At 73.4% G+C, this 228,667-nt stretch carries 206 protein-coding genes, 4 tRNA genes, 3 rRNA genes and 1 other RNA gene (2 of these 214 only partly in view); 131 read left to right on the top strand and 83 right to left on the bottom strand.

The window, feature by feature from the left end:
- The 5 genes from meaB to HPC71_RS14800 form a co-directional block, all read left to right on the top strand.
- Positions 1-382: the 3' portion of a methylmalonyl Co-A mutase-associated GTPase MeaB gene (meaB, locus tag HPC71_RS14815; protein WP_171896859.1), read on the top strand. Its footprint begins 584 nt before the window's first position; only the last 382 of its 966 coding nucleotides appear in the window; its start codon lies off the left edge, out of view; the stop codon is at positions 380-382.
- Between the two features lie 123 nt (positions 383-505).
- Positions 506-667, top strand: coding sequence for a hypothetical protein (locus HPC71_RS21105; RefSeq protein WP_230084268.1), 162 nt, complete (start codon positions 506-508; stop codon positions 665-667).
- Between the two features lie 8 nt (positions 668-675).
- A complete protein-coding gene (locus HPC71_RS14810) occupies positions 676-1,197 on the top strand; it encodes a PH domain-containing protein (protein WP_253943726.1) in 522 nt (173 codons plus the stop codon).
- Positions 1,198-1,213: 16 nt separating this feature from the next.
- Positions 1,214-2,440, top strand: a complete 1,227-nt coding sequence (locus tag HPC71_RS14805) for an acetyl-CoA hydrolase/transferase family protein (RefSeq protein WP_154613128.1) — start codon at positions 1,214-1,216, stop codon at positions 2,438-2,440.
- Between the two features lie 10 nt (positions 2,441-2,450).
- Positions 2,451-3,443: a tetratricopeptide repeat protein gene (locus HPC71_RS14800; protein ID WP_154613127.1), complete on the top strand. Its 993-nt coding sequence runs from the start codon at positions 2,451-2,453 to the stop codon at positions 3,441-3,443.
- A 202-nt stretch (positions 3,444-3,645) separates the two neighbouring features.
- Here the strand turns inward: HPC71_RS14800 and HPC71_RS14795 are convergent, their stop codons facing one another.
- Positions 3,646-4,533, bottom strand: a complete 888-nt coding sequence (locus tag HPC71_RS14795; RefSeq protein ID WP_154614958.1) for a LysR family transcriptional regulator — start codon at positions 4,531-4,533, stop codon at positions 3,646-3,648.
- Positions 4,534-4,606: 73 nt separating this feature from the next.
- Here HPC71_RS14795 and HPC71_RS14790 point away from each other — a divergent pair, with 73 nt between their 5' ends.
- On the top strand, positions 4,607-5,524 hold the full coding sequence (locus HPC71_RS14790) for an EamA family transporter (protein ID WP_171896858.1): 918 nt from the start codon (positions 4,607-4,609) through the stop codon (positions 5,522-5,524).
- A gap of 10 nt (positions 5,525-5,534) precedes the next feature.
- Here HPC71_RS14790 and HPC71_RS14785 read toward each other — a convergent pair whose 3' ends face one another.
- The 6 genes from HPC71_RS14785 to HPC71_RS14760 form a co-directional block, all read right to left on the bottom strand.
- Positions 5,535-6,293 (bottom strand): NUDIX hydrolase, encoded by a 759-nt coding sequence (locus tag HPC71_RS14785; protein WP_171896857.1) that lies wholly within the window; start codon positions 6,291-6,293, stop codon positions 5,535-5,537.
- A gap of 135 nt (positions 6,294-6,428) precedes the next feature.
- Positions 6,429-7,712, bottom strand: coding sequence for an acetamidase/formamidase family protein (locus HPC71_RS14780; RefSeq protein WP_154614960.1), 1,284 nt, complete (start codon positions 7,710-7,712; stop codon positions 6,429-6,431).
- Between the two features lie 85 nt (positions 7,713-7,797).
- Positions 7,798-10,068 (bottom strand): 1,4-alpha-glucan branching protein GlgB, encoded by a 2,271-nt coding sequence (glgB, locus tag HPC71_RS14775; protein ID WP_154614961.1) that lies wholly within the window; start codon positions 10,066-10,068, stop codon positions 7,798-7,800.
- Complete coding sequence (locus tag HPC71_RS14770; protein ID WP_154613122.1) at positions 10,065-11,510, bottom strand: maltokinase N-terminal cap-like domain-containing protein; 1,446 nt, start codon at positions 11,508-11,510, stop codon at positions 10,065-10,067. Before HPC71_RS14770 ends, glgB begins: the two co-directional genes overlap by 4 nt.
- The gene (gene treS / locus HPC71_RS14765) at positions 11,507-13,231 is read right to left on the bottom strand and encodes a maltose alpha-D-glucosyltransferase (protein ID WP_154613298.1); all 1,725 of its coding nucleotides are present in this window, start codon (positions 13,229-13,231) and stop codon (positions 11,507-11,509) included. The genes HPC71_RS14770 and treS overlap by 4 nt, the downstream gene beginning before the upstream one ends.
- Positions 13,232-13,293: 62 nt before the next feature.
- Positions 13,294-15,282, bottom strand: coding sequence for an alpha-1,4-glucan--maltose-1-phosphate maltosyltransferase (locus HPC71_RS14760; protein WP_154614962.1), 1,989 nt, complete (start codon positions 15,280-15,282; stop codon positions 13,294-13,296).
- 169 nt (positions 15,283-15,451) lie between these two features.
- Between HPC71_RS14760 and glgP the strand changes: the two genes are divergently transcribed.
- Positions 15,452-18,028 carry an alpha-glucan family phosphorylase gene (gene glgP, locus HPC71_RS14755; RefSeq protein WP_171896856.1) on the top strand — a complete coding sequence of 859 codons (2,577 nt, stop codon included), beginning with the start codon at positions 15,452-15,454 and terminating at the stop codon, positions 18,026-18,028.
- Positions 18,029-18,930: 902 nt separating this feature from the next.
- Here glgP and glgX read toward each other — a convergent pair.
- A complete protein-coding gene (glgX, locus tag HPC71_RS14750) occupies positions 18,931-21,081 on the bottom strand; it encodes a glycogen debranching protein GlgX (protein ID WP_216656426.1) in 2,151 nt (716 codons plus the stop codon).
- A 115-nt stretch (positions 21,082-21,196) separates the two neighbouring features.
- Between glgX and HPC71_RS14745 the strand changes: the two genes are divergently transcribed.
- The 16 genes from HPC71_RS14745 to HPC71_RS14670 all read left to right on the top strand — a co-directional run bounded on the left by HPC71_RS14745 (position 21,197) and on the right by HPC71_RS14670 (position 35,226).
- Positions 21,197-21,532: a hypothetical protein gene (locus HPC71_RS14745; RefSeq protein WP_230084270.1), complete on the top strand. Its 336-nt coding sequence runs from the start codon at positions 21,197-21,199 to the stop codon at positions 21,530-21,532.
- A 145-nt stretch (positions 21,533-21,677) separates the two neighbouring features.
- Positions 21,678-22,469, top strand: a complete 792-nt coding sequence (locus HPC71_RS14740; protein WP_253943724.1) for an electron transfer flavoprotein subunit beta/FixA family protein — start codon at positions 21,678-21,680, stop codon at positions 22,467-22,469.
- Between the two features lie 19 nt (positions 22,470-22,488).
- Positions 22,489-23,442: an electron transfer flavoprotein subunit alpha/FixB family protein gene (locus HPC71_RS14735; protein WP_154614965.1), complete on the top strand. Its 954-nt coding sequence runs from the start codon at positions 22,489-22,491 to the stop codon at positions 23,440-23,442.
- A 196-nt stretch (positions 23,443-23,638) separates the two neighbouring features.
- The gene (locus HPC71_RS14730; RefSeq protein ID WP_154614966.1) at positions 23,639-24,142 is read left to right on the top strand and encodes an NfeD C-terminal domain-containing protein; all 504 of its coding nucleotides are present in this window, start codon (positions 23,639-23,641) and stop codon (positions 24,140-24,142) included.
- Positions 24,143-24,216: 74 nt separating this feature from the next.
- On the top strand, positions 24,217-25,749 hold the full coding sequence (locus HPC71_RS14725; RefSeq protein ID WP_154614967.1) for a flotillin family protein: 1,533 nt from the start codon (positions 24,217-24,219) through the stop codon (positions 25,747-25,749).
- A 132-nt stretch (positions 25,750-25,881) separates the two neighbouring features.
- Entirely contained in the window at positions 25,882-27,141 is a 1,260-nt protein-coding gene (locus HPC71_RS14720) for a glutamate-5-semialdehyde dehydrogenase (RefSeq protein WP_154614980.1), read from the top strand.
- Positions 27,142-27,183: 42 nt separating this feature from the next.
- Positions 27,184-27,339, top strand: coding sequence for a hypothetical protein (locus tag HPC71_RS14715; protein WP_171896855.1), 156 nt, complete (start codon positions 27,184-27,186; stop codon positions 27,337-27,339).
- 5 nt (positions 27,340-27,344) lie between these two features.
- Positions 27,345-27,992 carry a nicotinate-nucleotide adenylyltransferase gene (gene nadD / locus HPC71_RS14710; protein ID WP_154613113.1) on the top strand — a complete coding sequence of 216 codons (648 nt, stop codon included), beginning with the start codon at positions 27,345-27,347 and terminating at the stop codon, positions 27,990-27,992.
- A complete protein-coding gene (rsfS, locus tag HPC71_RS14705; RefSeq protein ID WP_154613112.1) occupies positions 27,989-28,366 on the top strand; it encodes a ribosome silencing factor in 378 nt (125 codons plus the stop codon). The genes nadD and rsfS overlap by 4 nt, the downstream gene beginning before the upstream one ends.
- Before the next feature lie 12 nt (positions 28,367-28,378).
- Positions 28,379-29,038, top strand: a complete 660-nt coding sequence (locus HPC71_RS14700) for a histidine phosphatase family protein (RefSeq protein WP_154614981.1) — start codon at positions 28,379-28,381, stop codon at positions 29,036-29,038.
- Between the two features lie 49 nt (positions 29,039-29,087).
- Positions 29,088-29,163 (top strand) — tRNA-Ala (locus HPC71_RS14695).
- Positions 29,164-29,289: 126 nt separating this feature from the next.
- Entirely contained in the window at positions 29,290-30,627 is a 1,338-nt protein-coding gene (locus tag HPC71_RS14690) for a MurL-like N-terminal domain-containing (protein ID WP_490713223.1), read from the top strand.
- Positions 30,617-31,948: a UDP-N-acetylmuramoyl-L-alanine--D-glutamate ligase gene (murD, locus tag HPC71_RS14685; RefSeq protein ID WP_154614983.1), complete on the top strand. Its 1,332-nt coding sequence runs from the start codon at positions 30,617-30,619 to the stop codon at positions 31,946-31,948. The genes HPC71_RS14690 and murD overlap by 11 nt, the downstream gene beginning before the upstream one ends.
- Positions 31,945-32,778, top strand: coding sequence for an aminotransferase class IV (locus HPC71_RS14680; protein WP_154614984.1), 834 nt, complete (start codon positions 31,945-31,947; stop codon positions 32,776-32,778). Before murD ends, HPC71_RS14680 begins: the two co-directional genes overlap by 4 nt.
- Before the next feature lie 29 nt (positions 32,779-32,807).
- On the top strand, positions 32,808-34,448 hold the full coding sequence (locus HPC71_RS14675) for a dolichyl-phosphate-mannose--protein mannosyltransferase (RefSeq protein WP_171896854.1): 1,641 nt from the start codon (positions 32,808-32,810) through the stop codon (positions 34,446-34,448).
- Positions 34,449-34,488: 40 nt separating this feature from the next.
- Positions 34,489-35,226, top strand: coding sequence for a DinB family protein (locus HPC71_RS14670; protein ID WP_154614985.1), 738 nt, complete (start codon positions 34,489-34,491; stop codon positions 35,224-35,226).
- Between the two features lie 38 nt (positions 35,227-35,264).
- On the opposite strand, the gene HPC71_RS14665 is transcribed toward HPC71_RS14670, so the two are convergent.
- On the bottom strand, positions 35,265-35,720 hold the full coding sequence (locus HPC71_RS14665) for a hypothetical protein (RefSeq protein ID WP_154614986.1): 456 nt from the start codon (positions 35,718-35,720) through the stop codon (positions 35,265-35,267).
- 138 nt (positions 35,721-35,858) lie between these two features.
- Here HPC71_RS14665 and HPC71_RS14660 point away from each other — a divergent pair, with 138 nt between their 5' ends.
- Positions 35,859-37,520, top strand: coding sequence for an acyl-CoA synthetase (locus HPC71_RS14660; RefSeq protein ID WP_154614987.1), 1,662 nt, complete (start codon positions 35,859-35,861; stop codon positions 37,518-37,520).
- Between the two features lie 52 nt (positions 37,521-37,572).
- On the top strand, positions 37,573-38,100 hold the full coding sequence (locus HPC71_RS14655) for a Dps family protein (protein WP_154613104.1): 528 nt from the start codon (positions 37,573-37,575) through the stop codon (positions 38,098-38,100).
- A 27-nt stretch (positions 38,101-38,127) separates the two neighbouring features.
- On the opposite strand, the gene HPC71_RS14650 is transcribed toward HPC71_RS14655, so the two are convergent.
- Entirely contained in the window at positions 38,128-39,588 is a 1,461-nt protein-coding gene (locus HPC71_RS14650; RefSeq protein WP_154614988.1) for a flavin-containing monooxygenase, read from the bottom strand.
- 70 nt (positions 39,589-39,658) lie between these two features.
- On the opposite strand from HPC71_RS14650, the gene HPC71_RS14645 reads away from it, so the two are divergent.
- On the top strand, positions 39,659-40,639 hold the full coding sequence (locus HPC71_RS14645) for a helix-turn-helix transcriptional regulator (protein ID WP_171896853.1): 981 nt from the start codon (positions 39,659-39,661) through the stop codon (positions 40,637-40,639).
- Here the strand turns inward: HPC71_RS14645 and HPC71_RS14640 are convergent.
- A complete protein-coding gene (locus HPC71_RS14640) occupies positions 40,632-41,393 on the bottom strand; it encodes an SDR family NAD(P)-dependent oxidoreductase (protein WP_154613101.1) in 762 nt (253 codons plus the stop codon). The genes HPC71_RS14645 and HPC71_RS14640 overlap by 8 nt on opposite strands.
- Before the next feature lie 10 nt (positions 41,394-41,403).
- Positions 41,404-42,408: an NAD-dependent epimerase/dehydratase family protein gene (locus HPC71_RS14635; RefSeq protein ID WP_154614990.1), complete on the bottom strand. Its 1,005-nt coding sequence runs from the start codon at positions 42,406-42,408 to the stop codon at positions 41,404-41,406.
- A gap of 218 nt (positions 42,409-42,626) precedes the next feature.
- Here HPC71_RS14635 and leuS point away from each other — a divergent pair, with 218 nt between their 5' ends.
- The 6 genes from leuS to holA all read left to right on the top strand — a co-directional run bounded on the left by leuS (position 42,627) and on the right by holA (position 51,967).
- Complete coding sequence (gene leuS, locus HPC71_RS14630; RefSeq protein WP_154614991.1) at positions 42,627-45,122, top strand: leucine--tRNA ligase; 2,496 nt, start codon at positions 42,627-42,629, stop codon at positions 45,120-45,122.
- A gap of 4 nt (positions 45,123-45,126) precedes the next feature.
- Complete coding sequence (locus HPC71_RS14625; protein WP_154614992.1) at positions 45,127-45,990, top strand: DegV family protein; 864 nt, start codon at positions 45,127-45,129, stop codon at positions 45,988-45,990.
- A 115-nt stretch (positions 45,991-46,105) separates the two neighbouring features.
- Entirely contained in the window at positions 46,106-47,338 is a 1,233-nt protein-coding gene (locus HPC71_RS14620; RefSeq protein WP_154617528.1) for an IS30 family transposase, read from the top strand.
- 222 nt (positions 47,339-47,560) lie between these two features.
- The gene (locus HPC71_RS14615; protein ID WP_216656425.1) at positions 47,561-48,625 is read left to right on the top strand and encodes a ComEA family DNA-binding protein; all 1,065 of its coding nucleotides are present in this window, start codon (positions 47,561-47,563) and stop codon (positions 48,623-48,625) included.
- Positions 48,618-50,927 carry a ComEC/Rec2 family competence protein gene (locus HPC71_RS14610; protein ID WP_253943723.1) on the top strand — a complete coding sequence of 770 codons (2,310 nt, stop codon included), beginning with the start codon at positions 48,618-48,620 and terminating at the stop codon, positions 50,925-50,927. Before HPC71_RS14615 ends, HPC71_RS14610 begins: the two co-directional genes overlap by 8 nt.
- 53 nt (positions 50,928-50,980) lie before the next feature.
- Entirely contained in the window at positions 50,981-51,967 is a 987-nt protein-coding gene (gene holA / locus HPC71_RS14605; protein WP_154617047.1) for a DNA polymerase III subunit delta, read from the top strand.
- Positions 51,968-52,049: 82 nt separating this feature from the next.
- Here the strand turns inward: holA and rpsT are convergent, their stop codons facing one another.
- The 3 genes from rpsT to HPC71_RS14590 all read right to left on the bottom strand — a co-directional run bounded on the left by rpsT (position 52,050) and on the right by HPC71_RS14590 (position 54,421).
- Complete coding sequence (rpsT, locus tag HPC71_RS14600; protein WP_171896851.1) at positions 52,050-52,310, bottom strand: 30S ribosomal protein S20; 261 nt, start codon at positions 52,308-52,310, stop codon at positions 52,050-52,052.
- A gap of 142 nt (positions 52,311-52,452) precedes the next feature.
- The gene (locus HPC71_RS14595) at positions 52,453-53,415 is read right to left on the bottom strand and encodes a hypothetical protein (protein ID WP_171896850.1); all 963 of its coding nucleotides are present in this window, start codon (positions 53,413-53,415) and stop codon (positions 52,453-52,455) included.
- A gap of 28 nt (positions 53,416-53,443) precedes the next feature.
- Positions 53,444-54,421 carry a sterol desaturase family protein gene (locus HPC71_RS14590; RefSeq protein WP_253943722.1) on the bottom strand — a complete coding sequence of 326 codons (978 nt, stop codon included), beginning with the start codon at positions 54,419-54,421 and terminating at the stop codon, positions 53,444-53,446.
- Positions 54,422-54,467: 46 nt separating this feature from the next.
- On the opposite strand from HPC71_RS14590, the gene lepA reads away from it, so the two are divergent.
- The gene (gene lepA, locus HPC71_RS14585; RefSeq protein ID WP_154617040.1) at positions 54,468-56,405 is read left to right on the top strand and encodes a translation elongation factor 4; all 1,938 of its coding nucleotides are present in this window, start codon (positions 54,468-54,470) and stop codon (positions 56,403-56,405) included.
- Positions 56,406-56,498: 93 nt separating this feature from the next.
- Positions 56,499-57,347 carry a JmjC domain-containing protein gene (locus HPC71_RS14580; RefSeq protein WP_154617038.1) on the top strand — a complete coding sequence of 283 codons (849 nt, stop codon included), beginning with the start codon at positions 56,499-56,501 and terminating at the stop codon, positions 57,345-57,347.
- Here HPC71_RS14580 and HPC71_RS14575 read toward each other — a convergent pair.
- Positions 57,319-58,344 carry a GNAT family N-acetyltransferase gene (locus tag HPC71_RS14575; protein ID WP_154617036.1) on the bottom strand — a complete coding sequence of 342 codons (1,026 nt, stop codon included), beginning with the start codon at positions 58,342-58,344 and terminating at the stop codon, positions 57,319-57,321. The genes HPC71_RS14580 and HPC71_RS14575 overlap by 29 nt on opposite strands.
- Before the next feature lie 108 nt (positions 58,345-58,452).
- On the opposite strand from HPC71_RS14575, the gene HPC71_RS14570 reads away from it, so the two are divergent.
- Positions 58,453-59,511, top strand: coding sequence for an ATP synthase subunit B family protein (locus tag HPC71_RS14570; protein ID WP_154617034.1), 1,059 nt, complete (start codon positions 58,453-58,455; stop codon positions 59,509-59,511).
- Between the two features lie 13 nt (positions 59,512-59,524).
- Here HPC71_RS14570 and HPC71_RS14565 read toward each other — a convergent pair whose 3' ends face one another.
- Complete coding sequence (locus tag HPC71_RS14565; protein WP_154617032.1) at positions 59,525-60,259, bottom strand: hypothetical protein; 735 nt, start codon at positions 60,257-60,259, stop codon at positions 59,525-59,527.
- 33 nt (positions 60,260-60,292) lie between these two features.
- Here HPC71_RS14565 and HPC71_RS14560 point away from each other — a divergent pair, with 33 nt between their 5' ends.
- From HPC71_RS14560 to HPC71_RS14530, 7 genes are read left to right on the top strand one after another with little or no spacing between them, the layout of a single operon-like run.
- The gene (locus HPC71_RS14560) at positions 60,293-63,085 is read left to right on the top strand and encodes an oligosaccharide flippase family protein (RefSeq protein ID WP_171896849.1); all 2,793 of its coding nucleotides are present in this window, start codon (positions 60,293-60,295) and stop codon (positions 63,083-63,085) included.
- Positions 63,082-63,909 (top strand): polysaccharide deacetylase family protein, encoded by an 828-nt coding sequence (locus HPC71_RS14555; RefSeq protein WP_154617028.1) that lies wholly within the window; start codon positions 63,082-63,084, stop codon positions 63,907-63,909. The genes HPC71_RS14560 and HPC71_RS14555 overlap by 4 nt, the downstream gene beginning before the upstream one ends.
- Positions 63,903-65,264, top strand: coding sequence for an O-antigen ligase family protein (locus tag HPC71_RS14550; protein WP_154617025.1), 1,362 nt, complete (start codon positions 63,903-63,905; stop codon positions 65,262-65,264). Before HPC71_RS14555 ends, HPC71_RS14550 begins: the two co-directional genes overlap by 7 nt.
- Positions 65,261-66,367 carry a glycosyltransferase family 4 protein gene (locus tag HPC71_RS14545; protein ID WP_154617023.1) on the top strand — a complete coding sequence of 369 codons (1,107 nt, stop codon included), beginning with the start codon at positions 65,261-65,263 and terminating at the stop codon, positions 66,365-66,367. Before HPC71_RS14550 ends, HPC71_RS14545 begins: the two co-directional genes overlap by 4 nt.
- Positions 66,364-67,443 (top strand): glycosyltransferase family 4 protein, encoded by a 1,080-nt coding sequence (locus HPC71_RS14540; protein ID WP_154617021.1) that lies wholly within the window; start codon positions 66,364-66,366, stop codon positions 67,441-67,443. Before HPC71_RS14545 ends, HPC71_RS14540 begins: the two co-directional genes overlap by 4 nt.
- Positions 67,444-67,466: 23 nt before the next feature.
- Positions 67,467-68,735 carry a P-loop NTPase family protein gene (locus HPC71_RS14535; protein WP_171896848.1) on the top strand — a complete coding sequence of 423 codons (1,269 nt, stop codon included), beginning with the start codon at positions 67,467-67,469 and terminating at the stop codon, positions 68,733-68,735.
- Between the two features lie 9 nt (positions 68,736-68,744).
- Positions 68,745-69,965, top strand: coding sequence for a glycosyltransferase (locus tag HPC71_RS14530; RefSeq protein WP_154617017.1), 1,221 nt, complete (start codon positions 68,745-68,747; stop codon positions 69,963-69,965).
- Here the strand turns inward: HPC71_RS14530 and HPC71_RS14525 are convergent.
- The gene (locus HPC71_RS14525; protein WP_171896847.1) at positions 69,853-71,286 is read right to left on the bottom strand and encodes a sugar transferase; all 1,434 of its coding nucleotides are present in this window, start codon (positions 71,284-71,286) and stop codon (positions 69,853-69,855) included. The genes HPC71_RS14530 and HPC71_RS14525 overlap by 113 nt on opposite strands.
- A gap of 97 nt (positions 71,287-71,383) precedes the next feature.
- Here HPC71_RS14525 and HPC71_RS14520 point away from each other — a divergent pair, with 97 nt between their 5' ends.
- The 7 genes from HPC71_RS14520 to hemW all read left to right on the top strand — a co-directional run bounded on the left by HPC71_RS14520 (position 71,384) and on the right by hemW (position 81,925).
- On the top strand, positions 71,384-72,199 hold the full coding sequence (locus HPC71_RS14520) for an aminoglycoside phosphotransferase family protein (RefSeq protein WP_171896846.1): 816 nt from the start codon (positions 71,384-71,386) through the stop codon (positions 72,197-72,199).
- 71 nt (positions 72,200-72,270) lie between these two features.
- Positions 72,271-72,918, top strand: coding sequence for an MOSC domain-containing protein (locus HPC71_RS14515; protein ID WP_171896845.1), 648 nt, complete (start codon positions 72,271-72,273; stop codon positions 72,916-72,918).
- A gap of 139 nt (positions 72,919-73,057) precedes the next feature.
- Positions 73,058-74,881 (top strand): AMP-dependent synthetase/ligase, encoded by a 1,824-nt coding sequence (locus HPC71_RS14510; RefSeq protein WP_154617011.1) that lies wholly within the window; start codon positions 73,058-73,060, stop codon positions 74,879-74,881.
- 174 nt (positions 74,882-75,055) lie between these two features.
- On the top strand, positions 75,056-75,664 hold the full coding sequence (imuA', locus tag HPC71_RS14505; protein WP_230084651.1) for a DnaE2-dependent mutagenesis accessory factor ImuA': 609 nt from the start codon (positions 75,056-75,058) through the stop codon (positions 75,662-75,664).
- A gap of 1 nt (position 75,665) precedes the next feature.
- Complete coding sequence (locus HPC71_RS14500; protein ID WP_154617009.1) at positions 75,666-77,210, top strand: DNA polymerase Y family protein; 1,545 nt, start codon at positions 75,666-75,668, stop codon at positions 77,208-77,210.
- 25 nt (positions 77,211-77,235) lie between these two features.
- Positions 77,236-80,652 (top strand): error-prone DNA polymerase, encoded by a 3,417-nt coding sequence (locus HPC71_RS14495; RefSeq protein ID WP_154617008.1) that lies wholly within the window; start codon positions 77,236-77,238, stop codon positions 80,650-80,652.
- Positions 80,653-80,701: 49 nt separating this feature from the next.
- A complete protein-coding gene (gene hemW, locus HPC71_RS14490; RefSeq protein ID WP_171896844.1) occupies positions 80,702-81,925 on the top strand; it encodes a radical SAM family heme chaperone HemW in 1,224 nt (407 codons plus the stop codon).
- On the opposite strand, the gene HPC71_RS14485 is transcribed toward hemW, so the two are convergent.
- Genes HPC71_RS14485 through HPC71_RS14465 form a run of 5 tightly spaced genes read right to left on the bottom strand, consistent with a single transcriptional unit; the run spans position 81,918 to position 85,186 of the window.
- Positions 81,918-82,421 (bottom strand): DUF4870 domain-containing protein, encoded by a 504-nt coding sequence (locus HPC71_RS14485; RefSeq protein ID WP_253943721.1) that lies wholly within the window; start codon positions 82,419-82,421, stop codon positions 81,918-81,920. The genes hemW and HPC71_RS14485 overlap by 8 nt on opposite strands.
- A complete protein-coding gene (locus HPC71_RS14480) occupies positions 82,418-83,269 on the bottom strand; it encodes a DUF3097 domain-containing protein (RefSeq protein ID WP_171896843.1) in 852 nt (283 codons plus the stop codon). Before HPC71_RS14480 ends, HPC71_RS14485 begins: the two co-directional genes overlap by 4 nt.
- Positions 83,270-83,319: 50 nt before the next feature.
- Positions 83,320-83,541, bottom strand: a complete 222-nt coding sequence (locus tag HPC71_RS14475) for a hypothetical protein (protein ID WP_171896842.1) — start codon at positions 83,539-83,541, stop codon at positions 83,320-83,322.
- Between the two features lie 18 nt (positions 83,542-83,559).
- Positions 83,560-84,408, bottom strand: a complete 849-nt coding sequence (locus tag HPC71_RS14470) for an MBL fold metallo-hydrolase (protein ID WP_171896841.1) — start codon at positions 84,406-84,408, stop codon at positions 83,560-83,562.
- Positions 84,409-84,442: 34 nt separating this feature from the next.
- The gene (locus tag HPC71_RS14465) at positions 84,443-85,186 is read right to left on the bottom strand and encodes a hypothetical protein (protein ID WP_154617005.1); all 744 of its coding nucleotides are present in this window, start codon (positions 85,184-85,186) and stop codon (positions 84,443-84,445) included.
- 171 nt (positions 85,187-85,357) lie between these two features.
- On the opposite strand from HPC71_RS14465, the gene hrcA reads away from it, so the two are divergent.
- The 3 genes from hrcA to HPC71_RS14450 are packed head-to-tail and all read left to right on the top strand — an operon-like array spanning position 85,358 to position 88,360.
- On the top strand, positions 85,358-86,392 hold the full coding sequence (gene hrcA, locus HPC71_RS14460) for a heat-inducible transcriptional repressor HrcA (RefSeq protein WP_171896840.1): 1,035 nt from the start codon (positions 85,358-85,360) through the stop codon (positions 86,390-86,392).
- 55 nt (positions 86,393-86,447) lie between these two features.
- Complete coding sequence (gene dnaJ / locus HPC71_RS14455; protein ID WP_171896839.1) at positions 86,448-87,620, top strand: molecular chaperone DnaJ; 1,173 nt, start codon at positions 86,448-86,450, stop codon at positions 87,618-87,620.
- A complete protein-coding gene (locus HPC71_RS14450; protein WP_154617004.1) occupies positions 87,620-88,360 on the top strand; it encodes a 16S rRNA (uracil(1498)-N(3))-methyltransferase in 741 nt (246 codons plus the stop codon). Before dnaJ ends, HPC71_RS14450 begins: the two co-directional genes overlap by 1 nt.
- Positions 88,361-88,393: 33 nt before the next feature.
- On the opposite strand, the gene HPC71_RS14445 is transcribed toward HPC71_RS14450, so the two are convergent.
- Positions 88,394-89,314, bottom strand: a complete 921-nt coding sequence (locus tag HPC71_RS14445) for a Gmad2 immunoglobulin-like domain-containing protein (RefSeq protein WP_154617002.1) — start codon at positions 89,312-89,314, stop codon at positions 88,394-88,396.
- 69 nt (positions 89,315-89,383) lie between these two features.
- On the opposite strand from HPC71_RS14445, the gene HPC71_RS14440 reads away from it, so the two are divergent.
- On the top strand, positions 89,384-89,728 hold the full coding sequence (locus HPC71_RS14440) for an HIT domain-containing protein (RefSeq protein ID WP_154617000.1): 345 nt from the start codon (positions 89,384-89,386) through the stop codon (positions 89,726-89,728).
- Positions 89,729-89,873: 145 nt separating this feature from the next.
- Here the strand turns inward: HPC71_RS14440 and HPC71_RS14435 are convergent, their stop codons facing one another.
- The 3 genes from HPC71_RS14435 to HPC71_RS14425 all read right to left on the bottom strand — a co-directional run bounded on the left by HPC71_RS14435 (position 89,874) and on the right by HPC71_RS14425 (position 91,603).
- Positions 89,874-90,623 carry a hypothetical protein gene (locus tag HPC71_RS14435; RefSeq protein WP_154616999.1) on the bottom strand — a complete coding sequence of 250 codons (750 nt, stop codon included), beginning with the start codon at positions 90,621-90,623 and terminating at the stop codon, positions 89,874-89,876.
- A complete protein-coding gene (locus tag HPC71_RS14430; RefSeq protein ID WP_154616997.1) occupies positions 90,620-91,147 on the bottom strand; it encodes a DUF6318 family protein in 528 nt (175 codons plus the stop codon). Before HPC71_RS14430 ends, HPC71_RS14435 begins: the two co-directional genes overlap by 4 nt.
- Positions 91,148-91,312: 165 nt before the next feature.
- Positions 91,313-91,603, bottom strand: a complete 291-nt coding sequence (locus tag HPC71_RS14425; RefSeq protein ID WP_154616996.1) for a hypothetical protein — start codon at positions 91,601-91,603, stop codon at positions 91,313-91,315.
- Between the two features lie 108 nt (positions 91,604-91,711).
- Between HPC71_RS14425 and HPC71_RS14420 the strand changes: the two genes are divergently transcribed.
- The 8 genes from HPC71_RS14420 to era all read left to right on the top strand — a co-directional run bounded on the left by HPC71_RS14420 (position 91,712) and on the right by era (position 99,372).
- Positions 91,712-92,728, top strand: a complete 1,017-nt coding sequence (locus HPC71_RS14420; RefSeq protein ID WP_154616994.1) for a PhoH family protein — start codon at positions 91,712-91,714, stop codon at positions 92,726-92,728.
- A complete protein-coding gene (ybeY, locus tag HPC71_RS14415; RefSeq protein WP_154616993.1) occupies positions 92,725-93,174 on the top strand; it encodes an rRNA maturation RNase YbeY in 450 nt (149 codons plus the stop codon). The genes HPC71_RS14420 and ybeY overlap by 4 nt, the downstream gene beginning before the upstream one ends.
- Positions 93,171-94,475 carry a hemolysin family protein gene (locus tag HPC71_RS14410; RefSeq protein WP_171896838.1) on the top strand — a complete coding sequence of 435 codons (1,305 nt, stop codon included), beginning with the start codon at positions 93,171-93,173 and terminating at the stop codon, positions 94,473-94,475. The genes ybeY and HPC71_RS14410 overlap by 4 nt, the downstream gene beginning before the upstream one ends.
- Positions 94,472-94,843: a cytidine deaminase gene (locus tag HPC71_RS14405; protein ID WP_171896837.1), complete on the top strand. Its 372-nt coding sequence runs from the start codon at positions 94,472-94,474 to the stop codon at positions 94,841-94,843. Before HPC71_RS14410 ends, HPC71_RS14405 begins: the two co-directional genes overlap by 4 nt.
- A gap of 111 nt (positions 94,844-94,954) precedes the next feature.
- Positions 94,955-96,310 (top strand): FAD-binding oxidoreductase, encoded by a 1,356-nt coding sequence (locus HPC71_RS14400; RefSeq protein ID WP_171896836.1) that lies wholly within the window; start codon positions 94,955-94,957, stop codon positions 96,308-96,310.
- Positions 96,307-97,575: a class I SAM-dependent methyltransferase gene (locus HPC71_RS14395; RefSeq protein WP_154616989.1), complete on the top strand. Its 1,269-nt coding sequence runs from the start codon at positions 96,307-96,309 to the stop codon at positions 97,573-97,575. The genes HPC71_RS14400 and HPC71_RS14395 overlap by 4 nt, the downstream gene beginning before the upstream one ends.
- A gap of 13 nt (positions 97,576-97,588) precedes the next feature.
- Positions 97,589-98,380, top strand: coding sequence for a siderophore-interacting protein (locus HPC71_RS14390; RefSeq protein ID WP_171896835.1), 792 nt, complete (start codon positions 97,589-97,591; stop codon positions 98,378-98,380).
- 8 nt (positions 98,381-98,388) lie between these two features.
- Positions 98,389-99,372, top strand: coding sequence for a GTPase Era (gene era / locus HPC71_RS14385; protein WP_154616987.1), 984 nt, complete (start codon positions 98,389-98,391; stop codon positions 99,370-99,372).
- Here the strand turns inward: era and HPC71_RS14380 are convergent.
- Entirely contained in the window at positions 99,369-100,229 is an 861-nt protein-coding gene (locus HPC71_RS14380) for a septum formation family protein (protein ID WP_154616986.1), read from the bottom strand. The two genes, era and HPC71_RS14380, sit on opposite strands and share 4 nt — an antisense overlap.
- Positions 100,229-101,017, bottom strand: coding sequence for a septum formation family protein (locus tag HPC71_RS14375; RefSeq protein WP_253943720.1), 789 nt, complete (start codon positions 101,015-101,017; stop codon positions 100,229-100,231). The genes HPC71_RS14380 and HPC71_RS14375 overlap by 1 nt, the downstream gene beginning before the upstream one ends.
- Before the next feature lie 142 nt (positions 101,018-101,159).
- Between HPC71_RS14375 and HPC71_RS14370 the strand changes: the two genes are divergently transcribed.
- Positions 101,160-103,073 carry a SpoIIE family protein phosphatase gene (locus HPC71_RS14370; protein ID WP_171896834.1) on the top strand — a complete coding sequence of 638 codons (1,914 nt, stop codon included), beginning with the start codon at positions 101,160-101,162 and terminating at the stop codon, positions 103,071-103,073.
- Between the two features lie 84 nt (positions 103,074-103,157).
- On the opposite strand, the gene HPC71_RS14365 is transcribed toward HPC71_RS14370, so the two are convergent.
- Together HPC71_RS14365 and HPC71_RS14360 are read right to left on the bottom strand one after the other, a co-directional pair.
- Complete coding sequence (locus tag HPC71_RS14365) at positions 103,158-103,448, bottom strand: hypothetical protein (RefSeq protein ID WP_154616984.1); 291 nt, start codon at positions 103,446-103,448, stop codon at positions 103,158-103,160.
- 164 nt (positions 103,449-103,612) lie between these two features.
- Positions 103,613-104,098 (bottom strand): flavodoxin family protein, encoded by a 486-nt coding sequence (locus HPC71_RS14360; protein WP_154616983.1) that lies wholly within the window; start codon positions 104,096-104,098, stop codon positions 103,613-103,615.
- A gap of 194 nt (positions 104,099-104,292) precedes the next feature.
- On the opposite strand from HPC71_RS14360, the gene leuA reads away from it, so the two are divergent.
- From leuA to HPC71_RS14335, 5 genes are read left to right on the top strand one after another with little or no spacing between them, the layout of a single operon-like run.
- Positions 104,293-106,044, top strand: coding sequence for a 2-isopropylmalate synthase (gene leuA, locus HPC71_RS14355; RefSeq protein WP_154616982.1), 1,752 nt, complete (start codon positions 104,293-104,295; stop codon positions 106,042-106,044).
- A 60-nt stretch (positions 106,045-106,104) separates the two neighbouring features.
- Positions 106,105-106,962, top strand: coding sequence for an alpha/beta fold hydrolase (locus HPC71_RS14350; protein WP_154616981.1), 858 nt, complete (start codon positions 106,105-106,107; stop codon positions 106,960-106,962).
- Between the two features lie 18 nt (positions 106,963-106,980).
- Positions 106,981-107,709: a DNA repair protein RecO gene (gene recO, locus HPC71_RS14345; RefSeq protein ID WP_171896833.1), complete on the top strand. Its 729-nt coding sequence runs from the start codon at positions 106,981-106,983 to the stop codon at positions 107,707-107,709.
- Positions 107,710-107,731: 22 nt separating this feature from the next.
- Positions 107,732-108,499 (top strand): isoprenyl transferase, encoded by a 768-nt coding sequence (locus HPC71_RS14340; protein WP_171896832.1) that lies wholly within the window; start codon positions 107,732-107,734, stop codon positions 108,497-108,499.
- A 59-nt stretch (positions 108,500-108,558) separates the two neighbouring features.
- Positions 108,559-110,145, top strand: coding sequence for a sensor histidine kinase (locus tag HPC71_RS14335; protein WP_154616980.1), 1,587 nt, complete (start codon positions 108,559-108,561; stop codon positions 110,143-110,145).
- Positions 110,146-110,582: 437 nt separating this feature from the next.
- Here HPC71_RS14335 and HPC71_RS14330 read toward each other — a convergent pair whose 3' ends face one another.
- The 5 genes from HPC71_RS14330 to HPC71_RS14310 all read right to left on the bottom strand — a co-directional run bounded on the left by HPC71_RS14330 (position 110,583) and on the right by HPC71_RS14310 (position 115,359).
- On the bottom strand, positions 110,583-111,851 hold the full coding sequence (locus HPC71_RS14330) for an HNH endonuclease signature motif containing protein (RefSeq protein WP_171896831.1): 1,269 nt from the start codon (positions 111,849-111,851) through the stop codon (positions 110,583-110,585).
- Between the two features lie 304 nt (positions 111,852-112,155).
- Complete coding sequence (locus HPC71_RS14325; protein WP_154616978.1) at positions 112,156-112,548, bottom strand: Fur family transcriptional regulator; 393 nt, start codon at positions 112,546-112,548, stop codon at positions 112,156-112,158.
- Positions 112,549-112,562: 14 nt separating this feature from the next.
- A complete protein-coding gene (locus HPC71_RS14320; protein WP_257866257.1) occupies positions 112,563-113,567 on the bottom strand; it encodes a metal ABC transporter permease in 1,005 nt (334 codons plus the stop codon).
- Positions 113,564-114,367: a metal ABC transporter ATP-binding protein gene (locus HPC71_RS14315; RefSeq protein WP_154616977.1), complete on the bottom strand. Its 804-nt coding sequence runs from the start codon at positions 114,365-114,367 to the stop codon at positions 113,564-113,566. Before HPC71_RS14315 ends, HPC71_RS14320 begins: the two co-directional genes overlap by 4 nt.
- Positions 114,364-115,359 (bottom strand): metal ABC transporter substrate-binding protein, encoded by a 996-nt coding sequence (locus tag HPC71_RS14310; RefSeq protein ID WP_154616976.1) that lies wholly within the window; start codon positions 115,357-115,359, stop codon positions 114,364-114,366. The genes HPC71_RS14315 and HPC71_RS14310 overlap by 4 nt, the downstream gene beginning before the upstream one ends.
- Positions 115,360-115,435: 76 nt before the next feature.
- On the opposite strand from HPC71_RS14310, the gene HPC71_RS14305 reads away from it, so the two are divergent.
- From HPC71_RS14305 to HPC71_RS14230, 16 genes are all read left to right on the top strand, one after another.
- Positions 115,436-115,756, top strand: coding sequence for an antibiotic biosynthesis monooxygenase family protein (locus tag HPC71_RS14305; RefSeq protein WP_171896830.1), 321 nt, complete (start codon positions 115,436-115,438; stop codon positions 115,754-115,756).
- Positions 115,757-115,829: 73 nt separating this feature from the next.
- Positions 115,830-117,230 (top strand): glycine--tRNA ligase, encoded by a 1,401-nt coding sequence (locus tag HPC71_RS14300; RefSeq protein WP_171896829.1) that lies wholly within the window; start codon positions 115,830-115,832, stop codon positions 117,228-117,230.
- A gap of 26 nt (positions 117,231-117,256) precedes the next feature.
- Positions 117,257-117,964: a hypothetical protein gene (locus HPC71_RS14295; RefSeq protein ID WP_154616974.1), complete on the top strand. Its 708-nt coding sequence runs from the start codon at positions 117,257-117,259 to the stop codon at positions 117,962-117,964.
- 32 nt (positions 117,965-117,996) lie between these two features.
- On the top strand, positions 117,997-119,040 hold the full coding sequence (locus HPC71_RS14290; RefSeq protein WP_154616973.1) for a hypothetical protein: 1,044 nt from the start codon (positions 117,997-117,999) through the stop codon (positions 119,038-119,040).
- 89 nt (positions 119,041-119,129) lie between these two features.
- Positions 119,130-120,275: a tRNA dihydrouridine synthase DusB gene (gene dusB, locus HPC71_RS14285; RefSeq protein ID WP_412033873.1), complete on the top strand. Its 1,146-nt coding sequence runs from the start codon at positions 119,130-119,132 to the stop codon at positions 120,273-120,275.
- Positions 120,276-120,406: 131 nt separating this feature from the next.
- Complete coding sequence (locus HPC71_RS14280; RefSeq protein ID WP_154616971.1) at positions 120,407-121,315, top strand: VldE C-terminal domain-containing protein; 909 nt, start codon at positions 120,407-120,409, stop codon at positions 121,313-121,315.
- Between the two features lie 42 nt (positions 121,316-121,357).
- Positions 121,358-122,626 (top strand): deoxyguanosinetriphosphate triphosphohydrolase, encoded by a 1,269-nt coding sequence (locus HPC71_RS14275; RefSeq protein WP_154616970.1) that lies wholly within the window; start codon positions 121,358-121,360, stop codon positions 122,624-122,626.
- Between the two features lie 34 nt (positions 122,627-122,660).
- A complete protein-coding gene (locus tag HPC71_RS14270; protein WP_171896828.1) occupies positions 122,661-123,575 on the top strand; it encodes a 2-hydroxyacid dehydrogenase in 915 nt (304 codons plus the stop codon).
- 28 nt (positions 123,576-123,603) lie between these two features.
- A complete protein-coding gene (gene dnaG, locus HPC71_RS14265; protein WP_171896827.1) occupies positions 123,604-125,502 on the top strand; it encodes a DNA primase in 1,899 nt (632 codons plus the stop codon).
- A gap of 24 nt (positions 125,503-125,526) precedes the next feature.
- Positions 125,527-126,051, top strand: a complete 525-nt coding sequence (locus HPC71_RS14260; protein ID WP_216656424.1) for a hypothetical protein — start codon at positions 125,527-125,529, stop codon at positions 126,049-126,051.
- 55 nt (positions 126,052-126,106) lie between these two features.
- Positions 126,107-126,179 (top strand) — tRNA-Asn (locus HPC71_RS14255).
- Between the two features lie 117 nt (positions 126,180-126,296).
- Positions 126,297-126,370, top strand: a tRNA-Ile gene (locus HPC71_RS14250).
- Between the two features lie 245 nt (positions 126,371-126,615).
- The gene (locus HPC71_RS14245) at positions 126,616-126,849 is read left to right on the top strand and encodes a type II toxin-antitoxin system HicA family toxin (protein WP_216656423.1); all 234 of its coding nucleotides are present in this window, start codon (positions 126,616-126,618) and stop codon (positions 126,847-126,849) included.
- 13 nt (positions 126,850-126,862) lie between these two features.
- Positions 126,863-127,216 carry a hypothetical protein gene (locus HPC71_RS14240; protein ID WP_154616969.1) on the top strand — a complete coding sequence of 118 codons (354 nt, stop codon included), beginning with the start codon at positions 126,863-126,865 and terminating at the stop codon, positions 127,214-127,216.
- A complete protein-coding gene (locus HPC71_RS14235; RefSeq protein WP_154616968.1) occupies positions 127,213-127,680 on the top strand; it encodes a DUF6941 family protein in 468 nt (155 codons plus the stop codon). The genes HPC71_RS14240 and HPC71_RS14235 overlap by 4 nt, the downstream gene beginning before the upstream one ends.
- A gap of 273 nt (positions 127,681-127,953) precedes the next feature.
- The gene (locus tag HPC71_RS14230; RefSeq protein ID WP_154616967.1) at positions 127,954-130,611 is read left to right on the top strand and encodes a PKD domain-containing protein; all 2,658 of its coding nucleotides are present in this window, start codon (positions 127,954-127,956) and stop codon (positions 130,609-130,611) included.
- Positions 130,612-130,949: 338 nt separating this feature from the next.
- Here the strand turns inward: HPC71_RS14230 and HPC71_RS14225 are convergent, their stop codons facing one another.
- From HPC71_RS14225 to HPC71_RS14215, 3 genes are all read right to left on the bottom strand, one after another.
- Positions 130,950-131,258, bottom strand: coding sequence for a hypothetical protein (locus tag HPC71_RS14225; protein WP_154673238.1), 309 nt, complete (start codon positions 131,256-131,258; stop codon positions 130,950-130,952).
- Between the two features lie 70 nt (positions 131,259-131,328).
- Positions 131,329-132,534, bottom strand: coding sequence for a ScyD/ScyE family protein (locus HPC71_RS14220; protein ID WP_171896826.1), 1,206 nt, complete (start codon positions 132,532-132,534; stop codon positions 131,329-131,331).
- A 113-nt stretch (positions 132,535-132,647) separates the two neighbouring features.
- A complete protein-coding gene (locus HPC71_RS14215) occupies positions 132,648-133,604 on the bottom strand; it encodes an ArsR/SmtB family transcription factor (protein ID WP_171896825.1) in 957 nt (318 codons plus the stop codon).
- Between the two features lie 68 nt (positions 133,605-133,672).
- On the opposite strand from HPC71_RS14215, the gene HPC71_RS14210 reads away from it, so the two are divergent.
- Positions 133,673-134,956 (top strand): MFS transporter, encoded by a 1,284-nt coding sequence (locus tag HPC71_RS14210; RefSeq protein WP_216656422.1) that lies wholly within the window; start codon positions 133,673-133,675, stop codon positions 134,954-134,956.
- On the opposite strand, the gene HPC71_RS14205 is transcribed toward HPC71_RS14210, so the two are convergent.
- The gene (locus HPC71_RS14205; protein WP_154616964.1) at positions 134,953-135,453 is read right to left on the bottom strand and encodes a DUF2243 domain-containing protein; all 501 of its coding nucleotides are present in this window, start codon (positions 135,451-135,453) and stop codon (positions 134,953-134,955) included. The genes HPC71_RS14210 and HPC71_RS14205 overlap by 4 nt on opposite strands.
- A gap of 178 nt (positions 135,454-135,631) precedes the next feature.
- On the opposite strand from HPC71_RS14205, the gene HPC71_RS14200 reads away from it, so the two are divergent.
- Positions 135,632-136,444: an MBL fold metallo-hydrolase gene (locus tag HPC71_RS14200; RefSeq protein WP_154616963.1), complete on the top strand. Its 813-nt coding sequence runs from the start codon at positions 135,632-135,634 to the stop codon at positions 136,442-136,444.
- A 39-nt stretch (positions 136,445-136,483) separates the two neighbouring features.
- Here the strand turns inward: HPC71_RS14200 and HPC71_RS14195 are convergent, their stop codons facing one another.
- The 4 genes from HPC71_RS14195 to HPC71_RS14180 form a co-directional block, all read right to left on the bottom strand.
- On the bottom strand, positions 136,484-136,606 hold the full coding sequence (locus tag HPC71_RS14195; protein WP_154673233.1) for a DUF3072 domain-containing protein: 123 nt from the start codon (positions 136,604-136,606) through the stop codon (positions 136,484-136,486).
- Positions 136,607-136,736: 130 nt separating this feature from the next.
- A complete protein-coding gene (locus HPC71_RS14190; protein WP_154616962.1) occupies positions 136,737-137,345 on the bottom strand; it encodes a helix-turn-helix transcriptional regulator in 609 nt (202 codons plus the stop codon).
- 107 nt (positions 137,346-137,452) lie between these two features.
- Positions 137,453-140,656: a response regulator gene (locus tag HPC71_RS14185; RefSeq protein ID WP_154616961.1), complete on the bottom strand. Its 3,204-nt coding sequence runs from the start codon at positions 140,654-140,656 to the stop codon at positions 137,453-137,455.
- A 62-nt stretch (positions 140,657-140,718) separates the two neighbouring features.
- Complete coding sequence (locus HPC71_RS14180) at positions 140,719-142,176, bottom strand: serine/threonine-protein kinase (protein ID WP_171896824.1); 1,458 nt, start codon at positions 142,174-142,176, stop codon at positions 140,719-140,721.
- 139 nt (positions 142,177-142,315) lie between these two features.
- Between HPC71_RS14180 and tyrS the strand changes: the two genes are divergently transcribed.
- The 6 genes from tyrS (at position 142,316) to HPC71_RS14150 (ending at position 151,489) form a co-directional block, all read left to right on the top strand.
- Positions 142,316-143,587 carry a tyrosine--tRNA ligase gene (gene tyrS, locus HPC71_RS14175; RefSeq protein ID WP_171896823.1) on the top strand — a complete coding sequence of 424 codons (1,272 nt, stop codon included), beginning with the start codon at positions 142,316-142,318 and terminating at the stop codon, positions 143,585-143,587.
- Positions 143,584-144,627 carry an alpha-hydroxy acid oxidase gene (locus HPC71_RS14170; protein ID WP_154616959.1) on the top strand — a complete coding sequence of 348 codons (1,044 nt, stop codon included), beginning with the start codon at positions 143,584-143,586 and terminating at the stop codon, positions 144,625-144,627. The genes tyrS and HPC71_RS14170 overlap by 4 nt, the downstream gene beginning before the upstream one ends.
- 387 nt (positions 144,628-145,014) lie before the next feature.
- Positions 145,015-146,530, top strand: a 16S ribosomal RNA gene (locus HPC71_RS14165).
- A 373-nt stretch (positions 146,531-146,903) separates the two neighbouring features.
- Positions 146,904-150,032, top strand: a 23S ribosomal RNA gene (locus HPC71_RS14160).
- A gap of 169 nt (positions 150,033-150,201) precedes the next feature.
- Positions 150,202-150,318 (top strand): 5S ribosomal RNA (rrf, locus tag HPC71_RS14155).
- Together the 16S, 23S and 5S rRNA genes form the textbook arrangement of a ribosomal RNA operon.
- A 100-nt stretch (positions 150,319-150,418) precedes the next feature.
- Positions 150,419-151,489, top strand: a complete 1,071-nt coding sequence (locus tag HPC71_RS14150; protein ID WP_171896822.1) for a tetratricopeptide repeat protein — start codon at positions 150,419-150,421, stop codon at positions 151,487-151,489.
- Positions 151,490-151,503: 14 nt separating this feature from the next.
- On the opposite strand, the gene HPC71_RS14145 is transcribed toward HPC71_RS14150, so the two are convergent.
- A complete protein-coding gene (locus HPC71_RS14145; RefSeq protein WP_154616248.1) occupies positions 151,504-152,016 on the bottom strand; it encodes a hypothetical protein in 513 nt (170 codons plus the stop codon).
- A 164-nt stretch (positions 152,017-152,180) separates the two neighbouring features.
- Between HPC71_RS14145 and HPC71_RS14140 the strand changes: the two genes are divergently transcribed.
- The 3 genes from HPC71_RS14140 to HPC71_RS14130 all read left to right on the top strand — a co-directional run bounded on the left by HPC71_RS14140 (position 152,181) and on the right by HPC71_RS14130 (position 154,604).
- The gene (locus HPC71_RS14140; protein WP_171896821.1) at positions 152,181-152,993 is read left to right on the top strand and encodes a PP2C family protein-serine/threonine phosphatase; all 813 of its coding nucleotides are present in this window, start codon (positions 152,181-152,183) and stop codon (positions 152,991-152,993) included.
- 20 nt (positions 152,994-153,013) lie between these two features.
- A complete protein-coding gene (locus tag HPC71_RS14135; protein ID WP_171896820.1) occupies positions 153,014-153,940 on the top strand; it encodes an alpha/beta fold hydrolase in 927 nt (308 codons plus the stop codon).
- Between the two features lie 145 nt (positions 153,941-154,085).
- Positions 154,086-154,604, top strand: coding sequence for a DUF3145 domain-containing protein (locus tag HPC71_RS14130; protein WP_171896819.1), 519 nt, complete (start codon positions 154,086-154,088; stop codon positions 154,602-154,604).
- 28 nt (positions 154,605-154,632) lie between these two features.
- Here the strand turns inward: HPC71_RS14130 and HPC71_RS14125 are convergent, their stop codons facing one another.
- The 8 genes from HPC71_RS14125 to HPC71_RS14090 all read right to left on the bottom strand — a co-directional run bounded on the left by HPC71_RS14125 (position 154,633) and on the right by HPC71_RS14090 (position 162,198).
- Positions 154,633-155,052: a hypothetical protein gene (locus tag HPC71_RS14125; protein WP_154616252.1), complete on the bottom strand. Its 420-nt coding sequence runs from the start codon at positions 155,050-155,052 to the stop codon at positions 154,633-154,635.
- Positions 155,053-155,126: 74 nt separating this feature from the next.
- Complete coding sequence (locus HPC71_RS14120) at positions 155,127-155,549, bottom strand: hypothetical protein (protein WP_154616254.1); 423 nt, start codon at positions 155,547-155,549, stop codon at positions 155,127-155,129.
- Between the two features lie 78 nt (positions 155,550-155,627).
- Positions 155,628-157,067: an acyl-CoA carboxylase subunit beta gene (locus HPC71_RS14115; RefSeq protein WP_171896818.1), complete on the bottom strand. Its 1,440-nt coding sequence runs from the start codon at positions 157,065-157,067 to the stop codon at positions 155,628-155,630.
- Positions 157,064-158,314: a beta-ketoacyl-[acyl-carrier-protein] synthase family protein gene (locus HPC71_RS14110; RefSeq protein ID WP_154616256.1), complete on the bottom strand. Its 1,251-nt coding sequence runs from the start codon at positions 158,312-158,314 to the stop codon at positions 157,064-157,066. Before HPC71_RS14110 ends, HPC71_RS14115 begins: the two co-directional genes overlap by 4 nt.
- Positions 158,315-158,366: 52 nt before the next feature.
- On the bottom strand, positions 158,367-158,612 hold the full coding sequence (locus HPC71_RS14105) for an acyl carrier protein (protein ID WP_154616258.1): 246 nt from the start codon (positions 158,610-158,612) through the stop codon (positions 158,367-158,369).
- A gap of 71 nt (positions 158,613-158,683) precedes the next feature.
- Positions 158,684-159,688 (bottom strand): beta-ketoacyl-ACP synthase III, encoded by a 1,005-nt coding sequence (locus HPC71_RS14100; protein WP_154616260.1) that lies wholly within the window; start codon positions 159,686-159,688, stop codon positions 158,684-158,686.
- Positions 159,688-160,872 (bottom strand): acyltransferase domain-containing protein, encoded by a 1,185-nt coding sequence (locus HPC71_RS14095; RefSeq protein ID WP_171897326.1) that lies wholly within the window; start codon positions 160,870-160,872, stop codon positions 159,688-159,690. Before HPC71_RS14095 ends, HPC71_RS14100 begins: the two co-directional genes overlap by 1 nt.
- A 135-nt stretch (positions 160,873-161,007) precedes the next feature.
- Positions 161,008-162,198 carry a PucR family transcriptional regulator gene (locus tag HPC71_RS14090; RefSeq protein WP_253943719.1) on the bottom strand — a complete coding sequence of 397 codons (1,191 nt, stop codon included), beginning with the start codon at positions 162,196-162,198 and terminating at the stop codon, positions 161,008-161,010.
- A gap of 189 nt (positions 162,199-162,387) precedes the next feature.
- Here HPC71_RS14090 and HPC71_RS14085 point away from each other — a divergent pair, with 189 nt between their 5' ends.
- Complete coding sequence (locus tag HPC71_RS14085) at positions 162,388-163,338, top strand: alpha/beta fold hydrolase (RefSeq protein ID WP_171896817.1); 951 nt, start codon at positions 162,388-162,390, stop codon at positions 163,336-163,338.
- Positions 163,339-163,452: 114 nt separating this feature from the next.
- Here HPC71_RS14085 and aceE read toward each other — a convergent pair whose 3' ends face one another.
- Entirely contained in the window at positions 163,453-166,191 is a 2,739-nt protein-coding gene (gene aceE, locus HPC71_RS14080) for a pyruvate dehydrogenase (acetyl-transferring), homodimeric type (RefSeq protein ID WP_216656642.1), read from the bottom strand.
- A gap of 408 nt (positions 166,192-166,599) precedes the next feature.
- Here aceE and HPC71_RS14075 point away from each other — a divergent pair, with 408 nt between their 5' ends.
- The 5 genes from HPC71_RS14075 to HPC71_RS14055 all read left to right on the top strand — a co-directional run bounded on the left by HPC71_RS14075 (position 166,600) and on the right by HPC71_RS14055 (position 169,703).
- The gene (locus tag HPC71_RS14075; RefSeq protein WP_154616263.1) at positions 166,600-167,058 is read left to right on the top strand and encodes a DUF3052 domain-containing protein; all 459 of its coding nucleotides are present in this window, start codon (positions 166,600-166,602) and stop codon (positions 167,056-167,058) included.
- 10 nt (positions 167,059-167,068) lie between these two features.
- Positions 167,069-168,703, top strand: coding sequence for an AMP-binding protein (locus HPC71_RS14070; protein WP_171896815.1), 1,635 nt, complete (start codon positions 167,069-167,071; stop codon positions 168,701-168,703).
- The gene (locus HPC71_RS14065) at positions 168,700-169,173 is read left to right on the top strand and encodes a peroxiredoxin (RefSeq protein WP_171896814.1); all 474 of its coding nucleotides are present in this window, start codon (positions 168,700-168,702) and stop codon (positions 169,171-169,173) included. The genes HPC71_RS14070 and HPC71_RS14065 overlap by 4 nt, the downstream gene beginning before the upstream one ends.
- Positions 169,174-169,339: 166 nt before the next feature.
- Positions 169,340-169,414: transfer RNA gene (locus tag HPC71_RS14060), tRNA-Val, on the top strand.
- Positions 169,415-169,478: 64 nt separating this feature from the next.
- Complete coding sequence (locus HPC71_RS14055) at positions 169,479-169,703, top strand: hypothetical protein (RefSeq protein WP_154616267.1); 225 nt, start codon at positions 169,479-169,481, stop codon at positions 169,701-169,703.
- Positions 169,704-169,761: 58 nt separating this feature from the next.
- On the opposite strand, the gene HPC71_RS14050 is transcribed toward HPC71_RS14055, so the two are convergent.
- Positions 169,762-171,117, bottom strand: coding sequence for an MFS transporter (locus HPC71_RS14050; RefSeq protein ID WP_171896813.1), 1,356 nt, complete (start codon positions 171,115-171,117; stop codon positions 169,762-169,764).
- A 65-nt stretch (positions 171,118-171,182) separates the two neighbouring features.
- Positions 171,183-172,292 carry a baeRF2 domain-containing protein gene (locus HPC71_RS14045; protein WP_154616269.1) on the bottom strand — a complete coding sequence of 370 codons (1,110 nt, stop codon included), beginning with the start codon at positions 172,290-172,292 and terminating at the stop codon, positions 171,183-171,185.
- Positions 172,293-172,402: 110 nt separating this feature from the next.
- Between HPC71_RS14045 and HPC71_RS14040 the strand changes: the two genes are divergently transcribed.
- The gene (locus HPC71_RS14040) at positions 172,403-173,935 is read left to right on the top strand and encodes an AMP-binding protein (protein WP_171896812.1); all 1,533 of its coding nucleotides are present in this window, start codon (positions 172,403-172,405) and stop codon (positions 173,933-173,935) included.
- 287 nt (positions 173,936-174,222) lie between these two features.
- The gene (locus tag HPC71_RS14035; RefSeq protein WP_154616270.1) at positions 174,223-175,539 is read left to right on the top strand and encodes an HNH endonuclease; all 1,317 of its coding nucleotides are present in this window, start codon (positions 174,223-174,225) and stop codon (positions 175,537-175,539) included.
- Between the two features lie 313 nt (positions 175,540-175,852).
- Here the strand turns inward: HPC71_RS14035 and HPC71_RS14030 are convergent, their stop codons facing one another.
- Positions 175,853-176,155, bottom strand: a complete 303-nt coding sequence (locus HPC71_RS14030; protein ID WP_154616271.1) for an antibiotic biosynthesis monooxygenase family protein — start codon at positions 176,153-176,155, stop codon at positions 175,853-175,855.
- Positions 176,156-176,193: 38 nt separating this feature from the next.
- On the opposite strand from HPC71_RS14030, the gene HPC71_RS14025 reads away from it, so the two are divergent.
- Genes HPC71_RS14025 through HPC71_RS14010 form a run of 4 tightly spaced genes read left to right on the top strand, consistent with a single transcriptional unit; the run spans position 176,194 to position 180,667 of the window.
- Positions 176,194-177,312: a Nif3-like dinuclear metal center hexameric protein gene (locus HPC71_RS14025; RefSeq protein ID WP_171896811.1), complete on the top strand. Its 1,119-nt coding sequence runs from the start codon at positions 176,194-176,196 to the stop codon at positions 177,310-177,312.
- A gap of 16 nt (positions 177,313-177,328) precedes the next feature.
- Positions 177,329-178,099, top strand: a complete 771-nt coding sequence (locus HPC71_RS14020) for a zinc ribbon domain-containing protein (RefSeq protein WP_432806461.1) — start codon at positions 177,329-177,331, stop codon at positions 178,097-178,099.
- Positions 178,096-179,301, top strand: coding sequence for a bifunctional RNase H/acid phosphatase (locus HPC71_RS14015; RefSeq protein WP_195849536.1), 1,206 nt, complete (start codon positions 178,096-178,098; stop codon positions 179,299-179,301). The genes HPC71_RS14020 and HPC71_RS14015 overlap by 4 nt, the downstream gene beginning before the upstream one ends.
- Before the next feature lie 10 nt (positions 179,302-179,311).
- A complete protein-coding gene (locus tag HPC71_RS14010; protein ID WP_154616273.1) occupies positions 179,312-180,667 on the top strand; it encodes a phosphotransferase in 1,356 nt (451 codons plus the stop codon).
- Here the strand turns inward: HPC71_RS14010 and yaaA are convergent.
- Complete coding sequence (yaaA, locus tag HPC71_RS14005) at positions 180,654-181,433, bottom strand: peroxide stress protein YaaA (protein WP_171896809.1); 780 nt, start codon at positions 181,431-181,433, stop codon at positions 180,654-180,656. The two genes, HPC71_RS14010 and yaaA, sit on opposite strands and share 14 nt — an antisense overlap.
- 18 nt (positions 181,434-181,451) lie before the next feature.
- On the opposite strand from yaaA, the gene HPC71_RS14000 reads away from it, so the two are divergent.
- Positions 181,452-182,918, top strand: coding sequence for an RNB domain-containing ribonuclease (locus HPC71_RS14000; RefSeq protein ID WP_154616274.1), 1,467 nt, complete (start codon positions 181,452-181,454; stop codon positions 182,916-182,918).
- Positions 182,919-183,097: 179 nt separating this feature from the next.
- The gene (locus HPC71_RS13995) at positions 183,098-184,651 is read left to right on the top strand and encodes an MXAN_6640 family putative metalloprotease (protein WP_154616275.1); all 1,554 of its coding nucleotides are present in this window, start codon (positions 183,098-183,100) and stop codon (positions 184,649-184,651) included.
- A gap of 7 nt (positions 184,652-184,658) precedes the next feature.
- Here HPC71_RS13995 and HPC71_RS13990 read toward each other — a convergent pair whose 3' ends face one another.
- Together HPC71_RS13990 and HPC71_RS13985 are read right to left on the bottom strand one after the other, a co-directional pair.
- Positions 184,659-185,246 carry a hypothetical protein gene (locus HPC71_RS13990; RefSeq protein WP_154616278.1) on the bottom strand — a complete coding sequence of 196 codons (588 nt, stop codon included), beginning with the start codon at positions 185,244-185,246 and terminating at the stop codon, positions 184,659-184,661.
- Positions 185,247-185,257: 11 nt separating this feature from the next.
- Entirely contained in the window at positions 185,258-186,397 is a 1,140-nt protein-coding gene (locus tag HPC71_RS13985; RefSeq protein WP_154616470.1) for a zinc-dependent alcohol dehydrogenase, read from the bottom strand.
- A 171-nt stretch (positions 186,398-186,568) separates the two neighbouring features.
- Between HPC71_RS13985 and HPC71_RS13980 the strand changes: the two genes are divergently transcribed.
- Positions 186,569-188,620, top strand: coding sequence for a SpoIIE family protein phosphatase (locus HPC71_RS13980; protein WP_154616280.1), 2,052 nt, complete (start codon positions 186,569-186,571; stop codon positions 188,618-188,620).
- A gap of 213 nt (positions 188,621-188,833) precedes the next feature.
- Here the strand turns inward: HPC71_RS13980 and HPC71_RS13975 are convergent, their stop codons facing one another.
- Both HPC71_RS13975 and HPC71_RS13970 read right to left on the bottom strand, forming a co-directional pair.
- Positions 188,834-190,819, bottom strand: a complete 1,986-nt coding sequence (locus HPC71_RS13975; protein WP_154616282.1) for a beta-propeller domain-containing protein — start codon at positions 190,817-190,819, stop codon at positions 188,834-188,836.
- Positions 190,816-191,328 (bottom strand): RNA polymerase sigma factor, encoded by a 513-nt coding sequence (locus HPC71_RS13970; RefSeq protein ID WP_230084488.1) that lies wholly within the window; start codon positions 191,326-191,328, stop codon positions 190,816-190,818. Before HPC71_RS13970 ends, HPC71_RS13975 begins: the two co-directional genes overlap by 4 nt.
- A 71-nt stretch (positions 191,329-191,399) precedes the next feature.
- Here HPC71_RS13970 and HPC71_RS13965 point away from each other — a divergent pair, with 71 nt between their 5' ends.
- On the top strand, positions 191,400-192,341 hold the full coding sequence (locus HPC71_RS13965) for an MBL fold metallo-hydrolase (RefSeq protein WP_171896807.1): 942 nt from the start codon (positions 191,400-191,402) through the stop codon (positions 192,339-192,341).
- Between the two features lie 17 nt (positions 192,342-192,358).
- On the opposite strand, the gene HPC71_RS13960 is transcribed toward HPC71_RS13965, so the two are convergent.
- The 5 genes from HPC71_RS13960 to sigJ all read right to left on the bottom strand — a co-directional run bounded on the left by HPC71_RS13960 (position 192,359) and on the right by sigJ (position 197,820).
- Positions 192,359-192,559 carry a hypothetical protein gene (locus tag HPC71_RS13960; RefSeq protein WP_154616286.1) on the bottom strand — a complete coding sequence of 67 codons (201 nt, stop codon included), beginning with the start codon at positions 192,557-192,559 and terminating at the stop codon, positions 192,359-192,361.
- Positions 192,560-193,079: 520 nt separating this feature from the next.
- Entirely contained in the window at positions 193,080-194,378 is a 1,299-nt protein-coding gene (locus tag HPC71_RS13955) for an HNH endonuclease signature motif containing protein (protein WP_154616288.1), read from the bottom strand.
- Positions 194,379-194,631: 253 nt separating this feature from the next.
- On the bottom strand, positions 194,632-196,059 hold the full coding sequence (locus HPC71_RS13950; RefSeq protein ID WP_216656421.1) for an MFS transporter: 1,428 nt from the start codon (positions 196,057-196,059) through the stop codon (positions 194,632-194,634).
- A gap of 478 nt (positions 196,060-196,537) precedes the next feature.
- Positions 196,538-196,888, bottom strand: coding sequence for a hypothetical protein (locus HPC71_RS13945; RefSeq protein ID WP_154616292.1), 351 nt, complete (start codon positions 196,886-196,888; stop codon positions 196,538-196,540).
- Positions 196,885-197,820, bottom strand: a complete 936-nt coding sequence (sigJ, locus tag HPC71_RS13940; RefSeq protein WP_154616472.1) for an RNA polymerase sigma factor SigJ — start codon at positions 197,818-197,820, stop codon at positions 196,885-196,887. Before sigJ ends, HPC71_RS13945 begins: the two co-directional genes overlap by 4 nt.
- Positions 197,821-197,931: 111 nt before the next feature.
- Between sigJ and HPC71_RS13935 the strand changes: the two genes are divergently transcribed.
- Entirely contained in the window at positions 197,932-198,315 is a 384-nt protein-coding gene (locus HPC71_RS13935; RefSeq protein ID WP_154616294.1) for a DoxX family protein, read from the top strand.
- 227 nt (positions 198,316-198,542) lie between these two features.
- On the opposite strand, the gene rnpB is transcribed toward HPC71_RS13935, so the two are convergent.
- Positions 198,543-198,942: RNase P RNA component class A (gene rnpB, locus HPC71_RS13930), an RNA gene on the bottom strand.
- 57 nt (positions 198,943-198,999) lie between these two features.
- Here rnpB and HPC71_RS13925 point away from each other — a divergent pair.
- The 3 genes from HPC71_RS13925 to HPC71_RS13915 are packed head-to-tail and all read left to right on the top strand — an operon-like array spanning position 199,000 to position 200,001.
- Positions 199,000-199,440 carry a tetratricopeptide repeat protein gene (locus HPC71_RS13925; RefSeq protein ID WP_154616296.1) on the top strand — a complete coding sequence of 147 codons (441 nt, stop codon included), beginning with the start codon at positions 199,000-199,002 and terminating at the stop codon, positions 199,438-199,440.
- Positions 199,441-199,461: 21 nt separating this feature from the next.
- Positions 199,462-199,701 (top strand): hypothetical protein, encoded by a 240-nt coding sequence (locus HPC71_RS13920; protein WP_154616298.1) that lies wholly within the window; start codon positions 199,462-199,464, stop codon positions 199,699-199,701.
- A gap of 3 nt (positions 199,702-199,704) precedes the next feature.
- Complete coding sequence (locus HPC71_RS13915) at positions 199,705-200,001, top strand: hypothetical protein (protein ID WP_154616300.1); 297 nt, start codon at positions 199,705-199,707, stop codon at positions 199,999-200,001.
- 44 nt (positions 200,002-200,045) lie between these two features.
- Here HPC71_RS13915 and HPC71_RS13910 read toward each other — a convergent pair whose 3' ends face one another.
- The 4 genes from HPC71_RS13910 to HPC71_RS13895 all read right to left on the bottom strand — a co-directional run bounded on the left by HPC71_RS13910 (position 200,046) and on the right by HPC71_RS13895 (position 203,374).
- Positions 200,046-200,624: a hypothetical protein gene (locus tag HPC71_RS13910; protein ID WP_171896806.1), complete on the bottom strand. Its 579-nt coding sequence runs from the start codon at positions 200,622-200,624 to the stop codon at positions 200,046-200,048.
- Positions 200,625-200,679: 55 nt separating this feature from the next.
- Positions 200,680-201,855 carry a PQQ-dependent sugar dehydrogenase gene (locus HPC71_RS13905; protein ID WP_154616302.1) on the bottom strand — a complete coding sequence of 392 codons (1,176 nt, stop codon included), beginning with the start codon at positions 201,853-201,855 and terminating at the stop codon, positions 200,680-200,682.
- 50 nt (positions 201,856-201,905) lie between these two features.
- Complete coding sequence (panB, locus tag HPC71_RS13900; protein WP_154616304.1) at positions 201,906-202,760, bottom strand: 3-methyl-2-oxobutanoate hydroxymethyltransferase; 855 nt, start codon at positions 202,758-202,760, stop codon at positions 201,906-201,908.
- Between the two features lie 98 nt (positions 202,761-202,858).
- Positions 202,859-203,374, bottom strand: a complete 516-nt coding sequence (locus HPC71_RS13895) for a VOC family protein (protein ID WP_154616305.1) — start codon at positions 203,372-203,374, stop codon at positions 202,859-202,861.
- Between the two features lie 125 nt (positions 203,375-203,499).
- On the opposite strand from HPC71_RS13895, the gene HPC71_RS13890 reads away from it, so the two are divergent.
- The 10 genes from HPC71_RS13890 (at position 203,500) to HPC71_RS13845 (ending at position 214,729) form a co-directional block, all read left to right on the top strand.
- The gene (locus tag HPC71_RS13890) at positions 203,500-205,536 is read left to right on the top strand and encodes an NAD(+) synthase (protein WP_171896805.1); all 2,037 of its coding nucleotides are present in this window, start codon (positions 203,500-203,502) and stop codon (positions 205,534-205,536) included.
- Between the two features lie 90 nt (positions 205,537-205,626).
- Positions 205,627-206,016 carry a hypothetical protein gene (locus HPC71_RS13885; protein ID WP_154616307.1) on the top strand — a complete coding sequence of 130 codons (390 nt, stop codon included), beginning with the start codon at positions 205,627-205,629 and terminating at the stop codon, positions 206,014-206,016.
- Positions 206,017-206,196: 180 nt separating this feature from the next.
- Positions 206,197-206,883 carry a TasA family protein gene (locus HPC71_RS13880; RefSeq protein WP_154616308.1) on the top strand — a complete coding sequence of 229 codons (687 nt, stop codon included), beginning with the start codon at positions 206,197-206,199 and terminating at the stop codon, positions 206,881-206,883.
- 216 nt (positions 206,884-207,099) lie between these two features.
- Positions 207,100-208,437: a glutamine synthetase family protein gene (locus HPC71_RS13875; RefSeq protein WP_154616309.1), complete on the top strand. Its 1,338-nt coding sequence runs from the start codon at positions 207,100-207,102 to the stop codon at positions 208,435-208,437.
- 4 nt (positions 208,438-208,441) lie between these two features.
- The gene (locus tag HPC71_RS13870; RefSeq protein WP_154616310.1) at positions 208,442-208,855 is read left to right on the top strand and encodes a hypothetical protein; all 414 of its coding nucleotides are present in this window, start codon (positions 208,442-208,444) and stop codon (positions 208,853-208,855) included.
- Positions 208,852-209,601 carry a type 1 glutamine amidotransferase gene (locus HPC71_RS13865; RefSeq protein ID WP_154616311.1) on the top strand — a complete coding sequence of 250 codons (750 nt, stop codon included), beginning with the start codon at positions 208,852-208,854 and terminating at the stop codon, positions 209,599-209,601. The genes HPC71_RS13870 and HPC71_RS13865 overlap by 4 nt, the downstream gene beginning before the upstream one ends.
- On the top strand, positions 209,598-212,585 hold the full coding sequence (locus HPC71_RS13860; protein ID WP_171896804.1) for a bifunctional [glutamine synthetase] adenylyltransferase/[glutamine synthetase]-adenylyl-L-tyrosine phosphorylase: 2,988 nt from the start codon (positions 209,598-209,600) through the stop codon (positions 212,583-212,585). The genes HPC71_RS13865 and HPC71_RS13860 overlap by 4 nt, the downstream gene beginning before the upstream one ends.
- Positions 212,586-212,594: 9 nt before the next feature.
- The gene (locus HPC71_RS13855; protein ID WP_154616312.1) at positions 212,595-213,395 is read left to right on the top strand and encodes an isocitrate lyase/PEP mutase family protein; all 801 of its coding nucleotides are present in this window, start codon (positions 212,595-212,597) and stop codon (positions 213,393-213,395) included.
- A gap of 246 nt (positions 213,396-213,641) precedes the next feature.
- Positions 213,642-214,367 (top strand): signal peptidase I, encoded by a 726-nt coding sequence (locus tag HPC71_RS13850; RefSeq protein WP_171896803.1) that lies wholly within the window; start codon positions 213,642-213,644, stop codon positions 214,365-214,367.
- The gene (locus HPC71_RS13845) at positions 214,364-214,729 is read left to right on the top strand and encodes an Hpt domain-containing protein (protein ID WP_154616314.1); all 366 of its coding nucleotides are present in this window, start codon (positions 214,364-214,366) and stop codon (positions 214,727-214,729) included. The genes HPC71_RS13850 and HPC71_RS13845 overlap by 4 nt, the downstream gene beginning before the upstream one ends.
- Positions 214,730-214,736: 7 nt before the next feature.
- Here HPC71_RS13845 and HPC71_RS13840 read toward each other — a convergent pair whose 3' ends face one another.
- Positions 214,737-215,477 carry a response regulator transcription factor gene (locus HPC71_RS13840; RefSeq protein WP_216656420.1) on the bottom strand — a complete coding sequence of 247 codons (741 nt, stop codon included), beginning with the start codon at positions 215,475-215,477 and terminating at the stop codon, positions 214,737-214,739.
- A gap of 119 nt (positions 215,478-215,596) precedes the next feature.
- Between HPC71_RS13840 and HPC71_RS13835 the strand changes: the two genes are divergently transcribed.
- Entirely contained in the window at positions 215,597-216,067 is a 471-nt protein-coding gene (locus HPC71_RS13835; protein WP_154616315.1) for a hypothetical protein, read from the top strand.
- 368 nt (positions 216,068-216,435) lie between these two features.
- A complete protein-coding gene (locus HPC71_RS13830) occupies positions 216,436-216,738 on the top strand; it encodes an STAS domain-containing protein (RefSeq protein WP_171896802.1) in 303 nt (100 codons plus the stop codon).
- Between the two features lie 125 nt (positions 216,739-216,863).
- Here the strand turns inward: HPC71_RS13830 and HPC71_RS13825 are convergent, their stop codons facing one another.
- The gene (locus tag HPC71_RS13825; protein ID WP_154616317.1) at positions 216,864-217,673 is read right to left on the bottom strand and encodes a sigma-70 family RNA polymerase sigma factor; all 810 of its coding nucleotides are present in this window, start codon (positions 217,671-217,673) and stop codon (positions 216,864-216,866) included.
- Positions 217,674-217,921: 248 nt separating this feature from the next.
- Here HPC71_RS13825 and HPC71_RS13820 point away from each other — a divergent pair, with 248 nt between their 5' ends.
- Genes HPC71_RS13820 through HPC71_RS13810 form a run of 3 tightly spaced genes read left to right on the top strand, consistent with a single transcriptional unit; the run spans position 217,922 to position 219,919 of the window.
- On the top strand, positions 217,922-218,698 hold the full coding sequence (locus HPC71_RS13820; protein ID WP_154616318.1) for an SDR family oxidoreductase: 777 nt from the start codon (positions 217,922-217,924) through the stop codon (positions 218,696-218,698).
- 11 nt (positions 218,699-218,709) lie between these two features.
- A complete protein-coding gene (locus tag HPC71_RS13815; RefSeq protein WP_154616319.1) occupies positions 218,710-219,222 on the top strand; it encodes a MarR family winged helix-turn-helix transcriptional regulator in 513 nt (170 codons plus the stop codon).
- Between the two features lie 22 nt (positions 219,223-219,244).
- Positions 219,245-219,919 carry an alpha/beta fold hydrolase gene (locus tag HPC71_RS13810; protein WP_171896801.1) on the top strand — a complete coding sequence of 225 codons (675 nt, stop codon included), beginning with the start codon at positions 219,245-219,247 and terminating at the stop codon, positions 219,917-219,919.
- On the opposite strand, the gene HPC71_RS13805 is transcribed toward HPC71_RS13810, so the two are convergent.
- From HPC71_RS13805 to HPC71_RS13790, 4 genes are read right to left on the bottom strand one after another with little or no spacing between them, the layout of a single operon-like run.
- The gene (locus tag HPC71_RS13805; protein ID WP_154616321.1) at positions 219,906-220,682 is read right to left on the bottom strand and encodes an enoyl-CoA hydratase; all 777 of its coding nucleotides are present in this window, start codon (positions 220,680-220,682) and stop codon (positions 219,906-219,908) included. The genes HPC71_RS13810 and HPC71_RS13805 overlap by 14 nt on opposite strands.
- Before the next feature lie 55 nt (positions 220,683-220,737).
- Entirely contained in the window at positions 220,738-221,640 is a 903-nt protein-coding gene (gene mmsB / locus HPC71_RS13800; RefSeq protein ID WP_154616322.1) for a 3-hydroxyisobutyrate dehydrogenase, read from the bottom strand.
- Positions 221,637-222,710: an enoyl-CoA hydratase/isomerase family protein gene (locus HPC71_RS13795; RefSeq protein ID WP_154616323.1), complete on the bottom strand. Its 1,074-nt coding sequence runs from the start codon at positions 222,708-222,710 to the stop codon at positions 221,637-221,639. Before HPC71_RS13795 ends, mmsB begins: the two co-directional genes overlap by 4 nt.
- Positions 222,707-223,858 carry an acyl-CoA dehydrogenase family protein gene (locus tag HPC71_RS13790; protein ID WP_171896800.1) on the bottom strand — a complete coding sequence of 384 codons (1,152 nt, stop codon included), beginning with the start codon at positions 223,856-223,858 and terminating at the stop codon, positions 222,707-222,709. The genes HPC71_RS13795 and HPC71_RS13790 overlap by 4 nt, the downstream gene beginning before the upstream one ends.
- A gap of 76 nt (positions 223,859-223,934) precedes the next feature.
- Here HPC71_RS13790 and HPC71_RS13785 point away from each other — a divergent pair, with 76 nt between their 5' ends.
- Entirely contained in the window at positions 223,935-224,486 is a 552-nt protein-coding gene (locus HPC71_RS13785; RefSeq protein WP_216656419.1) for a bifunctional adenosylcobinamide kinase/adenosylcobinamide-phosphate guanylyltransferase, read from the top strand.
- A gap of 49 nt (positions 224,487-224,535) precedes the next feature.
- On the opposite strand, the gene cobS is transcribed toward HPC71_RS13785, so the two are convergent.
- Positions 224,536-225,285, bottom strand: coding sequence for an adenosylcobinamide-GDP ribazoletransferase (gene cobS, locus HPC71_RS13780; RefSeq protein ID WP_171896799.1), 750 nt, complete (start codon positions 225,283-225,285; stop codon positions 224,536-224,538).
- 1 nt (position 225,286) lies between these two features.
- On the bottom strand, positions 225,287-226,315 hold the full coding sequence (gene cobT, locus HPC71_RS13775; RefSeq protein ID WP_253943717.1) for a nicotinate-nucleotide--dimethylbenzimidazole phosphoribosyltransferase: 1,029 nt from the start codon (positions 226,313-226,315) through the stop codon (positions 225,287-225,289).
- Positions 226,316-226,424: 109 nt separating this feature from the next.
- Between cobT and HPC71_RS13770 the strand changes: the two genes are divergently transcribed.
- Entirely contained in the window at positions 226,425-227,126 is a 702-nt protein-coding gene (locus tag HPC71_RS13770; protein WP_171896798.1) for a SprT-like domain-containing protein, read from the top strand.
- Positions 227,127-227,153: 27 nt separating this feature from the next.
- Here the strand turns inward: HPC71_RS13770 and HPC71_RS13765 are convergent, their stop codons facing one another.
- The 3 genes from HPC71_RS13765 to HPC71_RS13755 all read right to left on the bottom strand — a co-directional run.
- Entirely contained in the window at positions 227,154-228,155 is a 1,002-nt protein-coding gene (locus tag HPC71_RS13765) for a hypothetical protein (RefSeq protein ID WP_154616326.1), read from the bottom strand.
- Positions 228,156-228,208: 53 nt separating this feature from the next.
- Positions 228,209-228,448 carry a hypothetical protein gene (locus tag HPC71_RS13760; protein WP_154616327.1) on the bottom strand — a complete coding sequence of 80 codons (240 nt, stop codon included), beginning with the start codon at positions 228,446-228,448 and terminating at the stop codon, positions 228,209-228,211.
- Between the two features lie 189 nt (positions 228,449-228,637).
- Positions 228,638-228,667 carry the final stretch of a GNAT family N-acetyltransferase gene (locus HPC71_RS13755; RefSeq protein WP_154616328.1) on the bottom strand. 984 nt of this gene lie beyond the right edge of the window, so only the last 30 of its 1,014 coding nucleotides appear in the window; the start codon falls outside the window, past its right edge — the gene reads right to left on this strand; the stop codon is at positions 228,638-228,640.

The following is a 228,667-nucleotide window of genomic DNA, read 5'->3' as shown; positions in this document are numbered from 1 at the left end:
CGTCGTCAACAAGGCCGACCGCGACGGGGCCGACCAGGTGCGGCGCGACCTGCGGTCGATGATCGCGCTCGCCGATCGCCCCGACGACGGCTGGACCCCGCCGATCCTCGCGACCGTCGCCCAGGCCGGCCAGGGCCTGGCGGAGCTGGTCGCGGAGATCGACCGCCACCACGCCTGGCTCCAGGAGACCGGCGAGCTCGGCCGCCGGCGCGCCCGCCGGGCCCGCGCGGAGGTCGAGGCGATCGCCCTGGCCGCCCTGCGGCGTACCTGGGGCGACATCGGGGGCCACGCCGGCCTCGACGAGCTCGCGGCCGCCGTCGCGGCGGGGGAGACCGACCCGTGGGCGGCTGCCGACCGGCTGCTGGAGCAGGTCCGGGCCTGAGCCGTCCACCCGCCGAACCCGGCCAGGAGGTCTGGACCGGCGCGCCTCCGGCGTCCGGGGCGTCGGCTCCGGGATGATCCGCCCGAGCCATGTCGTGACTCCGTCGTTGGATGAGGAAGCGTGATGCAGAAGCTGGTGCTGGTCCTGGTGGTCGTCTTCCTCGGCTTCTGGATGTTCACCGACCCGAGCGGTCTCGCCGACGCCGGGGCCGCGGTGGGCGGCCAGGTGGTGAGCTGGACCGGAGACCTCTTCGACGCGGTGATCACCTTCGTCGGCGAGCTCTGAGGCCCGCGGTGCAGCAGCCACGTCCGCTCGGGGGACCCGACATCGGTCGCCACCTCCTGCGCGAGGAGGGCGAGGTGATCGTCGACGAGGTGCGCCACCACTGGGCGGCCTACACGGTGCCGATGCTGGAGGTGCTGGCTGCCGTCGCGGTGCTGGCGTGGGTGCCCGTGATCCACATCGACCTCGCCGGGCTCGCGCTGCTGCTGGCGCTCGGCCTGGCCCTGCACGCGGGCTGGGGCGCGCTGCGCGAGCACCGCGACCGGTTCGTGATCACCAACATGCGCGTCTTCCGGGTCCACGGGGTGCTCACCACCAAGATGGCCACGATGCCGCTGCACCGCATCCTCGACATCACCGTCGTCCGGCCGCTGCACGGGCGGATCTTCGGCTTCGGGCACTTCTGCTTCGAGTCCGCCGCCCAGGAGCAGGGCCTGCGCGACATCCGGTACGTCGGCAGGCCGGTGCAGCGCGACCTCGCCATCCAGCGCGTGGTCCAGCGCTCGGGTCTGCGAGGCCCGCGCGTGGGCTGACCGCGCATCTGCTGGGATGGGGCCCGTGGACCTCACGACCGCCCTGCGCAGCCTCCCGGAGAACCCCCGCGTCGTCGTCAGCGGCAACCACGCCACCCCGTGGCACACGTTGCGCCTGCTCGACGCCGCCCTGCCGGCGTACCGGCTGTGGGCGCTCAACGGACAACCCGGGCTGCCCGACCGCGACGGGGTGACCCTGGAGACCTCCTTCGTCGGCCCCGGCCAGCGGCGCAGCCCGCGGCTGAGCTACGTCCCCTCGCGGCTCTCCCTGGTGCCGACCCTCTTCGGCGGGGTGATGCCGCCCGACGCCGTCCTCCTGCACACGACCCCGCCGCGCGGCGGGAAGGTCTCGCTCGGCACCGAGGTCAACGTGCTCCCGTCTGCCGTCGAGGCCGTGCGGGCCCGCGGCGGCGTCGTGATCGCCCAGGTCAACCGGCACCTGCCGTGGACCTTCGGCGACGCCGAGCTCGACACGAGCCTGGTCGACGTCATGGTCGAGGCCGACGAGCCGCTCGCGTACGCGAAGGTGGTGCCCGTCGACGAGGCGTCCGCGCGGATCGGGGCCCTCGTCGCCGACCGGGTCGCCGACGGCGCCACGCTCCAGGCCGGGATCGGGGCGGTCCCGGACGCGACCATGCTCGGCCTGTCCGGGCGGCGCGGGCTGCGCATCTGGACCGAGATGTTCTCCGACTCCGTGCTCGCCCTCGAGCGGGCCGGCGCGCTGGACCCCGACGTGCCGGTGACCGCGTCGTTCCTCTTCGGCTCCGAGGAGCTCATCGAGTGGGTCGACGGCAACGAGCGCATCCACATGGCGCGGACCGAGACCACCAACGACCCCGGCCGGATCGCCCGGAACCCGGCGATGGTCAGCGTCAACACCGCGCTCCAGGTCGACCTGTTCGGGCAGGCGAACGCCTCGCGGATCCAGGCGCGCATCCACTCCGGTTTCGGCGGTCAGACCGACTTCATCGTCGGCGCGCTGCACAGCCCCGGCGGGCAGGCGCTGATCGCGCTGCGCTCCTGGCACCCCAAGGCCGACGTCTCCACGATCGTGCCGCTGGTCGATGAGCCGGTGACCTCCTTCCAGATGAGCGCGGTGATCACCGAGCAGGGCGTCGCGGAGGTCTTCGGGCACGACCAGCGCGAGCAGGCGCGGCAGCTGATCGAGCACGCCGCGCACCCCAGCGTCCGCGAGGAGCTCCGCGAGGAGGCGGTCGAGCTCGGACTGGCGGCTCCTCTCTAGGATTGCGGCCATGACGCAGCAGCCGTTCTCGCGCCCCGGTGCCATCGACCTCTCGGCGTTGAAGCGACCCGCCCCCGCCGCACCCTCCGGGCCGGGTGCGCCGCCGCCCGCGGGCGCGGCACCCGGGGGCCCGGTCGGCGGTCAGGGAGGTGGCGCGGCGGGCGGTCCGGTCGGCGGGTCGTCGTACGCCGTGAGCGTGACCGAGCAGAACTTCCAGAGCGTCATCGAGGCCTCGATGACCGCGCCGGTGCTGCTCGTCTTCTACTCCCGGACCCGGATGCCCGAGAGCGGCCAGCTCGCCGACGACCTCGCGACCGTCTCGGCGGAGTTCGAGGGGCGCTTCCTCGCCGGCCTCGTCGACATCGACGCCGCGCCGCAGATCGCCCAGGCGATGCAGATCCCCTCGATCCCGCTCGTCATCGCCGTGCTCGACGGCCGGCCGGCGCCGCTCCTGCAGGACGCGCTCCCGATCGAGGAGCTGCGCACCGCGCTCACCCAGGTGATCCAGCAGCTGACCGCGCAGGGCATGACCGGCCGGCACCAGCCGCTGCACGCCGCGGCCGCGCCCGACGACGACGCCGAGCCGCAGGTCGACCCGCGGTACGCCGCCGCGCAGGACGCGCTCGGCGAGGGCGACATCGACCGCGCGGTCGCTGAGTACCAGAAGCTCGTCGACGCCAACCCCGCCGACGCCGAGGCCGCCGCCGGTCTCGCGATGGCCAAGGTGCTCCAGCGCACCCAGGGCGTCGACCTCAACGCGGCCCGGGCCGCCGCGGCCGCGAACCCCGACGACGTCGAGGCGCAGACGATGGTCGCCGACCTCGACATGCTCGGCGGCCACGTCGAGGACGCCTTCACCCGGCTCGTCGACCTGGTACGACGCAGCTCCGGCGACGAGCGCAACGCGGCTCGCGAGCACCTGCTCGGTCTGTTCGCCGCCGTCGGCAACGACGACCCGCGTGTGATCCGCGGCCGCCAGGCGCTCGCGTCCGCGCTGTTCTGAGGGTCCTCCACCTCGGCTGACCCCGCCCCCGGCGGGATAGTCCGCCACACCTGCGCCCTGGATCCCGTCCGCAAGGGCGCGTGCGTGTCGGACTATCCCGCAAGGGCGCGTGCGTGTCGGACTATCCCGGCGATCGCGCGCTGGGGCCACGCTGCCGGGGAGGGATCAGCCGCGGCCGGACTCCGGTGCACGCCGCGGCCGGTCAGTCCCGGAGCGCGGCGAGGAGGGCGGCGACGGCGGGGGAGTCGGTCATGCTCCGCCGGTGCAGGGCGACCACGTCGCGCGTGGGGACCGGCTCGGCGGCCGGGACGGCGACGAGGTCCGGGCCGAGCGGCTGACGGCCGAGCCGGGGGACCAGGGCGATGCCGAGGCGGGCGCGGACCAGGGCGAGGTGGGAGTCGAACTCCATCGACTGGTGCGCGATGCGCGGCAGCCGGCCGGTGCCGTCGTACATCCGGTGCAGCCACTGGCGGCAGATCGTGCCCTCGGGGGTCGCGACCCAGTCCTCCTCGAGGAGGTCGCGGGGGGTGAGCAGGTCCCGGCCGGCGAGGGGGTGGTCGCGGTGGACGATCACGTCGGCGACGTCGGTGGCGATCGTCGTCGCCACCAGGTGGTCGGGGACCACGAGGGGTACGTCGCCCCAGCGGTGGGCCACGCCCAGGTCGGCCTGGCCCGAGGACACCAGGTCGACGGTGTCCCAGGGCTCGCACTCGTGCAGCGTCACGCTCAGGTCGGGGTGCTCGTTGAGGAGCAGCCGCAGCCGCGGCGCGACCAGGCCGCGCACGGCGGTCGAGAAGGCCGTCATCCGCAGCCGCCCGGCGACGGCGCCGGCCTCGCGGTGCAGCCGGGCCTCGAGCTCCTCGAGGTCGGCCAGCACCCGACCGCCGGCCTCCACGAGGTGATGGCCGTGCCGGGACAGCACCACGCCGCGGCCGACCCGCTCCAGCAGCGGCACGCCGGTCTGCCGCTCGAGCCGCTTGACCTGCTGGGAGACCGCGCTGGGGGTGAACCCCAGCGCGTCGGCCGCAGCGACGACCGAGCCGTGCGCCGCGACGGCCCGCAGCGAGGTGAGGGCGGCGAGGTCGATCATGAAGCGACCGTACACAGTCATCGGTGCAAAGCATCGCTGGTGCTTCAGGATCGTCGGCCGCAGGCTGGGTCCCGTGAACCGCCGTGACAGCCTCCTGGCCGCCCTGGTCGCCTCGGTGTGGGGCTTCAACTTCATCGTCATCTACTGGGGGATGGGCGAGGTCCCGCCGCTGCTGTTCTGCGCGATCCGGTTCCTCGTCGTCCTGGTGCCCGCGGTGTTCCTCGTCCGCCGCCCGCAGGTGCCCTGGCGCACCCTGGCGCTGGTCGGCGCGACGATGTCGCTGGGCCAGTTCGGCTTCCTGTACGTCGCCATGGCCGCCGGCCTCCCGCCGGGGCTCGCCGCCCTGGTGCTCCAGGCGCAGGTCGTCTTCACGGTCGTGATCGCCACCGCGGTGCTTCGCGAGCGCCCCACCGCCGCCCAGGCGGCCGGCGTGCTGGTGGGCACCCTCGGCCTGGTCGTCGTCGCGGTCGGCCGAGGCGGTCACGTACCGCTCACCGCGCTCGCCCTCTGCCTGCTCGGCGCGCTGTCGTGGGGCACCGGCAACGTCGTCTCCCGCGCTTCCGGCGCCCCGGGCGGCCTGGGCCTGACCGTGTGGTCCGCGCTCGTCGTGCCGGTGCCGCTGCTGGCGCTCTCGCTGCTGGTCGACGGCCCGGCCGCCGTGGCCGACGGGCTCGCCGCCTTCGGCTGGGAGGCGGTCGTCTCCACCGGCTACACCGCGGGGCTCGCCTCGCTCGTGGGGTACGGCGTGTTCAACACGCTGCTCGCCCGCAACCCGTCGGCGGCCGTGGTCCCGTGGGTGCTGCTCGCCCCGGTCGTCGCGACGGTCTCGGCCTGGCTGCTGCTCGGGCAGGTGCCCAACGTGGCCGAGGGTGCCGGCGGCGCGCTGCTCGTCCTCGGGGCGCTGGTCGCGCTCCGGCCGCGGCGTCGCCCGACCCCGCCTCGTGATGCCCAGCGTGCGCCGGGGCGCACCCTCAGCAGCACGAGGCGATGAAGGAGGCGCCTCAGCCGCGCCCGGACTCGGTGTAGGCCGGACCGCCGCCGAGGTTGGCCATCGCGGCGCGCACCCGGCGGGCGGTGAAGTCCGCGCAGAGCTGGTCGGCCTCCTCGAGGGTGCGGAACTCCGCGGAGCGGATCTCGCGGACCTGCTTGACGATCCGGTCGGTGAGCGAGGCGTCGTGGACGCCGCCGTCGAAGACCAGGCACAGCGCGTCGTCCCAGCCGCTCCACGGCGGCAGCCAGTCGGTGAGCAGCAGGGAACCGGTGGAGATCCGGAGGCCGAGCTCCTCCTCGACCTCGCGCTCGACGGCCGTCTGCGGCGACTCGCCGACCTCGACGACGCCGCCCGGGAGGTCCCAGTCCTGCTTGTAGGTCAGCTGGCACAGCAGCACCCGGCCCTCGCGGTCGCGCACCAGCATCTGGCCGATCGCGCGCTTGCGGGGGAGGAAGGAGTTGAGCAGCGCCCGGAAGCCCTCGGGCTCCGAGGTCGGCACGTCGGTGGCCAGGCGGGCGTAGACGATCCGGTCGACCGGCGTCCCGTCGACGGTCACGCCCCGCATGACCCCCTCGCGGCGCATGCCCGACCAGGTGGCGGTGCGCTGGCCGCCCTCGTCGGCGGGGTCGACCAGGGCCTCGACCCGGGCGTGGGTGATCAGGGCCTCGGCCACCTCGCGACGTACGACGTCGACGGGCTCGCCGGGGAGCCAGGAGATCCGCGCGACGCCCTCCGCGACGGTGGCCCAGGTGGTCGGCTGGTCGGTCACGGGTTCACCCTAGGGGTCGGCCGGTGATCACCGGCCGACCCCCGCCGACCCCGCCCGGGACTCCGCCCGGGACCCCGCCCGGGACCCCGCCCGGGCAGCCCGGGTGCCCCGGGCGGCCCGGTCGGCCCGGGCGGCTCAGGCGAAGTCGGCCTTGCGGATGAGCGCGTGGATGCCGGTGGTGCGGTCGACGACCTGGGAGACCTGGAAGTCGGTGGCGGCCGAGAGGTAGGCGTAGGCCACCGGCCCCGGCATCCCCTTCTCCTCGACCAGGAAGGCGAGCGCCTGGCGCACGGCGTCCTTCATCGCCAGGTCCAGGCTGGTCTCGTTGCCGCCGCCCTCGGGGCCGTCGCCGTCGGAGAGCCCGATCGGCAGCCAGAAGTCGGGGGTCTCGGCGAAGGGCTGGTCGAAGGCGATCCTCGGCACCTTCCGGCTGCCGGCCTTGATGACTGAGAGCCGCAGCGTCGCGCGCAGCGAGCCCTCCATCGCGGTCAGCGCGACCTCGCCGTCGCCCTGCGCCATGTGCGGGTCGCCGGTGAAGAACAGCGCGCCCGCCACCTGCACCGGCAGGTAGAGCGTCGAGCCGACGACGAGGTCGTTGATGTCGAGGTTGCCGCCGGCGTACGTCGGCGGCACCGAGTCGACCATCGCGTCGGTGTCGCGCGCGACGCCCATCAGGCCCAGGAACGGCGCCAGCCCGAACCCGACGGGCACCGGGCCGGGCAGCTTCGCGCGCAGTCCGTGCTTGGCGGAGCGGCGGACCGAGGCGAAGACGCTGATGTTGCCGCCCTCGTTGACGTACCGCGCGTTGGCGGGGTCCTCGACGAACTGCTCGGGGTAGGTGCCCGGCAGCGCGCCCTTGCCGTGCCGGTTGGAGATCACGCCGTAGGGGACGCGCAGCGGCAGCGCGAGCACGTCGACCTTGAGCACGTCACCCGGCTCGGCGCCGCGCACCGCGATCGGCCCGGTGACCACGTGCGGCCCGGGGCCGGCGTGCTCGGCGCGGGCGGCGACGGCGACGGCGTCGCGCAGCACGTGCTTCTCGGGGACGCCGAAGGTCTCGAAGTACTGCCGCGGGTCCTTGCCCTGGTCCTCGAGCAGCCCCTCGTGGGAGATCGTGTCGATGGTGACGACCGTCCCGGAGTCGACGACGGCGACGGGCTTCGCGGTGCGGTTGGGCAGGTGCCCCCACCAGACCTCGTCGGCGCGGGAACGGACGTAGCGGCCCCGGGTCTTGCCCTGCCCGGGCTGGAGGATGGTGACGCCCCGGCTGCTGGGGGCGGCGTACGCCGGGGTGCCGGCGCCGGCGGCGAGCGCGGCGCCGCTGCCGATCGCGCCGGCGGCGGTCGCCCGCAGCACGGCGCGCCGGGCGAGGGCACGGGAGAGGTCGGTGGCGGCGGGCGTGGCGGGTGTGGTGTCCATGCGGGGCACCCCACACCCGCCACGTTGACGCCAGCGGCGTCCTGCGTTGCCGTCGCGTTACGGCTGAGCCTTGACGCAGCAGAGCTCAGGCCCGGCGGCGGAACCAGACCGTCGCGAGCGGCGGCACCACGATGTCGGCGTGGGCGGGCAGGCCGAGGTGCTCGCCGGCGACCGCGGTGATCGCGCCCATGTTGCCGACCCCGGAGCCGGTGTAGGTCTCGGCGTCGGTGTTGAGCACCTCCTCCCACACCCCCTCGGCGGGCAGGCCGAGCCGGTAGCCCTCGTGGGGAACGGCGGCGAAGTTCGCGACGCAGACCAGCTCCGGCGTCGCGGCCCCGTCGGGCACGCGGCGTACGAAGGAGAAGGTGTTGTGGCCGGCGTCGTTGGCGTCGATCCACTGGAACCCGGCGGGGTCGTGGTCGGCGGCCCACAGTGCGGGCGAGCCGGTGTAGACCCGGTTGAGGTCGCGGACCAGCGCGTGCACGCCGCGGTGCTCGGGGTGGTCCAGCAGCCACCAGTCGAGCTCGCGGGACTCCGCCCACTCCGACTCCTGGCCGAGCTCGGCGCCCATGAACAGCAGCTGCTTGCCCGGGTGGGCCCACATGAAGCCGAGGTAGGCGCGGAGGTTCGCCAGCTGCTGCCACCGGTCGCCGGGCATCTTGCGCAGCAGCGAGCCCTTGCCGTGCACGACCTCGTCGTGGCTGATCGGCAGCACGTAGTTCTCCGACCAGGCGTAGACGAGGGAGAAGGTCATCTCGCCGTGGTGGTACGCGCGGTGGACCGGCTCGTGCGCGACGTAGTCGAGGGAGTCGTGCATCCAGCCCATGTTCCACTTGAAGCCGAAGCCGAGGCCGTCGGCGCTGGTCGGGCGGGTGACGCCGGGCCAGGAGGTGGACTCCTCCGCGACCGTGACGATGCCGGGGACCCGCTTGTAGACGGTGGCGTTCATCTCCTGGAGGAACTGCACCGCCTCGAGGTTCTCGCGGCCGCCGTGCTTGTTCGGCGTCCACTCGCCCTCCTCGCGGGAGTAGTCGAGGTAGAGCATCGAGGCGACGCCGTCGACGCGCAGGCCGTCGGCGTGGAACTCCTCGAGCCAGTAGATCGCGTTGGCGTAGAGGAAGTTGCGCACCTCGTTGCGCCCGAAGTTGAAGATGTGGGAGCCCCACTCCTTGTGCCACCCGCGCTGGGGGTTGGGGTCCTCGTAGAGCGGGGTGCCGTCGAAGCGGGCCAGCGCCCACTCGTCGGTGGCGAAGTGGCCCGGCACCCAGTCCAGGATGACGCCGATGCCGGCCTGGTGGAGCCGGTCGACGAGCAGCTTGAAGCCGTCGGGGTCGCCGAAGCGGGAGTCCGGCGCGAAGTACGACGTCACGTGGTAGCCCCACGAGCCGCCGAACGGGTGCTGCATGACCGGCATCAGCTCGACGTGGGTGAAGCCGAGGTCGGCGAGGTACGCCGGCAGGTCCTCGGCCAGCTCCGCCCACGACCAGAAGCGGCCGTCGGGGTGCTTCTTCCACGAGGCGAGGTGCATCTCGTAGACCGACATCGCCTCGGCGACCGGCTGCCTGGCGGGCCGCTCGGCCATCCAGGCGTCGTCGCCCCACTCGTAGGTGGACTCGTACACCAGGGACGAGGTGGCCGGGGGCCGCTCGGCCCACGCGGCCATCGGGTCGGCCTTCTCCCGCCACTCGCCGTCCTGGCCGAGGATGCCGTACTTGTAGGCCGTGCCGGTGCCGAGCCCGGGCACGAACAGCTCCCAGACCCCCGAGCTGCCGAGCTGGCGCATCGGGTGCTCGCGGCCGTCCCAGCTGTTGAAGGAACCCTTGAGCCGGACGCCGCGGGCCGAGGGGGCCCACACCGCGAAGGACGTGCCCGACACGGTCTGCTCGATCCCGATGCCGGGGTAGTGCTGGACCCGCGCGCCGAGCACGGTCCACAGCTGCTCGTGGCGGCCCTCGTTGATCAGGTGGAGGTCGACCTCGCCGAGGGTGGGCAGGAAGCGGTAGGGGTCGTCGACCTCGACCGGCTCGCCGTCGTAGGCGACCGTCACCCGGTAGTCGGGCACCTCGGCGACGGGCAGGACGCCGACCCAGAAGCCCTCGTACTCGTGCTCGAGGCGGGTCTCGCCCCAGGCGCCGGTCACCGCGACGCTGGAGGCCAGCGGCTTGAGCACGCGGACGGTCACGCCGCCCTCGTGCGGGTGGGCGCCGAGCACGCTGTGCGGGTCGCCGTGGCCACCGGTGAGGATCAGGTCGAGCTGCTCGCGGGCGACCGGCCGGACCGAGGGGGTGCCGGTCGAGGTGCCGGTCGAGGTGCCGGCCGGGCTGCCGGTGGAGGGGGTGCTGCGGGGCGTGGTCATGCGGCTCCGATCCGTGCGACGGCCTCGAGCGGGATGGACACCCAGCCGGGCCGGTTGCGGGTCTCGTAGACGGTCTCGTAGACGGCCTTGTCGGCGACGTACGCCGCCAGCAGGACCTGCTCGTCCGCGGTCGGCTCTCCGTCGGCGTACGCCGTCAGGAAGTGGTTGCGGTTGCGGTGGGCCCACTCCTCGGCCCGGTAGGCCAGCTGGGCGGCGGCCTCGGCGTCGTCCTCACTGAGGTCGACGCTCTGCTTCTCCACCACGCGGGGCGCGTAGTCGAAGGAGCGCAGCATCCCCGCGACGTCGCGCCACGGGCTGTCGAGCTCGAGCCGCTCGGCGAGCGGCTTGGCCGGCTCGCCCTCGAAGTCGACGATCTTCCAGCCCTTGGCGGTGCGCAGGGTCTGGCCGAGGTGGAGGTCGCCGTGGACGTGCTGGACGTCGACCCCGTCGAGGGCCGCGACCGCGTCGTACGTCGCGCGGAGCGCGTCGGCGTGCGGGGCGAGCTCGGGCACCACCTCGAGCGCCGCGTCGAGCCGCGCGCGCATGCCGTCGGCCAGCGCCCGGGCGGCCTCGGGGCCGCGCCGCTCCACCCCGAAGTGCTCGCGCAGCAGGGCGTGGACGTCGCGCAGGGTCCAGCCGAGCCGCTCGGACTCGCCGGCGAAGTCGCCGCCGACCTCGTGGGCGTGGAGGTCGGCCTCGGCGAAGAGGTCGCGCACGCTGGCCAGTGCGAGGTCCCAGCCGTCGGTGGCGGTGCGCAGGAACTGCTGGAGCATCGCGAGGTGGTACTCCTCGCCCGCGTGGTCGGTCCAGGTCATCCAGCCGTAGAGCGCGGCGATGTCGGTGGAGCCGGCCCGGGTCAGCGCGTCGTGCACGGTGATGTCGGGGTTGGGGCCCGCGGTCACCTTGCGGAACAGCTTCATGATCGAGTCCTCGCCGAAGAGCACCGAGGAGTTGGACTGCTCCCCGGTGAACAGCGAGGCGACGCCCTCGGGGTCGAGGTCGTGCCCGGGCAGGCGGTGGAAGGTGAGCCCGGTGGCCCCGGCGACGGGGGAGTCGCTCGCCGCGACGAAGGAGCGCAGCCAGCAGGCCATCGCCTCGCGGTCGTGCAGCGCGTCGTAGGCGTGGACCCAGCCGAGGTCCGGCTCCTCCCACCAGCCGATGAAGGCGTGGTCGAGCCGGCTCTCCGCCTCGGTGTAGAGCACCAGCGGGACCTGATAGGTCTCGCGGCCGCCCTCGGCGTCGCGGTAGGTGAGCTCGACGAGGTGGTCGGCGACGGTGGGGCCGACGTCGACGCAGCCGGGCACCTGCCCGATGCGGCGGACGCCGGTGACCTCGAAGGGTCGTCCCTTGCCCCCGAACCAGCGGGTCTTCTCGAGGTAGTCGACGAAGACCTGCGGGTCGAGGTGGTCGACGGTGGGCCGGTCCAGCGGGTTCTCGCTCATAGCAGCTGCCCTTCTTCGGCGTTCTCCGGCCTGGTCAGGCGGAACCAGTAGAAGCCGTAGCCACTCATCGTCAGCAGGTACGGAAGCTCGCCGATCGCCGGGAACGGCACGCCGCCCAGGAGCTCGACCGGGACCATGCCCTCGAAGCGCCGCAGGTCCAGCTCGACCGGCTGGGGGAAGCGCGAGAGGTTGTTGACGCACAAGATGATGTCGTCCTCGCCGTCCTGGGCGTGCTCGCGGACGTAGGAGAGCACCGAGGGGTTCGAGCCACCGAGGTCGCCGAACGAGCCGAGGCCGAAGGCCGGGTGGTGCCGGCGGGCGTGGATCATCCGGCGGGTCCAGTGCAGCAGCGAGGAGGAGTTCTCCATCTGCGCCTCGACGTTGACCGACTGGTAGCCGTAGACCGGGTCCTGGATGGCGGGCAGGTGCAGCTTGCCCGGCGTCGCGGAGGAGAAGCCGGCGTTGCGGTCCGGGGTCCACTGCATCGGCGTGCGGACGCCGTCGCGGTCACCGAGCCAGATGTTGTCGCCCATGCCGATCTCGTCGCCGTAGTAGAGGACGGGGGAGCCGGGCAGGGAGAGCAGCAGCGCGGTGAACAGCTCGATCTGGTTGATGTCGTTGTCGAGCAGGGGCGCCAGGCGGCGGCGGATGCCGATGTTGGCCTTCATCCGCGGGTCCTTGGCGTACTCGCTCCACATGTAGTCGCGGTCCTCGTCGGTGACCATCTCGAGGGTCAGCTCGTCGTGGTTGCGCAGGAAGATGCCCCACTGGCAGCCGTGCGGGATCGGCGGCGTCTGCTCGAGGATCTCGGAGATGGGGAAGCGCGACTCGCGGCGGACCGCCATGAAGATGCGCGGCATCACCGGGAAGTGGAAGCACATGTGGCACTCGTCGCCACCGGACTCGAAGTCGCCGAAGTAGTCCACGACGTCCGCGGGCCACTGGTTGGCCTCGGCGAGCAGCACCTTGCCGGGGTACTTCTCATCGACGTAGCGGCGGACCTTGCGGAGGAACTCGTGGGTCTCGGGGAGGTTCTCGCCGTTGGTGCCCGGCCGCTCGTAGAGGTAGGGCACGGCGTCGAGGCGGAAGCCGTCGAGGCCCATGTCGAACCAGAACGCGATCGCTTCGAGGATCGCGTCGTGGACCTTCGGGTTGTCGAAGTTCAGGTCGGGCTGGTGGGCGAAGAACCGGTGCCAGTAGTACTGCTGGCGCACCGGGTCCCAGGTCCAGTTCGACGGCTCGGTGTCGACGAAGATGATCCGCGCCTCTTGGTAGAGCTCATCGGAGTCCGACCAGACGTAGAAGTCGCCGTAGGGGCCGTCGGGGTCCTCCCGGCTGGCCTGGAACCACGGGTGCTGGTCGCTGGTGTGGTTCATGACGAAGTCGATGATCACGCGGATGCCGCGCTGGTGGGCCTCGTCGAGGAACTGGTGGAAGTCCTCCACCGTGCCGATCTCGGGGAGGATGTTGGTGTAGTCGGCCACGTCGTACCCGCCGTCGCGCAGCGGCGAGGTGAAGAACGGCGGGATCCACAGGCAGTCGACCCCGAGCCACTCCAGGTAGTCGAGCTTCTCGATCAGGCCCTGGAAGTCGCCGGTGCCGTCGCCGTTGGAGTCGCGGAAGGAGCGGACCAGCACCTCGTAGAAGACCGCCGTCTTGAACCAGTCGGGCTGGCGGGCGGTGTCGTCGGGGAACGGGTCGCCCTCGGGCGCCTGGCCCATCGGGCTCAGGTGCTGCTCGGGCTGGTCGGTGTGCTCCGGCGTCGTGCTCGTCGGGGCGTCGGTCACCGGGTCCTCCTCACGGTCAGGACGTGCGCGGGCTCGTGGTAGGGGTCGAGGCGGACGTAGTTGTGCTGCGCCCAGCTCCAGTCGTCCCCCGTGATCTCGTCGTGGACGATGAACGACTCGCCCGCCTCCATCCCCATCGCGGGCAGGTCGAGGTGGACCGTGGTCTCGCGGGTGGCGTGGGGGTCGAGGTTGACCACGACGATCACGTCGTCGGGGGTGCCGTCGGCGGCGACCGCATGCTTGCTGTAGACGAGGATGTTCTCGTCGTCGCTGGAGTGGATGACCACGTTGCGCAGCAGCTGGAGCGCCCGGTGTCCGCGGCGGACCTCGTTGAGCCGGGTCAGGTACGGCGCCAGGGTGCGGCCCTCGCGCGCGGCACCGTCCCAGTCGCGGATGCGGATCTGGTACTTCTCGGAGTCGAGGTACTCCTCGCTGCCGGGCTTGACCGCGACATGCTCGTAGAGCTCGTAACCGGCGTACACGCCCCAGCTCGGCGAGCCGGTCGCCGCGAGCACGGCACGGATCTTGAACGCCGCCGGGCCGCCGTACTGCAGGTAGGCGTGGAGGATGTCGGGGGTGTTGACGAAGAAGTTCGGCCGCATGACGTGGTCGGACTCGGTCGCCAGCTCGCGGAGGTACTCCTCGAGCTCCCACTTCGCGGTGCGCCAGGTGAAGTAGGTGTAGCTCTGGTGGAAGCCCACCGCGCCGAGGCCGTGCATCATCGCCGGGCGGGTGAAGGCCTCGGAGAGGAACAGCACGTCGGGGTCGGTGCGGCGCACCTCCCTGAGCAGCCACTCCCAGAACGCGACCGGCTTGGTGTGCGGGTTGTCGACGCGGAAGATCCGTACGCCGTGGCTCATCCAGTGCTTGACCACGCGCAGCACCTCGCGGCAGATGCCGCTCGGGTCGTTGTCGAAGTTGATCGGGTAGATGTCCTGGTACTTCTTCGGCGGGTTCTCCGCGAAGGCGATCGACCCGTCGGCCCGGGTGGTGAAGAACTCCGGGTGCTCGGTGACCCACGGGTGGTCCGGGGCGGCCTGGAGCGCGAGGTCGAGCGCGACCTCGAGGCCGAGCTCGCCGGCCCGGGCGACGAAGGCGTCGAAGTCCTCGATCGTGCCGAGGTCGGGGTGGACGGCGTCGTGCCCGCCGAACCGCGAGCCGATCGCCCACGGCGAGCCCGGGTCGTCGGGGCCGGGGGTCAGCGTGTTGTTCGGGCCCTTGCGGTTGACCTCGCCGATGGGGTGGATCGGCGGCAGGTAGATCACGTCGAAGCCCATCGCGGCCACGGCGTCGAGCCGCTCCGCGGCGGTGCGGAGGGTGCCGCTGGTGACCTTGCCGGTCTCCGGGTCGCGGGTCGCCCCCTCCGAGCGCGGGAAGAACTCATACCAGCTGCCGTAGAGGGCGCGCTCCCGGTCGGCGTAGAGCGGGTAGGGGCCCTCGACGGTCACCAGCTCGCGCAGCGGGTGGTCGAGGAAGACGGCGTCGAGCTCGGGGGCCTCCAGCACCGCGAGCCGCGCGGCATCGGGGCGCGAGGTGTCGGTGCACGCCTCGATCGCGGCGTCGACCACCTCGCGGGCGGCGCTGTCCTTGCCGTCGAGGTCGCCGCGGACGCGCTCGAGGAGCAGGCGGCCCTCCTTGAACATCAGCTCGACGTCGACACCGGCGGGGATCTTCAGCCCCGCGGCGTGCTGCCAGGTCGCGACCGGGTCGGACCAGGCCTGGATCTCGAAGGTCCAGGCGCCGGGGGCGTCGGGCGTGACCCACGCGTCGTACCGGTCGGGGACCTCGGCGTGCTTGGTCATCCGCACCGGCGGGCGGCGCGTTCCGGAGGGGTCGGTGAGGACCACCTCGGCGCCGAGCCGGTCGTGCCCCTCGCGGAAGACCGTGGCCCGGACGGGCAGCGGCTCCCCGACGGTGGCCTTCGCCGGCTGCCGGCCGAGGTCGACCACGGGCATGACGTTCATGACGGGTATGCGTCCGACCATTTCTCCAACCTAGTGGCGTCTCGCGGCAGGCACACAAGTCGCGCCGTCGCGGTGTGCGGGCGGGGCCCGAGGGCTCCGGCTCTGGGGGCATGTACCCAGGTCGGGACGTGGCGAACGGATCAGCGCGAAACAGTTGGAACGATCAAAGAATCTCGCTAGCGTCAGCCTCGTGCGTGCCATTCGTCGATTCACCGTCCGTCCCGTCCTCCCGCCCGCGCTCGCCGCGCTCGGCGAGCTCGCGGGGAACCTGCGCTGGTCCTGGCACCCCGAGACCCAGGACGTCTTCGAGCGCGTCGACCCCGTGCTGTGGCACTCGACCGGCCGCGACCCGGTCAAGCTGCTCGGCTCGGTCGGCCGCGCCCGCCTCGACGACCTCGCCGGGGACCAGGGGTTCCTGGACGCGCTGGCCGCGGCCCGGGCCGACCTGCAGACCTACCTGACCGAGGACCGCTGGTACCAGAAGCGTGGCCCCGCCGGCGGGCCGTCCTCGATCGCCTACTTCTCCCCGGAGTTCGGCATCACCGCGGTGCTGCCGCAGTACTCCGGCGGCCTCGGCATCCTCGCCGGCGACCACCTCAAGGCGGCCAGCGACCTCGGCGTGCCGATCATCGGCGTCGGCCTGCTCTACAAGCACGGCTACTTCAAGCAGTCGCTGTCTCGCGAGGGCTGGCAGCAGGAGACCTACCCCGTCCTGGACCCCGACGAGCTGCCGATCTCGCTGCTGCGCGAGCCCGACGGCTCCCGGGCGACGATCTCCCTGGCGATGCCCGACGGCCCCGACCTGGTCGCCCGGATCTGGGTCGCCAGCGTCGGCCGGGTGCCGCTGCTCATGCTCGACACCGACGTCGAGGAGAACCCCGAGCACTACGTCGGGGTCACCGACCGGCTCTACGGCGGCAACTCCGAGCACCGGCTGCGCCAGGAGCTGCTGCTGGGCATCGGCGGCGTCCGCGCGCTGCGCGCCTACGCCCGGCTCACCGGGCACCCCGCCCCCGAGGTCTTCCACACCAACGAGGGCCACGCCGGCTTCCTCGGCCTCGAGCGGATCCGCGAGCTCACCGTCGACGAGGCCGGCCCCCGGCTCGACTTCGACACCGCGCTCGAGGTCGGCCGCGCCTCGACCGTCTTCACCACCCACACGCCGGTGCCCGCCGGCATCGACCGGTTCCCGCGCACGCTGGTCGAGCAGTACCTCTCCGACGCGGGGCCGGTGCCCGGCGTCCCGGTCGACCGGATCCTCGCGCTGGGCGCCGAGGACTACGAGGGCGGCGACGGCTCGGTCTTCAACATGGCCGTCATGGGCTTCCGCCTGGCCCAGCGCGCCAACGGCGTCTCGAAGCTCCACGGCCACGTGAGCCGGGAGATGTTCAACGGCCTGTGGCCGGCCTTCGACGAGGCTGAGGTGCCGATCGGGTCGATCACCAACGGCGTGCACGCCCCGACGTGGGTCGCCCGCGAGGTCTTCGAGCTGGCCACCGAGGTCGGTGCGGACCCCGACGACCTCGACAGCTTCTGGGCCGCGGCCGACAAGATCCCCGGCCGGCGCATCTGGGACGTCAAGCGCCAGCTGCGCGAGCGGCTCGTCGCCGACGCCCGTCGGCGCATGCACCGCTCCCACGAGAAGCGCGGCCAGGCCCCCGCGGAGCTGGGCTGGATCGACTCCGCGCTCGACCCCGACGTGCTGACCATCGGCTTTGCGCGGCGGGCGGCGTCGTACAAGCGGCTGACGCTGCTGCTGCGCGACCCGGCCCGGCTCAAGCGGCTGCTCACCGACCCCGAGCGGCCCGTGCAGCTGGTGATGGCCGGCAAGGCCCACCCGGCCGACGACGGCGGCAAGAAGCTGATCCAGGCCATCGTGCAGCTCGCCGACGACGCGGACGTGCGGCACCGGATCGCCTACCTGCCCAACTACGACATCGCGATGGCGCAGCCGCTCTACCCCGGCTGCGACGTGTGGCTCAACAACCCGCTGCGCCCCTACGAGGCGTGCGGCACCTCGGGCATGAAGGCCGCCCTGAACGGCGGGCTCAACCTCTCCATCCTCGACGGCTGGTGGGATGAGTGGTACGACGGCGAGAACGGCTGGGCGATCCCGTCGGCCGACGGCGTCGAGGACACCGACAAGCGCGACGACCTCGAGGCGGCGGCCCTCTACGACCTCATCGAGAACGAGGTCGCGCCGCGCTTCTACGACGTCGACGAGGAGGGCGTGCCGACCCGCTGGCTGGAGATGCTGCGGCACACCCTGAAGTCGCTCGGCCCCAAGGTGCTGGCGACCCGGATGGTCCGCGACTACACCCAGCAGCTCTACGTCCCGGCCTCGGTCAACGCCCGGCGCCTCAACGACGACTACGCCGGCGCCGCGGAGCTGGCGGCCTGGAAGCGCCGCGTCCGCACCGGCTGGGCGGGCGTGCGCGTCGAGCACGTCGAGAGCAGCGGTGTGGGCGACGCGCCCGAGGTGGGTGCGGTGATGTCGGTGCGCGCCTTCGTGGCGCTCGGCGACCTCGCGCCCGGCGACGTCGCGGTGCAGCTGGTGCACGGCCGCACGACCAGCGAGGACGAGCTGCGCGACACCTCGGTGACCGAGCTGGTCCTGGCCGAGAGCTACGAGGGTGGCCGGCACCGCTTCGACGGCGACGTCACCCTCGACCAGTCCGGCGCGTTCGGCTACACCGTGCGGGTCGTGCCGCGCAACGAGCTGCTGGTCTCCCCGGCCGAGCTGGGCGTGGTGGCGCTGCCAGCCTGAACCATCCGCTGGTTGAGCAGCGAAGGCCGCACCGCTGGTTGAGCAGCGAAGGCCGCCAGGCCTGAGCGTGTCGAAACCCGGTGAGGTGCGCAGGGCTCTGCGCGGGTGCGGGGGTTTCGACACGGCTCGCTGGCGCTCGCCTGCTCAACCAGCGGGTGGTGGGGCGGGTCTGCTGTTGGTTGAGCAGCGAAGGCCGCCAGGCCTGAGCGTGTCGAAACCCGGTGTGGGGTGCAGGGCCGTGGCCATGGTCGCCGGGTTTCGACACGGCTCGCTGGCGCTCGCCTGCTCAACCAGCGGGTGGTGGCGCGGGTCTGCTGTTGGTTGAGCAGCGAAGGCCGCCAGGCCTGAGCGTGTCGAAACCCGGTGAGGGGTGCAGGGCCTCGGCCAGGGTCGCCGGGTTTCGACACGGCTCGCTGGCGCTCGCCTGCTCAACCAGCGGGTGGTGGCGCGGGTCTGCTGTTGGTTGAGCAGCGAAGGCCGCTAGGCCTGAGTGTGTCGAAACCCGGTGAGGGGTGCAGGGCCTCGGCCAGGGTCGCCGGGTTTCGACACGGCTCGCTGGCGCTCGCCTGCTCAACCAGCGGGGCCGCCTGCTCAACCAGCGGGTGGTGGGGCGGGTCTGCTGTTGGTTGAGCAGCGAAGGCCGTCTGGCGGCCTGAGCGTGTCGAAACCCGGTGAGGGGTGCAGGGCCTCGGCCATGGTCGCCGGGTTTCGACACGGCTCGCTGGCGCTCGCCTGCTCAACCAGCGGGTGGTGGCGGCGCGGGTCTGCTGTTGGTTGAGCGTGTCGAAACCCGGTGAGGTGCGCAGGGCTCTGCGCGGGTGCGGGGGTTTCGACACGGCTCGCTGGCGCTCGCCTGCTCAACCAGCGGGGCCGCCTGCTCAACCAGCGGGTGGTGGCGCGGGTCAGGACTCGCGGAGGACGACGACGGTGCGGCGGCCGAGGGTGAGCCGGTCGCCGGCCTTGACCTCGGTGCCGACCGGCAGCCGGGCGTCGGTGGAGAGCGCGACCGTGCCGCGCTGGACCCAGTCGTTCTCGGGCAGCTCGATGCGCTGGGGGAGCCAGGTGGCGTTGAACCACAGCATGAAGGACGCGTCGACCTGCTGCTCCCCGCGCGGCCCGGGGGAGCGCAGCGGCGCGCCGGAGACGAACATGCCGATCGTGCGCAGGTCCGGGTCGTACCAGTCCTCGGCCTCCATCTCCCGGCCCGTGGGGTGCAGCCAGGCCAGGTCCTTGGGGCCGCCGCGGATCGTCGGGCGACCCTCGAACCAGTGCCGCTGCCGCAGCGCCGGGTGCTCGCGCCGCAGCCGCAACGCCGCCTTGGTCACCTCGTAGACGTCGAGCCAGGCGTCGTCGGGGCGCCAGTCGATCCACGAGATCTCGTTGTCCTGGCAGTAGGCGTTGTTGTTGCCGCGCTGGGTGCGGCCGCGCTCGTCGCCGGCGGTGATCATCGGGACGCCGTTCGACAGGCAGAGCGTCGCCATCATGTTGGCGGCCTGCCGGCGGCGTACGCCGACCAGCGCCCGGTCGTCGGTCTCGCCCTCGACGCCGTGGTTCCACGAGCGGTTGTTGTCGGTGCCGTCGCGGTTGTCCTCGCCGTTGGCCTCGTTGTGCTTGTGCTCGTAGGTCACCAGGTCGCGCAGGGTGAAGCCGTCGTGGGCGGTGATGAAGTTGATCGAGTTGTACGGCGAGCGGCCGTCGTCGGCGTAGAGGTCGCTGGAGCCGGCGAGCCGGGTCGCCACCCGGCGGATGCCGGGGGAGTGGTTGCGCCAGAAGTCGCGGATCTCGTCGCGGTACTGGTCGTTCCACTCCACCCACGGCGGCGGGAACTCCCCGACGCGGTAGCCGTCCATCGAGGCGTCCCAGGGCTCGGCGATCAGCTTGACGTGGCGCAGCAACGGGTCCTGGCCGATGGCGGTCAGCAGGTGGGAGCCCATGTCGACCTTGCGGTCCACGCGGGTCAGCGCCGACATCAGGTCGAAGCGGAAGCCGTCGACGTGCATCTCGGTGACCCAGTAGCGCAGCGAGTCGAGGATCAGGCGCAGCGCGAAGGGCTGGGCGGCGTCGACGGTGTTGCCGCAGCCGGTGACGTCCCAGTAGGTCTCCGGCGCGGGCCCGCCGGCCGCGTCGCTGCCGACGCGGTAGTAGATCGAGTCGTCGAAGCCGCGGAAGGACAGCGTCGGGCCGAGTGCGCCGGCCTCGGCGGTGTGGTTGTAGACGACGTCGAGGATGACCTCCAGGCCGGCGTCGTGGAACGCCTTGACCATGGCCTTGAACTCGCCGACCTGCTGGCCGCGGTCGCCGGAGGCGGCGTAGCCGTTGTGCGGGGAGAAGTAGTTGAGGGAGTTGTAGCCCCAGTAGTTGGTCAGCCCGCGCTCGGCGAGAGCGGGCTCGGGCACGAACTGGTGCACCGGGAGCAGCTCGACCGCGGTCACGCCGAGGTCCTTGAGGTAGTCCACGACCGCGGGGGTCGCCAGGCCGGCGTACGTCCCGCGCAGGTGCTCGGGGACGCGGTCGTGCAGGGCGGTCATGCCCTTGACGTGCAGCTCGTAGATGACGGTGTCGCGCCACCGCCGGCGAAGCGGCTGGTCGCCGCCCCAGTCGAAGTCGTCGTGGACGACCACGCCGACCGGGACGTACGGCGCCGAGTCGAGCGGGCTCATCGTCCCGGGGTCCCCCAGGGTGTAGTCGAAGATCGCGGGGTCGGCGGTCAGCGACCCGGAGACCGCCCGCGCGAACGGGTCGAGCAGCAGCTTGTTCGGGTTGAACCGCAGGCCGGCGGCGGGGTCCCACGGCCCGTCGAGCCGGTAGCCGTAGCGGGTGCCCGGCGCCACGCCCGGGAGCGCCCCGTGCCAGATGCCGAGGGTCTGCTCGGTGAGCCGGTGGCGGGTCTCCCCGCCCTCGTCGTCGAGCAGGCACAGCCAGGCCGTCGTCGCCCGTGGCGCGTGCACCGCGAAGTTCGTCGACTCCTCGCCCCAGGTCGCGCCCAGCGGCCAGGCGCGGCCCGGCCAGACGGCGGCGCGCTCGCCTTCGCTCCTCCACAACCTTGGGCTCACCGGGTCATTGTCGCCGACGCGGGGGTGGACCCGGGCACAATGCCCCCCGAAGGAAGGCCGAAGCGGGTCCGAGACAGGTCGGCGACCCGATGACGAGGGGGACGAGGGAGCGCGCATGGCAGGCATGACAGGCACGAAGGGCCTCACCGGCGGCACGAAGGTGCGGGCGCAGGTGGCGACGGTCCTGTGGACGCTGTTCGCGCTGGCCGCGATCTTCCTGGCGGTGGGTGCGCTGTGCATCGCCCTGGGGGCGAACCGGGACAACGGGCTGGTGACGTTCGTGCTCGACGTCGCCGACGCGGTCGACCTGGGCATCTTCTCCCGCGACAACGGGATCAAGCAGTTCGAGGGCGGCAACGCCGAGACCAAGAACGCGCTGTTCAACTGGGGCCTGGGCGCCGTGGCATGGCTCGTCGTGGGCCGCGTCGTGGAGCGCGTCGTACGCCCCTGAGCGGCTGCGCGCCAGGCCTGAGGGCTGTGAGGTAGTCCACCGCCGGCCTCTGTTTCCTGCGTTCTGACCCGGCGGTAGCCTCACGAACACATCCGAGTGCACAGGAGGGGCCTTCCCGGCCGTCACCATGAACATTGTTGTCTGTGTGAAGTACGTGCCCGACTCCACTGCCGACCGGCAGTTCGAGTCGGACAACACCGTGGACCGAGTCGGCGTCGACGGGCTCCTGTCGGAGCTCGACGAGTACGCCGTTGAGCAGGCGCTGCAGCTGAAGGAGAAGAACGAGGGCACCACGGTGACCGCGCTCTGCGTGGGGCCGGAGAAGGCCGTCGACGCTGTCCGGAAGGCGCTGCAGATGGGCGCCGACCAGGGCATCCTGGTCACCGACGAGGCCATCGCGGGCTCCGACTACGTCGCCACCTCGCTGGTGCTGGCCAAGGCGATCGAGAAGGCCGGCGCCGCCCTGTCCGACGAGGGGGGGAAGGTCGACCTGGTCATGTGCGGCATGGCCTCGACCGACGCCTCCGGCTCGGTCGTCCCGGCGATGCTCGCCGAGCGCCTCGACCTGCCCCAGGTCACCTTCGCCTCCGTGGTGGAGACCCAGGGCGACCAGGTCCGCATCAAGCGCGACTCCGACACCGCCACCGAGGTCATCGGCGCGACGATGCCGCTGGTCATGTCGGTGACCGACCAGACCGGCGAGGCGCGCTACCCGTCGTTCAAGGGGATCATGGCGGCGAAGAAGAAGCCGCTGGAGACCTGGTCGCTCTCCGACATCGGCGTGGACGCCGGCGAGGTCGGCCTCTCGGCCGCCTGGACCGAGGTCACCGAGACCACGGCCCGCCCGCCGCGCACCGCCGGCGAGATCGTCAAGGACGAGGACGGCTCGGGCGCCACTGCGCTGACGGAGTTCCTCGTGTCGAAGAAGTTCATCTGAGGACCGAGGAGAGATAGAGATGTCTGAAGTCCTGGTCGTCGTCGACCACGTCGACGGCGCGATCCGCAAGCCCACCTTCGAGCTGCTCACCCTGGCCCGCCGCCTGGGCGAGGCCTCGGCGGTCTTCTTCGGCTCCTCCGACAAGGGTGCCGAGGCCGCGCAGAAGCTCGGCCAGCTCGGCGCCGAGAAGGTGTACGTCGTCGACGACACCGAGATCAAGGGCTACCTGGTCGCCCCCAAGGCCGAGGCGCTGGCCCAGCTGGTGGAGAAGACCTCCCCGGCTGCGGTCCTCTTCGTCTCCGGCTACGAGGGCAAGGAGGTCGCCGCCCGCCTGGCGATCAAGACCGGCTCGGGCCTGATCACCGACGCCGTCGACATCGAGGAGGGTGGCGTCGTCACCCAGTCCGTCTTCGCCGGCAGCTACACCGTCAAGGGCAAGGTCACCCAGGGTGTCCCGCTCATCACGGTCAAGCCCAACTCCGCCCCGGTGGAGGAGGTCGGCGCCGCCGGCACCGTCGAGGAGTTCGCCGCGACGATCTCCGACTCGGCCAAGAAGGCCCAGATCGTGGCCCAGCAGCCGCGCAAGGCCTCGGGTCGCCCCGAGCTGACCGAGGCCGCGATCGTGGTCTCGGGCGGTCGTGGCACCGGCGGCAACTTCGAGCCGGTCGAGGGCCTGGCCGACGCGCTCGGCGCGGCGGTCGGCGCCTCGCGCGCCGCGGTCGACTCCGGCTGGATGCCGCACACCTTCCAAGTGGGCCAGACCGGCAAGGTCGTCTCCCCGCAGCTCTACGTCGCCAACGGCATCTCCGGTGCGATCCAGCACCGCGCCGGCATGCAGACCTCGAAGACGATCGTCGCGGTCAACAAGGACGAGGAGGCGCCGATCTTCGAGCTCGTCGACTTCGGCGTCGTGGGCGACCTGCACTCGGTCCTCCCCGCGGCCACCGAGGAGATCAACAAGCGCAAGGGCTGACCACCAGCCCGCCGCTCCTCACGCGGCGTACGACGGCCCGTCCGAGCACCTGCTCGGGCGGGCCGTCTCGCATGTCCGGGGCACGGGGGCCTACCCGGTCCAGCCCGGAGGGCCGGGAGGTGGTTGGAACCCGGGGGAGTGGGGAGGCTGCCAGCGTGCCCGGAACCTCGGGCGTCTCGTCAGCAGGAGCTCTCGCGTGACCGCTTTCCTCATCATCGGCCTGGTCGGCGCGTTCCTGCTCCTCCTCTCGCTGGTGCTCGGGGACGTCCTCGACGGGGCGCTCGACGCGCTGGCCGGCGACGCGTTCTCGACCGCCGTCATCGGCGCGTTCGTCGCCGCGACCGGCTTCGGCGGTGCCGCGGCCCAGGCGCTCGGGGCGCCCGCCGCACTGTCCCTGCCGGTCGGGCTGGCGGCCGGCGCGCTCTTCGCCTGGATCGCGGGGTCCCTCACCCGCCTGGTCCGCGACGGCGGCACCGACGCGACCCCCACCGGAGAGGACGCGCTCGGCCGTGACGGCCGGGTCGTCACCACCATCCCCGACGGCGGCTTCGGCGTCGTCGACGTCCTCGTCGGTGGTCATGTGCTGCGCTTCAACGCCCGCGCCGACCGCCCCCTCGACCAGGGCGTGCGCGTCCACGTCACCAGCGTGCTGTCCCCGACGGCGGTCACCGTGGCCCCGCTCTGGGACGAGCTGACCTGACCTGACCTGACCACCCGCACCACCACCACCACCACCACCACCCCCACCACCCCGCTGAGACCCGGAGGACCCGGATGGACCTGTTGCTACCCGTCGGAGGGCTCGTCGTCCTGCTCGTGCTGCTGGTGCTGCTCGTCACCAGTCGCTACAAGGTGGCGGGGCCGAACCAGGCCTTCATCGTCACCGGGCGCAAGGGCAAGGCCGTGCTCAACCCGGAGACCGGGGCGCTGACCACCGACCTGTCGGGGCAGAAGGTCATCCTCGGCGGCGGCACGTTCGTGATCCCGTTCGTGCAGAAGCTCGGCGTGCTCGACCTCTCCTCGCGACGCATCTCGGTGCAGATCCGCGGCGCCGTCTCCGGCCAGGGCATCAAGCTGAACGTCGAGGGCGTGGCGATCGTCAAGGTCGGCGGCAACGCCGACCAGATCCGGCTGGCCGCCCAGCGCTTCCTCAGCCAGCAGGCGGACGTCGAGGCGTTCACCCAGGAGGTGCTCGCGGGCGCGCTGCGCTCCATCGTCGGCGGCCTGACCGTCGAGCAGATCATCCGCGACCGCGCCGCCTTCGCCCAGCGCGTCGCGGACGAGTCGGAGAACTCGTTGACCGGCCAGGGCCTGATCCTCGACACCTTCCAGATCCAGGACGTCACCGACGACGGCACCTACCTCGCCGACCTCGGCCGGCCCGAGGCCGCGCGCATCCAGCAGGCCGCCTCGATCGCGGAGGCCAACGCGCGGCAGGCCGCCGAGCAGGCGCGGATCCTCGCCGAGCAGGAGATCGCGATCTCCCAGCGGGCGCTGGCGCTCAAGCAGGCCGAGATCAAGGCCGAGACCGACGCGGCCGCGGCCAACGCCGCCGCCTCCGGCCCGCTGGCCCAGGCCGACCGGGACCAGGCGATCCTCCTGGAGCAGGAGAAGGTCGCGGTCCGGCAGGCGGCGCTGACCGAGCGCCAGCTGGAGACCCAGGTCCGCAAGCCGGCCGACGCCGAGCGGTACAAGGTCGAGCAGGAGGCCGAGGCCAAGCGCAGCGCCGAGATCGCCGGCGCCGAGGCCCGCAAGGCCTCGACCATCGCGGCCGCGCAGGCCAAGGCCGAGGAGGCCCGCCTGACCGGTGAGGCGGAGAAGTCCCGCCGCTCCGCGCTCGCCCAGGCCGAGGCCATCGAGGGCGAGCGCCGCGGTGAGGCCGAGCGGGCCCGCCGCGTCGCGGAGGCCGAGGCGACCCGGGCCGAGGGCGAGGCGCAGGCGGCGGCGACGCTGGCCGTCGGCCACGCCGAGGCCGAGGCGATGGACAAGCGGGCCGAGGCGTTCGCGCACTACAACGACGCGGCCGTGCTGCAGATGCTCATCGAGGTGCTCCCGCAGATCGCCCGCGAGGTGGCCGCCCCGATCGCCGCGATCGACCAGCTCACCGTCATCTCGCCCGACGGGGCCGGCGCCCTGCCGCGCCAGGTCAACGACAACGTCGTGCAGACGCTGAGCATGCTCAAGACCTCCACCGGTCTGGACCTCGAGGCGCTGGTCAAGGGTTCGATCGGCAAGGCCACCGGCAAGGCCACCGGCGCGGTCGGCGGCGACCCGGTCCCGGCCACGAACGGCACGACCGAGTCGTAGCCGCTCCTGCCCGGCACGGTCGTGTGCCTGCGGACGCGGCGAGGCGCGTCCGTGGGCACACGACCGCCGGCCCTTGACCACCGGCCGCGACCACGTCGTGGTGGGCCGGTGGGCGCAACTACGCTCGGCCCCATGACCAGCAGCAGCACCGAGCAGGACGTCGTCGACCTCGCGATCCGCGCGCGCGAGGCCGCGCGGGTCCTCGCCCTCGCCACCCGCGCCCAGAAGGACGCCGCCCTGGAGGCGATGGCCGCCGCCCTGCTCGAGCAGGCGCCGACGCTGCTGGCGGCCAACGCCCAGGACACCGCCCGCGCCGAGGAGGGTGGCACCCCGCCCAACGTCGTCGACCGGCTGCGGCTCACCGACGACCGGCTCGCCGGCATGGCCCAGGGGCTGCGCGAGGTGGCCGGCCTGCCCGACCCCGTCGGCGAGGTGCTGCGTGGCGGGACGCTGGCCAACGGGCTGGAGCTGCGGCAGGTGCGGGTGCCGTTCGGCGTCGTCGGGATGATCTACGAGGCCCGCCCCAACGTGACCGCCGACGCCGCCGGGATCTGCCTGAAGTCGGGCAACGCGGTGCTCCTGCGCGGCAGCTCCAGCGCGGCCGCGAGCAACGCGGCGATCGTCGAGGTGCTCCGTGACGCGGCCGTCTCGGCCGGGCTCCCGGCCGACGTGGTCCAGCTCGTCGCGAGCGAGTCCCGCGACACCGTCAAGGCGCTGATGCGGGCCCGCGGGCACGTCGACGTGCTCATCCCGCGCGGCGGCGCCGGCCTCATCCGCTCGGTGGTCGAGGAGTCCACCGTGCCGGTCATCGAGACCGGCGTGGGCAACTGCCACGTCTACGTCGACCGCGCGGCCGACCTCGACCGTGCGCTGGCCGTCGTGCTCAACGCCAAGACCCACCGCACGAGCGTCTGCAACGCCGCGGAGTCGCTGCTGGTCCACGCCGACCTGGCCGAGACGTTCCTGCCGCGGGTCGTCGCCGCCCTCCAGGAGGCCGGGGTGACCATCCACGGCGACGCGGCGTTCGCGGCGTACGACGGCGTGGTGCCCGCGACCGAGGAGGACTTCGCCACCGAGTACCTCTCCCTCGACATCTCCGCCGCGGTCGTCCCCGACCTCGGCGCCGCGATCGACCACGTGCGGCGCTTCTCCAGCGGGCACTCCGACGCGATCCTCACCGAGGACCTGGGCGCGGCCCGCCGGTTCGTCGCCGAGGTCGACTCCGCCGTCGTGCTGGTCAACGCCTCGACCCGGTTCACCGACGGCGGCGAGCTCGGGTTCGGCGCCGAGATCGGCATCAGCACCCAGAAGCTGCACGCCCGCGGCCCGATGGGCCTGCCCGAGATGACCTCGACCAAGTACGTCGTCACCGGCGACGGCCACGTCCGCTGACCGGCACCCGGCGCGCCGAGCGGGCCCGGTAGGGTGCATCCCATGCTGAACGCGCTCGTCGTCCTCGCCGCTGCCGAGGAGTCCCACCACGAGATCGACCACGCCCTGAGCTGGGGGATCGGCGTGGGCTTCCTGGTCGTCCTCTTCGGCATGCTCCTGGCCCTGATGGCCTTCGGCGGCGGGCGCGAGCACAGCTGAGCACCATGACCGAGCGCCGGCGCCGTGTCGGCGTGATGGGCGGGACCTTCGACCCCATCCACCACGGCCACCTCGTGGCGGCGGCGGAGGTCCAGGCCTGGTTCGACCTCGACGAGGTCGTCTTCGTCCCGGCCGGGGACCCCTGGCAGAAGTCCGACCGGGTGGTCTCACCTGCCGAGCACCGCTACCTGATGACGGTCATCGCGACCGCCTCCAACCCGCGGTTCACCGTCTCCCGCGTCGACATCGACCGGCAGGGCCCGACGTACACGATCGACACCCTGCGCGACCTGCGCGAGGCGATGCCGGACGCGGAGCTGTACTTCATCACCGGCGCCGACGCGTTGGCCGACATCTTCACCTGGCGCAACGCCGAGGAGCTCTTCGCGCTCGCGCAGTTCGTCGGCTGCACGCGCCCGGGCTACACCATGGACGAGGCCACGCTGGCCTCGATCCCCGCGGACCGGGTCACCATGGTGGAGATCCCGGCCCTGGCGATCAGCTCGACCGACTGCCGCGCACGCACCCGTCGCGGCGAGCCCGTCTGGTACCTCGTGCCCGACGGCGTCGTGCAGTACATCGCCAAGCACGACCTCTACCCACCGGACGTCCCGGCCCCCGTGCCGGCGGACACCACCCTCGGAGACTCATGACCGCCACCGACCACGCCATCGAGCTCGTCCACGCCGCCGCCCGCGCGGCCAGCGACAAGCTCGCCCAACAGATCGTCGCCTTCGACGTCAGCGAGCAGCTGGCGATCACCGACGCCTTCGTCCTCGCCTCCGCCACCAACGACCGCCAGGTCAAGGCGATCGTCGACGAGGTCGAGGACAAGCTCCGCGAGATCGGCGCCAAGCCGATCCGCCGCGAGGGCGAGCGCGACGGACGCTGGGTGCTCATCGACTACGGCGACGTCGTCGTGCACGTCCAGCACGAGGAGGAGCGCGCCTTCTACGCCCTCGAGCGGCTCTGGCGCGACTGCCCCACGATCAAGCTCCCCGCCGACGTCACCTCGCACGAGCGCTGAGCACGAGCGCTGATGACGAGCGCTGAGTCCGGGCCGCGGCGGCTGGTGCTGCTGCGGCACGGGCAGACGGCCTACAACGCCGAGAAGCGGATCCAGGGCCAGCACGACGTCGAGCTCGACGCGACCGGGCACGCGCAGGCGGCGGCCGCGGCGCCGTACGTCGCGGCGTACCGCCCGACCCGGCTGGTGACCTCCGACCTCGCGCGCGCCCGGCAGACCGCGGCGTACGTCGCGAAGGAGACCGGGCTGGACGCCGAGCACGACCCGCGGCTGCGCGAGGCGATGCTCGGTGTGCGGGAGACGATGACGCACGCGGAGTACGCCGCGCAGGCGCCGGCGGAGTTCGCGGCGTTCCTCGCCGGCGACTGGGACGTCGTGCCCGGCGGCGAGGGCCTGGCCGCCCTGCGCGCCCGGATGACCGACGCCCTGCGCGACGCGCTGGCCGCCACGCCGGCGGGGGAGACGACCGTCGCTGTCTCCCACGGCGGCGCGATCAAGGTCGGCGTCGCCTCCCTCCTCGGCTGGCCCGACGAGGCGGCGCGGACCCTGCGCGCGCTGCGCAACTGCCACTGGCTGGTCCTCGAGCAGCGCCCCGGCGCGGGCGCGGAGCCGGGCCTGGTGGTGCTGGCGGCCTACGGGCTGACCCCGATTTCGTCTTCGGAACGGCTTTGAGTAACATTCTGCGAGCCGCCTGACGGGGAGACCCGGACGGCAGCGACCTGGGGCTGTGGCGCAGCTGGTAGCGCATCTGCATGGCATGCAGAGGGTCAGGGGTTCGAGTCCCCTCAGCTCCACCAGGACGAACAGCAGGGCCCGACGGCATCGCCGTCGGGCCCTGCTGCATCTCCGGCGCTGCTTCCCGACCCGGCCCGGGCGCGACCGCGGCGGGGGCCCGGCCCCCGTAGACTCGCGGGGTGGTGAGCATGCGGTCGGACGAACGTGTCGAGGTCACCGAGTTCGCGATCGCCGCGCCGGTCGTCGAGGGCGCCACGGTCTCGCTGCGGTACGCCGCGCGGGCCGGGGAGCGGACCGTCGAGGAGCTGACCGAGGTTGTCGAGCTGCCCGGCACGCTGGACCACGTCGACCCGCGGGTGCGCGACCAGGTGCTGCGGCTGCTCGCGCTCGCGGCCTCGCTGAGCTACTTCAAGGCCTTCGCCCCGGTGCCGATGGCGGTGCCCGGCGGGCTGACCGCCCGCGAGCGGCGGTTCCTGGAGGAGCTGACCCGGCACGGGCTGGGGGAGTTCGCCTACGTCAACCAGATGCCGGAGGTCTTCGCCACGACGGTGCACGCCGACGAGCTGCCCGAGCCGGCGGCCCCGGCGCCCGCCCCGGACGCCGACCCGCAGCGGCTGCTCGTGGCCGTGGGCGGCGGCAAGGACTCGATCGTCTCCATCGAGGCGGTCCGGGGGGCCGGCTTCGACGTCGGGCTGTTCTCGGTCAACAGCTACACCCCGATCACCGACACCGCCGCGGTCGCCGGGATCGACCTGCACTCCGCCCGCCGCCGGCTCGACCCCACGCTGTTCCGGCTCAACGAGGCCGGCGCGCCCAACGGCCACGTCCCGGTCACCGCGGTCAACTCCCTCGTCGCGGTGCTGACCGCGCTGGCGCTGGGCTACGACACCGTCGTGTTCAGCAACGAGGCCAGCTCCTCCTTCGGCAACGTGGACTGGCACGGGCGGACGATCAACCACCAGTGGTCCAAGAGCCTGGAGTTCGAGCGGCTGCTGCGCGCGAGCCTGCCGGCCGGCGCGCCGACGTACGTCTCGCTGCTGCGGCCGGTCACCGAGCTGCGCATCGCCCGCCGCTTCGCCGACCACACGGCGTACCACCGCGTCTTCACCAGCTGCAACCGCGCCTTCAAGCTGCGCGAGGGCGACCGGACCACCTGGTGCGCGGACTGCCCCAAGTGCCGCTTCGTCTTCCTCTGCCTCGCGCCGTTCCTGCCGCGCGAGGCGCTGCTGGCGATCTTCGGCGGGCGGGACATGTTCGCCGACGAGACCCAGCTGACCGGGTTCCTCGAGCTGCTCGGCGCCGAGGGCCTGCTCAAGCCGTTCGAGTGCGTGGGGGAGCCCGACGAGTGCCGGGTCGCCGTGGCGCTGCTGCGCGAGCACCCCGAGTGGCGCGACCACCCCTTCCTCGCCCGGCCCGAGCTCGCCGAGGTCACCGCGACGCCGGCCGAGCGCGAGGGCGTCTTCGCCTTCCGCGAGGGCGAGCACCTCCTGCCGCCCGCGCTCGAGACGGTCGCCCGTGCGGTATGACGAGCTCGCCGGCCGCGCCGTCGTGGTGTGGGGAGCGGGCCGGGAGGGACGCGCCGCGCTGGCCGAGCTGACCGCCCGCGGCCTGGCGCCGACCGTCGCGCTCACCGGCGTCGACGACGTGCCGGCCGACCTGCGCGAGGTCGCGGTCGCCGGCCCGGCGGCGATGGAGCGCCTCGCCGCGGCCGACGTGGTCGTGAAGTCGCCCGGCGTGCCGCACACCGCCCCGGAGTTCCTCCGGCTCCGCGAGCTCGGCGTGCCGGTGACGTCCCTGACCGACCTGTGGCTCTGCGAGAACGCCGACCGGGTGGTCGCGGTGACCGGCACCAAGGGCAAGAGCACCACCGCGGGGCTCGTCCACCACCTGCTGCAGGCCACCGGCGTGCCGGCGGCGCTCGTCGGCAACGGTGGCACCCCGGTGACCGCCGACGACCGCTCCGCCGGGGTGGCCGTCGCGGAGGTCTCCAGCTACCAGGCCGCCGACCTGACCTGCTCCCCGCGCGTCGCGGTGGTCACCTCGCTCTACCCCGAGCACCTGCCCTGGCACGGCGGCTACGAGCAGTACGTCGCCGACAAGCTCAACCTGGTCGCGCACGGCCCCGAGGTGGTCGTCGTGCCGGACGTCGCCGGGGACCTGGCCACCCTGGTGGCGACCCGGGCGACGCCGGGCACCCGGCTGGTCGCCCCGGCCACCCTCGGGCTGGTCGTGGACGAGACCGGCCTGGACTGGGCCGGCGTCGGCCACGTGCCCGCCGCGGACCTGCCGGTGCGCGGCCGGCACAACCTGGTCAACCTGGCGCTCGCCGTCGCGGCGGTCGACGTCTCGGGCCTCCTCCCCGCGGGCAGCCGCCCGGCGCTGCTCGCCGCGACGCGCACCTTCGCCCCGCTGGCGCACCGGCTCGAGGAGCTCACGGGCGCCGACGGCCGCACCTGGGTCGACGACAGCCTGGCCACCGCGCCGGAGGCCGTCGTCGCCGCGCTCGAGACCTACCCCGCCGCGCACGTCACGCTGCTGGCCGGCGGCGCCGACCGCGGGCTGTCCTTCGCCCCGCTGCTGTCCTACCTCGCCGCGCGCGACCCCGCCGCCCCGGTCGACGTGGTCGCCGTCGGGCCCGCCGGCGCCCGGCTCGCCGCCGACCTGCCCACCGCCCGGCTCGCCCCCGACTTCGCCACCGCCCTCGCCTGGGCCCGCGCGGACACCGACGCCGCGGTCGTCCTGCTCTCCCCGGGCGCGCCGAGCTTCGATGAGTTCGCCTCCTACGAGGAGCGCTCCGCCGCCTTCCGCGCCGCGGCCGCCCGCCCGGCCGACAGCCCGGCGCGGTGAGCGGCCCCGACCGGCACACCCTCGACGGCGTCGAGGTCGACGCGGTCCCGCCCGCCTTCGCGCTCCAGGGGTACGGCGTCTACACGACGTTCGTCGCCGTCGACGGGTCCGTCCTCGACTGGCCGCGGCACCTGGACCGGCTCACGCGCGGCACCCGCGAGCTGTGGGGCCACGAGCTGGACCGCGCCGAGGTCGGCCGGCTCGTCCGCGAGCACCTGCGGGCGCGGCCGGGCGCGGCGTCGGTGCGGGTGACGGCGTACCCCGCCCGGCTCGACCTGCACGACCCCGCCGCCGCCGCCGGCTGCCGCGTCCTGGTCTGCTCCGGCCCGGCCGCCTGGCCGCCCGCGCCGACGCCGGGCCTCGCCGTCCGCTCGGTCGAGCACGCCCGCGAGCTGGCGCACCTCAAGGCCACCCACCTGCTCACCCAGGTCCGGCTGCGCCGCGAGGCCCAGCTCGCCGGGTACGACGACGCGCTGCTCACCACCGGGCTCACCACGGGGCCCACCAGCGGGGCCCGGGTGCTGGAGGGGGTGACCTGGTCGGTGCTGGTGTGGCGCGGCGAGGAGGTGGCCACCCCGGACGGGGGCGACCTGCTCGACTCGGTCACCGTGGCGGCGCTGCTCGAGGTCGCGACCGGCCTCGGCCGGCGCCCGGTGCGCCGCCCGGTCCGCCTCGCCGAGCTGGTCGAGGCCGACCTCGTGCTCGCGGTCAACGTCCACCACCCGGCACGCCCGGTCGTGCGTCTCGACGAGCACGAGCTGGCGGTCGACCAGGACCTGCTCGCCGCGGTCGCGGACGGCTTCGGCGCGTTGCCGCGGGACCTCGTCTGAGCCTCCGACCCGGTCGGTAACCTCAGCGCGTGCGCACCCCACCGGTCCTCGCGGCCCGCCGCGAGGACCCGGTCGTCTCCTGGACCGCGGCCATCGGGGTCGCGCTGCTCGCCCTCGTGCTGCGGCTGTGGAACCTCGGCGAGCCCCGCCAGTTCCAGTTCGACGAGACCTACTACGCCAAGGACGCCTGGTCGCTGGCCAACCACGGCTACGTCCGGGAGTACGTCGAGGGCGCCGACGAGAAGATCCTGGACGGCACCACCGACGGCCTGTGGCAGTCCGACCCCTCGATGATCGTCCACCCCGAGGTGGGCAAGTGGCTGATCGCGCTGGGGGAGCGGATCTTCGGGATGGACCCGTTCGGCTGGCGGTTCGCCTCGGCGGTCGTCGGCGCGCTGATGGTGCTCGTCATGGTCCGGCTGGTGCGCCGGATGACCCGCTCCACGATGCTCGGCGTCGTCGCCGGCCTGCTGCTGATGTTCGACGGGCTGCACTTCGTGCTCTCCCGGCTGGCGCTGCTCGACATCTTCCTCGCCTTCTTCACCCTCTGCGCCGTCTCGTGCGTCGTGGCCGACCGCGACTGGTACCGCGCCCGGCTCGCCGCGCTGGCCCCCGAGCCGGTCACCTCCGGCTGGGGCCCGGTGCGCGGGCTGCTGTGGCGGCCCTGGCTGCTCGGGGCCGGGGTGTTCTTCGGGCTCGCGGTCGGCACCAAGTGGACCGCGGCGTACCCCCTGGCCGCCTTCGGCCTGCTCGTGTGGGCCTGGAGCGCCGGCGCCCGCCGTGCCCACGGCGTCCGCCGCCCGGTGCTGCGCTCGGCGCTGGTCGACGGCGTGCCGGCGTTCGCCTGGATGGTGCTCGTCGCGCTGGTCGTCTACGTCGCCTCGTGGACCGGCTGGCTGGTGCACGCCGACGAGTACGAGAAGAGCCTCTCCTCGACCCAGTACACCCAGTTCGAGGCCGAGCGGCCCTGCGACGAGGACGGCAACGAGGCCAACGACGACGACTCCGGGGCGCGCTGGCCGACCGCGACCGAGCCCGACGCGTCGGGCCCCGGCGAGGTGGCGCAGTCCCTGCGGTCGCTGTGGAGCTACCACCAGGACCTGTTCACCTTCCACACCCACTACCTCAACTGCAGCGAGCACGACTACGCCTCCAAGCCCGCGGGCTGGCTGCTGATGAACCGCCCCGTCGGGGTCGCCGCCGACGTCGACATCCAGCCCGGCACGCGCGGGTGCGAGGCCCCCGAGGGCAGCGACTGCCTGCGCCAGGTGCTCCTCATCGGCACCCCGGTGCTGTGGTGGGGCGGCGTGCTGGCGCTCCTGGTCGCCGTCACGACGTGGATCGGCGCGCGGGACTGGCGCGCGGGCGTCGCCGTGGTCGGCACCGCCTCGACCTGGCTGCCCTGGCTCCAGTACGACGACCGGCCGATCTTCTTGTTCTACATCTCCCTCGCGCTGCCGTTCGTGGTGCTGGCGATCGTGCTGGCGATGGGCAGGCTGATCGGGCCCTCCCGGGTCCCGACGACCCGCCGCACCGTCGGGGTGGTCGTCTCCGGGTCGTTCCTGGTGCTGGTGATGTTGAACTTCGCCTGGTTCTGGCCGATCTTCACCAACGGCCTGCTCACCCACGGGGACTGGCTGGACCGGATCTGGTTCCAGCGCTGGATCTGAGCGGGTCGACGCGGGCGCCGGCAGGGGTCAGGATGGCGCGATGACGACGTACTCCGGCGCCGAGGGGTTCGCGGGCGCGACCTTCCTCCAGACGAGCTTCCAGGGCGCCACGCTGCGCTTCTCCGACGTCAGCGGCGTGACCATGCGCAGCGTCGACGTCGACGGGCTGGACATCGACAGCCACGACCTGTCCTTCGGCAGCCTGCTGGTGAACGGCGTCGACGTGGTGCCGCTGGTCGAGGCCGAGCTCGACCGCCGGTTCCCCGGCCGCGCGCTCCAGCGCTCGCAGACGCCCGAGGGCCTGCGCGAGGGCTGGGCGGCCGTCCGGGCCGCGTGGCAGGAGACCGTGGCGGCCACGCCGCCGGACCTGGTCGACGCCCACGTCGAGGACGAGTGGTCCCTGGCCCAGACGCTGCGGCACCTCGTGCTGGCGACCGACGCCTGGCTGCGCGGCGGGATCCAGCGCGTCGAGCAGCCCTTCCACGAGATCGGTCAGGTCTTCACCGGCGCGGAGGGGATGGGCTTCGACATGTCGGTCTTCCGCGCGGACCCGCCCACCTTCGAGGAGGTCCTCGCCGTGCGCGCCGAGCGGCAGGGGCTCGTGACCGACGTCCTCGCCACCGTGACACCCGAGCTGCTGGCCGAGGAACGCGCGGACCCCTGGGGCGGCGACTGGCGGCCCACCGTGGGTGACTGCCTCCGCGTGATCCTCGAGGAGGAGTGGGCGCACCTGCGCTACACCCGGCGCGACCTCGACCGGCTCGGCCTGCCCGTCTAACCCCGCCGGTCTAACCCCGCCGGTCTAGCCCCGCCGGTCTAGCCCCGCTGGGGCAGGTCGAGGGAGCGGACGACCAGGTCGTCGCGCTGGACGAACTTCGCCAGCAGGCGGGCGAAGATCTCCTTCTCCTCGAGCGTGAAGTCCTCCAGGCTGTCGAGGATCCGCCCGCGGCGCTCGTCGGCGGCGTCGAGCAGGAGGCCCCGCGCGCGCTCGGTGAGCCCGACGAGCATCGGCGCCTCGCCACCGGTGCGGGCCGCCAGGCCGCGGGTGACCAGGTCGTCGACGAGGCGGCGCGTCTCGGCGGCCGGCAGCCGCAGCTGGGCGATCAGGTCGGCCTCCCGCAGCGCGCCGAACCGGTCGACCCGGATCAGGACCACCAGCGCCAGGCGGCCCATGCCCGGCGACATCCGTTCGGCGACGCGCGCGAGGTAGGCGTCGCCCTGCACGGCGTACTCCGAGAGCGCCTCGTGCAGCAGGTCCTCGACCCGGTCCATGTCGACCTCCCCTTCCGGTGGCGGCAACCGATCAACGATCCCTTGCCGTCTCCGTCCCTGGGACGTGACCGTAACGCTCGTCACACCGGGGCGCCGGTGCTCTACGGTTTCTGCAACCTGTTCCACTCAGGAGGCGCGATGAGCCAGCAGTTCAACCTCTCCACGGTCTTCGCGACGGTGGCCGCCACGGTCCCCGACCAGGAGGTGCTGGTCTGGCGGGACCGGCGGCTGACCTACCGCGACCTCGAGCGCCGGGTCGACGGGCTCGCGCACTTCCTCGTCGAGCAGGGCCTCGGGTGCCACGTCGAGCGGTCCGGGCTGGCCGGCCACGAGTCGGGCCAGGACCACGTCGGGCTCTACCTGCGCAACGGCAACGAGTACCTCGAGGGGATGCTCGCCAGCTACCGCGCCCGCACCGCCGCGGTGAACGTCAACTACCGCTACGTCGAGGAGGAGCTCGCCTACCTGCTCACCGACGCCGCGGCGACCGCGCTGGTCTACCACGCCGAGTTCGCGCCGCGGGTCGCCGCGATCCGCGACCGGCTGCCGCACCTGCGGGTGCTGGTCCAGGTTGCCGACGACTCCGGCCACGACCTGCTGCCCGGCGCGGTGGACTACGAGTCCGTCCTCGGCACGCCCGAGCCGGCCGCCGGGATGCCCGAGCCGTCCCCCGACGACCTGTTCGTGCTCTACACCGGCGGCACGACCGGGATGCCCAAGGGCGTGCTGTGGCGCCAGGACGACATCTACGTCACCTCGATGGGCGGTACGCCGTTCGGCACGACCGAGCCGCATGCGTCCTACGACTCGATCGCCGAGGCGGCCCGCACTGCCGGCGGCGGGATGACCCTGCTGATGGCGCTGCCGTTCATGCACGGCGCCGCCCAGTGGTCGACGTTCCACACCCTGACCAGCGGCGGCCGGATCGTGCTGCCCCACCACGTCGACCACCTCGACGCCGCCGACGTGCTGACCACTGCGATCCGTGAGGGGGCGGTCAGCATTCCCGTCGTCGGCGACGCCGTGGTGCGCCCGCTGATCGACGAGATCGAGCGCGGCGACTACGACCTGTCCGGCATCGCCGCGATCAACAACGGCAGCGCGCCGCTGACCCCCGCGGTGCGCGACCGCTTCCTCGAGCTCGCGCCGCACATGGTCGTCATGGACGCCGCCGGCTCCTCCGAGACCGGGCTGCAGATGAGCTCGATGTCGCTGAAGGGGATGGAGGCCGACGCCGCGACGTTCGCGCCGGTGCCGGCGACGACCGTGGTCGACGACCTGCTCACCCGCGTCCTGCAGCCGGGGGAGGGCGGGGGCTGGCTGGCCCAGCGCGGGCGGGTGCCCCTGGGCTACCTCGGCGACGCGGCGAAGACCGCCCGGACCTTCCCGATCATCGACGGCGAGCGGTTCTCGATCCCCGGCGACCGCGCGGACCTGCTCGAGGACGGCCGGATCCGGCTGCTCGGGCGCGACGGGGTCACCATCAACTCCGGCGGGGAGAAGATCTTCGTCGAGGAGGTCGAGCGCGCGCTCGCCCACCACCCCGCCGTCCGCGACGTCGTGGTGGTCGGCCGGCCCTCCGAGCGCTGGGGGAGCGAGCCGGTCGCCGTCGTCCAGCTCGAGGAGGGGGCGACCGCGACCGACGAGGACCTGCTCACCGAGTGCGCCCGGCACGTCGCGCGCTACAAGGTCCCGCGCGCGGTGATCCGGGTCGGGGTGGTCGAGCGCTCGCCGTCGGGCAAGGCCGACTACCGCTGGGCCAAGCAGCGGGCCGTCGCGCCGGAGGGGGCGCCCGCTTAGGGGAGCCTTCCCTTTCTGGAACCGATCCAGAAAAGTCGCTAAGTTGGCCCCTATGACCGATCTCCTGCAGCCCGACAGCACCCACGTCGCCAAGCCTGCCTTCACCGCCTCCGAGCAGCTCGCCTCGCACCTGCAGCAGCTCAGCGTGGACCTCATCGAGCTCCACCTCCAGGGCAAGCAGGCGCACTGGAACGTCGTCGGCCTCAACTTCCGCGACCTCCACCTGCAGCTCGACGAGGTCGTCGACGCCGCGCGGGAGTTCTCCGACCAGGTCGCCGAGCGGATGCGCGCGCTGTACGTCGTCCCCGACGGCCGCTCCGCCGCCGTCGCCGAGCAGACCTCGCTCCCGGCGTTCCCCGCCGGCGAGGTCAACACCGCCGAGTGCGTCGACCTGATCACCACCGCGATCTACGCCGTCACCGGCACGGCCCGCCGCATCCACGACGACGTCGACGCCGAGGACCCCACGACGGCCGACATCCTGCACGTCATCATCGAGCGGCTCGAGCAGCTCGCCTGGATGATCGACGCCGAGAACCGCGTCGCCAACCGCAGCCTGCCGCGCTCCATCCACCGCTGAGCCGGTCCGGCCCCCGCGCGCCGGCCGTCAGGCCATCTCGAGCTCGTCCCAGTCGACGGTGGCGGTGCGGGCCTGGTACTCCGCGACCAGGCCCGGCCAGTTGGTGGTGATCCGGGGGCCGTCGACGTACCAGCTGTTGCAGCCGGCCCAGGCGCTGGTCGCCAGTCGCGACTGCATCTCGCGGTCGTAGGCGTCGGCGGCCTCGGCGGTCGGCTCGACGGTGCGCAGCCCGCGGTCGGCCAGGCGGCGGACGACCTGGGCGATGTAGCCGGCCTGGCCCTCCATCATCCCGATGATCGAGCTGCCGCCCAGGTTGGTGTTGGGGCCGTAGATGCAGAACAGGTTGGGGAACCCGGGGACCGTCATGCCGAGGTGGGCGCGCGCGCCGTCGGCCCAGTAGCGGTGCAGGTCCACGCCGCCGCGGCCGGTCACCTTCATGGGGAAGAGGAACTCGGTGGCCGCGAAGCCGGTGCCCCAGATGAGCACGTCGGCCTCGTGCAGGCGGCCGTCGGCGGTCCGCACGCCGTTCGCCTCCAGGCCGGTCACCTCGTCGGGGACGACCTCGACGTGCTCGCGGGCCAGCGCGGGGTACCAGTGGTTGCTGAAGAGCACCCGCTTGCAGCCCAGCGGGTAGTCCGGCACGAGCTTGCGGCGCAGCGCCGGGTCCTTGACCCGCGCGCGCAGGTGCGCCCGCCACGTCGCCCCGATCGCCGCCATCAGCGGCTTGGTGATGGGGGAGTCGCCGGCCAGGGCGCCGTTGAAGCGCTCGGTCAGCCAGAAGACCGCGCGCCGCTCGGCGCGCAGGGCCGCGGGGAACCGCTCGAAGAGCCGGTGGTGGTGCGCCTTGTACTGCTGGTCGGGCTTGGGCAGCACGTAGGGCGCCGAGCGCTGGAAGACCGTGATCGAGCCGACCCGGTCCACGATGCCCGGCACGAACTGCACCGCGCTCGCCCCGGTGCCGACGACCGCGACCCGCTTGCCGTCGAGGTCCACGTCGTGGCGCCACTGCGCAGAGTGGAAGGCCGGGCCGTCGAAGTGGCCGGGCACCTTCGGCAGGGCGGGGTTCGAGAGCTGGCCGACCGCGGAGACCAGCACCTCGGCCTCGAAGGTCTCGCCCGCGGCGGTCTCCACGCGCCAGGTCGCGCTCGCCTCGTCGTACGCCGCCGTGGTGACCTCCTGGTCCAGGCGCACCAGGTCGAGGAGGCCCTCGTCCCGGGCGGCCGAGCGGAGGTAGTCCAGGATCTCCGGCTGGGTGCCGTAGCGGCGGCTCCAGCGCGGGTTCTGCGCCCACGACCAGGAGTAGAGCGGCGAGGGCACGTCGCACGCCGCACCCGGGTAGGTGTTGTCGCGCCACACCCCGCCGACGTCGCTCGAGCGCTCGAGCACCGTGATGTCGGTGATGCCCTGCTCGCGCAGCGCGCGGGCCGCCCCCAGTCCGCCGAACCCGGCGCCGATGATCACCACGCGTGGTCCCTGCTGCTCAGCCATGGCCTCATCCTGGGTGCGCCGCGCGGGTCGCGTGGAGACTTCCCGGCCAGCGTGCTTGATAATTCCGGCCATGGGTGGGGTCGAGGTCGTCGAGCCGGCGGCGCGGGACTGGGAGTTCCCCCGCGCGGCCGCCGGCACCGCGCACCTGGTGGCGTACGCCGCCGCGCGCGGCGTCCCGGCCCGGGTCGTGCTGGCCGGCACCGGCCTGCGGGAGGGGGACCTGGACGCGCCCGGCCGCGAGGTGACCGCCGCCCAGGAGCTGCTGGTCGTGCGGACCCTGCAGCGGCTGCTCCCCGGCTCCGGCGAGGACGTCGGCGCGACCTACCGCGCCTCCTCCTTCGGCGTCCTGGGCTACGCCCTGCTCGCGAGCCGGACCGTGCGGGAGGCGATGGAGGTCGCGCTGCGCTTCATCGACCTCTCCTACGCCTTCGCGCTGCCGCGCGCCGAGCTCTCCGGTGACCGGGTGCGGCTCGTCGTCGACGGGCGCGGGCTGCCCGCGGACGTGCGGGCGTTCCTCGTCGCCCGGGACACCACCGCGGTCCACGTCGTCGCCGACGCGCTGGTGCCCGGCGGCCTCGGCGCGACCCGCCGCCTCGGCCCGGACACGGGGGTGCTCGACCTCGCCGTGGGCGAGCTGGACCGGCCGCTGCCGCGCGAGGCGTCGGTGGCCGGCGAGCGGCTCGCCGAGGACATGTGCCGCGACGTGGTCGCGCGGCGCCGCGAGCGCACCGGCATCGCCCGCGACGTGCAGGTGCTGGTCACCCAGCGGCTGCCCGAGGGCGCCCCGATGGCCGCGGTCGCCGCCGGCCTGGGCCTCAGCGAGCGCAGCCTGCGACGCCGGCTGGCGGCGGCCGGGGTCGGCTACCGCGCGCTCGTGGAGGAGGTGCGCGAGTCGCTCGCCCGCTCGCTGCTGGAGTCGCGCGCGACGCTGCCGGTCGCCGACGTCGCTCGACGGCTGGGGTACGCCGACTCCGCGGCGTTCACCCACGCCTTCACCCGGTGGACGGGGGTGCCCCCGGCGGCGTACGCCCGCGGCGAGCGGGTCAGGTGATGGTCATCCCGCCGTCGACGACGAGGGTCTGCCCGGTGATGTAGCCGCCTGCGGGGGAGGCGAGGAAGACCGCCGCGGCGGCGAGCTCGGCCGGGTCGCCCTTGCGGCCGACGGGGATCCGGTCCCCGCGCGACTCGAGGTAGCCGGGCGGGTACTGCTCGGTCATCTCGGTGTCGAAGAAGCCGGGCGCGATCGCGTTGACCCGGATGCCCTTGCGGCCGGTCCACTGCTGGGCCAGGTCGCGGGTCAGGCCGAGCAGGCCGGCCTTGGACGCGGCGTACGCCGCCTGGGGCAGGCCCGCGGTGGTGAGGCCGAGCACCGAGGAGATGTTGACGATGCTCGAGCCGGGCTGCATGACCCGGCCGCAGGCCTGGGCCATCCAGTAGCAGCCGTTCAGGTTGACGTCGACGACGCCGCGGAACTCCTCGGGCGACTCCCGGGTCGCCGGGACGGCCGTGCCGATGCCGGCGTTGTTGACCAGCACGTCGACGTGGCCGAGCTCCTCCATGGCCAGCGCGACGAGGTTCGTGCACGAGTCGGGGTCGGCGACGTCGGTCGGCACCACCAGCGCGCGGCGGCCCGTGGCCTCGACCAGGCGGGCGGTCTCGGCGAGGCGGTCGGCGCGGCGGGCGCCGAGCACGACGTCGGCGCCGGCCTCGGCGAAGGCCTGGGCGAACGCGACGCCGAGGCCGCTCGAGGCGCCGGTGACGACGGCGACCTTGCCGTCGAGGCGGAACATGTCGGTGACGGTCATGCGCCGAACTCTAGGTGGACAGGCCGAGCGTCTCGCGCAACGCGTCGGCGGCGCTGACCCGCGGCGACCAGCCCAGCTCGGTCTTGGCCCGCGTGGTGTCCATGAGCGCGGGGTGGGCCAGGGCCTCGATCCACTGCGCCGGCTGGGGCAGGCCCGGCAGCGCGGCGGCGAGCCGGGCGGCGGCGTGGGCGGGCGCGGCCGGGAGCGGCACGGGCACGCCGCCGAGGATGCGGACCACGTCGGCGGCGGTCAGGGTGTCGTCCGCGGCGATGTTGTAGGCGCCGGGCGGGCCGGCGGCGACCACGCACTGCAGCAGCGCCCGCCCCACGTCGCCCTCGTGCACCAGCTGGAGCGGCAGGTCGGGCACGAGCACCGGCACCGGCGGGAGCCGCTTCGGCACGCTCTGGAGCAGCCGCCCGAGGCCGGCGGCCCACTCCGGCAGTCGCGCCTTGCCGCCCACGGCGTTCGGGCCGACCACGATCGGCGGGCGCAGCAGGTAGAGGTCGATCCCGTCGTGCTGGGCGGCGGCCTCGCGCAGCAGGCCCTCGAGCTCGGCCTTCTCCCGGGCGTAGAACAGCCGGTCCGCCGGCCGGGTCGGCCAGTCCTCGCCGATGCCGACCGGGTTGTCGGCGTGGAAGCCGTACGCCGCCACCGAGCTGGCGTAGACGAAGCGCCGCGCGCCCGCCTCGGCCGCTGCGTGGAAGGCGTTGAGCGTCCCGTCGACGTTGATCGCGCGGGTCTGCTCCGCGGCCCCGCCGACGATCGCGAAGGCCAGGTGCACCACCACGTCGGCGCCCGCGAACGCCTCGGCCAGCGCGGCCGGGTCGCGCACGTCGCCGCGCCGGTAGGTCGTCTTGACCCAGCCGCGCTCGGCCGGGTCGACCGCGCTGCGCGCGACGCCGACCACGCGGCGTACCCGGTCGTCGGCCTCGAGCAGGGGCACCAGCCCCGCGCCGAAGGTGCCGGTCGGGCCGGTGACGGCGACGGTGAGGTCGGTCTCGGGGCGGTCGGTCATGGCGGGCCGATACCCGTCTGGCGCTCGCGCTACCATGAGCCCCATGCGCAGGACCCTGCTCCTTACCTAGCCGCGTCGACGAGCACGACCCGACGCGGCTGCCCCTCGTGACCGAGGGGCTTTTTTCATGGGCGCAGTCATGCCCCAGGCAGGACCACCCCGGGGGCGTGCCCGGGAGCAGACGACCACCCCCACGTGTGAGACGGGAAGAGACGCAGATGAGCGAGCAGCCGGGCCGGACCGACGAGGCCGCGACGTACGACATGGCGGCGGCGCAGGAGAAGTGGCGCGCGGTCTGGGACGACCTCGACCCCTTCCGCGCCGGCAGCGCGGCGCCGGGGGCGGAGAAGCGCTACGCGCTGACGATGTTCCCCTACCCCTCCGGCGACCTGCACATGGGTCACGCCGAGGTGATGGCGCTGCACGACGTGATCGCGCGCTACTGGTGGCAGAAGGGGTACGACGTCCTCAACCCGATCGGGTGGGACTCCTTCGGCCTGCCGGCCGAGAACGCCGCGATCCGCAACGACGAGCACCCGGCGACCTACACCTACGCCAACATCGAGACCCAGGCGGAGTCCTTCCGCCGCTACGGCATCTCCTTCGACTGGTCGCGCCGGCTGCACACCTCCGACCCGGAGTACTACCGCTGGACCCAGTGGCTGTTCCTGAAGTTCCGCGAGCGGGGCCTGGCCTACCGCAAGAACAGCCCGGTCAACTGGTGCCCCCACGACCAGACGGTGCTGGCCAACGAGCAGGTCGTCCAGGGCATGTGCGAGCGCTGCGGCGCCGAGGTGACCAAGCGCGAGCTGAACCAGTGGTACTTCAAGGTCACCGACTACGCCCAGCGGCTGCTCGACGACATGGACGCCCTGGTCGGCACCTGGCCCGACCGCGTGCTGGCCATGCAGCGCAACTGGATCGGCCGCTCCGAGGGCGCCCACGTCGACTTCGACATCGAGCTGGCCTCGGGGGAGACCCGCACGGTCACGGTCTTCACGACCCGCCCCGACACGCTGTACGGCGCGACGTTCATGGTCGTGGCCGCCGACGCGAAGCTGGCCGCCGAGGTCGTCGCGCCCGCGCAGGAGGCCGCGCTGGCGGCGTACGTCGAGGAGGTCCGCAAGGCCACCGACATCGACCGGCTCTCCACCGAGCGCCCGAAGTCCGGCGTGGACCTGGGCGTCACCGCGGTCAACCCGGTCACCGGCGAGCGGATGCCGGTGTGGGCCTCGGACTACGTGCTGGCCGACTACGGCACCGGCGCGATCATGGCCGTGCCCGCGCACGACCAGCGCGACCTGGACTTCGCCAAGGCCTTCGGGCTGCCGGTGCGGCGCGTGGTGGACACGGGGGAGGAGAACCCCGAGGAGACCTACGTCGCCACGACCGGCGACGGCACCTACGTCAACAGCGGCCCGCTGGACGGCCTCGCCGACAAGGCCGCCGGCATCGCCCGGATCATCGAGCAGCTGGAGGCCGACGGGCGGGGGACCGGCACGGTCAACTTCCGCCTGCGCGACTGGCTGCTGAGCCGCCAGCGCTTCTGGGGCGCGCCGATCCCGATCGTGCACTGCCCCGACTGCGGCGAGGTCCCGGTGCCCGAGGACCAGCTGCCGGTGCGGCTGCCCGACGACCTGAAGGGCGCCGACCTCAAGCCCAAGGGCGTCTCCCCGCTGGCCGCGGCCGAGGCGTGGGTCACCACCGAGTGCCCCTCCTGCGGCGGCCCCGCCAAGCGCGACAGCGACACGATGGACACCTTCGTGGACTCCTCGTGGTACTACCTGCGCTACCTGGACCCGTCCTACGACCAGGGCCCCTTCGACCCCGAGCAGGCGCGGGAGTGGATGCCGGTCGCGCAGTACGTCGGCGGCGTCGAGCACGCGATCCTGCACCTGCTCTACTCGCGCTTCTTCACCAAGGTGCTGCACGACATGGGGATGGTCGACTTCGTCGAGCCGTTCGCCGCGCTGCTGAACCAGGGCCAGGTCATCAACCAGGGCAAGGCGATGTCGAAGTCGCTGGGCAACGGGGTGAACCTGGGCGAGATGATCGACACCTACGGCGTCGACGCGGTCCGGCTGACCATGGTCTTCGCCGGCCCGCCCGAGGACGACATCGACTGGGCCGACCTCTCGCCGGGCGGCTCGGTGAAGTTCCTCCAGCGCGCCTGGCGGCTGGCCGGCGACGTCACCTCCGCCCCCGGCACCGCCCCCGAGGGCGGCGACGTCGCGCTGCGCAAGGCCACGCACAAGACGCTGCACGAGGTCGAGCAGCTGATCGAGGCGCACCGGTTCAACGTGGTCGTCGCGCGGACCATGGAGCTGGTGAACACCACCCGCAAGGCCATCGACGCCGGATGCGGACCCGCCGACCCCGCGGTGCGGGAGGCCGTGGAGACGGTCGCGATCCTGCTGTCGCTCGTGGCGCCGTACACCGCCGAGGAGATGTGGGAGCGGCTGGGCCACCAGCCCACCGTCGCCCGCGTCGGCTGGCCCACCGTCGACCCCGCGCTGCTGGTCGAGGACACCGTGACCGCGGTCGTCCAGATCCAGGGCAAGGTCAAGGCGCGGCTCGAGGTCGCCCCGGACATCTCCGAGGCCGACCTGGAGCAGCTCGCGATGGCCGACCCGGCCGTCGTCCGCGCGATCGACGGCCGCCCGGTCCGCAAGGTGGTCGTGCGGGCGCCGAAGCTGGTCAACGTGGTGGTCTGAGCCCATGCCGGGTCGCACCGTCGTCGTCACCGACTCGACCGCCAGCCTCCCGCCGGAGGCGGCGGCCGAGCACGGGGTCGTCGTCGTGCCCCTCCAGGTCGTCATCGGCGCGGAGGTGCACGACGAGGGCGGGGGCGGGGCGACCCCGGAGATGGTCGCCGCGGCGCTGAAGTCCTTCACCCCGGTGAGCACCTCGCGGCCCTCCCCGGCGGTGATGGCCGAGGTCTACGAGCGCGTCGCCGCCGACGGGGCCACCGAGATCGTCTCGGTGCACATCTCCGGGGACATGAGCGGCACCTTCGAGTCCGCCCAGCTCGCGGCCCGCTCGGCGCCGGTGCCGGTCGTCGCGGTGGACTCCCGCCAGGTCGGGGTGGCGACGGGGTACGCCGCGCTCGCGGCCGCCGAGGTCGCCGCCGCCGGCGGCACCGCCGAGGACGCGGCCGCCGCGGCTCGTGCTCGGGCCGAGGTCTCCTCCTCGCTGTTCTACGTCGACACCCTGGAGTACCTGCGCCGCGGCGGGCGGATCGGCGCCGCCGCCGCGCTCCTCGGCGGGGCGCTCGCGGTCAAGCCGCTGCTGACCATCGCCGAGGGCCGCGTGGAGTCCCTGGAGCGGGTGCGCACCTCCCAGCGCGCGATCTCCCGGCTCGAGGAGCTCGCCGTCGAGGCCGCCGGCGACCGGCCCGTCGACGTCTGCGTCGCCCACCTCGCCTCCGCCGACCGCGCGGCCGCCCTCACCGGCCGCCTCGCCGACCGGCTCGGCGAGCAGCTCGAGGGCCGCGAGGTCTGGTGCGGCGAGCTCGGCGCCGTCCTCGGCGCCCACGTCGGCCCCGGCATGCTCGCCGTCTGCGTGGCGCCGCGGTTGTTCTGAGGGCCGGGGGGTCTGTCGGGGTCCCCGGTTAACCGGTGACTCCTGCACATATCAGGGGTGATCTGCCCGGCGAGCTCAATCGGTCTAAGCAACGCTGACCGATGGGAGTGTGGCGTTGCCGAAGTTGTTCTCGTACGAGACGCGTGATGAGTTCTTCGAGTTGGTCTGTGGTGGGTTCTCTTTGCAGAGAGCCGCGGAGGTTGTCGGGGTGTCGGCTGATGCTGCGACCAGCTGGTGGCGATCCTCGGGGCTTGTGACTCCCGTGATCCAGTACGGCGCTGTGGGTGGCCTTCCCGGTACCGCCGCCCCGGGTGTACCCGGCGCCCAGGGCCCCGACGAACCAGGCCGGCAGCGGCGGCCGTTGACCAGCGAGGACCGCTCCGCGATCGCGGTCGGGCTGATGTGCAAGTGCTCGTATGCGCAGATCGGGGCGATGATCGGGCGCGACAAGTCCGTGGTGTGGCGTGAGGTGGCCCGCAACCGCGGCCCGGACGGCTCGTACTGGGCGCCGGTCGCGCACCGGGCCGCGCACGAGCGCCGCCGCCGGCCCAAGGACTTCAAGCTGGTCGTGAACCGCGGCCTGTGTCGTCGGATCGAGGCCTGGATGGACGAGGGCTGGTCCCCGGGGCTGATCGCGGCCATGCTGCGCCACCAGCACCCGCACATGATCATGGACCGTGTGTCGCACGAGACGATCTACCGGGCGCTGTACGTCCAGACCCGCGGCAGCCTGCGCAAGGACCTCGCCGCGCAACTGCTGACCAAGCGGCGCACCCGCAAGCCCCACGGCGCGGTCGACGGACGCGGGAAGTCGCTGTACCGGGAGGCGTTCACGATCAGCCAGCGGCCCGCCGAAGCAGCCGACCGCGCGGTCCCCGGGCACTGGGAAGGCGACCTGATCTTGGGAGCCGGCAACCGCTCGGCGGTCGGCACCCTGGTCGAGCGGTCCACCCGGTTCGTGATCCTGCTGCACCTGCCCGGCCGCCATGACGCCGCTTCGGTCGCCGAGGCGATGATCCGCGAGATGAGCCAGCTACCGATCCACCTGCGGCGATCCCTGACCTGGGACCGCGGATCTGAGCTGGCCAACTACCGCGACGTCGAGGCTCGCCTCGAGATGCCGGTCTTCTTCTGCGACCCCCACTCGCCCTGGCAACGCGGCACGAACGAGAACACCAACCGGCTGCTGCGGTTCTGGCTCGAGAAGGGCACCGACCTCTCACTCCACACCGCCGACGACCTCGCCCGGATCGCCGCCACCCTCAACCGCCGTCCCCGGCCTACCCTCGACCTCAAAACCCCAGCCCAAGCGCTGGCCGAACTGCTCGCCAACCCGGCAGCAGCATGACCGTTGCTAAGACCGATTGAGCTCGCCCCCTGGTATGTGCAGGAGTCCCCTGAGAAGTGGTGCTGGTGTGACGGGTGGGGCGTCGGGCGGCCCACCTGAGGACCCCGTGCGGTCGCGCTCCGGCGGCCCGCGAGCCGTGCACAGGCAGCGGCCTCGGACAGGCTGTCCACAGCTCTGTCCGGGGCCGGCGGAGGGGTCCGAGCCCGGACCTAGCGTCGCGCCATGCGTACCCGCCGTGCCGCCGCCGAGCACCAGGAGGCCGTCTCCCGACGGCTGGCCCTGCTGAGCGCCGAGCTCGCGGCCGAGCGGCCGCGCACGGAGGGGTACGACGCGTGGCCCGGGGAGGCCGGCGAGCCGGGCGAGCCGGAGGGCTGGACGGCCGGGCACACCCGGGTCCGCCCGCCGCTGCACGCCGCGCCGCCGGCCCCGCCCGCGCGAGCGCCTGCCCCAGCGCCTGCGCCTGCGCCTGCGACGCGGCCGCCGCCCCCCGTGCCACCGGCCCCAGGGCCCCCGCCCGTGCCGGTGCCCGGCAGGCATGCCGCGCGGCGGCGGGTGTCGCTGGTGCCGAGCGTGGCCGACGCGGTGCCCGAGACGTTGCGGGGGCGGGCAGCGCTCGGCTCGGTGCAGCTGACCGTGGTCGCGGTGGTGGTGGCGCTCGGGCTGGCGGTCACCTGCTGGTGGGTCGTGCGCGGCGACCCGGGCACGCCGGTGGCGCCGGCACCGGTCCAGGCCTCGCCGGTCGCGGAGCTGGTCGAGGTGCCGCCGGTGGCCGTGCCGGGGCCGGGAGCGCCGGCCGGGGGACCGACCGGATCGACCGGGCCCCCGGCCGAGGTGGTGGTGGACGTGGCCGGGAAGGTGCGCCGCCCCGGCATCGTCGTGCTCGACACCGGCGCCCGCGTGGTCGACGCGCTGGAGGCCGCGGGCGGCGCCCGGCCGGGCGTCGACCTGTCCTCGCTGAACCTCGCCCGCCTGCTGGTCGACGGCGAGCAGGTGGTCGTCGGCCGGCCGCCGGCGGCGTACCCGCCACCCGGAGCGCCGGGCCCCACCGGCGGGTCCGCGACGAGCGGCCTGCCCGGGGTGCCGGCGGCGCTCGTCGACCTCAACCGCGCCACCGGGGTCGAGCTCGAGGCGCTGCCCGAGGTGGGCCCGGTGACCGCGGCGGCGATCATCGGCTGGCGCGACCAGCACGGCGGGTTCACCAGCGTCGAGGAGCTGCTCGAGGTCGACGGCATCGGCGAGGCGACGCTCGCGCAGATCCGCCCGTTCGTGACGGTGGGAGGTGGCTGACCGGGGCGATGGCCGGGTCGATGTCCGGATGCCGCTGCTGGCCGCCGCGGCCTGGCTGGCGGGCCTCGCCGCCCAGCTGCTCCCGCTGCCCGCGCTCGCCGCGGTGGCGGTGGTCGCGACCGCCGGGGCCGCCGCGGTGGTGGTCCGGCGCCGCGACCTCGCGACGACCGTCGCCGCGGTCGCCCTGGTGGCGGCGGCCGTCGGCTGCTCGGCCGCGGTCAGGGTCGAGCAGACCCGGGCCGGCCCCGTCGCCGACCTGGCCCGGGAGCGCGCGGTCGTCACGGTGACCGGCACGGTGGTCGCCGACCCGCGCCCGGTGGAGGGCCGGTTCGCCGACCGGGTGCTGACCCGGCTCGAGGTGCGCGAGGTGACCGGCCGCGGGGCGAGCACCCGGCTGCGCACCCGGGTGCTGGTGCTGGGCGACGACCCGTGGGCCGACGTGCGGCTCGGGTCGACGGTCCGTGCTGGCGGGCGGCTGGACACCGCCGACGGCCCGGACCTGGCCGGCGTCCTGATCGCCGGCGACCCGCAGGTCCTGGCCGGCCCGGGGCCATGGTGGCGCGGGGCCGACGAGGTGCGGGCCTCCATCCGCGACGCCGTCGAGCACCGGCCGCCGGCCCAGGCCGCCCTCGTGCCGGCGTTGGTGACCGGCGACGACCAGCTGCTCGACGCGGAGGTCGAGGAGGACTTCCGGACGACCGGGCTGACCCACCTGCTGGCGGTCTCCGGCACCAACCTGACCCTCGTCGTCGGCTTCCTGCTCGTCGTGGCGCGGTGGTGCGGCATCCGCGGCCGCGGGATGTACGTCGTCGGCGCGCTCGGCATCCTCGGGTTCGTGCTCCTCGCCCGCACGGAGCCGAGCGTGCTCCGGGCCGCGGTGATGGGCTCGGTCGCGCTGCTGGCGCTCGGGGTGCACGCCTGGCAGCGCGGGTTCCGGGCGCTCGGCGTCGCGGTGGTCGTCCTGCTCCTCGTCCAGCCCGGGCTCGCCACGTCGCCCGGGTTCGCGCTCTCGGTGCTCGCGACCGCCGGCATCCTCGTGCTCGCCCCGGTGTGGCGCGACGCGATGGCCCGGTGGCTCCCGCGGTGGGTGGCCGAGGCGGTGGCCGTCCCGCTCGCGGCGCAGATCGCGTGCACGCCGGTGGTCGCGGCGCTCTCCGGCGAGGTCAGCCTGGTCGCGGTGGCCGCCAACCTGGTGGTCGCGCCCGCGGTGGGGCCGGCCACCGTCCTCGGCCTGGCCGGTGGGCTCCTCGGCCTGCTCTGGGACCCGGCCGGCCGGCTGCTCGGCACCGGCGCCGGCTGGTGCGTCGGCTGGATCGTGGCCGTGGCCGACCGCGGGGCCGACGCGCCCACCGCCGCCGTCGACTGGGGCACCGGGCCGGCCGCGCTCGCGGCGCTGACGGTGCTGTGCCTGGTCCTCGCGCTGGTCCTGCGCCGGGTGCTGGCCCGCGCGGTGACCGCGCTGGCGGTGGTCGCGGTCCTGGCGGTGGTGGTGCTCGTCCGGCCGCCGACGCCGGGCTGGCCGGCCGGGGACTGGGTGGTCGCGATGTGCGACGTGGGCCAGGGCGACGCGCTCGCGCTCCGGGCCGGGCCGGGGGAGGCGGTCGTGGTGGACGCGGGTCCGGAGCCGGGCGCGGTCGACCGGTGCCTGGATGACCTCGGGGTCGACCGGGTCCCCCTGGTGGTGCTCAGCCACTTCCACGCCGACCACGTCGACGGGCTGGCCGGGGTCCTGGACGGCCGGCCGGTCGGCGCGGTCGAGGGGACCTCGGTCCTCGACCCGGTCGGCGGCGTGGCGGACGCCCGGGCGACGGCCGCGGCCGCCGGGTTGCCGGTGCGCACGGCGACGTACGCGACCACGCGGCGGGTCGGGGACGTCACCCTCCAGGCGCTGTGGCCGCGGCCGGGCGCCGGGGCGATCGCGGCGGGCGGGCCGGAGGGGGAGTCGGCCAACGACGGCAGCGTGGTCCTGCTGGCCGAGGTCCGCGGGGTGCGCGTGCTGCTCACCGGCGACCTCGAGCCGCCGGGCCAGGCCGCGCTGGCCCGGGCGCTGCCGGGGCTGCGGGTGGACGTGCTGAAGCTGCCGCACCACGGCAGCCGCTACCAGGACCTGCCGTTCCTCGCCTCGCTGGGCGCGCGGGTCGTCCTGGTCTCGGTGGGGGCGGACAACGGCTACGGGCACCCCGCCGAGGAGGTGCTCGACCCGCTCGCGGACGCCGGCGCCCAGGTGCTGCGCACCGACGAGGACGGCGACGTGCTGGTAGGGGTCACCGACGGCGGCGTGGAGACCCGCACGCGCCGGTGAACGCCCGGCCGCGGGGGAGGTGCGTCGGCGCGCTGTGGGAGGCTGGACCCACCATGGCAGCGGGTCCGAAGACAGCAGACGTCCTGGGCCGGGTCACCCTCGTGACCGGCAAGGAGGAGTTCCTCAACGAGCGGACGGTCGCGGCCGTGCGCGCGGCGGTCCGCGCCCACGACGCCGAGGCCGAGCTGTCCGAGACCGCGGCCGGCGAGCTGTCCCTCGCGACGCTGGGGGAGCTCTCCGCGCCCTCGCTGTTCTCCAGCACGCGCTGCGTCGTCGTCCGCGCCCTGGAGAACCTTCCCGAGGAGTCCGTCGCAGGGCTGCTCGCCTACGCCCAGGCTCCGGTGGAGGACGTCGCGCTCGTGCTCGTCCACGGCGGCGGCCCCAAGGGCAGCGGCGTGCTGACCAAGCTGCGCAAGGCCGCGGGTGTCACCGAGGTGAAGTCCGGTGAGCCCAAGGCCTCGGAGTTCCCGGGCTTCGTCGCCGCGGAGGTGCGCCGGTACGGCTCGACCATCGACCAGGAGGCCGCCTCGTTCCTGGTCTCGGCGGTCGGCCAGGACCTGCGCTCGCTGGCCGCGGCCGCCCACCAGCTCACCCACGACTTCCCGGGCCAGTCCCTCGACGTGGAGAAGGTCAAGCGGTACTTCGGCGGCCGGGCGGAGGCGAAGTCCTTCGCCGTGGCCGACGCCGCCTTCTCCGGCCGGCGCCACGTCGCGCTGGAGGAGCTGCGCTGGGCGCTGGACGGCGGGACCGCCCCGGTGCTGGTGACCTCGGCGTTCGCCGGCGGCGTCCGCGGCCTGGCGCGCTACCAGGGCGCCCCGCGGGGCATGCGCGAGGGCGACCTGGCCCGGGAGATCGGGGTGCCGCCGTGGAAGATCCGCTCGATCCGCGACCAGTCCCGCGGCTGGACCGAGCAGGGCCTGGCGCAGGCGATCCGTGCGGTCGCCCAGGCCGACGCCGACATCAAGGGCGCGGCCAGCGACGCGTCGTACACCCTCGAGCGGCTGGTGCTGACGATCACCGCGCTGCGCGAGGGGCGCTAGCCACCATCCCGGGGGAGCGCCGCCGGGAGAGCAACGCGAAAAAGGCGCCGACCCGTGGGGTCGACGCCGTTCGCGAGGGCCGTTAGAGAGAGGCGGCCTTCTTGGCGATCGCGGACTTGCGGTTCGCGGCCTGGTTCTTGTGGATGACGCCCTTGGAGACGGCCTTGTCCAGCATGCGCGAGGCGTCGCGGGCCGCGGTCGTCGCGGTGTCCTTGTCGCCCGCCTCGGCGGCCTTGCGGAACTTGTTCACGGCGGTCTTCAGGCCGGTCTTGACGGCCTTGTTCCGCTCGTGACGCTTCTCGTTCTGCTTGTTCCGCTTGATCTGGGACTTGATGTTCGCCACTACTGCGCCTTCGTCGTAGGTGTGGGGTGTGCTGCTGGGTGCTGCTGATGCTCCTGAGCCGTCGGCGCCTCCGCCCACAGGGGTGGGCGCCGGACATGCGACGTACGAGATTAGCAGCGGGCGTTCCGGCCGCCCAAATCGCTCACGGCCAGCCGCGGCGCTGCGCGAGGAGGTCCCAGGTGACCTCGGCGTTCCAGCGCTGCGCGGTCCGCAGGAAGGGCGAGGTCGGCGGCACCCGCTGGGCCTGCATCAGCAGGAAGTATCCCGCGTGCAGGGCCAGCACCGCGTCGATGTGGTCGGCCGGGACGTCGCGGGTCAGCGGTGAGCGGGCCAGGACGGCGTCGACGTCGATCCCGTCGCCGTGCGGCCCGATCATCAGCGCGACGGTGTCGAACCACGCGGCGCCGCGGACCGGCCAGTTCCAGTCGCACAGCAGCACCCGGCCGTCGGCGGCGAGCAGCACGTTGTCGTCGCGCACGTCCATGTGCACGAGCGTGTCGCCGGCGGCCACGACCGGGGCGAGCGCGGCGAGCTCCGCGGCCTCGTGGAGGTGCTCGGTCAGGCCCGGCACGTCCAGCCCCCGGCCGAGCTCCTGGAGCCGCACGAGGTCCCAGTACGACGGCCAGTCGGCCACCTCCTCGGCGAGCGGCACCAGGGCCGGCCCGGCGGGCGGGGGCGTCAGCGCGGTCGCGGCGGCCTCGAGCGCGGCGACGACGCGCTCGAGGTCGGCCCCGCGCCAGGGCCGCGGGGGAGTGGTGTGCTCGACGTGCTCGATGCCGAGCACGACCCAGTCCTCGTCGTGGCTCCACAGCAGCCGCGGCGCCGGCACCGACGCCGGGAGGGCCGCCAGCCGGCGGCCCTCCTCGCGGTAGGCGTCGGCGAAGACCCGCTGGGCGACGACCGAGGCCGCCTTGACGAAGTGCTGCGAGCCGTCCGCGCAGGTCAGCACCGAGGCGAAGCCGGGCGTGAAGCCGCTGTTCATCGAGCGGGTGCCGACGACCGGCGACCCGCAGTGCTGCTCGACGAGGTCGCGCACGTGCGGCGGCAGGAAGGGCCACTCCAGCCGGCGGGCGGTGCGACCGTGCGGCACCGAGGTCAGGGTCACCGGGACATCCTCGCCGCAGCCGCGTCCCTCACCCCTCGGCGGGCAGGGCGGCCACCGGGGCGGGCACCCCGCCGGCCGTCGCCGGAGCCGTCGCCGGAGCCGTCGCCGGAGCCGTCGCGCCGGCGGCAGCGGGCCGCCACCCGGGCGGGCCGAACACGTAGCCGAGCTTGTCCCGCAGGGAGGGTGCCGACCGGACGTCGCGGGCGATCGCGGCGTACTCGTGGGTCTGCAGCTTGAGCAGGTGGTAGGTGCCGACGGGGGTGGTCAGGCCGTAGGTCGGGCGGTGCAGCTCGGGCTGGAAGGTGCCGAAGAGCCGGTCCCAGACGATGAGGATGCCGCCGTAGTTGCGGTCGAGGTACTCCGGGTCGCTGCCGTGGTGCACGCGGTGGTGGGAGGGGGTGTTGAAGACCAGCTCGATCGGCCGCCACAGGGTGCGGATGCGCTCGGTGTGCACGAAGAACTGGTAGATCAGGCTGATCGAGAAGCCGAGGAAGACCAGCGCCGGCGGCACGCCCAGCAGCGGCAGCGGCGCCCAGATCACCAGCTCGTGGGAGTTGTTCCACTTCTGCCGCAGCGCGGTCGCGAAGTTGAAGTGCTCGCTGGAGTGGTGGGCCTGGTGGGTCGCCCACACCAGCCGGACCCGGTGGGCGACGCGGTGGGCCCAGTAGAAGAGGAAGTCGACGCCGAGCACGGCCAGCGCGATCGTCCACCACGCGTCGACGGGGAGCTGCCAGGGCGCGACGTGCACGAAGAGCACCGTGTAGATCGCCAGCCCGAGCAGCTTCCACAGCGCCATCATCACCACCGACACCGAGCCGAGCGAGAGGCTGGTCATCGCGTCGCGTGCGTCGTACCGCGGGCTGCCGTCCGGCCGCTCGTCCTCCAGGACGTACGCCGCGAGCGCCTCGACCACCACGAAGAGGACGAAGAAGGGCATCGCGAGCACCACGGGCTCGCGGAACGCGTCGGGGATCGCGTGCCAGCTCGACTGCAGGACGTCGGTCACGGACGGATCCTGCCGCACTCGCCGAGTCGGGACCACCGGTTCGCGCATGGGAGGATGGAAGAGTCCGTCCGACCTCCACGCCCGCCGAGAAGAGCCAGTGCCCCAGACGTCTGCACCGAAGCCCGGCCACACCGATCCTGCGATCATCCGGAACTTCTGCATCATCGCGCACATCGACCACGGCAAGTCGACCCTCGCCGACCGGATGCTCCAGCTCACCGGCGTGGTGGGGGAGCGCGAGGCCAAGGCGCAGTACCTCGACCGGATGGACATCGAGCGCGAGCGCGGCATCACCATCAAGTCGCAGGCGGTCCGGATGCCCTGGACGGTCACCGAGGAGGCGGCCGCCGAGCACGACATCGAGGCCGGCCCCGGCACCTACGTGCTCAACATGATCGACACCCCCGGGCACGTCGACTTCACCTACGAGGTGTCCCGCTCCCTCGAGGCCTGCGAGGCCGCGATCCTGCTCGTCGACGCGGCCCAGGGCATCGAGGCCCAGACGCTGGCGAACCTCTACCTCGCGATGGGTGCGGACCTGCACATCATCCCGGTGCTCAACAAGATCGACCTGCCCTCGGCGAACGTCGAGAAGTACGCCCTCGAGCTGGCCAACCTCGTCGGCTGCGAGCCCGAGGACGTGCTGCTCACCTCCGCCAAGACCGGCGTGGGCGTGGAGACGCTGCTCAACGAGATCGTCAAGCAGGTCCCGGCGCCGGTCGGCGACGCCGACGCCCCGGCCCGCGCGCTGATCTTCGACTCCGTGTACGACACCTACCGCGGCGTGGTCACCTACGTCCGGGTGGTCGACGGCTCGCTCAAGCACCGCGACCGGATCAAGATGATGTCGACCGGAGCGGTCCACGAGATGCTCGAGGTCGGCGTGATCAGCCCCGAGCCGATGAAGGCCACCGAGCTCGGCGTCGGCGAGACCGGCTACCTGATCACCGGCGTCAAGGACGTCCGCCAGTCCCGGGTCGGCGACACGGTGACCAGCCAGCACCACGGCGCCTCCAAGCCGCTGGGCGGCTACGCCCACCCGAACCCGATGGTCTACGCCGGTCTCTACCCGATCGACGGCGACCAGTACCCCGAGCTGCGCGACGCGCTGGAGAAGCTCCAGCTCAACGACGCCTCGCTCACCTACGAGCCGGAGACGTCGGGCGCGCTCGGCTTCGGCTTCCGCTGCGGCTTCCTCGGCCTGCTGCACATGGAGATCACCCGCGAGCGCCTCGAGCGCGAGTTCGACCTCGACCTCATCTCGACCGCGCCGAACGTGGTCTACGACGTGGTCATGGAGGACGGCACGCAGCTGACGGTGACCAACCCCAGCGAGTACCCCGACGGCAAGATCGCCGAGGTCCGTGAGCCGATCGTCAACGCCACGATCCTCGCCCCGTCCGACTACATCGGCACGATCATGGAGCTGTGCCAGTCCAAGCGCGGCACGATGCTCGGGATGGACTACCTCTCCGAGGACCGGGTCGAGATGCGATACACGCTGCCGATGGGCGAGATCGCCTTCGACTTCTTCGACCAGCTGAAGTCGAAGACCAAGGGCTACGCCTCGCTCAACTACGAGCGCTCCGGCGAGCAGGCCGCCGACCTGGTCAAGGTCGACATCCTGCTCCAGGGCGAGCCGGTCGACGCGTTCTCCGCGATCATCCACCGCGACGCGGCGTACTCCTACGGCGTGATGATGGCCGGCAAGCTCAAGGAGCTCATCCCGCGCCAGCAGTTCGAGGTGCCGATCCAGGCCGCGATCGGGGCCCGCGTGATCGCCCGCGAGAACATCCGCGCGATCCGCAAGGACGTCCTGGCCAAGTGCTACGGCGGTGACATCACCCGCAAGCGCAAGCTGCTGGAGAAGCAGAAGGAGGGCAAGAAGCGGATGAAGATGGTCGGCCGCGTCGAGGTCCCCCAGGAGGCCTTCGTGGCCGCGCTGTCGACCACGGCCCCGGCGGAGAAGACCGGCAAGAAGTAGGCGTCACGGGGCGCGGCGGCCGCGGCGCAGGGTTGCGCGGGGGCGTACCTGGGCAGGGTGTCGGCACGACCGAGACCGTCCTGGGGGGACAACATGACCGCGTTGTGGCCGTCGATCGACCCATCCTTCGCGCGCGAAATCGCGACGCGCACGCCCGTCCGCTTCCGCCACGGCCTGGCCGGGCACCCGCTGCTCACGCTGGAGGAGATCGCCCGGCTGGCCGAGGAGCTGCCGCCGGCCTCGCTCTCGGCCGAGCCGGCCGAGAAGCCCATCGCCGCCGGTGACGCCGCCGACGTCGCGGCGTCCACCGACGACATCGGGCAGCGCATCCGCGACGTGGCGGCGAACCGCTCGTGGTTCACCCTGCTCCACGTCCACCAGGTGGCGCGCTACCGCGCCCTGGTCGACCAGGTCCTCGACGACCTGGCCGAGGCCTCGGGGATGGACCCGAAGAACCTCACCCGGCGGATGGGCTTCCTGTTCGCGAGCTCCCCGAAGGGGGTGACCGCGGCGCACTTCGACATCGAGCACAGCTTCTGCATGCAGCTCCAGGGCACCCGCACCCTCGGCTTCGGCCGCTTCGCCGACGAGGAGGAGAAGGCGCGGGAGGTCGAGCGGTACTGGAACGGCTCCTTCGGCCGGTTCCACGAGCCGCCCGAGACGGTCGCCGAGCACGTGATCAGCCCGGGCACCGGGTGCTACATCCCGCCCTACACCCCGCACTGGATCGTCAACGGCGAGGAGACCTCGCTGTCGATGACCGTGACGTTCATGAACCGCGACAACGAGACCGAGTCGCTGGTCCAGGCGTTCAACGCCAAGATCGCGAGGACCGGCCTCACCCCGCACGCCTTCGGGGACTCACCGGCCCGGGACCGGGCCAAGGCGGGTGCGATGAAGGCGTGGGCGGCGGTCAGGAGGCCCCGCGGCGCAGCGCGTTGAGGCGGCGTACGCCGTCCCAGGCGGCCAGCAGCAGGCGACCGCGGGCGCCGTGGGCGGCGCGCACGCGGGTGAGCACCCGTCGCCGGGAGGCGAAGCCGGCCTTGTAGGCCTCCTCGCCGCGCAGCAGGTCGACCTCGTGGCACCCCGCGGCCGCCGCCTGCTCGACGACGCGCACGAGCAGCGCGGTGCCGGCCCCGTCGTGGGCGCGGTCGGTCGAGCGCGCGAGCTGGTAGAGCGCGAGCCGCCCGGCGACCACGAACGCGATCGAGACTGCCGCGGGCTCCTCGCCGACCTCCAGCACGTCGACGCGGGCCTCGCCGGCCGCGAGCGCCTCGGTGACGGCGGGGCGCAACCGGGGCATCTGCGCGAGCAGGGGAGCGCGGTCCGGCCGGTCGCGGTGGAGCGCCTCGAAGGCGTCGAGGGCGGCCGCGACGCTCGCCCCGGTGGCCGTCCACTGCCGCACGCCGGCGCGGGCCAGCCGCGTCTCGGTGCGGCGCACGTTGCGCCGGAACGACGCGGAGCGCGAGGCCAGGAAGCCGTCGCCGCCCGGCTCCAGCGGCTCGTACGGCGCGACGTCCATCGGCCTCGCCGCGACCCCGAGCGACCGGGCGGCGAGGGAGCGCTCCGGGGCTCCCGCCAGGTCCAGGACCCGTGCGCCGGGCCGGCGGAACCACGCGGCGAACGCGGCCGCCACCCGCTCCTCGTGGCCCGGCACCGCGACCAGGTCGATGTGGTCGGGGCAGGGGACGCCATGGCCGGCGGGACGCAGCAGCTCCACGCCGAGGACCCGTCGACCGGTCAGCGCGATCCCGCCCACCGGCTCCTCGCCGGCGAGCACCAGGAGGTGGGTCGGGGTGCCGCGCGCGACGTGCCGCAGCCACCACGGACGGGTGAACGGCGCCGGGTGGGGCACCTGGTGCGAGATCCGCGCCCAGCCGGCCGCCTCGCTGTCGAAGTCGTGGCGCACGAGCACCGAGGACTCCGGATCGCCGTGCACAGCGTCACCGTAACGGCTGGTCTGGACAGCCGTTGAGGTTTACGTTCGAACGACCTGGGGCAGACCTGGGAGCACATCTGTATACCGACCACGTACTGGGGGACGTACATGGCACCGCAGGGGGACGACCACGTCATGGACGGGGTACGGGCCGCAGGCCCGTCACCGTCGCAGAGCACCACCGGAGAGCAGGTCGAAGCGGCTCGAGCAGCCTTCTCCGCTCGCCGCGAGGCCGAGAGCGTGCTGGCCGACGCCAGCCGGATCCGGGCCTCGGCAGCCGCCGACGCGGACGCCCTGCTGGTCGACGCGCAGATCATGGCCGACCGGCTCCAGTCGGAGTCGTTGGCGGAGTACGAGCGCCTGGTGCGCGAGGCCACCGAGCGGTCCGACGGCATCCTGGCCCGGGCCCGGGTGGAGGCCGACCGGGTGCGCGCCGAGGCGCACGCCCACGCCGAGGCCATCCGGGTGCGGGCCGAGAGCGAGCTCGACCAGGTCCGCGCCCAGGTCCGCGAGGAGCTCCGCGAGGAGCAGCTGGCGACGCTGGGTCACGTCCGGCACCACTCCGACGGCCTGCTGCGCGACCTCGAGTCGGGCGTGCGGGGCCTCGGCACGACCTTCGAGCGTGCCAACGCCTCGGTCGCCGACGTCGTCGCGACCATCGGCCGGCTGCGCACCGTCACCGAGTCCGCACTGCCCGTGGTCAGCCTCGGCGACACCGTCCGCGAGTCCGTGGGTCAGACCGCGCTCCCGGCGGTCAAGGAGCCGGTCGCCGAGGAGGTCGTGGAGGACGTGGCCGAGCCGGTCGTCGAGCCGGTGATCGAGCCCGAGGTCCAGGTCGAGCCGGTGGCCGAGCAGGCCGTCGAGCAGGCCGTCGAGCCCCAGGTCCCGGCCGAGCCCGTCGTCGCGGCCCGCGAGGAGCGCGAGGAGCGGTCCGTCAACGGCAGCTCGCCGATGATCGGTCGGGTCTCCACCGCCGACCGCGTCCCCGGGACCCCGGTGAGCGACGAGAACGCGACGAGCTTCCTCGGCACCGACCCGCCGCGCCCGGTGACCGACTGGTCGACCGGCGCGGGGGCGGGCGCCCCGAGCAGCTCCACGAGCCAGGTGGTCACGACCGCGTCGGGGGACTCGCGTCCCCTGGGGTGGCTCTTCCGCGCCACTTCCTGAGCAGCGGCCCGGCTCAGGAGCCGGCCGGGCACTCCGGCGCCACCGCGGTGGTGTCGGGGTGCACCGAGACCGACTCCACGACCGAGCCCTCGGGCACCCGGCGGAACAGCTGCATGAAGATCCGCCGGGTCTCCCCGGCCGCGAAGCAGGTCCAGGTGCCCGAGACCACGGCCACCAGGCCGCCGTCGCGGTCGGTGACCACGGCCTGCACGACCGCGCTCGGGACGTCGTCGTCCTGGGCGGTCACGTCCGCCAGGACGACCGACCCGCGCGGCCCCTCCTCGATCCGCACCGGCTCGGCCCCGACCTCGGGGATGGCCGCCGACGACCACGAGACGTCGCGGTAGGTCACCTCCACGTCGGCCACCTCCGCGCCGGGGCCGACCGTGCCGACGTACAACCCATAGGTCCCACCGGGACGAAGGGAGCGCACCGTGCAGCACCCGCCCTTGCGCGGCCTCGTCACCGTCGAGGCCAGCGCCGTGCCGCGCTCGTCGCGGAGCGTGACGACCGCGTCCGCGCGCCGCAGCGTGCGGTCGGTCGGGTTGCGCACGAGCACCGAGACCAGCCCGTCGAGCTCGCCCCAGGAGACCGTCTCCAGCAGCGAGTCGGCGCTGGCGGCCGTGCTGGAGACGGCCGGGTCCACCTCGCTCCCGGCGAGCTGGTCGGAGATGGTCGCGCAGCCGCCGAGCACCAGCGTGAGCGCGGCGGCCGCGAGCGGGCGCAGCATGCCTCGGAAGTCCCCCATGGCGGTCATGGTAGGCACGCGATGAGCCGGCCGGTGGCGATCACGACGCCGCACTGGACCGTGGGCGACCGGCTGGCGGCCTTCCGCGTGCTGCTCCCGGCGGACCCGGGACCGACCGTGGTGCTCGCGGTCGGGGAGGTCCTCGGCCCGCACCTGCGCGCGGCGTTCCCGGGCGCGCTGGACCTCGAGGAGGCGCTCGCCGCGGGCGTCCGCGCCAGCCTGCTCGTGGTCGAGACCGAGCACGAGCCGTACGACGCCGGGCGGCCGCCGGTGCCGCTCGCGCCGGGGGCGAGCGTCGCGGTGCTCGGCGCGGGGCCCGGCGCCGGGGGCGACCACGTCCTCTACCCGAGCGCGCACGAGCCGGAGCTGCTGTGGCGCACCGGGTGGCCGGTCGCCGCCGGGGACCCCGTCGCCTGGGCGCGCCGGCGGGCCGGCCTGCGGGCCGCCCGGCACCGCGGGGCGCCGCGCCTGCGGGTCGAGGGCCCGCCGGCCCCGACGCTGGCCGACGAGGTGGTCGCCGAGGTGACCGAGCAGCTCGGCACGCCGGGGCGGCTGGTGGGGGTGACCACCGCCGGGCACACGCTGCTGCGCGTCCGCACCGGCGCCGGCGACGTCGCGGTGCGTCTGGACCTGCTCGACCACGGGCCCGACCCGTTGGAGCGGGTCCGCGCGGAGGTGCCGGCCGCCGCGCCTTTCCTGGCGCGGGCGCTGGCGACCGGGACGACCCGGGGCCGCGCGTGGGTCGCGACGGCCTGGCTGCCGCGCGGCGGGCGGCTGCGCTGGCCGTGGCCGCGGCCGGAGTGGCAGTGGGCGGTGGCCGACGAGCTGGCCGACGTCCTCGCGGCCGACCGCACCGGGACGACCGCGCCGGGCTGGGCCCGCTCGTGGTGCGACCGGGCCGGCGTCGTGCCCGCTCCGGTCCGGGAGCGCTGGGCGCGCCTGCTGGCCGTGCTGGAGGCGGGGCTGCCGACCGGCTGGTGCCACGGCGACCTGTGGCCCGGCAACGTGCTGCTCGACGGCGAGACCGCCGTCGTCATCGACTGGGACAACGCCTCGCCGGACGCCCCGGCCGGGCTCGACCGGCTGCTGGTGCCCGCGCTGCGCGACGTCGCCGAGCCCGGCCGGACCGTGGCCGAGCAGGTCATGGCGCTCGTCGACGACCACGACCGGCCCGGGTCGGTCGGCGGGCTCGACGTCGCGGGCCGGCGCTGGCGCGACTGGGACCGCGAGCACCGCCAGGCCCTGGCGCTCGCCGCGGTCGTGCTGTTCCTGCGCAACCGCTCCCCGCACGACCTGCCGGCCGACGCGCTGGCCACCCACCTGGCGGCGGTCGACGCCGCGCTGGCCGTCCCCGCCCCCGCCCCGGCCACCGCCGACGACCCCGGCACGGGGGAGACCGGCGAGGCCGGGCGCACCGCCCGCGGCGCGCTGTGGCTGGCGACCAACGGGGTGGTCGTCAAGACCTCCCAGACCGTCGTCCTGCTCGCGCTCGCCGCGATGCTCGCCCCCTCCGCGCTCGGCCTGGTCGCGCTCGGCACGCTGGTGGCCAACGTGGCGGTGCAGCTCGCGAGCCTCGGCACCGCCAGCGCACTGGTCTACTGGCGCGGCGACGTGCTGCGCGCCGCGCGGACCGCGGTCACCATCGGCGTGGGGCTCGCGGTCGTCCTCGCCGCCCTGCTGTGGGTCTCGGCGCCGTGGCTGGCGGCCACCCTCGGCGCCGCCGACGGGGGAGCAGCGGTGATCCGCGGCCTGACCGTGGTGCTGCCGTGCACGGCCGTCGCCGGGGTCACCAACGAGCTGCTCCGGCGCGAGCTGCGGTTCCTGCGCCGGATCATCCCGGACACCGTCTCCTCGGTGGTCGGCGCGGTCCTCGCCGTGGTGCTGGTCTCCCAGGGCAACGGCGTCATGGGGCTCGTCGCGGGCCAGGTCACCCAGGCCGTGCTGACGATGCTGCTCTCCTGGTGCGTCCACCCGCCGGTCCGGCCGGGCTGGGACGCCGCCGACGCGCGGGGGCTGCTGTCCTACGGCGGCCCGTACGCCGGCACCCACCTGCTGGAGCTGGTGCAGCTCAACATCGACTACCTGATCGTCTCGGCGGTCCTCGGCACGATCGCGCTCGGGCAGTACTCCCTGGCCTTCCGCCTGGCGTTCATGCCCTACCTGATGATCGTCGTGGTCATCACCGGCGCCGCCTTCCCCTACCTGTGCCGCGTCCGCGGCCGCGAGCTCGGCCGCGCGGTCGTCGTGGTGACCACGGTGACGCTGACCCTGGTGCTGCCGCTGAGCCTCGGCATCGCGCTGGTCGCCGACCACCTCGTCGTGCTCGGGGACAAGTGGTCCCCGGCCGTGCCCGCGGTGGCCTGGCTGGCGGCGTACGGCGGGCTGCTCAGCATCGGCCTGCTCGTGCAGACCGCGGTCAACGCGGCCGGCCGCCCGGTCCTCGCACTGGGCCTGCGGCTCGCGCACCTCGTGCTGCTGGTCGCCACCCTGGCCGTGGTGGTGGACCGGGGCATCACCGTCGTCGCCGCGGCCCAGGCGCTCGTCGCCGCACTGGTCGCGGTGCTCGCCCTGGGCCTGGCCCGCACGTTCGTGTCCGGGTTCTCCCTGCGGGCGCTGGCGCTCGGGCTGGGGCCGGCGCTGGTCAGCGCGCTCGCGCTCGTCGCCGCCGTGCTCCTCGTGCGCGCCCTGCTCGGCGACGTCCCGCCCGGCCCGTGGACGCTCGCCCTCCTCGGCGCGGCCGGCCTGGCGGCGTACGTCGGGCCGCTGTGGCTGCTGGACCGCGACCACCTCCGCGAGGCCGCCGCGCTGCTGAGGAGGCCGGCATGAGACCGGGCACCCGTGCCGTGGCCTCGGTGGTCCGACCGGTCGCGCTGGCCCGCCGCTCCCTGGCGACCGCGCCCGGGCTGACCGTCGTGGGCTGGCACCGCGTCGACGGCCGCACCTCCGACGGCCTCTCCACTGGGATCGACGACTTCCGCCGCCACCTCGACGTGCTCGAGGAGTGGGGCGCGTGCGTGCTGCCGCTGGCGGAGGCCGCCGCGCGGCTGCGGGCCGGCACGCTGCCGGACCGGGCGGTGGCGCTGACCTTCGACGACGGCTACGCCAGCGTGGTCGAGACCGCCTGGCCGCTCCTGCGCGAGCGGGGGCTGGCCACGACGCTGTTCGTCGTGAGCGGCATCCTCGCCGGCCAGCAGTTCGCCTGGGACGCCCACGAGCCGGCGCCCTGCCGCACCGGCCGGCTGCGCCCGGCCACCGCCGAGGAGCTCGTGGCGGCCGCCGACGAGGGGCTCGACATCGGCTCGCACACCGTCAGCCACCCGTGGCTGCCGGCGCTCGACGACGACCGGCTGCTCGCCGAGCTCGTCGAGTCGCGCGCGGTGCTGGAGGACCTGCTGGGCCGGCCGGTCCGCTCGCTCGCCTACCCGACCGGCGGCTGGGACGCCCGCGTGCGGGCGGCCGCCGCGGTCGCCGGCTACTCCGTCGGCATCACCGTCGACCGCGGCCTCAACACCGGCCGGGTGCACCCGCTCTCGCTGCGCCGCGCGTTCGTCCCGACCGAGGCGGCCGACCTGCGCCACGTCCTCGACGGCGCCTACACCTTCCTCCGCCCGCTCGACCGCTGGCGCAGCCGCGGGGGGCCGCCATGGTGACCCACGACCTCGTCCTCGACCTCGGCCTGCGCCGGGAGGCCCCGGTGACCCGGCCCCGCGCGGTCGGCACCTTCGTCGTGCCGCTGCTGGTGGCCGCCCTCGGCGGCTTCGCGGTCGGCTTCGCGCCCCAGCCGGCGGTCCTGCTCGGCACCGCCCTGGTGGTCGGCACCGCGCTGCTGGTCCGCCTGGAGTGGGCGGCCCTGGCCGTCGTCGCGAGCGCGGTCTTCGAGGACTACCTCGCCCTCGTGGACCCGCGGGCCACCAAGGTGCTCGCGGCGGTCCTCCTCGCCTCCTGGCTGGTACGCCGCAGCCGTGGCCCGCTCCGCGGCGCGACCCACCCGCTGGCCGGCGCCCGCAGTCCCGGCCGCACCGCGGTGCTCGGCGCGATCCTCGTGCTGGTCGTGGTGCTGCTGGCCGCGACCGCGCTGCACCCCAACGGCCCTGCGGGCGCCGCCGTGCTGCTGCGCTGGGCCGGCTTCGTGGTCGTGCTGCTGGTGCTCGTCGACGCGATGCGCGGCCCGCTCGCGCCCCGCACCGTCGCCGGGGTCTACGTCCTGTCCTGCACGGCGGCCGCCGTCTGCGGCATGGTCGCCTACCTCCTCGGCGCCGACCGCCGCGTCGGCGGGCCGATCGGCGACCCCAACGACCTCGGCTTCTTCCTGCTCGCCGCGATCCCGCTCGCGATCGCCCTGCGCGCCGGCGCCCGCCGCCGGTGGGTCCACGACCTTGCCGTCGCGCTGATGCTCGCCGCGGTCCTCGGCACGCTCTCCCGCGGCGCGCTGCTCGGCCTCGGCGTCGCCGTCCTCGTCGCGCTGCTGACCCGGCAGGTCACCTGGCGCGCGGTGCTCGCGCTCGGCGTCGCCGGGCTGACCACCGTCGCGCTGGCGCTCTCGCTGTTCCCGCAGCTGGTCGAGGTCAGCCTGGACCAGAAGGGGGTCGTGGCCGACCAGAACGTCTCCGAGCGGCTCGACCTGTGGGAGTCCGCCGGCCGGATGACCCTGGAGGCCCCGGTGCTCGGCCACGGGCCCGGCTCCTTCGCCCTCGAGCACCGCGACCACCTCGGCCGGCTGCCCGACGCCGTCGACCACGACCTCGACGTCGCGCACAACACCTACCTGGAGACCTCCGCCGAGGTCGGCCTGCTCGGGCTCGCGGCGTTCCTCGGGCTGCTCGGCGCCGGCTACCTGGCGGCCCGGTCGGGGTGGCGCGCCCGCCGCGACCGGCTCGCCGGCGGCGTCGGCGTCGCGCTGGCCGGCACCGCGGTGGCCGCGGTCTTCGTCACCGAGCAGTACTTCCTGCCGCTGTGGCTGCTGTGCGCCCTCGGCGCGGCCCTGGCCCGGGAGGAGCGGCCGTGACCCGGGTGGTGCAGGTCCTGACCCAGTCCTCCGGCGGGCCGGTCGACCACGTGTCCGACGTCGCCGCGGAGCTGGCCCGGCGCGGGGTCGACAGCCACGTCGTCGGCCCGCGGCCCGCCTCCGGGACCGCCCCCGCCCCCGGCGTCACCTGGCACCCCACGACCGTCGCCGGCAAGGTCGACGCCCGCGGCGCCCGGGAGGCGCTGGGGCTGCTGCGGTCGCTGCGGCCCGACGTCGTCCACGCCCACGACCGCCGTGCCGGCTGGCTGGCCCGGCTGGCCGCCCCGGTGCTGGGCGCGCCGGTCGTCTACACCCTGCACGGGGTCGCCGACGGGCTCTCGGACCTGGTCGCCGGCAACGTGCGGGCCGCCGAGCGGCGGCGCCGGGACCGGCTCTACTACCTGACCGGCGAGCGGCTGGTCACCCGCTGGGCCCGGGCCCGGGTCGTCGTGCCGAGCGCCGCCGTGGCGACGTACGCCGTGGAGCGGGTGGGCCTGCCCGGGCGGGCCGTGTCGGTGGTGCCCAACGGCGTCGACCCGGCCCGGTGGCGCCCGGCGCCGGGCGGCCCGCCGCCGGGGCCGGTCACCGTCGTGTGGACCGGGGTCCTCGGCGGGGTGAAGCGGATCGGCCTGCTGCTCGACGCGCTGGCAGCGGTGCCGGCCGCCCGGGCGCTGGTGGTCGGCGACGGCTCCGACCGCGCGCTGGTCGAGCGCCGCGCCGCCGAGCCGGGCCTGGCCGGCCGCGTGGAGCTGACCGGGTGGCTGGCCGACCCCGCGCCGGCGTACGCCCGCGGGCACCTGCTCGCGCTCACCTCCGCCGCGGAGAACCTGCCGCTCTCGGTCCTCCAGGCGATGTCCTGCGGGCTGCCGGTCGTGGCGACCGCCGTCGGCGGCGTGCCCGAGGTGGTCCGCGACGGCGTGGACGGCCTGCTGGCCCCGGCCGACGACCCGGCGGCGCTCATCGCCGCGCTCGCCGCCCTCGTCGAGGACGACGCGCGGCGCGAGCGCGCCGGGCGCTCGGCCCGCGCCCGCATCGAGGAGTCCTTCAGCCTCGCCCGGTGCGTCGACGGGCTCGAGCGCGTCTACGCGGAGGTGCGCGGATGAGGACGCTCATGGTGATCGCCGAGATGGGCTCCGGCGGGGCCGAGGCCGTGGTGGCCGACCTCGCCGCGGACCGCCTCGACCGCGGCGACGAGGTCGCCGTGGCCAGCGACCGCGGCTGGCGCACCGCCGGGGTCGCCGGCCGCGGGGCCGACCTGGTGCCGGTGCCCCTGCGGCGCCCGGGCGCGTCCGCGCTGGTCCGCTCCTCGGCCCGCCTGCACCGCCGGCTGCGGCACCGCCCGGCCGACCTGCTGCACACCCACAACGTCCGCGCGACGCTCGCCGCGTCCCTGGCCCAGCGCGCCGCCGGCCGCCGCGCGCCGCTGGTCGCGACCGTCCACGGGCTCGCGGCCGAGGACTACCCGCGGGCCGCGCGGCTGCTCGGCCGCTGCGCCGACCTGGTGGTCGCGGTCTCCGACGACGTCGCCGACCGGCTGGCCGACGGCGGGCTGCCCGCCGACCGGCTGCGCGTGGTCGAGAACGCCGCCCCCTCGCTGCGGCTGCCGGCCCGGAGGGCCGCGCGGGCCGCGCTCGGCCTGCCCGCCGACGTGCCGGTCGCGCTCGCGGTCGCGCGGCTGATCGCGCCCAAGCGGCCCGACCTGCTCGTCGATGCCTGGGCCCGCCTCGGAGCTTCGGGCGCGGCCGCGGCCCCGCTCCTGCTGCTCGCCGGCGACGGCCCGGCCCGCCCGGCCCTGGAGCGACAGGTCGCCGCGGCCGGCCTGGCCGGCGGTGTCCGGCTGCTCGGCGACCGCCACGACGTCGACCGGCTGCTCGCGGCGGCCGACCTGCTGGTGCTGGCCAGCGACCGCGAGGGCCTGCCGGTCTCGGTGCTGGAGGCGATGGGGGCCGGGGTGCCGGTGGCCGCCTCCGCGGTCGGCGGGCTCACCTCGCTGGCCGGCGCTGTCGAGCTGGTGGGTGAGCCCACCGCGGACGCCTGGGCCGAGGCGGTCCGGCGCCTGCTCGAGGACCCGGGCCGCCGGCAGGACCTGGCGACCGCGGCCGGCGCGCTCGTCGAGCGCCGGTTCTCACCGGCCGCGATGACGGCGTCGTACGACGCGATCTACCAAGACGTGACCTGATGGACCACCTGGGGGGAAGACCGATGGAGCTGCACCAGATCGGCGGGGCGCTGTGGCGCCAACGCCTGCTCGTCCTGCTCGTGCTGGCGGTGACCGCCGGCGCGGTGGCCGTGGGCGTGGCGCTGGCGCCGAAGACCTACCGCGCGACCGCCGTGCTGGCGGCCGCCGCCGACCCGGGCACGCTCGCCTCGGCCGACGACCTCGACGCGCTGCGCGGCACGCTGGCCGAGCTGGCCGGCAGCCGCGGGCTGCTCACCGAGGTCGCGGGCCAGCTCGACGTCGAGCGCGACGTCAGCGACCTGCGCTCGGCGGTGAGCGCGGAGTGGGTCGGCGGCACCATCCTGATCCAGGTCGTCGCCGAGGACAGCGACCCCGTGGTGGCCGCGGACCTGGCCAACCGGGTCGCGATCACGCTGCCCTACTACGACCCCAGCGCCGGCTCCTTCCTCTTCACCCAGACCAACGAGGCCCAGCCGCCGCGCACCTACAGCAGTCCCGACCTGCTGCTGGCGATCGGCGTCGGCGCGGCGCTCGCCCTGGTCCTGGCGGTGGCCGCCGCGGTCGCCCGCGACCGGCGCACCAGCACCGTCGACACCGGCGCGGTGGCCGAGGAGGCGACCGGCGCGCCGCTGCTCGCGCACGTGGGCGTGCCGCGCGACGCCACCACGCTGCCCGCGCTCTACCCCGGCACGGCCGCCGCCGACGTCTTCCGCCAGCTGCGCATCGCGCTGGAGGCGCAGGCCGCGGGCGACCCGGTCAGCCGGGTCGTCGTCGCCGGCGTCCGGCCGGGGGAGATCAACGTCTGGCTCGGCGCCAACCTGGCGATCTCGCTGGCCAACGTCGGACGGACCGTGCTGCTCGTCGACGGCCGGATGGGCCCGCGCCACGGCCGCCCGATCGCCGCCGAGCCCGACACCCCGGGTCTCTTCGACGTCCTCGCCGGCACCGACCTGCGCCACGCGGTCAGCCCCGGCCCGGTCGAGCTGCTGAGCGTGCTGCCGGCCGGCGACGCCGGCTCCGAGCCGTACGAGTCGATGCTCGAGACCACCTTCGCCGACACGATGGCCGAGGCCGAGGCGGCGTACGACGTCGTCATCGTGCTCGCGCCCCCGCTCGAGGTCTGCGACGACGCCCGGGTGATGGCCGCCCGCGGCGCGCTGCTCATGGTGGTGCCCGAGGGCGAGGTCTCCGCGCCCGCGCTGCGCGCCCACGCCGACCGGGTGCGGTCGGTGGGCGCGGGCCTGCTCGGGACGGTGCTCGTCGGGCGCCGCGCCGAGCGGGTGCTCACCTAGGCGGCCGGCGTGTCCAGGCGCCCGCGTCCGGACGGCGACATCCGCCGCCGGCTCCACGTGGCCCACGTGGCCGAGCCCACCACCGAGGGCGTGGCCGTGGTGCAGTACTCCTACCTCCGCGAGCAGCTGCGGCGCGGCTGGCGGGTCACCGTCATCTGCCCCTCCCACGGCTGGCTCGGCTACTCCGCGCGCGTCGCGGGGGCCGAGGTGCGCTGGTGGTCCGCGACCCGCGGCCCCGGCCGCTCGGTGCTCGCCGAGACCGCCGAGCTGCGCCGGATCCTCGCCGACGTCGACCCCGACGTCGTCCACCTGCACAGCGCCAAGGCCGGCCTGGCCGGCCGGCTCGCGGTGCGCGGGCGCCGGCCCACGGTCCTCCAGCCGCACGCGTGGTCCTTCCTCGCGGTGGAGGGGCCGGCACGCCGCGCCTCGCTGCTGTGGGAGCGGCTCGCGGCGCGCTGGACCGACCGCCTGGTCGCCGTCAGCGAGGCCGAACGGCTCGCCGGCGCGGAGGCCGGGATCGAGGCGCCCACCCGGGTGCTGCCCAACGGGGTGGACCTGCTGCGCCTGGAGGTGCAGGGCCCGCAGCAGCGGCTGGCGGCCCGCCGCGGGCTCGGCCTGCCCGACGTGCCGACGGTGGTGTGCGTGGGCCGGCTGACCCGGCAGAAGGGCCAGGACGCGCTCCTGGACGCCTGGCCCTCGGTGCGCGAGCGGGTGCCGACCGCGCAGCTGGTGCTCGTCGGCGACGGCCCGGACCGCACCGAGCTGGAGCGGCGGGCCGCCGACCTCGACGGCGTGCTGCTGGCCGGCGGCCGCACCGACGTGCCGCTGTGGCTGGCCGCGGCCGACGTCGTCGTCGCGCCCTCGCGCTGGGAGGGGATGCCGCTGGTGCCCCTGGAGGCGATGGCCTGCGGGCGCAGCGTGGTCGCCACCGCGATCCCCGGCATCGTCGAGGCCGTCCCCGACGACGCGGGCCAGCTGGTCGCGCCGGGCGACGCCCACGCCCTGGCCGACGCGGTGGTCTACCGGCTGCAGGCCCCCGACGTGGCCACCGACGAGGGCTGGGCCGGGCGGCTGCACGTGGAGGACCACCACGACGAGCTGACCGCGGCCCGCGAGGTCATCGGCGTCTACCTCGCGGTTCTCCGGGAGCGGCGGGGCCGAGCCGCACGGCGCCGACCTCTCCTCGCGGCGCCCGGACGAGGACCGGGAGCGTCCGGCACAGGATCTTGACGTCGCTCCACAGCGACCAGTTCTCGATGTAGAAGTTGTCGACGCGGGTGCGCTCGGCGATCGAGGTGTCCCCGCGGAGCCGGTGCACCTGGGCCAGCCCGGTGAGCCCGGTGGGGACGCGGTGCCGGTCGGCGTACCGGCTCTCGCTGCGGCTGAAGACGTCGACGAAGTGCGGCCGCTCCGGGCGCGGGCCGACCAGGCTCATGTCGCCCTTGAGCACGTTGACCAGCTGGGGCAGCTCATCGAGGCTGGTGCGGCGCAGGAACCGCCCGACCGGCCCGACCCGCTCGTCGCCGTCGATGCTCCAGCGGGTGGCGCTCTCGGCCTCGTCGTCGGGCTTGAGCGAGCGCAGCTTGTAGAGGGTGAAGGGCTGCCCGCCGGTCCCGACGCGGGTCTGGCGGAAGACCACGCCCGGCCCGGTCTCGATCCGCGAGGCCAGCGCGCACGCCGCGATCAGCGGGGCGGTGAGGACCAGGCCGACCGAGGCCAGCGCCACGTCGAGGGCGCGCTTGCCCCACCGCGCGAGCGGCCGGTGGCCCCAGCGGCGCAGCCGCATCAGCGTCACGCCCTGGACCACCTCGGTGCCGCGGGTGCCGGTCGCGCCCATCAGCTCGTGGAAGCGGGGCACCACGAAGACCTGGCGGTCCTGCTCGACGCAGCGGCGCACGACCGCCACGGTCTCGGCGTCCGGCGGGGCGGGGAAGGCGAAGACGACGTCGTGCACGCCGAGGTCGGTCATCGCCTGCTCGAGCCGGTCGATCCCGCCCAGCAGCGGGACCGGCAGCCGCCGGGCGCTGGCCCCGCGCTCGACGATCCCCACCGGGCGCAGGCCGAGCTGGGGCTGGTCGAGCAGGGTGGCGGCCAGCGCGGAGCCCACCGGCTCACCGCCGACGATGATCACCGGGTGCCCGGCGAGCCCGCGGCGGCGCAGCGCGTGGATGGTCGTGTACGCCGCCGTGCGGACCACCAGCAGCAGCAGGGCCAGGCCCGCGGCGAACGCCGGCACGACCGGCCAGGTCGGGTCGCCGGTCACGCCGATCCGGGGCGCCGCGGCCACCAGCGCCAGCGTGCCGAGCACCGCGGCGAGCAGCAGCCGCGGCAGGTCCTCCAGCACCGAGAGCACCAGCCGCGGGCGGTAGAGGTCGGCGCTGGAGCAGGTCAGCAGCACCGCTGCCGCGGCCGCCCCGACCGGCACCGCCCCGATCCGGACCGTGCCCACGACGGGCGCGGCCGCGGCGACGACGGCCAGCAGGTCCAGGAGCACCAGCAGCGGGCGCTGGGTGCGCAGGGACGGCAGCCGACCCGCCCAGCGTTCGGACATGCGCATGCGACGACACCCCCCGGAGGAGGGTCTACCCCCGCCCCGGGACGGTCAACCCTCGCGGGCCGCCTCGCCGGCCGCCCGGCACGATGGGGGCGTGGCCACCACCGTCGACGCCCTGCTCGAGGAGTGGGGGCTGGTGCGCGACGGCGAGCCGCACGCCTCGGACCGCGCGAGGGTGCTGCCGGTGCGCGGCGAACGTGGGGCGGCCGTGCTCAAGGTCGGCGTCGTCGAGGAGCGCACCGAGCACGAGGCGCTCGCCCTCCAGCGGTGGGGCGGCGCCGGCGCGGTGCGCCTGCTGCGGGCCGACCCGCACCGGCGCGCGCTGCTCCTCGAGCGCCTCCCCGGACCCGATCTCGCCGACCCGGCCGCCGGCCAGTGGGACGTCGCGGCCTGCGAGCTCGTCGGGGCGCACCTGGCCCGCCTCCACGTCGACCCGCCGCCGCAGGTGCCCCGCCTGGCGACGTACGTCGCGGGGCGGACGGAGGCGCTGGCCGGGCTGCCCCGCGACGCCCCGCTGCCGCGGCGCCTGGTCGAGCAGGCGGTCGCCCTGGGCCGCTCGTTCGTCGCCGACCCCGGCGCGGAGCGGCTGCTCCACACCGACCTGCACCACGCCCACCTGGTCGCGGGCGAGGACCCGGACGAGTGGCGCGCGGTCTCGCCCAAGCCGCTCGCGGGCGACCCGCACAGCGAGGTCGCGCCGCTGCTGTGGCACCGCTGGGAGGAGGTGGCCGGTGACGTCCGTGGCGCGCTGCGGCGGCGTTTCCACGCCGCGATCGACGCCGCCCTGCTCGACGAGGACCGCGCCCGGGACTGGGTCGTGGTGCGCACCGTCCACCGCGCGCTGGCGCACCTGGCCGACCGCGAGGTGGTCACCCGCTGCGTCGCGGTCGCCAAGGCCGTCCAGGAATAGCCCCGGCCGTCCAGGCCGGCGGACCGGACGAAGATGCGACGCGCGCGCCGGATGCGGGTGAGAATCCTCGCGTGTCCCAGCTCGTCTCCGTCAACGTCGGCACGCCCCGCGAGGCGGCGTGGGCCGGCATCGGCCGCACCAGCATCGACAAGGCTCCGGTGACCGGTCCGGTCGAGGTGGGCCGGCTCGGCCTGGCCGGGGACAAGGTCTCCGACACCCGCCACCACGGCGGGGTCGACCAGGCGGTCTACGCCTACGCCCGCGAGGACCTCGACCGCTGGGCGGTCGACCTGGGCCAGGAGGTCCGCGACGGGCAGTTCGCGGAGAACCTCACCACCCGCGGCGTCGAGGTGACCGAGGCCGAGGTGGGGGAGCGCTGGGCGGTCGGCACCGCGCTGCTCGAGGTGGCCTACGTCCGCACGCCGTGCAACGACTTCAAGACCTGGATGGGCCGGTGCGGCTTCGACAACCGCGCCTGGGTCAAGCGGTTCACCCTCGACGGCGCGCCGGGGGCCTACCTGCGGGTGCTCGCGCCCGGCACGGTCCAGACCGGTGACGCGGTGGAGGTGCTGCACCGGCCCGGGCACGGCGTCACCATCGCGACGATGTTCCGCGCGCTGCACACCGAGCCCGCGCTGCTGCCCCGCCTGCTGGAGGTCGAGGGCCTCGCGGAGAAGGCACGCCGCAAGGCCGAGCAGTACGTCGCCGCCCGCTCCTGAGGGAAAAACTTTGATCGGGTGTCCAATCAAAGAGAACTCCCTACTCGCGAGTTGGAAGTGACGTAGGTTACCTGGAACGATCCGCGACGGGAGGAGCGGCCGCTTTGGCCTCCCCTCCCTGCCGTCACCCAGGAGAGCCATGCCCGTCATCCACGACACCAGCTTCGTCGACCACCTGGCCCCGAACATGGCCGTTCAGTTCCTCGACCGTGTGGCCGCGTCGTCCGCGGCCGAGGCCTTCCGCTTCCCGCGTGGGGAGGCATGGGAGTCCGTCACCTGGGCTCAGGCGGGCGAGCGGGTACGCCGCCTGGCGGCCGGTCTGCTGGCGCTCGGGCTGGAGTCCGAGCAGCGCGTCGGCATCGCCGCGGGCACCCGCTACGAGTGGATCCTCTCCGACCTGGCGGTCATGTGCGCCGGCGGCGCGACCACCACGGTCTACCCGACGACGAACGCCCCCGACGTGGCGTACATCCTCGGCGACGCCGAGTGCCGCATCGTCTTCGCCGAGGACGACGAGCAGCTGGCCAAGATCCGCGGGCACAAGAACGAGCTGCCGCACCTGATGAAGGTCGTCACCTTCGACGGCGCCGCGGACGGCGACTGGGTCATCACGATGGACCACCTCGCCGAGCTCGGCGAGAAGTACCTCGCCGACCACCCCGACGTCATCGAGAAGACCGCGCAGGCGATCAAGCCCGAGCAGCTCGCGACGCTGATCTACACCTCCGGCACCACCGGCAGGCCCAAGGGCGTGCGCCTCCAGCACCGCTCGTGGGTCTACGAGGGCGCGGCGATCCAGGCCCAGGACATCCTCCACGAGGAGGACCTGCAGTTCCTGTGGCTGCCGATGGCCCACTCCTTCGGCAAGGTGCTGCTCTCCAGCCAGCTCGCGTGCGGCTTCGCGACCGCCATCGACGGCCGGATCGACAAGATCGTGGAGAACCTCGGCATCGTGAAGCCGACGTTCATGGGCGCCGCCCCCCGCATCTTCGAGAAGGCCCACGGCCGCATCGTCACGATGCAGGCCGCCGAGGGCGGGGCGAAGGAGAAGCTGTTCAAGAAGGCCTTCGAGGTCGGCATCAAGGTCGACCGGCTCAAGCGCGACGGCAAGAGCGTGCCGCTCGGCCTCAAGCTCCAGCACGGCCTGTTCGACAAGCTGGTCTTCAGCAAGGTCCGCGACCGCTTCGGCGGCCGGGTCCGCTTCTTCATCTCCGGCTCGGCGGCGCTGAACCAGGAGATCGCGGAGTGGTTCAACGCCGCGGGCATCCTCATCCTCGAGGGCTACGGCATGACCGAGAACGCCGCCGGCGCGACGGTCAACCACCCCGACGGCTACAAGATGGGCACCGTGGGCCCCGCCCTGCCGGGCGCCCAGGTCCGCATCGGCAAGGGCGACGAGGTCCAGATCAAGGGCCCGCACGTCATGGAGGGCTACCACAACCTGCCCGAGGAGACCGCCAAGGCGTTCACCGAGGACGGCTGGCTGCGCACCGGTGACAAGGGCTCGCTCGACGCCGACGGGTTCCTCACCATCACCGGTCGGATCAAGGACCTGTTCAAGACCTCCGGCGGCAAGTACATCGCCCCCTCGGCCATCGAGTCGAAGTTCAAGGCGCTGTGCCCCTACACCAGCCAGTTCATGGTCTTCGGCAACGAGCGCAACTACTGCGTCGCGCTGATCACCCTCGACCCCGACGCGATGGCGGCGTGGGCCGGGGAGAACGGCATGGCCGACAAGTCCTACTCCGAGGTCGTCGCCTCCCCGCAGGTCAAGGAGATGGTCGCCGGGTACGTCGAGCAGCTCAACGGCCGCTTGAACCGGTGGGAGACCATCAAGAAGTGGGAGATCCTCGACCACGACCTCACCATCGAGTCGGGCGAGCTGACCCCCTCGATGAAGGTCAAGCGCAACGTCGTGGAGGACAACAACAAGGCGCGGATCGACGCGCTCTACGCCTCCTGATCCACCGCTCCACCCCCAGCTCCGCCCACATCTGAAGACGGCTCCACCGCAGAGGTGGCCACCCCCGGTTGACGCGTTCGAACGCATGTTCGATACTGGGGTGTGGCCACCTCTTCGTCTGCAGCGCCCTCCGCGGGGGGTGAGATCGAGCGCCTGCGCGAGCGCATGCAGCGGATGACCGACGGCGTCGCGCGCCGGCCGCTGCCGACCCATCCCGCCCTCGGCGGCGTGGTGCAGCTGCGCACCGGGGGCAGCTACGAGGTCGACAGCGTCACCCTCGCGCTGGCCCTGATGGCCGGCCCCTCGCAGGCGGGTGAGTGGTGCGCGGTCGTGGGCGTGCCGGACTTCGGCGCGGAGGCGGCCGCCGCCGCCGGCGTCGCGCTGGGCCGCACCGTGCTGGTCCCCGAGCCCGGGGAGCAGTGGCTCGAGGTCACCGCGGCGCTCGTCGACGTCGCCCCGCTGGTCGTGCTGCGGCCGCCGCCCCGGGTGGGGGAGCACGTCGCGGAGAAGCTCGGCGCCCGGCTGCGCAAGCGCGGCGCCGTGCTGGTCTCCCTCGGCCCGTGGCCGCGCTGCGAGGTCCGGCTGACCACCTCCGAGCCCCGGTGGACCGGGGTCGGTCTCGGCCACGGCCACCTGCGCAGCCGCCGGCTGGTCGTCGAGGCGCGTCGCGGCTCGGCTCCACCGCGGCGTACGGCGCTGTGGTTCCCCGGCGAGCAGGGCGAGCCCGTGCCCGCGCCCGCCGCCCCGGTGGTCCTCCCCGGTCCCGTCGCGGTCGCGGGCTGAGATGCGCGCGCTCGTCGTGTGGTGCCCGGACTGGCCGGTGGTCGCCGCCCTGGCCGAGGAGGCGCTGCCCCCGCGGCAGCCGGCCGCGGTCTTCTCGGCCAACGTGGTGCAGGCCGTCAACGGCCCCGCCCGAGACTTCGGCGTACGCCGTGGCATGCGGCGGCGCGACGCCCAGGCGCGCTGCCCCGAGATCGCCGTCCTGCCCGCCAACCCCGACCGCGACGCGCGGGCCTTCGAGGACGTGCTCGTGGTGCTCGAGCAGCTGCGGCCCGGGGTGGCCCCGCTGCGGCCTGGCCTGGTGGCGCTCCGCTCGCCGGGCCGGTTCTACGGCGGGGAGTCCGAGGCCGCGGCGGTCGTGGCCGAGCAGCTGGTCGGCCACGGGGTCTGGGACTGCCGGGTGGGGATCGCCGATGAGCTGTTCACCGCCGAGCAGGCGGCCCGGCGCGCCGGGCCGCAGGACAGCGTCGTGGTGCCGGCGGGGGAGTCGGTGCCGTTCCTGCGCGCCCTGCCGGTCGAGGTGCTGGAGGACCCCGAGACCGTCGGCCTGCTCAAGCGGCTGGGCCTGCGCTCGCTGGGCCAGCTGGCCGACCTGGGCGCCGGTGACGTGCTGGCCCGGTTCGGTCGGCAGGTGGCCTGGGTGCACCGGGTCGTCTCGGGTCGCGGCGAGACGCTGCTCGCCGAGCGCACCGCCCCGCCCGACCTCGAGGTGCACGTCGACTTCGAGCCGCCGCTGGACTCCGCGGAGACCATCTGCTTCAGCGCCCGGCGCACCGCCGACGCCTTCGTCGAGCAGCTGGCCCGCCACGGCCTGGTCTGCACCGAGCTGCTCGTGCAGGCCGAGGCCGACGGCGTCGTGGCCTCCTCGCGGCGGTGGGTGCACCCGCGCTGGTTCGGCGCCGCGGACGTCGTCGACCGGCTGCACTGGCAGCTCCAGGGCGCGATGAACGGGATGAGCCGGGGCGGGGAGATCCGCGCCCCCGTCGGGCGGGTGCGGTTCGTGCCCGAGACCGTCGTCCCCGACTCCGTCCACGCCGACGGGCTCTGGGGCGGCACCGACGAGCGGGTCCAGCGCGGCATCGCGCGGGTCCAGGGGATGCTCGGCCACGAGGCGGTCCTCGTGCCGGTGCTCCAGGGCGGCCGCGCCCCGGCGGACCGGCAGGCGATGGTGCCCTGGGGCGAACGGCCCACCGGGCTGCGCCCGACCGGCCTGCCCTGGCCGGGCGCCCTCCCGCCCCCCGCGCCCGCCCGGGTGCTGGCCGACCCGTGGCCCGCGGCGCTCGTCGGCCCCGGCGGGCGGCCGGTCGTGGTCGACGAGCGGGGCGCGGTGCGCGGCGAGCCGGCGCGGTTCCGCCCGCACGCCGACGAGCCGTGGCAGCCGGTCGCGGCGTGGGCCGGCCCGTGGCCGGTCGAGGAGCTGTGGTGGGAGGGCACCCCGCGGCGGGTGGCCCGCTTCCAGGTGGTCGGGGTCGATGGCCGGGCCTGGCTGATGACCTACGACCAGGCCGCCGCGGAGTCGGTGTGGTGGACCGAGGCGGGCTACGACTGATGACCCGGTCGAGAGGAGGGGACTGATGGGCTGGAACAACCCCGCCATGCCGTGGGCCGAGCTCGAGCGGCGGCTCTCCGGGCGCCCCGACCTGTCCTCGGAGGCGCCGATCTCGCGGCGCAAGAGCCGGCCGAAGCAGACCGACGTCGCCGCCCCCGACGGGCCGGTGGTGCCCTACGCCGAGCTGCACTGCCACTCCGGGTTCAGCTTCCTCGACGGCGCGAGCTCGCCGGACCAGCTGGTGCTCGAGGCGATCCGGCTCGGGCTGGACTCGTTGGCGATCACCGACCACGACGGCTTCCACGGGGCGCCGCTGTTCGCCGAGACCGCCCAGGTCAACGCCGCCCCCTCGGGGCGCTCGGGCCTGCGCACGGCGTACGGCTCGGAGCTCTCCCTCGACCTCGGCCGGGCCCAGCAGGGCGTGGCCGACCCCGAGGGCACCCACCTGCTGGTGCTCGCCCGCGGGGTGGAGGGCTACCACCGGCTGGCCGCGGCGATCACCGACGCCCACCTGCGCGGCCAGGAGAAGGGGCGACCGGTCTACGACCTCGCCGAGCTCGGCGAGCGCGGGCGCGGCCACTGGCTGGTGCTGACCGGGTGCCGCAAGGGCGCGGTGCGCTCGGCGCTCGCGGCCGAGGGGCCCGCCGCGGCGGCGCGCGAGCTGCGCCGGCTCGTGGAGCTGTTCGGCCGCGACTCGGTGGCCGTCGAGCTGGTCGACCACGGCTACCCGACCGACTCGGCCACCAACGACCTGCTCTTCGCGATGGCCGCCGAGCACGGCCTGCCCGCGGTGGCCACCAACAACGTCCACCACGCCCGCCCCGGCGACCACCGGCTGGCCGCGGCGATGGCGGCGATCCGGGCCCGGCGCAGCCTGGCGGAGATGGACGGCTGGCTGCCGGCGAGCGGCGCGGCGTCCCTGCGGTCGGGGGAGGAGATGGCGCGGCGCTTCGCCCGCTACCCCGGCGCGGTGGCCCGCTCGGTGGAGCTGGCCGACCAGGTCGTCTTCGACCTGCAGAAGGCGACCCCGCGGCTGCCCAAGGACGGCATCCCCGAGGGGCACACCCCGATCAGCTGGCTCAAGGTGCTGACCTGGCGCGGCTTCGAGGAGCGCTACTACGGCACCGACCTGGAGGCCGAGGCGCGCGCGAAGATCCACCACGAGCTGGAGGTCATCGAGCGCAAGGACTTCGCCGGCTACTTCGTCATCGTCCACGACATCGTCGCCTTCGCCCGCTCCCGCGGGATCCTGTGCCAGGGCCGCGGGTCGGCCGCCAGCTCGGTGGTCTGCCACGCGCTGGGCATCACCGCGATCGACCCGGTCTTCTACAAGCTCCCCTTCGAGCGGTTCATCTCCGAGCACCGCGACGAGGAGCCCGACATCGACGTGGACTTCGACTCCGACCGCCGCGAGGAGGTCATCCAGTGGGTCTATGAGCGCTACGGCCGGCACAACGCCGCCCAGGTCGCCAACGTGATCAGCTACCGCCCCAAGATGGCGGTCCGCGACGCCGCCAAGGCGCTCGGCTTCTCCCCGGGCCAGCAGGACGCCTGGTCGAAGTCGATCTCCAGCTGGAGCCGGGTCGAGCCGGACGGAGACCCCGGCGAGACCGCGATCCCCGAGCCGGTCGTGGCGCTGGCCAACCAGCTGCTCGCGGCGCCCCGCCACCTCGGCATCCACTCCGGCGGGATGGTGCTCACCGAGCGCCCCATCGGCGAGGTCTGCCCGATCGAGCACGCCCGGATGGAGAACCGCACCGTCCTGCAGTGGGACAAGGACGGCTGCGAGTTCATGGGCCTGGTCAAGTTCGACCTGCTCGGCCTCGGGATGCTCTCCGCGCTCGACCACATGATGCGGATCGCGGCCGAGCACCTCGGCGACCACTGGGAGCTGGCGACGATCCCCAAGGAGGAGCCGGCGGTCTACGACATGCTCTGCCGCGCCGACTCCATCGGCGTCTTCCAGGTCGAGAGCCGCGCCCAGATCGGCACCCTCCCGCGGCTGCAGCCGCGCTGCTTCTACGACCTGGCCATCGAGATCGCGCTCATCCGCCCCGGGCCGATCCAGGGCGGCGCGGTCCACCCCTACGTCCGCCGCGCCACCGGGCGCGACCCGGTCGAGTACCCCCACCCCGAGCTGGTCCCGGTGCTCGAGCGGACCCTCGGCGTACCGCTGTTCCAGGAGCAGCTGATGGACATGGCCAAGACCATCGGCGACTGCACGCCCGACGAGGCCGACCTGCTGCGCCGGGCGATGGGCTCCAAGCGCGGCATCGAGCGGATCGAGAGCATCAAGCACAAGCTGTACGCCGGGATGGAGCGGCGCGGCATCGTCGGCGACGACGCCGACGCGATCTACGTCAAGATCCTCTCCTTCGCCAACTTCGGGTTCGCCGAGAGCCACGCGCTGTCCTTCGCCAAGCTCGTCTACGCCAGCTCCTGGTTCAAGCTGCACTACCCGGGCGCGTTCCTCGCCGGGCTGCTGCGCGCCCAGCCGATGGGCTTCTACTCCGCGCAGTCGCTCGTCGGCGACGCCCGGCGCCACGGCGTCACCGTGCTCAAGCCCGACCTCGAGCGCTCCCGCGCCCGGGCCGACCTCGAGCCGCTGGGCCCCGGCGCGCGCACCACCGGGATGGACTCCTGCCTGCTCGACCACCCGGGCAAGACGTTCTTCGTCCCCGGCACCCCCGACCCCACCCCGCAGCACCGGCGCGACGCGGCGTACGCCGTCCGGCTGGGGCTGGACTCGGTGCGCGGGATCGGCCCCGAGGTGGCGGCGCGGATCGTGGCCGCCCGGGCCGAGCGCCCCTTCCGCGACCAGGTCGACCTCTCGCGCCGCGCCGGCCTCGACACCCGCCAGCTCGAGGCGCTGGCGACCGCGGGGGTCTTCGACTCCAGCGGGCTGACCCGGCGCCAGGCGCTGTGGAACGCCGGCTGGACCGAGCAGGAGGACCAGCTCGAGGGGGTCCGGGCCTCGGGGGCGGCGCCGATGCTGCCCGACATGGACGAGGTCGAGGTGACGATGGCCGACCTGTGGGCCACCGGGGTCACCACCGACAGCCACCCGTTCGGCCACCTGCGCGACCAGCTGCGCCGCGCCGGGATCCGGTCGGTGGCCGACCTGGCCGCGACCGAGGCCAACCGCCGGATCAGCGTCGCGGGGCTGGTCACCCACCGCCAGCGGCCCGGCACCGCCGGCGGGGTCACCTTCCTCAACCTCGAGGACGAGACCGGCATGCTCAACGTCATCTGCACCGTCGGGGTCTGGCGGCGCCACCGCAAGGCCGCCGCCGGGTCCGCGGCGGTCGTCATCCGCGGGATGCTCGAGCGCGAGGACGGCGCCACCAACCTGGTGGCCGACAAGATCTCCTCCCTCGAGGAGCTGCACCCCGAGGCCGGCCGCGCGCTGCGGGACAAGCACCGCTCGCGCGACTTCCGCTGACGCCGCCGGCGATGTGGCCGGCCGTCTCGCCGGTGGGAGGATGGAGCGCGTGCCTTCCGTCCTGCCCGCCGGTGACCCGGTGCCCGAGGACGGCGCCCTGCCGGAGGAGTCGCTGGCGCGGCTGGGGGAGCGGCCGTTCGGGTTCTACGTGCACGTGCCGTTCTGCACGGTGCGCTGCGGCTACTGCGACTTCAACACCTACACCGCCTCCGAGCTGGCGACCACCGGCGGCGCCACCGTCTCCCGCGGGTCCTACGCGGCCGCCGCGATCGAGGAGGTACGCCGCGCGCGGCGCGTGCTCGGCGACCGCGACCTCCCCGTGGAGACCGTCTTCCTCGGCGGCGGCACCCCCACGCTGCTGAGCCCGCAGGACCTCGGCTCGGTGCTGGCCGCGATCGATGAGGAGTTCGGCCTGGTGGCCGGCGCCGAGGTGACCACCGAGGCCAACCCCGACAGCGTCGACCTGGCCTACCTCGACGGGCTCCGGGCGGCCGGCTTCACCCGCGTCTCGATCGGCATGCAGTCCGCGGTGCCGCACGTGCTCGGCGTGCTCGACCGCACCCACGACCCGCTCCGGGTCCCCGCCGCCGTGGAGTGGGCCCGCGCCGCGGGGTTCGACCAGGTCAGCCTCGACCTCATCTACGGCACGCCGGGGGAGTCCCTCGAGGACTGGGCGGTCTCCCTGGACGCCGCGCTGGCCTGCGCGCCCGACCACGTGTCGGCGTACGCGCTCATCGTCGAGGAGGGGACCGCCCTGGCCCGCCGGGTGCGGCGCGGCGAGGTGCCGATGCCCGACGACGACGACCTGGCCGACAAGTACCTCCTGGCCGACGAGCAGATGGCCGCGGCCGGGCTCGGCTGGTACGAGGTGTCGAACTGGAGCCGCGACCGGGCCTCGCGGTGCCGGCACAACGAGCTCTACTGGACCGGCGCGGACTGGTGGGGCGTCGGCCCCGGCGCGCACTCCCACGTCGGCGGGACGCGCTGGTGGAACGTCAAGCACCCCGCGGCGTACGCCGACCGGCTGGCCGCCGGGCGCAGCCCCGCCCACGCCCGCGAGGTGCTCACCGCCGAGGACCAGCGGGTCGAGCGGGTGCTGCTGGAGCTGCGGCTCGCCGACGGGCTCGACCGCGCCGTGCTCGACGAGGCCGGGAACGCAGCAGTCCCCGGCCTGGTGGACCGGGGACTGCTGGTGGTGCGGGGCGACCGGCTGGTGCTCACCCGCGAGGGCCGGCTGCTCGCCGACGCCGTGGTGCGCGACCTGCTCAGCTGACCATCCGGATGGTCAGCGGGTAGCGGTAGAGCTCGCCGTTGGCGGCCTTCACCGACCCGATGATCGTGAGGACCAGCCACAGCACGCCGACGATCGGCAACAGGATGAACCCGATCAGGACGAACATCAGCACGAACGCGACGATCCCGTAGATGAGGATCGAGAGCTGGAAGTTCAGCGACTCCACGGCCTGCGCGCGGACGTAGGCCGACTGGTTGCCCTTGACCAGCATCACCAGCAGCGGGCCGAGGAACGCCATGGCGACGAACGCGCCGATCAGCGCCGACCAGTGTGCGGCGCCGCCCCAGGTGCGCTCGTCGGGGTTCATCGGGCCGCCGCCCTGGTAGGGCTGCTGGCTGTAGGGCTGCTGGCTGTAGGGCTGCTGGTACGGCTGCTGTCCGTAGGGCTGTTGCCCGTACGGCTGCTGGCCGTACGGCTGGTTCCCGGAGGGCTGGCCCTGCGGGTCGGACGGCGGGGGGCCGTAGGGGTCGCTCACGGGTGCTCCTCGGTGACGAAGTCGATCAACTCCTCGACCCTACCGAGAAGCGCCGGCTCGCAGTCGTTGAAGGAGTGCACCTTGCCCAGGATGTGCTTCCACGCGCGGGCGATGTCGGCCTGGTCGCGGTGCGGCCAGCCCAGCTGCTGGCACACGCCCTTCTTCCACTCGATGTGGCGCGGGACGTCCGGCCAGGCCTGGAGCCCGAGGCGGTCGGGCTTGACCGCCGCCCAGATGTCGATGAACGGGTGCCCGACGATCAGCACGTGCTTGCCGACCGGCGAGCGGCGGACGGCATCGGCGATCCGGCTCTCCTTGGAACCCTTGACCAGGTGGTCGACCAGGACGCCGACGCGGCGGTTCGGGCCCGGGCGGAAGTCGCGCAGCTGCTCGCCGAGGTCGTCGACGCCGTCGAGGTACTCCACGACGACGCCCTCGATGCGCAGGTCGTCGCCCCACACCTTCTCCACGAGCTCGGCGTCGTGGCGGCCCTCGACGAAGATCCGGCTGGCCCGGGCGACCCGGGCCTTCGCGTCGTGCACCGCGATCGAGCCGGACGCGGTCCGGGTGGGCTTGGCCGGCGCGGCCTGCCGGACCGGCGCGACCAGGATGACCGGGCGGCCCTCGAGGAGGAAGCCGGCGCCGAGCGGGAAGGTGCGCCGCCGGTTGCGGCGGTCCTCCAGGGTGACGGTGTGCAGGTCGCGGTCGACGGCGACGATCTCGCCGACCCAGTCGGTGGTGACCTCCTCGACCACGGCGCCGAGGTCGGCGGGCGCCTCGACGGCACGGCCGCGCTTGGGCGCGCGCCAGTCGGTGGAGAGGACGTCGGATCCGTAGCGATCGGTCACGCCTCCGACGCTAGGCCGGGGCGCCGACGGTGCGCCGTACGCCGCGCCGGTCAGTCGTCCTGTGACGTGCTCGACCCGTCCTGCTCGTCCTGCTGGTCCTGCTGGTCCTGGTCGGCGTGCTTGCCCTCCTCGAGCAGGTCGCCGGCGGTCTCGCCGGGCTCGAGGCCCTCCGCGAGCGGGTTGTCCTCGCCTGGCTGGAGGTCGTCGGGCAGCTGGTCGTCGCCGATGCCGGTCGCGTCCTGGCCGGCGTCCTCGGGGGTGGGCTCGCTCATGGCGGGTCCGTACCCGCTTCAGATCAGCGGCAAGCGCCGCTGGCTGCCCGGCAGGTGGGCGTAGGCGCGGGCGACGGCGGTGGCCAGGTGCTCGCGCGGCCAGGGCCACTCCGCGGCGTCGAGCGCGTCGGCGAGCGGCACGCCGCGCGAGGCCAGGTCGCGGGCGGTCTCGGCGACGATGCCGATCTGGTTGCGCTGCTCCTCGACGGCCTCGCGGTCCACGACCGGCCCGTGGCCCGGGACGACGACCGAGGCGGAGGTGGTCAGCCCGAGCACGATGTCGAGGCTGAGCGGCCACTCCATCGGCCAGGAGTCCTCCCCGAACGACGGCGGGGCCGAGGACTCGACCAGGTCGCCGGCCACCAGCACGTCGGCGTCGGGCACCCGCAGGACCAGGTCGCCGGCGGTGTGCCCGCGCCCGGGGTGGACCAGCTCGAGGGCGCGGTCGCCGAGGTCGAGCACGCGGGCGGAGGAGAAGGTCTGGTCGGGCACCACCACCGTGGTCGCGAGGACGTCGTCGCGGTGCGGGTCGGCCGGGTCGGCGGCGTACCGCTCCTGGACGGCGGCGGCGCCCCGCTCGAGCTCGGCGACGGCCTCCTCGTGGGCGTGGATCGGCAGGTCGGCGCGGAGCTCGCGGAAGGCCTGGTTGCCGAAGGTGTGGTCGAAGTGCCAGTGGGTGTTGACGACGGCGACGACCTCGCCGGCGCCGAGGGCGCGTACGTCGTCGGCGAGCGCGCGCCCGGCCGCGGCCGAGCCGTGGGTGTCGACGACGACCAGCCCGCGCTCGCCCCCGACGACGGTCGTGGTCACGTCGAACCAGGGGCGGCGGGTCACCCAGACCCGGTCGGCGATCTCGGTGAAGGTCACCCGGCGAGCCTAGGCGGCTCCCCTCGCGTCGAGGTCAGCACATGCCGTGGTGCAGCTGGCGGCGCAGCAGGTCGCCGAGCTCGGCGGTCGTGCGGGCCGCCCGGGGGAAGTGCAGGACGGTGCGGTCGGCGCCGTGCGGGCCGACCCACTGCACCTCGACGCGGTCGGTGCGCAGGTCGGCGAGGCCCACGCCGACGACGTCGTCCATCGGGGCCCCGGTGGCGGTGGAGACGGCCCGGCGCAGCTCGTCCTGGTGGTGGCTGTTGGCGTGCTCGACCGAGCGCTGGAGGTAGCCGCGGTTGAGCTGGTGCTCGGGGGCGCGGAACGCCGCGACATCGACGTGCACCGGCTGCTCGGCTGGGATGCCCGCGCGGGTCGTGCGGCCCAGGGCGACGAGGTCGGGCTCGAGCGCGACGACCTCGCGGGGGTCCCCGCAGCACTCGCAGACCTCCCGACCGCGGACGACCAGCCGGCCGGCGAGGGCGAGCGTCGCCGTGCGGTCGGCGGAGCCGCGGGGGCCGAGACCGCTGTGGAGGGTGAGCAGCGCCCGCAGGCCGTCGGCGGCGGCGACGGCCAGCTCGGAGCCGAGCGGCGTCGAGAACGTCGGCTCGCCTCCGCAGTCCCGCATGCCGGTGCCGGCCGCTTCCTCGCCCTCGAGCACGCCAGGGACGCCGTCGACCGCCAGGTGGACACCCGCGGGGCAGGAGAGGATGCTGCGTGCCGCGGCCGCGAGCCGGGTCGGGTCGTGGCGGACGCTGCTGCTCGGGACGACGGTCATACGGTGCTCCCTCGGTGCGACTTAGGTGAGCCTAACCTATGCACGAGGTGGGCGCTGGGGCCAGGACCGCGTCTCGATCGCCGAGATCGCGGCACCCGCGCCGCCGCGCGCTACAGTTGGCACTCAGCCGTGACGAGTGCCAGATCGAATCCGAGATGGGGTGGAGGCGACGTGCAGGAGGACCGCAGGCTCGCCGTGCTGCGGGCCATCGTCGAGGACTACGTGGCGACCGAGGAGCCGGTGGGCTCCAAGGCCCTGGTCGAGCGGCACGCGCTGGGCGTCTCGCCCGCGACGGTGCGCAACGACATGGCCGTGCTGGAGGACGAGGGCTACATCACCCAGCCCCACACCAGCGCCGGGCGGGTCCCCACCGACAAGGGCTACCGGCTCTTCGTCGACCGGCTGAGCACGGTCAAGCCGATGTCGCCGGCCGAGAAGCGCGCGATCTCCTCCTTCCTCGACGGCGCCGTCGACCTCGACGACGTGGTCACCCGGTCGGTCCGGCTGCTCTCGCAGCTGACCCGCCAGGTCGCCGTCGTGCAGTACCCCACGCTCTCCCGCTCGACGGTGCGCCACGTCGAGCTGGTCGCGCTCGCCCCGACCAAGCTGCTGGTCGTGCTCATCCTCAGCACCGGCCGGGTCGAGCAGCGCCTCGTCGAGCTCCCCGCGGAGCTGGCCGAGGACGCGCTGGCCGATCTCCGCTCGCGGGTCAACCGGGCGGCCACCGGCGAGGTCATCGCCGACGCCGTACGACGCCTGCGCGAGGCGGTGCCCGAGGCCACCGGCCCCGGGCCGGACCAGGACGCCGGCGTCACCCGCGCGGTCGTCGAGACGCTCGCCGACGCGATGGAGGACCACCGCTCCGATGCGCGGATCGCGGTCGGCGGGGCCGCCAACCTCGCGCGCTACGGCGACTCCTTCGACTCCGCCGTACGTCCGCTGCTCGAGGCGCTCGAGGAGCACGTCGTGCTGCTCAAGCTCCTCGGCGAGGCGACCGAGGGAGGCGCGGTCACGGTGCGCATCGGCGCCGAGGGCCCCTACGAGCAGCTCGCCTCCACCAGCGTCGTCGCCACCGGGTACGGCCCGCGCGACGAGGCGCTGGCCACGTTGGGCATCGTCGGCCCCACGCGGATGGACTACCCCGGGACGATGTCGGCGGTGCGAGCCGTCGCCCGCTACGTCTCCCGGATCCTCGACGAGGGCTGACGGTGCCCTCGCCCCGACGTACCCCGCACATCCCCGATCTCCAGAAGGAACACAGGTGAGCCAGGACCTCTACGAGCTGCTCGGAGTCGACCGCGACGCGGACGACACCGCGATCAAGAAGGCCTACCGCCGGCTCGCGAGGCAGTACCACCCGGACGTCAACCCCGAGCCGGAGGCGCAGGAGCGGTTCAAGGAGGTCTCCCGCGCCTACGAGGTGCTCTCGGACCCGCAGAAGCGGGCGGCGTACGACCGGGGCGGCGACCCGTTCGGCGGGGCGGCCGGCGGCTTCGGCCAGGGCCCGGGCTTCTCCTTCACCGACATCATGGACGCCTTCTTCGGCGGCCAGCCCGGTGCGGCCGGGGGCGGCCGCGGTCCGCGACCGCGCGTGCGCCGCGGGCAGGACGCGCTGATCCGGCTGGAGGTCAGCCTCGCCGAGGCGGCGTTCGGCGTCACCCGCGAGCTCAAGGTCGACACGGCCGTGCTGTGCACGGCCTGCCACGGCGACGGCGCCGCCCCGGGCAGCCAGCCGGTGCCGTGCGAGACCTGCCGCGGCCAGGGCGAGGTCGCCCACGTGCAGCGCTCGTTCCTCGGTGAGATCCGCACGCTGCGCCCGTGCGCGGCGTGCCGCGGCTTCGGCACGATCATCCCCGAGCCGTGCCGCGAGTGCTCCGGCGACGGCCGCGTGCGCTCCCGCCGCACCCTGACTGTCAAGATCCCCGCCGGCGTCGACACCGGCACCCGCGTCCAGCTCGCCGAGCAGGGCGAGGTCGGGCCCGGCGGCGGCCCCGCGGGCGACCTCTACGTCGAGATCCAGGTCGCCGCGCACCCCGTCTTCACCCGCCACGGCAACGACCTGCACTGCACGGTCACCGTCCCGATGACCGCCGCCGCGCTCGGCACCTCGCTGACGCTGCCGACGCTCGAGGCCGACGTCGAGCAGGGCGCCGACTCCGGCGTGGAGACCGAGTTCGAGCTCGAGATCCCCGCCGGCACCCAGTCCGGCACCGAGCAGGTGCTCCGCGGCCGGGGCGTGCCCGGGCTCCGCGGCGGCCGCGGCGACCTGGTCGTCTCCGTCGCCGTCGAGACCCCGCAGCGCCTCGACCCCCGCCAGGAGGAGCTGCTGCGCGAGCTGGCCGCGATCCGCGGCGAGGAGACCCCGTCGGGGCAGGTCAAGCCCGGCTCGAAGTCGTTCTTCGGCCGGCTCCGCGACGCCTTCGACGGCCACTGATGTCGCTGCCGGTCCACCTCGTCCCGACGCTGGAGGGCGCCGGGGTCGGGTCGACCGTGACCGTCGAGGGAGACGAGGCGCACCACGCCGTCGCCGTCCGCCGGCTGCGGGTGGGGGAGAGCGTCGTCCTCACCGACGGGGCCGGCACCTCGGTCACCGCCGAGGTGACCTCGACCGGCAAGCGGGTCTTCGAGGCGTCCCTCGCCGACGTACGCCGGGTGGCGGCGCCGACGCCGGCCGTGATCGTGGTCCAGGCGCTCCCGAAGGGCGACCGCGGCGAGCTCGCCGTGGAGGTGCTCACCGAGGTGGGCGTCGCGCGCGTCGTGCCCTGGGCGGCGTCCCGCTCGGTCGCGGTCTGGAAGGGCGAGCGGGCCGCGAAGTCGCTGGCCAAGTGGCGCTCCACCGCCCGGGAGGCCGCCAAGCAGGCCCGCCGCTCGTGGTTCCCCGAGGTCTCCGATCTCGCCTCGACCGCCGACGTCGTCGCGCTGCTGGAGTCCGCGACGCTCGGCGTGGTCCTGCACGAGGAGGCGTCGCTGCCGCTGGCCGCGCTCGAGGTGCCGGTCGAGGGCCCGGTGGTCGTCGTGGTCGGGCCGGAGGGCGGCCTGACCGAGGAGGAGGTCGCGGCGTTCACCGTCGCCGGCGCCTCCTCGGTGCGGCTGGGCGCGGAGGTGCTGCGTACGTCGACCGCGGGTGTCGCCGCCGTCGCCGCGCTGCTCTCGCGGACCTCCCGCTGGGGCTGAGCGCGGCCTCCTAGTCGGAGCCCGCCGCGCCGGCTACTCGACGGTGATGGTCTTGCTGTCCTCCATCGGGCCGCCGCCCTCGCCGCCGGAGGGGTCATCGGTGCGGGCGATGAAGGTGTAGGTGCCCGGCGCCAGGTCGGAGACGTCGACCTCGCTGGCCCACGGGTAGAGCTTGTCCATCCAGCCCTCGGCGGTCGCGTAGCCGTCGAGCACGACCTTCCCGCCGCTGTCGCGCACCTGCCACGGCACGTTCGCCTCGAAGGAGGAGGCGACGCCGCCGGCGGTGAAGGTGCCCGAGACGGTCGCGCCCTCCTCGGGGCCGCTGATGCTCACCAGGGCGAGCACCTCCAGCGGGGAGGCCTGGGCCAGGTCGCCCTCGAGGCCGAAGAGCGGCACCGGCGTGCCCTCGCCGTCGACGACGCGCACCGGCAGGCGCTCCTGGGCGACGCCCTGGAGGGTGTAGACGAGCTGCTGGGCGGCGAGCCGGGCGCCGTTCGCCGAGAGGCCGCCGCGCGTGGCCCAGCCGTCGTCGGCGACCTCCGCGACGATCGCGTCGCCCTCCTGCCGGACGTCGGCGAAGGACCCGTCCGGCCACAGCGAGCGGTAGTCGGGGTCGAGCACGTCGCCGCCGGTCACCAGCGCGGCGGCCGCGACGTACGGGTCACCGCTCACGCGGCGGAACTCGCGGTAGAGCCGCGCCCCCTGCGGGGTGTCGCCGACGAAGTAGGCCGGCACGGTGGTCTCCGCGTCGCCCTCCGAGGGGGCGGGGTTCGTCGGCTCGGCGGTGGGCTCGTCGGTCGCGTCGGTCGCGTCGGTCGGGGGGGAGGCGCTCGGCGAGGTCGTGCTGCCCGCGGGGGTGGGGTCCTCGGCTGAGCCGTCCTCGCCGCACGCGGTGAGCGCGAGGCCGAGGGTCGAGGCAGTCAGCAGGGCGGTGATCCGCAAGCGAGCATCCATGGGGCCATCCTCTCGGGTCCGGGCACCGATGCCGGTGAGACGCGCGCGGGGCAGCGCTAGGTTGCGTGCATGAGTGATGCGGACTGCCTTTTCTGCAAGATCGTCGCCGAGGAGGTGCCGGCCGAGGTCGTGCACGTCACCGAGCGGACCGTCGCGTTCCGGGACATCAACCCCCAGGCGCCGACGCACGTGCTCGTCGTGCCGCGCGACCACTACCCGAACGCCGCCGCGCTCGCCGCCGGCGACCCGGTCGCCTCCGCGGAGCTGGTCTCCGCCGCGGCGGCCATCGCCACGGCGGAGGGGCACGAGGACTACCGCCTCGTCTTCAACACCGGCGCCGGCGTCGGCCAGACCGTCTTCCACACCCACCTCCACCTGCTCGCCGGGCGGTCGATGACCTGGCCCCCGGGCTGAGGACCCGCAGGATCCGGTCCGAGGGCGGGCGTAGGCCTAGACCGAGCACCCGCGTCCTCCGGACGTACCGAAGTCCCTCCGGCATCTCGTCCTACGCGGGGCACCGGGTTCCTCTCGCGACTTCGGTACGTCCGCCGGTCGCGCACTACCGATAGCCGACGAGGGTCGGGGTGGCGGTGAGGACGCGTAGGCCGATGGCCTCGCCAGGGATGGTGACCGTGCCGTCGACGGGTTGCCAGGGTCCGCCGTCGACGCTGAACTCGGCGCTGTAGGTGGTGTCGACGCTCGGCGCCACCTGTCCTGCGGTGCGGTAGTCGTGGGTGACCTGGAGGTTCGGGTACGGCGCTCCGGGCTGGTCGGTGGTGGTGGTCGTGCCGTCGCCGAAGGCCCAGGTGTAGCGGGTGGGGTGGATGCGGAGCTCGACCTGTCGGCCGAGGAGGGTCACGGTGCGGGTGAGGTCGCCCTGCTCGGTGTAGAAGTTGGTCGCGAAGTTGACGAGTGTTCGGCCGTTGGGTGGCTGGACCTGGAGCTCGGCCGCCGGGAGCGGGATCCGCTGGAAGGCGGACGCCACCATGCCGGGGGTGAGCTGCGGCGCCGTTGCCGCAGGCTCAGTGCTCGGTGGTTCGCAGAACTCGAACGGATCGAGGCCCGTGCTAAGCGCGGCGCGAACGCATACTGCGTCAAGATCCGAGTCGCGCGGTGGGAGAGGCCCCGAGTGACCCGTGGCGGCCGATGCTGACGTCTGGTCCGCGTCGCACACCTCGTGCACCTGGACGGTGGCAACACCTTGGACAAGCACCACTTGTTCCACGAAGGTGCAGCCCGCCCGGGCCTCGACCTGCGTCAACAGCACGCTGGCACCGGCCGACAGCAGCAGCAGGAGGACGCGGATCACGAGAGGTAACCGATGAAGTCAACGAGCCAGCGGCCTCCACCGTGCCGTAGCCGGAAAGTCGCCATGTGATTCTCCGCGCCGTATTCGACGGGAGAGGCGCCCTCCGACGGGATGGTGCTGCCTGCTGCGTAGGTGAGTCCGACGGTCAAGTTCGCATGCGTATCTGTCTCGGACTGGACTTCGAGCCCGGCTATCTCCCAGCCCGGCGTCTGGAACCGGCCGCCGCTTCCGTAAACCGCTTCGATGGGTTCGACCAGGTCCTCGCAGGTGCTGCAGCTCGGTGAGCTCAGCGACTCGACGCCAGATGTGTCGCCATTCTGGAGAGCGCGGTTACGCGCTTCGACCCACGCCCGCACCGCATCTTCGGGGCTCTGAGCCACCGGCGTTGGCGAGGCGGCGGCCGGGGAGGTGGTGGCCGAGGCGGAGGGTTCGGGCGCGAAGGTCGGTTCGGGGTCGTCGCCGGTGCAGGCGGAGAGCGCGAGGGCGATGGTGAGCGTCAGGGCGCCGAGGGTGCGCAGTGACATGTGGTGGTCCTTCCCGAGACCCCGGCGCCCAGACCGAGGCGCCCGCTTCGGACGATAACCACGTCGTACTGCGTTCGGCCACCGTTGGATCAGCGGTTGTGGACAAGGCCCGCCCCAGCGGTCACGCCGGCCCCACCAGCGCCCATCAGCCCCACCAGACGGGGCTCAGAAGAGCTGCAGGACCCGCAGGGCGGCGAAGACGACGGGGAGCCCGAAGACGACGAGCATCACCCAGGCGGTGATCCGGTGCCGCCGCTTGGTGGGGTCGAGCCGGCTGGCGAAGTCGAGGAGGGCGCCGTCGGGGACGTGGGCGGTGAGGCCCATCCGGTGGGCGTCGGGCGGCAGGTGCAGGCCCGCCTCCCAGGACGGCGGGGTGTCGTCGTCGTGGTCGTCGGGGTCCTCGACCGGGTCATGCGGGTCATACGGGTCACGCGGGTCACCGGGAACACTCGGCACGCTCTCGACGCTACGCCCGTGCCGGGCAACTCGCTGGGGCGCGAGCGCGCCCTCCCGTAGCATGGCCAGGCACCCACCGTCGACGAAAGGCCGCCCGACCGGGCATCCATGACTGACAGCCAGACCCACGCCACGCGGCACACCGTCGTGGTCCCGAACAGCATCAACATGGTGAGCCTCCTGGGGCCCGGGGACGAGCACCTCGGCCTCATCGAGCAGGCCTTCGACGCTGACGTCCACGTCCGCGGCAACCGGATCACGCTGTACGGCGAGCCGGGCGAGGTCGCCCTCGCCGAGCGGCTGCTCGATGAGCTGGTGACGATCATCCGCACCGGCCAGGGCGTGACCGGGGAGACCGTCGAGCGCGTGCTCGCGATGCTGCGTGCCGAGACCACCGAGCGCCCCGCCGACGTGCTGAGCCTCAACATCCTCAGCAACCGCGGCCGCTCGATCCGCCCCAAGACGCTGAACCAGAAGCGCTACGTCGACTCCATCGACAAGCACACGGTCACCTTCGGCATCGGCCCCGCGGGCACGGGCAAGACGTACCTCGCGATGGCCAAGGCCGTCCAGGCGCTGCAGAGCAAGAACGTCAACCGGATCATCCTCACCCGCCCGGCCGTCGAAGCCGGCGAGCACCTCGGCTTCCTGCCGGGCACGCTGAGCGAGAAGATCGACCCCTACCTGCGCCCGCTCTACGACGCGCTGCACGACATGATCGACCCCGAGTCGATCCCGAAGCTGATGGCGGCCGGGACGATCGAGGTGGCGCCGCTGGCGTACATGCGCGGTCGCACGCTCAACGACTCCTTCATCATCCTCGACGAGGCGCAGAACACCACGCCCGAGCAGATGAAGATGTTCCTGACCCGGCTCGGCTTCGGCTCGAAGATCGTGGTCACCGGCGACATCACCCAGACCGACCTGCCCGGCGGGGTCAAGTCGGGCCTGCGGATCGTCGAGGGGATCCTCGACGGCGTGGAGGACATCTCGTTCAACCGGCTCACCAGCCACGACGTCGTGCGGCACCGCCTGGTCGGCAAGATCGTGGCGGCGTACGACGAGTTCGACGCCGAGCGCGAGCGGATCGTCGAGCAGCGCGCGGCCAAGGACGCGGGCCGATGAGCATCGAGGTCCTCGACGAGTCCGGCCACGGGCTCGACGTCCGGTGGCTGGCCGACCTCAGCCGGTTCGTGATGGACCGGATGCGGGTCCACCCGATGGCCGAGCTGTGCATCAAGGCCGTCGACGAGGCGACCATCGCCGAGCTCAACGAGCAGTGGATGGAGAAGGAGGGGCCGACCGACGTCCTCGCCTTCCCGATGGACGAGCTGCGCCCCGGCCTGGTCGACGAGGAGCCCGAGGAGGGCGTGCTCGGTGACCTGGTGCTGTGCCCGGACATCGCCGAGAAGCAGGGCGAGGCCGCCGGCCACGGCAAGGACGCGGAGATCGAGCTGCTGACGGTCCACGGGATCCTGCACCTGCTCGGCTACGACCACGCCGAGCCCGAGGAGCACAAGGAGATGTTCGGTCTCCAGGACGAGCTGCTGAAGGAGTGGCGCTCCCGGTGACCGCCGGAGACGTCGGGCTGCTGGTCACAGCAGCCGGGCTCGTCGTCCTCGCAGGGCTCTTCAGTGCCGTCGACGCGGGCATCAGCGCCTTCTCGCGCGCCCGCGCCGAGGAGCTGGTCGGGGAGGAGCGCGCCGGCGCGAAGAAGCTGGTCGCGCTGCTCGACGACCCGGTCCGCTACCTCAACACCGCGCTGTTCCTCCGCATGCTGTGCGAGGTCGCCGCGATCGTCCTGGTCGCCCTGCACGTCGACGAGGTCCTCGATGGCGCCTGGTGGGCCAGCGTGCTGCTCACGATCGCCATCATGTTGGTGGTCAGCTTCGTGGTCATCGGCGTCGCGCCGCGCACCCTGGGCCGCCAGCACTCCGAGACCGTCGCGCTGTTCTCCGCCGGCCCGCTGATGGCGCTGTCCCGCGTGCTCGGCCCGCTGCCGCGGCTGCTCATCGTCGTCGGCAACGCCCTGACGCCGGGCAAGGGCTTCCGCGAGGGCCCGTTCTCCACCGAGACCGAGCTGCGCGAGCTGGTCGACCTCGCCGAGGCCTCGGCGGTCATCGAGTCCGGTGAGCGCCGGATGATCCACTCGGTCTTCGAGCTCGGCGACACCTCCGCCCGCGAGGTGATGGTCCCGCGCAACGACGTGGTCTACGTCGAGCGCCACAAGAACCTGCGCCAGACGATGTCGCTGTTCCTGCGCTCGGGCTTCTCCCGCGTGCCGGTCATCGAGGACAACCTCGACACGATCGTCGGCTTCGCCTACCTCAAGGACGTGGTGCGCCGCGACTTCGAGGCGCCCGAGGTCGAGCTGACCCAGCGCATCGACGAGGTCATGCGCCCGGCGACGTACGTCCCGGAGTCCAAGCCGGTCGACGCGCTGCTCTCGGAGATGCAGGCCAACCGCCAGCACATCGCGGTCGTCGTCGACGAGTACGGCGGCACCGCCGGCATCATCACCATCGAGGACCTCCTCGAGGAGATCGTCGGCGAGATCACCGACGAGTACGACGAGGAGCAGGTCGAGAGCGAGGAGCTGCCCGACGGCCAGGGCTGGCGGGTCTCCTCGCGCTACCCGGTCGACGACCTCGACGAGCTGTTCGGCTTCGACGTCGAGGAGGAGGACGTCGACAGCGTCGGCGGCCTGATGGCCAAGCACCTCGGCCGGGTCCCGATCCCGGGCTCGGTCGTGGTGGCGCACGGCCTGCGCTTCGAGGCCGAGGGCCCCGCCGGCCGCCGCAACAAGGTCGCCACCGTCCGGATCGTCCCGGTCGGCGAGGAGTCCGACGAGAGCACCCAGGAGGACGAGTGACCGACCACGAGACCAGCAGCGAGACCAGCAGCGAGACCAGCGCGGAGGACCGCAAGCTGGTGACCCTCGCCCGGGCGACCCGCGCCCGCACGCGGACGGCCGAGGGCGCGGCGGTCCGCGACGCCGACGGGCGGACGTACGCCGCCGCGACGGTCGACCTGCCCTCGCTGCAGGTCTCCGCGCTCGGCGTGTGCGTCGCGATGGCCGTGGCCTCGGGCGCGACCGGCCTCGAGGCGGCCGTGGTGCTGACCGAGGCCGACGCGCTCGCCGCGACCGACCTGGGCGCCCTGCGCGACCTCGGCGGCGCCGGCGTCGTGGTCCACCGCGGCGACCCGCGCGGCACCCTGGTGGAGACCACCACCACCTGAGCCCCGCCCGGGGGACCGGGCGGGAACGGGCGAGAAGCGGGCCGAGGCCGGCCGGCCCGGGCCGAAGGTCAAGCGCGCGCGGGCGCGCCGTCCGGGAGTAACTTGTTGCCCGTGACAACCGTCAGCGCCTGGCAGCGGCACGCCGAGGCGGTCGACCGGCTGCGGGACTCCTACGCCGCCATCCCCTCCGGGGCGCCCGTCCGGCTGGCCAAGCAGACCTCCAACCTGTTCCGGCCGCGCTCCGAGCCGATCGGCCCGGGCCTCGACGTCAGCGGCCTGACCGGGGTCATCGAGGTCGACCCGATCGCGCGCACCGCCGAGGTGCAGGGCATGTGCACCTACGAGGACCTCGTGGACGCGACCCTGCCCCACGGGCTGGTCCCCTACGTCGTCCCGCAGCTGCGCACGATCACCCTCGGCGGCGCGGTCACCGGCCTGGGCATCGAGTCGACCAGCTTCCGCAACGGGCTGCCGCACGAGTCGGTGCTGGAGATGGACGTCTTCACCGGCGCCGGTGAGGTCGTCACCACCCGCCCCGGGGACGACCTGTTCGACACCTTCCCGAACTCCTACGGCTCGCTCGGGTACGCCACCCGGCTGCGGATCAGCCTCGAGCGGGTGCCGTCGTACGTCGCGTTGCGCCACGTGCGGGTCGAGCCGTTCCTGCTCGCCAAGACCATCGAGTCGATCGTCGCGACCGGCGAGCACGACGGCGTCCGCGTCGACGGGCTGGACGGCACTGCCTTCGCCCCGGACGAGGTCCACCTGACGCTGGCGACCTGGCAGGAGGAGCCGGGCCCGACCAGCGACTACACCGGGCAGGACATCTACTACCGCAGCATCCGCGAGCGGCCCACCGACCTGCTGACGACCTATGACTACCTGTGGCGCTGGGACACCGACTGGTTCTGGTGCTCCGGCGCGTTCGGCGCCCAGCACCCCCTCGCGCGCCGGGTCTGGCCGCGCCGCTGGCGCCGCTCGGACGTCTACCACCGGCTCGTGGCGCTCGAGCGCCGCTACGGCGTCGTCGACCGGCTCGACCGCCGGGCCGGCCGGCCACAGCGCGAGCGGGTGATCCAGGACGTCGAGGTGCCGGTGGACCGGCTCACGGAGTTCCTCACCTGGTTCGACGAGGCGGTGGGGATGCGGCCGGTGTGGCTGTGCCCCCTGGTCGCGAAGGCCGACTGGCCGACGTACCCGCTCGAGCCGGGCGCGACGTACGTCAACGTCGGGTTCTGGGGCACCGTCCCCGTCGGCCCCGAGGCACCCGAGGGCCCGCGCAACCGGGCCATCGAGGAGAAGGTCCACGAGCTGGGCGGGCACAAGTCGCTCTACTCCGAGGCGTTCTACGACCGCGCGACCTTCGACCGGCTCTACGCCGGCGAGCACCTCGCTGCCGTCAAGCAGGCGTTCGACCCCGACGACAGGCTGACCAGCCTCTACGACAAGGTGGTGAGGAGACGATGACCTCGATCTCGATCGGCGACGCGGTGGCGTCGCTGCTGCGCGACGGGATGCCGGTGCGCTTCGAGGCCTACGACGGGTCGTCGGCCGGGCCGGCCGACGCCGAGATCCGCCTGGAGCTGACCGACCCGCGCGGGCTGGCCTACATCATGACCGCGCCGGGCGACCTCGGCATGGTCCGGGCCTACGTCTCGGGGGACCTGCGGCTGCACGGGGTGCACCCCGGCGACCCGTACGAGGCGATGAAGCTGCTGATGGACCACCTGCGCTTCCGCAAGCCGAGCGCCGCCGAGGCGGTCCGGCTCGTGCGGGGCCTCGGGCTGACCCACCTCAAGCCGCCGCCGACCCCGCCGCAGGAGCACCTGCCGCGCTGGCGCCGCGTGGTCGAGGGCGTGCGCCACTCCCTGGCCCGCGACGCGGAGGCGATCAGCCACCACTACGACGTCTCCAACACCTTCTACCGCCACGTCCTCGGGCCCTCGATGGCCTACACCTGCGCGGTCTTCCCGACGACCGACGCCTCGCTGGAGGAGGCCCAGGCCGAGAAGTTCGACCTGGTCGCCCGCAAGCTCGACCTGCGGCCCGGCCAGCGGCTGCTCGACGTCGGCTGCGGCTGGGGCGGGATGGTCATCCACGCCGCCAAGGAGTACGGCGTCCGGACGCTCGGCGTCACGCTCTCGCGCGAGCAGGCGTCCTGGGCCAAGGAGGCCATCGACGAGGCCGGCGTCGGGGACCTGGCCGAGGTGCGGCACTCCGACTACCGCGACGTGCTGGAGACCGGGTTCGACGCGATCAGCTCGATCGGGCTGACCGAGCACATCGGGGTGCGCAACTACCCGGCGTACTTCGGCTTCCTGCGCGACCACCTCAAGCCCGAGGGCCGGCTGCTCAACCACTGCATCACCCGCCCGCACAACCGGCCGTCGAGCACCGGCGCGTTCATCGACCGCTACGTCTTCCCCGACGGGGAGCTGACCGGCTCCGGCGTGATCATCACCGCCGCCCAGGACGTCGGGCTGGAGGTCATGCACGAGGAGAACCTGCGCCGGCACTACGCGATGACGCTGCGCGAGTGGTGCCACAACCTGGTGGAGAGCTGGGACGCGTGCGTCGCCGAGGTCGGCGAGGGAACCGCGCGCGTGTGGGGGCTCTACATGGCCGGCTCGCGGCTCGCCTTCGAGCGCAACGGCATCCAGCTCCACCAGGTGCTGGCGGTCAACACCACCGCGGACGGGTCCGACGGATTCCCGCTGCGTCCGACGTGGTGACTAGCCTGACCCGGTGAGCACCCGGGCCCAGCAGCACTCCGCCGAGGTCGTCGGCCGGACCCAGGTCTCCGACCACCTCGTGCGGCTCGTGCTCGGCGGGCCCGGGCTCGCCGGCTTCACCTCGACCGGCATCCCCGACGAGTGGGTCGGTCTGGTGGTCCCCGGCCAGTTCCAGAGCCGGTACTACACCGTGCGCTCCTGGGACGGGGCCGAGCTGACCCTCGACGTCGTCGTCCACGACGTCGGCCTGGTCACCGAGTGGGCCCGGCGCGACGTCGTGGGGGAGACGGTCACCGTGACCGAGGCGAAGGGCTCCTTCGCGATGCCCGAGGGCGCGGCCTGGCTGCTGCTGGTCGGCGACCTGACCGCGCTGCCGGCCATGGCGCGCATCCGCGAGACCGTCGACGCGCCGACCCGCGTGTGGGCCGAGGTGCCCGCCGACGAGGACCTGGCCGGCTACCTCCCCGCCGGCACCGACGTCACCTGGCTGGCCCAGCCCGGCGACGGCGAGAGCAGGCTGGCCGCCGCGGTCGAGTCGATCGAGTGGCCCGAGGGCGAGGGCTACTTCTGGATGGCGGGGGAGTCCGCGCAGATGCGCGCGGTGCGCAAGCACCTCATGCACGTGCGGCGCCTGCCGAGCACGGCGTACGACGTCATGGGCTACTGGCGTGCCCACGCCCGCCGGCAGCCGCGGGCCGTCGACCCCGGCCCGGTGTGGCGCGCGGGCAAGGCGGCCGGCAAGAGCGACGAGCAGATCTGGGCCGACTACGACTCGGCGGCCTCCGAACCCGAAGCAGACAGGTAAGGCCTGACATGAGCGAGTCCACCACCCCGAGCCCCGAGAGCACCGAGAGCACCGAGAGCACCGAGAGCACCGAGCGCCCCGCGCACCGGAGCGGCTTCGCCTCGTTCGTCGGCCGGCCCAACGCCGGCAAGTCGACGCTGACCAACGCGCTGGTCGGCGCGAAGGTCGTCATCACCAGCTCCAAGCCGCAGACCACGCGGACCGTCGTGCGCGGCATCGTGCACCGGCCCGACGCCCAGCTCGTGCTGGTCGACACCCCCGGCCTGCACCGGCCCCGGACCCTCCTCGGCGAGCGGCTCAACGACCTGGTCAAGACGACCCTGGCCGAGGTCGACGTGGTCGCCGCGTGCTTCCCGGCGAACGAGAAGGTCGGCCCCGGCGACCGGTTCATCGTCAAGGAGATGGCCAAGGTCAAGCGCACCACCAAGGTCGCCATCGCCACCAAGACCGACCTCGCCACCCCCGAGCAGGTCGGCCAGCACCTGCTCGACATCGCCGCGCTCGGCGCCGAGACCGGCGTGGAGTGGGCCGAGATCGTCCCGGTCTCCGCGACGGCCGGCGACCAGGTCGGGCTCCTCGCCGACCTGCTCATCGGGCTGCTCCCGGAGGGCCCGCAGCTCTACCCCGACGGCGACCTCAGCGACGCCCCGGAGGAGATCCTGGTCGCCGAGCTCATCCGCGAGGCGGCGCTCGAGGACGTGCGCGACGAGCTGCCGCACTCGATCGCGGTGGTCGTGGAGGAGATGAACCTGCGCGAGGACCGCCCCGAGGACAAGCCGCTGCTCGACATCCACGCCAACGTCTACGTCGAGCGCGACTCCCAGAAGGGCATCATCATCGGCCACAAGGGCAGCCGGCTGCGCAAGATCGGCACCGACTCCCGCAAGCAGATCGAGGCGCTGCTCGGCACGCCGGTCTACCTCGACCTGCACGTGAAGATCGCCAAGGACTGGCAGCGCGACCCCCGCCAGCTGCGCAAGCTCGGGTTCTAGTCCGGGGCCCAGCAGCGGCCGAAGGTCATCCCGGTCGACCACTGCTGCTTGGTGGGCCACTCATAGCCCCACGTGAAGCTGAGCGGGTCCTCCGCGGCGGCGCGCCCGGCGTCCTCGCAGGGCCCCTGGCCGGCGGCGCGGGCCGCCTGGGGGCCGGGGTACTTCCCGCCGCCGAGGTCGACGACCGAGACCGCGCGCCAGGTGTGCCGCGCCGAGCACGGCACCCGCCGGAAGTCGGGGGAGTCGGGGCCGGCCGTGCCGCACATCGCCCACCGGGCCGCGGCCGCCGGCCGGTCGAGCACGCCGGCGAGGCGGCCGGTCAGCGGGGCGAGCCGCTCGGGGCCGGCGAGCGCGACGACGTCGCAGCGGTACCAGTCGGCCCCCTCGTCGGACTCCTCGACGGTCGGGGTGAACCACACCGACCGCAGCATGCTCAGCCGCAGCGCCGCGCGGTCGCCGCCGAGGAACGTCTGCAGCCGCCGCGGGCACTCGGCGGCGACCTGCTGCTGGACCCGCTCGGAGTCGACGGCCAGGAGGTGGCCGCCGACGACGGCGTCGAGCCGGCCGACGGCGTACGTCTGCGAGGTGTGCCGCGACCGGCACCGCACCGGGGCGGTGTCGGTCGTCGGGGCGACGGCCTCCTCGAAGCTCATCCGGTAGCAGGCGCGGTCTTCCGGCTCGCGGGGCGCGGCCGCCGACGGGGCGGGCGCCTCGGTGTCGGGGGAGGCGGCGTCGGGGGAGGCGGAGGTCGAGGACCCGGAGGCCGGAGCGTCGGGCTCCTCCTCGGAGGAGGACGTGCAACCGGCCAGCAGCAGCGCCGCCAGCAGGGGCGCGGCCAGGGCGGTGCCGCGGCGCATCAGTCCGGGGTCCGCGCCCAGCACACCGAGCGGCGGTTGCCCGCCTCCCACTCGGCCTCGTGGAACCAGGTGTAGCCGAAGTCGTACTCGACGGGGTAGCCCAGCCAGGCGCCGACGGAGTCGGAGCAGAAGTCGCGGGTGGTGACCTCGGCGACGCGGTCGCCGGGGTACTCGTCGGACTTGTCGCCGAGCTTGATGGTGGTCACCGCGCGCCAGTCGTGCGGCTGGGAGCAGGGCACCTTCTCGCCCTCGGCGACCGACGGGCCGAGCGCGCAGACCATCCACCGGTCCTGCGGGCGCCCGAGGAGCAGGCCCTCGGCGGTCTCCGGCAGCGCGACGTACTCCTCGGACTGCTCGCCGCCGCCGACCACGTCGCAGCGGTACCAGCGGGCGCCGTCCTCCCAGGCCTTCTCCGAGGGACGGAACCAGGCCCAGCTGACGATCGTGCGCATGACCAGGCTCTCGTCGGCGCCGAGCAGCTCCTGGAACCGCTGGGAGCAGGTCTCGTAGGCGAACGCCCCGAGCTCCTCGTCGTCGTACGACGCGTCGTGCAGCTCCTCGGGCAGGTCGCCGACGGCGTAGGTCTGGGCGGTGTGCCGCTCGGTGCAGTCGACCGTGCGGGTGGCGTTCGAGGCACGAGCGACGTCCTCGGGCGTCAGCACCCGGCAGGCGCCGAGCTCGGGCACCTCCACGGCGTCGACCTGTCCGGGGTCGGCGTCGCCGCCCTGGTCGGCGCCGCAGCCGGCCAGGACGGCCACCACGAGGACCAACGAGGAGAGCAGGCGCACGGTCCGGATGGTACCTGCCGACGGCGCCGGACCGGGCGTGGCCGAATCCCCGGAGCCGGCCTCGGGCGGGCGCCCTGCGCCTGTGAGGATTGCGCTCGCCCACCCAGGGTGACGACGGTCGGTAATTGGGCACAGGGGAGCCATGAGCGAGCAGCACCAACGAAGGGACGGCATGGACGGAGGGTCCTACGACGACGGCATCGGCCGCACGTCGTTCTTCGACCAGGCGCCGGGCCTGCTCGCCCTCTTCGAGGGCCCTGACCTGCGCCTGGCCGAGCTCAACCGCGCCGGCCGCGACCTGCTGGGCGAGGACGCCGTCGCGGCGCTGCGCTCCGGCGCGGTGACCGGCCCGGTGGCCGAGCTCCTGGCCCTGGTCAGGGAGGTCGGCCGGACCGGCGCCGACCGCACCGGCCAGTGGGGCTCGGACGGCCGTGGCCGCCTGAGCATCGCGCTCGCCCCGTGGCACGGCCCGGACGGCACGCCCCGCGGCGTGGTGGCGCAGGCGCTGCCGAGCCGCGGCGCCGAGACCGCCGCGCCGCCCGCCCCGGCCGCCACCGTGCCGTCGCCCGCCGCCGCCCCCGGCGCCACGGACCAGACCCTGGTCGCCCTCCAGGACGCCCTGCTGCCCGGCGGCGTGCCGATCCCGCGCGGGGTGCGCGTGGCCGCGCGCTACCTCCTCGCCGACGAGGGCGTGGTGGCCGGCGGTGACTGGTTCGACGCGGTCACGCTCGAGGACGGCCGCCTGGTCCTCGCCGTCGGCGACGTCGTCGGTCACGGCGTCCGCGCCTCGGTCGCGATGGGCGAGCTGCGTGCGCTCTTCGAGGAGCGCGCCCGCCTCGACGGCGACATCGAGGCCGCCCTCGAGCTCCTCGACTCCCGGGCCCGGCGGGTCCCGCCCGCGCGCGCCGCGACCGTCTGCGCCGCCGTGCTGGACCCCCGCACCGGTGAGCTCGTCTACTGCACCGCGGGCCACCCGCCGCCGATGGTGGTCAACCCCGCCGGCGAGACCACCTTCCTGCCGGCCTCGGGCGCCGGGCCGCTGGCCTCCGGGCTGCCCTTCGAGCTCGCCGAGCACCAGCTCGAGGAGGGCGACGTGCTGGTGATGTACAGCGACGGCATCGTCGAGCGCCCCGGCCGCACCGTCGCCCAGTGCACCGTCGACCTCTCCGAGGTGGTCCGCGAGGCCGTCCTCGCCGGGCCCGACCTCGAGCGGATCGAGGAGCGGCTGCCCGAGCGGATCTGCCGCGAGTCGATCGAGCGGCTGGCCGGCTCGACCGGCGTCGCGGACGACATCACCGTCCTCGCCGCCGAGCTCGTCGAGCCGATGCCCGACCTCGAGCTCAGCTACCCCGCGATGCCCGACACCCCGCGCGTGGTGCGCGTCGAGCTCGCCGAGTGGCTCGACGAGCTCCAGGTCGGCCCGCTCGACGAGGTCGCGCTGCAGCACGCCGTCGGCGAGGTGGTCACCAACGCCTGCGAGCACGCCTACTCCGCCGCCACCCGCCGTTCCGAGGCGGTCGTCGAGGTCACCGCCCACCTCGACGACGAGGGGGTCGTCGAGGTCACCGTCCGCGACACCGGCTCCTGGCGCGCCCCCGGCGCGCCCGGCACCCGCGGCCGCGGCCTGGCCATGGCCCGCGGCTTCACCGACGAGTTCGAGCTCCACCACGGCGAGGAGGGCACGACCGCCCGCCTCCGGCTGCGGCCCACGCGGTCGGTCGGCATGCTCACCGCCTCCGGGGCGGACGCCTCCAGCCGCGCGCCGCTGACCATCGAGGAGCGCCCCGGGCTGCTGCTGCTCGGCGGCACCGTCGACCACCGGGGGACCGACGAGCTGCGCCGCCGCATCGCGCACGCGTCGTACGGCGGCACCTCGGACCTGGTCATCGACATGAGCGCGGTGACCCTGCTGGCCAGCGCCGGCGTGCAGGTGCTCTACGAGGCGATGGCCCCGGCCAACGGGTTCGGCCTCGGCGTCGTGCACCTCGTCGCGCCGCTCGGCTCCCCGGCCCAGCACGTGCTGGAGATGGTCCGGCTCCCGTACGCGACGAGCTGACCCGCCCGACCCCGGCACCTGGACGCGAACGACACCGGCCCCCGACGATCGCGTCGGGGGCCGGTGTCGTCGTGGACGTGCGGATCAGCGGTGCGTCCCCGCACCGCGGTCGTCGTCGTAGAAGTCACGGCTGCCGGACTTCGCCAGGCCGCGGCTGACCAGGTAGCCGATCGTCAGCAGGGTGACGTAGAACCACGCCTCCTGGGCGCCGAAGTCCGAGGCGTCCACGATCGCCGAGGCGAGGAGGACGCCGACGACGGCGGCGAGGTAGGCGATCAGCTCGGTGGTCTTGAACGACGCCTTGGTCTCGGTGCTGATGCGGCGCGGGGCCGCGTAGTCCCGGTCGGTGGTGGGCGTGCTGGTGTGCGTGGCCATGTGGCTCCTTCTGGTGGGCCGCGGGGCGTCCGTGGGACGGCCCGGCGGCGTGCGGGGACTCGCTCGTGACGAGCGCACACCTCCCTTGCCCGGGCCTCGGAACGGGCGACCACCCCCAGACGGGTGAACAGGTGTGTGGGAATCGGCAGGGGGGCGGCGAGCGGTCAGTCGGCGAGGAGCGCGGCGATCGTCCCGCCGAGCTCGTACGCCGCCTCCCGCTCGGGCTCGCCGACGTCGCCGACCACCTCGAGCACCTCCGCGGCCTGGCGCCAGGGGAGCGCGCCGACGATCGAGAGGACCGAGCGCACGGCGCCGGTCGTGTCGTAGCGACCGTGCACCCACAGCCCGAACGGCCGCCGCTCGCCGGAGCCGGCCCCCGCGCTGCCGTCGTCAGCGAGCGCGCCCCCGGCCTGGAGGAAGATCGAGTCGAAGAAGTGCTTCAGTGCCCCGGACATGTAGCCGAAGTTCGCCGGCGTCCCGAGCAGGAAGCCGTCGGCGGCGAGCACGTCCTCGGCCGTCGCCTCGAGGGCCGGCCGGACGACCACCTCGACGCCCTCGATCGCGTCGTCGCGGGCGCCGGCGAGCGCCGCGTCGGCCAGGACGCCGACGGTCGGGGTGGGGACGTGGTGGACGACGAGCAGTCGGGGCATGCTCCGAGGGTAGGAACCCCGCGGTCGGCGGCGACGGGGGTGGGTTAGAGTGGCGGGGTCATGATGCGTCAGCACCTCCTCCTTCGCTGCCGCAGCGAGGTCTGAGCCCAGCCGGACCCCTCGCTGCGGAGTGCTCGCGCGGCCGGCGCCCACCTGGGCACACCCGCCCACCCAGCAGACAGCCGAGGAACCCCATGACCAAGCACGACGCCCAGCCGCACGTCCCGGCCCGGCAGCAGAACCCGCAGCAGCCCAGCGGCATGCCGTTCGAGCGCTACGTCCCGTTCATCCCGGTCCGTCTCGAGGACCGCACCTGGCCGAGCGCGGAGATGACCCAGGCGCCGCGCTGGTGCGCGGTCGACCTGCGCGACGGCAACCAGGCGCTCATCGACCCGATGTCGCCGGCGCGGAAGAAGAAGATGTTCCAGCTCCTGGTCGACATGGGCTACAAGGAGATCGAGGTCGGGTTCCCGGCCGCGAGCCAGACCGACTTCGACTTCGTGCGCATGCTCATCGAGGACGACCTGATCCCCGACGACGTCGTCATCCAGGTGCTGACCCAGGCCCGCGAGGAGCTGATCGAGCGCACCTATGAGTCGCTGCGCGGCGCCAAGCAGGCGATCGTCCACCTCTACAACTCCACCAGCACGCTGCAGCGGCGCGTGGTGTTCGGGCTGGACATGGACGGCATCGAGGACATCGCGGTCCGGGGCGCGCGGATCTGCCGCAAGTTCGAGGAGCGGATCCCGGAGACGACCGTCTTCTACGAGTACTCCCCGGAGTCCTACACCGGCACCGAGCTGGAGTTCGCGGCCCGCGTCTGCAACTCCGTGCTGGAGGTCTTCGAGCCGACGGCCGAGCGCCCGGTCATCATCAACCTGCCCGCCACCGTCGAGATGGCGACCCCGAACGTGTACGCCGACTCCATCGAGTGGATGAGCCGGAACCTCAACCACCGCGAGCACGTCGTGCTGTCCCTGCACCCGCACAACGACCGCGGCACCGCGGTCGCCGCGGCCGAGCTGGGCTACCTGGCCGGCGCGGACCGGATCGAGGGCTGCCTGTTCGGCAACGGCGAGCGCACCGGCAACGTCTGCCTGGTCACGCTGGGGCTGAACCTGTTCACCCAGGGCATCGACCCCGAGATCGACTTCTCCGACATCGACGAGGTCCGGCGCACGGTCGAGTACTGCAACCAGCTGCCCGTCGCCGAGCGCCACCCCTACGGCGGCGACCTGGTCTACACCGCGTTCTCGGGCTCCCACCAGGACGCGATCAAGAAGGGCTTCGAGGCCCTCGAGCGCGACGCGGCCGCCGCCGGCGTACCTGTCTCCGAGCACGAGTGGGCCGTGCCGTACCTGCCGATCGACCCGCAGGACGTCGGCCGCAGCTACGAGGCCGTGATCCGGGTCAACAGCCAGTCCGGCAAGGGCGGCGTCGCCTACGTCCTCAAGGTCGAGCACAAGCTGGACCTGCCGCGCCGCGCGCAGATCGAGTTCAGCCGGGTCGTCCAGCAGCACACCGACGCCGAGGGCGGCGAGGTCGTCCCGGACGAGATCTGGGCGATGTTCCGCGCCGAGTACCTCGACCGCGAGGCGCCGCTGAAGCTGAACTCCGTGCACACCTCCTCGGCCGCGGGCGAGAAGGACCAGCTGACCGTCAACGTGTACGTCGACGGCGAGCTGCGCACGCTCGAGGGCTCCGGCAACGGCCCGATCGCGGCGTTCGTCGACGCGATCAACAGCCTCGAGGTCGCCGCCGAGCGCGGCTGGGACATCGGGGTGCTCGACTACGCCGAGCACGCGCTGTCGGCCGGCGGCGACGCCTACGCCGCGGCGTACGTCGAGTGCGCGGTCGGCGACCAGGTCCTCTGGGGCGTCGGCGTCGACCCGAACATCGTCACCGCCTCGCTCAAGGCCGTCACCAGCGCCGTCAACCGCGCCTGACCGGCGCGGACGTCAGGCGATCGGGTCACCGCGCGATCGTCCTGCACTACTGTGCCCCGCATGCTGGTTTCCGAGCGGATCGGGCAGTTCTTCGTGGAGGGCGACAGCGGCCGCGACCGCCTGGAGTTCACCGAGTACGGCGCCGGGGACGCGTGGGTGGTGCTGGTCCACGGCCAGTTCATGGGCCGCCGCATGCACGCGCCGCTGGCCCGCCGGCTGGCCGCCGAGGGGCTGCACGTCGTCACCCTCGACCTGCTCGGGCACGGCCGGTCCGACCGGCCGGCGGACCCGCTGGTCTACTCGGTGGCCGCGTTCGCCGAGCAGGTGCTCGCGCTGCTCGACCACCTCGGCGCCGCCCAGGCGATCGTCGGCGGCACCTCGATCGGCGCCAACGTCGCGCTCGAGACCGCGGTGCTGGCCCCCGAGCGGGTGCGCGGGCTGATCTGCGAGATGCCGGTCCTCGACAACGCGGTCGAGGCGGGGATCCTGACCTTCGCCCCGGTGCTCCTGGCCGCGCGGTTCCTGCCCTTCACCGTCACCGCCGCCCGGCGGCTGACCCGACCGGTGCCCCGCGGGATCGTCCCGTTCTGGGCCGGGATCGCGCTGGACTCCTTCGACCAGCGGGCCGACGCGCTCGCGGCGATGGTGCACGGGCTGCTCTTCGGCCGGCTCGCGCCGTCCTCGAAGGACCGCCGCCGGATCACGGTGCCCGCGCTGGTGGTCGGCCACCCGGCTGACCCGGTCCACCCCGCGGCCGACGCGGCGATGCTGGCCGAGGAGCTGCCCCGCTCCACCTTTGTCCAGGCCCGCTCGATCCTCGAGTGGCGGGTCGCGCCCGAGCGCCTCGACCGCGCGGCGGTCGGCTTCGCGCTCGGCTGCTGGCGCACGACGGGGCGGCGGCGACGTACCGGCGCCTGAGTCGCGCACAATGGAGGGGTGCCTCTCTACCGCGACGAGGCGATCGTGCTCCGCACCCACAAGCTGGGGGAGGCCGACCGCATCATCACCCTGCTGACCCGCCACCACGGCCGGGTCCGCGCGGTCGCCAAGGGGGTGCGACGGACCACCTCGCGGTTCGGGTCGCGGCTCGAGCCGTTCACCCACGTGGACCTGCAGCTGGCCGAAGGGCGCAACCTCGACACGATCACCCAGGCCGAGACGCTGACGCCGTTCCAGTCCGAGATCGCGCTCGACTACGACCGCTACACCGCCGGCACGGTGATGCTCGAGACCGCCGAGCGGCTGGCCGCGGAGGAGCGCGAGCCCTCGCTCCAGCAGTTCCTGCTGCTCGTCGGCGGGCTGCGCGCGATGGCGTCCGGGCAGCGCACGCCCAGCCAGGTGCTCGACTCCTACCTGCTGCGCTCGCTCGCCGTCGCCGGCTACGCGCCGTCGTTCGAGCACTGCGCGCGCTGCGGGCTGGAGGGGCCGCACCGCTGGTTCAACTCCTCGATGGGCGGGGTGCTCTGCGCGACCTGCCGGGTGCCGGGGTCGGCCGCGCCCGCCGCCGAGACGCTCGTGCTCCTCGGCGCGCTGCTCGCGGGGGACTGGCCCACGGTCGAGGCGGCCGAGCCGCGGCACCTCAAGGAGGCGAGCGGGCTCGTGGCGGCGTACCTGCACTGGCACCTGGAGCGCGCCCTGCGCTCCATCGAGTACGTCGAGCGCTGAGCGCCCCTCTAGGCTCGCCGCCGTGAACCGCGCCGTCCGCCCGCCCACGCCGCACCCCTCGGGTGCCCGGCCCCCGGAGCTGCCCGCCGAGCTCGTCCCGCGCCACGTCGCGGTCGTCATGGACGGCAACGGCCGGTGGGCCAAGGAGCGCGGGCTGCCGCGCACCAAGGGGCACGAGGAGGGCGAGTCCTCGCTCTTCGACGTCGTCGAGGGCGCGATAGAGATCGGCGTGAAGGCGATCTCCGCCTATGCGTTCTCGACCGAGAACTGGTCGCGCAGCCCCGAGGAGGTGCGCTTCCTCATGGGCTTCAACCGCGACGTCATCCGGCGCCGCCGCGACGAGATGCACGAGCTCGGCGTGCGGGTGCGCTGGGCCGGCCGCGCGCCGCGGCTGTGGAAGTCGGTCATCCGCGAGCTGCAGGTCGCCGAGGAGCTGACCCGCGACAACGACGTGCTGACGCTGACGATGTGCGTCAACTACGGCGGGCGCGCCGAGCTCGCCGACACCGCGCGGCGCATCGCCGAGGAGGTCGCCGCCGGCCGGCTGGACCCGCGCAAGGTGGACGAGCGCACCTTCGCCAAGCACCTCTACGTCCCCGAGCAGTCCGACGCCGACCTGGTCTGGCGCACGTCGGGGGAGCAGCGGCTCTCGAACTTCATGCTCTGGCAGGCCGCCTACGCCGAGCTGGTCTACTCCGACGTGCTGTGGCCCGACGTCGACCGGCGGCACCTGTGGGCGGCGGTCGAGGAGTACGCGCGCCGTGACCGGAGGTACGGCGGAGCGCGCTGACCTGCACGAGTCGCCTCCAAAGTCCCACCGAGAGCGCTCGGCGGCCCCACACTGGCCGGGTGCCTGACGTTGGGGGGAGCGGGCGGTCGTGGGCGACCGCGCTGCGTGGCGTGCTGCTCGCCTCCACCGCCGACCCTCGGGCGATCCAGGCCGGCTTCACGCTGCTCGCCTGCGTGGACGCGGTGCTGCGGTACGCCGGCGGCGTCCGCCCCGGGGTCTCCCCGCCGACCGTCGCGGTGCTCCTCGTGCTCGTCCTGTTCTGCGCCACCGTCCTCGCCCGCGGGCGGCTGCCCGTCGCCGCCGTCGGGGCGCTCCTGGTCGCCGACATCGGGGTGGTCGGGCTGGCCCGGCTCGAGCCGAACGGTGGCGCCGGCCTGCTCGCCGTCGTGCCCGCGCTCTGGCTGGGCCGGCTGCACGGTCGCCGCGGCGCGCTCGTGGCCGCCGTCGCCACGCTCGCGCTCGTGACCGTGCCCGGCCTGCTCTACGCCGGCGTCGAGGGGATGAACCTGACCCGCTCGGTGATCATCCCGGTCATCACGACCATCGCCGCCCTGGCCGTCGCCGGCGGCATGGAGCAGGTCGAGCACCAGCGCCGCGTCTCCGAGGCCACCCTCGACACCGTCGACGTGGGCCTGGTGCTGCTCGACGAGGCCGGGTCGTACGTCGCGATCAACCGCCGGCACGCCGACTTCATGACCCTGGCCTACCCCGACGGGCACGCGGGCCGCGCCGGCCAGCCGGGCCTGGTGTACGACGCGGACCGGGTGACGCCGCTGCCGCAGGAGTCGATGCCGACGTACCGCGCGGCGCGTGGGGAGGAGTTCGACGACTGCCGGATCTGGGTCGGCGACGACCCGTTGACCCAGCGCGCGCTCTCGGTCTCCGCACGGTCGGTGCGTGACGAGGCCGGCCGGTTCACCGGGGCGGCGCTGGCCTACAAGGACGTCACCGAGCTGATGCGCGCGATGGAGGTCAAGGACGAGTTCGTCGCCTCGGTCTCCCACGAGCTGCGTACGCCGCTGACCTCGATCGTCGGGTACGTGCAGATGCTGCGCGAGGACGACGCCGTGGCGCCGCGGGCCGCCCGGCAGCTCGAGGTCGTCGACCGCAACGCCAACCGGCTGATGCGGCTGATCACCGACCTGCTCGACACCGCCCAGATCGAGGCGGGGCCCGTCGGGATGAGCCGCTCGCCCGGTGACCTGGCCGCCCTGGTGCGCGACTGCGCCGACGCGGTCCGGCCCTCCTACCGCGCCGCCGGGATCGGGCTGGAGGTCACCGCCCCCGACACGCTGCCGGCGCTGCTCGACCGCCCGCGCATCGAGCAGGTCGTCGACAACCTGCTGACGAACGCCATGAAGTACAGCGCGACCGGGAGCGTCGTCCGGGTGGGCCTCGCCCTCGCCGACGGCCGCGTCGAGCTGACCGTCGCCGACCAGGGCATCGGCATCTCGGCCGCCGACCGGGACCGGCTCTTCACCCGGTTCTTCCGGTCGCGCGAGGCCGAGGAGCGCTCGATCCAGGGCGTCGGCCTCGGCCTCAGCATCACCCGGGGGATCGTCGAGGCCCACGGCGGCCGGATCGAGGTCGACAGCGAGCTCGGCATCGGCAGCACCTTCCGCGTCCGGCTCCCCGTCACCGGCTGAGCCTGCTGGCCCGTCTACCCGCTGGTCGGGGCGTCCATCCGCTGGTCGAGCAGCGAGCCCTGGCGGCCACCCGCTGGTCGAGCAGCGAGCCCTGGCGGCACCCGTTGGTCGAGCAGCGAGCCCTGGCGGCCACCCGCTGGTCGAGCAGCGAGCCCTGGCGGCCACCCGCTGGTCGAGCAGCGAGCCCTGGCGAGCGTGTCGAGGCCCGGTGAGGTGCCTACCGCCTGTGCTCCCTCGGGGTCCGCGGCGATGGCTGAGGCGCGTCCGTGGGTGGCCGGTGGTGCGGTGTAGAAGGACTTTGAGAAGGACGTGGTTGCGCGCCGTCGTGGTCGAGGCACCTGGGCGCGGCTGCTTCTCGGCTCGCGGTGGGCGGGGGCCGACCGTTGTGGTTGCGGTGGTCGAGGGATCTGACTGCGGGGAGGGTCTGGCTGGTCGGTCTATGTCCGCCGATGGAAGGCGACCCGCCCGTCGGGGAGGTGGGTGGTCTCGAAGGCGGGGTCGTGGATGCGGGCGTGGTGCCTCGGGCAGAGGTTCCGGGCGTTGGCGAGATCCGTCTTGCCGCCGTGGGACCAGGGCTGGTCGTGGTGGGCGTGGCACAGGTGCGCGGGCCAGTCGCACCCCTCGGCGGTGCAGGTCGGTTGCGTCAGGTTGATCCCGCGTCGCTGGGCGCCGGAGAACAGTCGGGTCTTGCGGCCCAGGTCGAGGAGTTCTGACTTCGAGCCGAGGACCGCGGGGATCAGCCCCGCTTCGCAGGCGAGTCGGCGGGCGGTGGCGGCGGAGATGACGCCGCCGTCGTCGAGCACCCCAGGTGCGAGCCCACCCGTCAGCGAGTCGAGATGCATCGTGACCACGACGGTCGCGTTCAGTCCGCCGACCTTCGGGAGCTGGTCGGCGGGAAGTCGTTCGAGGAGCTCGCAGAACGCATCCCCCATCCGTTCCGGTGATGGCCGCCGCTCGACCTGCTCGACCGCGTCGGGGTCTTCGGTGCGGGTAGCGGTCTGGTGCTTGGGTGCGGCGTACGCGAGCAGGGTCTTGTGGAGCATCGCGGCGTGGAGCTCGGGGATGGAGAACTTCCCTCGCACCGAGCCCTTGCCGTCCGGGCACATGGTCAGCCACGCACCCGCGCGGGCTTCACGCTCCTCGCGTTCGAGGGCGGCGGCGTCGCGTGCTTCCCCGATCTCGGGGGCGACCACGGTGAGGACGTGCTTGGCGAGGACCGCGAGCGTCTTGGGGTCGAGGTGCTGAGCCTCGTGCAGGAGGTGCTGCTCGGCGCGCGCCGGGACGGTCGGGTCCTCCAGGTCGTCGGGGAGCCGGTCGACACACGAGGTGATGACGCGGGCGTGGTCGACCGAGATCGCGCCCTCGACCAGCGCGGCCGAGGTCGGCTCGTGCCGGTCCAAGGACTCCGCGAGCTGGGCCCGGCCCTTGGCCACCCGCCGCTCCTGCCTGGTCCGATGGGCCCACCACGAGGCGGTGTCGGTCGCGCCGGCCCGTTCGCCGGCGTGGCGCCGGTCGGCCTCGGCGACCAGGCGGAGTGCGAGGGCGTCGGCCTGCGCACGGAGCTTCTCGGCCTCCAGGAGGGTCGCTTCGACGTCCTCGTCCGACATCGACCACAGCTCCGCGGTCGCCGCCTGACGGGTCTTGCGGCGGGACTTCGCGACAGCCCGGCACACGGTGTGTGCGTGGTGTCTCGAGTCCTTGGCCATGGGTCTACTCAAGCACTCACCACCGACAGTCAAAGCACTGTTTCCCCAGGTCAGACCGCATGTCGAGACGCGGATTCGCCCAGTTTCCACTCCGTCTCGTCGGCCGCGAATGGCAGGCCCCAACGTAGGTTCACCGGCCCGCGGCGTGGTCGGCGGATGTTTCATCAAGGTATGTAGCCGAAGCATCACTTCCCCGTGCGAGCTCACCGAGGGGAGTGACGGTTGGCCTGCATACCTTGATGAACCGACCGCCCCGAGCGTGACGCGAGCGAGCGAGGCCGCACGCCGCACGCCGTACGCCGGATCAGCGGCAGGCGGGGCAGGTGCCGAAGATCTCGAGGGTGTGGCTGACGTCGGAGAAGCCGTGCTCGCCGGCGATGCTCTGGGTCCAGCGCTCGACAGCGGGCCCCTCGACCTCGACCGTCGCGCCGCAGGAGCGGCAGACGAGGTGGTGGTGGTGGGTGCCCGAGCAGCGGCGGTAGACGGCCTCGCCGTCCTCGGTGCGCAGCAGGTCGACCTCGCCGGCGTCGGCGAGGCGCTGGAGGGTGCGGTAGACGGTGGCCAGGCCGACCGGCTCCCCGCGGCGGCCGAGGAGGTCGTGGATCTCCTGGGCGGAGCGGAAGTCATCGACGGAGGCGAGGGCCTCGGCCACCGCGAGCCGCTGCCGCGTCGGGCGGAGCGGGGTCTGCTCGATCATGTCTGCTCCGTCCCTCAGTGCTCGTCGTAGTGCTGGCCGTGGGGGGCGTGCCGGTGCCCATCGTGCACGTAGTCGACGTGGTCGTCGTGGGGAACCGCGAGGTGCCCGCAGGCCGGGCCGTGGTGGTGGTCGTCGTGGTCGGTGGCCGGGACGGGGGCGACCGCGCCGGCGGGGAACGGCTCGCGCAGCCGGGCGCGGTGCCGCAGCCACGCGCCCACCGGCCAGGTCGCCACGAAGCAGGCCAGGGCGAGCAGCACGATGGTCGGGCCGGGGGCGACGGAGGCGTCGTGGCGCACCGAGATGTACGCCGCGAGCAGCAGCCCACCGACGGCCGCACCGGCGCCCACGACGACCGCGCCGATGATCGTCGCCCGGAAGGACCGCGCCAGCTGCTGGGAGGCCGCGACGGGCACGATCATCATCGCCGAGACCAGCAGCAGCCCGACGGTGCGCATCGCGATGGTGACGGTGACCGCGGCGAGGACGGCGACGAGCAGGTTGTAGGCCCGCACGTTGAGCCCGGCGACGCGCGCGAAGTCCTGGTCCTGCGCGACGGTGAACAGCTGGGGGAGCAGCCCGACGCCGACGAGCAGGATCACCGCGGCGAGCCCGAGGGTGAACCAGATGTCGGAGACCGAGATCGAGGTGATCGAGCCGAAGAGGTACTGGTTGAGCCGTGCGGCCGACTGGTCGGCCAGGCCGGTGATCATCACGCCGCCGGCGAGGCCGCCGTAGAAGAGCAGCGCGAGCGCCAGGTCCCCGCTGGTGCTGCCGCGCTCGCGGATGACCTCGATCGCCACCGCGCCCAGCACGGCGACGACCACGGCGGTCCAGGTGGGGGCGACGCCGGTGAGCAGGCCGAGGGCGACACCGGTGACGGCGACGTGGCCGAGGCCGTCGCCGAGCAGGGCGAGCCGCCGCTGGACGAGGTAGGTGCCGATGACCGGCGCGGCGAGCCCGGTGACGAACGCCGCGATCAGCGCCCGCTGCATGAACGGGTGACCCAGGAGGTCGATCACCAGGACACCTCCTCGTCGGGTCGGTCGAGCGGCGCGACCATGCCGGGGTGGTGGTCGGTACGCCGGGGGCTGGGGTGGTGGTGGCCGTGCGCGTCGTCGACCTGGAGCGGCGCGCCGTCGTACACGATCCGTCCGTCGCGGAGCACGACCGTGCGGTCGACGAGCGGCTCGAGCGGGCCGAGCTCGTGGGTGACCAGGACGACGGTGCTGCCGCCGCGGGACAGGGCGCCGAGGGCGTCGGCGAGCGCCTGCTGGTTCGGCAGGTCGACACCGGCGGTGGGCTCGTCGAGGAAGAACAGGTCCGGCTCCCCGGCGAGCGCGCGGGCGATGAGCACCCGCTGCTGCTGCCCGCCGGACAGCGTGGCGACGCTGTCGCGGGCCCGGTCGGCGAGCCCGACCAGCTCGAGCGCGGAGGCGACCGCGGCCTTGTCGGCCCGCCCGGCGGGCCGCAGCAGCCGGCGGCGGGTCAGCCGCCCGGAGGCGACGACCTCGGCGACCGAGGCCGGCACGCCGCTGGCCGCGCTCGAGCGCTGCGGGACGAAGCCGAGCCGGTGCCAGTCGCGGAAGGACTCGAAGGGCGTGCCGAAGAGCCGCAGCGAGCCGTGCGTGAGCGGTCGGAGGCCGACCAGTGCGCGCACGAGCGTCGACTTGCCCGAGCCGTTGGGGCCCAGCAGCGTCACGAACTCACCCGCGTGCACGCTCAGGTCGATGTGGCGCAGGATCGGACGGCCCGCGATCGCGACCGCGCCGTCGCGCAGCTCGACGACCGGCTCGGAGGCACCCGGGGAGGAGGTGCTCAACAGCCGTTCGCCTCCTGCAGGGCAGCGAGGTTCGCACGCATGAGCGAAAGGTAGTCCTCGTCCGCGGTCTCGTCGGTCAGCCCCTCGGCGGTGTCCAGCACCGCGGTGCGCACCCCGGCGTCGTCGGCGAGAACCTCGGCGGTCTTGGGGCTCGCCAGCGACTCGGAGAAGACCGTGGTGACGCCGTCCTCGCGGATCAGCTCCTGGAGCTCGGCCAGCGCGGCCGGGCTCGGCTCGGCGTCGGGGGAGATGCCGGCGATGGCGTGCATGTCCAGCCCGTACTTCTCCAGGTAGCCGAAGGCGTCGTGGCTGGTGACCACGGTGTTCCGCGCGCAGTCGGCCAGCCCGGCGGCGTACTCCTCGTCGAGCGCCTCGAGGTCCGCGCGCAGGTCCGCGGCGTTGGCGCGGAACGTCTCGGCCTCCTCCGGATCGATCTCGGCGAGCCGCTCGGCCACCGCGTCGCCGAGGTCGGCCATCCGCACCGGGTCCTGCCAGAAGTGCGGGTCGAGGTCGCCGTGGTCGTGTCCCTCGTGGTCGTGGTCGTGGTCGGCGTGGTCGCCTCCGGCGTGCTCGTCCCCGCCCTCGTCCGCGTGGTCGTGCTCGTCCTCGAAGGGGAGCAGGTCGACCACGGACGCGGCGTCGAGCACCTCGCCGCCGGCGTTCTCCTCGGCGGCGGCGTCGACCGCCGGCTGGAGGGAGTCGAGGTAGAGCAGCAGCGCCGCGTCGCTGACCTCCGCGGTCTCGCTCAGGCCGAGCTCGAGGTCGTGCGGCTCGCTGCCGGGGGAGGTGAGGTTCTCGACCTCGAAGGCGTCGCCCGCGACCCGCTCGGCGACGTAGGCCAGCGGGTAGAGCCCGGCCACGATCGTGCGCGAGCCCTCCGCGGAGCCGCCCGACTCCTCCTCGCCGGTCAACGCGGCGCAGCCACTCAGGGCGAGGGCGGCGACGGCGCAGACGGCGGGGGCGGTGCGACGACGCAGACGGCGGGAACTCATGAGAATGATTCTCAGTTCGATTGAGAATGGTTGTCAAATCGTATCTCGGGGGTCCTGGCTCACTAGGCTCGCCCCCGTGCTGGTGGTCAACAGGTTCCGCGTGCCCGAGGACGACGGCGAGAGGTTCCGCGCCGACCTGGAGCGGGCGCACGCGGCGCTCGCCGCGCGGCCGGGGTACGTCGCCGGCCGGATCGGCCGCAACGTCGACGACCCGACCCTGTGGGTGCTCACCACCACCTGGGCGAACATCGGCGCCTACCGCCGCGCGCTGTCGTCGTACGAGGTGAAGATGGACGCCGTGCCGGTGCTCAGCCGCGCCCTCGACGAGCCGAGCGCCTACGAGCCGGTGGACCCGGGGGCCGTGCTCAACACCGGGGTGCCACGCTCGCTAGGCTGACCGTTCGCTCGACCGAGCCATCCGATCCATCCGAGACACCCTGCACCAGCAGTTCCCCTGAGAGGTTCACCCCGTGGCCAAGCCGCCCGCAACGACCGTCGACCACGTCGTCTCCCTCGCCAAGCGGCGAGGTTTCGTCTACCCGTGCGGCGAGATCTACGGCGGCACGCGCTCCGCGTGGGACTACGGCCCGCTCGGCGTGGAGCTGAAGGAGAACATCAAGCGCCAGTGGTGGAAGTCGATGGTCACCATGCGCGAGGACGTCGTGGGCCTCGACTCCAGCATCATCCTGCCGCGGCAGGTCTGGGAGGCCAGCGGCCACGTCGACACCTTCAACGACCCGCTGACCGAGTGCCAGTCCTGCCACAAGCGCTTCCGCTACGACCACCTCCAGGAGGCGTACGCGGAGAAGAAGGGCATCGAGGACCCCGACACCGTCGACCTCAAGGAGGTCGCCTGCACCAACTGCGGCACCCGCGGCGCGTGGACCGAGCCCCGCCAGTTCTCCGGGATGCTCAAGACCTACCTCGGCGTCACCGAGGACGAGACCGGCCTGCACTACCTGCGCCCCGAGACCGCGCAGGGCATCTTCGTGAACTTCGCCAACGTGGTGACCTCCAGCCGCCAGAAGCCCCCGTTCGGCATCGCCCAGATCGGCAAGAGCTTCCGCAACGAGATCACCCCGGGCAACTTCATCTTCCGCACCCGCGAGTTCGAGCAGATGGAGATGGAGTTCTTCGTCAAGCCGGGCGAGGACGAGGAGTGGCACCAGTACTGGATCGACCAGCGCACGCAGTGGTACACCGACCTCGGGATCAACCCCGACAACCTGCGCCACTACGAGCACGCCAATGAGAAGCTCAGCCACTACTCCAAGCGCACCGTGGACATCGAGTACCGCTTCGGCTTCACCGGCTCGGAGTGGGGTGAGCTCGAGGGCATCGCGAACCGCACCGACTTCGACCTCTCCACCCACGCCCAGCACTCCGGCCAGGACCTCTCCTACTTCGACCAGGCCAACAACGAGCGCTACACGCCCTACGTCATCGAGCCGGCAGCCGGCCTCTCGCGCAGCCTGATGACCTTCCTCGTCGACGCCTACACCGAGGACGAGGCGCCCAACACCAAGGGCGGCGTCGACAAGCGCACCGTGCTGCGCCTCGACCCGCGGCTGGCCCCGGTCAAGGTCGCGGTGCTGCCGCTGAGCCGCAACGCCGACCTCTCCCCGAAGGCCAAGGACCTGGCCATGGAGCTGCGCACCGCGGGCTGGAACGTCGACTTCGACGACTCCGGCGCCATCGGCCGCCGCTACCGCCGCCAGGACGAGATCGGTACGCCGTACTGCGTCACCGTCGACTTCGACACCCTCGAGGACCAGGCCGTCACGGTCCGCTCCCGCGACACCATGGAGCAGGAGCGCGTCGGCCTGGACCAGGTCACGGGTTGGTTCGCGCAGCGATTCGTCGGGTGCTGACCAGCCCCGGCGTGCACAATCGAGGGATGCGTCCGTCCCGCCCCGCCCGCGCGGCGCTCGCCGGCCTCCTGGCCGGCAGCCTGCTGCTCACCGCCTGCTCCGACGACTCCGACGACCCGTCGGCGGAGGGCAGCGGGTCGCCGACGAGCAGCGCGGGCACGGCGTCGGCCAGCGCCACGCCGTACCTCCCGGTGCCCGAGGGCGTCGAGCTGACCCCGCAGGGCAGCGAGCTCGAGGTGGGGGAGACCGCGACCGTGGCCTACGAGCCGCGGCAGGACCAGGTCGGCGTGCTCTCGATCCGGGTCGACCGGATCGAGAAGACCTCCTTCAAGGAGTCCTTCCGCGGCTGGCAGCTCGACGCCGCGACCAAGAAGGCCACCCCCTACTTCGTGCGCGTCACCGTCGCCAACGAGGGCGAGACCAACCTCGGCGGCCGCCGGGTCCCGCTCTACATCGTCGACGGCCGCAACACCCTGGTCGAGTCCTCCTCGTTCGCGAGCCGCTTCGACCCCTGCCCCAGCACGCCGCTGCCCAAGAAGTTCGGCCCCGGCAAGAAGACGAAGGTCTGCCTGGTCTACCTCGCCCCGGACAAGGGCGAGCTGACAGCGGTGAGCTTCCGCCCGACCCAGGAGTTCGCCCCGATCACCTGGACCGGCCCGGTCGAGAAGGTGAAGAAGCCGGGCAACGGCAAGAAGGGCAAGGGCAAGGGCGGGAAGAACCGCAAGCAGGGCTGAACCTTCCCGGCGCCGCGAGCGTCGGACCGGGCATGAGGAAGACCGTCCTGCTCGCCCTGGTGGGCCTCGCCCTGCTCCTGCCGGCCGCTCCCGCGGTCGCCGGCCCCGACGACGACCTGGCGCGCGGCCCCGACGCCGACCTCGCGTGGGTCGAGCGGCTCGCCCAGCCGCGCGGCGCCGCGCTGCTCCACCTGCGCAGCGGCAAGGAGCGGCGGATCGGGGTGCCGCGGGACCCGGCGTACTCCCTCCGGCTGGTCGGGCCGTCGAACCTCGGGTGGCTGGTGGCCCAGCAGCGGCAGACCTCGGTGCGGTTGTACGCCGTCGGCGGCAGCGGCGGCGCGCGGGAGGTCGCGCGGGCCTGGGACCGGGAGAACGGGACGTACTTCCTGCAGTCCTTCCACCCCTACCGCGTGCTGCGGTGGACGAGGGACCGCGACGGCGGAGCGGTCGGCGTGGTGCTGTCCCTCACCGGTGAGGCCCTCGGCGAGGTGGTGGCCCGGCTGCGGCTTCCCGGCGAGGTCGGCACGGCGCTGCGCTGGGACGGCGGCGGCGTGCGGATCGCGCTGCCGGGGCGGACCTGCACCTGGGTCCCGCCCGAGCCGGTGGATGACACCGAGGAGTCGCTGACCTGCGTCGACGTGCACAGCGCGGTCGTGGCCCCGAAGCACGACCTCGCGATGGTCGAGACCGCCGAGGGGCGCTACGGGCCGACCTCGCTCCGCGCGCCGGCCACCCCCGCCTGGGACGCGGCGTTCGTGCCGAGCGCGATCTCCGCCGACGGCACCCTCGTGGCCGGCGTCGCCCCCACCCCGACCACCCGCCACGAGGACCTGCAGGTACGTCGTGTGGACGACGGCCGGCTGCTCGCGACGCGGCGGCTGACCCACCAGGTCGGCGACCAGGTCTGGTTCGAGAAGGACCGCGGCGGCCTCGTCTACCTCTCGGGGGTGCCCGGCCGCGGCTACGTGCTCGTCCGGTGCCTGGTCGACGCGGCCGCGGGCGGCGCGGACTGCGCCCGGGCCAGCCGCTACCGCCGCGAGTGGGGCTTCGCGGTGCAGGGGACCGTCCTGCGCTGAGCCGGATCTGAGCCGGATCTGAGCCGGATCCGAGCCGGATCTGGGTCGGATCTGGCCGGATTTGGGTCGGCCCGCCGGGCCGCCGGACAATGGCCGGCATGACCTTGCCCACCTCGCTGACCCTCGGGTCGCTGCGCGTGGAGACCCCCGTGGTGCTCGCGCCGATGGCGGGCATCACCAACGCGGCGTACCGCCGGCTCTGCGCCGAGCAGGGCGCCGGCCTCTACGTCTGCGAGATGATCACCAGCCGCGGGCTGGTCGAGGGCGACCAGCACACCCGCGACATGCTGGTCTTCGACGAGCTCGAGACCACCCGCTCGGTCCAGCTCTACGGCACCGACCCGGTCTACGTCGGCAAGGCCGCGGAGATCCTCTGCGCGGAGTACGGCGTCGCCCACATCGACCTCAACTTCGGCTGCCCGGTCCCCAAGGTCACCCGCAAGGGCGGCGGCGGGGCGCTGCCCTGGAAGCGCGGCCTCCTCGGCCGGATCCTCGAGCACGCGGTCGCGGCCGCGGCGCCGTACGACGTGCCGGTCACGATGAAGACCCGCAAGGGCATCGACGCGGACCACCTGACCTACCTCGACGCCGGCCGGATCGCCCAGGAGACGGGCGTCGCGGCGATCGCGCTGCACGGCCGCACCGTCGCGCAGGCCTACTCCGGTGAGGCCGACTGGGACGCCATCGGCGAGCTGGTCGCCGCCGTCGACATCCCGGTGCTCGGCAACGGCGACATCTGGGAGGCCGCCGACGCGGTGCGCATGGTCGAGCAGACCGGCGCCGCAGGCGTCGTCGTCGGGCGCGGCTGCCTGGGCCGACCGTGGCTCTTCCGCGACCTCGCGGCGGCCTTCGGCGGCGAGCAGGTCGCGACCCTGCCCCGGCTGGGCGAGGTGGCGGCGATGATGCGCCGGCACGCCGAGCTCCTGTGCCAGCACATGGGGGAGGAGCGGGGCTGCAAGGAGTTCCGCAAGCACGTCTCGTGGTACCTCAAGGGCTTCGCCGCGGGCGGCCAGATGCGGCGCTCGCTCGGCCTGGTCGACAGCCTCGCGGCGCTCGACGCGCTGCTGGCCGACCTCGACCCCGACGAGCCGTTCCCCGCCTCGGAGCTGGGCGCGCCGCGCGGTCGCCAGGGCTCCCCGCGGAGCAAGGTCGTGCTGCCCGAGGGCTGGCTCGACGAGACCGACGGACTGGGGTGCGTGGCTCCCGAGGACGCCGACAGCGCGACCGGTGGGTGAGACGACGCACAGCAGTTTTTACCGTTGATCTTTCACGGAGATCGGCGGAGGTGTGCCACGGTGGGACCGCGCCGGTCCAGCGACGAAGCTGACCGGCCGTCCCATGCCAGCAACTGCAAAGGATCAACGCTGTGGCAGACCACCGCCACAAGCGGGACGCCAATGCCCGCCGCAAGCCCCGTGCCGCCCTCGTGGCCGCACCCGTCGCGCTCCTCGCGACCGTCGGCGCCGTCACCCTCGGTGTCGCCGCGACCCCCTCGTCCGCCGAGCTGGTGGCCGCGACGGCACGTGAGGCGAGCACCCCCAGCCCGTCGATCGACACCCAGTTCGAGCGCCAGCCGGTCGTCTCCCGCTCCTCGGACCGGATCGAGCGCAAGCCCACGAAGGTCGAGCGGATCACCGCCGCCCCCGCCGTCCGCCGCGCGGTCGCCCAGGCCGACACCCGGAAGTGGACCACCACCACGCTGAACCTCTGGGACGCGCCGGGCGAGGCGGCCGACAACGTCGGCCAGGTCGACGCCCTGGAGAAGGTGCTGGTCACCGGTCGTACCCTCTTCGGCCGCGAGGAGATCGTCGTCGACGGCACCGCGCGCTGGGTGAGCCGGGGCTACCTGGTCGCCGAGAAGCCCGAGACCGAGGAGGCCGAGACCGAGGCCGGCTCGGAGGATGCGGCCACCGAGCCGCAGCTCGGCGCCGCCTGCACCAACGGGACCTCGGTCGCCTCCGGCGTGAGCCCCAACGTGGTCAAGGTGCACGAGGCCGTCTGCGCGGCCTTCCCCGAGATCTCGACGTACGGCACCTTCCGCGGCGACGGGGAGCACTCCCAGGGCCTCGCGGTCGACATCATGGTCAGCGGCGACCGCGGCTGGGAGGTCGCGGAGTTCGTCCGCGCCAACCACGCCGCGCTCGGTGTCTCCTACCTCATCTACGCCCAGAAGATCTGGTCGGTCGAGCGTGCCGGCGAGGGCTGGCGCGCGATGGAGGACCGCGGCTCCACCACGGCCAACCACTACGACCACGTCCACGTCACGACGTACTGAGCGCTCGGGCCGGGGGCGGGTCCCTCTAGGCTCGCCTCCGCCATGAGCACCGAAGAGCTGTACGACGCCGCCGCGCGGGAGCGGATCGTCCCCGAGCCGCCCAAGCGTGTCGACGCCCCCGAGCGCACCGCCTTCGAGCGCGACCGCGCCCGCCTGGTGCACGCGGCCGCCTCCCGGCGGCTGGCGGCGAAGACCCAGGTCGTCGGCCCGCAGACCGACGACTTCGTCCGCAACCGGCTGACCCACAGCCTCGAGGTGGCCCAGGTCGCGCGCGACCTCTCCCGCGCGCTGGGCAGCCAGCCCGACATCGCCGAGACCGCCGCGCTGGCCCACGACCTCGGCCACCCGCCGTTCGGCCACAACGGCGAGCGGGTGCTCGCCGAGCTCAGCGCCCCGTGCGGCGGCTTCGAGGGCAACGCCCAGACGCTGCGGCTGCTGACCCGGCTGGAGGCCAAGACCTTCGGCCCGGACGGCGCCTCGGTGGGGCTCAACCTCACCCGGGCCACGCTGGACGCCTGCACGAAGTACCCCTGGCCGCGCGCCCGGGCCGAGGCGCCGCACGGCGTGCACGCCGACGGCTCCCCGCGCGAGGTCAGCAAGTTCGGCGTCTACGACGACGACCGGCCGGTCTTCGACTGGATGCGGGTCGGTGCGGTCGGCGAGCGGCAGTGCCTCGAGGCGCAGGTGATGGACCTCGCCGACGACGTGGCCTACTCCGTCCACGACATCGAGGACGGCATCGTCGCCGGCCGGGTCGACCTGACCCTCCTCGACACCGCCGCGGTCTGGGAGACGGTCCGCGACTGGTACGTCCCCGACGCGACCGACGACGTGCTCGACGAGGTGCTCACCGGCCTGCGGACGCAGGGGTCCTGGCCGGCCACGCCCTACGACGGCAGCCGCCGCGGGCTCGCGGCGCTGAAGAACCTCACCAGCGACCTGATCGGCCGGTTCTGCGGCGCGGTGCAGCACGCGACGTACGCCGCGGGGGAGGGGCCGTTCGTCCGCTACCGCGCCGACCTGGTCGTCCCGGAGGCGACCCGGCTGGAGATCGCGGTGCTCAAGGGCATCGCGGCGCGCTACGTCATGCAGGCTGAGGACCGGGTGGCGTTGATGGAGCGCCAGCGCGCGCTGGTCGCCGACCTGGTGGGGACGTTGGTCGACCGGGGCCCGGACGCGCTCCAGCGGCCCTTCGCCGAGGACTGGGCCGCCGCGGCCGACGACGCCGCGCGGCTGCGGGTCGTCGTCGACCAGGTCGCCTCGCTGACCGACGCGAGCGCGGTGGAGTGGCACGCCCGGCTGTGCCGCTGACGCCGACGCAATCCCTACCGGTAGGGTCGACAATGTGAGCGACCGACTCGTCTGGCTTCCGTTCGACCCCGCCGAGCTCGGCGACGCCCCCGAGGGGCTGCGCTACGAGGTCGTCGACCCGACGCGGGAGGTGCCGGACTCGGTCGAGGACGTGCGCTTCTACGTGCCGCCGTACCAGATGGGGCCGGCGATCGGCGACGTGCTGCCGCGCATGCGCAGCCTCGAGGTCGTCCAGCTGCTCTCCGCTGGCGTGGACAACGTCCGCTCGCGGGTGCCCGAGGGCGTCGCGCTGTGCAACGGGCGCGGCATCCACGACACCTCGACCGCCGAGCTGACCCTCGCGCTGATCCTCGCCTCGCTGCGCGGCATCCCCGACTTCGTCCGCGCCCAGGACCGCCACGAGTGGACCCCCGGCTGGCGCCCGGCGCTGGCCGACCGGCGGGTGCTGCTCGTGGGGCACGGCGCGATCGGGGAGGCCATCGAGGCGCGCCTGCTGCCCTTCGAGGTCGAGGTCGTGCGGGTCGCCCGGACCGCCCGCGAGGGCGTGCACGGCATCGACGAGCTGCCCCGGCTGCTGCCCGACGCCGACGTCGTGGTGCTGATCGTGCCGCTGACCGCCGCCACCCGCGGGCTCGTCGACGCCGACTTCCTGGCCCGGATGAAGGAGGGCGCGCTGCTGGTCAACGTCGCCCGCGGGGCCGTGGTCGTGACCGACGACCTCGTCGCGGCGCTCCACTCCGGCCGGGTCCGCGCGGCGATCGACGTCGCCGAGACCGAGCCGCTGCCCGCCGACAGCCCCCTGTGGGACGCCCCCGGCCTGCTGGTCAGCCCCCACGTCGGCGGCGCGAGCAGCGCGATGTGGCCGCGCGCCCACCGGCTGGTCCGCGACCAGCTCCACCGGTACGCCGCGGGCGAGCCGCTCCACAACGTGATGACCGGCGAGTACTGATCCCCGCCCGGCGCCTAGGATCGGCCCCGTGGCAGGCCTGATCCGCGAGGAGAGCATCGCCGAGGTGCGCGAGAAGGCGCGGATCGACGACGTCGTCGCCGAGCACGTCACGCTGCGCAACGCCGGCGGCGGCTCGCTCAAGGGGCTCTGCCCCTTCCACGACGAGAAGTCGCCGTCGTTCCACGTCACCCCGAGCCGGGGGTTCTTCCACTGCTTCGGCTGCCAAGCCGGCGGGGACGTCATCAAGTTCGTGATGGACATCGACGCGCTCTCGTTCGCCGAGGCGGTCGAGCGGCTGGCCGACAAGTTCGGCGTGCAGCTGCGCCACGAGGAGGGCGACATCCGCGAGGACCGCCCCCGCGGTCCGCAGCGCAACCGGCTGGTCGAGGCGCACAAGGTCGCCCAGCAGTTCTACGCCGAGCAGCTCTCGACCCCCGACGCGCTCGCCGCGCGGCAGTTCCTCGCCGAGCGGGGCTTCGACCAGGCCGCGGCGGAGATGTTCGGCATCGGCTTCGCCCCGCGCGACGGCGACGCGCTCTTCAAGCACCTGCGGCAGAAGGCGTTCTCCCAGGAGGAGCTGGTCGTCGGCGGCCTCGTCGCGGTCGGCCGCTCGCCGTACGACCGCTTCCGCGGCCGCCTGCTCTGGCCCATCCGGGAGGCCGGCGGCGACACGATCGGCTTCGGCGCCCGCCGGATCTTCGAGGACGACCGGATCGACGCGAAGTACCTCAACACCTCCGAGACGCCGATTTACAAGAAGAGCCAGGTGCTCTACGGCATCGACCTGGCCCGCAAGGACATGGCGCGCTCCTCCCAGGCCGTGGTGGTCGAGGGCTACACCGACGTGATGGCCTGCCACCTCGCCGGCGTCACGACCGCCGTGGCGACCTGCGGCACGGCCTTCGGCGACGAGCACGCGCGGGTGCTGCGCCGGTTCATGCACGACCACGAGGAGTTCCGCGGCGAGGTCATCTTCGCCTTCGACGGCGACGCCGCCGGGCAGAAGGCGGCGCTGCGGACCTTCGCCGGCGACCAGAACTTCGTGTCCCAGACCTACGTCACCGTCGAGCCCGACGGGATGGACCCGTGCGACCTGCGCATCCAGCAGGGCGATGCGGCGGTCCGCGAGCTGATCGCCCGGCGGGTGCCGCTCTACCGGTTCGTGCTCGGCAACGTCGTCGGGAAGTACGACCTCGACCGCGCCGACAGCCGCGTCGACGCGCTCCGCGAGGGCGCCCGTCTCGTCTCGAGCGTCCGGGACCGATCCAAGGTCGACGCCTTCGCCCGCGAGCTCGCCGGCATGGTCGGCGTCGACATCGAGCAGGCCCGCTCCGAGGTGCGCCGCGCCCAGGCCCGGGGCCCCGCGAAGCCCGACCAGCGGGGCGGCCGCCGCGCGGAGCCCCAGCCGGAGCAGCCGGCCGAGCGGCCCGCGCGCACGCCGGTCCCGGACCTGCGCGACCCGCGCTTCGCGCTCGAGCGGGAGACGCTCAAGCTGGTCATCCAGTACCCCATGGCCATCGGCCGGACGACCTCCGAGATCGGCTCCGAGGACTTCACGCACCCCGTGTACCGCGCCGTGTGGGGGCTCGTCGCCGCCGCGGGTGGCCCGGTCGCCGGCTCCGGGGACGCGCAGTGGGCGGGCCGGCTGCGCGACGCGGCCACCGACCCGCTGGTCTCCTCCACGATCAGCGCCCTGGGCGTCGAGCCGATCCGCACGGCGAAGGAGCCCGACGCGGCGTACGTCTCGATGCACGTCTTCGGGCTCCTCGAGCTGACCGCCCTGCGGCGCATCGCGGACCTGAAGTCGAAGCTCCAGCGCACCAACCCGGTCGAGAACGCCACGGAGTACAACCGGATGTTCGGCGAGCTGGCCGCGCTGGAGCAGCACCGCCGCACCCTGCGCGAGCGGACGGTCGGCCAGTCTTGAGGAGCCAGTCATGAGGAGCCAGTCATGAGGATCCCCGTGCCCGCCGCGCTGGCCCGCTCGCTGGCCCGCTCGCTGCGTCGCGAGCGCCCCGACCTCGACGTACGCCGCGGCGAGCGCCTGCTCGCCTGGGCGGAGACCTCGGTAGGGCTCGTCGGGGGGACCCGCGAGGCGTTGTACCTGCCCGGCCGGCGCCTCGCGTGGGAGGAGGTCGAGTCGGCCCACTGGGACCGCGACACCACCGAGCTCCTCGTCCGCGAGGTGGGCCCGCCGGGCGTTCCGTCGCCGGTCCACCGGATCCTGCTCGCCGAGCCCGGCCGCCTGCTCGAGCTGGTCCGCGAACGGGTCAGCGCCAGCGTCGTCCTGACCCGCCACGTGCCGGTCTCCCGCGGCCGCGGACTGCGCGTCGTGGCCCGCCGCCCCGCCTCCGGGGACCGCGCGCTGACCTGGGGATACGTGCTCGACGAGGGCCTCGACCCGGCCGACCCGGCGGTCCGCGAGGCGGCCGAGCGGGGCCTGGCCGCGGCCCGTGCCGAGGTCGAGCCGGGCTGACCCCCTCGATTTTCCCCGGCCGCTGGGCCTTGCTAGTGTGTGCGCGCTGCACCGATCCCCTGTAGCTCAACTGGCAGAGCATTCGGCTGTTAACCGGAGGGTTGTTGGTTCGAGTCCAACCGGGGGAGCAGAGCGAGGGCCTGGCACGACGTGCCAGGCCCTCGATGCATTTCGTGCAGCCCCGCTCCGTGCCGGCGAGCACGCTCGCGTAGGGTCCCCCTGCGCGCCTCGGGGACGGGGCCCGCGGGGCGTTAGCTCAGTCGGTCAGAGCAAGGGACTCATAATCCCTGGGTCGTGGGTTCGAGCCCCACACGCCCTACCCACCGGGCATCGGCGAGTCAGCGGTACTGCGCGATCTCTGCGGCAGGAGGTAGGCGGGGCCGTTCGTACGCGGTGGGGGATGCGCAACCGTCGCGGTCGGCGGCGGCAAGTCGCCGTGGTTGCTCGATATACGCAGTGCGTACTGAGGCGCGCCTGCTGGCGATCGAGCCGCAGATCCCGCCTCCGCACATGGTGAGGGTCCGAGCGGCAGCGGTGAGGCGGCACAGCACCTAGGGTGGCGGCGTGCCGCAGTTCCCCTCGATGAAGGCGAAGGATCTCCTCGCCGTTCTCCTGCGGGAACCACTCGGATACGCGATCGTTAGGCAGAAGGGCTCACACCGGTTCCTGGAAGCTCCTGGACGACCGAGGGTCTTGTTCTCGTTCCACGATGGTGCGACAGTGCCTCCGGGACTCGTCCGCAAGGTGCTTGTGGGTACCGTTGGCTTGAGCAGTGAGGATGCGCTCAAGCTGCTGTGAAAGGGAGTCACGCATGATCGTCAGGGTGCGGTATCACCGCGAGGCAGGCACCGTCTGGGCGGATTCGCCCGACGTCGAGGGTTTCGTCGTGACGGGATCAGACCTCGTCGAGGTTCGGGATCTGGTGCGTGAAGGTTTGCCGTTCTATCTCGATACTTCAGACATCGACGTGCGCGAGGTGTTGGACGAGTCGTCGGCGCCAGTCGTCCAGTCGTCCTTCGGCAGCGAACTGTCGATTCTGCAGCTTCAAGGCGGGTCGCAGGCCGTCGGAGGCGTGCGGAAGGCTGATCTCGCAGTTCCGCACGTTCGCGCCCCCCGTGGCACCCTCAAGACGGTCAGTTCGACCAAGGTGCCTGCCACCGCATGAGGGCCACCCTCATGCTCTGCGACTACGCAGCGGTCGCGGACGGCAAGCTCTACATCTCTGGAGGGGGCTGGAGCGTCACTGGGCCCGAACCTTCGCCTTCGGCCGTCGCGATCAAGATCGACGTTCCTTGGACTCAGGCGAACGATCGGATCCACCTGCAGCTCCGCCTGCTCGGCGAAGATGGTCATGCGGTCGTCGCCCAGACCCCGGTGGGGGAGCTCCCCGTCGAGGTCCAAGGCGAGTTCGAGGTCGGCCGTCCGCCCGGACTAAAGCACGGCACTCCTATCGATGTACCAATGGCGTTTCCGTTCGGTCCGCTTCCCATCCTTCCTGGCAAGCGGTACTCGTGGGAGCTTCGTCTTAACGGAGATACACAGCCCGACTGGCACCTGGCCTTCACCACTCGGGAACTGCCGGAGTCCCCTCCCGGGATCTACACCGTCGACCCAGCGGCAGAAGCCTGAAACGTCGCTGACGCCGACGTCGCTCAGAACGAGAAGTTCGGGCTCGCCCGCGCTGGTGCCGTTTGCCGGTTCAGGCGAGTTCCGGACGCTGGCGGATGGGCCCGACGAGGAAGCAAGGGACTCATAATCCCTGGGTCGTGAGTTCGAGCCCCACACGCCCTACCAGCGCGAGCCGGGCCGCCGTCTACCCGACTTCAGGCATGACGCCTGGGTCGAGCCGTCCCACTCTGGAGCAGGTGACCGTCACGACGGCGGCGCTCCGGAGGAGGAACCGTGCTCACACGTGCGTTGGACGAGCAGGTGCGGGCGACGCTCGCGGTCGGGGTCACCGCGGCGGTCGCTGCCGCCGGGCTGGCGGCCTGGTCGGCCCCGCCGGCGGCAGCGGCCGTGCCGTCCGTGACCGCGACCCTGGTCCGCACGGTGGCGACCTCCGGGCTCACCCCGCCGATCCCGGACCCGGCGGGGATCGTCTACGTCCCCGAGCGGGACCGCTTCCTCATCGCCGACTCCGAGGTCGACGAGACGCCGATCTACCAGGGCTCGAACATCTTCGAGACGACCCGGGCGGGAGCCGTCGTGGACCGCGGGGTGACCACGGCCTACACCAAGGAGGCGGCCGGCATCGGCTACGACCCGGGCAGTGGCCACGTCTTCGTCTCCGACGACGACCAGTTCCGCGTCTACGAGGTCGACCCCGGCGCCGACGGGCGGGCGGGCACCGCCGACGACACGCGTACGTCGTTCAGCACCGCCGCGTTCGGCAGCACCGACCCCGAGGACGTGACCTTCTTCCCGCCCACCGGCGAGCTGTTCGTCCTCGACGGCGCCGACCACGACGTGCACCGCGTGGGGCCGGGCCCCAACGGCCGGTTCGACGGCGTCGCCCCGACCGGTGACGACGTCGCCACGGAGGTCGACGTCCAGCGACTGGGCGCCGAGGACCCCGAGGGCATCGGCTACCACCCGGGGCGGGGCACCCTCCTCGTGGTGGACAGCACCTCCGAGGCGGTCTACGAGCTCAACCGCCAGCTGATGCCGGTCAGCCGGATCGACATCTCGGCCTCCGGCCAGGTCTTCGCCGCGGGCATCACCGTCGCCCCCGCGCTCGACGAGCCGGCCCGCTGGGACCTCTACGTCGTCGACCGGGGCGTCGACAACGACGCCGACCCCGACGAGAACGACGGCAAGCTCTACCAGCTGCGCGCCACGCTCCCGCCGATCGGCAACCTCGAGCCCGTGGTCGCCGCGGGCCGAGACCTCCCCGTCGTCGTCGGTGCCCCGCTGGCCCTCGCGGCCGGCGTCCGCGACGACGGCCTGCCCGGGCCCGGCACCACCATCCGGTGGACACGTGTCTCCGGGCCGGGGACGGTCACCTTCTCCACCCCCGACGCGGCGACCACGACCGCCCGGTTCACCGCGGCCGGCGTCCACGTCCTGCGGGCCACGGCCTCGGACGGCGCCCTGACCGGCAGCGACGACGTCACGGTCACGGTCGTGCCCGCGGGCGCGCCGCTGCCGCTCGACACCCCGGTCGCAAAGGCCTTCGACGACGTCGAGCAGCGCCCGACGGGGTACGCCGACTGGCTGGGCTCCAGCCTGAACATCCCCCGGGCCGGCACGACCGCGCAGACCATCGGCATCCGCTTCGACGACCTCCTCGTGCCCGAGGGGGCGACCATCACCGAGGCGTGGGTCCAGTTCCGGGCAACCGGTTCGAACAGCGCCGCGACCGACGTGACCATCGCCGGCATCGCCCAGGACGACACCGCGACGTTCACGACCTCCTCGACCACGGTGTCCTCCCGCCCGCGGACGGCGGCCACCGTGTCGTGGTCCCCGCCCGCCTGGTCCAGCGGCCAGGCCGGCGCCGCCCAGCGCACCGCCGACCTCCGCACCGTGGTGCAGGCGGTCGTCGGTCGGCCCGGCTGGCGCTCGGGGAACGCCCTGGCCCTGGTCATGACCGGCACCGGCGAGCGGCGGGCGTCCTCGCACGACGGCGCCACCCCGCCCGTGCTCCACGTGGCGTACACCCTGGCGGGCCCGAGCAACACCCCGCCCACGGCGTCGTTCACCGCCAGCTGCTCCGGCACGACCTGCTCCTTCGACGCCGGTGGCTCCTCGGACGTCGAGGGCCCGGTCGCCGGCTACCGGTGGACCTTCAGCGACGGCGGCTCCGCCACCGGGGTCTCGGCGAGCAGGACCTTCGCCGCCCCCGGCACCTACCAGGCGACGCTCACGGTCACCGACTCCGCCGGGGCCACCGGGTCGACCACCCAGGCGGTGACGACGACCTCGACGGCGTCGGCCATCGGCTTCCGCGGCGTGGCCCGGGCGGCCGGCAACACCACGGCCGCGACGCTCCGCGTCCCGACGACGGTGCAGGCGGAGGATGCCCTGCTGCTCTTCGGCAGCGCGAGCGCGGGCGACACGGGGATCACGCCTCCGTCGGGCTGGACGCAGGTCGCCGACGTGCGCACGGGCAGCTCCCAGCGCACGCTCGTGTGGAGCCGCGTCGCGACCGCCGCGGACGCGGGGTCGAGCGTGACCCTGCGCTTCGCGAGCCTCACCAAGGTCGCCCTGCAGCTGGTCGCCTACCGCGGCACGTCGCCCACCGCACCGCTCGGGCCCGTGGCCACCCGGTCCGAGACGACCGCGACGACGTCCCACACGACGCCGACCGCGACGGTCGCCGGCTCGGGGAGCTGGGTCGTGTCGTACTGGGCCGACAAGTCCTCGACCACCACGGACTGGTCACCGCCGGCGTCGGTCGTCAGTCGCGACGAGTCCATCGGCAGCGGCAGCGGCCGCATCGGAGCCCTCGTCGCCGACAGCGGGGGACCGGTCCCGGCCGGCGCCGCCGGTGGGCTGACCGCGACCACCGACGTCGCCAGCCGGGCGGCCCTGGTCACCGTCGTGCTCCGGCCGCGGTGAGCGGGGCCGAGCGGGGCCGAGCTGGGCCCGGCGCTCTCCGTAGGACCGCACGGCGTCCTCGAGCTCCGCGCTCGCGGCGTCGATCATCTCGAGGTGGTCCTCGACGGCGGTCTCGGCCGTGAAGAAGGCCAGGTTGAGGGCGTCGAGGTCGGCGGCTGCTCGGATGAGCCTCCGCAACCGGGCGCGCAGGTCGGGATCGGTCGTCTCGGGCATCTGCTGATTCCATCCGTGGGGTCCAGGTGAGGTGACACCTGGACGGGTGATGGGGAAGCGGAGCGACCGGGGGAACCCACGACGGCAACGGGGCCTCGGGGCGGGCGCAGGGTACGTAGTGCGGTTCAGGAGTCCTCGTCGAGGTCGACGTAGTCGCGGCGGACCTGCTCGAGCCAGCGCGAGGCCGGCTCGCCGGTGACCGCGACCAGGTAGTCGACGAGGTGCATGGCGATGTTCGCGAGGTCGAGGATCGCCATCTCGCTGGCCGTGCTGGCCCCGAAGGAGCCCTCGAGCTCGGCCCAGCCCTGGCGGTAGACGCGTTCGAAGTCCTCCGGCAGCCACTCCCCGGAGGGGGTGTTGACCCGCATGGTCAGCAGGGACATCGCCCAGTCGGTGATGGCGTCGAAGTCCGGGTCGCTGCTGCTCGGGTCCATGGACCCAGCCTGCCGCGACGCTGGTGGGGCGTCGCGGCAGGCCGGTCGGTTCGGTTCAGCTCGGTTCGGCTCAGTCCAGTCGCATGAGCGACCCGGGCCCGAAGACGGGCCCGGTCAGGTAGATGTCGCCGTTGCGGGCGACGTCGACGCCACCGGGGGCGTTGAGCTCACCGGGGACGAGCTCCCGGGTGTGGGTGTGGTGGCGGTGCGACGTGATGCGGAAGAGCCCGCCGACCTCGGCGCCGGGGGTGCCGGCCTCGGCCTGGAGCCACGACGCCTTCGACAGGCTGAGGGCGTAGATGCCGCCCTTGCGGTCCGCGGCGAGGTCGACGATCGAGGTCAGGCCGTCGGCGTAGCGGGTGCAGGCCGGCCGGTGGTGGCGCCGGGGGGCGGCCTGGTGCGCGTCGTACGGCGCCGGGTCGCAGACCGCATCCTCGGAGCCGGGCCGGATCCGCCAGACCTGGGAGGTGCCCGGCGTGGCCGGGAAGCCGCGCAGCTCGCTGACGTACCAGTAGCCGTCCGCGCCCACCGTGACCGAGGTCGTGACCGACTCCGCGGGGATCATCGGAGGCATCGGTGCCGGCGCCGGGGTGTCGCCGGCACCGCGGCCCGCGGACAGGCGCAGCGGCGCCGCCGGCGGCTCCTCGGGGAGGTTGTCGGGGATGGCGACGACCCGCGGCGCGAACCGGGCGACGGTCTTGACGGTGCCGTCGGGCCAGACCCGCAGCAGGTCGTTGTTGCCTGCGTCGGCGACCAGGACGGTGCCGTCGCGCAGGGCGTGGAGGCCGAAGGGGTTCGTGTCGGTCGGCACGTCCTCGATGTCGTAGGGGTCGGGGTCCTCGGCCTGGTAGGCGGCGAGGTCGGCGACGACCTGCAGGCCACCGGCACGCGTCCAGGAGTACAGCGTCGCGCCGCCCGGGGGGATGTCCGCCGCGGCGGCGCCACCGCCGGTCAGGAAGTACACCTTCCCGCGGGCGGCCGAGATCGCCTGGGCGAAGCCCGCGGCCGCGGGCAGGCCACCCAGCTCGCGCACGACGGCCGGACCGCCGCGGCGCTCGACGACGAGGCTGAAGGTGCCGTCGTCCTCGGTGACGAGGGTCAGGCCGCGGCCCACGGAGTCGACCCCGCGGGGCCCGCTGAGCGAGGCGATCGTGGTGAGGTCGTCGGGCTCGGGTGCGACGCGCGCCTGGGCGGGGCCGACGGTCGAGGCGGCGAGGGCGGCGCCGGCCGTCAACGTGGTCAGGGCGGCCAACAGCGTGGTCCGTGGTCGGGTCATCATCATCCTCCGGTGGGGGGCAGGGCACGGACCTCCATTCGAGTCCTGCGCCGCCCCCGGCCGCATCTCCCACATGGGGGGTTTCCGCGCGCCCCTGCCGGCCCCGAGTGCGCTCAGCCGCCCCGCAGCAGCCGGTCGCCGAGCTCGGAGCGCAGGTAGAGCACCGCGCGCCCGTGCCGCGCCGAGGTGAGCAGCCCCGCGGCGCGCAGCGCCCGCAGGTGCTGGTTCACCGCGCTGGTCGTGACCCCCAGCCGCACGCCCAGCTCGGTGGAGGAGGCGGGGGAGTCGAGCAGCGCGAGCAGCGAGGCCCGCGCCTCGCCGACCAGGTCCGCCAGCGCCCGCGGACCGGTCACGCGGTCGGCCATCCACAGCGTGCCGACCCCGCGGGCGGCGTACATCACCTGCGGGGGTTGCTCGGGCGTGATCGGGGTCGACCCGCCCCGGGAGAACAGCGAGGGCACGAGCGTGAGGCCGACGCCGGTCGTCGAGCGCCGGTAGCCGTCCCGGTCGGACGTGGTCACCTGCACGACGTTGCCGACCAGCCGCATCCGCACGCTGAGGTCGTCGAACATCGCCGCGAGCCCGCGCTGGGCGATGACCCGCCCGCGGTGGGCGACGTCGGCCTCGAGCACCGCCCGCATCCGGGGCCACCAGGGCTCGAAGCAGGCGTCCCAGAACCCCTGCACCGCGCGTACGACGCGGGGCAGGACGCGGTCGGTGCGGCCGGCCAGGGCCGGGGGCAGCTCGTCGTGCACCTCGAGCAGCTTGGCGCGGACGACCCGCGGGGGGAGCGCGGCGACGCCGGCCAGCTCGTCGGCGAACCGGGTGAGCGGGGAGGTGGGCAGCGGGTGCAGGAAGTCGGGGGTCCACAGCCGGTCGTTGGTCAGCGCCGCCAGCACCTCGGTGTCCAGCCCGGACCGGGCGGCCTCGGTCATCCGCAGCCAGGGGAGGTGGTGGGGGTAGCGCCCGGGGTCGCGGAAGATGCGCAGCGCGAGCCCCACCTCGTTGAGCGGCGAGATCGCGAAGCGGACCTCGCCGAGGTCCAGCTCGCCCAGCTCGTACTCGATCACCGGGCCACCATGAAGCAGGACGCTACATCGTTGGCGCCGGGTGCTCGGCCCGTGGGAGAACTGCGCACGTGCTGAAGCGGACCCTCTTCCCCGACGACCCCGTCGCCCGTGCGCTCTCGCTGGCGACGATGGCGGGCTCCTTGTCGACCGGCCTGTTCTACAGCGTGAGCGCGCTGTACTTCACGACCGTCATCGGGCTCTCCGCGACCACCGTCGGCACGGGCCTGACCATCGCCGGGGCCGCCGGCGTCGCGGGCTCCTACCTCGGCGGGCGGCTCGCCGACCGCTTCGGCCCCGACCGCGTCCAGCAGGCGGCCACGGTCGTCCAGGCCCTCGCGCTCCTGGCCTACGTCGCGGCCGACGACGTCGTCTCCTTCGTGCTCGTCGCGTGCGTGGCCGTCGCCTCCCGCGCGGTGCAGGGGACCGCGAAGCAGACCCTGCTCGCGCGCTGGTTCACCGGCCCCGACCGGGTCGGCGTGCGGGCCCGGCTCCGCGTGGTCACCAACGTCTTCATCGGCCTCGGCACCGCCCTCGCCGCGCTCGCGCTCCTCGTCGGCACCGCCGCGGCGTACCGCACCACGATGGTCGTCGTCGGGTTCGTCGCTCTCGCCGCTGCCGTGCCGCTCGGTGGACTGCGGGCTCGCGTCGTCGGGCTCACCGAGGCGTTGCGACCCCTCCGGGGCCGGCACGCCGCACCGGACGCCCCGCGCGGGCGCTCGCCCCTGCGCGACCGCACCTACCTGACCAGCACCGCCCTGACCTCGGTGATGGCGCTCCAGTTCGGCCTGCAGAACGTCGGCGTCCCGCTCTGGGTCGCCCACCACACCGCGGCGCCCGACGTGATGGTCTCGGTGCTCCTGCTCACCAACACCGTGCTGGTCGCGGCCCTGCAGGTGCGAGCCTCGCGGGGGACCCACGAGGTGGTGACCGCTGGCCGGGCCGTGCGGCGCGCGGGGCTGCTCCTCGCGGTGGCCTGCCTGGTGCTGGCCGCCTCCGGGTCGGTCGGCGTGGTGGCCGCGATCGTGCTGCTCCTGGTGGCGGAGGTGGCCAGCACGGCGGGGGAGATCCTCTCCGAGGCCGGCACCTGGGGCCTGGCCTTCGAGCTGGCCGACCCGCTGAACGCCGGGGCCTACCAGGGCGTGAGCCAGATGGGCTACTCGATCGCGGGGATGCTGGCGCCCCTCGTCGTGACCGTCACCGCGATCGAGCACGGGACGGTCGGGTGGGTGGTGCTTGGCGCGGTGTTCGCCACGGCCGGCTCGCTGGTGGCGGTCGTCGCCGCGCGCGCGTCCCGGGCGCCGGTCGCCGTGCCCGCCCCCGCGCCGACGGGCGCGGTGGAGGCCTCGGCCTAACCGGCCCGGACGGCCCGGCTCGCCGTGCCCTCGGCCAGCGCCCGGTCGCCGCGGCGGTGGAGGAGCCAACCGCCGAGGAGGAGCAGCACGCCGGAGGCGAGGAACCCGAGGTCCCACGAGAGCGGTGCGCCGAGGTCGTCGCGGACGTGGTGGACGCCGAGGAGGTGGTGGTTCACGACCCCCTCGACGAGGTTGAACAGCCCCCAGCCGGCGAGCACGAGGCCGAGGTGGAAGGACCAGGTGGGCGCGAGCCGCCCCTGCTGCCAGGCGCGGACGGTCAGCACGGATCCGGCGACCACGCAGAGCCAGGCCAGCACGTGGAACAGCCCGTCGGCGAGGGTGTTGGCCTCCAGGCCGGCGACGGTCGTGGTCGGGTAGTCGTCGACGTGGCTGACCATGTGGTGCCACTGGAGCACCTGGTGCAGCACGATGCCGTCGACGAACCCGCCGAGGCCGATGCCGTAGAGCAGGCTCGCGAGCCGGGACGGTCGGTTCATGGGCACGCAGTACCCGTCGGCGGCCGTCCACAAATTAGCCGAACGGACGATTCCCGCCCCCGGCGTCGGGAGCTAGATTCCTCCGCGCCGGGCCGTGGTCACACCCCCCAGTTCCACGGCCCGGCGCTCACCTCTCGCCGCACGGTTGGCCCGGTCCCCGAGCGGGAACCCCGGCGGCATGACTCCTCCCGCGAACGACGGCCCCTCGGCCGCGTCCCTCGAGTTCGTCGGCACGGCCACGACGATCCTGCGGCTCGGGCCGTTCACGCTGCTCACCGACCCCAACTTCCTGCACCGCGGTCAGCGCGCCTACCTCGGCAAGGGCCTGTTCTCCCAGCGGCTGACCGAGCCGTCGCTGCAGCCGGCCGACCTGCCGGCCCTCGACGGCGTGCTGCTCAGCCACCTCCACGGCGACCACTTCGACCGGATCGCGCGCCGCGAGCTCGACCGCGGCCTGCTGGTCGCCACCACGCCCGCCTCGAGCCGGACGCTCACCCGCTGGGGCTTCGCCGGCGCCCACGGCATGCGGACGTGGGAGTCGCTGGACCTGGCGAGCCGGGGCAGCCGGCTGCGGATCATGGCCGTCCCGGGGCAGCACGGCCCCGGCCCGGCCAAGCACGTCATGCCGCCGGTGATGGGCAGCGTGCTGGAGCTGGAGGAGCCCGGGCGGCCGGTCTTCCGGGTGTACGTCAGCGGGGACACGCTGTTCCGTCCCTACCTGCGTGACGTGGTGGACCGCACCGGCCCGCTCGACGCCGCGGTCGTCCACCTCGGCGGCACGCGCGCCCTCGGTGTCCTGGTGACCATGGACGACCGGCAGGGCGCCGACCTCGTCGACCTGCTGCGCCCGGCCGTCACGGTGCCGGTCCACTTCGACGACTACACGGTCTTCCGGTCCGACCGCGCCGACTTCCTCGAGCGGTGCCGCGAGCGGGGCCTGCCCACCCAGCTGCGGACCGTCGAGCGCGGCGGCCGGGTGGACCTGACCTGACCCCGGAGCCGACCCGGCCGGCCGACCCGGCCGGCCCGCTCAGGCGTCGGCTCCGCGCCCGGTCGCCTGCTGGAGCCGGTCGATGTGCTCGGACGCCTCGGCCTTGGTGAGGTCGGCGGAGACGTTCATCGCGGCGTTCGCATCTGTGTTCGAATCACTCATGGCCGCCCCGTACCCGCGGCCCCCGGCGACAAACCCGCCCGCCGAGCCCGCCGAGCCCGCCGAGCCCGCCGAGCCCGCCGAGCCCACAGAGCCCACAGAGCACCCGCCGAGCACCGTGCGCGGCGCCGGCTCAGTAGCCGCGCTGGATGCCCCAGGCCACGGCCTGCGAGCGCCGGGAGACACCGATCTTGTGGTAGATCTGCCGGATGTAGGTCTTGACCGAGTTGACCGAGACGAAGAGCTCCGCGGCGATCTCCAGGTTGCTGCGGCCCCGGCAGATGAGGGAGAGCACCTCGGCCTCGCGGGCGCTCAGCGAGTCGCGGGTCGAGTCGCGGAGCGCCAGGGCCGGCCCCGGTGCCTCGACGGTCCCACCGCGGTGCACCACGTCGATGACGCGCACGAGCTCGTCCGCGTCGACGGCCTTGGAGACGAAGCCGCACGCGCCTGCGGCGAGCACCCGCCGCACGCTGCCCTGGTCGAGGCGCCAGGTGAAGACGACGACCCGGCCGTGGGTGCGCCGGTGGACGTCGGCGAGGTAGGACTCGATGTCCAGCGGCCTGCCCAGGGGATCGCACAGCACGACGTCGGCCACCGCCGGCTCGTCGACGACCGTGAGCCGCCCGGCGTACGGGGCGAGCATGCCCTCGACCCCGGTGGTGACCAGCTCGGACTCGTCCACGACACCGACCCGGACGGGGCGACGACGCCCCGCGGGGGCCTTGTCTGGCGCGCTGTTCATGATGGGTAGAACCTAGGCGGGTCCGGATGCCCCACCCGACCCGAACTGGTCGCCCGAAGGGGTGAAAAAGGCCTGGTGAGCGGCCAGGTCGGCGCCGATCGTGGGCGTCAGGAGGACGCGGAGTACCCAGCCCGGTAGCCCTCGAGCAGGCGCTGCCCGCGCTCGACGGCGGCCTCGAGCGCGGCGAGCACCGGGAGGGCGCCCTCGGTCGTGCCGGCGTCACCGAGGAGCTCCAGCTCGCGCGCGGTCAGCCCCACGTCGGTCACGCCCAGGTTGAGCGCGCTCCCGGCCAGCTTGTGCGCGGCCTGGCGCATCCCGTCGACGTCGTCGCCGGCGACCAGCTCCCGCAGCCGGTCGACGGCCGGCCCGGTGTTGGCGAGGAAGTTGCCGATGGCCCGGTCGAGGTAGGCGGTGTTGCCGGGGTCGAGGTCACGCAGCATGTCCAGCCGCTCGACGTCGAGTCCGTCCACGGGGTTCGACGGTGACGGCTCCACAGGTTCCTCCTCGATCGACGGCGCGGGACCGGCGGCCCCGATCCACTGCGACAACACGGCCCCCAGCGCGGCCGGGTCGACGGGCTTGGTCAGGAAGTCGTCCATCCCGGCGTCGAGGCAGCGCTCGCGCTCGCCCTCGACCGCGGCCGCGGTCATCGCGATCACAGGTACCCGGCAGCCGTCGGGCTCACGCCGGCGCAGCTCGCGGGTCGCGGCGTACCCGTCCAGGCGGGGCATCTGCACGTCCATCAGCACGGCGTCGACCGACCGCTCCGCGAGCACCTCGAGCGCCTCGACGCCGTCCTCGGCGGTGAGGACGCGGTAACCCATCGACTCCAGCAGGCCGCTGGCCACCATCTGGTTGACGGGGTTGTCCTCGACGACGAGCACCTGCTGCTCGGCCCCGGCCCGCGGTTCGGGCTCGCGCGCCACCGGTGAGGCCTCGACCCCCGCCAGCACGCGGAGCAGCACGCCGCGCAGCACGGGCGCGAGGACCGGCTTGGTCAGGCAGCTGGCGATGCCGGCTGCGGCGACCTCGTCGGGGTCGACGCTGGTGAAGGAGGTGAGCATGACCAGGCTGAGGTCGTCGTACGCCGCGTCCCGGCGCAGGGCCCGGGCCAGGTCGAGGCCGTCGCGGTCGGGCATCGCCATGTCCAGCAGCGCTGCGTCGAACGGGTCGCCCTCGTCGCGCGCCCGGGCGAGCACGGCCTCGGCCTCGGTGGCGCTGCCGACGCTGACCGCGCGGACCTGCCACCAGCGCAGCTGCTCCTCGAGGATCAGCCGGTTGTGGGTGTTGTCGTCGACCACGAGCACCCGGCGGTCCGCCAGCCAGGTGCGGGCGTGGGCGTCGCCGGCGTCGGGGGCGGTGCCGGTGGGCTGGTCGAAGACCGCGCTGAAGGAGAAGACGCTGCCGCCGCCGGGGTTGGCGGCGAAGCCGATCCGGCCGCCGAGCGCCTCGACGATCTCCTTGGAGATGGCCAGGCCCAGCCCGGTCCCGCCGTAGACGCGGGTGGTCGAGGCGTCGGCCTGGGTGAACGGCTCGAAGAGGCCCGGCGCCTTCGTCGGGTCCACCCCCACCCCGGTGTCGGCGACCTCCACGTGGAGCCGCGTGCGGCCGCCGTCGACGGGCGCGCAGGTCGCCCGGACGAACACCTCGCCGCGCGGGGTGAACTTCACGGCGTTGGAGACCAGGTTGGTGAGCACCTGCGCCAGGCGGGTGGGGTCGCCGGCCAGCACCTCGGGGACGTCGGGGTGGCAGGAGACGATCAGCTCCAGCCCCTTGGCCCGGGCGCTCTCGGCCATGACCGCGGCGACCTGGTCGAAGACCGGCCGCACCTCGAAGTCGACCTCCTCGAGCTCCAGGCGTCCGGCCTCGATCTTGGAGAAGTCGAGGATGTCGTTGATGACGCCGAGCAGCGCCCGGCTGGCCACCTGCACGCCCGAGGCCAGCCGCAGCTGGTCGGCGTCGAGGGCGGAGCGCAGCAGCAGGTCGTTGAGGCCGATCACCCCGTTGAGCGGGGTGCGGATCTCGTGGCTCATCGTGGCGAGGAACTCCGACTTCTGCCGCGAGGCCTCCATCGCCTGGTCCCGGGCGGCGGCCAGCTGCCGCTCGGCCTGCTCGCGCTCGGCGACCCGGGCCATCTGCACGGCCACGGCCTCGACCATGTCCTGGACCATGCGGTGCCGGGTCAGCGGGGGCGCGGAGGTGATGACGACGACGGCGTGCACCCGGCCGGCGTAGGAGACCGGGAAGGCGATCGAGAGCCGGTCCTCGTCCCACACCGAGCGGCCCTCGTCGAAGGCGCGCTCGGCCAGGGCCAGCTCCCGCGCGACCCGCTCGGGATCCTCGGCGTCGGCGCGCCGGTCGTCCTCGGTGACGTAGTACGGCTCGACGCCGCTGCCGTCCTCGCGGGCCATGAAGCCCCGGCCGCGCTCCCAGTCGTCGTGCAGCAGCACGAGGTCGCGCGCCTGGCCGAGCAGCTCGTGCAGCGACCGGGCCTCGTTGGCGGCCGAGGCCACCGCCTGCATCAGCACGTTCTGGTTGACCTGGTCGACGAGCGCGAGCTCGGCCTCCTTGGCCGCGGTGACGTCCTGGTGGGTGCCCGACATCGCGACGGGTCGGCCGTCGGGGTCGTGGTGGCACACGCCGCGCCCGCGCGTCCAGACCCAGCCGTGCGCGCCACGGACCCGTCCCTCCCACTCGAACGGCCCGCCGATCTCGAGCGCCTCGCGCACCGACCGGGCGACGACCTCGCGGTCGTCCTCGTGCACCACGTCCAGGAACTCCGCGTACGTCGCCGGCCACTCCCCGGCGGGGACGCCGTACAGCTCGTGGATCTCCGGTGCTCCGGTGACCACGTCGTGGACGACGTCCCACGACCAGCTGCCCAGGCGGGCGATCCGGTGCGCCTCGGCCAGCCGGCTGCGGCTCTCGACGAGCTCCTCGATGTCGCGGCGGCGGTCGCTCCACTCGGTCATCCGGTGCAGGACACCGAGGAGCTCGCCGTCGGGGCCGTGCAGCGGGGACTCCCGGGTCAGCACCCACGTGGAGGTCCCGTCCGTCCGCTGCAGCCGGACCTCGACCTCGCGCTCGTTGAACCGCCCCGCGCGGAGGTCCTCGAGGTGCGCGGCGAACTGCTGCCGGCCGACCTCGTCGAGGGTGTCGAAGACCGTGAGGTCGGACGCCGCCTCCGGGGCGACGCCGACCATCCGGGCGAGCGCGGGGTTGGCGTAGCGGATGCGTCCGTCGAGGTCGAAGACGCAGTAGCCGTCGGGGGAGGTCTCGACGACGGCACGGAACATCGCGTCCAGCTCCATGCCGCTCCCTCCGCCTCGCCCGCCTCCCCGCCGCTCACCCTAGGGGGTGGGACGGTCCGGGCTCAGCCCTCCCCGGCGATGGCGTACCGGCCGTCCTCGAAAGCCAACTCCAGCTTGACGTCGTCGCGGATCGAGCGGCCGTTGGAGAGCGTGTAGGTGTACCGGTACCTCACCGACGGGCCCGAGGGGTCGGCCTCGACCCGCTCGACCTCGACGGAGTCCACGTCGCCCCAGAAGCCGGCGTACCCCGGCAGTCCGCCGCTGGCCTCCTGGAACTCCGGGGTGAGCATCGCGAAGCCCGCGGAGGGGTCGGCGGCGGCGGTGGTGAGGTAGTCGCGGACGAAGGCCTCGATGCCAGCCTCGGTCGGCCGCGCCGGTGGCGACGGCTCGCCGGTCGCGGACGCCGGCGGCGAGGTCGTGGCCGCACCCGCCTCCCGCCCCGCGTCGTCGCCCCCACCCCTGCCGAGGAGGTAGCCGCCGACGGAGAGCAGCACGACCGCGGCCAGCCCGAGCAGGACCGGCACGAGGCGTCCGAGGCGGCGGCGCGGCGCGGCGTGGCCGGGGCCCGGGGCGGGAGGTCCGCCGGCCGCGGGGGGCGCCGAGGTCCGCACGGTCGCCTCGGAGGGCGGGGGAGGCGGCGGGGTCGGCCCGCGGTCGGCGCGGGCCAGCAGCTGGGTGCCGAGCTCGTCGTGGTGCGAGGCGCGCGCGACCGGCACGGGCCGGTGGGCGGCGGCGTCCGGCCCCGCCTGGAGGAAGTCGCGGACCTGCGCCATCGACCAGCGGTCGCCGGGCTCGCGGGTCATCGTGGCGGCGAGCAGCGGGCGCAGCCAACCGGCGTCGTCCAGGCGCGGCGGGTCCTCGTGGACGATCCGGTACAGCGCGCCGAGCAGGTTCTCCCCGACGTCGTACGGCGGCCGGCCGGCCAGCGCGTGGAACAGCGAGGCCCCGAGGGACCACACGTCGCTCGGCGGGGTGGCGAGCCGACCGCTGGCGACCTCGGGCGCGAGGTAGGCGGGGGAGCCGGTGACCAGCCCGGTCCGGGTGAGGGAGGCGTCGGCCTCGGCCCGGGCGATGCCGAAGTCGGAGATCTTCACGCGCTCGTCGGGGGTGACGAGCATGTTCGAGGGCTTGACGTCGCGGTGCACGACCCCGGCGGCGTGCGCCGCGGCGAGGGCATCGGCGGCCTGCCCGATCAGGTCGGCCGCGGTGTCGGGGTCGAGCGGCCCGCGGATGCGCACGAGCTCGGCGAGGGTGGTGCCGGCGACGTGCTCCATCACCAGCCAGCGTTCGCCGTCCTCGTCGACGAGGTCGAAGACCGCCACCACGTGGGGGTGGTTGAGCCGGGCAGCGAGCCGTGCCTCGCGCTGGGCGCGCTCGAGGTCGGCGCCGTCGCCGCCGGGCGCGAGCCCGATCCGCTTGAGCGCGACCGCGCGCCCGAGCACCTCGTCGCGCCCCAGCCAGACCGCGCCCATGCCGCCCCGGCCGATCTCGCGCTCGAGGGAGTACCTCCCGGCGATCACCCGTCCCGGCCCTCCTCGTCGCTCCCCACGCGTGCAAACCGAGCCAGCGTAGCGAGGACCCGTGCGGAGCCCGGTGGGCGACCGCGTGGTCCATGCGGCAGGCTGGTGGGCAGGTACCCAGCGCGACGAAAGGCCCATCGTGTCCCTCGACCCGAACCTCCTCGACGACCTCGAGTGGCGCGGACTGATCGCCCACTCGACGGACCTCGACGCCATGCGCGAGGCCTTCGCCTCGGGGAGCGTGCGCTTCTACGTGGGGTTCGACCCGACCGCTCCGAGCCTGCACATGGGCCACCTCGTGCAGGTGCTGACCGCGCGGCGCCTCCAGGAGGCCGGCCACACGCCGTACGCCCTCGTCGGCGGCGCCACCGGCATGATCGGCGACCCGCGCGACTCCGGGGAGCGCACGCTGAACTCCCTCGACACCGTCCAGGAGTGGACCGACCGCGTCCGCCGGCAGATCGAGCCGTTCCTCTCCTTCGAGGGCGACAACGCCGCGACGATGGTCAACAACTACGACTGGACCGCCCAGGTCTCGGCCATCGACTTCCTCCGCGACATCGGCAAGCACTTCCCGGTCAACCGGATGCTCGCCCGTGACGTGGTCAGCCGGCGCCTCGAGGCCGGCATCAGCTACACCGAGTTCAGCTACGTGCTGCTGCAGTCCATGGACTTCCTCCACCTGCACCGGGCCGAGGGCGTCGACCTCCAGCTCGGCGGCTCGGACCAGTGGGGCAACCTCACCGCCGGCGTCGAGCTGATCCGCCGCGCGACCGGCGACCGGACGCACGCGTTCGTCACGCCGCTGCTGACCAAGGCCGACGGCACGAAGTACGGCAAGACCGAGGGCGGCGCGCTCTGGCTGGACCCGGAGATGATGTCGCCGTACTCCTTCTTCCAGTTCTGGCTCAACGTCGAGGACGAGAAGGTCCCCGAGCTGCTGCGCGTCTTCACCTTCCTCTCCCGCGAGGAGATCGAGGAGCTCGAGGCCACCCACGCCGAGAAGCCGTTCCTGCGGGCCGGGCAGAAGGCGCTGGCCGAGCACGTCACCAGCCTGGTCCACGGGGCCGAGGAGACCGAGCGGATCAAGGCGGCCTCCGCCGCGCTGTTCGGCGGCGGCGACCTCACCGGGCTCGGGGGCTCGACGCTCGGCGCCGCGCTGCGCGAGGCCGGCTCGGTGACCGTCGAGCGGGGGGAGGGGCTGCCGTCGGTCGTCGACCTGCTCGTCCTCACCGGCCTGGCGTCCAGCAAGGGCGAGGCGCGCCGCACCATCGGCGAGGGCGGCGCCTACCTCAACAACGTCCGCGTCGAGGACGTCGAGGCGGTCCCCGCCGCCGCCGACCTCGTCGACGGCACCTGGCTGGTGCTGCGCCGGGGCAAGAAGAAGTTCGCGGGCGTCGAGGTCCGATGACCGGCTGGCTCGGCGGCCTCGAGGAGCGGGCCCGGACGGTCCTGCCCGCGCCCGTCGCCGAGTACGTCGCGCAGGGGGCCCGCGAGTCGCTGACGACCGCGGCCGCCGTGGGGGCGTGGCGCGAGCACCGCTTCCTCCCGCACGTGCTCCGCGACGTCACCGACGTCGACCCCGGCGTCGAGCTCCTCGGCCGGCGCAGCGAGCTGCCCTGGGGCGTCGCCCCGACCACCCTGCAACGGGCGGTCCACCCCGAGGGGGAGCTGGCGATGGCGCGGGCCACCCACGCGGCCGGCGGCCTCGTCGTGGTCTCGAGCAACGCCGGCACGCCGTTCGCCGAGATCGGGGAGACCGGAGCCCGCTGGTGGCTCCAGGCCTACCTCCCTGCCGACCGGACGCTGGCCGAGCCGATGCTCGCCCGTGCTCGCGACGCCGGGGCCGAGGCCGTCGTCCTCACCGTCGACACCCCCGTGGTCGCCACCAAGTACGCCGCCGGGGAGAGCGTCTGGGCCACCGTCGACCCCGGCCTGGTCCGGGTGAACTTCGGGCCGGACCACGAGGGACGGCCCGGCGCCGACAAGGCCACCGACCTGGGGCCGCACGACCTCGACTGGCTCCGCGAGACCGCCGGCCTGCCGGTCGTGGTCAAGGGGGTGCTCCGACCCGACGATGCCCGCCGGTGCGTGGAGGCCGGTGCCGCCGCGGTGTGGGTCAGCAACCACGGCGGCCGCCAGCTCGACCGCGCGGCCACCACGGCGCACGCGTTGCCCGCGGTCGCCGCCGAGGTCGGGGCGGACGCCGAGGTGTACGTCGACGGGGGACTGCGCACCGGGCTCGACGTCCTCACCGCGCTCGCCCTCGGCGCCGACGCCGCGTTCCTCGGCCGCCCGCCCCTGTGGGCGTTGGCCGAGGGGGAGACCGGCGTCGCGCGGCTCCACGCCGAGCTGCTCGAGGAGACCGTCGAGGCGCTCCGGCTGGCGGGTTGCCGCACCGTCGCGGACACCCGCGGACTGCTCGCGACGCCGCCCGTACCCGGGGCCTGAGCAGCCCGAACGAGGCTGTGCCCGCCGTCACGCCGTCTCGGTTTGGTGTTTCCCGCGGACCCCGTCTAATGTTTTCCATGTCGCCAGGGAGCGGCGGGGAGCAAGGCCGGTCTGGCCGGGCTCCCGGCCCCGAGCGATGATCAGCCTTCAGGGCAGCGAGAGATCGTGTCGCCTTGTGGTGCGTGTGATCCTTGAGAACTCAACAGTGTGTCATAGTCGACGAATTAGTTTGTTATGCCCCGTCGGCTGATCTGATTGCCTTTTGGTGGTTGGGTTGGTTGATGGTTTCTTTGACAATGATTCTGACAATGTAATTGTCAGTGTCGTCTGTCAGGGCATCTCTTTTTCTCAGCACTGGTCCTTGTGGTTGGTGTTGGGTGTTGTTTTTCAACGGAGAGTTTGATCCTGGCTCAGGACGAACGCTGGCGGCGTGCTTAACACATGCAAGTCGAGCGGTAAGGCCCTTTCGGGGGTACACGAGCGGCGAACGGGTGAGTAACACGTGAGTAATCTGCCCTCCACTTCGGGATAAGCCTCGGAAACGGGGTCTAATACCGGATACGACACAGTTTCGCATGAGATCTGTGTGGAAAGTTTTTCGGTGGGGGATGTGCTCGCGGCCTATCAGCTTGTTGGGGTAATGGCCTACCAAGGCTTCGACGGGTAGCCGGCCTGAGAGGGTGACCGGCCACACTGGGACTGAGACACGGCCCAGACTCCTACGGGAGGCAGCAGTGGGGAATATTGGACAATGGGCGGAAGCCTGATCCAGCAACGCCGCGTGAGGGATGACGGCCTTCGGGTTGTAAACCTCTTTCAGCGGGGACGAAGCGAAAGTGACGGTACCCGCAGAAGAAGCACCGGCCAACTACGTGCCAGCAGCCGCGGTAATACGTAGGGTGCGAGCGTTGTCCGGAATTATTGGGCGTAAAGGGCTCGTAGGCGGTTTGTCGCGTCGGGAGTGAAAACACCGGGCTTAACTCGGTGCTTGCTTTCGATACGGGCAGACTAGAGGCATGCAGGGGAGAACGGAATTCCTGGTGTAGCGGTGAAATGCGCAGATATCAGGAGGAACACCGGTGGCGAAGGCGGTTCTCTGGGCATGTCCTGACGCTGAGGAGCGAAAGTGTGGGGAGCGAACAGGATTAGATACCCTGGTAGTCCACACCGTAAACGTTGGGCGCTAGGTGTGGGGCCTATTCCATGGGTTCCGTGCCGCAGCTAACGCATTAAGCGCCCCGCCTGGGGAGTACGGCCGCAAGGCTAAAACTCAAAGGAATTGACGGGGGCCCGCACAAGCGGCGGAGCATGCGGATTAATTCGATGCAACGCGAAGAACCTTACCTGGGTTTGACATACGCCGGAAAGCGCCAGAGATGGTGCCCCTTTTTGTCGGTGTACAGGTGGTGCATGGCTGTCGTCAGCTCGTGTCGTGAGATGTTGGGTTAAGTCCCGCAACGAGCGCAACCCTCGTCCTATGTTGCCAGCGGGTTATGCCGGGGACTCATAGGAGACTGCCGGGGTCAACTCGGAGGAAGGTGGGGATGACGTCAAGTCATCATGCCCCTTATGTCCAGGGCTTCACGCATGCTACAATGGCCGGTACAAAGGGCTGCGATGCCGCGAGGCGGAGCGAATCCCAAAAAGCCGGTCTCAGTTCGGATTGGGGTCTGCAACTCGACCCCATGAAGTCGGAGTCGCTAGTAATCGCAGATCAGCAACGCTGCGGTGAATACGTTCCCGGGCCTTGTACACACCGCCCGTCACGTCACGAAAGTCGGCAACACCCGAAGCCGGTGGCCTAACCCCTTGTGGGAGGGAGCCGTCGAAGGTGGGGCTGGCGATTGGGACGAAGTCGTAACAAGGTAGCCGTACCGGAAGGTGCGGCTGGATCACCTCCTTTCTAAGGAGCACACATCCCGATCACCACCGAATGTGTGGTGACGATGGGGGTGTCTCACTAGTGGAATCGTCGATGATGCTGTGCCTGGTTGTGCCGGGTCCTCTCAGTACTGCTCGTGCTGGTGTTCAAGCTCCTTTGGGGGTTTGGGTGCTGACATCGGGTGTGGAACCTGGGGGTCTGGTGGAGCTGGGGATGGTTGACACACTGTTGGGCTCTGGGGGATCACTCCCTCAGTGCTGTTCCTCCGCAGACCCCCTCCGATTCTTTGGTCGGTGTGGTGGCTGGTGGTGGGGTTGTTGTTTGTGAACTGGATAGTGGACGCGAGCATCTTGTAAGAAACTTTTGTAGTTGTTGTCTTCGTTGAGTGTTTGTGAGACAAGCTATGAAGGGCACATGGTGGATGCCTTGGCATCAAGAGCCGATGAAGGACGTAGGAGCCTGCGATAAGCCCTGGGGAGTTGGCAACCGAGCGTTGATCCGGGGATGTCCGAATGGGGGAACCCAGCTGGAGTCATGTCCAGTTACCTGCACCTGAATATATAGGGTGTGTGGAGGGAACGCCGGGAAGTGAAACATCTCAGTACCGGCAGGAAGAGAAAACAAAAGTGATTCCGAGAGTAGTGGCGAGCGAAATCGGAAGAGGCTAAACCTTATGCGTGTGATACCCGGCAGGGGTTGCGCATGAGGGGTCGTGGGACTGTCTTGTTGATTCTGCCGGATCGACACAGAGTAAGAAAACGTTCGTGAAGTCGAAGTCTGTTGGAAAGCAGCGCCGTAGAGGGTGATAGCCCCGTATGCGTAAGCGTTCGTCTCTGGGACGGTATCCCAAGTAACACGGAACCCCTGAAATTCCGTGTGAATCTGGCGGGACCACCCGTTAAGCCTAAATACTCCTTGATGACCGATAGCGGACAAGTACCGTGAGGGAAAGGTGAAAAGTACCCCTGGCGGGGAGTGAAATAGTACCTGAAACCGTGTGCCTACAATCCGTCAGAGCCCGGCTGCCCCTTGTGGGTGTTGGGGTGATGGCGTGCCTTTTGAAGAATGAGCCTGCGAGTTTGCGTTGTGTTGCGAGGTTAACCGTGTGGGGAAGCCGTAGCGAAAGCGAGTCCTAATAGGGCGGTTGAGTAGCACGATCAAGACCCGAAGCGAAGTGATCTATCCATGGGCAGGTTGAAGCGCGGGTAAGACCGCGTGGAGGACCGAACCCACTTAGGTTGAAAACTGAGGGGATGACCTGTGGATAGGGGTGAAAGGCCAATCAAACTTCGTGATAGCTGGTTCTCCCCGAAATGCATTTAGGTGCAGCGTCGCGTGTTTCTTGCCGGAGGTAGAGCACTGGATAGCCGATGGGCCCTACAAGGTTACTGACGTTAGCCAAACTCCGAATGCCGGTAAGTGAGAGCGCGGCAGTGAGACTGCGGGGGATAAGCTCCGTAGTCGAGAGGGAAACAGCCCAGACCATCAGCTAAGGCCCCTAAGCGGTGACTAAGTGGAAAAGGATGTGGAGTCGCATTGACAACCAGGAGGTTGGCTTGGAAGCAGCCACCCTTGAAAGAGTGCGTAATAGCTCACTGGTCAAGTGATTCCGCGCCGACAATGTAGCGGGGCTCAAGTCATCCGCCGAAGCTATGGCATTCACACAATAACTAAGCTCTTGTGGTTCAGGTGTGTGGATGGGTAGGGGAGCGTCGTGTCGGGAGTGAAGCTCCGGGGTGACCCAGGGGTGGATCCGACACGAGTGAGAATGCAGGCATGAGTAGCGAATCACGTGTGAGAAACACGTGCGCCGAATGATCAAGGGTTCCAGGGTCAAGCTAATCTGCCCTGGGTAAGTCGGGACCTAAGGCGAGGCCGACAGGCGTAGTCGATGGACAACGGGTTGATATTCCCGTACCGGCAAAGTAGCGCCCATGACGAACCTGGTGATGCTAACCACCCGAAACCACGTTTACTGAACCCTTCGGGGGGATGGGATGTGGCGGAGCGTGGGACCCGAGCTGGTAGTAGTCAAGCGATGGGGTGACGCAGGAAGGTAGTCCAACCACGGCGATGGTTGTCCGTGGCCAAGGATGTAGGACGTCGGGTAGGCAAATCCGTCCGGCTGTCTTTGATGACGAGTCTGAGATCTGATGGGGACCCGTATGGGGAAGTGGATGATCCTATGCTGTCGAGAAAAACCTCTAGCGAGCTATGCGCCGCCCGTACCCCAAACCGACTCAGGTGATCAGGTAGAGAATACCAAGGCGATCGAGCGAACCATGGTTAAGGAACTCGGCAAAATGCCCCCGTAACTTCGGGAGAAGGGGGGCCCGATCCGTCAACCACCTTGCGTGGGGAAGCGGAGGAGGCCGCAGAGACCAGGCCCAAGCGACTGTTTACTAAAAACACAGGTCCGTGCGAAGTTGTAAGACGATGTATACGGACTGACTCCTGCCCGGTGCTGGAAGGTTAAGGGGACCTGTTAGAGCCTTAGGGTTCGAAGCGGAGAACTTAAGCCCCAGTAAACGGCGGTGGTAACTATAACCATCCTAAGGTAGCGAAATTCCTTGTCGGGTAAGTTCCGACCTGCACGAATGGAGTAACGACTTGGGCGCTGTCTCAACCGTGGACTCGGCGAAATTGCACTACGAGTAAAGATGCTCGTTACGCGCGGCAGGACGGAAAGACCCCGGGACCTTTACTATAGTTTGGTATTGGTGTTTGGTTCGGCTTGTGTAGGATAGGTGGGAGACTGTGAAGCATTCACGCCAGTGGGTGTGGAGTCATCGTTGAAATACCACTCTGGTCGTACTAGATGTCTAACCTAGGTCCGTAATCCGGATCAGGGACAGTGCCTGATGGGTAGTTTAACTGGGGCGGTTGCCTCCTAAAATGTAACGGAGGCGCTCAAAGGTTCCCTCAGCCTGGTTGGCAATCAGGTGGCGAGTGTAAGTGCACAAGGGAGCTTGACTGTGAGACAGACATGTCGAGCAGGACGAAAGTCGGAACTAGTGATCCGGCCACGGCATGTGGAAGCGTGGTCGCTCAACGGATAAAAGGTACCCCGGGGATAACAGGCTGATCTTCCCCAAGAGTCCATATCGACGGGATGGTTTGGCACCTCGATGTCGGCTCGTCGCATCCTGGGGCTGGAGCAGGTCCCAAGGGTTGGGCTGTTCGCCCATTAAAGCGGCACGCGAGCTGGGTTTAGAACGTCGTGAGACAGTTCGGTCCCTATCCGCCGCGCGCGCAGGAAACTTGAGAAAGGCTGTCCCTAGTACGAGAGGACCGGGATGGACGAACCTCTGGTGTGCCAGTTGTCCCGCCAGGGGCACGGCTGGTTAGCTACGTTCGGAAGTGATAACCGCTGAATGCATCTAAGCGGGAAGCACGTTTCAAGATGAGGTTTCCCACCACGTTAAGTGGGTAAGGCCCCCAGCAGAACACTGGGTTGATAGGCCGGAGGTGTACAGCAGTAATGCCTAGCCGACCGGTACTAATAGGCCGAGGGCTTGTCCCACAACCACTCAACCAAGACAACAACTGTCCTTGCGAGTGCTCGCGTCCACGAATCCAGAACACAACACCGCCCACGTGAGTGGGTCACAGGTGAATAGAGGCTTGGAACACACGCCATCCCCGAAGAGCACATCCGTGCCCGGAGTCGATGGAGTGTGGACCGCTAGAGTTACGGCGGCCATAGCGAAAGGGAAACACCCGGTCCCTTCCCGAACCCGGAAGTTAAGCCTTTCAGCGCCGATGGTACTGCAACCGCGAGGTTGTGGGAGAGTAGGACGCCGCCGGACATACACTCCGTAGAGGCCACCGCAAGGTGGCCTCTACGTGTTTTTCCCCCCGAAGTACGTCGGAACGGGCCCAGCGGGCCAGGAAGCGAAGAGGTGTGTCGTGGCCGAGGAGCGTCGCAACCAGCGGCCGTCCCAGGGATCGGGCGGCGGAAGCCGGTCCGGAGGGCCACGGAGCGGGAAGCCTGCCTCCGGTGGCCGTGGCCGTCCCGCCGCGTCGGGCGGAGGCCGCCCGGACAGGTCCGGCAGCGGACGCCCGCAGAAGGCCGGCCCCGGTGGCTCCGGTGGCACCGGTGGCTCGAGTCGCTCCAGCGAGCGCTCCGACCGCTTCGAGCCGCGCAGCGAGGACCGCCGCGACCGGCGCACCGGTGGCGGTCGCCCCGAGCGGGGCAGCCGTCCCGAGCGCAGCGACCGTGGCGACCGGCCGGGCCGCAAGCAGGACTGGAAGCGCCCGACCGACAAGCAGGTCGACCGCACCCAGGAGCAGGCCCGCTACGACGGTCCGGACCTGCCAGAGCACATCACCGGCAAGGAGCTCGACCGGGCGATCACGGCGCAGCTCAAGGGCCTGCCCGAGAAGCTCGCGTCGCGGGTGGCCCGCCACCTCGCTGCGGCCGGGTCGCTCATCGACGACGACCCGGAGACCGCCTACCAGCACACGCTGGCGGCCCGGGCCCGTGCACCGCGGCTCGCGGTCGTCCGCGAGGCGACCGGCGAGGCGGCGTACGCCGCGGGTCACTACGCCGAGGCGCTCGCCGAGCTGCGCGCCGCCAAGCGGATGAACGGTCAGACGGCGTACCTGCCGATCATGGCCGACTGCCACCGCGCGCTCGGCCACCCCGACCAGGCGCTCAAGCTCGCGAAGAGCCCGTCGGTGGCGAACTTCGCGCCCGAGGCCAAGGCCGAGATGACCATCGTCGAGGCCGGCGCCCGGCGCGACATGGGTCAGCTCGACGCCGCGCTCCGCACCCTGGAGCTGGCGCCGCTGACCTCGAAGAACCGCTCGTCGTGGGTGGTCCGGCTGCGCTACGCCTACGCCGACACCCTCGAGGCCGCGGGCCGGCTCAACGACGCGCTCACCTGGTTCCACCGCACGCACGCGGTCGACAGCGACGAGATCACCGACGCCGCCGCTCGCGCCGACGCGCTCGAGAAGCGCATCCCGCAGGAGTGAGTCGTCCGCCGTGGTCAGCGTCCCAGCACGGTGACCACGGCGTGCTCGACCCCGGCCTCCTGGGTCCCGGCACGGATCCCGTCCTGGTAGCCGACCCGGATCCGGTCCAGCACCACCACGGCCGGCGTCGCAGCGCTCACCTCGACCACCAGGGAGTCGCCGGGCTCGAGGCGGTTGCCCGCCGGCGCGACCAGCTCCCGGCAGAACGTCGCGGGGTCGGAGGTGACCACCGGCGATCCGCCCTTGCACAGCAGGGGAGCCACGTCGACGTCGGTGTTGGCGGTGGCGTGCACCTTGACGCCGTCCACGGCGAGGGTGCGGTCGCCCGGTGCCGCGAACATCCCGACGTAGACCGGCGTGTCCACCGCGGTGGTCGCCCGGCGCTGGTCGGCCGAGGTGGCGAGCACGGGCGGGTGCGTGGCGTACCAGCCGAGCACGGCCAGGAGCGCGAGCCCCAGGAGCGCCGGCACGACCCAGCGGACGAGGCGACGCCGCGGGCGCACCTCGAGGGCGACGTCGGTCGTCATGCCCGAGAGAGTAGGGCACGTCACACCGCGCTTACGGACGACATGCGTCGGGTACAGCGACCCTGGTCCTTGACCCCCGCGTCGAGCGGCGGTTCACTGCGGGCAGTCGTGGAGGAGTGTCGATGATGTGGTTCTCGGGAGCCGGTGCCACTCACACGGGCCACGTGCGCGACCACAACGAGGACTCCGGCTTCCTCGCCCCGTGTGTCGGCCTCGTGGCCGACGGGGTGGGGGGCGCCGAGGCCGGTGAGGTCGCCTCCGCGACGGTCGCAGCCGCCGTCGTCGGCGCGGTCCTGGACGCGGGCGCCGACACGCCGGAGCGGACGCTCGTCCTGGGCGCCGACCGGGCCCGGGCGGGCATCCGCCGGGCGATCCAGCAGGACCTCACCCGGCTCGGGATGGCGACCACCCTCACCGTGCTGATGTGCGACGGCGAGCGGGTCGTGCTCGGTCACGTGGGGGACTCCCGTGCCTACCGGCTCCGGGACGGCGCCCTGGCCCAGCTCTCCACCGACCACACCTACGTCGCCCACCTGGTCGCCACGGGGCAGCTCGGCCCGGAGGCCGTCGGCCGGCACCCGTGGCGCAACGTCGTCCTCCGCTCCGTCGACGGCGACCCCGCCGACCAGGGCATCGACCTCGTGCCCGTCGAGGCCGCGGTCGGTGACCGCTTCCTGGTCTGCAGCGACGGGCTCACCGACCTCGTGCCGGACGAGGAGGTCGCGGAGCTGCTCGGCGCCGGCGCGCCGGACGAGGCGGCCGCCGCTCTCACCGAGGCCGCCCTGGCGGCCGGCGGGCGGGACAACGTCACGGTCGTGGTGCTCGACCTGGTCGACGGCTCGGTCGTCGAGGGAACGGCGGTCGGGGGCACGGCGGCCGAGGGCTCCGGGACCCGCCTCGGAGCGCTCGTGGACCCGGTCAACGTCGTCGACCCCGGTCCGGTCCGGTTCGGCAGCGAGGCCGCCAGCGCCCTGTGACCCGTGGCACACTGCCCGCCGTGACGTACCTGGAGCGCCCCGCCCTCGAGGGCACCGTCGCCGTCCGTGCCGGACGGCGCCTCAGCTTCGCGGAGTACGGCGCGGCGCGCGGGCCGGCCGTGGTGTGGATGCACGGCACCCCCGGCGGGCGCCGGCAGATCCCGCTGGAGGCCCGGGTCTTCGCCGAGGCCAGCGGGGTGCGGATCATCGGCATCGACCGGCCCGGGATCGGCACGTCGACCCCGCACCTCTACCGCGACGTCGCGGACTGGACCGCGGACCTCGCGGTCCTGCTCGACACGCTCGCGGTCGACACGCTACGGCTGGTCGGGCTGTCCGGTGGGGCGCCGTACGTCCTGGCGGCCGGGGCCGCGATGCCCGACCGGGTGCACGGCATCGGGGTGCTCGGGGGAGTGGCGCCGACGGTGGGGCCGGACGCCGCGCCCGGTGGCCCGATCCAGCTCGCCGTGCGCCTCGCGCCGGTGATCGAGGCGACGCGGGTTCCGCTCGGGGTCGGGCTGACCCAGGCGATCCGCCTGGTGCGACCGATCGCCGGCACCTTCCTCGACCTGTACGCCGCGGTGCAGCCGGCGGGCGACCGGAGGCTGCTCGGCCGCCCGGAGTTCAAGGCGATGTTCGTCGACGACCTGCTCAACGGCAGCCGGTTCCAGATCTCCGCGCCGATGGCCGACCTGGTGCTGTTCACGCGGGACTGGGGATTCCGGCTCGACGAGGTCGGGGTGCCCGTGCGCTGGTGGCACGGCGACGCCGACCACATCGTGCCGTTCCGGCACGGCCGGCACGTCGTGGACCGGCTTCCCGACGCCGCGCTGACCCCGATCGACGGGGAGAGCCATCTCGGCGGGCTCGGCATCGCCGAGGAGGTCCTGGGGACCGTCCTGGGGCTCGGTCCGCACCGCGCCGGTGTGGCCCGGGCGACGCGCTGACGACCCGCCTGGCGTAGCGCTGGTGCTCAGGGGCATCATGCGTCACAATGGGACCACAACTACATCGTTGTCACTCGACTGACTTCGACCGACACGAGATCGCTGGGGAAGGCGTAGCTCGCGCCGGAGGAAGAAGGAGGTCACGGTGACCGCACGCACTGCTACCCGCACCGCGACGAGGGGCGTCCTGTACGTCCACTCAGCGCCGTCCGCGCTGTGCCCGCACATCGAGTGGGCCGTCGGCGGTGTGCTGGGTGCTGCCGTCAACGCCGACTGGACCCCCCAGCCGGCGCAGGCAGGCACCTACCGCGCCGAGCTGTCCTGGACCGGCGCGCCGGGGTCGGCCGCCGCCATCGCCTCGGCGTTGCGCGGCTGGAACCACCTGCGCTTCGAGGTGACCGAGGAGCCCACATCGGGCACCGAGGGCTCCCGCTACTCCTACACCCCCGAGCTCGGCGTCTTCCACGCCGTCACGGGCCTCCACGGTGACATCATGATCCCCGAGGACCGGCTCAAGGCCGCGGTCGTCAAGGCCGCCCTCGGCGACACGACGCTGCTCGTCGAGATCGACAAGCTGCTCGGCAAGCCGTGGGACGACGAGCTGGAGACCTTCCGGCACGCCGGCGACGGCGCGCCGGTCCGCTGGCTGCACCAGGTCGTCTGAGCCGCGGCCCGGCGACGGGCCGCGGACCTCAGCGCTTGCGGTAGAGCCGGAAGTGCGACGGCTTGACCCAGCCCTTGTGGATCTCGGTGAGGCTCGTCTGCCACGTCACCCGCATCTTGATGGTGAACCGTCCGGGCTTCGTCGAGGCGTCGCAGATCGTCCAGCTCGACTTCCCCTTCGCCGGATCGGCGTCGACGTCGAACGCCCCGGACGCGAGCTTCTCGCCGGTCGGGTCGATGAGGAACGTCTCAGCGGCCCAGTCGTCGCTCGGCGGGTCGATGACGTAGTGGTAGTTGTACCGGTGGCAGCCCTCGCGCAGCTTGCGGTCGGGTGCGCTGGTCTTGCCCCAGTCCTTGTGCTGGTAGGCCGCAGCCGGCTGGATCGCCGCGCCCAGGCCCAGCAGGAGGGCGAGCAGCACGGGCGCGAGGATCAGCAGTGGGCGCGGCATCGGGACCTCCGGGGTGTGGCAGCGGTCACGTGTGCAACGCACCTCCGGCGCCCGGGGTTACGGCCGGGCGAGGCTCACGGCTTGCGCAGGCGGAACGTCTCGGTGCGCAACCGGCCCGGCTCCTCGCTCCAGCCGTCCCAGACGGCGAGCTTGGTGCGGATGGTGAACTTGCCGGGCCGGGTCACGACGCCGCACATCTTGAACCAGCGCTTCCCGGCCGTGGGCTCGCTGTCGCTCACGAGGAACGCCGAGCCGACCGAGCGCCCGTCGGGGTCCTTGATCACGACCTCCATCTCCCAGTCGTCGGTGGGGAGCGTGAGCCGGTAGCGGTAGGGGTAGGACGCGCAGCCCTTCTTCAGGACCCCGTTGGCCGCCATGACCTTGCCCCACTCCGGCTTGACGTCCAGCGCCGCGCCGGCGGTCCCGGGGAGGGCGAGCACGACGAGGAGCGCGAGCGCGAGCGGGCGGACGAGGACGCGGGCGGCGAGGTCGACCATGCCGTCATCCTGCCCACCGACCGGTCGCCGCATACCCCAGGGCGTGTCCGGCGGGCCCGACGCTGCCCCCGGTCCGGCTCAGAGGGGGATGTTGCCGTGCGCGCCGTGCCGGACGCCCTCGGCCTGGACGGCCGCGTCGATGGCGCGGGCCAGCGCCGATCGGGTCAGGGCGGGGTCGACGACCTCGTCCACGACGCCGATCTCGACCGCCTTGTCGACCCCGCCCGCGAGCCGCTCGTGCTCGGCGGCGAGCTCGGCCTCGACCTGGGGGCGGATCTCGGGGGCGACCTCCGCGAGCCGGCGGCGGTGGAGGACGCGGATCGCCGCGACCGCACCCATGACGGCGACCTCCGCGCCGGGCCAGGCGAAGACCCGGGTCGCGCCGAGGGAGCGGGAGTTCATCGCGATGTAGGCGCCGCCGTAGGTCTTGCGGGTCACCAGCGTCACCCGCGGGACCACGCACTCCGCGAACGCGTGCAGCAGCTTCGCGCCACGGCGTACGACGCCGTCCCACTCCTGGCCGACACCGGGCAGGTAGCCCGGCACGTCCACGAGGACCACCAGCGGCACGCCGAGCGCGTCGCACATCCGCACGAAGCGGCTGGCCTTCTCGGCCGAGAGCGAGTCGAGGCAGCCGCCGAGGCGCAGCGGGTTGTTGGCGACGACGCCGACGGTCCGGCCGCCGAGCCGGCCGAGGGCGGTGACGATGTTGGGCGCCCAGCGGGCGTGCAGCTCGAGCATCGTGTCGTCGTCGAGGACGGTCTCCACGAGCGGGTGGACGTCGTAGGCCCGCTTGCGCGACTCCGGCAGCTGCGCGGCGAGGTCGCGGTCCTCGACGTCGGCGACCCGCAGGCTGCCCTGGGCGCCGAGCAGGTGCGCCACCCGCCGCGCCTGGTCGAGCGCCTCGCGCTCGGTCTCGGCGAGCACGTGGACCACGCCGGAGCGGCGGCCGTGGGGCTCGGGCCCGCCGAGGCGGAGCATGTCGACGTCCTCGCCGGTGACCGACCGGACGACGTCGGGGCCGGTGACGAAGATGCGGCCCTCGGGGCCCAGCACGACGACGTCGGTGAGCGCGGGACCGTACGCCGCGCCGCCGGCGGCGGGGCCGAGCACGACGGAGATCTGCGGCACGCGGCCCGAGGCCTGCGTCATCACCTTGAAGATCCGGCCGACGGCGTGCAGGGACAGCACGCCCTCGGCGAGGCGGGCGCCGCCGGAGTGCCACAGGCCGATGATCGGGACGCCGTCGGTCATCGCGCGGTGGTAGGCGTCGACGACGACCTGGCAGCCCTGGTCGCCCATCGCGCCGCCCATGACGGTCGCGTCGGAGCAGAACGCGACGACGTGGGTGCCGTCGACGGTGCCGACCGCGGCGACCATGCCGGAGTCGTCGTCGGGGGTGATCAGCTCGAGGCTGCCCTCGTCGACCAGGGCCCGCAGCCGGGTGACCGGGTGGCGGGGGTCCTGCTCGCGCGGGAGCTTGGTCGCCGTGCGGGGCGCGGTGGGGGCCTGGGTCACGGGACGCTCCGGAACGCGAGGGCGACGTTGTGGCCGCCGAACCCGAAGGAGTTGTTGAGCGCGGCGATGTCCCCGGCGGGCAGGTCGCGGACCTTGTCGGCCACGTCGAGGCCGATGTCCTCGGGGTCCTCGAGGTTGATCGTCGCGGGCACCGTGCGGTGGTGGATCGCGAGCACCGTCGCGACCGACTCCAGCGCGCCGGCCGCGCCGAGGAGGTGGCCGGTCATCGACTTGGTGGAGGTCAGCACGGCCCCGGCGCCCTCGTCACCGAGCGCGTTGCGGATGGCGAGCGCCTCGGCCACGTCGCCCTGGGGGGTCGAGGTGGCGTGGGCGTTGATGTGGACGATGTCGGCAGGGGAGAGGTCGGCGTCGCGGAGCGCGAAGCGCATGGCGCGGGTGGCGCCCGCGCCGACCGGGTCGGGCTGGGCGATGTCGTGGGAGTCGGCGGTGATGCCGGCGCCGCCGGCCTCGGCGTACACCCGGGCGCCGCGCGCGGCGGCATGCTCGGCGGACTCCAGGACCAGCGCGGCGGCGCCCTCGCCGAGCACGAAGCCGTCGCGGCCCTTGTCCCACGGCCGCGAGGCCGCGGCGGGGTCGTCGTTGCGCTTGGAGAGCGCCATCATCTGGCCGAAGGCCGCCATCGGCAGCGCGTGGACCGCCGCCTCGGTGCCGCCGCAGACGACGATGTCGGCGCGGCCGAGGCGGATCAGGTCGATGCCCAGGGCGATCGCCTCGTTGCCCGACGCGCAGGCCGACACGGGGGTGTGCACGCCGGACTTCGCGCCGAGCGCGAGCCCGATGCCCGCCGCCGGGCCGTTCGGCATGAGCATCGGGATCGCGAGCGGCGAGACCCGGCGCGGGCCCTTGGCGAGCAGCGCGTCGTAGTTGTTCAGCAGCGTGGTGACGCCGCCGATGCCCGAGGCCATCGCGACCGAGAACCGCTCCGGGTCGACGCCGGCCTCCGTGGCGGAACCGGAGAGGCCGGCGTCGGCCCAGGCCTCGAGGGCAGCCACCATGGCCAGCTGGCCCGAGCGGTCCATCCGGCGTGCCTTCACCCGGTCCAGGACCTCGCCGGGCTCGACCGCCACCCGGGCGGCGATGCGCGCGCCCAGGGGCTCGGCCCACTCCTCGGTGAGCGGCGTGACGCCCGAGCGGCCCTCGAGCAGGGCGGACCAGGTGGAGGGGACGTCGCCCCCGACCGGGGAGGTGGCTCCCAGGCCGGTGACGACGACGCGCTTGGCGGACATGATGACTGCTCCTCGGGGAGGGGACGTGCGGGCGGGTCGGTGACGCGGGCCGTCAGGCCGAGGCGCGCTCGATGAAGGCCACGGCGTCGCCGACGGTGCGGAGGTTCTTGACCTCGTCGTCGGGGATGGAGACGCCGAACTTCTCCTCGGCGGCGACGACGACCTCGACCATGGACAGCGAGTCGACGTCGAGGTCCTCGACGAAGGCCTTGTCCAGCTGGACGTCCGCGGCGTCGACGCCGGCGACCTCGTTGACGATCTCGGCGAGGTCGGAGCGGATCTCCTCGGTGGTTGCCATGCGTGCTTCCTCTCGGGTTGGGGGTGGTGCGGGAATCGTGGGACCTGCCGGGCGCGGCTCGCGCCCGCGGGTCAGGGGACGGTGACGACCTGGGCGGCGTACGCCAGGCCGGCGCCGAAGGCGACGAGCAGCGCGGTGTCGCCGGAGCGGGCGTCGCCCTCGGCGATCATCCGGTCGAGGGCGAGCGGGATCGACGCGGCCGAGGTGTTGCCCTGCTCGGCGATGTCGCGGGCGATCCGGACGGTGTCGGGGAGCTTCATCGAGCGCGCCATCGCGTCGGTGATGCGCATGTTGGCCTGGTGGGGGACGAAGCAGTCGAGCTGGTCGGCGGTGATCCCGGCGCGGTCGAGCGCCTGCTGGGCGACCTTGGCCATCGCGAAGGAGGCCCACCGGAAGACCGAGCTGCCCTGCATCACCAGGTGCGGCATCGCGGGCGCCTCGGCGGCCAGGACGTCGCGCCAGTCGTGACGCGAGCGGATCAGGTCGGCCTGCTCGCCGTCGGAGCCCCAGACGACCGGCCCGATGCCGGGCTCCTCGCTCGGTCCCACGACGGCCGCGCCGGCGCCGTCGGCGAAGATGAAGGCGGTGCCGCGGTCGGTCATGTCGGTGATGTCGGAGAGCCGCTCGACGCCGACGACCAGGACGTGGCGGGCGCTGCCGGCGCGCACGAAGTCCGCGGCCATGGCGACGCCGTGGCAGAACCCGGCGCAGGCGGCGGAGACGTCGAACGCCGCCGCCTGGTCGGTGCCGAGCTCGTGGGCGATGGCGGTCGCGGCGGCCGGGGTCTGGACGAGGTGGCTGACGGTGGCCACCACGACGCAGTCGACCTGCTTGACGTCGACGCCGGCCCGCTCGAGCGCCTGCCGCGCGGCGGCGACCGACATCATCACGATGGTCTCGTCGGGGTCGGCGAAGCGGCGCTGCTTGATGCCGGAGCGCTGCTGGATCCACTCGTCGCTGGAGTCGATCGCGGCGACGACCTCGGAGTTTGGCACGACGCGCCGCGGGCGGTAGGCACCGATGCCCAGGATGCGCGCGTGGGGTGCGCCCGTCGCGGCGCGGATGGCGGCCGGCATCAGGCCGCGCCCTCTGGGTGGAGGCGCAGCAGCGGCTGGCCGGGGGAGACGAGGTCGCCGTCCTCGACGAGCCACTCGACGACCTGGCCGCCGTGGGCGGCCGTGACCGGGATCCGGTCGCGCAGGCTCGCGACGTCACCGATCGGTGCGCCCGCCGGCAGGACGTCGGTCGCCGCGGCGGCGCCGGCGATGTGGAAGGTGCCCTTGACCGGCGAGACGACCATCCGCCAGGTGGGCGAGGTCTCCATCGCCGAGGCCTCTCCGTGCTCGTCGCAGAAGGCCCGGGCCGCGTCGAGCTGGTCGGGGGTCTTCAGCGCGAAGGTCGCCACGCCCTTGAGCGCGCGCTTGGCGATGCCGGTCAGCGTGCCGGCCGGCGGCATCTCGAGGATGCCGGTGACGCCGAGGTCGGCCATCGTCTCCAGGCACAGGTCCCAGCGCACCGGACTGGCGATCTGGCCGACGATGCGGCGCAGGACCTCGCGGCCGTCGTGGACGACCTGCCCGTCGCGGTTGGAGATGACCCGGGTGCGCGGGTCGTGGGTGGAGACCGACCGGGCCAGCCGCGTGACGTGGTCGACGGCCGGGCGCATGTGCTCGGTGTGGAACGCCCCGGCGACGCTCAGCGGCATCAGGCGCGCCTTGGCGGGCGCGTCGTCGGCGAGCGCCGCGAGCTGCTCGAGGGTGCCGGCGGCCACGACCTGGCCGGGGCCGTTGTCGTTGGCGGCCGTGAGGCCGTGGCGCGCCAGGGTGGCGAGCACCTCGTCGCGGTCCCCACCGAGGACGGCGGTCATGCCGGTCGGCGTCACCGCGGAGGCGGCGGCCATGGCGTTGCCGCGCTCGCGCACCAGGACCATCGCCTGCTCGGCGGTGATGGCCCGGGCGCCCGCGGCGGCGGTCAGCTCGCCGACGCTGTGGCCGGCGACCGCGCCGATCCGTGCGAACGCGTCGGCGGGGTGCGGGAAGAGCTCGAGGGCGGCGACCAGGCCGGTCGCCACCAGCAGCGGCTGCGCGATCCGGGTGTCGCGGATGGTCTCGGCGTCCGACTCCGTGCCGTGGGCGACCAGGTCGACGTCGGCCACGGTGGCGAGCCACTCGAAGCGCGACGCGAAGGTCGGGTCCTCCAGCCAGGGGCGGAGGAAGCCGGGGGTCTGGGCCCCTTGGCCCGGGGCGACGATGACGAGCACGAGGTCCACCCTGCCGCCCCGACCCGCTCCCGCTCGCCTCGGACGCGGACGAAATCACACCCGGCGTTGTTGTAGGAACCCGACAACTTCCGACGCCGCGTCGCGACTACCCCGAGGACTCCCGCGCCGCCGGGGTCAGGTGACCCGGCCGGACTGGCGACCGAGGACCAGGGCGATGCGCAGGACGAAGGCGTCGCGGGGGCGGGTGGGGGAGAAGCCGGTGAGCTCGGTGACCTGGCGCAGCCGGTAGCGGACGGTGTTGGGGTGGACGAAGAGCACCCGGGCGGTGGCCTCGATCGAGGACCCCTCGTCGAGGTACGTCGCCAGCGTCTCGATCATCGTGCCGCGGGCCTGCAGCAGCGGCAGGTAGAGCTGCTCGACCAGGTGCCGGCGGGCGTGCCCGTCGCCGGCCAGCGCCCGCTCCGGCAGCAGCTCGATGCTCTGCACCGGCCGCGGCGCCCCGGGCCACCCGGCGGCCGCGCGGTGGGCCGAGACCGCGGCGCGGGCCGAGACGTGGGCGCCGGCCAGGTCGTCGGCGGCCGGGCCCACGACGACCGGACCGTCCCCGAAGATGCCGGCGACCGACTCGGCCCCCACGCGCGGGTCGCCCACGCCGCCCAGGAGCACCACCAGCCGGTCGCCCTGCACTGCGCACAACGCCTCGAGGCCCGCGGCCCGCGCCGCGCGGCGTACCTCCTCGGGCAGGTCGGCGGCCGTCCGGCCGTGCGGCACCGAGCCGAGGACCACGGCCACGTCGCCGGCGGCGCCCCAGCCCAGGGCGCTGGCCCGGCTGAGCACCGCCTCGTCGGTCTCCGAGCGCAGGACCGCGTCCACGACGAGCGCCTCGAGCCGGGCGTCCCAGGCGCCCCGGACCTCCGCGGCCCGGGCGTAGACCTCGGCCGTGGCGAAGGCGACCTCGCGGGCGTAGCGCAGCACCGCGGCGCGCACCGGCGGGACGTCCTCGGCGTCGAGCAGCCGGTCGATGTCGCTCTCGACGACCGCGATCGAGAGGCGGACCAGGTCGACGGTCTGCTGGAGGTTGATCACGCCGGCGAGGGCGCGGGGCGCGGCGCCGAAGACCGACGCGGCCAGCTCGTTGGCGCCCGGGGCGGGGGTGCCGTCGTCGGCCCGGAACCAGTCGACGAAGGCCTTGATGCCGGCCTGGACGATCAGCCCGACCCAGGACCGGTCCTGGGCGCTCAGGTCGCGGAACCACGGCAGCTCGGCGTCCATCCGGGCCGTCGCCGCGGTGCTCAGCGCTCCGGTGGCCCGCTGCAGGGCATCGGCCGTGCTCGAGGTGGGTACCACGGGGCGAGGGCTCGGCACGCCACGAGGCTAGTCCGCGCACCTGCCCGGGGGGTGGGGCGGTCCGACCGATCGGAGGACGCGCGGGAGGCTCGCGGCGCGGAATCTTGTTGCAGGCAAGGAAAAACGGGCGATCTCGCTCCCACCGACCCGGGTTCGGCCCTAGGGTCGGCGGACCACGAGCACCCCAGCTCCGACGAGGAGGACCGCGTGTCCCCGAAGCCCCATGAGGTCCAGCACGTCACCATCCACGGGCACCGCCGCGCGTTCGTGAAGGTCGGGACGGGGCCCGCGCTCCTCCTGCTGCACGGGCTCGGCTGCAGCCACAGCACCTGGGCGCCGGTCATCGACCTGCTGGCCCGCCGCTACACGGTGATCGCCCCCGACCTGCTCGGCCACGGGCAGTCCGACAAGCCCCGGGCCGACTACAGCCTCGGCGGCTTCGCCAACGGCATGCGCGACCTGCTCACCGTCCTCGGGATCGAGGAGGTCACGGTCGTCGGGCACAGCTTCGGCGGCGGCGTCGCGATGCAGTTCGCCTACCAGTACCCCGAGCGCACCGAGCGGCTGGTGCTCGTCGCCTCCGGCGGGCTCGGCCCCGAGGTGACCCCGGTGATCCGCGCCGTGACCACCCCGGGCTTCCACCAGGTGATGGGCGTGCTGACGCTGCCCGGCATCCGGCACGCCGGCAAGCAGGGGATGCGGCTGATGTCCGCCCTGCCCTCGCGCCACGCCCGCGACCTCGGCGAGATGGCCGAGATCTACGACTCCTTCAAGGACCCGGCCGCCCGCCACGCCATCCGCCACGTCGTGCGCGGCGTCGTGGACTGGAAGGGCCAGGTCGTCACCATGGCCGACCGGGCCTACCTCACCGAGGAGATGCCGATGCTGGTCGTGTGGGGCCGCGACGACAGCGTCATCCCCGTGCGGCACGCCGGCCGGGCCGGGGAGCTCGCCCCGCGGTCGCGCGTCGAGGTCATCCCGAACGCCGGGCACTTCCCGCACAAGGACCACCCCGAGCGGTTCGCCAAGCTGCTGCACGACTTCATCCGGACCAACCAGGCGGCGACGTACGACCGCGAGCGCGTGCGCGCGCTGCTCGCCCACGGCCGCAGCGAGCCGGCGCCGGTCGCCACGGTCACCGACATCACCAGCGCCTGACCACACGGCACCTGGCTACCCGACCCCTGACCCAGACGACGGAGCCCCCGCACGCTCGGCGTGCGGGGGCTCCGTCGTCGGTGCTCGGGTCGTCGGTGCTCGGGTGGGGGACGCTCAGGCGTCCCCGCCCTCCTGCTTGACGTCGGCGACGGCCGTCGGGTCGTCGATGCGGTACGTCGCGAACGCCTTCTCGACCTGGGCGCGGTCGATCTGGCCGGCGTCGGCCAGGGCCTGGAGGGCCTGGACGACGACGGACTGGGCGTCGATGTGGAAGTACCGGCGGGCGGCGGGACGGGTGTCGGCGAAGCCGAAGCCGTCCGCGCCGAGCACGCGGTAGTCGCCGGGGACCCAGCGCGCGATCTGCAGCGGGACCGCTCGCATGAAGTCCGAGACCGCGACGACCGGGCCCTCGACGTCGACGAGACGCTCCTCGACGTAGGAGGAGCGCGGCTCCTCGCCGGGGTGCAGCAGGTTCCACTCCTCGGCCGCGATGGCGTCGCGGGCCAGCTCGTTCCACGAGGTGACCGACCAGGTGTCGGCCTGGACGCCCCACTCCTCGGCCAGCATCCGCTTGGCGTCCTCGATCCACGGCATCCCGACACCCGAGGCCATCAGCGTGACCTTCGGGCCCTCGCCCTCGGCGCGCGAGACCTGGTGCATGCCGCGCAGGATGCCCGCGACGTCGACGTCCTCGGGCTCCTTGGGCTGGGGGACCGGCTCGTTGTAGACCGTCAGGTAGAAGATGACGTTCTCGCCGTTGCCCTCGGGGCCGGACGTGCCGTACATCCGCTCGAGGCCCGAACGCATGATGTGCGCGACCTCGTAGGCGTAGGCCGGGTCGTAGTGCACGACCGCCGGGTTGGTCACCGCGAGGAGCGGGGAGTGGCCGTCGGCGTGCTGGAGGCCCTCACCGGTCAGCGTCGTGCGACCGGCGGTGGCGCCGATCAGGAAGCCGCGGGCGAGCTGGTCGGCCATCGCCCAGATCGAGTCACCGGTCCGCTGGAACCCGAACATCGAGTAGAAGATGTAGAACGGGATCATCGGCTCGCCGTGGGTGGAGTACGACGACCCGGCGGCCGTGGCCGAGGCCATCGCGCCGGCCTCCGAGATGCCCTCGTGGAGCATCTGGCCCTGCGCCGACTCCTTGTAGGAGAGCAACATGTTGCGGTCGACCGACTCGTACTTCTGGCCGGCCGGGTTGTAGACCTTCGCGCTCGGGAACATCGCGTCCATGCCGAAGGTCCGGTACTCGTCCGGGGCGATCGGCACGATCCGCTTGCCGATCTCGGTGTCCTTCATCCAGTCCTTGAGCAGGCGGACGACGGCCATCGTGGTGGCGACGGAGTTCTTGCCCGAGCCCTGCTTGAGCTCGGCGTAGGCCTTGTCGCCCGGGAGCGTCAGCGGCTTGGCGCGCAGCACCCGCTTGGGCAGCGACCCGCCGAGCTGGCGGCGCCGCTCGAGCATGTACTCGATCTCCGGGGAGTCCGCGCCCGGGTGGAAGAACGGCGCGGTGCCGGTCTCCTCGTAGGCCCGCTCGAGGTCGCGGTCGGAGATGGGCAGGTAGAGCCGGTCCCGGAACCGCTTGAGGTCGGCCGGGGTCAGCTTCTTCATCTGGTGGGTGGCGTTCTTGCCCTCCAGCGCGTCGATCGTCCAGCCCTTGATCGTCTTGGCGAGGATCACGGTCGGCTGGCCGACGTGCTTGGTGGCGGAGTCGAACGCGGCGTACACCTTGCGGTAGTCGTGACCGCCGCGCGGCAGCTTCTGGATCTGCTGGTCGCTCATGTGCTCGACCATCGTCCGCAGCCGCGGGTCGCCGCCGAAGAAGCTCTCGCGGACGTAGGCGCCGTCCTCGACCGAGTAGGTCTGGAACGCGCCGTCCGGCGTGGTGTTCATCTTGTTGACGAGCACGCCGTCGACGTCGCGGGCGAGCAGCGGGTCCCACTCACGACCCCAGACGACCTTGATCACGTTCCAGCCGGCGCCACGGAAGTTGGCCTCCAGCTCCTGGATGATCTTGCCGTTGCCGGTGACCGGGCCGTCGAGCTGCTGGAGGTTGCAGTTGACGACCCAGGTGAGGTTGTCGAGCTCCTCGCGGGCCGCGATCCGGATCGCGCCGAGCGACTCGGGCTCGGCCATCTCGCCGTCGCCGAGGAAGGCCCAGACGCGCTGCTGGCTGGTGTCCTTGATGCCGCGGTTCTGCAGGTAGCGGTTGAACCGCGCCTGGTAGATGGAGTTGATGCCGGTCAGGCCCATGGAGACCGTCGGGAACTCCCAGAACTCCGGCATCAGCCGGGGGTGGGGGTACGACGGCAGGCCGGCGCCCGGCCCGTGCTGGACCTCCTGGCGGAAGCGGTAGAGCTGCTCCTCGCTCAGGCGACCCTCGAGGAACGCGCGGGAGTAGACGCCCGGCGAGGCGTGGCCCTGGATGTAGACCTGGTCGCCACCGCCGGGGTGGTCCTTGCCGCGGAAGAAGTGGTTGAAGCCGACCTCGTAGAGGCTGGCCGAGGACTGGTACGTCGCGATGTGCCCGCCGACCTCGAGGCCCTTGCGGTTCGCGCTGGAGACCATCACCGCGGCGTTCCAGCGGATGAACGCCCGGATCCGGCGCTCGGTCTCCTCGTCCCCGGGGAACCACGGCTCGCGCTCGGGCGGGATGGTGTTGATGTAGTCGGTGCTGCGCAGGGCGGGCACGCCGACCTGCATCTCACGCGCACGTTCGAGCAGACGCAGCATCACGTAACGGGCCCGCTCGCGGCCCCGCTCGTCGACGAGGGAGTCAAAGGAGTCGAGCCAGTCGTGGGTCTCGTCCGGGTCGATGTCGGGCAGCTGGGTCGGCAGGCCCTCGTGGATCACCGAGGGGGTCGAGCCGGTGCGGGTGCCTGAGGTGGTGGGTGGTTCTCCGGTCACATCATCATCGTTGCACGCGAGCAGGCACGAGGGAATTTACCCGTCGGTAGCCGAGATCGGCTCGACCTCGGCCGTTCCGGGGTCCCTCTCGGCGCCCTGTCGCCCTCCCTCCGGCGGCATGCTCACAGCGGCGTTTCCAGCGTGCTCCTGGCGTGCTCCTGGCGTGCTCGTGGCGTCCTCGTGGGGCCCTGTCGAGGTCCGCGGGGCGCCCTCCCTGGCGTTCCAGCGGCGTCGCTGTGACGCAGAAGTGGCGTTCCCGCAGGTCGCGACGGGTTGCATCGGGCGCCCGACTCCGCTGGACTACTCCTCGAGGCCGTGGATAGCGGCCGTACCGATCGCGTCTGGAGGACCACGTTGAGCTCGACCGAGGGTGGGGGCACCACCCCGACCGGCGCCGCAGGCGCCGACCTACCCGGCACCGGACCCGCCGAACGGCTGGGGCTCACCAAGGGCATGGTCGTCCAGGAGCTCGGGTGGGACAACGACACCGACGACGACCTCCGGGTGTCCATCGAGAACACCATCGACGCCGACATGGTCGACGGTGACCACGGCAACGTCGTGGACGCGGTCGTGCTGTGGTGGCGACGCGAGGACGGCGACCTGGTCGACAGCCTCGTCGACGCCCTCACCGACCTCGTCGGCGGCGGCGCGATCTGGCTGCTGACCCCCAAGGTCGGCCGGCCCAACGCCGTGGACGCGGCCGACATCGCCGAGGCCGCGCCCATCGCCGGCCTCTCGCAGACGACGACCGCCGCGGTCAGCAAGGACTGGACGGCCACGCGTCTGGTCGCGCCCAAGACGCCCGCGTAGGTTCTGACCCGTGCTCCAGACCCTCCTCGGCCGCGCCACGGCCGCGGGCACCGGTGCGAAGGTGCTCGCGTCCTCCGGCATCATCCGTCCGTACCCGCCGGCGGTGCTCGTCCGGCTGGCGCGCACGGTCAAGGACTGGGGCACCGGCCCCGCCGGCGGCTTCGCGAGCCTCGCGGTGCGCTACCCCGACCGGGTCGGTCTGGTCGATGAGCTGGGCGAGCTGACGTTCGGCGAGGTGCACCGCCGGTCGAACGCGCTGGCCCGCGCGCTGAGCGCCCGCGGCGTCGGGGAGGGCGACGGGGTCGCGCTCATGTGCCGCAACCACCGCGGCTTCGTCGACACCACGATCGCCGCGGCCAAGCTCGGCGCGGACCTGCTCTACCTCAACACCGCCTTCGCCGGCCCCCAGCTCGTCGACGTCCTCGAGCGGGAGAAGCCGACCGTCGTCGTGCACGACGAGGAGTTCACCGAGCTCCTCGCCGAGGCCGACGTCGAGCAGCGGGTGCTGGCCTGGGTCGATGGCGACGCCGACGGCTCGGAGGAGGTGCCGACCCTGGAGGGGCTGATCGCCTCGGCGGACGACGGCGACCTCGACCCCCCGGACCGGCACGGGCGGATCATCATCCTGACCTCCGGCACGACCGGTACGCCGAAGGGCGCCCCGCGCAACGAGGCCGGTGTCGACGCGGCGATCTCGCTGCTCTCGCGGATGCCGCTGCGCCACGGCTGGCGCACCCACATCGCCGCGCCGCTGTTCCACACCTGGGGCTTCGCCCACATGGCGCTGGCCATGCTGCTGGGCTCCACGATCGTCCTGAAGCGGCGCTTCGATCCCGAGGACTGCCTGCGCACGGTCGAGGAGGAGCGCTGCGACTCCCTGGCCGTCATCCCGGTCTTCCTCCAGCGGATCCTGGGCCTGGAGGAGGACGTGCTGCGGCGCTACTCCCTCGACACCGTCAAGGTCGTCGCGTCCTCCGGCTCGGCCCTGCCCGGTGACCTCGCGATCACCTGGATGGACCACTTCGGCGACAACCTCTACAACATCTACGGCTCGACCGAGGTGGCCTACGCCTCGATCGCCACGCCCGTGGACCTGCGCGAGGCGCCGGACTCCGCCGGCATGCCCCCGTGGGGCACGACCGTCAAGATGTACGACGAGGAGGGCGCCGAGGTGCCGCAGGGCGCCTCGGGCCGGATCTTCGTCGGCAACAGCCTGCTCTTCGAGGGCTACACCGGCGGCGGGAACAAGGACATGATCGACGGGCTGATGTCGACCGGCGACGTCGGTCGGATCGGTGACGACGGGCGGCTCTACGTCGAGGGCCGCGACGACGAGATGATCGTCTCCGGCGGCGAGAACGTCTTCCCCAAGGAGGTCGAGGACTGCCTCGCCCGCCACGAGGCGGTCGTGGACGTCGCGGCCGTCGGGATCGACGACGAGGACTACGGCAAGCGGCTGCGGGCCTTCGTGGTCCTGCGCGACGGCGCCTCGGCCGACGAGGACGAGCTCAAGGGCTGGGTCAAGCAGAACCTGGCCCGCTACAAGGTGCCCAAGGAGATCGTCCTGATCGACGAGCTGCCCCGCAACGCGACCGGCAAGGTCCTCAAGCGCGAGCTGACGAAGCGCACGAAGGACGGCGAGTGAGCGGAATCGCGCTCGGGTGCGTGGCGCCCGACTTCACCCTGCGCGACCAGTTCGGCCAGGACGTCACGCTGTCGTCGTACCGCGGGCAGAAGGCGGTCGCGATCCTGTTCTTCCCCTACGCGTTCTCCGGCGTCTGTACCGGCGAGCTGACCGGGGTGCGCGACCGGCTCGCGGAGTTCCTCACCTTCGACACCGAGGTGCTCGCGATCTCCTGCGACCCGATGCACGCGCTGCGTGCGTTCGCCGACGCCGACGGCCTGAACTTCCCGCTGCTCTCGGACTTCTGGCCGCACGGCGAGGTCACCCGCGCCTACGACGTCTTCAACGAGCGGACGGGTGCGCCGCGCCGCTCCTCCTACGTGCTGGACCGCGACGGCGTGCTGCGCTGGTCGGTGCACAACCCGACCTCGGAGGGGCGCGACCTCGACGAGCACCTGCGCCAGCTCACCCTGCACGCCGATCCCGTCTAGACCGCGGCGGGCGATCCGGGGCAACCGGGGACGTTGTCGGGGGCCCGCGTTAGAGTTGATCCCGTTGAACCGCTGGTGACCCGAGACGCCAGCGGTTCAACTCATTTCCGGCCCTTTTCGTGAGGCCGTGCGCCACCGTCTAGTCTGTGGCCGCCCGAGCGGGCACGGGCGTATAGCTCAGCGGTAGAGCACCTCGCTTACAACGAGGTGGTCGGGGGTTCGATCCCCTCTGCGCCCACCAACGCGGTTCTGACCAGCGGGAAGGTCGGAGGAGTCCGCTGCCGGGCTGTCGTAGGGTCGGCGGCATGTCATCGAAGGGCCCAGAGTCCGCCACCGCGATCGGCATGGCCATCGGCGCCGCCATCGGGGTCACGCTGTGGATGGCACTCGACAGCGTCGCGTTCCTCGCCCTGGGCATCCCCATCGGGCTCGCGCTCGGCGCCGGGATCGGCGCGTCCCGTGGCGAGGCCGAGTCGACGGACGGGGATGCCGCGGACGATGATGCCGCGGACGAGGGCAGCGGGCTCTAGGCGGCCGCGAGCCGGGTCATCTCCTCAGGCGTCGACCGAGCCCGCCTGACCGCCGGGGTCAGGACTCGTTGAGGGCGGCGCCGGCGCGCTCGGGCAGCCCCCAGGTCGCCGCGGCGGCCAGGGTGAAGAACCCGGCGAAGACGACGAACAGGCCGGTCGTGCCGCTGCCGGCGTCGAGGAGCCACGGCACCGAGAGCGGCGCGAGGACCGAGGCGATCCGGCCGAAGCCGGCCGCGGCGCCGGCCCCGGTCGCCCGCAGCGTCGTCGGGTAGACCTCGGGCGTCACGGCGTACAGCGCACCCCACGCGCCGAGGTTGAAGAAGGACAGCGCCATCCCCGCGGCGATGATCGCCGTCTCGGTGTCGGCACGGCCGAACAGCACCGCGGAGACCGCCGACCCGACGAGGAACGCCGAGAGCGTGGCGCGGCGGCCCCAGGTCTCCACGAGCACCGCGGCCGCGGCGTACCCCGGCAGCTGGGCGAGGGTGATGACCAGGGTGAAGCCGAAGGAGCGGACCAGGTCCATCCCGTCGGCGACCAGCAGCGAGGGGATCCAGATGAAGGCGCCGTAGTAGGAGAAGTTGATCCCGAACCAGACCGCCCAGAGCGCCGCGGTGCGGGTGGCGTGCGGCGCGCCCCAGAGCGCCCTCGGGCCCGGAGCGCGCGGCTCGCTGCGCTCCACCTGTGGCTGCGCGGGATCGCTCGGCGGCTCGCTCGGCGGCTCGCTCGCCGGGGGAGCGGGGATCCCGGCGGCGGCCTCGAAGCGCCGGACGGCGGCCTCGGCCTCGTCGTGCCGGCCGCGGCTCTCGAGGAAGCGGACCGACTCCGGCAGGCCGCGCCGCACCACGACGGCGTACGCCACCGGGAGCGCGCCGAGGGCGAGCGCCCAGCGCCAGCCGTCGTCGGAGGCGGGCACGACGAGGTAGCCGATCACGGCGGCGAGGACCCAGCCGACCGCCCAGAACGACTCCAGGGCGACGACGACCCGCCCGCGGATGCGTGCGGGGGCGAACTCGCTGACCAGCGTGCTGGCGACCGGCAGCTCGGCGCCGAGGCCGAGGCCGATGAGGAACCGGAAGACCAGGAGGGCGCCGACCGACCAGGAGAGCGCGGCGGCGCCGGTCGCGAGCCCGTAGACCAGGAGGGTCAGCGCGAAGACCTGCCGCCGGCCGACGCGGTCGGCGAGCAGCCCGCCGAGGGTGGCCCCGACGGCCATCCCGACGAAGCCGATGCTCGCGATCCACGACAGCGTCGTCGTGCCGAGGTCCCACTGCACGGCCAGCGCGGCCATGACGAAGCTGATCAGTCCGACGTCCATGGCGTCGAGCGCCCAGCCGATGCCGGAGCCGACGACGAGGCGGCCGTGCTCGCGGGTGAAGGGGAGGGCGTCGAGCCGCTCGCTGCGGGTGGGCACGGCCGGACCGTACCCAGTCCGGGAGCGGCCGGCGTCCGCGGTGGTCCGCCCGGCCCCCTGGGGACTCAGGAGTCCTGGGTGCCCACGGCGGGCTGGTCCCAGCGCAGGAGCGCGGCGACGGGCTCGCCCCGCATCGCCTGGTGCGGGCTGACGGTGACCGCGGCGTCGGTGAGGACGGCGGCGGCGATGAGGGCCTGGTCGGCGCGGAGCGGCTGCTGGGGGACGCCCTCGCCGAGCTCGAGGCCCTCGTGCCGTGACGGGTCCAGCTCGGCGTCCGCGGCCCGGCTCGGGTCGAGCAGCAGGGTGTCGACCTGCCCGCGGACGAAGGCGTCGGCGACGGCCTCGACGCCGGCGGCGACCGCCTCGCCGCGACCCAGCCGCTCCTTGAGCTCGGCGACGACGCCGAGCCGGCGCTGGACGACCTGCTGCATCAGCGCCTCGCGGATCGCCTGCTGGAGCGCGGCGTCCCCGCCGTCCTCGGCGCGCTGCCCGCTGCTGAGCTCGACGACCTCGGCGGTGCTGCTCTCGAGCCGCTCGCGGACCAGGCCCTTGGACGTCGGGTCGCCGGCGAGGAGTACCAGCCGGTGGCCGGCGCGCACGTAGGAGGTGATCGCCTCGACGACCTCCTCGGCGCTGTCGCGCCAGACGTTCTCGGATCGCACCTCGTAGTGCTTCTGCGCCCACCCGCCGACCGGCACCTTGGTGACGTCGGCGATGCGCTCGTCGTCGATCTGGATCCGCTGGGCGTCCAGCGCGGTCGGCACGTCGGAGAGGTGCACCGCCACGTCGCCGCCGGTGTGGTCGACGACCGCGAGCACGAAGGAGACCGTGCTGTCGCGGTGCTCCACCCAGGCCGCCAGGTCCGGCAGCGGCCCCCAGGTCGCGACCGGCCGGTCGACGCGGACCGTCGCCACCTCGTCGAGGACCACGCCGCCGGCGTTGGCGACCACCAGCCGGCCGACCGGCGCGGGCCGGTCGAGCGGCGCGGAGAGGACGCGGACGACGGTCTCCACGACGTCCTCGTCGGCCCCCTGCTCGCTGAGCTGCGCGGCGGCCGCGCGGACCCGCAGCTCGTGCTCGTGCTCGCCGTTCTCCGTGGCCCGGCTGACGTCGACGAAAGCGGTGGCGAAGGGGCCGGCCGCCTGCTTGATCTTGCTGAAGTCCGAGGTGTCCATGGGCGGTCGGTTCCCCACCGTCCCGTCGGGATACGGCGGCAACCACAGCCCAACCGCAGGTGCCTAGAGTGGCCCACACCACGTCGTACGCGAACCGCTCAGGAGGTCCCGTGATCGTCCCGTTCAGCGTCTCCGACTTCATCGACCGGGCGGTGACGGTCTATCCCGACCGCACCGGTGTCGTCGACGAGCCGCAGCAGCCGGCGCCGTCACTGGGCTCGCTGACCTACCGCGAGCTCGGCGACCTCGCCGCGCGCCAGGCCGCGCACCTCGATGAGCTCGGCATCGGGGTGGGGGAGCGGGTCGCGGTGGTCAGCCACAACAGCGCCCGTCTGCTCGGGTCGTTCTTCGGCGTCGCCGGGTCGGGGCGCGTGCTGGTGCCGGTGAACTTCCGCCTGCGGCCCGACGAGGTCCGCTACATCGTCGAGCACTCCGGTGCCCGCGCCCTCTACGTCGACCCCGAGCTCGAGGACGCCCTCGGCGGGGTCGGTGCCGAGCACCGGTTCACCCTCGGCCACGACGAGGACCTGTACGCCGCGCCCGGCGCGACGCCGCAGCCCTGGGAGCCGGACGAGAACGCGACCGCCTGCGTCAACTACACCTCCGGCACCACCGCGCGGCCCAAGGGCGTGCAGATCACCCACCGCAACATCTGGGTCAACGCGCTCACCTTCGGGCTCCACGCCGGGCTCACCGACCGCGACGTCTACCTCCACACCCTCCCGCAATTTCACGCCAATGGTTGGGGGATGCCTTTCGCCACGACCGGGCTGGGCATCAAGCAGGTGATCATCCGCAAGATCGACGGCGCGGAGATCCTGCGCCGGGTCCGCGACCACGGCGTCACCGTCATGTGCGCCGCGCCCGCGGTCGTCGCGGCCGTGCTCGACGCGCTGCCCACGTGGGAGGGCGAGGTGCCCGGCCGCGACCGGGTGCGGATCATCGTCGCCGGCGCCCCGCCGCCGACCCGCACCGTCGCCCGGGTCGAGGAGGAGCTCGGCTGGGAGTTCATCCAGATCTACGGCCTCACCGAGACCTCGCCGCTGCTGACGGTCAACCGCACCCGGGCGGAGTGGGACGACCTCACGGCCGACGAGCGGGCCGCCAAGCTCGTGCGGGCGGGTGCGCCCGCGCTCGGCGTACGGCTCTCGACCGGGCCCGAGGGCGAGGTCCTCGCCCGGTCGAACGTCGTCATGGAGGGCTACTGGGAGCAGCCCGAGGAGAGCGCCGTCGCGCTCGCCGACGGCTGGTTCCACACCGGTGACGGCGGCACGATCGGCGAGGACGGCTACCTCACGATCTCCGACCGCAAGAAGGACGTGATCATCACGGGCGGGGAGAACGTCTCCTCCATCGAGGTCGAGGACGTGATCTTCTCCCACCCGGCCGTCGCCGAGGTCGCCGTCATCGGCGTGCCCAGCGAGAAGTGGGGCGAGACGATCAAGGCCCTCGTCGTCCTCGCCGAGGGCGCCTCCGCCACCGAGGCCGAGCTGATCGCGTGGTGCAAGGACAAGGCCGCAGGCTACAAGGCGCCGACCTCCGTGGAGTTCCGCGAGGAGCTCGCCCGCACCGCCACCGGCAAGCTGCAGAAGTTCAAGCTGCGTGCGGAGTACTGGCGGGAGCAGGAGCGGCAGGTCAACTAGGGCGCCGCGGTGTCGAGGCCCCGCGCGGCCGACCTTCGGCCTCCGGGTCAGCCCGCTGGTCGAGCAGGAGGCGCCCCTGGCGCCGACGTGTCGAGGCCCCGTGAGCCGACCTTCGGGCTGCGGGACGTGGGTGGTTGCGGTCTTTGGCAGCTATGGGACGGGGTACGCCGAGGGTCGCTGTCTGCTGCCGGGTCTCTGGCCGCCGCCTCGCGCTGGACCGTCCGACCCGTTCTGAAGATGTGCGAACAGGCCCTTCTGTTCGATCACGTGTTCGAGTAGAATGAGGCATGGCCTTGATCGCGACGCTCGAGCACCCGCTGGACACCCCAGCCGACGTGCTCGCGTCCGCCCGGGCTGAGCAGAAGGCGGCGAACGCCGCGGAGGCTCGTCTCCTCGAAGCGGCGGTGCAGTGGTGCGTGCTCCACCCGGCCGAGTCGCTCGACGAGGCAGCGACGTGGTCGGTGTTCCGCGGGTTCGGCGACAAGCCGGTCTGCCTCGCGGGTGAGGGTGCTCCGTTCGTGACCGAGTTCGCGGTGGTGGAGTTCGCGGCCGGGCTCGGGAAGTCGGAGGACGCCGGCCGCGCCTACCTGGCCGAGGCCCTCGAGCTGCGCTACCGGCTCCCGAAGCTGTGGGCCAAGGTGACCTCGCTGGACCTCCCGGCCTGGAAGGCACGATCGCTGGCGCGGCGGACGCTGCACCTGCCGAAGAAGGGCGCCGCGTTCGTCGACACCCACCTCGCCCCGGTGGCCTCGACCATCGGGCCGGCTGCGTTGGAGCGGTTGCTGGAGGAGGCGCTGGTCCGGTTCGACCCCGACGAAGCCCAACGTGTTGCGACCGAGCGTGCCGAGGCCCGGCACGTGACCATCCAGTCCCGCCAGGTGTCCTTCGACGGGCACGTGGACGTGTGGGCGACCCTCGACCTGGCCGACGCGCTCGATCTCGACGACGCCCTGACCAAGGGCGCGGTGAGGCTCGAGCAGCTCGGCTGCACCGACACCCTCGACGCCCGCCGGTCGGTCGCTCTGGGTGACATGGCGCGGCGGCAGCTGAGCCTGGAGTTCGACACCGACCCCAAGCCGCTGGTCGTGCACGTGCACCAGCGTCCCGACGGGACGCTGGACGAGATCACCCGCGTGGAGAACGTTCGCGGGTTCGTCCTCACCGCCCAGCTAGCCGACTGGTGCACCCGCGCCGCCCGAGGGCAGGCCTCGATCATCGTGAAGCCGGTCATCGACCTCAACGCCCGGATCCACGTCGAGGCCTACGAAGTCCCCGACCGCCTCAGCCAACAGACCCGGCTCCGCGACCACCACTGCGTCGCCCCCTGGTGCACCAGACCCGCCCACGCGAACTCGCGAGTGGACGACGACCACGTCGTCCCCCACGCCAGGGGCGGACCGACGGCGACCGAGAACATCGCGCCCCTCTGCAGGCGCCACCATCGCGCGAAGACCCACGCCGGCTGGCACCAGGAGTCGCCATCGCCGGGCACGTTCGAGTGGCGAAGTGCGACTGGTCTCACCTACCGGGTCGACCACCGAGGCACCCACGACCTGGGACCCGAACCGCCACCACCCCAGCCGCCTGAGGCACCGGTTTCATAGCCCCACCGCCCACGACCCCGCCGGAGCACCCAGTCGGCGGGGCACAGGCACGCCCGGAGCCCGCCCGCGAGGTCGGCCGCGGACTTCCGCGGCATGCGCGGCAATGCGCGGCATCCGACGGTGCCCCCACGGCCACCGCTCGGGGCGAGGAGGCGCGTTGGCAGCGCCCACCCGGAGCCCAGCGGTGGCCAGGAAGCCGGCGGCGGACCGTGACCCACGACGTACCTGGTCCCATAGCTGCCAAGGACCGCGACCACCCACGGCCCCCAGGCCGAAGGCGGCAGGGCGCGTTCTGCAGACGAGCCGCCGAGCGTCAGCGGACGTCGAGGACGACCTCGAACTCCAGCAGCGAGGCGCCGGTGGAGACGGGGCCGCCGGCGGGGGAGCCGGCGTGGGCGGCGCGGGCGTCGCCGTCGCGCCAGGCCTCGAAGGAGGCGTCGTCCTCCCACTGGGTGACGACGAAGTAGCGGTCCTCGCCGGCGACCGGGCGCAGCAGCTGGAAGCCGAGGAAGCCGGGGGTGCCCTCGACGGTGCCGGCACGGGCGGCGAACCGCTTCTCGAGCTCGGGGCCGGCCTGGGGCGGGACGGAGATGGCATTGATCTTCACGACGGGCATGGAACGAGCCTAGGCACCCCCGGCGATAGCCTGGCCGGGTGCCCGCGCTGAAGGACGTCGTCGACCTGCTGCACACCTGGTACCCGCCGGCCACGGCGGACGGCTGGGACGCCGTCGGCCTGGTGCTCGGGGACCTCGCGGCGCCGGTGAGCAAGGTGATGCTGGCCGTCGACCCCACCGAGGTCGTCGCGCAGGAGGCCGCCGCGTGGGGCGCGGACCTGCTCGTGGTGCACCACCCGCTGTTCCTCAAGCCGGTCCACGGCTTCACGACCGCGACCCCGAAGGGCCGCACGGCGGCCACGTTGAGCCGGGCGGGGTGTGCGCTGCTGGCGGCCCACACCAACGCCGACCAGGCCGTCGGCGGGGTCTCGGAGTCGATGGCGCTCGCGCTCGGCCTCACCGACCTCGAGCCGCTGCTGCCCGCACCGGCCGCGCCGCTGGACAAGCTGACGGTCTTCGCGCCGGTCGACAGCGCCGAGCGGGTCCGCGACGCCCTCGCCGCGGCGGGCGCCGGCGAGCTCGGCGACTACGAGGGCGCGTCGTTCACGACGGCGGGGGAGGGCCGGTTCCGCCCGATGCCCGGCGCGGACCCGACGATCGGCGAGGTCGGCCGCTCCGAGGTCGTCGAGGAGGTGAGCATCCAGGTGGTGCTGCCGCGCGGGCGGCGTACCGCGGTGGTCCGGGCGTTGCTCGCGGCCCACCCCTACGAGGAGCCGGCGTACGACGTCGTGGAGATCGCCGACCCCGGCACCGCGTCCACCGGCACCGGCCGGGTCGGCACGGTCGGGCCGATGACGCTGCGGGCCTTCGCCGAGCGGGTGCGCGACGCCCTGCCGGCGACCGCCCAGGGGGTGCGGGTCGGCGGCGACCCCGACCGCGAGGTACGACGCGTGGCGCTCTGCGGCGGGGCCGGTGACTTCCTGCTCGACCGGGTCCGCGGGTGCGACGTCGACGTGTACGTGACCAGCGACCTTCGTCACCACCCGGCGTCGGAGTTCCTGGAGCACGGCGGGCCGGCGCTGGTCGACGTCGCTCACTGGGCGGCGGAGTGGACCTGGCTGCCGGTGCTCGAGAGGCGGCTCGCGGGCGCCCTGGGCGGTACGGTGAGCACCCGCGTCAGCACCACGTCGACCGATCCGTGGAGCTTCCGCGTCTGAGACCCGCACGACCCACCTGAACACGTCACAAGGGAGCACTCCGCTGAAAGCCGACCCCACCGCCCAGCTCGCGCTTCTCGAGGTCCAGGAGATCGACGCCCGCGCCGACCAGCTGCGCCACCAGCGGTCGCACCTGCCCGAGCTCGCCGAGATCGCCGAGCTCGAGGCCAGCCGGAAGGTGATCGACGACCAGGCCCGCGACGCCCGGATCGTCGTCGACGACCTGAGCGCCGAGCAGGCGAAGGTCGACGCGGACGTCGAGGCCGTCCGGACCCGCCGCACCCGCGACCGCGACCGGATGGACCAGGGCCTGATCTCCAACCCCAAGGACCTCGAGCGGATGCAGCGCGAGCTGGAGTCCCTCGAGCGCCGGATCGGCTCCCTGGAGGACGACGAGCTCGAGGTGATGGAGAAGCTCGAGGAGGCCCAGCGCGGCCTCGCCCACCTCGACGAGCAGCTCGCCGCCCACGACGAGCGGCTCGCAGCGCTCGCCGCCGAGCGCGACCGCCGCTTCGCCGAGATCGACGCCGAGCTCGCCACCGTCGAGGGCGGCCGCGGGGCGAAGGCCGAGGGCCTGCCCGCCGACCTCGTCGCCCTCTACGACAAGCTGCGCGCGAGCAAGGGCGGGGTCGGCGCCGCCGAGCTCCGCGCCCGCCAGTGCGGCGGCTGCCGGCTCACCCTCGACAACGCCGAGCTCGCGATCATCGCGCGCACCCCGGCCGACCAGGTCGTCCGGTGCGAGGAGTGCTCGCGGATCCTGGTCCGCACGGCCGAGTCCGGGCTGTGACCGGACCCCGCTCGGTCGTCGTCGAGGCCGACGGCGGCTCACGCGGCAATCCCGGCCCGGCGGCGTACGGCGCGGTCCTCAAGGACGCCGAGACCGGCGCGGTCATCGCCGAGGACGGCACGACGATCGGCCGGGCGACCAACAACGTCGCGGAGTACTCCGGGCTCATCGCCGGGCTGCGGCTCGCCGTCGAGCACGCGCCCGGGGCGACGGTGGAGGTCCGGATGGACTCCAAGCTCGTCGTCGAGCAGATGTCGGGCCGCTGGAAGATCAAGCACCCGGACATGAAGCCGCTGGCCGCCGAGGCCGCGCAGCTGGCGCCGGCCGGCACGACGTACACCTGGGTCCCGCGGGCCCGGAACTCCCACGCCGACCGCCTCGCCAACGAGGCCCTCGACGGGCTCCGCTCCGGGGTCACGGTGGCGGAGCTCGACGAGGACTCGCTCATCGAGGAGATCCAGAGCCCCGACGCCGCCGCCGCGGGCGACGCCCCGGCCTCGATCCAGTCGCAGACGCGCGGCTGGTCGGCCGGCACGGGCGCGCCCACCACGCTCGTGCTGGTCCGCCACGGCGTCACCGCCCACACCCAGGCCAAGCGGTTCTCCGGCGGCCTGGCCAGCGCCAACCCCGGGCTCAGCGACGAGGGCCGCGCGCAGGTGCGGACGACCGCCGACTGGCTGGCGCCGCTGGCCGCGCGGATCGACGCCGTCGTCGCGAGCCCGGTACGCCGCACCCGGGAGTCCGCCGAGATCGTCGCGGAGGTCCTGGGTCGCCCGCTGCTGGAGGAGCCCGGCTTCGCCGAGATGGAGTTCGGCTCCTGGGACGGGCTGACCTTCGCCGAGGTCGCCGAGCAGGACCAGGCCGGGCTCGACGCCTGGCTCGGCTCGCTCGACGTGCCCGCCGGGGGAGGCGAGTCGTTCCGCACCGTCCAGGAGCGGGTGCTCGCCGGGCTCGACCGGGTGCTGGCCGCCCACGCCGGCCGCGCGATCGTCGTGGTCAGCCACGTGACTCCGATCAAGACGCTGGTCGCGCACGCGGTGGACGCGCCGCTGGACGCTGTCTTCCGCATGGAGCTGACCCCCGCGTCGGTGACGGTGCTGTCGTTCTACCCCGAGGCCGAGGGCGGCCGCCGCGGCTCGATGCGGCTGTTCAACGCCCTGCCCCCGGGCAACGGCGTGGTCGACGAGCTCGGTCGCTGGTAGACATCCGGGCGTGCTCGCCCGTCACCACCAGGTCGCCCTGCTCGACCCGTCGCTGACCCGGGTCCTGGTGGTCGCCGACGAGGGGGAGCGGCCGCACCTGGTCCGGATCGAGCCGCGCTGGCCCGACCACCGCGAGCTCGTCGCGGCGGTCGGCGACCCGTCGGCCTTCGTGGCCGCCGCGCCCTGGCGCGAGGACGGCGGCACCGTCACCAACGTCCTCGTCGGCGACGGGACCACGACGCTCACCGGCGCGGCCTGGTGGCCGCTGGCCGGCCTCGACGGCCTCGACGGCCTCGACGGCCTCGACCTGGTCCCCGGGCAGGCCGACGGCTTGCGCCGCGTCGTCCGCGAGCGCCGGGACGGGGCGCCCGACGACGGGCGCGCCCCCTGGTGGCTGCCCGGCTGGCGCGAGCAGGTCGTGGCCTGGCTCGACGAGGTGCTACCGCGCTCCGGGCACGCCCGCGCCGGCGAGCCGGAGGCGGTCAAGGTGTGGAGCCTCTCGGCGGTGCTGCGGGTGCCGGTGACCGGCGGCGAGCTGTGGTTCAAGGCGACCTGCGAGGGGTTCGGCACCGAGCCCGCGCTGACCCTCGCCGTCGCGGGGCTCGCGCCGCGGCTTGCCCCCCGCGTGCTCGCCGTCGACCCCGACCGCGCGTGGATGCTGATGGAGCCGCTGTCGTGGGGCGGGGCCGAGGACGACGTCACCGCCCCCGAGCACGCGCCGGCGGTCGCCCGGGCCCTGGCCCGCCTCCAGCTCGACACGCTCGCCCACCGCGGGACCCTCCTGCGCGCCGGCGTCACCGACCGGGGCCTCGAAGCCACGGTGGCGGGGCTGGCCACGGTCTGCCGCGACAGCGTGGAGCAGCACCTGATGACCGACGAGCAGCGCGCCACCGCCCGCGACCTGGAGCCCTGGCTGGTCGAGCAGTGCCGCACCCTGTGGGCCGCCGGTCTCCCCGACGCCCTCAACCACGGCGACCTGCACCTCGGCAACGTCGCCTGGGACGGCCGGCCGGTCCTCTACGACTGGACCGACGCCTGCCTGACCCACCCGTTCCTCGACGCCCAGCACCTCGCCGACAGCGCCGCCCGCGAGGCCGGGCAGGGGACCGGAGGGGCGGCCGAGGAGGCCCGCGCGGCGGTCCGCGAGGCGCACACGGAGGTGTGGCGGGCGGCGTACCCCTCCGTCGACGTCGACGCGCTGTGGCCGCTCGTGCTGGTCGTCGAGGCGGCCTTCCAGGCGGTGACCTTCGAGCAGCTCTACCGCGCCCAGCCCGAGGCCGAGCGCTGGGAGCTGGCGGGCGTGCTGGTGGAGATCCTCGACAAGCTGGCCGCGGCGCGCGCCGCCGCCGCGGCTACAGCTGGCTGACCACCACGTCGAGCTGGGTGCCCTTCGCGGTGGGCTCGCCGACCTCGACGGCCCACCCGAGGTCGCGCAGGACCTCGGCGAGCGCGGCCGGCGTGCGCGGGTCGCGGCCGTCCTCGAGCAGCGCGCGGACGATCCGGCCCTTGGTCGCCTTGTTGAAGTGGCTGACCACCTTGCGCGTGCCGCCCGACTCGTGCAGCACCCGGACGGTCGCCGTGCGGGCGGCCAGGTCGCGGTCGGGTCGCCAGAACGCGACGTACATCGTGCTGCGCAGGTCCACCAGCAGTCCGCGGCCCAGCGCCTCGGTCACCGCCGGGCCGAGCGCCTCGCGCCACACGCCCGCCACCGGGCCGAGCCCGGGCAGGGTCACGTCGCCGGAGAGGCGGTACGCCGGGATCCGGTCGCCCAGGCGCACCATCCCGAACAGGCTGGAGACCACCGCGACCCGCGCGCCGGCCCGCCGCTTGGGGGCCGGGCTGAGCGTGGCGGCGTCGAGGGCGTCGTACAGCACGCCGGTGTAGACCCGGTCGGCCCGCGCGGTCGGGGCGTCGCGCAGCAGCGCGTTGCGCTCGAGCAGGTCGAGCTGGGAGGAGCCGAGACCCAGCACGGTCGCGGCCTCGGTCGGGTTGCCGGACGACAGGGCGACGAGCGCGCCGAGCACGCGCTCCCGGACATCGGTCAGCACGGGGGAGGAGAGCCCGGCGAGGTCGAGCGGCGCGCCTCGGTGCGGGGCGGTCTTGCCCTCGCTCGGCGGGAGCAGGATCAGCACCGGCCTAAGGTACGAGGCATGCCGAGCAACCGCGTGGTCCGGGTCCGCACCAGGCAGGACGGCGTGGCCGCGGTCCGCCTCCGCGAGGGCATCGCGGCGATCCGCGAGGAGCTCGGCGTCACCCCGGACTTCCCGCCGGAGGTCGAGGAGGCCGCCGCCCGGGCGGCCGCCGCGCCGCGGCTGCCGGCGCTCGACCGCACCGACCTGCCGCTGGTGACCATCGACCCCGAGGGCTCGATGGACCTCGACCAGGCCCTCCACATCCAGCGGGACGCCGACGGGTACGTCGTGCACTACGCGATCGCCGACCTGCACGCCTTCGTCAGCCCGGGCGACCCGGTCGACGAGGAGTCCCACCGCCGCGGCGAGACGCTCTACGGCGCGGACTCCAAGATCCCGCTGCACCCGAAGGTGATCTCCGAGGACGCCGCCTCGCTGCTCCCCGACCAGGTCCGCCCGGCTCTGCTGTGGACGATCCGCGTCGACGCCGAGGGCGAGGGCACCGCCGTCCACGTCGAGCGGGCGCTGGTCCGCTCGCGCCGCCGGCTGACCTACGAGGAGGCGCAGGCCGCGCTCGACGCCGGCACGGCCGAGGAGGTGCTGGTGCTGCTGCGCGAGGTCGGCCGCCTGCGGCTGGCCCGCGAGGCCGCCCGGGGCGGGGTGTCGCTGCCGCTGCCCGAGCAGGAGATCGACATCGAGGGCGACCACTGGCGCCTCGAGCTGCGCCGGCAGCTGCCGGTGGAGGAGTGGAACGCCCAGATCTCGCTGCTCACCGGCTTCGCCGCCGCCTCGCTGATGGTCTACGCCCGGGTCGGCCTGCTGCGCACCCTCCCGCCGCCGGACCCCCGCGACGTGCAGCGGCTGCACCGCACCGCCCGGGCCCTCGGCATCGAGTGGCCCGCCGAGCAGCTCTACCCCGACTTCATCCGCTCGCTGGACCCCGCCCTGCCGCACCACGCGGCGATGGTCGTGGCGTGCACGCGGCTGCTGCGCGGCAGCGGGTACGTCGCCTTCGACGGCGAGGTCCCCGAGCAGCCGCTGCACGCGGCGCTCGCCTCGGAGTACGCCCACGTGACCGCCCCGCTGCGCCGGCTCGGCGACCGGTACGCCGGCGAGATCTGCCTCGCGCTGTGCGCCGGGACCGAGGTGCCGGCGTGGGTCCACGACCGGCTGCCCGGCCTGCCGGCCACGCTCCAGGGCTCCGGGCAGCGCGCCAACCGCTACCAGAGGGCGATCGTCGACCTCGTGGAGGCCGGCGTGCTCGGCGCCCGGGTCGGCGAGGTCTTCGCCGGCGTCGTGGTCGACCTCGACGAGGACGACCCGCGCTCGGGCGACGTCACCGTCGAGGAGGTCGCCGTCGAGGCCCGGGTCACCGGCGCCACCGACCTGCCGCTCGGCTCCGACGTACGCGTCCGGCTCGTCACCGCCGACGTGGCGACCCGCCGCGTGGCCTTCGAGCTCGTCGAGGACGCGGCTCAGGCGTAGCGGAGCACCTGGAGGAGGACGATCAACGACAGCACCAGGACACAGGTCACGGCGTAGGACCGCAGGTCTGATCCGTCGTCGTGCGGTGCCGTCATCTGTCCTCCTGGAGCGCGTCGGCTGTGGCAGGCTCAACGACGCTCGGGCGCACCGGTGACGCCCCGACCGACCTCGGAGGCCCCGTGCTCCCTCGCCCGACCGCCCGCCTCGCCGCGCTGCTCGTCCTCCTCGTCGGCCTCGCCGGCGTCGGGGTCCTTCCCGCGGGTGCCGACGGGGAGCGCCCGAGCACCGGGCCCACCCGCGAGGTCCATGCGGCGCGGGCCGCCCTCGCCTCCGCGCAGGACGCGCTCGCCGGCGACGGCCGCGAGGTCACCCTCGCGCTGCGCGACCTGGCGCTGACCCGGTCGGCGCTGGAGGGCGAGCAGCGCGAGGCGGCCGACCGGATCCTCGCGCGGCCCACCGACGGGCCGCTGGACCCCGACGGGTACGGCCTGTTCAGTGACCCGCAGCGCCGCTGCACCCAGGTGTGCGTCCACTGGGTCGAGTCCGGGCGGCACGCCGTGCCCAGCGCCGACGCGGACGCCGACGGGATCCCCGACTACGTCGAGCGCGCCCTGAAGATCCTCACCCAGGTCCACCGCACCTACGTCCGTGCCGGCTACCGCGCACCCCACGGGGACGGCACCCTCGGCGGGGACAAGCGCCCCGACGTCTACCTCGCCGACATCGGCAGCCAGGCCATCTACGGCTACTGCACCTCCGACCAGCAGGTCCCCTCCGGCGGGCCGTTCGACGTGTGGGCCTACTGCGTGCTCGACAACGACTACGACCCCGCCCAGTTCCCCCAGAACAACCCGCTGGACAACCTGCGCGTCACCGCCGCGCACGAGTACTTCCACGCCGTCCAGTACGCCTACGACGCCGCCGAGGACGCCTGGCTGCTCGAGGCCACCGCGACCTGGGCCGAGGACGAGCTGTTCACCGACGTCGACGACAACGTCCAGTACCTCGCCCAGTCCCCGCTCGCCCAGCCGCGCGTCTCCCTCGACGACTCCGGGGGCCTGCAGATGTACGGCGGCTGGATCTTCTTCCGCCACCTCACCGAGCGCTTCCCGCGCGCCAAGGCCGGGCTGCCGACGTTCGTCCGCGACGTGTGGCGCCAGGCCGACGGGCGCCGCGGCGCCGCGGACCGCTGGTCGGTCCAGGCGGTCGACCGGGTGCTGCGCAAGCGCGGCACCAGCCTGCGGGCGGCGTTCGCCCGCTTCGCCGCGGAGAACCGCCGCGCCCGCACGACGTACGACGAGGGGCGGGCCAACCGCTACCCGAACGCCCCGCTGGCCGACCAGACGGTGCTCCGGGCCGGCGCGTCCACCGGCTGGGGCTCGCTGCGCCTGGACCACCTCGCCGCCGCGACCATCCGCCTCCGACCCGCCGCGGGGGTGCCTCGCGGCACCCGGCTGCGGCTCCAGCTCGACCTGCCCGCCACCGTCGAGGGCGGCACCGCCGTCGTCACCACCAAGCCGCGCCGCGGGCCGGTGGCGACCCGGCTGGTGCGCACCGGACGCGACGGCGAGGCCACCGTGCGGGTGCCGTTCGGGTCGGTGTCGTGGGTGGAGGTCACGCTGGCCAACACCAGCAGCCGCTACCGCTGCTGGCAGGCCACGGCTTTCGCGTGCATGGGCCTCCCGCTGGACGACCGGCGCGAGTTCCGCGTCAAGGCGACCGCGGTCCGCTGAGCCGCGGTCAGCGGGACGCCACGCGGCGTACCAGTCGGCGGACCGCCCAGGTGGCGCCGAGCGCCCCGGCCACCCACGGCGCCCCGTTGACCAGCGGGTCGATCGCCTGGTGCCGCAGGTCCGAGCGGCCCCGGCCGAACCGCGACCTCCCGTGCGCGACCTCGGCCCCGAGGCCGGTCTCGGTCAGCGGGTCGTCGGGGCGGGTCGTGGCGAGGGAGCCGACGACGTGCTCGACGACGTCGACGCGGTCGGCGGCGAGGAGCAGCAGCCAGTGCATCGCCTTGCCCTCGCTGTGGCGCCGGTAGGCGTAGCGACGCACGGCCCCCGAGAGGCCGTGCAGCGGCTGGGCGGTGCCGAAGACCGGGGTGAGCATGGCGTGCTCGATCGAGCGCTCGCGCTCGCCGTGCTCGGGCTGCGGCTCGGGCAGGTCCCAGCGGGCGCCGGTCTCGGCCGCGATCTCGCGGGGGTACGACGGCCGGTCGGCGGGGTCGAGGTCCACACCCCAGCCGGGGATGCGGGCCCGCAGCTGCTCGGGCGTCTCGGGCAGCGGCGGCTTGCGGCGGGTGTAGACCGGACGGGGGTCGGTGCGTTCCATGGGGCGTCCTCTCAGCTCGCGTCGGGGATGATGACCGGCTTGATGCAGCCGTCGAGCTTGGCCGAGAACAGGTGGTAGGCCTCGCCGATGTGCTCGAGCGGGATGCGGTGGGTGACGATGTCGCTGGGCTTGAAGTAGCCGTTGCGGACGTGCTCCAGCAGCCGCGGCCACTGCCGCTTCACCGGGCACTGGTTCATCCGCAGGGTGAGCCCCTTGTTGAGCGCGTCGCCGAACTTCACCGCGCTGAACATCGGCCCGTAGGCGCCCATCACCGAGACCACGCCGCCCTTGCGCACCCCGTCGATGGCCCAGTTGAGCGCGACCGGTGAGCCGCCCTGGAGCTTGAACCGCACCGAGGTCAGGTGCTGGACCAGGTTGCCGTCGGCCTCCGCCCCCACGGCGTCGATGACGGAGTCGAAGCCGAGGTGGTCGGTCTGCTTCTTCATCTCCAGGACGACGTCGTCGACCTCGTTGTAGTTGATCGTCTCGGCGTGGGCGAAGGTGCGCGCCTTCTCCAGCCGCTCGGGCAGCTGGTCGATGACCACCACGCGTCCGGCGCCCATCAGCCAGGCGCTCCGCGCGGCGAACAGCCCGATCGGACCGGCGCCGAGCACCGCGACGGTGTCGCCCTCGCGGATCTCGGCCAGCTGGGCGCCGAAGTACGCCGTCGCCAGGGCGTCGGTCATCAGCAGGGCGTCCTCGTCGTCGAGCCAGTCGGGGACGAGGGAGGGGCCGACGTCGGCGAACGGCACCCGGACCAGCTCGGCCTGCCCGCCGTCGTACCCGCCGGTGGTGTGGGAGTAGCCGTAGATCGCGCCGACCGCCGTGGCGTTCGGGTTGACGTTGTGGCAGTTGGAGTAGAGCCCGCGCGCGCAGAAGAAGCAGGACCCGCAGAAGATGTTGAACGGCACCATCACCTTGTCGCCGACCTGGAGGTTCTGCACCGAGGAGCCGACCTCCTCGACGATGCCGATGAACTCGTGCCCGAACGTGTGGCCGACCCGGGTGTCCGGCATCATCCCGTGGTACAGGTGCAGGTCGGACCCGCAGATGGCGGCGCGGGTGACGCGGACGATCGCGTCGTTGGGATGCTCGATGCGTGGGTCGGGCTTCTCCTCCACGCGCACGCGGTAGGGACCGCGGTAGACCATCGCTCGCACGCTGGTGCTCCTCTCCTCGACGAGGGGACGGGGTCTGGGGGCGGCGAGGTACCCCGTCGCGGCCGCCCGCAGACCCTGGGCGGATCGGCGTTTCCGGCGCGGTCCTCGCGCGTTCCGTGGGATCATCGCGGGGTCGACGACTCCGAAGGTGGCGCAGTGGACATGCCGAGCACGCCAGGGGGGTCCGCGAGCCCTGCCCCCGGCGAGGGCACCGCGCGGCTGCGCTGGGAGCTCGCCGTCATCGCCGGTGGGGTCGGCGCCTTCGACTGGGACCTCGTCACCGGCGAGCTGGTCTGGGACGACCGGGTGCTCGCGATCTTCGGGCTCGACCCGGAGACCTTCGCCGGCACGATCGAGTCCTTCGACGCCGCCATCCACCCCGAGGACCGCGCGCGGGTCCAGGCGGCCCAGGCGGAGGCCATCGAGAGCTGTGGGGCGTACGCCGCGGAGTACCGCGTCGTGCGGCCCGACGGCGAGATCCGCTGGGTCGTGGCCCGGGGCCGCGCCGTGGCCCCCGCCGAGGGCCGCCCGGCCGTCCGGCTGCTCGGCATCGCCTTCGACAACACCGCCGTGGCGGAGGGAGAGGCGCGGGTCCAACGGGTGCTCGACGCCATGCCGACGGCGTTCTTCCACCTCGACCATGAGTGGCGCTTCACCTACGCCAACCGAGCCGCGCACGAGCTGCTCGGCGGGGTCTCGCGCACCCTTGTCGGCGCCGTGCTCTGGGAGCTGTTCCCGGCGGCCCTGGGGACCGACTTCGAGCGCTACTACCGGGCGGCGGTCGCGACCGGCGAGCCCGTGGCCTTCGACGCCTACTACCCGCCGCCGCTGGACACCTGGTCCGAGGTGCGGGCCTGGCCGACCCCCGACGGGCTCTCGGTCTACTTCAACGACGTCACCGACCGCCACGCCGCGCAGCAGCTGCTGGCGCGGGAGAGCCAGCGCTCGGCGCTGCTGGCCGCGGCCTCCGAGGCCCTGACCAGCAGCCTCGACCCCGAGATCGGGGTCGGACTGCTGGCGCAGGTGCTGGTGCCCGAGATGGCCGACTGGTGCCTGGTCACCCTCGTGACCGACGAGACGCGCGGCGGCTGGCGCGAGCGGGTCCGCGACGTCGGCCGGTGGCACCGCGACGCGGCCGGTCGCCCGCTGCTCGACCGGTACGCCGAGCTCCGCATCGCCTCCCTGAGCGACGACTCCTTCCTGGCCCGGGCGCTGGTGTCCGAGGAGCCGGTGCTCGTCCCCGCGGACGCCGCTTCCGCGATCGAGCAGGTGCTGGCCCCCGGGGAGGCGCGGACCCTCGTGCGTGCGCTCGAGCCGGCCTCGGCGCTGGTCGTCCCCCTCCGCGGCCGTGGTCGCACGGTCGGCCTGGTGTCGCTGTTCCGGGGCTCGGAGCGACCGACCTTCGGCGCCGACGACATCGCGCTGGTCAGCGAGATGACGGCCCGTGCGGGCGTCCACGTCGACAACGCCCGGCTCTACGCCGAGCAGCGCGACCTCGCCGCCGCGCTGCAGCACAGCATGCTCACCCCGCCGCTGGCCGCGGAGTCCCTCGAGGTGGTCGTGCGCTACGAGGCCGCCTCGGAGGCCGCGCAGGTCGGCGGAGACTGGTACGACGCCTTCCGCCAGCGCGACGGCGCGACGGTCGTGGTCATCGGTGACGTCGTCGGCCACGACGTCGTGGCCGCGTCGGCGATGGCGCAGATCCGCAGCGTGCTGCGGGGCATCGCCGTGCACACCAGCGACGGGCCGGCCGCGGTGCTGCGCGGTGTGGACGAGGCGATCGAGGTGCTCGACCTCGGGACGACCGCCACCGCCGCGATCGTCCGCTTCGAGCCCGGGAGCGAGGCGGGCACCACCCGCGTGCGGTGGGCCAACGCCGGGCACCCGCCCCCCGTCGTGGTCGACGAGACCGGCGAGGTGCGCTTCCTCGTGGACGTCGAGCCCGGGCTCCTGCTCGGCCTGCAACCCGAGGTCGACCGACGGGAGTCCGTGGTGGAGCTGCGCCGCGGCTCGATGCTGCTGCTCTTCACCGACGGCCTGGTCGAGCGGCGCGACCAGCCGCTCGACGACGGCCTGGCCCTCCTGGCGAAGCGGCTCACCGGCCTGTTCCACGAGGGGCGTGGCCTGGAGTCGTTCGGCGACGAGCTGCTGCGGCGGATGCTCCCGGCGCGCCGCGAGGACGACGTCGCGCTCGTCGCGGTCCACCTGCGCTGACGCCGGCCCCTCCGCAAGGTCGCGACCGGGTAGGTGGCGCGACCCGGAGACCCCATGCCGATCCCCGAGTCGCGCCGTCGCCCGGTGTCGCCGCAGAAGAGTGATGCTCACCCTCGCTGGCGTCGCCGGACCTGGCCCCCGTAACCGGACTCGGGCGAGCGATACTCGTCCTTTCGGACGGTCCTGTGAACAGTCGTGCTCCGTCGACCGCCGTCACTCGGCCGCGGGCGGCCCGGCCAGGTCGAGGTACGACGCGTCCGCGTCGGTCACCAGCACGACCCGGTTGCCGGCCAGCGGCACCAGGCGGACGGCGTCCAGGTCCCGCCCCCGCTCGGCGAGCACCATCTCGTTGCGCATCCGCCCGTCGGCCAGCCGGAGGACCGAGACGTAGCCCGCCCGGCCGCGCGCGACCACGGTCACCACCGTGCGGATCCCCGGCAGCCACGCCAGCTGGCGCGGGTCACGGGCTACGCCGGCGTACGAACCGGAGGGGTAGTCGACGGTGTCGAGGCGGCGCACGTCGGTGAGGTCGGTGACGTCGAAGAGGCCGGCCTGCGCGCCCCAGCCGCGGCTCGCGCGCGGTCCGGGGACGGGGCCCTCGCCGATGCCGAGCATCCGCCGCTCCCCGAGGGGATGGAGGTAGGCGCTGAACCCGGGGATCTTCAGCTCGCCGAGCATCCGCGGCCGCGCCGGGTCGGAGAGGTCGATCGTGTGCAGCGGGTCGACCTGGCGGAAGGTCACCAGCACGGCCAGGTCGTCGAACCAGCGGACGGCGGTGATGTCCTCGCGCGGCGCGATGCCGTCGAGCCGGCCCACCTCGAGCAACTCATCGCCCTCGCGCCGGAGCGTCACGACCGCGTTGCCGCGGCCGGTCGCGGTCGTGGGGGAGAGGGCGAGCCGGAGCACGCCGCCGACCTCGTCCATCGCCCACCGGTCGCGGACCGCGCCGTCGACGCGGCCGGCGCCGGCGTACCGCGTGCCGATGCCGTCGAGCTCGAGGTCGAAGACCTGCGTCGTGCCGTCGCTCTCCGTGGTGATGATCCGGCTCGAGCAGGTCGGGCACGGCCAGCCGCCCCAGCCGCCCCAGCCGCCAGCGGTGGCGAGGTAGAGGCGGTCGGGGGAGGAGTACGTCGTCGAGGCGTCGGCCGCGATGCCGGTGACGTCGCGGGCGGGGAGGTCGTCGGCGGCGAAGCCGAGCACCGTGGTCGTGCCCAGCGGAGCGGGCGTGCTGGGGATCGCGACGTCGGCGCAGTCGGAGAGCTGCTCCTCCGGGCCGCGGTCGAGCGAGGCGCGCGGGAGCCAGTCGGCGATCGTGGTGTCGGCGACGACGGCCCGGTTGCGCCGGCGGGCCTCGGCGAGGGTGATGCCGCGGCGGCGGTTCGGCTCGACGAAGTCGAGCTCCGGCAGGCCGGTCGAGACGATCAGCCGGACGTCGCCGCCGTGCTGCCGGGCGGTGACGACCGGTGAGGTGAGGTCGAGCTGCGTGCGGGGCGCCATCGTGGCGGGGTCGGCCACGTCGACGGTGACCACGCGGTCCTCGCCCACCACGACGACGATGTCGTCGGCCAGCAGGATCTCCGCGTCGTCGGTCCCGGAGAGCGCCACCGACCCGATCCGCTCGACCTCCGGTCCGGTCACGTCGTAGGAGGTGAGCCGGCCGGCGGCGTACCGGTAGAGCACCTCGCCGTCGGTCTTGACCAGGTCGGGCTCGTCGACGCCGGCCTCCTGGACGTTGGTGCCGGTCTCGCTGCTCGTCGCGCGGCTGGCCTTGGCCGAGTAGTCGGCCGCCACGGGGGCGCGGAGCCGCTGCGCGCCGTCCCGCCGGATGGCGCCCTCCGCCGCGATGGCCGGCCACATCTGCTCCCACCCCCACGGGCCGACCAGCTCCTGGCCGGCGTCGACGTAGTGCTCGAGCAGCGCCTCGCACGACCCGGCCGCGACGAGCGCGCCGGAGAACTCCGCGACGGCTCCCCCCGCCCCGCCGGCGCCGGGGGAGCCGGGCGGTTCCGGCGGGCCGTCGGAGACCGACGTGCCGGCGACGAACGCGGCGGCTAGCGCGCCGAGGGCGAGCACCGTGCCGGTGGAGCGGAGCAGGGGGCGGTGCCACGACCGCTGCTCGCGGCGGGCGGCGCGGAGGATGCGGTCGGTGGGGGCGGGGCCGACGGGGACGTCGTCCCAGAGCCGCTCGAGGTCGGTCACGGGTGGGTCCTCCCGGTGAGGTCGGCGAGGTGGTGGTCGGTGGCGAGGTGAGCGAGCGCGCGCGACAGGCGGCTCTTGACGGTGCCGGGCGCGACGTCGAGCGCGGCCGCGGTCTGGGCCTCGGTGAGCTGGACGAAGTAGCGCAGCACCACGACGTCGCGGTTGACCTTGCTCAGCCCGCTCAGCGCCCGGTGGATGGCGTCGGTGACCTCGACCGCGCCGTGCGGGTCGTGCCCGCGGCCGGCGCGGTCGTCCGGCACGTCCGCGTGGGAGCGCTCGCGGCGCCAGGGCCGGCGGTGGCTGTCGCGGACGGTGTTGACCAGCATCCGGTAGACGTAGGCCTCCCGGTTGTCGGCGCCGGTCACCTTCGTCCAGGAGCGGAAGCACTTGACGAGCGTCGTCTGCGCGGCGTCCTCGGCGTCGGCCCGCGAGCAGCCCAGGAACACCGCCGCCCGCACCAGCGTCGGCCATGCCTCGTCGGCGTACGCCGCGAACTCGTTCTCGTCCATCAGGGGGTAGACGCGGCCCGGGGCGGGCGGGGTTCCGTCGGACCCGGACTTCCTGGCACTAGCGTGCCGGCGTGCGCCTCAAGCCCGGACGACCCGACCTGCACCGGCACGCCTCCCGCCACGACGTCCCGCCCGCGGCCGACGGCGCGCTCGGCGTGACGTTCCTCGGCGTCTCCACGCTGCTGGTCTCCGACGGCACCTCCGCGGTGCTCACCGACGGGTTCTTCACCCGCCCCGGCCTGCTGCAGGTGGGGCTCGGCCGGATCGCCCCTGACCTCGACCGGATCGACGCCGCGCTGGGCCGCGCGCTGGCCGACGCGGGGGACGTCCGCGTCGAGGCGGTCGTCCCGGTGCACAGCCACTACGACCACGCGCTCGACTCCGCCGTCGTCGCCGGGCGCACCGGCGCCCTGCTCGTCGGAGGTACCTCCACCGCGAACGTCGGCCGCGGGGGTGGCCTGCCCGACGAACGGATCCGCGTGGTCTCCTCCGGCGACACGCTCACCCTCGGGGCGTTCACGCTGACCCTCGTCGCCTCCGCCCACTGCCCGCCGGACCGCTACCCGGGCTCCATCGAGGCGCCCGTCGTGCCGCCGGCCCGCACGGCGGCGTACCGCTGTGGCGAGGCGTGGTCGATCCTGCTCGCCCACGGCCCGAGCGGCCGGACCGCGCTGGTGCAGGGGAGCGCCGGGTACGTCGCCGGGTCGCTCGCCGGGTGCCGCGCCGACGTCGCCTACCTCGGCGTCGGGCAGCTCGGCGTGCAGCCGGAGTCCTACGTCGAGGAGTACTGGGAGCACACCGTGCGCGCCGTCGGCGCCAGCCGGGTCGTGCTGACCCACTGGGACGACTTCTTCCGGCCGCTCGACCGCCCGCTGCGGGCCCTGCCGTACGCCGGCGACGACCTCGACGCCTCGATCCGCACGCTCGACCGGCTCGCGACCGCCGACGGCGTCTCCGTCCACCTGCCGACCCTGTGGCGGCGCGAGGACCCCTGGTCGGGGTTGCCGGGCTGAGTCTCGGGCGGGCGGGGTCAGGCTGCGGGGCGCTCGCAGTAGAGGGAGACGACCATGTCGCCGGAGAGGTCCGGGAAGCCGGTCGTGTGGTTGACCACCCGCCAGCCCTCGTCGAGCATCGTCAGCACGCTGTCGGGCAGCTCGAAGGCCGTCGCGGTCCCCGCGGTGGGCATCTCCGCCGCAGTGATCCGGACCAGGACGAGTCGGCGTTCGATCATGGGGGCGAGCCTACGGATGGTGCGTCGCTGAGCCCGAGGAGCCCGGGGCGCCGCCTGCTCGTCACGGCATGCGCCGCATCGGAAGGACCAGTGCACCGGCTTCATCTCGGGAGGCGGGTCGTGCAGGTCATTCCCGCCGAGGAGCGCGAGCGCCGGCGCCTCTCGAAGGCCGCACCCTCGACGGTGGTCGAGTCTCCCCTCGAGAGCCACGAGACCGACACCGCCGCAGCCCGAGCCTTCGTGAGGGAGCTCGGGGTCTCCGCCCGAGCCTCGTGGACGAGGACGGAACCGCGTTGCTCGCCTTCGCCGGGTCGCTGCCGCCGAGTGCCATACCGAGCGCGCTCGTCCTCGACGACGGGCGGATCTCAGCCCGTGTGCTCGGCGAGGTGTCAGCAAACGCTCGCTGCCCTCCTCGACGAGGTTCGCTCGTCCAGCCAGCGAGCTGCGCGCCCGGGCTGGGGCGTCTCGACGTGCCTGTGCCCCGCCGGCTGGGTGGTCCGGCGGGGTCGGGGCGGTGGGGCTATGTCGGGGGTGGTTCGGGGCCGAGGTCGTGGGTGCCGTGGTGGTCGACCCGGTAGGTGAGGCCGGTCGGACTTCGCCACTCGAACACCCCCGCTGCCGGTGTCTGCTGCGACCAGCCGGCGTGGGTCTTGGCGCGGTGGTGGCGTCGGCAGAGTGGTGCGATGTTCTCGGTCGCTGTCGGTCCGCCCCTGGCGTGGGGGATGACGTGGTCGTCGTCCACCCTTGAGTTCGCGTGGGCGGGGCGGGTGCACCAGGGGAACACGCAGTGGTGGTCGCGGAGCAGGGTCTGGGTTGAAAGCCGGTCGGGGACTTCGTAGGCCTCGACGTGGATCCGGCTGTTGAGGTCGATGACGGGCTTGACGGTGATCGTCTTGCCGGCGTCGGACCGCGCGGCGCGGGTGCACCAGTCGGCTAGCTGGGTGGTGAGGACGAACCCGCGGACGTTCTCCACGCGGGTGATGTCGTCGAGGGTCCCGTCGGGGCTCTGGTGGACGTGGACCACGAGAGGCTTGGGGTCGGTGTCGAACTCCAGGCTCAGCTGCCGCCGCGCCATGTCACCCAGCGCGACCGACCGGCGGGCGTCGAGGGTGTCGGTGCAGCCGAACTGCTCGAGCCTCGCCGCGCCCTTGGTCAGGGCGTCGTCGAGGTCGAGCGCGTCCGCGAGGTCGAGGGTCGCCCAGACGTCCACGTGTCCGTCGAAGGACACCTGGCGGGACTGGATGGTCACGTGCCGAGCTTCGGCCCGCTCGGTCGCGACCCGTTGGGCTTCGTCGGGGTCGAACCGGACCAGCGCCTCCTCCAGCAACCGCTCCAGAGCCGCGGGGCCGATGGTCGAGGCGACGGGTGCGAGGTGGGTGTCGACGAACGCGGCGCCCTTCTTCGGCAGGTGCAGGGTGCGGCGGGCGAGCGACCGGGCCTTCCAGGCGGGCAGATCCAGTGAGGTCACCTTCGCCCACAGCTTCGGGAGCCGGTAGCGCAGCTCGAGCGCCTCGGCCAGGTAGGCGCGGCCGGCGTCCTCGGACTTGCCTAGCCCGGCGGCGAACTCCACCACCGCGAACTCGGTCACGAACGGCGCACCTTCACCGGCCAGGCACACCGGCTTGTCACCGAACCCCCGGAACACCGACCAGGTCGCTGCCTCGTCCAACGACTCCGCCGGGTGCAGCACGCACCACTGCACCGCCGTCTCCAGCAGACGAGCCTCAGCGGCGTTCGCCGCCTTCTGCTCGGCCCGGGCGGACGCGAGCACGTCGGCTGGGGTGTCCAGCGGGTGCTCGAGCGTCGCGATCAAGGCCATGCCTCATTCTACTCGAACACGTGCTCGAACGAAAGAGTCCTACGCAGATCCGGCCGGTTCTCCTTGGCCCGCCGGCCGGAGGGCACGGGGAAGCTCCTAGGTTCTGTCAAGGGTGGCGCGGGTGGGTGGTTCTCGAGGTGGAAGAGCCGGCACCGGCCGGCGGACCAGCCAGGCCACGGCCACCGCCTCCATATCCATGCGCCACTCATGCGCCGGAATCACCGATTCCGAATCACCTTCGGTGAATCAGGAGTCAGTGGGCGGCCACCGCGTCGACGGGGGGCAGCATCCCGGTCTTGGGTCCGCGGATCAGTGCGAAAGAGGTGACGGCGCCCAGCGTCATCACCCAGGCCGCGGCGAAGAAGACGTCGCCGTGGGCGCCGGCCAGTGCGGGCAGCTTGCCCGCGCCCTGGGTGAGCGACTCGGTCAGCGAAGAGGTGTAGAGCGCGGTGAACACGGCTACCGCGATGGAGCCGCCGACGTGCATGGAGGCGTTGGCCAGCGCGGAGGCGACCCCGGCATCGTGGGGGTCGACCCCGGCCAGGGCGAGGTTCTGCAGCGGCACGAAGATCAGGGAGAAGCCGAGCCCCATCACGACCAGGCCGGGCAGCACTTCGGACCAGTAGCTGCCCTCGGCGGTGATGCCGCTGAGGAGGAAGAGTCCGGCCGCCGTGAGGAGCGGACCAGCGGTGAGCACCGCGCGGGGGCCGAAGGTGGTGAAGAGCCTGGTGGAGACCGGCGCGGTCGCCATGATGACCCCGGTCATCGCGACGTTTCCGAAGCCGGCGGCCAGCGGGCTCATCCCGAGGACCAGCTGGAAGTGGAAGGTGAGGTAGAGCATCGCGCCGACCATGACGACGCCGACGACGGCCTGTAGCAGGAAGGCTCCGCCGCGCACGCGGTCGCGGATCACGCGCAGGGGCAGGAGCGGGTGGGAGGTGCGACCCTGCCACCACACGAAGATGCCCATCAGGATGGCGCCGGCGGTCAGGAAGCCGATCGTGTCGGGTTCGCCCCAGCCGTGCTCGGCCCGGGCGAAGCCGTAGATCAGCGCGCCGAGGGACAGCGCGACGGTGACGGTGCCGAGGATGTCATAGCGGGTGTCGCCTTCGGCCTTGCTCTCGATGAGCAGGATCTTGCCGCCGATCAGACCGGCGATGACGAAGAAGAGGTTCACCAACAGGCACCAGCGCCAGTCGGCGTACTGGGTCAGCACGCCGCCGAGCAGGAAGCCGAAGGCGGCGCCGGTGCCGGCGATGATGCCGAAGACAGCAAAAGCCACGTTGCGGTCACGGCCGCTGGGGAACAACACGGCCACCATCGCGAGGGCAGCGGGAGCCAGCAGCGCCGCGAACACGCCCTGGAGTCCGCGTGCGGCGATCAATTCGGCGCCTGACTGCGCAAGCCCGCCCCACGCCGAGGCGGCGCCGAACCCGACCATGCCGACCATGAAGGTGCGCTTGCGGCCCCAGTAGTCGGCGATCCGGCCGCCGAGCAGGAGCAGGGCGGAGAAGGTGACGGCGTAGGCGGTGACGACCCACTGACGCTGCCCATCTGCGATGCCGAGGTCGGCCTGCGCGGCTGGCAGGGCAATGGCAACGATGGTGCCGTCGAGGACCACCATCAACTGGGTGAGGCCGAGGACGACCAGCGCCCACCAGCGAGTGTGGGGAGACGGCAAGACCGAGGACATACTGAAGCTCCAGAGGATTCGAGACTGACTCTGGAGGTTTCCAGCCTCGGACTGCCGACGCAGAAGCGCACGTTCGCCTCACCCGGTCCGTGCCGGGTCAGGGCGCAAAACTAGCGCACCCGACCACGAGCCTCCTTCTCGGCGCAGGCGTGAGGTACGCAACACCACGGTGGCGCTGTCAAGCCGTGGACGGCTGTCGGTTGGAGCTGGATACGTGGGGCGAAGCGCCCGAGTCGGCGTGATCGACGGGACTTCGTCCCTCACGTACCGCCGGCGCCTGCAGCGGGTCTCGTGACCACAAGGCTGCCTCGGAGGCCCCCATGCCGACCATCGACCCACGAACGATCGGGACTGCTGCACGAGACGACGAGCGGGGCCCAAGCCGGTCGTCCACGGCGAACACGGCGAGGTGGCTCACTTCGAGAGCACCGGCGCGCCGCGGTCGAGCAGGACTGCGGTGCGGCGTTCAGTCACCCCGGAAAGCCAGCAGCGCGCCGCTGACGGCGGCGGTCACCACGCCCACCAGCTGCACGACCTGGCCGATCGCCACCGCTGCGCCGTTCTCACCGAGCAGGTTGTCGAAGCCGTCAGCGTTGATGCCGCTGAGGACGAAGCCGACGATCACGAACAGTCCCAGCAGGGCTCCGACCCCGTCCGACCACCGACGCCGGACGCCGGCCACGACGGCCGCGCCGGTCAACAGGATCACCAAACCAGGTGGGATCGCCACGGGGAAGTCGACGCCGGCCGCCCACAGGATCGCGATCCCGACGGCACCCACGAGCAGCCCGCCGACCAGGATCGCCCGGCTCCTCATGCGTCTGCCTCGGCCCAGGCGACCAGCTTGTCCGGGTTGAGCACCGACCACATGCGCGCGATGCGGCCGTCGACGACCTCGAAAGCCATCACCGCGACAATGGCCTCGCCCGACCGCGCGACCAGACCCGGCTGCCCATTGACCAGGCTCTCCGCCATCGTCACCCCGGCCAGCGCGGTGGCGCGTCCGACAAGGAACTCCGCGATTCTCGCGGCGCCGTGCACGGGTCGTTCCTCTGCGCTGACCTGTCCACCACCGTCCCCGACAGCGACGGCCTGAGGATCGAGCAGTCCCACCAGCGCGTCGATGTCGCGGGCCTCCCATGCCTCCTTGAAGCGGCGCACGACCGCTGTGTGCTGGGTCGTGGACGTGACCGGTGGCGGCGACCCGGCTATTCGCCGGCGCGCCGAAGAGGCCAGCTGCCGGGTGGCGGCAGGACTGCGGCCGACGATGACCGCGATCTCGGGGAACGGGTAGCGGAAGACGTCATGAAGCACGAAGGCAACCCGTTCGGCCGGTGTCATGGTGTCCAGCAGGACGAGGAAGGCCATGTGGACCGACTCGTCCAGCGTGATCTGGTCCGCGGGGTCGACCGGGGTGGCGCCGTCTTCGGCCCACATCGTCCGCGTCGGCAGCGGCTCGGGCACCCACTCCCCGACGTAGTGCTCGCGTCGGGAACGGGCGGACCCCAGCAGGTCAAGACAGATCCGACCGGCGACGGTCGTCAACCACGCGCCCGGGGACCGGACGGCCGCTCGCTGCTCCTCAGACATGGCGTACCACCGGACGTAGGTCTCCTGGACCACGTCCTCGGCCTCCACCAAGGACCCCAACAGGCGGTAGGCGAGGTTCCGCAGGTGCCGTCGCTCGGCCATGACAGCCGTCAGGTCGGGATCACCCCCGTCCTGGGACGAGGTGGGGTGTGAAGTCATGGCAAGAAGTGTCCAGCGGTCCGGCGTCATTCCCCTACGACGAAGGCGCGCGGTGTTGTGTGAGGTCTCAGCGAAACCTCACAGTTGCCTGGCCGGCTCCGTCGGACACACATGCACACGACACTGTGGATCATCACCGGACTGCTGGCGGCCGTCTTCTGCGCAAGCGGTGCAGCCAAGCTGCTGCAACCCAAGGACAAGCTGGTCGCATCCAGCACCGGAGCGGCGCTCGCTGGGTTCAGCCCAGGCGCGATCAAGGTCATCGGCCTCCTCGAGGTCCTCGCCGCGTTCGGTCTCCTGCTTCCCGGCCTCGTCGGCGTCGCGACATCCCTCGTCCCTGTCGCGGCAATCGGCCTGGTCCTGCTGATGGTCGGCGCCGCCCTCACCCACGCGCGCCGGCACGAGGCGCAGCCGATCATCGTGAACGCCGCGCTGCTGGCATCGGCGGCCGTCGTGGCCTACAGCCGACTGGGCCCCTATCCACTCGCCGCCTGACCCGGTGAGAGAAGGCAGGCCGGAGAGAAGACAGGCCGCCCGTCACGAGTCCGCGGCACGTGGATCGGATCGTGCGCGGCCGTGTGCTCCTCCCGCATTGCGACGGTCACGATCAATAAGCCCGTCCTGCGCAGGGCACTTCAGGGCGCGAAGCTCCGAGGGAAGTACCGCGTGGTCGTGCGCTACCTCCCCGTGAATCACATCCCCACAGGTCAGAGGGGGTGAAGCGGACGGGCTGGCCTGTAGGCCGGGTTCTGTCCCCGGGCCCCTCGCGGGGCGTCGGGGGGCGACCATCCATCTACGAGCGCCGTTGCCGACGCCCTCCAGCGGTCTACCCGTGCACTCGGGCGGGCAGCCCTCGAACGTGCACGCATCGCGGGCGGACCCGCGACTTCTTGACCTTGCTCCGGGTGGGGTTTGCCGAGCCGGCCCGGTCGCCCGGGTCGCTGGTGGTCTCTTGCACCACCGTTTCACCCTTGCCGCCCGGCCGGAGCCGGGTGGCGGTCTGTTCTCTGTGGCACTTTCCCGCGGGTCACCCCGGGTGGGTGTTACCCACCACCCTGCCCTGTGGAGCCCGGACCTTCCTCGCCGCACCCGGAGGTGCGCCGCGGTCGCCCGGCCAGCCCGTCCGCGGGCCAAGGATCGCACACCGGGCCGTCCCACGCGCGACGTAGGTTGGGGGCCATGGACGAGTCCGAGGAGCTGCAGGCCCCGCCGCTGGTCTTCCCCGGCCAGCGCGGCCACGAGTCGGCGTACCGCACGGCCCACGACCTGCTCGCCCGCCGGGCACCGGTCGAGGCGCTCGAGGTGATCGAGCCGGCGCTGGAGCAGGAGCCCGGCAACACCGGGCTGCGGTCGCTGCGCGCCTGGGCCTACCTGCTGCGCGCGCAGCTCGGGCGGGCCGAGGAGGAGCTGGCCGCGCTGGTCGCCGAGAGCCCCGACGACGACTGGGCGCGGCACGCGCTGGGTCGCGCGCTGGAGCGCCAGGCGCGGCTGGTCGAGGCGCTGCCGCACCTGCGGCTGGCGGCCGCGATGAGCGGCGACCCCGAGCACGAGGTGGCCGTGCTGCGCGTCGAGCGGCGGCTCGCCGAGACCGGCCAGGCGTCGTACGACGACCTGACGTAGCGACGCGGGTACCTTCCAGCCATGAGCGACCACCAGGAGTACTGGTTCTGCGTCAAGCACCACCGGGTCGAGACCGCGGACAACCTCTGCCCCAACCGGCACCGGCTCGGCCCCTACGCCTCGGCCGCCGAGGCCGAGCGGGCGCTGGACACGACCGAGGAGCGCAACGCGGCCTGGGACAACGACCCGAAGTGGAACGACGACGACGACGCCGATGACGGCCCCGACGCCCCCGGCGACGCGGCCGGCCGCGGGGTCTGAGGGTTGGCGTACTCCCGCCGTCGCAAGGTCCGCCCGCAGCAGCCCGACGCGATCTCGCCGCGCCCGTTCGTCGGGATGGTGCTCATCGCCACGGCGTTCTTCCCGTACGCCGCGAGCGGGCTCCTCGCCCCGTGGTGGGCGGTCGTGCTGCTCGTGCTGGTCTGGCTGGCGTTCCTCGTGGTCGCCTGCGCCTGGTGGACCCCGCACCCCGACCGGCTGCCCTGGCTAGGCGTGGGCGCGCTCGTGCTGTGGTTCGCCCTGATGAACGCCGGCGGCGCGTTCCTCGGATGGACCGCCTGACCGCCCAGCCCTGACCGCCCAGCCCTGACCGCCCGCCCCGTCGCTCAGCCCCGTCGCGGCAGGCCCAGCAGCTCCACGACCGCCTCCGCGGCGTCGGCCGCGGAGAGCCCGGAGGTGTCGAGCCGGGTGTGCGGGTGGTCGAGCGGGAACGGGTGGTCCGGCCCGGTCGAGAGCACGTGCTGCTCGTGCGACTCCAGCAGGTGCGCCCGTGCCCAGGCGGTGTCGCGCTTCGACGGCTTCGCGGCGAGCCGCTCGGGCGTGCCCTCGCGGGCGAGCCGGGTGTCGAGGTCGGCCCACAGCTCGACGAAGTCCACGCGGCCCCCGGCCGCCACCACCGGTGCGACCAGCTCCTCGGCGTACGCCGTGTCCCCGGGCGCGTCGAGCTCCCAGACGTAGGTGAACACCAGGCCGGGGAGCCCGGAGGCGACCGCCTCCTCGATGACCCGCCGGCGGAGCTCGAGCCGCAGCTTCTCGAACGGCGGCGTGCCCCAGTCGAAGACCTCGAGGAGCGGCTCGATCGTGGCGTGGTTGTGGAAGAGCCGGTACGTCGTCCGCTCGGCGATCTGCCGGCCCACGCTCATCTTCCCCACGGCCTGCGGGCCGAACAGCATCACCAGGTGCACGCGCTCACCCGACCACAGGGCGGGCGGGCGCGCGACCCGGTATCGACGGGAGCGCTCAGCGCGGGCTGACCCGCAGCAACCGGTCGCGACCGGAGCCGTTGTCGGTGGTGATGAGCAGGTCGCCGTTCGGGGCGTTGACGACCGAGCGGATCCGGCCGAACTGGCGCAGCGCGCCCGGGGTCTTCGAGCCCTTCAACCGGCCCTGGGCGTCGAACCGCAGGAACAGCACCCGCTCGCCCTTCTGCACGCCCACGGCGAGCATGCCGGCGTAGGAGCCCCAGCGGCGGCCCTGCACCCAGGCGGCGCCGGAGGTGGCGATCGTCGGGTTGCCCGAGCGCCAGCGCGCCGCCTGCTGCGTGCCCGGGAGCGACTGGTCGGTCATCGGGACCTGCTCGTTGTAGCCGGGGACGGGGTTCCACCCGTAGTCGCCGCCGCGCACCAGCCGGTTGACCTCGTCGTCGCGGAAGCTGCCGTGCTCGACCGACCACAGCGTGCCGTCGGGGCGCTGGGCGAGGCCCTGGACGTTGCGGTGGCCGTAGGTGAAGACGTAGCGCTTGGCGCGGTTGCCGGCCTTCGCGAACGGGTTGCCGGGCCACGGCTTGCCGGTCCGGCGGTCCAGGCGCAGCACCTTGCCGCCGAGGGAGCGCAGGTTGCGCGGGTTCGTGCCGACCGCGGCGTCGCCGGTGCCGACCAGCAGCGCGCCGTTGCGGGCGATGAGCAGCCGGCAGCCGCCGTGGCGGCCGCTGGAGGTCGGGAAGCCGCCGATGAGCTTCCGGACCGGCTTCGCGGCGCCGCCCTTGAGCTTCCAGGCCATGACGCGCACGTCGTGCCCGCCGCCGGCGGTGAACCCGCCCTGGCAGGTGTAGAAGCGCTGGTTGTCGGCGAAGTCCGGGTCGACCTCCAGCGACATCAGCCCGGTCTCGCCCGAGACCCACACCGACGAGCTCGGGAAGTCGACCGGGGTGGCCCGGCCGCCCTGCACGAGGAGCAGCCGGGCGCGGTCGCGCTCGGTCACCAGCAGCCGGCCGCCGGTGATCGGCTTGACGTCCCAGGGCTTGTCGAGGCCGGCGACGACCGTGTGCACCCGCAGCGCGGGGGCCTTGGCCGCCTTGGCCGCCTCGGCCGCCGGGGCGGCCAGGGCCGGGGGTCCCTCCTGCGCCAGCGCCCCGGCGGGGGCCGGGACCAGGGCGAGGACCATCGAGGACAGCAGGGCGACCGGGAGCGCGCGCATGCGGCGACCGTAGCCGGGCGGGCCCCACCTCGACAGGGCCCGCCCAGCCCTCAGAACGTGTGCTCGGGGCCGGGGAACGTGCCGGCCTTGACGTCCGCGGCGTACTCCTGGGCGGCGGCGAGCAGGACGCCGTGCAGGTCGGCGTACTGCTTGACGAAGCGCGGCATCCGGGCGGTCCGCAGGCCGAAGGCGTCCTGCCAGACCAGCACCTGCCCGTCGCAGCCGGCGCCCGCGCCGATGCCGATCGTCGGGATCGTGAGCGCGGCGGTCACCTCGGCGGCGACGTCGCCGGGGACCATCTCCATGACGACGCCGAACGCACCGGCGTCCTCCATCGCTCGGGCCTCCTCGAGCACCTTCGTCGCGGCCTCGCCGCGGCCCTGGACGCGGTAGCCGCCGAGGGTGTGCTCGCTCTGGGGGGTGAAGCCGATGTGCGCCATCACCGGGATGCCGCCCTCGACGAGCTTGCGCACCTGGGGCGCCATCTCCACGCCGCCCTCGAGCTTGACCGCGTGGGCGCCGGCCTCCTTCATGAACCGGACGGCGGTGAGGTACGCCTGCTCCGGCGAGGCCTGGTAGGAGCCGAACGGCAGGTCGGCGACCACGAGCGCGCGGCGCGCGGAGCGGGTCACCGCGCGGGCGAGCGGGATCAGCTCGTCGACGGTGACCGGGAGCGAGGTCTCGTTGCCGAAGACGTTGTTCGAGGCGCTGTCGCCGACCAGGAGGACGTCGATGCCGGCCTCGTCGAAGGTCTGCGCGGCGTACTGCTCGTAGGCGGTGAGCATCGTGATCCGCTCGCCGCGCTCCTTCATCTCGCGCAGGTGGTGGGTGCGGACGCGCTTGACCGGTGCGGTCCCGGCCGGCTTCGCCGGTCCGGTGCCGTACGGCGCGGTCTCCTCGCTCATGCGGGCTCCTCGGGTGTCATCTCGCGGCCTCCTGGTGAGGTCCACGGACCATCGACCAGGCTAGTGCCGGGCCGCCTCCCGAGCGCCTGTGTCCGTGGTCACGCGGGCGCGGCGGCTCCGTCGCTGCTCGCGGCGTCGGCGGCCGCCTCCAGGTCGGCCACGACGATCCGCCGCATCCCGAGCATCGCCTGCACCGCCGCCTGCGCGCGGGCCGGGTCGGGGTCGGAGACCAGCTCGTAGAGCCGGGTCGGCACGACCTGCCAGGACAAACCGAACCGGTCCTTGATCCACCCGCACATCGACTCCTCGCCGCCGTCGGCCAGCAGTGCCTCCCAGTACCGGTCGACCTCGGCCTGGTCGACGCAGGAGATCGCGAAGGAGACCGCCTCGGTGAACGGGAACTGGGGGCCGCCGTTGATGCCGCGGAAGGCGATCCCGTCGAGGACGAAGTCGCCGGCCATCACCGCCCCCGGCTCGCCGGGGCCGGCGTCGGTGTAGCGGCTGAGGTGGCCGACCGAGGAGTGCGGGAAGAGCGAGACGTAGAACCGCGCCGCTTCCTCCAGCTGGTCGTCGAACCACAGGCACGGGGTGATGCTGCTCGCGCGGACGGTCATGGCTGCTCCTCGGGTCGGGTGCCACCTCCGACCGGCCGCGGCCGCCGGACTCATCGCCGGACCCCTGCCGGACTCATCCTCGGCCTGCGCGCATGGCGGGCCGCGGACCTGGGAAACTCCCCGACGTGGACTTCTACTCCGCCTACGCCCACGGGTTCGCGCGCGTCGCGGCCTGCACGATGCCCGTCGCGCTCGGCGACCCGGCCGCCAACGCGCGGTCGGTGATCGTCCAGGCGCGGGAGTGCGCGGAGGAGGGCGTCGCCGTCGCGGTCTTCCCCGAGCTGTGCCTGAGCGGCTACTCCGCCGAGGACCTCTTCCTCCAGGACGTGCTGCTCGACGCCGTCGAGGACGCGCTGGCCGACGTCGTCGCGGCCTCGGAGGACCTGCTCCCCGTCATCGTCGTCGGGGCTCCGCTGACCCACGGCAACCGGGTGCTCAACGCCGCGGTGGTGATCCACCGCGGGCGGGTGCTCGGCGTCGCGCCGAAGTCCTACCTGCCGAACTACCGCGAGTTCTACGAGCGCCGCTGGTTCGCCCCCGGCGACGACCTCGGCGGCACGACCGTCGTCGCCGGCCAGGAGGTGCCGCTGGGCGCCGACCTGCTCTTCGCCGCGACCGACGTGCGCGGGCTCGTCCTCCACGTCGAGGTGTGCGAGGACATGTGGGTCCCCATCCCGCCCAGCGCCGAGGCCGCGCTCGCCGGCGCGACGGTGCTGGCCAACCTCTCCGGCAGCCCGATCACGGTCGGCCGCGCCGAGGACCGCAAGCTGCTGGCCCGGTCGGCCTCGTCGCGCTGCCTGGCGACGTACGTCTATGCGGCGGCGGGCCAGGGGGAGTCGACCACCGACCTGTCGTGGGACGGCCAGACGATGGTCTACGAGCACGGCGAGCTGCTGGGGGAGACCGAGCGGTTCCCCGACGGCCCGCGCCGCACGGTCGTCGACACCGACCTGGACCGCAGCCGGCTGGAGCGGCTGCGGACCGCGACGTTCGACGACAACCGCCGCACCCATGCGGGGCACGCGGAGTTCCGCACCGTGGAGTTCGAGCTGGACCCGCCGACCGGGGACATCGGGCTGCGGCGCAAGGTCGACCGCTACCCGTTCGTGCCCGACGACGCCGAGCGGCTCGCGCTGGACTGCTACGAGGCGTACAACATCCAGGTCTCCGGCCTCGAGCGCCGCCTGGAGTCCATCGGCCAGCCCAAGGTCGTCATCGGCGTCTCGGGCGGGCTGGACTCCACCCACGCCCTGATCGTGGCCGCGCGGGCGATGGACCGGCTCGGTCGGCCGCGCAGCGACATCCACGCCTTCACGCTGCCGGGCTTCGCGACCGGCGACACCACGAAGTCCTACGCCACGCGCCTCTCGCGCTCGCTGGGCGTGACCTTCGAGGAGATCGACATCACCCCGGCCGCCGCGCAGATGCTCGAGGACCTCGGCCACCCCTACGCGGACGGGGAGGAGGTCTTCGACATCACCTTCGAGAACGTCCAGGCCGGCCTGCGCACCGACTACCTCTTCCGCCTCGCCAACCACCGCGGCGGCATCGTGCTCGGCACCGGCGACCTCTCCGAGCTGGCGCTGGGCTGGTGCACGTACGGCGTCGGCGACCAGATGTCGCACTACACGGTCAACTCCGGGGTGCCCAAGACGCTCGTCCAGCACCTGATCCGGTGGGTCATCGGGAGCGGCCAGTTCGAGGAGGAGACCAACGAGGTGCTCCGGGAGATCCTCGAGCAGGAGATCACCCCCGAGCTGATCCCGACCCGCGAGGACAAGCTGCCGCAGCGCACCGAGGACAGCGTCGGCCCCTACTCCCTGCAGGACTTCACCCTCTTCCACGTGCTGCGCTACGGCATGCCGCCCTCCAAGATCGCCTTCCTGGCCTGGCACGCCTGGCACGACAAGGACGCCGGGGAGTGGCCGCCGAACTTCCCCGACCACCGGCGCGCGGAGTACGACCTCGCGGAGATCCGCCGGTGGCTCGTGCTCTTCGTGCAGCGCTTCTTCTCCAGCCAGTTCAAGCGCTCCGCCCTGCCGAACGGCCCCAAGGTCTCCGCCGGCGGCACCATGTCGCCCCGCGGCGACTGGCGGATGCCCTCGGACGCGACGCCGACCGCGTGGCTCGCCGAGATCGAGGCGCACGTCCCCGAGGCCTAGGCCGAACGGCCCCGGTCGCCCGGGCCAGCGGACCTGCCGGCCACGCCGGCACCCGTCCAGGGTCGACAGAGGCCGACGGAAGGGGTCGCGGTGAGCAACAGGGTCTTGTTGACGGTCGGGGTGCTCGTGGCGATCGCCGTCGCGAGCGCGGCCGTCTGGTACTTCATCTTCGCCGAGGAGCACGAGACCTCCGCGCAGGAGGACTGCTCGGACGCGATCGCCCGGCTCTCGGTGGGCGACGACGACCGCAACGACGGGCTGGAGGTCGACTACGAGCTGACGTCCACCGGGGCCGAGCAGATCTGGATCATCACCATCGACCGCGACGGTGACTCGCTGTTCGAGGGCAACCGCACCGTGGACGAGGACGGCGAGCTCGGCGTCGAGGTCACCACGCCCGACCGCGACGGCGGCCGGTTCACCGCCACCGCCACGCCCGCCTCCGGCGGCGCGGAGTGCACGGTCACCCTGACCCACTGACCGCGCCGGGACGTCGAGCCGGGATGCCCCGCCGGACTACTTCAGGGGTCTTGCGGAGGGCTTGAGGGAACGTCGTGGTTGTGGCGGGTGGTGCCTTGATGTGGGGGCGGCAGAGTTCTGGTCATCAAGGAACACCCCGCCGGAGATGCCGGCGGATCCCCTTCTCGAAAGGCTCCTCCGATGACCTCCACCACCACCTCCCGCAAGGCCGCCACCTCCCGCAAGGCCGTGACCGGCCCGAAGGTCTCGCGTCGCAGCCGGACCACGGCGGTCAAGATCGTGGCCTCGGTGGCGCTGGTCGCGGGTGCTGCGTCGGTGGCGGGTCTGGGCACCTTCGGTGCGTTCACCTCGACCACCTCGGCTTCGGAGCAGGTCGACGCGGGCCGGATCAACCTGGACCTGGGCACGAGCACGCAGGGCCCGGAGATCGCGGTGGCCGGCCTGGTGCCCGGTGACACGATCGAGCGCGACGTGGTGCTGACCCGCGGCGCGACCGACGAGGAGTTCGGGACGGTCACGATGACCACGACCGGCGCGGCGGACAACCTGCTGACCACCGACATCACCAACGGTCTGCAGATGACGGTCGACCAGTGCTCGGTGGCCTGGGTGAAGGTCGACCCGGCCAAGGCCAACGGGGCCCTGAAGTGCGCCGGCACCACCACCCAGGTGCTGGCCTCGCGTCCGGTGGTGGGTGCGAACCTGGACCTGGCCGCGGCGACCACGGCGCTGAACACGGACGCGAAGGTCTCGAACCTGCGGGTGACGCTGACGTTCCCCATGGCCGCGGACGACGAGTTCCAGGGCCAGAGCGACACCGTGAACATGGTCTTCGACGCCACCCAGCGCGCCGCCGACAACCGCTGACCCGAGGCCCGCTGGCCCGGAACGCACCGACAGCTCCACAGCCTCATCCGACCTCGAGCGGTCGCCGGTACGCCGGCGGCCGCTCGCGGCGTACTCGGCCCCGACGCTGCAGCACTGCCACCTCGACCCTGCAGCACTGCCACCTCGACCCTGCAGGAGTGCCACGTGGTGGGGTCCCGGTCACATGTCGGCGAGGACCGGCCCTAGGCTGGCGCCATGGGCAAGCAGGAAGACTTCGTTCTCCGCAGTCTCGAGGAACGTGACGTCCGGTTCGTCCGGCTCTGGTTCACCGACGTGCTGGGCTCCCTGAAGTCCGTCGCGGTGGCGCCGGCCGAGCTCGAGGGCGCGTTCGCCGAGGGCATCGGCTTCGACGGATCGGCGATCGAGGGCTTCGCCCGGGTCTTCGAGTCCGACATGCTCGCCAAGCCGGACCCCTCGACGTTCCAGATCCTGCCGTGGCGCGGCGACGGTCCCTCGACGGCGCGGATGTTCTGCGACATCGAGATGCCCGACGGCTCGCCGTCGTACGCCGATCCCCGCTACGTCCTCAAGCGGACCCTGGGCAAGGCGGCCGACCGCGGGTTCACCTTCTACACCCACCCCGAGATCGAGTTCTACCTGTTCAAGAGCGTCCCGGAGGCCGGCGACGAGCCGGTGCCGGTCGACCGCAGCGGCTACTTCGACCACACCGCGCAGTCCAAGGGCGCCGACTTCCGGCGCGAGGCGATCACGATGCTGGAGTCGATGGGCATCTCGGTGGAGTTCAGCCACCACGAGGCCGGCCCGGGCCAGCAGGAGATCGACCTGCGGTACGCCGACGCGCTGACCACCGCCGACAACATCATGACCTTCCGCACCGTCATCCGCGAGGTCGCGCTGGGCCAGGGCATCTGGGCCAGCTTCATGCCCAAGCCGTTCACCACCCACCCGGGCTCGGGCATGCACACCCACGTCTCGCTCTTCGAGGGCGACCAGAACGCCTTCTACGAGGCCGGCGCGCAGTACCAGCTCTCCCAGACCGGCCGGCAGTTCATCGCCGGCGTCCTGCGCCACGCCCGCGAGATCAGCGTGGTCACCAACCAGTGGGTCAACAGCTACAAGCGGATGATGTTCGGCGGCGAGGCCCCCTCCTACATCTGCTGGGGCCACAACAACCGCTCCGCGATGGTGCGGGTGCCCATGTACAAGCCGAACAAGGGCCAGTCCACGCGGGTCGAGCTGCGCACCATCGACGCGGCCTGCAACCCCTACCTCGCCTACGCCGCGGTCCTCGCCGCCGGCATGAAGGGCATCGAGGAGGGCTACGAGCTGCCCCGCGAGGCCGAGGACGACGTGTGGTCGCTGACCGAGCGGGAGCGCACCGCCCTGGGCATCGAGCCGCTGCCGAAGAACCTCAACGAGGCGATCACGATCGCCGAGACCTCCGAGCTGCTGGCCGAGACCCTCGGCGAGCAGGTCTTCGACTTCTTCCTCCGCAACAAGCGCGTGGAGTGGGACGAGTACCGCGGCCAGGTCTCCGCCTTCGAGCGGGACCGGATGCTCCCGGTCATCTGAGCCCGTGACCACCACCGGCACGGTCGTCTACAGCCAGGACCGCACGCGACGCCTCCGGCTCGCGCTGTACGTCGCCCTCGGCGTCGGCGCGGTCGTCGCGGCGTACGCCGTGTGGGTGCTCGTCGGGGTCGTGCCCGACGACGCCGACGCGCTGACGTACGGCGTGTCCGTGGCGGTCGTCGCCGCGGTCGTCCTCGCCTCGACCGGGCTCGCGCTGCGGCTGCTGCCCTCCCGCTCGGCCGCGGCCAAGCGCGCCTGCGTGGTCGCCGCGGTGCTGCTCCTGCCGGCCTCGGTGGTCGTCGGGCAGCTCGGCTTCGTCGCCATCGTGGTGGCGCTGAGCCTGTTGTTCCTCGCGCTGATCGCCGACGACCCCTCGCTCGACGCCGGGCCCGGCGTCCCGAAGGGCCACCGCCCGTGACCGGCCCCCGGGTGCTCGTCGTCGAGCACGCCGCCGACTGCCCGCCCGCCCTCGTCGGCGACTGGCTCGCCGCCGCGGGCTGCACCCTCGACGTCGCCCGGCCCTACGCGGGCGACCCGCTGCCCGACCCGCTGCCCGGCCGGCTCACGCACGACGCCCTGCTCGTGCTCGGCGGCCCGATGGGCGCCGAGGACGAGGACCGCCACGCCTGGCTGGCGCCCACCAAGGAGCTGGTCCGCGCGGCGGTGGCGGCCGGCGTGCCCACGCTCGGCATCTGCCTGGGCCACCAGCTGGTCGCGGGCGCGCTCGGCGGCACCGTCGCGGTCAACCCGCGCGGGCAGCAGCTCGGGCTGCTCGAGGTCGGCTGGACCGACGCGGCCGCCGACGACCCCCTCGTGGGCGGGCTGACCGCCGGCGCCCGGCGCGGGGTGCACTGGAACAACGACGTGGTGACCGCGCTGCCCGCCGGCGCGGTCGTGCTCGCCCGCACCGCCGACGGCGCCGTGCAGGCCGCCCGGTTCGCCCCGGCGGCCTGGGGCCTCCAGCTCCACCCCGAGGTGACGGCCGAGGTGCTGCGGCCCTGGGCCGAGGACGACCGCGGGTCCCACGAGGCCCGCGGGATCGACCAGGAGCGGCTGCTCGCGGACATCGAGGTCGCCCGGCCCGAGCTCGAGGACGCCTGGGCGCCGGTCGCCCACCGGTTCGCCGAGCTGGCTGAGACCGCCGGAGCCGGGGAGCCCCGGTGAACCGCAAGGCGACCTCCAAGGGGGCCCTGCTCCGGCTGGGGTTCCTCGATCCCGAGGCCGCCCTCGCGCACCTGCACGCCCTCGGGCCCACCGCCGAGGAGCTCCTCCACCTGCTCTCCCGCACCGCGGACCCCGACCTCGCCCTCGGCGCCCTGGTCCGGCTCGCCGAGGCCCTCGCGGAGGCCGGCGACGACCCCGCCGCGATGGTCGAGGCGCTCGCCGACGACGAGGGCACCGCGATGCGGCTGCTGTGCGTGCTCGGCGCCTCCGCGGCGCTCGGCGACCACCTGTGCCGGCACCCGGAGCACTGGCGCGAGCTCACCGACCCCACGCTCGGCTCGACCCGCCCGGCGGCGTACGCCCTGCGCGCGTCGCTGCTGGCCAGCGTGGGCGCGGACCCGGACGCCGCCGAGCCCGTCGCCACGCTGCCCGACGCGCAGGCGCTCGACGCGCTGCGGGTGGAGTACCGCCGGCTGCTGCTCCGCCTGGCCGCCCGCGACCTGGCCCACGCCCTCGGTGTCGACGACGCCGCCGCCGAGCTCAGCGACCTCGCCGCCGGCACGCTGGAGGCCGCGCTCGCCGTCGCCCGCCAGCGGGTGGGGGCGCCGGCGGGCCTGGCGCGCCTGGCCGTCATCGCGATGGGCAAGTGCGGCGGGCACGAGCTCAACTACGTCTCCGACGTCGACGTCGTCTTCGTCCACGAGACCGCTGAGGGGGCCGAGGACCACGCCGCGCTGCGCGCCGCGACCCAGCTGGCCAGCAACCTCATGCAGGTGTGCTCCGACCAGACCGCCGAGGGCACCATCTGGCCCGTCGACGCCGCCCTGCGCCCCGAGGGCAAGGCCGGGCCGCTGACCCGCACCCTGGCCAGCCACCAGGGCTACTACGAGCGGTGGGCGAAGACCTGGGAGTTCCAGGCGCTGCTCAAGGCGCGCCCGGTGGCCGGCGACCGTGCGCTGGGCGCGGCGTACGTCGAGATGGTCTCGCCGATGGTGTGGAGCGCGGCGGAGCGGGAGGGCTTCGTCGCCGACACCCGCGCGATGCGCCGCCGGGTCGTCGAGCACATCCCCGCCCGGGAGGCTGACCGCCAGCTCAAGCTCGGCTCGGGCGGGCTGCGCGACGTCGAGTTCGCCGTGCAGCTGCTCCAGCTCGTGCACGGCCGCGGCGACGAGGCGATCCGCGCCACCGCCACCCTGAGCGCGCTCGCCGAGCTGACCCGGGGCGGGTACGTCGGCCGCGAGGACGGCGAGGCGCTGCACGAGGCCTACGCCTTCCTCCGCGCGCTCGAGCACCGCATCCAGCTCTTCCAGCTGCGGCGCACCCACGTGGTGCCCGAGGACGAGGAGGCGATGCGCCGGCTGGGCCGCAGCATGGGCTACCTCCGCGACTCCGCCGCCGCGCTGGACAAGGAGTGGCAGCACCACCGCCGCGAGGTGCGCCGGCTGCACGAGAAGATCTTCTACCGGCCGCTGCTCGAGGCCGTCGCCGCGATCCCCGGGCCCGGCGTCCGGCTCTCGACCGCGGCGGCGGGGGAGCGGCTCGCGGCGCTCGGGTTCTTCGACGCCCAGGCCGCGCTGCGCCACCTCGAGGCGCTCACCTCGGGGGTCTCGCGCCGCGCCACCATCCAGCGGGCGCTGCTGCCGGTGATGCTGCAGTGGTTCTCCGAGGGCCCCGACCCCGACTCCGGACTGTTCGGGTTCCGGCGGATCAGCGAGGCCCTCGGCGACAGCCACTGGTACCTCAAGATGCTCCGCGACGAGGGCCAGGTCGCCCAGCGGCTCGCCCTGGTGCTCTCCCGGTCGCGGTACGCCACCAGCCTCCTCGAGCGTGAGCCGCAGGGCGTGCGGATCCTCGGCGAGGACCTCGCGCCGATCGGCGCCGAGGCGCTCGTCGAGGAGATGGCCGCGTCCGCGCACCGCCAGCAGGACCTGGAGAAGGCGGTGCGCGCGGTGCGAGCCGTGCGCCGCCGGGAGCTGTTCCGGATCGCCGCCGGCGACCTGGTCGGGCACACCGGGGTCGACACCGTCGGCGCCGCACTGAGCCGGCTCACCGACGCGACCCTCGAGGTCACCCTCGACGTCGTCGGCCGCGACGTGGCCCGGCAGCGGGGGTTCGAGGAGCCGCCCACGCGGATCGCGATCGTCGCGATGGGTCGGTACGGCGGCTTCGAGCTGTCCTACGGCTCCGACGCGGACGTGCTGTTCGTGCACGAGCCGGTGCCCGGCGCGGACCCGCAGCGCGCGTCGTCGTACGCCCAGGCGGTGGTCAACGAGCTGCGCCGGCTCCTGGCGCTGCCCGGGGGCGACCCGCCGCTGGTGGTCGACGCCGACCTGCGCCCCGAGGGCAGGCAGGGCGCGATGGTCCGCACCCTCGACTCCTACGCCGCCTACTACGCCAAGTGGTCGATGGTCTGGGAGGCCCAGGCACTGCTGCGCGCCGACGCCGCGGTCGGCGACCTCGACCTGCGCCGCCGGTTCGAGGAGCTGATCGACCCGCTGCGCTTCCCCGAGGACGGCATCTCCGAGGACGACGTCCTGGAGGTGCGCCGGATCAAGGCGCGCGTGGACCGCGAGCGGCTGCCGCGCGGCGCCGACCCGCAGATGCACCTCAAGCTCGGGCGGGGCGGGCTCGCCGACATCGAGTGGACCGTGCAGCTGCTCCAGATGCGCCACGCGGGCCAGGTGGCGGGGCTGCGCACGACCCGGACCATGGAGGCGCTCGACGCCGCCCGGGACGCCGGGCTCCTCGACGCCGCGGACGCCGACGTGCTCCAGGAGACCTGGCGTCACGTCAGCCGCACCCGCAACGCCGTCACGCTGGTGCGTGGCACGCCGTCGGACCAGCTGCCGCGCGACGCGCGCGAGCGGGCGGCGGTCGCGAGCATCCTGGGCTACCCGACGGGGGAGACCGACGCGATGGTCAACGACCACCTGCGCCGGGTCCGCCGCGCGACGGCCGTGGTCGACCGCGTCTTCTGGGGGTAACGGGGTGCCATGACCGACACCTCGACCACCCCGACGGGGACCACTGCCGCCAAGGCCACCGAGCTGCTCCGCCTCCACCGGGCGCCCGAGCTGCTCACCGTGGTCAACGTCTGGGACGCGATCAGCGCGAAGGTCGTCTCCGACGTCCCGGGCACCCGCGCGCTGGCGACCGCCAGCCACTCCATCGCCGCCACCCTCGGCTACGAGGACGGCGAGAAGATCCCGCTCGAGGAGATGCTCGACATGGTCGGGCGCATCGTGCGCGCCACCGACCTGCCGGTCACCGCCGACCTCGAGGGCGGGTACGGCGACGCGCCCGGCACGATCCGCCGGGCCATCGACATCGGCGTCGTGGGCGCGAACCTCGAGGACCAGCTCAAGCCGCTCGCCGAGGCCGCCAGCCAGGTCGAGGACGTCGTGAAGGTGGTCGAGCAGGCCGGCATCGACTTCGTCCTCAACGCCCGCACCGACGTCTTCCTCCACGCCGGCGACCGCGACCGCGGGGAGGTGCTCGCCGACGCGGTCGAGCGCGGCCGCGCCTTCCTCGACGCCGGCGCGCCGGTCGTCTTCGTCCCCGGCTTCCTCTCCGAGGAGGAGGTCGCCCACCTCGTCGACGCGTTCGGCCCGCAGCGGCTGACCCTCATCGGCCTGCCCGGCCATCCGCCGCTCGCCCGGCTCGCCGAGCTCGGGGTCGCCCGAGTCAGCTTCGGCCCCGTCTCCCAGAACGTCGCCCTCACGGCCCTGCAGACGATGGTCGAGGAGGTTCACCGCGGCGGCACGGCCCCCGAGGACACCCGCCGGCTGAATTGACCTCGCCCGCGGCGCCACCGCTCCTCGAGCGGGCAGCCTTGAGGAAATCTCGAGGTTTCTCCGGCGGGACCCTTGATCTGGGCGCGGCAGAGTCCTCCTCATCAAGGACGTCCGGTCCGGGGAGGCCTCCAGAGCCCCGGCCGACGCCCGCTGAGCCAGCTCCTGTGCGGCCGACGGCGATCCCGACGGCCGTACAGGGCCCTACCCACCAGCGCCGTCCGGCGCGCGTCGCGAGGAGTACCGGTCGTGAGCACCGCAGCACCGCACGCCGCCACCGTCGTCGGCCGGCACCGCGCCGCAGCGCCGCAGCGGCCCCTCGCCGGGCGCCCCGCACGCCCGCTCGCCGGGCGCGACGGCCGGGCCGCCGCCCAGCCGCCCCGGGACGAGCACCCCCGCGCCCCGCGCGTACGCCGCGTGCTCCGCGGCCTGGTCGGCCTGGTCACCTCGCTGGTGCTCCTCGTCTGCGCCCTAGCGTTCGCCTTCCTCGGCGTGGGCCCGCACCTGCTCGGCTACCGCACCTCCACGATGCTCACCGGCAGCATGGAGCCCGGCATCATGCCCGGCGACGTCGTCGTGACCACCCCCGAGCCGGCCTCCGAGGTCGCCGTGGGCGACGTGATCAGCTACCACATCCCCGTCGAGGACCACCGGGTCGAGACGCACCGGGTGGTCGAGGTCATCACCAACGACGACGGCACCATCGCGGTCCGCACCCAGGGCGACAACAACGAGAACGCCGACCCGTGGGTCGCGACCCTCGAGGGCGACACGGTCTGGGAGATGCAGGCGGTCGTCCCGAAGCTCGGCACCGTCATCCGCGCGCTGCGCTCGCCGGTCGTCCAGGACGGCGTGCTGTGGGTGGCGCTGGGCGGTGCGCTCCTGCTCGGCATGTCGCTCATCTGGTCCGGCGACGACGAGGACGAGACCGACGAGGACGAGACGGACGGCGTGGCCGCGGGGGAGCGGACATGAGTGCGGCCGCCGTCCTGGACCCCGACGCGCTCGAGCGCCTGCGCCGCGACGTGGAGGACTGCGAGTTCGCGGTCTCCTTCGTGCAGCGCTACTGCTCGATGCTCGAGGCCCGGGTGCAGCGCATCGTCGACGCGCTGAGCATCGGTGACGTGGACACCGCGATGGACGCGGTGCTCAGCCTCAAGGCCTCCTCGGCGACGGTCGGCACCTGCGAGCTCGCCGGCCTGGCCCGCTCGGTGGAGCAGCAGGTCCGGTGCAGCGACATCGGTGCCGCGCGGCGCGCGGCCTCGTGCCTGGCGCCGGCCGCGGACCGCGCCGAGGTGGCGCTGCACGGCTACCTGGTGGCCTGCCGGCCCGGCTGAGCCAGGACTACAGGGACTCCATCCGGTAGCCCACGCCGCGCACCGTCCGCACGAACTTCGGGCCCTCGCGGCTCTCGCCGAGCTTGCGGCGCAGGTTGCCGACGTGCACCTCGACGAGGTGGGTGTCGGTCGCCCAGTCGGTGCCCCACACCGAGCGCAGCAGCGCCTCGCGGGTCCACACCCGCGCCGGCGTGCGCATCAGCTCGGTGAGCAGGTCGAACTCGGTGCGGGTGAGCGCGAGCTCGTCCTCGTCGCGGAACGCGCGGCGGCCGTCGACGTCGACGCGCAGCGCGCCGTGCTCGAGCACCTCGTGGTCCGGCTCGGTCGAGGTCGGGACCACCGAGAGCGCCGGGCCGCGGCGCGGGCGGCGGAACAGCGCATTGATGCGGGCCTTGAGCTCGCGGACGCTGAACGGCTTGGACAAGAAGTCATCGGCGCCGGTCTCCAGGCCGATGAGCCGGTCGATCTCGTCGTCGCGCGCGGTGATCATGACGACGTAGGCGTCGCTGGTCTCCCGGATGCGCCGGCACGTCTCGATCCCGTCGATGCCCGGCAGCCCGAGGTCGAGGGTGATCAGGTCGGGGTCGAAGGTGCGGACCGCCTCCACGCCGGCGAGACCCGAGTCGACCGCGGTGACCTCGAAGCCCTGGGTCTTCAGGGTGAACTCGATCAGTGACCGGATGTCCTCGTCGTCCTCGACGACCAGCGCCCTGCGCTCCTGACCCGAACCCGAACCCGATCCATCCACACCCCGGAGTCTGCCAGACCTTGCGCGTTCCTTGAGGTTCCGGGCCGGGCCCCTTGAAGCCGTGTCGACAGACTGGTCCCCATCACCCCGCAACCACCGACCGACCCCGGAGGACCCCCGTGACCTGCAGCATCGACACCTGGCGTCGCGCCGTGTCGATCGTGCTCGTGGTCGGGTGCCTGGTCCTCGTCCCGCAGGTCGCCCAGGCGTTCTTCAGCGCCCGCCAGGCACCCGTCGGTACGACGGTGAAGGTGGCCTCGGTGGTCACGCCGACGGCGGTGACCGGCACCTACACCTGTGCCACCGGCTTCTTCGTCGAGTCCGCGACGGTGAGCTTCACGGGGTTCGACGACACCCACCAGATCCCCGGCGTCACCTACACCTTCCGCATCCAGAAGGCCGGGACGAACGGCGGCGAGAGCGTCACCACGACCGCGAAGCGGGCGACCGTGACGTCGCGGCAGACGATCGACGTCGGCGCCACGGACTACCAGGTGCAGATCACCGCGCAGCTGGGGCGCTGGACCCGGACCTGGCAGCGCGAGATCACCTGCGGGTTCGGCAACCTGCCCGGGCCGTTCCCGATCTGATCCGACACGCCGTGGCCGTCGCGGCTCGGGGCCGGCCGCTGTGCCAGGATGCGGGGGCCAGGTCGCGACCAATGCCCCCCAGCGGTCGCGTCCTGGCCTTCATCTTCCGCGCCAGGATCAGTGGCAACCCGCCCCCGGGACGCGGGCTGCCGCGGGCGTCCTGCCCGGCGTGCGCGGCCGCCAGACCCGCCGGGGCCGGCGCCCGGGCACCTCACCCCGTGGGGTGGAGCCCCCGAATGATCACCGAGCGCGATGGTGAGGCGTGCCCGTCCGGGGCGTAGCGTCGAGGGGCACCGGGGGATCCGGCGCACCTCGACCAGGACCTCACGGGCCGGATTGTTGGTCTCTTGTACTTCTCAGTGAACGCCGTGCCCGATCCGCCCCAGCTGCGCGTCGTCGTCACCGGCGAGCTCGACGTCCTCTCGGCGCCGGGATTGCGCGGGGCGGTCGCTCGCCGCTCCGCGGAAGGATGCAGCTCCGTCGTGCTCGACCTCGACGGGGTCACCTTCATCGACTGCACGGGTCTCTCCGCGCTGCTCGCCTGCCAGCAGGAGGTCGCCGCCAGTGGCGGGACCCTCAGCGTCGCAGCGCTCAGCGCGGCGGTGACCCGGGTCATCGAGCTGACCGGGACCGCCGGCCGGTTCGACACCATGACGCTCGAGTCGGCCTGACCAGGCCCGCTCGCCGCCGGTGACCCGGCGCCACGCGCGCCGGCCACCAGCAGCAGCACGCACCGCGGCCCGCCACCCCGAGGAGGAGTGGCGGGCCGCGGTGCGTGTGCGTGCGGGGTGTCGGGTCAGACGGCGCTGGGGTCCAGCTCGCCGATGCCCTCGCGGAGGGTGCCGAGGATCCGGCTGAGCAGCCGGGAGACCTGCATCTGGGTCACGCCGAGCTGGTCGGCGATCTCCTGCTGGGTGCAGTCCTCGGCGAAGCGCAGGTGCAGGATGCGGCGGTCGCGCTCGCTGAGCTCGCGCATGAGCGGGGTCAGCATCGCCCGCGCCTCCGCGGCGCGCTCGCCGCCCGGGTCGTCGTCGCTCAGGGTGTCGCCGAGCGAGCCCCGGCCGTGGTCGGGGGAGACCGGCACGTCGAGGGAGAGCGGCTGGAAGCAGCCGTCGGCCATGAGCGCGGCCTGGACCTCGGACGGCTTGAGATCGAGCTGCTCGGCGATCTTCTCCGGGGAGGCGGGCTCGCCGGACTCGCGGGCGCGCTGGTGGGCGGCCACGACCTCGGACTGGATCTCCTGGACGCGCCGCGGCGGGCGGACCATCCAGCCGAAGTCACGGAAGTAGCGCTTCAGGTCGCCCCGGATGGAGGGGACGGCGTACGCGAGGAAGTCGCGGTCCTTGCTGGCGTCGAACTTCGGGACGATGCGCACGAGGGTGAGGAGGGCGACCTGCTCGAGGTCCTCGAGCGGGACGCCGCGGTTGCGGAAGCGGGAGGCGAGGGTGCGAGCGACCTCGATGTTGAGGAGGACGATCTCCTCGTGGATGCGCTCGCGCTCGACCTCGCTGGTGGTGGCGGCCGCCTCGTCGAAGAGGCGGGCGGTCTCGGCCTTGCGACGAAGGTCCTTCGGTCGTCGGCCCAGCGGTACAGCACTCGTCGTCATGGAAGCCCCCTACCCGAGGGTTTGGAACCGAAACCAGGGCAGGGGCAAATGGCCCGTAAGGGTGGGGCGAACTACCCGGGCCGTCGGGCACGGGGTGCGGTTCGCACCACCGGCGAGGTCCCGCTGACCGGAGTCCTCCGCCGCGAGGCCCCGGCCAAACGACCAGGTCACCGGGGGTCACGAGACGGTCACGGGACGATCACGACGCTGCTACCGTCGAAGGTCACCCAAGGACCAGGGAGGGCATGATGCCCCGTCGTACCGTCATCACCGGCAGCGCCTCCGGGATCGGTCGAGCGCTCGCCGACCAGCTCCGCGAGCGGGGCGAGGAGGTCGTGGGCGTCGACCTGCGCGACGCCGAGGTGCTGGCCGACCTCGCGACGGCCGCGGGCCGGGCCGCGGCGGTCGCCGCCGTCAAGCAGCTCACCGAGGGCCGGGTCGACGCGCTGGTCACCTGCGCCGGGGTCGCCGAGCCGAGCCCGCTGATGGTGCGGATCAACTACTTCGGGACCGTCGAGGTCGCCGAGGGGCTGCGGCCGCTGCTCGCCGGCTCGCCCGCGCCGCGGGTCGCCGTGCTGGGGTCGATCTCCGGGACGATGCGCAACGACGAGCGGACCCGGCTGGCCTGCCTCGAGGGCGACGAGGAGGCGGCGGTCGCCCGGGCCGTCGAGCTGACCGACGGCGGCCGACCGCACTCGATCTACCCCTCGACCAAGGCGGCGCTGGCGGAGTGGGCGCGGCGTACGGCGATCTCGCCCGGCTGGGCGGACGCCGGCATCGCGCTCAACGTGGTCGCGCCGGGCGTCGTGCTGACCCCGATGACCACCGGCCTGTTCGAGGACGACGCCATGCGCGAGGTCATGGACGCCGCGGTGCCGATGCCGCTCAACGGCTACGCGCCGCCCGAGGCGATCGCGCGGGTGCTCGCCTTCCTCGTCTCGGAGGACAACACCCACGTGACCGGGCAGGTGCTCTACGTCGACGGAGGGGCCGAAGTCACCCAGCGGCCGGCCGACCTGTTCTAGGCTCGGCGCCGATGAACAGCCCCGCGACGCCCGGCCGCGACCCCATCGCCGAGGCCCGGCGCCAGTGGGTGGCGCACGGGTGGGACGACGCCGCGCCCGGCATGGCCGCGGTCACCTCGATCATGCGCGCCCAGCAGCTGCTGCTCACCCAGATCGACGGCCTGCTGCGGCCCTTCGGGCTGACCTTCGCGCGCTTCGAGCTGCTGCGGCTGCTGTCGTTCGCCACCGAGCAGCGGATGACCATGCGCCGCGCCGGTCAGCGCCTCCAGGTCCACCCGACGTCGTTGACCAGCCTCGCGGCGCGACTGGCGGAGGACGGTCACGTCGAGCGGGTCGCGAACCCCAAGGACGGGCGCTCGGTGGTGCTCGTGCTGACCGGGTCGGGGGAGCGGCTGGTGGAGGAGGCGACCGCGGTGCTCAACGCGGAGGTCTTCGAGACGATCGGGCTGTCCGCGGAGGACGTGGCTGCGCTCGTGGAGGTGCTGAGCCGGTTCCGGGCCGGGCGTGGTGACTTCGCGCTCTGAGCCCGGGCCGACGCTGGTCGCCGTGCCCGGCCTCGGCCTGCGCCCGACAGCGTGGGAGCCGACGCTCGAGGCGCTCGGGCGACCCTCACGCACCGTGCTGCTGCCGGGGTACGGCGTCCGGCGACGTCGCGGGGAGGAGGTCGCTCCAGCGGCGCTCGGCCGCGCGTTGGTCGACCGGCTCGAGGCGGCCGACGGGCCGGTCGTGCTGCTGGGGCACTCGGCCGGCGCCCAGGTCGCGGCCCACGCCGCCGCCCTCGCCGCGGACCGGGTCGTGGGGCTGGTGCTCGTCGGCCCGAGCACCGACCCGCGGGCGAGGTCGTGGCCGGCGCTGCTCGGGCGGTGGCTGCGGACGGCCGGCCACGAGCCGCCGAGGCAGCTGCCGGTGCTCGCGTGGAGCTATGCGCGGACCGGCCCGCTCCACGGCGTACGCACGATGGAGGCCGCGCGCCACGACGACCTGCAGCGCACGCTCGGCGGCGTCCGCTGCCCGGTGCTGGTGCTGCGCGGGCCGCACGACCGGATCTGCCCGGCGGACTGGGCCGAGCGGCTCGTCGCGGCCGCGCCCGCGGGATCGCGGACCGAGACGCTGCCGGTGGGCGCCCACATGGTGCCGCTGACGCACGGGCCGCAGGTCGCCGCCGCGGTGGCGGCCTACCTGCGGCCCGGTGGGAGCGGTGCCGACGTCAGCGGTGCTTGAACTCGGCCGTGCGCTTCTCGACGAAGGCGCCCATGCCCTCGGTGCGGTCCTCGAGCGCGAACGTCGCGTGGAAGGTGCGGCGCTCGAACTTCACGCCCTCGGCCAGGGTGGTCTCGAAGGCGCGGTTGACGGCCTCCTTGGTGGCGTAGAGCACCGGGAGGGACTTCTCGGCGATGGTCGCGGCGACCTCGGCGACCTGCTGGAGCAGCTCCTCGGTCGGCACGACGCGGGAGACCAGGCCGACGGCGAGCGCCTCCTGGGCGGTCATCGTGCGGCCGGTGAGGATGAGGTCCATCGCCACCGCCTTGCCGACCGCGCGGGTCAGCCGCTGGGTGCCGCCGATGCCGGGGAAGACGCCGAGGTTGATCTCGGGCTGCCCGAAGCGCGCGGACTCCGCGGCGATGACCAGGTCGCACATCATCGCCAGCTCGCAGCCGCCGCCGAGCGCGTGGCCCGAGACGCCCGCGATGACCGGGGTGCGGAGGTTCGCGAACCGGTCCCAGGCGGCGAACCAGTCGCCGAGCGCCATGTCGGCGTAGGACTGCGCGGCCATCTCCTTGATGTCCGCGCCGGCCGCGAAGGCCCGCTCGGAGCCGGTCACGACGATCGCGCCGATGCCGCGGTCGGCGTCGAGCTCCTCGGCCGCGGCGACGACCTCCGTCATCAGCTGGGCGTTGAGGGCGTTGAGCGCCTTCGGCCGGTCGAGGGTGATCGTCCCGACGCGGCCCTCGCGGGTCACCTGGATGGTCTCGTACGACGACATGGGGCTCCTCAGCGGTGCGGGTCTGGTCGCGGGTCTGGTCGCGGGTCTGGTCGGGTCACCCGGCCGTGGCGGCCGAGCGCTCCCGGATGGTGTTGACGATGGCGGAGAAGTCGAGGCCGGCGCCGCCCTCGTCGGCGAACCGACGATAGATCTCCTCGGCGAGCGTCCCGACGGCGGCGTCGGTGCCGGACTCCTCGAGGGCGCGGCGGGCCAGGCCGAGGTCCTTGGCCATGAGCGCGCCGGCGAAGCCGGGCTTCCAGTCGCGGTTGGCGGGGCTGGTCGGCACCGGGCCGGGGACGGGGCAGTTGGTGGTCAGCGCCCAGCACTGGCCCGAGGCGGTGGAGGCCACGTCGAAGAACGCCTGGTGGGTCAGGCCGAGCTTCTCGCCGAGCACGAACGCCTCGGAGATCGCGATCATCGAGGCGCCGAGGACCATGTTGTTGCAGATCTTCGCGGCCTGGCCGGCGCCCGAGGCGCCGCAGTGGACGACGCGGCCGGCCATCGGCTCGAGCAGCGCGCTGGTCTCCTCGACCAGGGCGTCGTCGCAGCCGAGCATGAAGGTCAGCGAGCCGGCCTCGGCGCCGCCGACGCCGCCGGAGACCGGGGCGTCCGCGGCGCGGTGCCCGGCGGCGACGGCCAGGTCGGCCGCGGTCCGCGCGTCGGAGACGGCCACCGTGGAGCAGTCGACGAAGAGCGTGCCGGGCGCGGCCGCGGCGAGCACCTCGTCGTACACCTGGAGGAGGAGGGCGCCGTTGGGGAGCATGGTGACGACGGCCGCCGCGCCCTGGACCGCCTCGGCGGCGGTGGCCTTGACGTCCACGCCGGCCTCGCGGGCCTTGTCGCAGGCCTCCTGGCCGACGTCGAAGCCGGTGACCGGGTGCCCGGCCTTGACCAGGTTCGCGGCCATCGGGCCGCCCATGTTGCCCAGGCCGATGAAGGCGACGGGGGTGGTGCTCATGCGGGACCTCCGGTGGTGGTGGGGAGCGCGAGCTCGCCGGTGGGCAGCGGCTCGAAGAGGGCGGCGACGGCGGCGGGGTCGACCTCGTCGAGCGAGGCCGGCTGCCACTGCGGGTTGCGGTCCTTGTCGATGACCTGGGCGCGCACGCCCTCGACGAAGTCGGGGACGTCGAGGAAGCGGACGGTCAGCCGCAGCTCCATCGCCAGCGCCGCGCCGAGGTCGGCCAGGCCGGCCGCCTCGCGCAGGGCGCGCAGGGTGGTGGTGACCGCGAACGGCGAGCGCTTCGCGAGCGTCCTCGCCGCCTGCTGGGCCTCGGGGGAGGGGTGCTCGCGCAGGCGGGCCAGGATCGCGGCGGCGTCGTCGCCGGCGTAGCACTCGTCGATCCAGGAGCGCTGGGCCGGGAGCGACGCCTCGGGCGGGGTCTCGGCGAGGTCGGCCAGCACCGCGTCCGGGTCCTCCTCGGCGAGGCGGCGGGCCAGCTCCTCGAGGCGCTCGGAGGGCACGAAGTGGTCGGCCAGGCCCAGGGCGATCGCGTCGCCCGGGCCGACCGAGCCGGCGGTCAGCCCGAGGTGGGTGCCGAGCTCGCCGGGCGCGTGGGAGAGCAGCCAGGTGCCGCCGACGTCCGGCACGAAGCCGATGCCGGTCTCGGGCATGCCCAGGGAGGAGCGCTCGGTGACGACGCGGTGGCTGGCGTGGGCCGAGACGCCGATGCCGCCGCCGAGCACGATGCCGTCCATCACGGCGACGTACGGCTTGGGGTAGGTCTTGATCGCGTGGTTCAGGACGTACTCGTCGGACCAGAACCGCGCGGACCCGTGGGTGCCGGCCTTCGCGTCCTTCCAGATCGACACGATGTCGCCGCCGGCGCACAGGCCGCGCTCGCCGCGGCCGGTGAGCAGCACGGTGCGGACGGCGTCGTCCTCGCGCCAGGCGTCCAGCGCCTCCTGGAGCAGCCCGACCATCTCGTGGTTGAGCGCGTTGATGGCCCGGGGGCGGTTGAGCTCGAGGCGGCCGAGCCGGCCGGTTGTCGAGACGACGACGGCAGGTGCGTCCTGCTGCTGGTCGCTCATGCCGTTCCCTGGGTGAGCGCGCGGCCCACGATGACTCGCATGATCTCGTTGGTCCCTTCGAGGATCTGGTGGACACGGAGGTCGCGGACGACCTTCTCGATGCCGTACTCGGCAAGGTAGCCGTAGCCGCCGTGGAGCTGCAGTGCGGTGTTGGCGGCCTTCCAGCCGGCGTCGGTGACGAAGCGCTTGGCGCCGGCCACGATCACCGCGGCGTCGGGGTCGCCGGCGTCGAGGCGGGCGGCGGCGTCGTGGAGCATGGTGCGCGCCGCCTGGAGCTCGATGTGGGCGTCGGCGAGGGCGAAGACGAGGCCCTGCTGGTCGGTGAGCGGGCCGCCGAAGGCCTGGCGGGTGCGCAGGTGCTCGGCCGCGCGGTCCACCGCCCACTGGGCGCCGCCGAGGGAGCAGGCGGCGATGTTGAGCCGGCCGCCGTTGAGGCCGCGCATGGCGATCGCGAAGCCCTGGCCCTCCTCGCCGAGGAGGTTCGCCGCCGGGACGCGGACGCCGTCCATGACCACCTGGCGGGTGGGCTGGGCGTGCCAGCCCATCTTCTGCTCCTCAGCACCGAAGGAGAGGCCCTCGGACTCCGCGGGCACGATGAAGGCGCTGATGCCCTTGGGGCCGGGGCCGCCGGTGCGGGCCATGACGACGTACACGCTCGAGGCGCCGGCGCCGGAGATGAACTGCTTGGTGCCGCTCAGCACCCACTCGTCGCCCTCGCGGCGCGCGGTGGTGCGCAGGTTGCCGGCGTCGGAGCCGGCGTCGGGCTCGGTGAGGCAGTAGCTGGCGAGGTTCTCCATGCCGGCCAGGTGCGGCACCCAGCGGGCGCGCTGCTCGTGGTCGCCGAAGGTGTCGATCATCCACACGGCCATGTTGTGGATGGAGATGTACGCCGCCACGGCGACGTCACCGCGGGAGAGCTCCTCGAAGATGAGGACCGCCTCGCTGCGGCCGAGGCCGGAGCCGCCGACGTCCTCCTTGGCGTAGATCGCGCCCAGGCCGAGGCCGCCGGCCTCGGCGAGCACGTCGACGGGGAAGTGGTGGTCCTGGTCCCAGGCCACGGCGTTCGGCGCGATCCGCGCCTCGGTGAAGTCGCGGACCGCCTCGACGATCGCCCGGCGCTCCTCGGGATCCAGTGCTGAGGTGCTCACACCAGCACTCTGCCATTTGGTTGGACGTCCTAGCAAGAGGTTGGGCGTCCGATCATCGGCTCGCTAGGCTGCTGTCGTGCTCGGGTCCGCGAAGGTGCTGGTGACCGGCGGGGTCCGCTCGGGGAAGTCCACCCACGCCGAGCGGCTGCTCGCGGGGGACGTTTCCGTCGACTACGTCGCCCCGGGACCGGTCCCGACCGCCGACGACGCCGACTGGGCCGCCCGCGTCGCGGCGCACCGCTCGCGCCGGCCCGCGTCGTGGACCACCCACGAGACGCGCGACCTGGCCTCGGTGCTCGGCTCGGCCACCGCGCCGGTGCTCATCGATTGCATCGGCACCTGGCTGACCGCTGTCGTCGACGCCGCCGCTCTCTGGGAGGCCCCGGCCGACGAGGTCCATGCGGTCGTCCTGGGCGAGCTGGAGCCGGTCGTGGCCGCGCTGGTCGCCGCTCCCGTCGGCGTCGTGCTCGTGACCAACGAGGTCGGCCTCGGCGTCGTGCCGGCCCACCGCTCGGGCCGGCTCTTCCGCGACCTGCTCGGCACGGTCAACCAGCGGGTCGGCGCTGCCTGCGACGAGGTGCACCTCGTCGTCGCCGGGCGGGTGTTGCGGCTGCCGGACCCGCTCTGAGGGGTTTGCGGGCGTCGCGGGGGTGGCCGGTGGGGGTACGGGGCGGGGATCAGGCGGAGGCGACGACGAGCAGGGCGGCCAGCGAGAGCTCGACGGCCGCGCCGAACACGTCGCCGGTGACGCCGCCGAAGCGGGTGACGGCGCGGCGCAGGAGGAGCACCACCGCGGCCGCCGCGGCGAGGACCGCGAGCAGGCCGGGCAGCCCGGCGAGGAGCGCCGCGACCAGGGCCGAGCCGAGCCAGATCGAGACGGTGGCGAGGGGGCGGACGGAGCCGACGTACGTCGCGCCGAGGCCGTCGGGGCGGGCGCCGGGCACGCCGCGGGTGCAGGCCAGGGCCAGCGAGCAGCGGGAGAGGCAGACGAGCACCCCGGCGACCAGCCAGCCGTGGTCCTGGCGGAGCACGGAGGTCAGCGCGGTGACCTGGAGCAGGAGGACCAGGACGACGGCGGCCACGCCGGCCGGGCCGGCGGCGCCGGACTTCATCACCTCCAGCGAGCGGCGGCGGTCGTAGGAGGCGGTGAGGCCGTCGGCGGTGTCGGCGAGGCCGTCGAGGTGCAGCGCGCGGCTGCCGGCGACCAGGCCGGCGATCGCCAGCACGGCGGTGACCAGCGGGGTGAGGCCGACTTCGGGGCCGACCAGCCCGATGCCCGCGACGACCAGCGCGAGCGGGGCGGCCGCGAGCGGCGCGAGCAGCATGGCACGGCCCGCGGTGCGGGCGTCGACGGTGCGCGGCGGGGCGACCGGCACGGCGGTCAGCGTGCCGACCGCGAGCCGCCACGCGTCGAGGAGCGGGCCCACCTCAGCCGGGGAGCAGGTCGCTGAGCAGGGCGACGTCGCGCAGCAGGGCCACGGCGCTGCGCAGCACCGGCACGGCGGCCACCGCGCCGCTGCCCTCGCCCAGGCGCAGGCCGAGGTCGAGGAGGGGGTCGAGGCCGAGCTTCTCCAGTGCCAGGGACTGGGCCGGCTCGGTGGAGCGGTGGCCGGCGACGTACCACGCGGCCGCGCCGGGCGCGATCCGCTCGGCGGTCAGCGCGCAGGCCACCGACATCAGCCCGTCGAGGACCACCGGCACCCCGGCCTCGACGGCGCCCAGGACGAACCCGGTCGTCGCGGCGAGGTCGGCGCTGGCCAGCGCCGCGAGCGTGTCCACCGGGTCGGCGGTGCGGTCGCCGGCGCGGCGCAGTGCCTGGGCGACGACCTCGGTCTTGCGGGCCAGCCCGGCGTCGTCGACACCGGTGCCGCGGCCGACGACGTCCTCGGCGGGCAGGCCGAGCGCGGCGGCGACCAGCGCGGCGGCCGGGGTGGTGTTGCCGATGCCGAGGTCGCCGCTGATCAGCACCTGGGCGCCCGCGGCGACCTCCTCGGCGGCGACCGCGCGGCCGACCTCGAGCGCGCGGCGTACCTCCTCGGCGGTGAGGGCGTCCTCGAGGTGGATGGCGCCGCTGCCGCGGCGGACCTTGTGCGCGACGACCTCGGCGGGGAGGCCGTCGAGGTCGTCGTCGACGGCGATGTCGAGCACGCGCACGCCGACGTCGTGGGCGCAGGCGAGGGCCGAGACGCCCGCGGTGCCGGCGTGCAGCGAGCGGACCATCGCGGGGGTCACCGCCGCGGGGTAGGCCGAGACGCCGTGGGCCGCGACGCCGTGGTCACCGGCGAAGACCACGAGCCGCACGTCGGTGAGCTCGGGCGGGGGGACGGCGCCGAGCATCGCGCTGAGCCGTACGCCGAGCTCGCCCGCGCGGCCGAGGGCCCCGGCGGGGGTCGCCAGGCCGGCGAGCCGCTCGCGGGCGGCGGCCTCGAGGGTCGGGTCCGGGGGAGTGATCGACACGTCGGGAGCGTACGACGCGGCGCTGTGCTCACCGCTGCCCGCACCGCCGTCCGCACCGTTGTCGCACCGCTGTCGCCGGCTGTCGGTGGGGCGGCCTAGGGTCCTCGCCGTGGACCTGGACGAGGCGGCGCGGATGGCGCGGGGGCTGCTCGACGAGCACGGCCTGCGCGACTGGACCGTGGTCTTCGACCGGGCCAAGCGGCGCGCCGGCATCTGCCGTCCGGCGCAGCGCCAGATCGGGCTGAGCGGGCCGCTCACCGCGCTGCACGACGAGGCGGAGGTCCGCGACACCGTGCTGCACGAGGTCGCCCACGCGCTGGTCGGCCCGCGGCACGGGCACGACGCCGTGTGGCGCGCGACCGCGGTGCGGATCGGCTGCTCGGGCCGCCGCTGCTCCGACCCGGACGCGCCGGCCATCGAGGGCGACTGGGTCGGCACCTGCCCGGGTGGCCACCGGATCACCCGGCACCGCCGCCCGACCCGGCCGGGCTCGTGCACCCGCTGCTCGCGGACGTTCAGCCGCGAGCACCTGCTGACCTGGACCCATCGGGGCACGGTGGTGCCGATGGGCGAGGCGTACGACGCCGCGCTGCGCCGCATCCTCGACGCCCCCGACCCGGGGCGGTCCGCCGCCGGTGCGCCGGCCCCCGCGCCGAGGGTGGGCCAGCGGGCCCGGATCGTGGCCGCCGGTCGCTACCAGGGCGTGGTCGGGACCGTGCTCAAGCGCGGGCGCACCCGCTTCCACCTGCGGGTGCGCGGCCAGGTGCTGACCGTGCCGTTCGCGATGCTGGAGCCGCTCGACCGGAGCTGAGCGTCCGGTGGGCTTGCGGGGGCCGGGTCACGGCTGGAGGAAGGGCCCCGCGTGGCTCGTCGGCAGCGAGACGCGGCCCCGGGTCGATCCGACCACGCGGCAGATGCCGCGGGGGACGGGGCAGGAGGTGAGGAGGCGGCGCTTCCCGGCGGTGGTCTCGACGAGCACCCGGCGGTCCGAGGCCCAGCCCAGGAACTCGAACGCCCCGCCGTCCCGGGGCCCCGCCGTCGGGACGCGACGCACGAGGCGGCCGTCGTCCAGCGCGCGGACGGTGCCGTCGTCGCTGAGGACGTAGCTGCCGCCGGGGGAGACCGCCACCGGTGTCGCGGTGCTCCGCCAGCGCGGCGTCCCCGGGGCGGCCAGGCTGGTCGGGCCGGTACGCCACGGTCGCTTGCGGGTGCCCACGAAGACGACGTCGTGCTCGAGGTCGACCAGGGCCGTCGGGCGGCGCAGCACGCGGGTCTTCGACGCGGTCGCCTCGTCGAGCACGAACAGTCCGTTCCGGCCGCCGACGTACACCTCGCCGTCGTCGGCGTCCATGACCTCGACCAGCAGCCCCTCGAACCAGTCGCGGTAGACGACCTTCCCGTGCAGGTCGACGACGCGGACGTTGAAGGTGTCGCCCTGGTCGAGGGCCGCCGAGACGATCCGGCGGCCGTCGTCGGAGAGCGACTCCGAGACGTAGAGGTTGATCTGGTCCCGGCCCTTGATGGTGCGGACCGTGCCGTTCGGCCGGACCAGGCGGAACGTGCTCCCGCTGGCGACCACCCACCCCTTCCGCACGGTCCCGAGCAGGACCGGGGCCCTGCCGGCGGCCCGGGGGAGGCGGATCGACTGGCCGCCGCTCAGCCGCAGGTCGGTGCCGACGAGGCTCACCGCCCGGGGGAGGGGTGCCTGCTGCCTCGCCTCCTGCTGTGTCTGCTGCTGTGCAGCCGGCGGGGAGGTGGGGTACGCCGCCGCCACCGGCGGGATGGTCGCGAGGGCGGCGGCGACGGCGATGGCTCGGGCGAGGTGTCGGGGGGTGCGCATGCCGGGTGTGACGCCGCCCGGCCCGGTCTGGTTCGCCGGTCTCGGGTGCGGGCTCAGCTGGGCCGGCGCCGTCCGCGCGTGAAGGGGGACACGACGATGCCGGCCACCAGGAGGACGATCGTGAGCGGCCCGGCGACCAGCATCGCCCAGACGGCGCGGCCCTCGCCGAACGCGAGCGCGAAGCTCGAGCCGAGGAAGACGATCATCGCCACCACCGCGAGCGCGGCCAGCACGTAGGTGGTGGTCAGGGCGCCGTCCACGCGGCGCGGCCGGGGCACGTCTCGTCGCTGCATGGTCCGGTTCTATCCCGGTCGGGCCGAGACGAAGCCTGCCGGGGGTCGTGTCTGGCGGGATAGTCCGGCACACCTGCGCCCTTTCGGGGCGTCCCAAGGGCGCAGGTGTGTCGGACTATCGCCCGAGCGACCGGAAAGGGCGCGTACGTGGCGGACTATCCCGCGAATCGGGGTGGAGGCCGCGGGTCGTCAGGGGCGGGGCGGGACCAGCAGGCCGAG

This window comes from Nocardioides marmotae (assembly GCF_013177455.1).
Classification (GTDB): Bacteria; Actinomycetota; Actinomycetes; order Propionibacteriales; family Nocardioidaceae; genus Nocardioides; species Nocardioides marmotae.
This window is presented reverse-complemented; position numbering and strand designations above follow the sequence as displayed.

Coding starts and splice junctions, on each gene's coding strand:
- HPC71_RS14555 (WP_154617028.1), top strand. CDS start 63,082: ATGAGACCGGGCACCCGTGCCGTGGCCTCGGTGGTCCGACCGGTCGCG.
- HPC71_RS14260 (WP_216656424.1), top strand. CDS start 125,527: ATGAGGATCCCCGTGCCCGCCGCGCTGGCCCGCTCGCTGGCCCGCTCG.
- HPC71_RS14540 (WP_154617021.1), top strand. CDS start 66,364: ATGAGGACGCTCATGGTGATCGCCGAGATGGGCTCCGGCGGGGCCGAG.
- rsfS (WP_154613112.1), top strand. CDS start 27,989: ATGACCGCCACCGACCACGCCATCGAGCTCGTCCACGCCGCCGCCCGC.
- HPC71_RS13765 (WP_154616326.1), bottom strand. CDS start 228,155: ATGCGCACCCCCCGACACCTCGCCCGAGCCATCGCCGTCGCCGCCGCC.
- HPC71_RS14580 (WP_154617038.1), top strand. CDS start 56,499: ATGACCGCGTTGTGGCCGTCGATCGACCCATCCTTCGCGCGCGAAATC.
- HPC71_RS14045 (WP_154616269.1), bottom strand. CDS start 172,292: ATGGACACCTCGGACTTCAGCAAGATCAAGCAGGCGGCCGGCCCCTTC.
- dusB (WP_412033873.1), top strand. CDS start 119,130: ATGGCCGGCATGACCTTGCCCACCTCGCTGACCCTCGGGTCGCTGCGC.
- HPC71_RS13990 (WP_154616278.1), bottom strand. CDS start 185,246: ATGGAACGCACCGACCCCCGTCCGGTCTACACCCGCCGCAAGCCGCCG.
- HPC71_RS14565 (WP_154617032.1), bottom strand. CDS start 60,259: ATGGGGGACTTCCGAGGCATGCTGCGCCCGCTCGCGGCCGCCGCGCTC.
- HPC71_RS13945 (WP_154616292.1), bottom strand. CDS start 196,888: ATGAGGAGCCGGGCGATCCTGGTCGGCGGGCTGCTCGTGGGTGCCGTC.
- HPC71_RS14445 (WP_154617002.1), bottom strand. CDS start 89,314: ATGGATGCTCGCTTGCGGATCACCGCCCTGCTGACTGCCTCGACCCTC.
- HPC71_RS14370 (WP_171896834.1), top strand. CDS start 101,160: ATGAGCGAGCAGCACCAACGAAGGGACGGCATGGACGGAGGGTCCTAC.
- HPC71_RS14525 (WP_171896847.1), bottom strand. CDS start 71,286: ATGTCCGAACGCTGGGCGGGTCGGCTGCCGTCCCTGCGCACCCAGCGC.
- HPC71_RS14550 (WP_154617025.1), top strand. CDS start 63,903: ATGGTGACCCACGACCTCGTCCTCGACCTCGGCCTGCGCCGGGAGGCC.
- HPC71_RS13970 (WP_230084488.1), bottom strand. CDS start 191,328: ATGGACGAGAACGAGTTCGCGGCGTACGCCGACGAGGCATGGCCGACG.
- HPC71_RS13795 (WP_154616323.1), bottom strand. CDS start 222,710: ATGAGCGACCAGCAGCAGGACGCACCTGCCGTCGTCGTCTCGACAACC.
- HPC71_RS14800 (WP_154613127.1), top strand. CDS start 2,451: ATGACGCAGCAGCCGTTCTCGCGCCCCGGTGCCATCGACCTCTCGGCG.
- HPC71_RS14475 (WP_171896842.1), bottom strand. CDS start 83,541: ATGAGCGAGCCCACCCCCGAGGACGCCGGCCAGGACGCGACCGGCATC.
- HPC71_RS14625 (WP_154614992.1), top strand. CDS start 45,127: ATGCCGGGTCGCACCGTCGTCGTCACCGACTCGACCGCCAGCCTCCCG.
- HPC71_RS14805 (WP_154613128.1), top strand. CDS start 1,214: ATGGGGCCCGTGGACCTCACGACCGCCCTGCGCAGCCTCCCGGAGAAC.
- HPC71_RS14195 (WP_154673233.1), bottom strand. CDS start 136,606: ATGAGTGATTCGAACACAGATGCGAACGCCGCGATGAACGTCTCCGCC.
- HPC71_RS14275 (WP_154616970.1), top strand. CDS start 121,358: ATGAGCACCGAAGAGCTGTACGACGCCGCCGCGCGGGAGCGGATCGTC.
- HPC71_RS14235 (WP_154616968.1), top strand. CDS start 127,213: ATGAGGGCCACCCTCATGCTCTGCGACTACGCAGCGGTCGCGGACGGC.
- HPC71_RS13920 (WP_154616298.1), top strand. CDS start 199,462: ATGAGCGACCACCAGGAGTACTGGTTCTGCGTCAAGCACCACCGGGTC.
- HPC71_RS14430 (WP_154616997.1), bottom strand. CDS start 91,147: ATGTCACTGCGCACCCTCGGCGCCCTGACGCTCACCATCGCCCTCGCG.
- HPC71_RS14745 (WP_230084270.1), top strand. CDS start 21,197: ATGGCAGGCATGACAGGCACGAAGGGCCTCACCGGCGGCACGAAGGTG.
- HPC71_RS14650 (WP_154614988.1), bottom strand. CDS start 39,588: ATGGCTGAGCAGCAGGGACCACGCGTGGTGATCATCGGCGCCGGGTTC.
- ybeY (WP_154616993.1), top strand. CDS start 92,725: ATGAGCATCGAGGTCCTCGACGAGTCCGGCCACGGGCTCGACGTCCGG.
- HPC71_RS14055 (WP_154616267.1), top strand. CDS start 169,479: ATGTCATCGAAGGGCCCAGAGTCCGCCACCGCGATCGGCATGGCCATC.
- HPC71_RS14570 (WP_154617034.1), top strand. CDS start 58,453: ATGGCACCGCAGGGGGACGACCACGTCATGGACGGGGTACGGGCCGCA.
- HPC71_RS14185 (WP_154616961.1), bottom strand. CDS start 140,656: ATGGAGCTGGACGCGATGTTCCGTGCCGTCGTCGAGACCTCCCCCGAC.
- HPC71_RS14420 (WP_154616994.1), top strand. CDS start 91,712: ATGACTGACAGCCAGACCCACGCCACGCGGCACACCGTCGTGGTCCCG.
- era (WP_154616987.1), top strand. CDS start 98,389: ATGAGCGAGTCCACCACCCCGAGCCCCGAGAGCACCGAGAGCACCGAG.
- HPC71_RS14310 (WP_154616976.1), bottom strand. CDS start 115,359: ATGAGTTCCCGCCGTCTGCGTCGTCGCACCGCCCCCGCCGTCTGCGCC.
- HPC71_RS13895 (WP_154616305.1), bottom strand. CDS start 203,374: ATGACCGTCCGCGCGAGCAGCATCACCCCGTGCCTGTGGTTCGACGAC.
- nadD (WP_154613113.1), top strand. CDS start 27,345: ATGACCGAGCGCCGGCGCCGTGTCGGCGTGATGGGCGGGACCTTCGAC.
- imuA' (WP_230084651.1), top strand. CDS start 75,056: ATGACCGACGGCGTCGCGCGCCGGCCGCTGCCGACCCATCCCGCCCTC.
- HPC71_RS14770 (WP_154613122.1), bottom strand. CDS start 11,510: ATGAGCGAGAACCCGCTGGACCGGCCCACCGTCGACCACCTCGACCCG.
- HPC71_RS14645 (WP_171896853.1), top strand. CDS start 39,659: ATGGGTGGGGTCGAGGTCGTCGAGCCGGCGGCGCGGGACTGGGAGTTC.
- lepA (WP_154617040.1), top strand. CDS start 54,468: ATGGGAGGATGGAAGAGTCCGTCCGACCTCCACGCCCGCCGAGAAGAG.
- HPC71_RS14690 (WP_490713223.1), top strand. CDS start 29,290: ATGCGGTCGGACGAACGTGTCGAGGTCACCGAGTTCGCGATCGCCGCG.
- HPC71_RS14170 (WP_154616959.1), top strand. CDS start 143,584: ATGACCGGCTGGCTCGGCGGCCTCGAGGAGCGGGCCCGGACGGTCCTG.
- HPC71_RS14495 (WP_154617008.1), top strand. CDS start 77,236: ATGGGCTGGAACAACCCCGCCATGCCGTGGGCCGAGCTCGAGCGGCGG.
- panB (WP_154616304.1), bottom strand. CDS start 202,760: ATGAGCGAGGAGACCGCGCCGTACGGCACCGGACCGGCGAAGCCGGCC.
- HPC71_RS14290 (WP_154616973.1), top strand. CDS start 117,997: ATGAGGAAGACCGTCCTGCTCGCCCTGGTGGGCCTCGCCCTGCTCCTG.
- HPC71_RS14190 (WP_154616962.1), bottom strand. CDS start 137,345: ATGAACAGCGCGCCAGACAAGGCCCCCGCGGGGCGTCGTCGCCCCGTC.
- HPC71_RS14395 (WP_154616989.1), top strand. CDS start 96,307: ATGACCTCGATCTCGATCGGCGACGCGGTGGCGTCGCTGCTGCGCGAC.
- HPC71_RS14220 (WP_171896826.1), bottom strand. CDS start 132,534: ATGACCCGACCACGGACCACGCTGTTGGCCGCCCTGACCACGTTGACG.
- HPC71_RS21105 (WP_230084268.1), top strand. CDS start 506: ATGCAGAAGCTGGTGCTGGTCCTGGTGGTCGTCTTCCTCGGCTTCTGG.
- HPC71_RS14000 (WP_154616274.1), top strand. CDS start 181,452: ATGCCGAGCAACCGCGTGGTCCGGGTCCGCACCAGGCAGGACGGCGTG.
- HPC71_RS14360 (WP_154616983.1), bottom strand. CDS start 104,098: ATGCCCCGACTGCTCGTCGTCCACCACGTCCCCACCCCGACCGTCGGC.
- HPC71_RS13980 (WP_154616280.1), top strand. CDS start 186,569: ATGCCGAGCACGCCAGGGGGGTCCGCGAGCCCTGCCCCCGGCGAGGGC.
- HPC71_RS13925 (WP_154616296.1), top strand. CDS start 199,000: ATGGACGAGTCCGAGGAGCTGCAGGCCCCGCCGCTGGTCTTCCCCGGC.
- HPC71_RS13875 (WP_154616309.1), top strand. CDS start 207,100: ATGGGCAAGCAGGAAGACTTCGTTCTCCGCAGTCTCGAGGAACGTGAC.
- HPC71_RS14105 (WP_154616258.1), bottom strand. CDS start 158,612: ATGGCAACCACCGAGGAGATCCGCTCCGACCTCGCCGAGATCGTCAAC.
- HPC71_RS14635 (WP_154614990.1), bottom strand. CDS start 42,408: ATGACCGACCGCCCCGAGACCGACCTCACCGTCGCCGTCACCGGCCCG.
- HPC71_RS14500 (WP_154617009.1), top strand. CDS start 75,666: ATGCGCGCGCTCGTCGTGTGGTGCCCGGACTGGCCGGTGGTCGCCGCC.
- HPC71_RS14365 (WP_154616984.1), bottom strand. CDS start 103,448: ATGGCCACGCACACCAGCACGCCCACCACCGACCGGGACTACGCGGCC.
- HPC71_RS14640 (WP_154613101.1), bottom strand. CDS start 41,393: ATGACCGTCACCGACATGTTCCGCCTCGACGGCAAGGTCGCCGTCGTC.
- HPC71_RS14240 (WP_154616969.1), top strand. CDS start 126,863: ATGATCGTCAGGGTGCGGTATCACCGCGAGGCAGGCACCGTCTGGGCG.
- treS (WP_154613298.1), bottom strand. CDS start 13,231: ATGGGCCAGGCGCCCGAGGGCGACCCGTTCCCCGACGACACCGCCCGC.
- sigJ (WP_154616472.1), bottom strand. CDS start 197,820: ATGACTTCACACCCCACCTCGTCCCAGGACGGGGGTGATCCCGACCTG.
- HPC71_RS14100 (WP_154616260.1), bottom strand. CDS start 159,688: ATGCCGGCCGCCATCCGCGCCGCGACGGGCGCACCCCACGCGCGCATC.
- HPC71_RS14440 (WP_154617000.1), top strand. CDS start 89,384: ATGAGTGATGCGGACTGCCTTTTCTGCAAGATCGTCGCCGAGGAGGTG.
- HPC71_RS14145 (WP_154616248.1), bottom strand. CDS start 152,016: ATGACGACCGACGTCGCCCTCGAGGTGCGCCCGCGGCGTCGCCTCGTC.
- HPC71_RS14655 (WP_154613104.1), top strand. CDS start 37,573: ATGACCGATCTCCTGCAGCCCGACAGCACCCACGTCGCCAAGCCTGCC.
- leuA (WP_154616982.1), top strand. CDS start 104,293: ATGACCAAGCACGACGCCCAGCCGCACGTCCCGGCCCGGCAGCAGAAC.
- HPC71_RS13955 (WP_154616288.1), bottom strand. CDS start 194,378: ATGGCCTTGATCGCGACGCTCGAGCACCCGCTGGACACCCCAGCCGAC.
- HPC71_RS14795 (WP_154614958.1), bottom strand. CDS start 4,533: ATGATCGACCTCGCCGCCCTCACCTCGCTGCGGGCCGTCGCGGCGCAC.
- HPC71_RS13805 (WP_154616321.1), bottom strand. CDS start 220,682: ATGTCGTCGTACGAGACCATCCAGGTGACCCGCGAGGGCCGCGTCGGG.
- HPC71_RS14110 (WP_154616256.1), bottom strand. CDS start 158,314: ATGTCCGCCAAGCGCGTCGTCGTCACCGGCCTGGGAGCCACCTCCCCG.
- HPC71_RS14510 (WP_154617011.1), top strand. CDS start 73,058: ATGCCCGTCATCCACGACACCAGCTTCGTCGACCACCTGGCCCCGAAC.
- HPC71_RS14660 (WP_154614987.1), top strand. CDS start 35,859: ATGAGCCAGCAGTTCAACCTCTCCACGGTCTTCGCGACGGTGGCCGCC.
- HPC71_RS14325 (WP_154616978.1), bottom strand. CDS start 112,548: ATGATCGAGCAGACCCCGCTCCGCCCGACGCGGCAGCGGCTCGCGGTG.
- HPC71_RS13905 (WP_154616302.1), bottom strand. CDS start 201,855: ATGCGCGCGCTCCCGGTCGCCCTGCTGTCCTCGATGGTCCTCGCCCTG.
- HPC71_RS13855 (WP_154616312.1), top strand. CDS start 212,595: ATGACCGACACCTCGACCACCCCGACGGGGACCACTGCCGCCAAGGCC.
- HPC71_RS14535 (WP_171896848.1), top strand. CDS start 67,467: ATGGAGCTGCACCAGATCGGCGGGGCGCTGTGGCGCCAACGCCTGCTC.
- HPC71_RS14700 (WP_154614981.1), top strand. CDS start 28,379: ATGACGAGCGCTGAGTCCGGGCCGCGGCGGCTGGTGCTGCTGCGGCAC.
- HPC71_RS14225 (WP_154673238.1), bottom strand. CDS start 131,258: ATGGACCCGAGCAGCAGCGACCCGGACTTCGACGCCATCACCGACTGG.
- HPC71_RS14465 (WP_154617005.1), bottom strand. CDS start 85,186: ATGACCGTCGTCCCGAGCAGCAGCGTCCGCCACGACCCGACCCGGCTC.
- HPC71_RS14715 (WP_171896855.1), top strand. CDS start 27,184: ATGCTGAACGCGCTCGTCGTCCTCGCCGCTGCCGAGGAGTCCCACCAC.
- HPC71_RS14450 (WP_154617004.1), top strand. CDS start 87,620: ATGTCGCTGCCGGTCCACCTCGTCCCGACGCTGGAGGGCGCCGGGGTC.
- mmsB (WP_154616322.1), bottom strand. CDS start 221,640: ATGAGCACCACCCCCGTCGCCTTCATCGGCCTGGGCAACATGGGCGGC.
- HPC71_RS14760 (WP_154614962.1), bottom strand. CDS start 15,282: ATGGTCGGACGCATACCCGTCATGAACGTCATGCCCGTGGTCGACCTC.
- leuS (WP_154614991.1), top strand. CDS start 42,627: ATGAGCGAGCAGCCGGGCCGGACCGACGAGGCCGCGACGTACGACATG.
- HPC71_RS14330 (WP_171896831.1), bottom strand. CDS start 111,851: ATGGCCAAGGACTCGAGACACCACGCACACACCGTGTGCCGGGCTGTC.
- HPC71_RS13820 (WP_154616318.1), top strand. CDS start 217,922: ATGCCCCGTCGTACCGTCATCACCGGCAGCGCCTCCGGGATCGGTCGA.
- HPC71_RS13845 (WP_154616314.1), top strand. CDS start 214,364: ATGAGTGCGGCCGCCGTCCTGGACCCCGACGCGCTCGAGCGCCTGCGC.
- HPC71_RS14665 (WP_154614986.1), bottom strand. CDS start 35,720: ATGGACCGGGTCGAGGACCTGCTGCACGAGGCGCTCTCGGAGTACGCC.
- HPC71_RS13960 (WP_154616286.1), bottom strand. CDS start 192,559: ATGATCGAACGCCGACTCGTCCTGGTCCGGATCACTGCGGCGGAGATG.
- HPC71_RS14120 (WP_154616254.1), bottom strand. CDS start 155,549: ATGGTCGACCTCGCCGCCCGCGTCCTCGTCCGCCCGCTCGCGCTCGCG.
- HPC71_RS13880 (WP_154616308.1), top strand. CDS start 206,197: ATGACCTCCACCACCACCTCCCGCAAGGCCGCCACCTCCCGCAAGGCC.
- HPC71_RS14350 (WP_154616981.1), top strand. CDS start 106,105: ATGCTGGTTTCCGAGCGGATCGGGCAGTTCTTCGTGGAGGGCGACAGC.
- glgB (WP_154614961.1), bottom strand. CDS start 10,068: ATGACCACGCCCCGCAGCACCCCCTCCACCGGCAGCCCGGCCGGCACC.
- HPC71_RS13935 (WP_154616294.1), top strand. CDS start 197,932: ATGCACACGACACTGTGGATCATCACCGGACTGCTGGCGGCCGTCTTC.
- holA (WP_154617047.1), top strand. CDS start 50,981: ATGGCAGCGGGTCCGAAGACAGCAGACGTCCTGGGCCGGGTCACCCTC.
- HPC71_RS13985 (WP_154616470.1), bottom strand. CDS start 186,397: ATGGTCTACCGCGGTCCCTACCGCGTGCGCGTGGAGGAGAAGCCCGAC.
- HPC71_RS14720 (WP_154614980.1), top strand. CDS start 25,882: ATGACCAGCAGCAGCACCGAGCAGGACGTCGTCGACCTCGCGATCCGC.
- HPC71_RS14780 (WP_154614960.1), bottom strand. CDS start 7,712: ATGGACACCACACCCGCCACGCCCGCCGCCACCGACCTCTCCCGTGCC.
- HPC71_RS14205 (WP_154616964.1), bottom strand. CDS start 135,453: ATGAACCGACCGTCCCGGCTCGCGAGCCTGCTCTACGGCATCGGCCTC.
- HPC71_RS14615 (WP_216656425.1), top strand. CDS start 47,561: ATGCGTACCCGCCGTGCCGCCGCCGAGCACCAGGAGGCCGTCTCCCGA.
- HPC71_RS14295 (WP_154616974.1), top strand. CDS start 117,257: ATGCGTCCGTCCCGCCCCGCCCGCGCGGCGCTCGCCGGCCTCCTGGCC.
- HPC71_RS14725 (WP_154614967.1), top strand. CDS start 24,217: ATGGACCTGTTGCTACCCGTCGGAGGGCTCGTCGTCCTGCTCGTGCTG.
- HPC71_RS14030 (WP_154616271.1), bottom strand. CDS start 176,155: ATGCCCGTCGTGAAGATCAATGCCATCTCCGTCCCGCCCCAGGCCGGC.
- HPC71_RS14200 (WP_154616963.1), top strand. CDS start 135,632: ATGACTCCTCCCGCGAACGACGGCCCCTCGGCCGCGTCCCTCGAGTTC.
- HPC71_RS13825 (WP_154616317.1), bottom strand. CDS start 217,673: ATGACGACGAGTGCTGTACCGCTGGGCCGACGACCGAAGGACCTTCGT.
- HPC71_RS14380 (WP_154616986.1), bottom strand. CDS start 100,229: ATGCGCCGCGGCACCGCCCTGGCCGCGCCCCTGCTGGCGGCGCTGCTG.
- HPC71_RS14670 (WP_154614985.1), top strand. CDS start 34,489: ATGACGACGTACTCCGGCGCCGAGGGGTTCGCGGGCGCGACCTTCCTC.
- HPC71_RS14035 (WP_154616270.1), top strand. CDS start 174,223: ATGGCCTTGATCGCGACGCTCGAGCACCCGCTGGACACCCCAGCCGAC.
- HPC71_RS14125 (WP_154616252.1), bottom strand. CDS start 155,052: ATGCCGCGCCCACTGCTGATCCTCGCGCCCGTGCTGCTCGCCCTCCTG.
- HPC71_RS13815 (WP_154616319.1), top strand. CDS start 218,710: ATGAACAGCCCCGCGACGCCCGGCCGCGACCCCATCGCCGAGGCCCGG.
- HPC71_RS14735 (WP_154614965.1), top strand. CDS start 22,489: ATGTCTGAAGTCCTGGTCGTCGTCGACCACGTCGACGGCGCGATCCGC.
- HPC71_RS13760 (WP_154616327.1), bottom strand. CDS start 228,448: ATGCAGCGACGAGACGTGCCCCGGCCGCGCCGCGTGGACGGCGCCCTG.